Origin of the sequence: Amycolatopsis heterodermiae (assembly GCF_034929455.1) — a bacterium.
Taxonomy (GTDB): domain Bacteria; phylum Actinomycetota; class Actinomycetes; order Mycobacteriales; family Pseudonocardiaceae; genus Amycolatopsis; species Amycolatopsis heterodermiae.
In genome coordinates this window covers 170,189-400,874 of record NZ_JAYFSI010000002.1, presented here as the reverse complement: position 1 = coordinate 400,874, position 230,686 = coordinate 170,189, and the positions used below count along the sequence as shown (strand labels likewise).

Below are 230,686 nucleotides of genomic sequence, written 5' to 3'. Positions count from 1 at the left end.
AGCGGGATGTCGGTCTCGAAGCGCTCCCGGAGCCGGGAGGCGATCTGGGTCGCGACCAGCGAGTGGCCGCCGAGGTCGAGGAAGCTGTCGTCGATGCCGATGCGCTCGAGGCCGAGCACCGACGCGAAGATCCCGGCGACGGCGGCTTCCAGGTCGTTGCGCGCCGCGCGGTACCCGGTGGCCCGCGCGGCGACCCGCAGCCGTGGCGCCTGCTCGGCGGGCACCCGCGCGACCAGCTCCGCCAGCGGCCGCTCGATCGCCTCCGGGTAGGCGCTCAGCACCGCGACGAGGTGGTCCAGCACCCGCTCGGCGTCCTCTGTGGACAGTCGCGACGCGTCGAACACCGCGCGGACGGAGAGTTCCGCGCCGGGGAAGACCAGCAGCATCAGCGGGAACGACGAGCGCGCGGCGACGAACCCGACGTCCTCGGTGTCGAGGGTCAGCTCGCTCCCGGCGAGCGCGGCGTGGTCGACGGGGTAGTTCTCGAACGTCAGCGCGCTGTGGAACAGCGGCTGCGCGCCCGGCAGGCCCGACCACTCGTGGATCTGGCCGAGCGCGCAGTACTCGAACGGCTGCGCGGCGGTCCGCTCCTGCTGCAGCCCGCGCAGCCACTCGGCGACCGGCGTGGCCGGGTCGACCGGCACGCGCAGCGGGACGATGTTGGAGAACGGCCCGATCATCGCCTCGACCCCGGGCAGCGACGGCGGCCGCCCCGAGACCGTCACGCCGAACACGACGTCCTCCCGGCCGCTGTAGCCCGCGAGCACCGCGGCCCATGCCCCCTCGACCAGGGAGCTGAGCGTCACCCGCTGGCGCGCGGCGACGGCACGCAGCGCGTCGAGGCCGGCCGCGGGCAGCACGCGCTCCGCTTCGGCGAAGGACCGCGCGGCAGGCTCTTCGTCCTCGAGGACGGGGCCCAGCGGGGTCGGCCCGGTGATGCCCTCGAGCGCCACCCGCCAGAACTTCTCCGCCGCGACCGGCTCCTGGGCGCGGATCCAGGCGACGTAGTCGCGGTAGGACGGGGCGGCCTCCACCGGGCCGCCGCCGCGGTAGGCGTCGAGCACCTGCCCGACCAGCAGCGGCATGCACCAGCCGTCGGTGACGAGGTGGTGCACCGTCCACACCAGGCTCCACCGCCGCTCGGCGGCGCGGGCGAGGGTGACGCGCATCAGCGGCGGCTTCGTCAGGTCGAACCCGCGCTCACGTTCGGCGTGCAGCAGGCCGTCCAGCTCCGCGCCGGGATCCGCGCTGGCGCGCCAGTCGAGCGTGCCGACCGCGAGGTCCGCTTCGGCGAGCACGACCTGCACCGGCTCGGCGCGGTCGGCCAGCACGAACGCGGTGCGCAGCGCCGCGTGCCGACGCACCACCGCGCGCCAGGCGTCCGCGAGCCGGCCGGGGTCCACCACGCCGGTCAGGGTGAACACGAACTGGTCGATGTGCGTGCCCTCGCGCGAGGAATCGGCGAGCGCGCCCGCGAACATCCCGCGCTGCTGGGGCGAAAGCGGGTACATCGCTTCGACCTGAGGCATGGGTCTTCCTTCCGGGTCTGCGGACGAGTGGTCAGCGGTCGTCGAGGGTGGCGAGCACGGAGGCCAGTTCGCCCTCGCTCAGGTCGAGATCGGGGAAGTCGGACGGCGAGTAGAACTCGCCGCCGGCGGTGGCGCCGCGGGCGACGAGGGCCCGCAGCGCGTCGAGGTAGGCCGCGGCGAACGCCTCGGCGGCGGCCCGGTCGTGCACGTTCTCGCTGTACTTCACGTCGAACCGCAGCCGGTCGGCCACCACGAAGGCGTCCACCCGCAGCAGGTGCGGCCGGGAGCCGAGCGGGCTGCGCTCCGGTCCCATGTCCAGGTCCGACAGCGACAGCAGCGAGCCCGCGGAGACGACCTGGTCGAACTGCCCCAGGTAGTTCAGCCGCACCTGGGGCACCGGCAGCGCGGCCAGCAGCGGCGCGGTCCGCCGGTTGAGGTAGCGCAGCGCCATGAAGTCCAGGCCCTGGCCGGAGCGGGTGCGCAGCTGCTCCTTCACCCGCAGCAGGGCCGCGCCCGGGTCGCCGTCGCCCGGGGAGAGCAGGACCGGGCAGGCGGTGGTGAACCAGCCCGCGGTCCTGGTGACGTCCACGTCGGCGAGGACGTCCTCGCGCCCGTGGGCCTCGCGGTCGGCCAGCAGCTCCGGCTGCCCGGTCCAGGCCCGCCAGGCCAGCGCCAGCGCGGTGAAGAGCACCTCGTCGACGCGGGCGTGGTAGACGCGCGGCACGTCACGCAGCAGCGCCGAAGTGTCGTCAACGGACAGATAACGGGTGACCGCGCGTTCGGAACCCGCGGTATTGTGCCCGGCCCCGCCGGGGAAGTCGACCGGCATGCCCGGCCGCTCGGCCGGCACCGCCTCGATCCAGTCCCGCGCCCGCGCCTCCGTCTCGGGGCGGTGGGCCCACTCGACGAGCTTCTCCGTCCACGTCTTCAGCGAGTCGGAGCGCGGCGGCAGGCTCGCCGGCTCGCCCCGGGACAGCTGGGTGTGGACGCGGTGGAGGTCGTCGAGCAGGACGCGGTAGGTGACGCCGTCCACGGCGAAGTGGTGCAGCACGAGGAGCAGGTGGTCCGGCCGGTCGCCGCCGAGCAGCAGCACGGCCCGGCCCAGCGGTCCGCGGGTGAGGTCGAGCGAACCCTGGGCCCGCGTGCAGATCGCGGTGACCTCGGCCCGGTACGCCGCCTCGTCGGCGATGCCCGAGAGGTCGGCCGTCTCGATGGGTACGCCCTCCGCGTCGTCGGCGTAGTGCTGGCGCCAGCGGCTGTCCTCGTCGCGGTGGAAGCGCAGGCGCAGCGCGTCGTGCGCGGCGAACACGACCCGCAGCGCCTCGGTGAGCAGGTCCGGGTCGAGCCCGGTGTTCGCGCGCAGCAGCAGGGACATGTTCCAGTGGTGCGCCTCGGGCTGGTCCTGGTCGAAGAACCAGTGCTGGATGGGGCTGAGCGGGACCTCGCCGATGGTGGCCGCCGGATCCTCGCCCGCCGCCCGCCGTTCCCGCACGACCGGCGCGAGCTCGGCGACGGTCTGGTGCTGGAAGATCTGCTGCGAGGTGAGCTGGAGGCCCTGCTCCGCGGCCCGCGCGGCGATCTGGATGCTGAGGATCGAGTCCCCGCCCAGCTCGAAGAAGTTGTCGTGCGGGCCGACCGCGTCCACCCGCAGCACCGACGCCCACAGCTCCGCCAGCCGCCGGGCCGGGCCGTCCGGCGGCAGTGGCTGCTCCGGCGACGCCGTCACCGGCGCGATCTCCCGCGCGGCCAGCGCCTGGCGGTCGAGCTTGCCGCCGGCCGTGCGCGGCAGCTCCGCCAGCACGACGACCGCGCCGGGCACGAGGTAGTCCGGCAGCCGCTGCGCGAGGTGGGCCCGGATCGCGGAACGCAGCGCGGCGGGCTCGGTCACGTCTTCCCCGGCCGCCGGCACGACGTAGGCGACGAGCCGCTGGTGCCCGTCCGGGTCGGTCACCGGCAGCACGGCCGAGTCGGCGACGCCGGGGTGGGTGTCGAGCACGGCGACGATCTCGTCCGGCTCGACGCGGAACCCGCGCACCTTGGCCTGGTCGTCGCGGCGGCCCCGGTGCTCCAGCACGCCGTCGTGCCAGCGGCCGAGGTCGCCGGTCGCGTAGAGGCGGGCTCCCGGTTCGTCCGAGAAGGGGTCGGGGACGAACCTCGCCTCGGTCAGCGCGGGGTCGCCGACGTAACCGAGGCCGAGCGTCGGGCCGCCGGCCCAGATCTGGCCGGGCAGCCCCGGCGGCACCGGCCGCAGCGCGTCGTCCAGCACGTGGAGCCGGACGCCCGGGATCGGGCGGCCCACCGGGACGACACCCGCGGTGTCGTACCCGTCCGGGACGTCGAACGTGGCGACGATGCCCGCGGTTTCGGTCTGGCCGTACATGTTGACGTGCCGGGCGGCGGGGAACAGCCGCCGCCAGCCGTCGACGACGCCGCCGGGCAGCGGCTCGCTCGCCGAAAGCACCAGCCGCACGGCGGGCAGCCCGGCGTCGCCGGTCAGCAGCGGCAGCGCGGCCCGCCAGTACGACGGCACCAGGTCCACCACCGTCACGCCGTGCGCCCTGGCCAGCGCGAACAGCTCGAGCGGCTCGCGCAGCGCCTCGGCCGGCGCCACCAGGACGCGCCCGCCCGAGCACAGCGGGAGCAGCACCTGCCGGTAGGCCGCGCTGAACGTCAGGCTCGCGGTCTGCAGGTAGACGTCCTCGGGGCCGGCGCCGGTGACCTCCAGCATGGCCTGGAGGTACGCGGCGAGCGCGCCGTGCGGGACGGCGACGCCCTTGGGCCGGCCCGTGGAGCCGGAGGTGTAGATGACGTAGGCGGGGTCCCCGGGCTCGGGCACGACCTGCAGGCGCTCGGCGACGGCCCCGCCTTCCAGGGGCACCGGCAGCACCTCCGCGGGCAGCGCCACGTCGAGGTCGCCCGGCAGCACGACGTGGCGCACCCCGGTGTCCTCCGCGAGCAGCGCGAGCCGGTCCCGCGGGTGGGCCGGGTCCAGGTGCAGGAACGCCGCGCCGGCCTTGAGCACCGCGAGCGTCGCCACCACCTGGTCCGCCGAGCGCGGCGCGAGAACGCCGACCACCGTGCCCCGGCCCGCGCCCTCGGCGACGAGCCGCAGCGCCAGGTCGTTGGCCCGCGCGTCCAGCTCGGCGTAGGTCAGCTCGACGCCGGGGGCGGCCAGTGCGACGGCGTCCGGTGTCCGCGTGGCCTGGGCCTCGAACAGCAGGTGCGCGGCCACGGGCTCGCCGGCCGGTTCGTCCACAGTGGACCATTCGGCCACCTCGGCGAGGTCGTCCGGCGTCGCCATCGGCAGCTCGGCCACCGCGGCGCCCGGGTCGGCCACCATCGCGCGCAGCAGCACCTGGTAGTGCTCCCACAGCCGGCGGATGGTGGCTTCCTCGAACAGGTCCGTGTTGTAGCGGAAGGTGACGGTCAGGTCGCCGCCGCCCTCGTTCCAGAACACCGTGAGGTCGAAGTGCTCGCTGCCGGGCTCGATCGCCAGCGGCTCGATCGCCAGTCCCGCGAGGTCGATCCGCGGCGCCGCGGTCTCCAGCGTGAACATCACCTGGAACAGCGGGTTGTGGCTGAGGTCGCGGCGGGTGCCGAGCCGGGAGACGAGCGTCTCGAACGGCGCGACCTGGTTCTGGTAGGCGTCGACCGTGGTCGCGCGCACCCGGTCCAGCAGCTCGCGCACGTCGGGTTCGCCGGAGAGGTCCACGCGGAGCACGACGGAGTTGGCGAACAGGCCGATCAGGTTCTCCAGGTCGCTGTGCGTGCGGTTCGCGACCGGCGCGCCGACCGGGACGTCGTCGAGCCCGGTGTAGCGCTGGAGCGTCACCGCGAAGCCGGCCAGCAGCGCCATGAACAGCGTCGCCCGGTGGTCGGCGGCGAAGGAGCGCAGCGCGCCGGCGAACTCCGGGTCCACTGTGGACGTCAGCCGGGCACCCCGGAACCGCTGGACGGCCGGGCGCGGGTGGTCCGTCGGGAGCTGGAGCACGGGCAGGCCGGCGAGCCGGCGTTCCCAGTACGCGACCTGGTCGTCGAGCAGGCCCTGATCGAGCCAGCCCGCCTGGTGCTGCGCGAAGGCCGGGTACTGCACCGGCAGCTCCGGCAGCGGTGACGGGCGGTCCTGGGTGAACGCCTCGTACAGCGCGGCCAGCTCGCGGGCGAACACGCTGAACGACCAGTAGTCGCAGACGATGTGGTGCACGTCGAGGCTCAGCAGGTGGTCGTCCGCGCCGACCTGGACGAGCAGCGCGCGCAGCAACGGTCCCGATTCGATGTCGAACCGCTCCCCGATGCCGCTCTCGACCAGCTGCCGTGCCTGCTCCTCGGCGTCCGGGGCCCCGCTCACGTCGACCACGGCGACCGGCAGCTCCGCGGGCGGGGCGACCACCTGGTACGGCAGGCCGTCCCGGGCGGGGAAGCTGGTGCGCAGCGCTTCGTGGCGGCGCACGATCTCGGTCAGCGTGCGGCCCAGCGCGGCCCGGTCCAGCGGACCGCGCAGCCGGAACGCCATGGGGTTGTTGTACGCGCCGTCTTCGGCGATCCGGTCGATGTACCACAGCCGCTGCTGCTGCCGCGACAACGGCGGCCGCTCCGCCCGCTCCACCGGCCCGAGCGGCAGCGCGGCGACGGCGGGACCGCCCGCCTCACCGAGGACCGCGCCGAGCCCGGCCACCGTCGGGTGCTCGAACAACGCGCGCACCGGCACGTCGCGGCCCAGCAGCTCACCGAGGCGCACGGCCAGGCGGGTCGCGGACAGCGAGTCCCCGCCGCGGCGGAAGAAGTTGTCGTGCCGGCCGGGCTCGCGGCCCAGCACCTCGGTCCAGGCCGCGGCGACGACCTTCTCCACCGGGCTGCGCTCGCCGGCGTCGGTCACCTCCGCCGGCTCCGCGCCGGCCGGGTCGGGCAGGGCGCGGCGGTCGATCTTCCCGTTGGGGCTCAACGGGAAGCGGTCGAGCACGGTGATCGTGTCGGGCACCAGGTGACCGGGCAGGCGCGTGGCGAGGTAGTCCAGCAGCAGCCCGGGTGCCTCCTCCGGAGCGGCCGGGGGCGGCGGGGCGACCGGGTCGGGCACGCCGCCGACGAGGCTGTGCACGAGCCGGTCGTCGTCGAGCAGCCGGCAGCCCGGGCGCACCCGCTCGAAGTCGACGCCGCCGATCGGGCACAGCCCGAGCCCGGTCGCCGCGGCCCGGGTCATCAGCAGCTGGCCCAGGTAGCCCGCTTCCAGCAGGACCAGGTCGTCCGCGAGGGACCCGTAGAGCGGGGTGACCGCCGACATGCGGGCGACCAGGAAGACGGAGAACGCCGACGCGGCGAACATCGCCCGGTTCAGCTCCGCGTGGATGTCCTCCGGCAGCACGGCGTCCTCGTCCAGCGACACCAGCGAGTGCGTGTCCGGCCGGTAGTAGTGCAGGCCGGGCGCCACGCCCTCGACCCGTCCCGGCGCGACGTACACGTAGGCCTGGACCGGGTAGAGGTTGCCGCCCGACGGGTACTGGTAGCGCGGGAACGGCTGGTCCGGCTCGGTGCGCGAGCTCAGGCAGGCCAGCAGCTCGCCGAGCTGGGCCGCCGGCACCGGCGCGGGCAGGTAGCGCCGGACGCTGCGGCGTTCCGGCCCGCCGTCCGCGGCGGGCGCGAAGTCGACGGCGGGCCGGTCCGCCACGTCCTTGCGCACGCCGGGGTGGCGCAGCTTGAACTCCAGGCGCTCGAACGGGTTCAGCTCCACCTCGTCCGCCGGGTCGAACGCCTGCGCCGCCGCGAGCGACGGGCCCGAGCCGGTCAGCACCACGTAGGCGTGCAGGCGGCTGGCGCCCACCCGGCCCTCCTCGACCGACGTGGTCACCAGCGCCTGCCGGACGTCGGGGTGCTCGGTGAGGCAGCCGCTGATCTCCTCCAGCTCGATGCGCTGGCCGCGGATCTTCACCTGCTGGTCGCGGCGGCCGAGGATCTCCAGCGTCCCGTCCGGCAGGTAGCGGCCGAAGTCACCGGAGCGGTAGTAGCGGACCCCGCTGCGCGGGTGGGTGACGAACGCGGCGGCGGTCAGCTCGTCGTCGCGCCAGTAGCCCCGCGCCAGGCCCTCGCCGGCCAGGCACAGCTCGCCCGGCACCCACACCGGGCACGGCTCCATGCGCTCGTTGAACACCTGGTACGTGCGGTTGGCCATCGGCGTGCCGTAGGGGATGCTGCGCCAGGCCGGGTCGATCTCGCCGACCTCGTGCGCGATGTCCATGATCGTGGTCTCGGTCGGCCCGCCCACGCTGTGCACCGCCGCGCCCGGCGCGAGCGCGCGCAGGCGGTCCGGCAGCGCGAGCGGGATGAAGTCGCCGCCCAGCAGCACGAGCCGCAGCGACGCGAGCGCGTCCGGGCCTGCCGGGCGCTGCTCGTGCGCGAGGACGAGCATCTCGAGGAACGCGGGCACCGAGTTCCACACGGTGACGCGGTGCTCGGCGATCAGCCGGGCCCAAGCGGCGGGTTCGCGGGTCTCGTCGGCGGCCGGGAGCACGAGGCAGCCGCCCGCCGCCGCGAGCACGGCGAGGATGTCGAACACCGACATGTCGTGGTGCAGCGCGGTGACCCCGAGGCAGCGGTCGTCCTCGGTCAGCGCGAACCGCTCGGCGAGGTCGGTGATGCGGTTGACCACGCCGCCGGTCTCGATCATCACGCCCTTCGGGCGGCCGGTCGAGCCGGAGGTGTGCAGCACGTAGGCGAGGTCGTCGGCCGTCTGGACCGCGGGCAGCGGCTCCTCCTCCCCCGCCGCAGCTCCGGCCGCGAGCAGGTCGTCGAGGAAGACCGGCGTGACGCCCTCGGGCCAGGTGATCTCCCGCCCGGGCAGGTGCTCGGTCAGCACCACGGGGCTGTCCAGCCGGTCGAGCAGGAACGCGATCCGCTCGTCCGGCGCCTCGGCGTCCACCGGCGCGTAGGCGGCACCGGACTTCAGCGTGCCGTAGACCGCGACGACCTGGCGGAAACCCTTGCGCAGCAGCACCGGAACGGCCAGGTCCGGTTTCGCGCCGTGGCGGCGCAGCACGTGCCCGACCCGGTTGGCCGCGCGGTCCAGCTCCGCGTAGCTCAGGCCGCCGCCGGCCCACACGACCGCGGCCCGGTCGCCGTGCGCGGCGGCCCGCCGCTCGAACAGCTGGTGCGGCAGGACATCCGGCACCGGCCGGGCGGTGGCGTTGACGGCGTTTCGCCGGGTGAGCTGCGCCCGCGGCACGAGCGGGAACGACCCCGCCCGCCACTGCCGCTCGTCCTTCAGCAGCCGCAGCAGCTGCCGGTAGGCGCCGAACATGTCGGCCACCATGCCCTCGGGGAACAGCTGCTCGACGTGGTCCCAGCTGAGCTGGAGCGCGCCACCGGACTCCATGACCTGCTGGTCCAGCGCGACCTGCGGCGTCATCGAGACGAGGTTCTCCAGCCGCCCCAGGCGTTCCAGCGCCCGGTAGGTGGAGGTGCCGACGATGTTGGTGTAGACGAACGGGAACAGCAGCCCGTCCGGCGTGCCGCGCAGCCGGGCCAGCTCGCGGATCGCGGGCACGCCCGAGGCGATGCGGTGGTCGAAGTCGTGCCACAGCCGCTTCTGGATGGTCGTGGCGCGTTCGGCGAAGTCCGCTCCCGCCCCGTGGTCGACGTCCAGCAGCACGACGGAGGAGAAGTTGCCCGCGACCTCCTCGATGCGCGGGTGCAGCGGCAGCCGGTTGGACATGGTGACGTTGACGGTGAAGCGCTCGTCACCGCTCCACGCGTGCAGCACCTCGCAGTACGCCGCGAGCAGCACAGTGGACGTCGTGACGCCGTGGCGGCGCGCGTTGGCCTTGATCGCGCTCCACTCCGGCTCCGGGACCACCGCGGCGTGCCGGGCGTAGTGCGGCTTGTCGACCGACTCGAACGCACGGACCAGCGGGATGGACGGGGCGTCCGGCAGCTCGGCCATCCGCTCGCGCCAGTAGGCCAGCGAGCGCCGGTACTCCTCGGTCTCCTTCAGCGCGGTGACGGCCAGCGCGTAGTCCCGGTAGGTCACCGGGACGGGCGGCCGCTGCGCGTCCGGGTCCTCGTAGCCCTCGACCCAGTCGTCGAAGATCTTCTGCAGGCTCCACAGGTCGAGGTTCTGCCCGTCGAAGCTCGCCAGGACCACGGTGGTGGCCCGCCCGTCCTCCGCCGGCACGTCGCAGAGCAGGATGCGGAACAGCGGCCACCGCGCCGGGTCGTAGCGGAAGTGCGACTGCTCCTCCCGCAGGGCGGCGAGCCGCGCCTCGCGGGTGGCGGCGTCCAGCGCCCGCAGGTCCAGCCGTTCCATGCGGTACTCGGTGACCGGCAGCACGCGCTGGGTCTGCCCGTCCTCGGTGACCGCGCGCAGCATCGGGTGCCACCGCAGCACCTGGTTCCACGCGCGTTCCAGGCGATCGTGGTCCAGGTTGTGGCAGACCACCTCGAGCCAGCCGTGGATGCCGTTGTTGCCCAGCGCGAAGGCGCCGCTGCGGCCGACGTAGTAGGCCTGCTGCAGGTCGGTCAGCGGAAACGGCTCGTGCGCGTTCGCCGGGTCGGGCACGAGCCCGCCTTCGGGCCGGTCCGGCTGACCGGGGGCGACGGGGAGGGAGGACAGCTGAGTCATCGCAGAACCTCGCGGGTGCGGTCGGGAGCGGTCAGTTCGGCGACCAGGTCGGCCAGCCCGGCCACAGTGGGCCGTTCCAGCACCTGGCCGAGCGGCACTTCGACGCCGAGTTCGCGTTCGACCCGGTCCTTGACCTCGAAGGCCATGAGCGAGTCGAAGCCCAGTTCGTGCAGGGAGGTCGCCGGGTCGAGCCGGGTCGCCGGCAGGCCCATCACCCCGGCGACCAGGGTGCGGAGCCGGGCCTGGAGGACGGTCTCGTCCGCGATGTCCACTGTGGACGGTTCGAGGACCGCGGCCTCCTCCCGGGTGACGACGGGGGCGGCCGCGGGCGGCGCGACCAGCAGCAGGTGCGCGGCGTCCGCGCCGAGGGCCCGGCCCAGCAGCGCGGTGTCCGTCCCGTCCCAGACGAGGCTGACGGCCGGGCGCCCCTGCGCCCGCAGGCGGTGGGCCAGGTTCTCGTGGGCGGCGGACTCGGCGTCCCCGGTCCCGAGGAACGCCAGGAAGTCCAGGTCCTCGCCGTCCACCAGTGGTGTGGCTTCGAGGTCCTTTCCGTCGGCGTAGACGACTCCCCGCAGCCCCGGGTGGTCGCCGGGCTCCCCGGCCAGCACGACGTCGGTCGCGCCCTGCGTGCGGAGCCAGTCCGCCACCGGCCGCGCCTCCGGGCCGCCGACGACCAGGTAGGGCGCGCCGGCGTGGATCGTGACGGGCTTTTCCGGCAGGTCCGCCGGCACGAGCGTGGCCCGCAGCCGCCGCCCGTCCCGCAGCGCGACCTCGGTACCGCCCCGCGGGGCGGTGACCTCGTCCACCACCCTCGCCGGGTCCGCCTCGGCGGCCGGGTCGAGGTCCAGCAGCAGGGTGCGCAGTTCCGGGTGCTCGAGCGCGATCGCGCGCCCGGCTCCCCACACCGCCGCGCCGCCCGGTCGCGGCGTGCCGGCCGCGGCCTGCGTCCGGCTGGTCAGCAGGTTCAGCCGCGGCGGGGCGGCGAGCCCGGCCAGTGCCCGCGCAACGTGCCGGAGACCGAGGCAGCCGTCGAGGGCGTCTTCGCCGCGGGCGAGATAGACGACCTCGCACAGGTCGTCGCCGTGCTCGCCGACGACCGCGGTCACCACGTCCCGCACGGCTTCGGCGTCGGCCGGGTCCACGGACCGCGCCGCGTCGTGGCGGCGCGGTGCGTGGCCGGCGCGGACGCGCACCACGTCGATCCCGGCCGCCGCGGCGGCTTCGGCGAGCACGGTGTCGGGCGTGCCGGGTTCGGCGAACAGCAGCCACGTCTGCGGTGCGGGCGGCTCGGCGGGCTCGTCGTCCACCTCCCACCGTCGCGTCAGGGCCCGCTCGGCGCCCGCGAACGTGCGGTCGACGCGGTGGAACCGCACGCCGTGCAGGGCCAGCACCACCCGGCCGTCGGCCGCGAGCAGGTGCACGTCGCCGGTCGAGCCGGTCTCGCCGTGCTCCGCCAGCCGCGCCACGGCCCACGTCTCCACCGGCACCGGCTCGTACGCGAGGACGCGGTCCACCGACACCGGCACCCAGGCGCCGCTGGAGAAGAACGTCGCCAGCAGGAGCTGGCAGCAGGAGTCGACCAGGCCCGGCGGCGGGGCGCCGTCGCCGTCCACGGCGTGCATCTCGGCCACGGCCTCGGCCTCACGCACCCACGCGCGGCGCACGTACTGGAACGCCGGGCCCAGCTCGCCACCCGCCGCCGCGTAGCCCTGGTACAGCTCGTCCTGTCCGACGGCCCGCCAGCCGTCGCCTGCCGGCTCGCCGGCGGTGAGCGGCTCCGCCGCGGACGCGGCGGTCCCGAACGACCCTCCCGCGTGGACCGTCCACTCACGACAGTCCGGCGCCGGGCTCGCGCTGATCTCGAACCGGCCGTCCCGCGGGTCGAGCACGACCTGGAGTTCGTGGTCCTCCCCCCGGCGCACGGTCAGGGCCTGCCGGAACGAGACGTTGCGCAGCTCGGGACGTTGCTCGCCGAGAGCGCGGACGGCGCCGAGCGCGGCCGAGACGTACCAGGCGCCGGGCACCACGACCTCGCCGAACACGCGGTGGTCGCGCAGCACCGGGGTGTCCACGCCGACGGTGCGGGTGAAGACGCGCTCACGGCCCGCCGTCGGCACCCGCCTCCCGGGCCAGGGCGTTTCTTCGCGGGGAGTCAGCTCCTCCCAGTACCGGGATCGCTGGAACGGGTAAGTCGGCAGGTCGACCCGGCCCGCGGCGCCGCGCGGCTGGACCCGCGCCCAGTCCAGCGCGACCCCGCGCACGTGCAGGGCGGCGGCGACGGCACGTGCGCGGTCGGCGGGTGCTTCGGCGGGCTCGGCCAGGTCGGTCAGCAGTTCCAGTGGTTCGCCGGTGGCCCGCTCCCCCGCGCCGATCCGGAGCACGATCCCCGACTCTGCCTGCCGCGGCACCTGCACCGGAGACGACAGGACCTCCCGCAGCGAGGCCGTTCCGGCGACGCAGGCGGCGGCGCCCGCGCCCGCCACCGCCGCCGGGACGACGCCCCAGGACCGGAACAGTTCGGCGTAGGCGTACTGGAGTGCGACGGTGACGGCGGAGCGGAGTTCCGGGCGCTCGCGCAGCAGCGCTTCCGGCCGCGCGAGCGCGCCCGGCACCCCGAGGGCGACCTCGCCTTCCGCGATGGCCCGCTGCCAGGCCGGCTCCGTCGCCGGCAGGGCGCCGAAGCCCGCGAAGGCCGCGCCCGGGTCGCCGAAGACCATCGTGACGGTCGGCGGGATGCCCGCCGTTCCGGCGAAGGCCGGGACGCTCCCGGCGAGGAACTCCCGCAGTTGCTGGCCCGCGTCGGCCGAGGACGAGGCGACGACGGCGAGCCGGTGCGGCAGGTGGGTGCGGGCGCACGCGGCCGCGTGGGCGAGGTCGGCCGGTTCCGGGGCGTCCGGGGCGGTCACCACGTCCAGGTACCGGCGGACGTGGTCCCGCAGCGCGGCCTCGGACCGGGCGGACAGCACCAGCAGGTCCCCGGCCCGTTCGACGGGAGCGCTTTCCCCGGCCGCGACCGGGGGTGCCTCTTCGACGAGCACGTGCACGTTGGTGCCGCTGAGGCCGAAGGAGCTGACGCCCGCCAGCCGCGGCCGTCCGGCCGGGGCGGTCCAGTCCTGCCGCCCGCCGCCGAGCCGCAGGACCTCCGGGCCGGCGTCGATCTTCGGGTTCGGGGTGGTGAGGTTGAGCTGGGCGGGTGCCGTGCCGTGCCGCAGCGCGAGCAGGACCTTGATCAGCCCGGCGACGCCGGAGGCGGCCTCCAGGTGCCCGATGTTCGCCTTCACCGAGCCGACCAGCAGCGGCCGGTCCCGCCCGGTGCCGTACACCTCGGCCAGCGCGGCGGCCTCGATCGGGTCGCCGAGGTCGCTGCCGGTGCCCTGCGCCTCGACGTAGTCCACATCGGACGGTGCGGCGCCGGCCGCGGCGAGCGCGTCGGCCAGGAGCCGGCGCTGCGCGGCCCCGCTGGGCACCCGCAGCCCGCTGCTGCGGCCGTCGTGGTTGGTGGCGGATCCCTTGAGCACGCCGAGGACGCGATCGCCGTCGGCGAGGGCGTCGGGCAGCCGCTTGAGCAGCACCATGCCGCAGCCCTCACCGCGCGCGTAGCCGTCGGCGGCGGCGTCGAACGGCTTGCACCGGCCGTCGGGCGACAACGCGTGCAGCGCGACGCCGAGGTGGAAGTTCTCCGGCGCCAGCATCAGGCTCACCCCGCCCGCGAGCGCCGCGTCGCACTCGCCGAGCCGGAGGCTCTGCGCCGCCAAGTGCACGGCGAGCAGCGAAGACGAGCACGCCGTGTCCAGCGTCATCGCCGGTCCGGTCAGGTTCAGCAGGTGCGACACGCGCCCGGCGGCGAAGCAGGCCGGGTTGCCGGTGCCGCTGTAGGCGTCGGCCTCCGCACCCGCCCGCGCGCGCCGCAGTTCGTAGTCGTGGCTGCCGAGGCCCACGAACAGCCCGGCGCGCCGGGCCGCCAGCGAGTCCACGGGGATTCCCGCGTGCTCCGCGGTCTCCCAGCAGACCTCCAGCAGCAGGCGGTGCTGCGGGTCCATCTTCTCCGCCTCGCGCGGGCTGATCCCGAAGAACTCCGGGTCGAAGCCGTCCACGGCGTCGAGGAAACCGCCGCGTCCGACGGGGATCCCGCCGGGCCACCGGCCCTCGGGCACCTCGCGGGTCGCGTCGACGCCGTCCGCGAGCAGCCGCCAGAACGCCTCCGGCGAGTCGGCGCCGGGGAACCGGCAGCCGAGCCCCACCACCGCGATCGGCACCGGACCGCTCTCGGGCCGCGGCGCGGCCACGGCCGGCGCGGACGTGCCCGCGAGCAGGGTGGCGGCGAGGCTGTCGACGGTCGGGCTCTCGAACACCAGCGTGGCGGGCAGCGGACGGCCCAGCTCCCGGACGAGGGTGTTGCGCAGTTCCGTGGCCTGCAACGAGTCCATGCCCAGGTCGAAGAACCCGGCGGCGGTGTCGACCGGCGTGCCGGACGGCACGAACCCGCCGACGAGCGTGGCCAGCCGCCGTACCAGCGCCGGGCGTCGCTGCGCGGGCGGCAGCTCGGCGAGCTGCCGGGCCAGCGGCGCCCCGGTCTCCGCCCGGACCGGTTCCGCCGGCGCGGCGGCGCCGAGCTCCGCGAGCAGCGAGGCCGCCAGGTGGGCGCCGCGGCCCGCGCGGTAGGTGTCCCAGTCGACGGTGAGGACCACCGCCTGCGCCGCGCCCGCGCGCACCGCGCGGCCGAACGCGCCGAGGCCGTGGGCGGGCGTCAGGGGCCGGACCCCGGCCGCGGTCCAGCGGCGGGCCGAGTCCGCGTCGAGCCGCGCGGCCATGCCGGTCCGCTCCCACGGACCCCAGTCCAGCACCGTCGCGGGCAGGCCGCGCCCGGCGCGGTGGTGCGCCAGCGCGTCCAGGTAGGCGTTGGCGGCGGCGTAGTTCGCCTGCCCCGGCGAGCCGAGCACGGCCGCCGCGGAGGAGAACAGCACGAAGAAGTCCAGTGACAGCGCGACGGTCCGCTCGTGCAGCAGGCGGGCGCCACGCACCTTCGCCGCGAACACCTCGTCGAACCGGGCCCAGTCCTGGTGCACCAGCGCGCGGTCCCGGACCACGCCGGCGGCGTGCACGACCCCGCGCAGCCGCGCGCCGAACCGGGCGAACACCGCGTCGAGCGCCGCCTCGTCGGAGACGTCCGCGGCCACCACGTCCACCGTCACGCCGCCGGCCCGCCAGCCGTCCATTCTGGACAGTGTGTCGGCCGGGGGTTCTTTGCGGGACAACAGCACCAGGTGCCGGGCTCCGGCGGTCACCAGCCAGTCCGCGGTCTCCAGGCCAAGCCCGCCCAGCCCGCCGGTGACCAGGTACGCGCCGTCGGGCCGGATCGCCACGGGCTCGCCGCCGCGCGGCGCCGGAACCAGCCTCGGCACGTACCGGCGCCCGCCCGCCAGCACCACCTGCGGTTCGGGGTCGCCGGAGAGGATCTCCTCGGCCAGCTCCCCGGCGTCGGCGCCGTCGAGCAGCCGCACGCGCAGTTCCGGGTGCTCCATCGCGAGCGTGCGGCCGAGGCCCCACCACACCGCGGGCTCGGGCTCGACCGGCTGCCCGCCGGCCGGCTGCGCGCCCTGCGTCACGAGGGACAGCCGCACGTCCTTGCCGTCCACGGCCCGCAGCGCGGCCAGCACCAGCTCGACGCCCTCCCGCGGGTCGCCGGGCCAGCGCAGCACGAGGTCGACCGGTTCGCCATCGAAAGCAAGCTCCTCGACGAGGGTCGCGTCGGCACCCCGGGCCCGCAGGCTTTCCACCAGCTCGCCGGAGGTGTCCACGACGAGCAGCCGCCGGGAGCCGCCGCGCGCAACGCGGGCCGCCTCCCGCCATTCGACGGTGAACGTGTCCTGCTCCGGCTGGACGGCCGAGTGCGCCGGAAGCCAGTACGACTGCCGCTCGAAGGGGTAGCCGGGCAGCGGGACCCGGCGGCGCGGCCGGTCGCGGTAGACGTCGTCCCAGCGGATCCGGACGCCCGCGGTGAACACCTGCCCCAGCGCGTCCAGGTGCTGCGCCGGGCGCGCCGAGCGCAGGGACGGCACCCAGGTCTTGGCGTCCTCCGGCACGCAGGCCCGCCCGAGGCCGACGAGCGTGCTGCCCGGCCCGACCTCGACGAACACGGTGCAGCCGCGGGCCGCCAGCGTCGCCATGGCGTCGGTGAACCGGACCGGCTCCCGCATCTGCCGGACCCAGTACCCGCCGTCCAGGTCGGCGGCGGTGAGCAGCGCGCCCGTCGCGCCCGCGACCAGCGGCACCTGCGGCCGCCGGTGCCGCACCCCGCCGGTGGCGGCGGCGAAGCGGTCCAGCACCGGCTCGACGAGCGGTGAGTGGAAGGCGTGCGAGACGGTGAGCCTGCGGTACCGCACCGCGACCGCGTCCAGCCGGGCCTCCAGCCGGTCGAGGTGCGCGGCGAACCCGGACACCACGGTCGTGCCCGGCGCGTTGAGCGCGCCGACCGACAGCCCGTCGGTGAGCCCGTCCAGCAGCACGGCGACCTGCTCGGGCGGGGCGTGCACGGCGGTCATGCCGCCGCCCTCGGGCAGCTCGTGCATCAGCCGGGCCCGCTCGCCGACCAGCAGCAGGCAGTCCTCCAGGCTCAGGGCGCCCGCCACGTGCGCGGCGGCGAACTCGCCGACGCTGTGCCCGAGCACGGCCGCCGGGGTCACGCCCCAGGAACGCCACAACCGCGCCAGCGCCACCTGCACCGTGACGAGCGCGAGCTGGGCGTGGCGGGTGTCGGCGAGCACGTGCTCGCCCGCGGTGCCCGCGATCACCGACTCGACCGCGCCCGGCGGCAACCAGCGGGCCGCGAGCCGGTCGCAGGCGCGGACGGCGTCGGCGAACACCGGCTCGGTCCGCAGCAGCTCCCGGCCCATGCCGAGGTAGTGCGCGCCCTGGCCGCTGAACAGGAACGCCACCTTCGGCCGCTTGCCGGCCTCCCCGGCGTACGTTCCCGGCGCGTCCTCGCCGGCCCCGAACGCGGCGAGCGCGGCCACCGCCTCGTCCCGGCCGGACACCGGCAGCGCGAGCCGGTGGCGCATCGCCTGGCGGCCGGTGTTCGCGGTGCGGCACAGGTCCGGCACCGAGTCCGCTGTGGACAGTGCGTCCGCGTACGCACTGGCGAGCGCGCGCAGGGCGGGCTCCGACCGGGCCGACAGGGTCAGCAGTTCCGGGCCGTCCGCTTCCGTCGGCGGCGCGACGGCGGGCGGCTCGCCGACGACGAGGTGGGCGTTGGTGCCCGACCAGCCGAACGCGCTGACCCCGCCGATCCGGTCGGCGCCCGGCCACGCGGCGGTCTCCACCGGAACGCACTCGGGGTAACCGGGCACCTCGATGTTCGGGTTCGGCTCGGTGAAGTGCGGCTGCTTCGGGATCTCGCCGTGGCGCAGCATGAGCAGCAGTTTGATCAGCGCGGCCATGCCGGCGGCGCCTTCGAGGTGGCCCAGGTTCGCCTTCACCGACCCGAGCGCGGGCAGCCCGGCCCCGAACACCTCGGACAGCGCGTCCAGCTCGATCGGGTCGCCGAGCAGCGTTCCCGTGCCGTGGGCCTCCACATAGGACACCCGATCGGCCGCCACCCCGGCGTCGTCGAGGGCGCGGGTCACCACGTCGATCTGGGCCAGCGGGTTGGGTGCGGTGAGCCCGTTCCCGCGCCCGTCCTGCCCGACGGCCGAGCCCAGCAGCACGCCCAGGACCCGGTCCCCGGCGGCGCGGGCGGCGGCGAGCGGCTTGAGCACGACGGCCCCGCAGCCCTCGCCGGAGACGATGCCGTCGGCGGAGGCGTCGAACGGGTGGCAGCCGCCGCTCGGCGACAGCAGCCCCATCTGCTCGCCCACGCTGGCGAACAGCCCGGTCAGCATCAGGTTCACGCCGCCGACCACGGCCACCTCGCACTCCCCGGCGCGCAGGCTGCGCATCGCCAGGTGCACGGCGACCAGCGCCGACGAGCACGCGGTGTCCACGGTGAGCGCGGGCCCGCGCAGGTCCAGGGTGTAGGCCAGCCGCCCGGCGACCATGCCGTGCGCGGTGCCGGTGCCCGTGTGGGCGTCGACCCCGCCGGACTGCATCCAGTAGTAGTCGCTGCTCTGCGAGTGCAGGCCGACGAACACGCCGGTGTGGCTGCCCGCCAGCGACTCGGGGGCGATCGCGGCGTCCTCCAGCGCGGACCACGCCACCTCGAGCACGAGGCGCTGCTGCGGGTCCATCCGCGCCGCTTCCGCCGCGGCGATGCCGAAGAACCCGGCGTCGAACCGGTCGATGCCGGTGAGGAAGCCGCCGCGGCGCGGCGAAGCGGAGTTCAGCCGCCGCCGGTCGGGCGGGGCGTCCCCCACCGCGTCGCGGCCCTCGCGCACGAGGTCCCAGTACTCCGACGGCGAGCCGGCGCCGGGGAACCGGCAGCCGATGCCGACGACGGCGACCGGACCGTCCACTGTGGCCGTCACGCCACCACCACCTCGTCCAGGCGCTCGGTGAGGTGGGCCGCCAGCGCGGCGGGCGTCGGGTAGCGCCACAGCAGGGTCGCGGGCAGCTTGACCCCCCACCTCGCTTCGATGCGGTTCCGCAGTTCCAGTGCCGTCAGCGAGTCGAAGCCCAGTTCGCTGAACGGGTCGTCCGGGCTCAGCCGGTCCGGCTGGGAGCTCAGCACCACCGCCATCTCGCCGAGCAGCCAGTCGTCCAGGTCCTCCGGGCCCGTCCCGGGTTCGGCGAAGGCCTCGCGCACCGGTTCCGCGAGCGCCGGAACCCCGTCGGCGCGGGCGAAGACCGCGGCCTGCACCGGGGCGCCGTCCAGCACCGCGTCGAGCGCGCGCAGATTGTCCTCTTCGGACAGTGTCGCGACGCCCCTGGCGGCCCAGTGCCTGCTGCCGCGGGCGGCGGCCTCGCCGGGACCGGTCCACGGGCCCCAGCCGACGCTGGTCGCGACCAGCCCGCGCGCCGCCCGGTGCGCCGCCAGCGCGTCGAGGAACCCGTTGGCCGCGGCGTAGTTCGCCTGGCCCGGCGAGCCCAGCACCGCGGCGACCGAGGAGTAGAGCACGAACGCGTCCAGCTCCCGGTCCGCGGTCAGCTCGTGCAGGTGCCAGGCACCGGCCGCCTTGGGCGCCAGCACCGCGGCCACGCGCTCCGCGGTCATCGCCGTGGCGATGCCGTCGTCCGAGACGCCCGCCGCGTGGACGATCCCGCGCAGCGGCGGGCCGCCCGCGTCGAAGCCGGCGAGCACGGTTTCGAGGGCGGCGCGATCGGTGACGTCCGCCTGGTGCACGGTGATCCGCTCGCCCGAAGGGTCCAGTTCGGACAGCCGGGCGGTCACTTCCGCCGTCGGCGCGTGGCGGCCCAGCAGCGCGACCCGGCGCACGCCCCGGGCCAGCAGCCGCCCGGCGGTCAGCAGTCCCAGGTGCCCCAGCCCGCCGGTGACCAGGTAGGTCGCCTCGGTCGTGAGCCCGGCCGCGGACGCCACCGTCACCGCGAGCGTGCCGATGTGCGTGCCGCGGGCCATCACCCGGAACGCCTCCTCGGCCCGCGAGACCGGGAACGACCGCGCCGGCAGCGGCGGCAGGGTGCCGTCCGCCAGCCGGTGCGCCAGTGCGCGCAGCAGGCCGCCGATCAGCTCCGGGCGGTCGAAGAACACCCGCGCGATGCCGACCGCGGCGAAGGTGAGGTCCTCGCGGAACCCGCCGAGGTTCAGCGGCGCGTCGTCCTCGATGTCCCGGCGGCCCAGCTCGACGAACCGGCCGTAGCGGGCCAGTGCGCTCAGGCTTTCCGCGATCGCCGAGCCGGACAGCGAGTTGAGCACGACGTCCACCCCGCGGCCACCGGTGTGCCGCCGCACCTGGTCGCCGAAGCCCGGGCCCCGCGAGTCCAGGACCAGCTCGACCCCCAGGGAACGCAGGTACTCGCGTTTCTCCTCGGTGCCCGCGGTGGCGAGCACCCGGGCGCCGAGCGAGCGCGCGACGTGCACGGCGGCGAGTCCGGTACCGCTGGCCGCGGAGTGCACCAGCATGGTTTCGCCCTCGGCGAGCCGGGCCGTCGTGACGAGCGAGTACCATGCGGTCAGGTAGGGCATGGCGGCGGCCGCTTCCTCGTCGGTCACCGCGGCGGGCGCCGGGACCACGAGGTCGGCGAGCGTCCGCACCGAGCCGGCCAGGCACGCGGTGCCGACGCCGAACACGCGGTCGCCGGGGCGGACGTGCGTGACGTCTTCGCCCACGGCGGTGACCGTGCCGGCGAAGCCGTCGCCGAACCACGCCGGCCCGTCCTCCGGCACCGGGTAGTTCCCGAGCGCCTTGAGCGCGTCGCGGAACCCCAGCCCGGCCGCGGCGACCGCGACGTCCACTTCGCCCGGCCCGAGCGGCCCGCGGGTCACGACGTGCCGCACGAACGGCTCGAGCACCCCGGTCCGCCGCTGCGCCAGCTGCCACGTGCCGCCGGTCCGCCCGGCGGCCCGGCCGAATTCCGCGGGCACGAGCCGCGGCACGTACCACTCGCCGCCCCGCACCGCGACGACCGGCTCCCGGCCGAGCAGGCCGAGCACCCCGGCCGGGTCGCCGGGCCCCTCCGGGTCGAGGTCCACGACCCCGCACGCGGTGTCCGGGAACTCGGCGCGGACCGAGCGCGCCAGCGCCGGCAGCACCCCGGCCGCGAGGCGGGCGGGATCCGCCGCGTCCGCGGGGGTCACCGCGCACGCCCCCCGGGTGACCAGGCACAGCCGGGGCAGCGTCGTGTCGGCCCGGTCGCCCAGGAGGCCGAACACCTCGGTGGCGATCCGCTGCGCGGCGGCGACCGGGTCGGCTTCAAGGGCATCGAGGACGTAGACAATTCCGGTGACGTCACCGGCGGGGTCCCCGGGGAGCGCGGCGGCGAGCGCGTCGTCGCCGAGCACGAGCCACCGGCCCGGATCCGCCGGACCCGGCGGGGCGACGAGCCGCCACCACTCGGGCACCCGGCCGACGGGCGCCGCGTGGGGTTCGGTCGACAGCCGCAGCTCCAGCCCGGAGATTTCGGCAACCGGTTCACCCGAGACGGTCTGCAGCACGAGGTCCACCACCGCGTTCTCGCCCGGCTCCGCACGGACGAGCCGGGCGCGCACCCGGTACTCCCCCGCGTCCGGCAGGCGGTGCTGCCGCACGCGCTCGATCCGCACGGGGAACAGTGGCGCAGTGTCCTCAGTGGACAAAGTGGCGTAGGCGACCTGGAAGGCGCCGTCCAGCACCGCCGTGGCGGTCGTCCAGGCCGAACTCTGCGGCGTGACCAGCAGCCGCCCTTCCGCCTCGCCGTCCCGGCGGGTCACCTCGGTCACCGTCCGGTAGGCCACGCCGTACCGGGCGCCGCGGGCGCGCAGGAGCCGGTCGTGGGCCGGTCCCGGCACGACGGTCAGCGGCTCGTCCACTGTGGACGACAGCTCCGGCAGGGCCGGCGTGGGTCCCGCGAAGGCGGCGCGCTCACAAGTCGCCGTGTCGCCGAAGGAGATCCGGTCGCCGGTGACCGTGATCCGGAGCGCGTCGTCGCCACCCGGCAGCGGCCGGGGCGCGTGCAGGACGAGGTTCGCCAGCGCGACCGGGCCACCCGTTTCCTGGAAGGCGAGCACCGGATAGGCCGCCGCGGGCAGCAGCGCGGTGTCCCGCACCCGGTGCTGCCGCAGCGAAACCAGGTCGGCCCCGGTCAGCGGAACGATCCGGCCGGCCCGCTCGGGCACCGGTGCCACCGGCCGCTCCGGCAGCTCGTCGGTGAGCCAGAACCGCTCACGCTGCCACTGCTGCCCGGGCAGCCGCACCAGGTTGCCCGTCGGGTAGACCTGGTCCCACCGGATCGGTGCGCCCAGCGTGTACAGCCGGCCCAGCGAGGACAGCCAGGTCGCGGTTTCCGCGTCCTTGCGGGACGAAGCGAGCACGACGACGTCGCGCCCGGTGTCCTCCGCCTGCTCTTCCATCGCGGGGGTCAGCACGGGATGCGTTCCGACCTCCAGGAACGCCGTGGTGCCCCGTTCGGCGAGGACGTCGAAGGCGTCGGTGAAACGCACCGGGCGGATCAGGTTGTCGACCCAGTGGGCCACCCCGAGCCCGGCCGCGGTCACCGGCGTCCCGGTCACCGTCGAGATCATCGGCACCCGCGGCTCGGCCGGGGCGATCCCGGCGATGTCCGCGGCGAACGCGTCCGCGAACGGCAGCAGCAGCGGGTTGTGCGCGGGGAAGCCGATCGAGAACTCGCGGGCGGTGATCCCCCGGGCGGCGAGCCCGGCGAGCACCCGCGCCAGGTCGTTCCGCGCTCCGGAAAGGACGGTCGACTGTGGACCGTTCACGGCCGCGATGACCACGGTGCCGGGGTCCTCGTCCTCGGCGAGCAGCTTCGCCAGCTCTTCCGGCCGGGCGGACACCGACGCCATCGAGGACGGCACCTCGCACCGCCGCACCGCCGCTTCGCGGGCGATCACGATCCTCAGCGCGTCCTCGCGGCTCAGCGCCCCGGCCACGTACGCGGCGGTCACCTCGCCGAGGCTGTGCCCGGCGACGGCGACCGGCTCCACGCCGGCCGCCCGCCACAGGGCCGCGAGCGCGGCCTGCTGGACGAACGCGAGCACCTGCCGGTGCGGCGCCACGACTTCGGCGTCGTGCTCGCCCAGCAGGTCCAGTACGGACACTCCGGCCAGCTCGCGGGTCCGCCGGTCCCACTCCACCAGTTCGGCGCGGAACGCCGGGGCGCACCGCAGCAGCCGCTGCCCCACGCCCGGGTGCCACGTTCCCTGACCGGAAAACACGAACGCGACCTCGGCCGGCCGCAGGGACCGGACGAGCCCGTGCGAGATCCGCGCGTCACCCGTGCCTTCGGCGAACGCGGTCAGCGCCTCGGCGATTTCCTCGGTGGACCCGGCCACGGTGGCCAGGCGGTGGGCGTAGTGGCCCCGGCGCACGGTGGCGCTGTAGCAGAGATCGGCCAGCGCGGGCCCGTCCTCGTCGTCGGCGAGCCGGGCGAACCGGCCCGCGAGCTGCCGCAGTGCCCGCTCGTCGTGCGCGGACACGGCCAGCAGGTGCGGCTCCCCGGCCGGGAACGCGTTTTCCCGCCGGGTGGCGGGCGGCGCCTCCTCCAGCACGACGTGCACGTCGGTGCCGCCGAAGCTCAACGACGTGACCCCGGCGAGCCCGGGTTCGGCGGCCGGCCACGGCATCAGCCGGTCGGCCACCGCGAGCTTCCGCTCCGCCAGGCCCAGCGCGGGGTTCTCCCGCCGGAAGTGCAGGCTCGGCGGCAGCTGCCGGTGCTTCAGCGCCAGCGCGACCTTCACCACCCCGGCCAGCCCGCCGACCACCCCGAGGTGGCCCAGGTTGGTCTTCACCGAGCCCACCAGGCACGGCCGCTCCGCCGGGCGGTCCTCGCCCAGCACGGCGCCCAGCGCGTGCACCTCGACCGGGTCGCCGACCGGCGTGCCGGTGCCGTGCGCCTCGACGTAGTGCACCTGTCCGGCCGCCACACCGGCGGCGCGGTAAGCCTTGCGCAGCAAGGTTTCCTGACCTTCACGGCCCGGTGCGGTGAGGCCGTTGGTCCGGCCCTCCTGCACGGCGGCGCTGCCGCGCACCAGCGCGTAGACCCGATCACCGTCGGCCAGTGCCTGAGCCAGCGGCCGCAGGACCAGCGTCACGACGCCCTCGCCGAACACGATGCCGTTGCCGTCCGCGTCGAAGGTCCGGCAGCGGCCGTCCGGGGACATCACGCCCAGCTTCGAGAACCAGACGAACATGTCGGGGCCGAGCGTCAGGTTCGCCCCGGCCACGATCGCCCGCTCGCACTCCCCCGACGCCACGCTCCGGGCGCCCAGGTGCAGCGCCAGCAGCGCCGAGGAGCACACCGCGTCGACGGTGAAGCTCGGGCCGCGCAGGTCGTAGTGGTAGGACAGGCGGTTCGCGGCGATCGCGGAGAACGCCCCGGTCGCGCTGCCGCCGTCGGCCAGCTCGGGGTGCTCGTGCTGCAGCCACGCGTATTCCGGGTGCCCGACCCCCGCGAACACCCCGGTGTCCGAGCCGCGCAGGGACTCGCGGGGGACGCCCGCGTCGTCGAGCGCCTCCTGCGTCACCTCCAGCAGCAGCCGCTGCTGCGGGTCCATCAGCACCGCCTCCCGGCGCGAGATGCCGAAGAACCGCGCGTCGAACCGGTCGACGTCGTCGAGGAAGGCACCCCACCGGGTCGTCGACCGGCCCGGCGCGGCGGGATCGGGGTCGTAGTGCTCCTCCGGGCGCCACCGCTGCGCCGGCACCTCGCCGACCACGTCACGGCCGTCCCGCAGCAGGCGCCAGAACCCGCCGGGATCACGCACCTTGCCGGGCAGCCGCAGGCCCATGCCGACGATCGCGACGGGCTCGGGCTCCGCCGCGCGGTCTTCGGCCGGCGAAGTCGGCGCGGGTGCGGCGGTGACGGGGGCGGTGGTGACGGGGGACGTCCGGCGGGCGGGATCGGCCAGGTGCGCGGCGAGCGCGGCGATCGTCGGGTGCTCGTAGAACTCGACGACCTCCACCCGCGTGCCCAGCAGCTGCGAAAGATCGGTCACCAGCTGCGCGGCGACCACCGACGTGAGCCCATAGCGGGCCAGCGGCTCGGACACGTCCACCGCGGCGGGGTCGACTCCGCCCAGCACCGCCGTCTTCTCCACGAGCCACGCCCGCAGCCGTGCGGCGTCCGGCCGGGCCTCGATCGCCGCGGCCGGCGGGGCGACGTCCCGTCGGCGCCATTCCGCGACCACGCCGAGCGATCCGTCGAGCCACTGCCGGCGGCAGGCGGTGCGCTGCACCTTGCCGCTGGTCGTCTTCGGCACCCCGCCCCGGCGGACCAGCACCAGCGCGTGCACGTCGACGCCGCAGTGGGCGGACACCACCGCGCGCACGGTCGCGGCCAGCTCGTCCAGCTTCTCCGGGGACAGCGCCCGCGCGTTCGTCTCGTGCACCAGCACGACCCGCTCGGTGCCGTCCTCGCTCAGCGTCTCCGTCGCGAAGGCCGCACCCCGCAGCCCGGCGAACCCCGGATCGGCGGTGGCGGCGGCGCGCTCGATGTCCTCGGGGTGGTGGTTGACGCCCTGGACGATGACGAGCTCCTTGAGCCGCCCGGTCACGAACAGCTCACCGTCGTGCAGCAGGCCCAGGTCGCCGGTGCGCAGGTACCGCTGGTCACTCTCGTCGCCGTCGAGAGTGGCCTCGAACGTCTCGGCCGTCTCCCGGGGCCGGTTCCAGTAGCCGAGGGCCGCCGACGCACCGGCCAGCCAGATCTCGCCGACCTCGCCCGGCGCGCACTCCCGCCGCGTCGCCGGGTCGACGACGCGCAGCTGCGTGTCCAAGGCCGGATGACCGCACCCCACCAGCGGCCAGGGCGACTCGTACCGCGCGCCGTCCACGGTGCCTGCGCCGGGCGCGCGGGCGGGCAGGATCGTGGCCCGGTCGCCCAGCGGCCGGGTCGTCGCCATCAGGGTGTACTCCGCGAGCCCGAACGACGGGCGGAACGCGTCGCGCCGGAACCCGGCCGGGGCGAACCGCTCCGTGAACGAGGTCAGCGTCCGCTCGTGCACCCGCTCGGCGCCGATGCTCGCGTTGAGCCAGCCCGACAGGTCCAGTTCCGCCAGGTGCCGGTCCTGGACCCGCTTGACCGCGTAGTCGTAGGCGAACACCGGCCCCGCGCTGTGCGTCGCCTTGAACCGGGAGACCGCCCGGAGCCACGCGGCCGGCGACTTCAGGAACGTCATCGGCGTCATCATCACGGTCGGCAAGCCGGCGTACAGCGGCTGGATCAGCCCCTCGATGAGCCCGTAGTCGTGGAAGTAGGGCATCCAGCCGACGCTCAGGCAGTCCGGGCCGTAGTCCCAGGACCCGCGGATCAGCTCGGCCTGGACCAGCAGGTTCCGCTGGGAGATCATCACGCCCTTGGGCGAGGCCGTCGAGCCGGAGGTGTACTGCAGGTACGCCGCCTCGCCGGGGTCCGCGAGGCGCAGCGGCGCGCGCTCCTCCCCGGCGTCGTCCCGGCCGAGGACGAGGTGCTCCGCCCCGGCCAGCGACGGCACCTCCGCACACGCCCGCAGCACGACCTCGGTGTTCTGCTCCGCCGAGACGACCACGGCGGGCCGGGCGTCCTCGCCGATCGCCCGCAGCCGGGGCAGCTGCTGCTTCCACTGCGCGGGCTCCGGGGCCGGGGCGGGGATCGCGATCAGTCCACTGTAGACGCAGGCGAACAGCCCCACCAGGAAGTCCAGCCCGTGCGGCACCAGCACCAGGACCCGCGCCCCGGGCTCGTGGGCGGACAGCCGCGCGGCGAGGGCCCGCGCACGGCTGTCCAGCGTCGCGTAGGTGAGCGCGTCGAACTCGCGCAGCTCGTCGTCGACCATGGTGTAGGCCTGCCGGCCGGGCGCCTCCGCGACGCGGTGCGCGAGCAGGTCCACCAGGGACCCGAATTCGGGGTCAGCCACACCGATCTCCTTGCCTCCCACCGGGACGTTCCGGCGGACTGGACACTGTGGACGGCCGTGGCCGCCGTTCCGCACCGGGGCACGACGCACCCTCCCCCCGGCGGACCGCCGCGGGGAGGTAGTGGTGGGCCGCCGGGTTCTCCGGTGCGAAGGGGAACCCCGGCGACCGGGCGAACCGATCAGCGGCCGGAGAAGCCGTATTGGTCGTCTTAGCGGGCAATTTCCTTCGCACGCCGCGGTCCGTTCGACGATTTCGCGTACTCGCGCCGGAACCCACCACCGGTGAGCACCTCAGCGGGAACGAACGAGTCGCCAGCAGCCATCCCAACTCCCGGAATTCACCCAAATGTCAACAACGGACCGAGCACCCGGCGGCAGCACCGGAAAAACACCCCGCGCATACCGATTCGCACGAGGTGCTCAAATGAGCGCTAATTCTGTCTTGTCCCGCGGGCACACCGGGCACCGTCGCACCGGGCAACTCCACTGGGGGACACGAAGATCGTACCCACAAGCCGCACTAAACCGCCAGCGCCTGCACGCCCAAAATCGCACTACTGCCACAGAACAGCACATCGAAGTCGAACGGACCAAACAGAGAGCACCAAAGGGCAAACCTCGCCACCCGGCGTTTGAGCAGCGGATCGAACTCGTGTATTCCGCGGCCGATTCGAGCCGGGACCAGCGGCCATCGACGATTCGCCCGGACCCGGCCCGCTCATCATAAGATCCATCGGCGAATGCGCGCTTTCCGGCCGGATACGTTCGGTGTAGCCGATGCGCGGCCACCTGGGCGAAGCTCTCGCGCATTGCCCGGCGCGCATTCCCCGGGCCGGCCCGCCCTAGGCTTGAATACTCATTGCCAAACCGCCCGTCACGGTCAGCGAACAAACCTGCGGGAATGGCCGGAACGCGCATTCGGCCGCCGAACACGGCAACACGCTTCGGCCCTTATGTCCGATTCGCGCGATTGCCCGGTTCCAATAAGCGCGCAATCCTCCGGACGTCAACGGCCGACCATCCTCGACTGCCCTTTGGTGCTCTATGTTTGGTTCGTTTGACTTCGATGTGCTGTTGTGTGGCGGTCGCGCGATTTGGGACGTGCAGGCGCTGGCGGTCCGACTGGATAGATGGGTACGATCTTGGCGTTCGTCAGTGGAGCCGACCCGTGCGACGAGGCACGGTGCGCCCGCGGGTTGTGGTGGATACCGGCGCTCATTTGAACCCTGGGTAACCATTGTTGCGCCCGGTTACCCTTTTTGCCAACGAGCGCCGCCGAATGCCTCAACCAGGACCTGTCGCAGGCTTGATATCACACGTCGTGCAGAAGTGGACTGAGGGTAACAATGTCTGTTGCATCCGAAGGTTTGCCCGGGGAAGTCGGACGCATCTCAGTCGTCAAAGTCGCGCTCGTGGACCACGATCCGATTTCCCGGCACGTTCTCGGGTCGGCTCTCGACTGGGAAGGCGTCACCGAGCTGGTGACGGTGAGCGAGAATCCCGAGGCCATTTGGCAGCACGCGTCCGGCGACGTCGACGTGGTCGTCTTCTGCACCACGCTCGACGATTCCGCGCTCGGTCACGTGCGCGTGTGCGCGGACCGCGGCCTGCGCGTGCTGCTCGTGGGAACCGGCTGGACCAAGGAGCTCGTGGACGCGGCACTGGCGGCGGGCGTCTGGGGGTGCGTGGTGAAGAGCATCAAGATCGACGCCGTCACCTCGGCGGCGGTCGCCGTCGGCACGGGGCACCTGATCCTGTCCCCGGAACTGGACCACTTCTACCGGCTGAGAGCGCCGGGCCTGGTCGGGGCCGTGACGACCACCCGGCCGGGCGCGGCGCTCCCGCCGCAACGGCTCGTCGAGACCCTCACGGAGCGCGAGCTCGAGGTCCTGACCCTGCTCGCGAAAGGCAACAACACCGCGGAGGTTTCCGCCGTGCTGAACATTTCACGAGCAACGGTCAAGAGCCACGTCTCGCATTCACTGACCAAGCTCGGCGCACGCAACCGCGTGGAGGCCGTGCTCATGATCCGCGCCGCGAACCATCTTTGAAGCCGGGGGTGACCGTCAGCCCGCGATGAACAGCGCGGTGTCCACGAGCCGGTTGCAGAAGCCCGTTTCGTTGTCGTACCAGCCGGCGACCTTGACCGTCCGGCCGCCGACGACCTTGGTCAGGCCGGCGTCGAAGACGCAGGAAGCCTTGCTGCCGACGATGTCGGCCGACACCAGGGGGTCCTCGGTGTAGTCCAGGACGCCGGCCAGGGGCCCCTCGGCCGCCGCGGCGGCGAAGGCCGCGTTGACCTCCTCGACGGTGGTGTCCCGCCCCAGCAGCACGGTCAGGTCCGTGAGGGACCCCACCGGCACCGGAACGCGCATCGAGTACCCGTCGAGCCGCCCGCTCAGCTCCGGCAGGACCAGGCCGATGGCCTTGGCCGCACCGGTCGTGGTCGGCACCAGGTTCACCGCGGCCGCCCGCGCCCGCCGCAGGTCCTTGTGGGGGGCGTCCTGCAGGTTCTGGTCCTGGGTGTAGGCGTGGATCGTGGTCATGAGCCCGTGTTCGACGCCGGCCAGCTCGTGCAGCACCTTCGCCAGCGGCGCCAGGCAGTTCGTGGTGCAGGAGGCGTTGGACACCACGGTGTGCTCCGACGGCTCGTACGCCTCGTGGTTCACGCCGTAGGCCAGCGTCAGGTCCTCGTTCTTGGCGGGCGCGGAGATGATCACCTTGCGGGCGCCCGCCTCCACGTGCGCGCGCGCCTGGTTCGCGTCCGTGAAGCGCCCGGTCGACTCGATGACCAGGTCGACGGACAGCTCGTCCCACGGCAGCTTCGCGGGGTCGCGCTCGGCCAGCACGGCGATCTTGTTCCCGTCCACCACGATGGCCTCGGAGTCCACCGTCACCTCGTGGGGCAGCTTGCCCAGCACGGAGTCGTAGCGGAGCAGGTGCGCGAGCGTCGCGGCGTCGGTGAGGTCGTTGACGGCCACCACTTCGATCCCGGCCTCGCGGGACAGGACCGCCCGGAGGAACCCGCGACCGATCCGGCCGAACCCGTTGATGCCGACACGCACTGTCATTGCCACGAACTCCCTCGCAGATCACGCCTAGTAACTGTATATTGAGGTTACCCTAGGGTTGGGTGGATAACCTGTCAAGGAGGTTAAATCTCTGCTATGGAGTTCTCGTTCATCAGTGGACACGTCGCGCTCGACTTCGTCGGCACGATCGGGCGGTGGCGCACCGAGCCGGTCGACCTGCTCCCCGAACCCGGCGATCTGGCCCGGTGGTGCGTGGAGGCGGCCCTGGTCGACGACCCGCCGACGGTGACGGACGAGGACCTGGCGAACACCCACGAGCTCCGGGCGGCGATCTACCGGCTGGTCAAGGCCGGCACCGAAGGTGATCCCGGGGAGGCGCAGGACCGCCGGACGGTCAACCTCGCGGCGGCCCTGCCCCCGGTGCGGCTGCGCCTGGGCGACGACGGTGCCGCCAGGCGCAGTGCCGACATCGACGCCTCGCTGTCCAGCATCGCCCGCGCCACCATCGAGTTGCTGACGGGGCCGGACCGGGAGAACATGCGGGAGTGCGGCCAGTCCGAGTGCACCCGGCTCTACGTCGACCACTCGGCGCGCCGCTCACGCCGCTGGTGCGACATGCGCACGTGCGGCAACCGGGCGAAGGCCCAGTCCTTCCGCGAGCGCCACCGCTCAGTCGGTGCCCTGGACGGGACGCACGGGCTGCTCCCAGACGACTAGGCCGACGCAGCCGTGCGGGCTGCGCGGGGCGTGGACGCTGTTCGGCCCCATGACCAGCAGGCTGTTGGGCCCGTAGACGCCGTCGTCGGTCTCCAGCTCGCCGCTCAGCACGAAGATGAGCTCGTAGCCGGGGTGCACGTGGGCCGGCGCGGTCGCCCCCGGCAGGTAACGCATGATCGCCGCGGCGGGACCGTCGGGACCGGTCTCGTCGGTCGAGTAGAGCCGGTGCATCTCGGCGCCCACGCGGCCGTCGCGCACGACCGGCTCGAAGGTCAGCTCGGTCTCGTCGAACGAGGTCCCGGGAACTCCGGCGAACAGCTTGAACGGGATGTCGGACACGGTTTCTCCTTGGTGGTCAGCGGGACAGGGCTTCGTCGACGGTCGTGACGGTGGCGGTGCGGGCGATCAGGCGCATCGCGGCCTCGTGGGTCCAGGCGTCGCCGGACGCGGTGGCGTCGGCCAGAACCTCCACCCGGTAGCCGAGGTCGTGGGCCTGGCGTGCGGTCGAGAGCACGACGAGGTCGGTGGTGACGCCCGTCAGCAGCACCGTGTCGACCTGGTGTTCGCGCAGCAGCAGGTCCAGGTTCGTGCCCAGGAAGGGATCGACCCGGCCCTTGGCCACGACCGGCTCTTCCGGCGCGGGCTTGACCAGGTCGTGCGGCCGGGTGCCCCACGTGCCCAGCACCAGCGCGCCACGCCGGGGCACTTCGGTGAACAGCGTCGAGGACCGGGGCCAGTCGGCGTAGCCGGGCGAGAAGCCCACCACGACGTGGACCACGAGGACGCCGGTCCGGCGCGCGGCGGCCACCGCCTGCGCGGCCTTGTCCAGGACGCCGCGCTCGCGCACCTGATCGAGGCACACCTCGGGGTACAGCCCGTCCGGGTGCGTGATCTCGTTGATGAGGTCGAGCATCAGCAGCGCTTTCATGGGGCGACCTCCAGGGGGTCGGGGTGCGGGCCGGCGTCGAAGGTGCGGGGCAGCCGGGGGTGGCGGGCCCGCTCGAAGCGGGCGATGCGGTGGTCGTGGCGGAGCGTCTCGGTGACCAGGTCGGCTCCGCGCAGCAGGCGCTCCCGGGCGGCCGGGTCGATGGCGAAGGGCAGCGTGCGCCCGGAATGGCGCACCTGGCAGGTGTGCAGGTCGACGGTGACCTCCAGCCAGGGGTCGGCGTCGACGAGGTCCCAGAGCGTCTCGATCTCCTCGGCGGGCAGGGTGACCGCCGGCAGGCCCCTGGTGAGGGCGTTGCCGTGGAAGATGTCGCCGAAGCGCGGGGCCAGCACCACCCGGAACCCCGCCGACTGGAGGGCCCACACCGCCGACTCGCGGGAGGACCCGGTACCGAAGTTCGTGCCCGCCACCAGGATCGTGGCGCCCTGGTGTTCGGGCTGGTTGAGCACGAACGCGGGGTCGTCGCGCCAGTCGGCGAACAGGATGTTGGTGTACCCGCCCCTGGCGTAGTAGGGCACGAACCGGGCGGGAGAGATCTGGTCGGTGTCGATGTCGCTGCGGCGCAACGGCATGACGGTGCCGGTGTGGTGGCTGAACCGGTGCATGTGTCCCCTGATCGCTGGTACCGGCGGGCCTACAGGTCGGCCGGTGCGGTGAGCCGGCCGGTGACCGCGGTGGCCGCGGCGACCGACGGCGAGACGATGTGCGTGCGCGAGCCCTTGCCCTGGCGCCCTTCGAAGTTGCGGTTGCTCGTGGAGGCCGCGCGCTGGCCGGGACGCAGCCGGTCGTCGTTGAGCCCGCAGCACATCGAACAGCCCGCCAGGGGCCGGAAGTCGGCGCCCGCTTCGGCGAAGACCCGGTCCAGGCCCTCCTCGACGGCCTGCTCGCGCACCCGGGCCGACCCGGGCACGACCATCAGGTGCACCCCGTCGGCGACCTTGCGGCCGGCGAGCACGGCGGCCGCGGTCCGGAGGTCCTCGATCCGGCCGTTGGTGCAGGAGCCGAGGAACACGGAGTCGACCTCGATGTCGCGCAACGCCGTCCCGGGCCGCAGTCCCATGTAGTCCAGGGCCCGCCGGGCCGCCAGCTGCCCCTCCCCGTCGAACTCGCCGGGGTCCGGGACCCTCCCGGACAGCGGCAGGCTCTGGCCGGGATTGGTGCCCCACGAGACGAACGGGGTCAGGCGGCTCGCGTCGATGACGACCTCGGCGTCGAAGACCGCGTCCTCGTCGGTGCGGAACGCCAGCCAGCGGTCGGCTTCCGCGGCGAAGTCGGCCGGCATCCCCGGCCGGTCGCGGAGGTAGCGCACCGTCGTGTCGTCCGGGCCCACCAGGCCCGCCTTCGAGCCGGCCTCCACCGACATGTTGCACAGGGTCATCCGGGCCTCCATGGACATCGCGGACACCGCTTCCCCGCGGTACTCCACGACGTGGCCCTGCGCGCCGCCGGTGCCGATGCGCGCGATCAGCGCCATGACCAGGTCCTTGGCCTCCACGCCGTCCGGCAGGAGGCCCTGCACCGTGACGGCCATGTCGGCCAGCCGCCGCGCGGGCACCGTCTGGGTGGAGAGCACGTGCTCGACCTGGGCGGTGCCGATGCCGAAGGCCAGCGCGCCGAACGCGCCGAGCGTCGTCGTGTGCGAGTCGCAGCACACGACGACCATGCCGGGCCGGACCAGGCCCTGCTCGGGGGCGACGACGTGGACGATGCCCTGGTCGGCCCCGCCGAGGCGGCGCAGCGGGATGCCGAACTCGGCGCAGTTGCGGCGCAGGAGCTCGAGCTGGCGGCGGCCCGCCGGCCCGTGGACGGCTTCCGCGGGCGACCGCGTCGGGGTGTTGTGGTCCTCCACGGCGAGGGTGAGCTCCGGCCGGCGGACCGTGCGCCCGGCCGCGCGGAGGTCGTCGAACGCGAACTGCGTGTTGACCTCGTGCAGCAGGTGCAGGTCCACGTAGAGCAGGTCGTCCGGCTGTCCCCCGTCGACGGCGGCTTCCGAGCGCACGACGTGCTCGTCCCACACCTTCCGCGCGAGGGTTCGTCCTGGCATCGCTCTCATGCCGCCAGCTTCGGCCGGTCGCCCTCCCGCCCACAACGGCCAAGGGCGGAGGCGGGGTCGTCCACCGGTTACCGCACGGCTCCACCTGGTGGAGCACCGCTTGAGCGGCTTGTCGGCGGATGCTAGGTTGGCGATAACCATACTGACCAGTTACTGATGGGAGCAGCCGGTGTCTGTTCGTGCGACCACCGGGCAGGAGCGCGCCGAGCTGCGCCGGTTCGGGCCCAACCATCGATGGACGGTGCTGGGCATCGGCGTCGCCGCGCAGGCCAGCTTCTCCGCGGCCATCTCCGGCCTGCCGGTCACCGGCACGTCGATGCGGGCCGACTACCTGCTGACGACCGCCACCCTCGGCCTCGTCATCGGGGCGATCTACCTCGGCATCGCCGTCTCCGAAATCGCCTGGGGCATCTGGACGGATCGCTTCGGCGAGCGCAAGGTGCTGCTGGTCGGCCTGCTCTCCACCGCGGCCGTGCTCGCCCTGATGGCGATCGGCGTGGTGCCCTCCGCGGGCGCGACGCCGCCCACCTGGCTGCTGGTGGCGGGGATGTTCCTGGTCGGCGTGCTGGGCGGCAGCATCAACGGCTCGTCCGGGCGCGCGGTGATGGCGTGGTTCCAGGAGGGGCAACGCGGCCTGGCGATGAGCATCCGGCAGACGGCCATGCCCGCGGGCGGCGCGATCGGCATCGCCCTGCTTCCCGGCCTGGCCGCCGCTTACGGCTTCCGCGTGGTCTACCTGATCCTCGCCGGGCTCTGCTTCCTCACGGCCGTGGCCACTTTCATCTGGTTGCACGAACCCGGGAAGACCGCGAGTGCGGGCGGACCGGCGGAGATCGCCTCGGCGCGGTCGCCGTTGGCGCGCTGGGACATCTGGCGGCTCGCCCTGGCCAGCGCCCTGCTCACGATGCCGCAGTTCGGCATCCTGACCTTCAGCGCGGTGTTCCTGCACGACGCCAAGGGCGCGGGGGTGCTGACCACCGTGCTGACCTTGATCGTGGTGCAGGTCGGCGGCGGCGCGGCACGCATCTTGAGCGGGCGGTACACCGACAAGCGGGGCAACCGCCGCCGGGTCATCAAGCAGTTCGGCGGCGCGGCCGCGGTGATGCTGCTGCTCGCGGCGGTCCTCGTCGACGCCCCGACGGTGCTGGTCGCCGCCGTCCTCGCCATCGGCGGCATCTTCGCCAACGCCTGGCACGGCGTCGCGTACACCGAGATCGCGTCGATGGCCGGGCACGCCAAGGCCGGCACGGCGCTGGGGCTCGAGAACACGACGGTGTTCTCGATGGGCTTCATCACCCCGTTGCTGATTCCGCTGGTGCTCGGCTGGTCCGGTTCCTGGATGCTGGTGTGGCTGCTGATCGGCGTCGCTTCGGCATTGGCCGTGCCGCTGGCACCGGCCGTGCTCAAGGCCGCCCGGACCCCGGCCCAGGCCGGCGGTTCCGCCTAGCACGAAAGGCTTCTCGCCGAAACGGACGGCGGGTGCCGGCAAGGGAAATCCCTTGCCGGCACCCGCCGTCGGTGTTTTCGCCCGTTCCTCCACCGCGGCGGAATCGCGGCGAAAAGGCGTAGCCGGAACTCCACCTTAGGCGCACGGCGCTCGTCTCTTGGCCGTTTCGCCGCCTCTCGGGACAAGCGACGATCGATCGGTACCTTTGCATGCCACTCGAGAGGCGGAAGGCACGCCCTTATGCAACCGACTCACACGTTCTCCGATACCGAACGCGACGATATCCGAGACGCACTGGGGACCATCACCGTCGATCCGTACTCGGAATACCTCACCTTCGCCGCCGCGGTCGCGGACCTGGTGCGGGCCGGCCTCCCCGCCGCACTGGTGAAGGTCGCCGAGCAGATCCGCGGCGAGCGGGAACGCGGGTACTCCGACGTCCACGCCCTGCGCAACTGCCCCATCGACGAGGACCTGCCCCACCTGTCGCACAGCAACCCGCAGGCCGACAAGTACGCCGCCAAGAAGACCCACGTCGGCGAGGCGTTCCTCGCCGCGTTCGCGCTGCTCACGCAGACCCCGCTGCTGGCCTACGCCACGCGGTTCAACGGCGACTTCTTCACCGACGTCTTCGCCATCGACAAGTACTTCGGCAAGCAGACCGGTTACAGCGACGGCGAACTCGTCTTCCACAACGACCGCACCGCGCATCCGGTGCGCGCCGACTTCATCACGCTGCTCGGCATGCGGTGCCCGCCCGAGGAAATGACCTACACCGCTTTCGTCGACGGGCGGTCCCTGCTCGCCGGGCTCACCGCCGAGGAAGCGGCGGCCCTGCGCGAGCCGCATTTCGTCACCCCGTTCGACGTCGTCTCCCGGGACAACAACAACACGTTGACCGAATCGGCGTCCCACGTCATTTTCGAGAACGACCACAGCATTCGCTACCTCGATTCGCACACCACGGTGGCCCGCACCGCCCCGCCCGAGGCCAAGGACGCGCTGCTGGCGCTCAAGAGCGCGCTGGCCCGTGCCGAACGCAAGCGGCACCGCATCCTCGAAGGCGACCTGTTCACCTTCGCGAACCAGGACGGGCTGCACAACCGGGAACTGATCGAGGTCATCGACGTCGAGCGGTCCCGTTCGCGCTGGCTGCTCAAGACCTACGCCTTCCGGGACGCCGCCGCCGCCGACCGCCACGGCCACCGCTGGCTGGACGGCGTCCCCGGCCGGGTCGGCGATTGAACGAGGAAGCCCGGCCGGGGGCCGATGCCCGGGATCTCGAGGAGGCGGGCTCGACGTCGAGCCCCAGGGGGAAGGCCTACCGTGTCGCGGTCGTCGGCACCGGCCCGCGCGGGATGATGGTGCTGGAGCGGCTGGCCGCCCGGCTGGCCGAAGAACCGGTCACGCGGCCGGTGGAGATCCTGGCGATCGACGCCGTGGAGGTCGGCGCCGGCCGCATCTACCGCAGTGACCAGCCCGCCTGGTTCCTGATGAACACCGTGCTCGGGCAGATCTCCGCGTTCTCCGGCCTGCCGGACGACGCCCCCGCCCGCGCCGGGGCCGGACCGTCCTTCTGGGAGTGGTGGGAGTCCGCCGAACCCGGGTGCCCGGGCCCCGACGGCTACGCCCCGCGCTACTTCTACGGACGCTACCTGCGGTTCGTGCTCGACGCGATCGAGTCCGGGCTGCCGGACGGGGTGACGCTGCGGCGGGTCCGGGACCGGGTGCTCGAACTGGTCCCGGAGCACGGTTCCTACCGGCTGCGGTTCGCCGGCCACGCGCCGGTCCGGGTCGACCGGGTGGTGCTCACCACCGGCCACTCCACCCCCGAGCCGACCGGCCGCGCCCGTGAGCTCGCCGGCTTCGCGGCGCGCACCCCCGGGCTGTCCTACATCGCGGCCGACTCGGCGACCGAAATGCGGCTGGACGCCGTCGCGCCGCGGACCGCGGTCGGCGTGCTCGGCCTCGGCCTGTCCTTCTACGACGTGGTCGCGGCGTTCACCATCGGCCGCGGTGGCGTCTTCCACGAGACGGCCGGAGGGCGCCTGGAGTACCGGCCCAGCGGCCGGGAGCCGGTGATCGTGGCCGGGTCGCGCAGCGGCGCTCCCCTGCCCGCGCGCGGGCGCAACCAGCAGCCGCCGACGTACTCGTACAACCCGCTGCTCTTCCGGCCCGAGCACGTGCGGCTCCGGCAGCGGCGGCTGGACTTCCGCACCGACGTGCTGCCCTGGCTGCTCGCCGAAATCGACCTGGTGCACTGCGGCACCGAGCTGGCCGGCCGTTTCGGGCCGGACGTGCGCGCCGGTTTCGCCGACGAGGTGGCCCGGGTCGCCTTCGCCGGGCCCGAGCCGGTGGTGCCGGACGTGCGTGCCGTCGCGGCCCGGTTCGGCCCGCTGCCGGACCCGATCGACCTCGACGCACTGGCCCGGCCGTTCGAGGGGCGCAGCTTCGCCGATCCGGCCGCGTTCACCGCCGCGGTGGCGGCCGAGGTGCGCGCCGGGCTGGCCCGGGCGGCGCAGGGCAACGTCGATTCACCGCTCAACGCCGCGTTGGACGTCATGCGCGACACCCGCTGGGTGATCCGGAAGCTGGTGGACTTCGGCGGGCTGCGGCCGGGTTCGCAGCGCGACGACTTCCTGGGCTGGTACGTGCCGCGCGCCGGCTTCCTCGCCGCCGGCCCGCCCGCCGAACGGCTGCACCAGCTGCTGGCCCTGCTCGACACCGGGTTGCTGCGGCTGGCCGGACCCGAAACCCGGTTCGACGCAGACGAGGCCACCGGGCGTTTCCTGCTGTCCTCGCCCCACGTGGCCGGCTCCGCGGCGGCCGTCGACGTGCTGATCGACGCCCGCATCCCGACCCCGGACGTCCGGCACGACTCGTCTCCCCTGGCGCGGGGGCTGTACGCCCGGGGCATCTGGACCAGCTACGTCAACCGCGCCGCGAGCGAGGAGTACGACACCGGGGGCGTCGCCGTCACCGGCAGCCCGTTCCACCCGATAGGCCGGCACGGCCGCCCCGACACCGGGCTGTACGTGCTGGGCATCCCGACCGAGCACGCCCGCTGGTTCATGCAGGTGGGCAGCAGCCGGCCCGGCAAGTGGAGCGACTTCGTCCACGACGCCGACGCCATCGCCGCATCGGCTCTCGCTCCCGCCCGCAAGCCGGTTCCCGTGGCGGCGGCCGCGCGATCCGGTTCGCCCCAAAGGAGACCTTGGTGACCACCACCGTCCCACCGCTGCCGATTTCCCCCGCCTGGACCAGCTTGGCCACCCCCGGACCCCATCTCGGCCTCGACCGGCTCGACCCCGGAATCCGCGCGTCGCTCACGGCCGCACTGGAGCTGCCCGCGGAGCAGCAACCCCAGTGGCCCGACCGTGACGTGCTGCGAGCGGCGACGGCGACCCTCGCCGAAGCACCGCCCGTCGTCATCCCGCGCGAGATCGACGCCCTCTCGGCGCGCCTGGCCGACGTCGCCGCCGGTTCGGCGTTCCTGCTGCAGGGCGGTGACTGCGCGGAGACCTTCGAGGGCAACACGGAAACGCACATCCGCGGCAACGTGCACACCCTCCTGCAGATGGGCGTCGTGCTGGCCTACGGCGCAGGCACCCCGGTGGTGCACATCGGCCGGATCGCCGGCCAGTACGCCAAACCGCGTTCCTCCGAAACCGACGCGCGGGGCCTTCCCTCCTACCGAGGCGACGCGGTCAACGCGCTCACGCCCAGCGCCGACGCGCGCGCCCCGGACCCTCGGCGGATGGGGCACGCCTACGCCAACGCCTGCGCCACGATGAACATGGTGCGGGCCGTCGTCGGCACCACCAGCCTGAGCGGCGCGCACGCGTGGAACAAGGAGTTCCTCGCTTCCTCCAAGGTGGGCGAGCGCTACGACGCCCTGGCCACCGAAATGGACAGTGGGCTGGCCTTCATGTCCGCCTGCGGGGTGAATCCCGGCTCCCTGCGCCCACCGGAGTTCTTCGCCGGCCACGAAGCACTGCTGCTGGACTACGAAGCCGCGCTGGTACGGGCGAACGAGAGCGGCCGCGCCTACGGGACCTCCGGGCACTTCCTCTGGATCGGCGAGCGCACCCGCCAGCCCGGCGGCGCGCACATCGCCTTCGCCGAGCAGCTGTCGAACCCCATCGGCGTCAAGCTCGGGCCGGCGACCACCCCGCAGGCGGCGGTGGAGTACGTCGAGCGCCTGGACCCGCGCAACGAGCCGGGCCGGCTCACCCTGGTCTGCCGGATGGGCAACGGAAAGGTCCGCGACGTCCTGCCCGCGATCGTGGCGAAGGTCGAGGCCACCGGGCACCGGGTCATCTGGCAGTGCGATCCGATGCACGGCAACACCCACAAGTCGCCGAGCGGCCACAAGACCCGGCACTTCGACCGGATCGTCGACGAGGTGCAGGGGTTCTTCGAAGTGCACCGCGGCCTGGGCACCCACCCGGGCGGGATCCACGTCGAACTGACCGGTGACGACGTCACCGAATGCCTGGGCGGGGCCCAGGAGATGTCCGACGAGGATCTGGCGAGCCGCTACGAGACCGCGTGCGATCCGCGCCTCAACGCCGAGCAGTCGCTGGAGCTGGCGTTCCTGGTCGCGGAAATGCTTCGCGGATAAGAGAAATCGCGGCGGACCGGCTTCACGGGACGTCGCCGGACAGGGGAGAAGAAATGGCGAAGCGTGCGGCGCGCCGGCTCGCGTCGGTCGAGCGGTCGGCGACCGTGGCCCTGCTCGACCGGGTGCAGCAGCTGCGCGCCCAGGGCCGGTCACTCGTCGATCTCTCGCGAGGCGAACCGGACTTCGTCACGCCACAGGAGATCACCGAGGCGGCCGTCGCCGCGCTGCGGTCGGGCCGGACGCACTACTCCCCCAGCCGAGGCCTGCCCGAGCTGCGCGAGGCGATCGCGGCGAAGCTCTTGGCGGACAACGACGTCGTCGTCAGCGCGGCCGACGGCGTCCTGGTCACCCCGTCGGCCAAGCACGCCCTCTACGCCGCGTTCACGTCCTTGCTCGACCCCGGCGACGAGGTGGTCATCCCTTCGCCCGGCTGGGTCAGCTACGCGGCGATGGTGTCGCTGGCCGGCGCCACCCCCGTTCCCGCCCTCCTCGATCCGGCGACCGGCTTCCGGATCACGGAAGCGGTCATCGAGGCGGCCGTCACGCCCGGCACCCGCATCCTGCTCGTCAACAGCCCCAACAACCCGACGGGCCGGATGCTCGACGCCGCCGAGCTCGAAGCCGTGCTCACCGTCGCCCGCCGGCACGATCTCGTCGTCATCTCCGACGAAATCTACGAGCACATCCGCTACGACGGCCATCCGCACCTGAGCCCAGCGGCGTACCTCCGCGAAAACACCTTGACCGTCAACGGTTTCTCGAAGGGCTACGCCATGACCGGCTGGCGGCTCGGCTACCTCGCCGGGCCCGCGGACCTCGTCGCGGCCGCGCGGAAGGTGCAGGAGCACAGCGTGAGCTGCGCGGCCACCTTCACGCAGATCGCGGGCACGACGGCGCTCGAGGACTCCCAGCCGGCCGTCGAAGAAATGGTCTCCGCGTACACGGCCCGGCGCGCGCTTCTGGTCGAGGGCCTCAACTTCCTTCCCGGCGTGACGTGCGCGGCACCCGAAGGATCCTTTTACGCGTTCCCGGACATCAGCGGCACCGGCGTACCGGACGGCAGCGAGTTCGCCGAGTGGATGCTGGACGACGCCGGGGTCGTGATGACGCCCGGCCCCGCGTTCGGGGCCGGCGGACGGACGCACGTCCGGTTGTCGTTCGCCGCGTCCGAACAGGAGCTGACGGATGCGTTGGAGCGTATGGACAAGGCGTTACGGAGTCGCTGACGCGGCCGGCAGAGCGCGCAGGCCGGGTCGTCGGCCGCGCGGGCGGGTGTCCTCCTCCTAGGTTGACCCGCCCCTCAGCCCTTAGCCGATGCCGTCACCGGACGTGCGCTGTTTGACTGCAGGGAAAGGGAAAGACCGCGACCGCGGCGGCGAACGGCACCTCGTGGAACAACCGACCCGAGAGGAAGTACGACACCCATGGCGCAGACCCCACGACGCATCGCCATCTTCGACACGACGTTGCGCGACGGCGAGCAGGCCCCCGCGAACGCCATGTCGGCCGAGCACAAGCTCGAGCTGGCGCTGCAGCTGGAGGCCCTGAACATCGACGTCATCGAGGCCGGTTTCCCCGCGTCCTCGCAAAGCGACTTCGAGGCGACCCGGGCGGTCGCCGGCGCGCTTTCCCGGGCCCGGGTAGCGACTTTGTCGCGCGCCCGGCGCGACGACATCGAGACGGCGGTGGAGGCCGCGGGCAGCCGGAACCACGTCCTGCAGATCATGGGCACGGGCAGCGACATCCACCTCGAGCACAAGCTCGGCATCACCCGGCAGCAGGCGATCGAAGACGCCGTCGACGCCGCGAAGTTCGCCACCTCGCTCGGGGTGGAGGTCGTGTCCGTGGGCATCGAGGACGCCACCCGCGGCGTCTACGACTACCTGCAGGAGCTGACCGAGCGGGCCGTGGAGGCCGGCGCCCGGTACGTGCCGGTGGCCGACACCTCGGGATGCGCGACACCGCAGGAGTTCGGCGAGCTGATCGGCAGGATCCGGGAGTGGGCCCCGGCCCCGGTGCGGATCGGTGTGCACTGCCACAACGACTTCGGGCTGGCGACCGCCAACGCCGTCGCCGGCCTGCAGGCCGGCGCCGACGACGTCCAGGTCACCGTCGGCGGGATCGGCGAGCGCGCCGGCAACACCGCCTTCGAGGAGATCGTCGCGCTGCTGTCCTTCAAGGGTGAGCAGCTCGGCCTGTTCGCCGAGGTCGACCTGGCCGGCATCTACGCCGTCTACAACCGGCTGCGGGAGATCATCCGGCTGGAGGAACCGCGCAACAAGGCGATCTTCGGCAAGTACGCGTTCGGCACGGCCGCGGGCATCCACCAGGCCGGCATGCTCCGCAACCCGGCGACCTACGAGTACGTCGACCCCGCGCGGTTCGGCCGCAGCCGCAGCCTGCTGATCAGCCGGCACTCGGGTCGCGCGGTCCTGCGCCACGTCCTCAAGGACCTCGGCATCGACGTCACCGACGAGCGGCTCAACGAGCTGTACCGGGTGCACATCTCCGAGCGCGTCGAAGGGGACTGCGACGACCTTTCTGTCATCAAGACGCGGCTCGCCGCCGAGCTCGCGCCCGCCCTCAGCGGCAGCGCCGCCCAGTGATCAGCCACATCGTCTGCTTCCGGTTCAAGCCGGGCGTCGGCTGGGACGACCCCCGCGCGGTGCAGGCGGAAGCGATCACCCGCGAGCACCCCGAGCACATCACCGAGATCCGGTCGTGGTCGGTCGGGCGCAACACGACCGCCCGCACCGTCGCCTACGACTTCGCGCTGGTCGGCGGCTTCCACGACCGGGAGGCGCTCGAGCGGTACATGGTCCACCCCGACCACCAGCGGGGCGTCCGGGCGTGGTCCGAGCTGAGCACGTGGGTCGCGGTCGACCTCGACCACTCGCAGGACGCGCTGGTCGTCGAGCCGGTCTGACCGCGTCTCCGCTCCCGATCGATCGAAAGGACACCGGTGTACACGATCTTCCGTCCGGACCTCGACGCCTTCGCCCGCGCCACGCTCGCCGAGCAGCAGCGGCTCCAGTCCGGTGACTGGGAACCCGGCGAACTGCGGGACCTGCAGCTGCAGCGGGTGGCCGACACCGCGCGCTACGTCCGGGAACACTCCCCCTTCTACGCCAAGCTGTTCGCGGCGGCCGACGTGCCGGCGAGCGGTCCGATCACGCCGGAACAGCTGGCCCGGCTGCCCTTCACGACCAAGGACGACCTGCGGTCCGGGATGTTCGACGTCGTCTCGCTGCCGATCGACCGAGCGTGGATCTTCTACGAGACGACCGGGACGACCGGCCGGGCCACGCCGTGTCCCCGCAGCGACCACGACTCGATCGTCAACAACACCGCGCTGACCCTGGCGTACCGGGAGATCTTCGAGCAGCACGGCGACAAGCACGTGGTCGCGGTGATGGGCCCCACCGAGCTGCACTCGACCGGCGACACCTTCGGCGACGTCATGCACAACCTCGGCCACACCGTCGTGAAGATGTGGCCGCACTCGCCGCTGGTCGGCTTCCCCCGTGCCCTGGCGCTGCTGGAAAAGCTCGGCGTGACGGCCCTGATCTGCACGCCCGGCATGGCCATCTCGCTCGCGAAGGCCGCCGGTGCGGCCGGGATCGACATCGCGTCGCGGCTGGGCGTACGGCTGATCCTCTGCGTCGGGGAGCTCACCTCGCCCGCCATGCTGGAGAACCTCGGCGGGCAGTGGAACGCGCGCGTCTACAACTGCATGTACGCCTCGCAGGAGGCGTCGATCATGGCCGCCTGTCACGCGGACGGGCAGCTGCGGACGGTCCCCGTCAGCAACTACTACGAGGTGATCGATCCGGCGACGGCGCAGCCGGTCGAGCCGGTGGACGGCGTACGCGAGGGCGAGCTGGTCATCACCCACCTCTACCAGGGGGCGAAGCCGCTGGTGCGCTACCGCACCGGCGACATGGTGCGGCTGAGCGCGCAGCCGGGGTCGGTCACCGAGGTGATGCGCCCGATCGGCCGGGTCCGCGATGCGCTGCTGCTGGGCGGTGAGCTCGTCACCGCGTACGACCTGGAGCAGACGATCTTCAGCCACCTCAGCGGGGTGCTGGACTACTTCATCTCCCTCGACGAGGTCGACGGCCGCGACACGGTCACGATCACCGTCGAGACCGTCGACGAGATCGCCGGCCTGCGCATCGACCGCGAGCGGGTCGGCCGCGCGGTCGGCGAGGCCTTCGGCGTCGGCTGCACGGTCGCCGTCGCCGCGGTCGGGACCATCACCAGCACCGGGGCCATGGTGAGCTGGAAGGCCGCCCGCATCCACGACCGGCGCGTCACCGACTCCGCCGAGCGGGAAGCCGCACTGGCGATCGCCGCCGGCCGGGACTCCCGATGAGCACCGGCACCCCCGTCGCCACCCGCCTCGCCTTCTACCAGGGCCAGTTCGTCGAGAACTCGGCGGTCCGGCTGCCCCTCACCACGCAGGCGCTGCACTACGGCACCGGGGTCTTCGAAGGAATCCGGGCCTACGCGGACCCGGAGGGAGGACCGCTCGCGGTCTTCCGGCTGCGGGAGCACGTCGAGCGCCTGCTGCGCTCGGCGCGCACGCTGCGCATCGAGCTGCCGCACGACGCCGGCGAGCTGACCGGCATCGTGCTGGACCTGCTGGACCGCAACGGGTGCGTCGGCGACACCTACATCCGGCCCGTGGCCTACAAGTACGCGCTCGCGCCCGGCACGCCGTTCGGCGTCCGGCTCAGCGGGGTGTCGTCGCAGTTCTCGGTGACGACCGTCGCGATGGGCTCGTACGTTCCGCAGACCGGCCTGCACTGCAAGATCAGCTCCTACCGGCGGGTGCCGTCGGCGAGCATCCCCTCCGGCGCGAAGATCACCGGCGCGTACGCCAACAACGCCCTCGCGGTCGAGGAGGCGCAGGCCGACGGGTGCGACGACGCGCTGATGCTCGACGGCGACGGTCACCTCACCGAGGCCAGCACCTCCAACGTCTTCGTCGTCGGCCGGGACGGCCGGGTCGCGACGCCCCCGGCCACCGGCGACCTGCTGCCCGGCATCACCCGGGCGTCGGTCATCGAGCTGCTGGAGCGCGAAACCGGCGTTGTCGTCGAAGAGCGACCGGTCACGGTGGCCGAGCTGGCCGAGGCCGGCGAGGTCTTCGTCAGCGGCACCGGTGTCGAGATCTGCCCGGTGACCGCCGTCGACCACCGCCCGGTCGGCACCGGGCGGCCCGGCGATCTCACCACCGAAGTGCGGCGGCTCTACACCGAGGTGGTCCGCGGCCGGCGGCCCGCCTACGCCTCCTGGCTCACACCGGTCCGCTCCGCGTGACCGGCGGTTTCTCCGACTGACAAAGGGGAAGACGTGACGCAGACCACGAGTACCTCGTTCCTCGACATCTCCCTGCCCACGGACGACAAGACCTGGCGGGTGGCGACCCTCGGGCCCGCGGGGACGAGCAGTGAACAGGCGGCCAAGTTCCTGATCGGCCGCCTCAACCCGGACCTGGACGAGCCCGACCTCTCGCTGTTGCCCAGCTACGAGGAGGCTTCGGAGGCGGTCCTGCACGGTTTCGCCGATCTCCTGCTGGTGGCGAACGCCTATCACGCCGTCTCGGAGTTCTACATGGACACCCGGCTGGTGCTCGCGGGTGCCTACCACTTCGAGACGCCGCTGTACGGCATCGCCACCGTTCCCGGCCGCACCCTCGACGGCCCGGTCCGGATCGCCAGCCACCCGGCACCGGTGCCCTTGATCAAGCAGCTGGTGCCGGGCCACCTCACCGTCACCGAGGTCGTGCTGGCCCGCTCGACGAGCGCCGCGGCTCTGGCGGCCCAGTCCGGCGAGGTCGACGCCGCGCTCACCACCCAGCCGGCCGCGGAACAGTACGGGCTGACGTTCGTCTCGCCCACCCGGCCGATCAGCATGCTCTGGTCGGTCTTCCGCACCGCCGATCTCGCCGTCCACCCGGCGGCCTGAGGAGAAGGTCATGCTCAGCCAGACGTTTTCGCTCCCCGATGCGCCGCCGCCGGCCGCCGGTTATTCGCCCGTCGTGCGCCGCGGGCCGCTGCTCGCGATCTCGGGCCAGGTCCCTTTCCTGCCCGGCCGGTTGGAAGGACCCGTACCCGGTTTTCGCGAGCAGGCCAGGACGGTCTTCGGTTATCTCGTCCAGCTGCTGGAAACCGCGGGCGCCGGCGTCCCCGACGTCCTCGTCGTGCGGATCTACCTCGCCCGTGAGCAGGACTTCCCCGTGATGAACGAGGTGTTCGACGAGGTGTTCGGCGAGGTCCGGCCCGCCCGGACCACCGTGTGGGTGGACCTGCCGGGAGGCCTGCTGATCGAGGCCGACGTGCTCGCGGTGCCCGGCTCGTGAACGGGGTCGCCTTCAGGTCACCTTGATGACGACCTTGCCCGCGGCGTGGCCGTTCTCGACGGCGGCCAGCGCGGCCGGGGCGTCGGACAGCGGGTGGACCGCGCCGACCACCGGCGCGAGGACGCCGTCGAGCGCCAGCTGCGCGGCGCGCGCCAGGTTCTCGCGGTCGAGGCGGCGCTCGACGGAACGCCCGCCCAGCTCGGCCACCGACGGGTCGCCCACGGCGATGACGTCGCGCGGTTCCCGGGCCAGCGGCGCGACCGTCCGCAGCGAGGTCCCGCCGACCAGGTCGACGATGCCGTCGACCCCGTCCGGAGCCTCCTCGCGGACGACGGCGGCGACGTCCTCGGCGGTGTAGTCGGCGGTGTAGTCGGCGGTGTAGTCGGCGAACCGCACCCCGATCGCTTCGGCCTGCTCGCGCTTGGCGGCACTGCCGGTGCCGAGCACGCGCAGGCCACGGGCGACGGCGAGCCGGGCGACCGCGAGGCCGACCCCGCCGCCCACGCCGTTGACCAGGATCGTGGCGCCGGCCGGGAGGCCGAGCTGGTCCAGCGCGTCCACCGCCGTCGTCCCGGCCACCGGCAGCGTCGCCGCCACGGTCACCGGCAGCCCCGCCGGGACGCGCGCGGTGTTCACCGCGGACAGCACGGTCGTCTCGGCGTACGTGCCACCGCCGGTGAGCGCGAAGCCGAAGACCGCGTCCCCCACTTGGAGCCCGTCCACGTCCTCCCCCAGCGCGAGCACGGTCCCGGCCGCTTCCATGCCCAGCACGCGCGGGAACGGGCGCCTGCCGTCGAGCCCGGGGACCAGGCCCGCGCGCAGGAGGTGGTCGAGCGGGTTGACCCCGGCCACGCCGACCCGGATCAGCACCTCACCGGACCCGGGGGCGGGATCGGGACGGTCGAAGAACTCCTGCACCTCGGGCCCGCCGAACCGCCTGAAACCCCACGCCTGCCCCATTTTCCCGCCGCCTTCCGGATGACCGCCCGGTCGTTCCGGGCGCTACGGCCATCCTCACCGTTCACACCGGTGTCAAAGGCAACCGGCTGAGGCGCGGGTCACAGCTTCAGGCCGAGCGGGCCACCGGCTCCGCGGCCAGCACCTTCCGGTGCCGGTCGTTGGCCTCGATCACCACGTCGAGCGCGCCCCGGGCCTCGACCAGGCGCGCGATCTCCGCGTCGATCCGGTCGCGCTCACGGTTCATCGTCACGAACGCCTCCTCGACGACCGCCAGGTCGCCCGGCGTCTCCACGCAGGGCAGCACCGACGCGATCACCCGGCTCGACAGGCCCGCCTCGAACAGCTGCCGGATGAGCGACACGCGCTCGACTTCGGCGTCGGAGTAGTGCCGCTGCCCGGCCTCGGAGCGCGTGCTGGTCAGCAGGCCCTGCTCCTCGTAGTACCGCAGTGAGCGCGAACTCACGCCGGTGCGCTGGGACAGCTCGCCGATCCGCATACCGGAAGGCTACGCCGCGCAGACGGCCCCCAAGATACCGACATTCGGCGGTAGTGAGCGGTCCGACTTGTCTGCTTCGATCCTTCCAGAGCTTTTTACAACGTTGTAAATCTGAAGGGTCTCGCCGATGAGAAGAGCCGCTTCCGTCCTCCTCGCCCTGCTCGTGGCGCTGGGCGTGGCGTCGGGAACGCCGCCCGCAGGTGCCGCCGAGGCCGTGCACGGCCTGAAGGCCGAATACTTCACGCCGTCGACGCCGGACGCGCACGACTTCGCCAACCTGGCCGGTACGGCCCTCGACTCGGAGGTCAACCACCCCGACCTGACCTCGGTCTTCGGGCTGGTCGCGGGGCGCACCGAGCACACGACCGCCCGGTGGAGCGGGCAGCTCGCCGTGCCGCAGACCGCCGCCTACACGTTCTACGCCGTCGGCGACAACGGGTTCCGGCTCTTCCTCGACGGCGTGCCGGTGATCGACCACTGGGTCGGCGACTGGGACACCGAACAGACCAGCGCGCCGGTCACGCTGACCGCCGGGAAGCAGTACGACTTCAAGCTCGAGATGTTCCAGGACACCGGCGGCGCCAACATGTTCCTGCGCTGGTCGAGCCCGGCCATCGCGAAGCAGATCGTGCCGCTCTCGGCGTTCACGCCGCCGGCCGACTTCGCCGTCGTGCCGCGCACGGCGGACGTGTCCCCGGACGGCCGCACGCTCACGGCCGGCTTCGACGGCCGCGTCTCGGGTACCGGCGACCTGGCCGACCACCTGCTGATCGAGGTCGACGCGACGCCGATGCCGATCGCGTCCCTCACGGCGAGCCGCGACCGCGCGACGATCCGGCTGGCCGAGCGGGTGCTGAAGGGCCAGCGCGTCACCGTCTACTACGACGGCGCCGGCGCGCTCGCCGTGAACGGCACGAAGGTCGGCAAGACCGGACGCACCGTCGCGAACGCGTCGACGGAGCGGCTCAAGACGCCGTGGGGCGAGAAGGCCGACCCGCGCAACCCGCTGCCGGAGTACCCGCGGCCGCAGCTCGAGCGCGACAAGTGGGTCAACCTCAACGGCCCGTGGGAGTTCGCGGCCGCCCAGGAGGGCCAGCAGCCGACGTTCGGCAAGCGGCTGCCCGAGAAGGTGGTCGTCCCCTACCCGATCGAGTCGCAGCTCTCCGGGCTCGAACGGCACGAGGACCACATGTTCTACCGCCGCACGGTCAGCGTCCCGCGCGACTGGAAGATCGGCGGCGGGCAGCGCCTCAAGCTCAACTTCGGCGCGGTCGACTACCAGGCCAAGGTGTGGGTGAACGGCAAGGTCGTCGCCGAGCACACCGGTGGCTACACGGCGTTCAGCGCCGACATCACCGACGCGCTCAAGCGTGGTGACGAGCAGGAGATCGTCGTCGCCGTCACCGACACGACCGGCCCGTACCAGCCCAAGGGCAAGCAGTCCCCCAACCCCGGCGGCATCTTCTACACCCCGTCGTCGGGCATCTGGCAGACGGTGTGGCTGGAACCGGTGGCGGACAAGGGCATCGACGAGATCAAGACGACGCCCGACCTGACCACGAACTCGCTGGCGCTGAACGTCAAGTCCGCGGGCACCGCCACCGTCACGGCGGTCGCCAAGGACGCGCGCGGGCGGCAGGTCGGCACCGTCAGCGGGCCGGCGAACGCGAACCTCAAGCTGCCGGTGCCGAACCCGCACCTGTGGACGCCGGACGACCCGTACCTGTACCAGCTGGAGATCAAGCTGGGCGGTGACAAGGTCAAGAGCTACTTCGGCATGCGGTCCACGGGCATCACCAACGTCAACGGCGTCCCGAAGCTGACGCTCAACGGCAAGCCGTTCTTCTCCCTGATGCAGCTGGACCAGGGCTTCTACCCGGACGGCCTGAACACCGCGCCGAGCGACGACGCCCTCGTCTTCGACCTCAAGGCGCAGAAGGACCTCGGTTTCAACGCCGTCCGCAAGCACATCAAGGTCGAGCCGGCCCGCTGGTACTACCACGCGGACCAGCTGGGACTGCTGGTGTGGCAGGACTTCGTGTCCCTCGACGACGGCAACAACCCCGGGGCGCAGCAGGCGTGGCTCAGCCAGGGCCTGGAGGAGATGCACCAGCTGCAGAACTACCCGTCCGTCTACGCCTGGATCGTGTTCAACGAGGGCTGGGGCGAGTGGGACAAGGCGGCCACCGGCCGGATCGCCGACCAGGTCAAGGCGGCCGACCCGAGCCGGATCGTCAACGCCCACAGCGGGGTGAACTGCTGTGCCTCCAAGGGCGACTCGGGGGCCGGTGACGTCATCGACCACCACGACTACAACAACACGGACCCGGCCGCTTCGGACGGCAGGCGCGTCGCGATGGACGGCGAGCACGGCGGCTTCACGCTGCGCACGCCGGGGCACCAGTGGCCGGGTGCGCCGATCGCGATCTACAGCGGCGTGGCGGACAAGGCGGCGCTGACGGCGAAGTACGTCGACAACACCCGCACGTTCTACCTCGGGCAGGCCCGGGCCGAGCTGTCCGCATCGGTCTACACCCAGGTCACCGACCTGGAAGGCGAGCTCAACGGGCTCTGGACCTACGACCGCAAGCGCATCAAGGTCGACCCGGGTCCGGTCCGCGAGATCAACCGGCGCGTGATCGAGGCCGGAGCCAACGCGGGGAAGCCATACCCCTACGCGGGCAAGGGCGCTTGGAAGCTCGACGAGCGCGGCGGAACGACCGCGAAGGACTCGAGCGGCGGCAAGAACCCGCTGACGCTCACCCCGGCCGGGGTGGCCTTCAAGGACGGCTCGCTGCAGTTCACCGGTGGGTCCGCCGACACCTACGGCCCGGTCGTCGACACGACCGGCGACTACACCGTGTCCGCGAAGGTGCGGCTCGACGAGCTGCCCGGCAACTACGCGACCGCGGTGAGCCAGGACGGCCGGGACCGGGAAAGCCCGTTCTACCTGCAGTACGGGCAGGGCGCGTTCGCCTTCAGCACGCCCGGTGGCAACCGGGCACGGTACGAGGTCGTGCCGGAGATCGGCCGCTGGTACGAGCTCACGGGTGTCCGGGCCGGCAACGAGATCCGGCTCTACGTGGACGGCGTGAAGGTCGCGACGGCCCCGGCCGGACCGGCGGTCGCCGGTACCGGCGCGTTCACCGTCGGGCGGGCCAAGTACGCCGGCGGCAACGTCGACTTCTGGCGCGGCGCGATCGACGACGTCGCCGTGACCGGCAAGGCGCTGACGGACGCGGAGGTGGCCCAGCTCCCCTGACGCCCTCGTGCGCCGGGGACCGGCACACCTGTCGACGCGGGTGCCGCGCTGTCCAGCGCGGCACCCGCGTCGTCTTCTCGCACGGGTACCCTGTCCGGGAAGACGGCTCCCCAGGCACGTTCCCCTGTCTCGGATCCACGGAAGGGGTCACACTTGCCGGTGACATGGGTTCGCGACGACCGGGCGGACTGGCAGATCCTGGACGTGACCGGCCGGGACCCCGCCGATTCGACCTCCGCCCGGCACTGGGTGCAGGACCGGATCGCCGCCTTCGGCGAAGAGCACCGCATCGACGCGCTGCTGGTCGCCGGGGAACTGCTCGAAAACGCCTACCAGCACGCCGGTGGCCCGGCCCAGGTCCGCCTCCGCCTGCGGCACGCACCGTGCGAGATCACGGTGGCCGTCGCCGACACCGGCAGCGGGGTGCCCCGCCTGCGGATCCCCGACGACGGCGGCGGACGCGGGCTGGTGCTGGTCGACCGGATCTGCTCGTCCTGGGGCGTGAGCCACCACGACGACGGCAAGCTCGTCTGGGCCCGCGTCGGCTGCGAAGGCACCGGGTTCCCCTGCCCGGCCCCGGGCGACGGCCGTAGCTGACCACTGGTTCTCCGCTTCCGCGGCGACGGCATCCGGGACCTCGGGCACGAGACACAATGGACAGTCGGCACGGAATCGCCCTCGCGTCCGGTGCCCGCCCGCCCCTGCCGCGGCGAACCCTCAGGCCGATGACCGAGTAGCGGTCGCCGCACCGGGTACCCAGGCGAACCCAAGGACCCCAGGGAGGCCGCCCCATGCCCGAACCCGAAAACCGGCTGCCCGAGGAGAACGCGCACGACGGGGGTACCTTCGCCGACGCGGAAGCCGCCGCGGCCGAGCTCAGCACCACGGACCGGCCGCTGGGTGCCACCGGCGAACCGCTCAACCGCCGCTCGCCGTTCCTGCTCGGCATGGCCGGTGCCGCCGGCGTCGCCGTGATCTACGGGCTCGTGCAGATCGTCGCCGGGCTCCAGGACGTCCTGGTCCTCATCGGGCTCGCGCTCTTCCTCGCCATCGGCCTCGAACCCGCCGTCGCCTGGCTGACCCGGCACCGCTTCCCCCGCTGGCTCGCCGTCACCACCGTCTTCGTCGTCGGCCTGCTCGCCATCGGCGGCTTCCTCACCGCCGCGATCCCCGTCCTGGTCGAGCAGGCCACCCAGTTCGTCACCAAGGCGCCCGGCTACCTCCGCGACGCCCAGAACCACAACACCGCCCTCGGCCAGCTCAACGAACGCTTCCACCTGCAACAGCAGCTGGAAGGCCTGGTCAGCGGACCCGGCATCGGCAGCGGGCTGCTCGGGGCCGGCCAGGCCGTCTTCAGCGCGCTGACGAACGTGCTGCTGCTGGTCGTCCTGACCGTCTACTTCCTCGTGGACCTCCCCCGGATCCGTGCCGGCGGCTACCGGCTGATCCCGCACTCCCGGCGCCCGCGGGCGATCCTCATCGGCGACGAGATCTTCACCAAGGTCGGCGGCTACGTGCTCGGCAACCTGGCCATCTCGGTCATCGCCGGGGTGCTGACGCTGGTCTGGCTGCTGATCTTCGGCGTCCCCTACGCCGCCCTGCTGGCGATCGCCGTCGCGATCCTCGACCTCATCCCGGTCGTCGGGTCGGTCGTCGGCGGCGTGCTGGTCAGCCTGGTCGCGCTCACCGTGTCGCTGCCGGTCTGCCTGGGCACCGTCGGGTTCTTCATCGGCTACCGGCTCGTGGAGGACTACGTCCTGGTGCCCCGGATCATCGGCGGTGCGGTCAAGGTTCCCGCGCTCGTCACGGTCGTCGCCGTCATCCTCGGCGGCGCGCTGCTCGGTATCGTCGGTGCCCTGGTGGCGATCCCGGTCGCCGCCGCGCTGCTGCTGCTCGTCCGGGAAGTCCTCTACCCCCGCCTCGACCGCACCTGACCGGAAGGACGTCCAGCTTGCGCACGTTCACCTGCCCGCACTGCGAAAACCTGCTGTTCTTCGAGAACTCGGCCTGCGTGGTGTGCGGTACCGAGGTCGGGTACGACCGCGCGACCCGGTCGATGCTCCGCGCGGCCGACGGCGTCCGCTGCGCCAACGCCGAGCTCGCCGGGTGCAACTGGCTCGCCGACGGCGGCCCGCTGTGCGGCTGCTGCGCGCTGACCCGGACCCGCCCCGCCGACGAGGACGCCGGCGCCCTCGAAGCCTTCGCCGCCGCGGAAGCCGCCAAACGGCGGCTGGTCTACCAGCTGGACGACCTCGGCCTGCCCGTGACGCCGCGGACCGCTGATCCGGTGCACGGCTTGGCGTTCGACCTGCTGTCGAGCACCGACCAGCCGGTCACCACCGGGCACGCCGGCGGCGTGATCACCATCGACCTGGCCGAAGGGGACGACGGCTTCCGCGAAGGCCTGCGCGCGCGGCTGGCCGAGCCGTACCGCACCCTCCTCGGCCACTTCCGCCACGAGATCGGCCACTGGTACTGGGACCGGCTCGTCGCCGACGCCCCGGAGGCGTTCCGGAGCCTGTTCGGCGACGAGCGGGCGGATTACCAGCAGGCACTGGAAAACCACTACGGCAGCGCTCCCGGCTCCGAGTGGGAGGAGACCCACGTCAGTCACTACGCGGCCGCGCACCCCTGGGAGGACTGGGCCGAGACCTTCGCCCACCTGCTGCACATCCGCGACACCGTGCAGACCGCCGCGGCCCTCGGCGTCCTCGTCGCCGGCACGCCGATCGCGCCGCACCCGGGCAGCCGGGTCGACGCCGTCCCCGAAGACCGGACCGACGACGTCGACGAGCTGATCGCGACCTGGATCCCGCTCTCGCGCGCCCTCAACCAGCTCAACCGCAGCATGGGCAAGGACGACCTCTACCCGTTCGCGCTGGCGCCCGCGGTCCAGGAGAAGCTCCGGTTCGCCGGCGCGATCGTCACCGCGAACCGGACGGCCGGCCTCAGAACCGCGCGGGAGCGGACCTGACCGGGACGAGCCGGTGACGGACAACGACCGGGACGCAAATCCGGCAGCCGGCTCGGCCACCGCGACCGAGGAACTCGGGCACGTCGGAATTCGCGGTCCCGGCACGCACCTCGACCGGAGCTGCTTCCGCCGCACACCGGGCTCGAGTGCGCACTCCACCGGCCGCTCGCCCGTTTCGTTGCCCGTCGCACGAGGCGGCCGAACTCATCGAAGCCGTTGCGTGATCCCGCGCGCACGTCGGCGTCGGCGTTCGCGCGCATTGCCCCGGTACAGCTGGCCTCCCGGAACGGAGGGCTCCGGGATCACGCGACGGCGGGGATCGGCTTGCCGAGCATGGCGCACACCGCGGCGTTCACCAGGTTCCGGTTGGCCGCGCCGGCTTTCGGCGGCTTCAGGCCGAAGATCGTGGAGGTGAGCACCGAAGCGGTCCGCGTGCCGGTGTCGTCGGTGTAGGCCTCGGCGGAGTAGCCGGTGATCTGGCCGTTGTGGCCCCAGACGGTGCCGCAGGGCGTGGTCACCTGCTCCAGCCCGAGCCCGTAGCGGCGGTCCGGGATCTCCGGCTCTTCGGGCCCGGTCGTCTTCATCTCCGCGAGCAGGGCGGGCGGCAGGAGCTTGCCCGAGAGCAGCGCGCCGTCGAAGGTGGCCCAGTCCCGCGCGGTGGAGACCATGCCGCCGGCGGCCCACTCCGTGCTGGTGTTGACGGAGGTGGTGTCGACGTACCCGGCGGGCCGCGCCGGGCCGGCGAACGCGGTCCCGGCGGGCGTGCCCTCGGGGAGCAGCGCGGCGACGTGCGCGGCGTCGGGTTCGTAGCCGTGCGCCAGCGCGCTGCTCTGCGCTCCCTCGTCGTTCCCTTCGACCAGGTACGTGCCGGTCAGGTGCAACGGGACGGCGATCCGCTCCTGGACCAGGCCGGCGAGGGGCTGCCCGGTCGCCTTCTCGGCGACGAGGCCGAGCGCGACGTAGTTGGTGTTGCTGTAGGAGTAGCCGGTGCCGGGTGCGAACAGCGGGTCGTGCCGGACGCCGGCGGCGAGCACTTCGCGGGGTGTCCAGGCGCGGGTGTCCTGGCCGGTGAACGCCTTGAGCACGTCGGGGTCGAAGAGGTAGTTGAACAACCCGCTGGTGTGGGCGAGCAGCATCCGCAGGGTGATCGCGCCGCCGTCCGGGACGAGCCCGGGCAGCCACTTCTCCACCGGGTCGCTCAGCCGCAGCCGGTTCTCGGCGACCAGCTGGAGGACGACGGTGGCGACCATCGTCTTGGTGTTGGAGCCCATCCGGAACCGATCGGCCGCCGTCAGGGTGTGGTCGGCGGTGGACCACGGTGCCTGCCGGGCGATCTCGACCGGGTGGCCCCCGCCGTCGTCCACCCGGACGATCACTCCCGGGGCCCCGGCGGCCACCACCTGCTGGGCCAGTCCGGTCAGTGCGCCCGACGGGGCCGCCGCGGCACCGGTGGGGGCCTCGTCGCAGGCGGTGAGCACACCGCTCAGGGCCACGGCCGTCACCAGGGCCAGTCCTGCCCTGAGGCGGCGCGGAAACAGCGGGTTCGCGGTCATGGTGGGTCTCCTCGACGGGGTCGGTGGCCGGTCGTCCGGCCGGTGATGCCAGCTTCGCCAGCCGACGAGCGGAGATCACTGGTGCAGGACCCCGGCAGTAGTGGTGCCAGCCCTACCGCGCGAGCACCGTCCGGCCGGTCATCATCGACACCGGCCCGGCCGACGCGCCGAGGCACGAAGAGGGAGTGTGATGACCGATTCCCGCGGGACTCCCCCGCCCGTCTCCGCGTTGGCTTCACGGCTCAACTCGCTGGGCTGGTCCGCGATGCTGCTGACGGGCTCGGTCGCGGGCGCCGCGCTGGCCACACTGTGGATCACCTCGGTGCCGCTCGTCGCGCTCGGTGCCGGGGTCCCGCTGACGCTGCTCTCGACCGCGCTGGTCCGCTGGCTCGCCGACCGGCACCGGCGGTGGGCCGGCCGGGAGCTCGGAGAACCCGTGCCCCGGCCCTACCTCCCGGCACCGGAGGCCGGGTGGCCGTCGCGGCTGTGGACGATCCTGCGCGACCCGGCCACCTGGCGGGACTGGGCGTGGCTGGCCGTCAACGCGATCACCGGCTGGCTCACCTGCGGGCTGTCCCTGCTGCTGTTCGCCGGCGGGTTCGTCTACCTGCTCTACCCGCTCGTCTACGCGCTGACCCCGCCCGAGGTGTTCCGCACCCCGCTCGGCGAGGCCTTCCGGCTGCGGAGCGTCACCCAGTCGTTCGCGCTCGTGCCGCTCGGCCCGGTGTGCTTCCTGCTCTGGTACACCACCGCGGCCCGGCTGGCGCGCCTGAACGCCCGCGTGATCCGCCTGCTGCTCGGCCCGACCGAACAGGCCCGGCTGCGAGCCCGGGTCGAGCAGCTGGCGACCTCCCGTGCCGAGACCGTCGACACCCAGGCCGGCGAACTGCGCCGGATCGAACGCGACCTCCACGACGGCGCCCAAGCCCGGCTGGCGTCCCTCGGCATGAGCCTCGGCCTGGCCGAGCAGCTGCTGGCCGACGACCCGCAAGCCGCCCGGCGGCTGCTGGCCGAGGCCCGCGCCTCGACGTCCGACGCCCTGGCCGAACTGCGCGACCTGGTCCGCGGCATCCACCCGCCGGTGCTGGCCGACCGCGGCCTCGACGGCGCCCTCCAGGCCCTGGCCCTGATCAACCCGACCCCGACCACGGTCGTGACCCACCTGCCCGGACGGCTGCCCGCGCCGGTCGAGTCCGCGGCCTACTTCGCCGTGTCCGAAGCCCTCTCCAACGCCATCAAGCACGCCGGCGCCCGGCACATCCGGATCACCGCGGACCTCAGTGCCACCGGCGACCTGACGCTGCGCGTGGCCGACGACGGCCGCGGCGGCGCCGCACCCGGGAGCGGCACCGGGCTGCGCGGTGTCGCCCGCCGGCTGTCCGCCTTCGACGGCACCCTCAGCGTCGACAGCCCGCCGGGCGGCCCGACCGAAATCCGGATGTGGCTGCCGTGCGCGTCGTTGTAGCCGAGGACCTCGCGCTGCTCCGCGAGGGCCTGATCAGGATCCTCGGCGCCACCGGCTTCGACGTCGTCGCGGCCGTCGACAACGGACCTTCGCTGACCCGGGCCCTGACGACGCTGCGCCCCGACGTCGCCATCGTCGACGTCCGGCTGCCCCCGACCTTCACCGACGAGGGCCTGCGCGCCGCCATCGCCGTCCGCGAGCAGGTCCCGGGGCTCCCGATCGTCGTGCTGTCGCAGTACGTCGAGCAGCTCTACGCCCGGGAACTGCTGTCCGATCGCGCGGGAGCAGTGGGCTACCTGCTCAAGGACCGGGTCATGGACGTCGGCCAGTTCGTCGCCAACGTCCGCCAGGTCGCCGCGGGCAGCACGGTGATGGACCCCGAGGTCGTCACCGCCCTGCTCGGCCGGCGCGCCGGCGACCCGGCCCTGCGCGGGCTCAGCCCGCGCGAGCACGAGGTCCTGGCCTTGATGGCCGAAGGCCGCTCCAACGCCGCGATCGCCGCCCGCATGCACGTCAGCGGGAAGACGGTCGGCAAGCACATCGGCACCATCTTCACCAAGCTCGGCCTCGGGCTCTCCGAGAGCCACCACCGGCGCGTCCTCGCGGTCCTCACCTACCTGGAGCAGCCCGGCGGGACGTTCACGGCGTCTTGAGGACGCCCCCGTCGACGTTCCAGTTGGCGCCCACCGCGCTGGGCATCGCCGGCGACGCCAGCAGGAGCACCGCCCGGGCGATCTCAGCGGGCTCGATCAGCTCGCCGGTCACCATGCCCGACTGCTCGGGCATGGCCGCGAGCAACGTCTCCTGGTCGACGCCCATGCTCGCCGACAGCCGTCCCAGGTAGCCGTCCGGGCTCGTCAGGATCGCGGTCCGGGTGGCGCCGGGGGTGACGACGTTGACCCGGACCCCGGTGTCCCCCAGTTTCTCCGCCAGCCCGCGGGAGAACGCGTTCAGCCCGGCCTTGGCCGCGGCGTAGGACAGCGGCACCCCGCGCGGGTCGCGCGCGGAGCTCGAGCTGATGTTCACGATCGCGCCCCGCGCCCGCGACAACGCCGGCAACGCGGCCCGCGTCATCTCGACGGCGGCGCGCAGGTTCAGCGCGAGGACGTCGTCCCACGCCGGGGCGGAGCCGCCGATGGGGTCGAGGAGGTCGGCGTCGGACGCTTCGCCGCCGCCGGCGTTGTTGACGAGCACGTCGAGGCGCGGGTCGTCCGCGAGCACGGTGCCGAGCACCCGCCGCGGCGCGTCGGCGTCGAGCAGGTCGGCGGACACGAACGCCGCGCCGGTGGCTTCGAGCTCGGGGGTGCTCTTCCGCGACACGGCAACGACTTCGGCGCCTTCGGCGAGGAACGCCTCGACCGTCGCCAGCCCGATGCCCCGGCTCGCCCCCGTCACGAGGACGCGCTTGCCCGCAAGATCCAGATCCATGGTGGTGTTCCCTTCACGTCTGACTTGACTCTGCAAATGCTACACACAAGTCTCAGTTATGCCAGCAGTCGAGACGACGACTTCTCGGATGTAGGCTGATCCGGGACGTGACGAGCGAGAAGGAGGGTTCCGGGTGAGCGCAGACGCCGGACCGCGGCGCTTGCGGGCGGACGCCGAGCGCAGCACCGCGCGGATCCTGGCCGCCGCCGAAGAGGTGCTCGCGGCCGACCCGGCCGCCACGCTGGAGCGGATCGCCGACGCCGCGGGGGTCGCGCGCGCCACCGTGCACCGCCGATTCTCCTCCCGCAAAGCGTTGCTGGAGGCCCTGACCGGCGTCCTCAACGAGCGCTACCTGTGCGGGCTCGACCAGGCGCGGGTGGCGACGGCGCCGCCCGTCGCGGCGCTGTACCGGCTGACCGAGCTGCTCTTCGAGCTCAAGGTCGGCAGCCGGGCGATCATGGAGCTCACCGCGGACCCGGCCACCCAGATGACTCCGCTGAGCCCCGAGGTCACGGCCGGGCTCGAGCTGCTGTTCCGGCGGTTGCACGAAGCCGGCGAAATCACCGCCACCGACACCGCGTGGTGCTTCGCCCTCTACCTGGCCGTCGTCCACGAAGCGGCGCAGCTGCCGGCGAACTCGCCGATGCTGGGCACCGAGGCGGGCGACGTGGGTGCGCGGGCCGACCTGACCTACCGGACGGTGCTGGCCGCGCTCGGAGGCGGCCGGCCACCCGCCGAGCCGCGAGCAGGACGAACCGCGTAGGCCAACAGTGGCACCGGGCGCGTTGCCTGATCACCTCTCTTGACAAGCGGCCGGAAAAGCACATACATGGACAATGGTTCAAACCACTCGGGCAGGAGTTGGTCTCCATGGTCAAGTTCGGTCGGATCACCGCGTTGCTGGCAGGCGCCGCCCTCCTGGCGGGCATGACGACGGGCACGAGTGCCGCGGGTACCACCGCCGCGCCACGCAAGGCCGGGCCGGTCACCGTGGCCTACGTCGAAGTGAACAACAACAGCATGCTGAACGTGGGCAAGTACGCGCTCGCCCAGGGCGGCGGCAACGTGTTCGACATCGGCGTCATCTTCGCCGCCAACATCAACTACGACACCGCGACCAAGTCGGCGTACCTGTACTTCAACCCGAACGTGCAGAACGTCCTGAACAACGTGAGCACCCAGGTCCGCCCGCTGCAGGCCAAGGGCATCAAGGTCATGCTGTCGATCCTGGGCAACCACCAGGGCGCCGGGTTCGCCAACTTCCCGTCCCAGCAGGCGGCCGCGGCCTTCGCCAAGCAGTTGTCCGACACCGTGACCAAGTACGGGCTCGACGGCATCGACTTCGACGACGAGTACACCGAGTACGGCAACAACGGCACCGGCCAGCCCAACGCCAGCTCGTTCGTCTACCTCGTCACGGCCCTGCGCGCGGCGATGCCCGGCAAGCTGATCTCGCTGTACAACATCGGCCCGTCGGCGACGAGGCTGTCCTACGGCGGCACCGACATCACGTCGAAGTTCAACTACGCCTGGAACCCGTACTACGGCACCTGGGGCGTGCCGAACATCGCCCTCCCCAAGTCCGGGCTCTCCCCCGCGGCGGTCCAGATCTCGGCGACGTCCACCAGCACGGCCGCCAGCCTCGCCCAGCGAACCGTGAACGAAGGCTACGGCGTGTACCTGACCTACAACCTCGGCGCCGGCGACGCGCACAGCTACGTCTCCAGCTTCACCAAGCCCTTGTACGGCAAGGACGCCGTGTACACGAACTAGCCGCTTCCGGAGACCGGACCGGCGGCGTGCAACCGTGCGCGGGGGCACTTCCGTCCCTGGGGAGTGCCCATGCGAAGACTGCCCGCCGTGTCCGGTGTCCTGCTCCTGCTCGTCATCGCCGCCGCGTGCGGCCGCAACGAACCAGAGGCCGCGAACGAGCCGGCGCTGTGCTCCTCCGGCTACCAGCCCCGGGAACTCGCCGACCGCCCCCTGCAGCTGGCGCTTCCCAGCCTCCCCGGCCACCCGCCCGTCGAGCACCAGCCGGCCGAGGCCCGCACCACGGACGCGGCCGCGATCAAGAAGATCGCGGCCGCCGCGTGCTCCCTGCCGACCCCGCCGTCGGACATCGCCTGCACCCTCGAACTCGGGCCGAGCTACGAACTCCGCTTCGTCGACACCCAAGGCCGGACCACCACCGTCACCGCCGCCAGCTTCGGCTGCCAGTTCGTCGAAGGACTGGGTTCCCAGCGGTACAAGGCGAAACCCCTCTGGGAAGCACTGGCCTCGGCCGGTCTCCCCGCAGCGCAGCCGCGCTGACCGGCTCGTGGTCACCGCCTCGCGGCGGCCAGTGCCGCGCGGATGGCGTCCTCGCCGGCCCTTCTCGTCCGAGGAAGGCCCGTACGGCGTGCCCCACACCGGTGTGCCCGTCGCGTGCCGCCAGCCGTCGGCCAGCGCCCCCGCGTCCACCACGCCGTACCCGATGGAGGCGATGAAGGCGGTCACCCGCCCGTGACGAAAACGCGCGTGCTCGTGCCGCTCCTCAGGGTGGTGGCGCGCCGCTCACTCGAAGACGGTGACGCCGAGCGCGACGTCGAACCCCGTGCCGTTGCGGGCCAGGCCCATCAGCAGCAGGCCGGCCCCCTCCAGCCAGTGCGCCATCTCCAGGCCACCGGCATCCCGCGGGCGCAGCCCGAGGCTCTCGACGAACGCCGAAACGCTCGCCTTGGCCCCGGCGTCGTCGCCGGCGAGGACCACGTCCAGCGGGCCACCCCGGGCCAGGACGTGCCCGAAGACGGTGTTGAACGCCTTGACCACGTGCGTGCTCGCCGGGGCGGCCTCGGCGATCTCCTGCGCGCCGGAGCTACCCGGACGGGTGACCAGCACGGCGTCGCCGGGGCCGGCGAACGTGTTGGAGATGTCGATGACGACCTTGCCGGCCAGCGCGTCCCCGTACTGGGTGACCACCGGCACGCCGCCGGCGTGCGGCACGGCGAGGACGACCAGGTCGCCGGCCGGGGTGGTGCCGAACGTCCCGGCCGTGGCGCCGCCCCCGAGGGCCGCGGCCACCTCCTCGGCCTTGCCCGCGTCGCGGCCGACGACCTCGACGGTGTTGCCGCCCTCGATCGCGCGGGCGCCGATGGCCTGGGCCATGTTTCCCAGGCCGATGATGCTGACGTTGCTCATGACGTGCCGCTTTCCGGTGCGGGGACAGGACTTCCCGAGGCTGCCAGCGGCCCGGATGCGTGTCCAAGACCTCTTTCAGCTGCTGCGATACCCTGAAGACATCGCCGGACCGGGAGGCTCCATGGATCTGGACCTGCGCAAGCTGCGCTACTTCGTCGCCGTCGCCGACAAGCTGCACTTCGGCCGCGCCGCCGAGGAGCTGCACATCGCCCAGCCGGTGCTCAGCCGGCAGATCCGCGCGCTGGAGAAGGATCTCGGCGCCGCGCTGCTGACGCGGGACAGCCACGGCGTCACGCTGACCGACGCCGGCCGGCAGCTGCTGACCGACGCCGGCCCGCTGCTCGCCTCCGCGCACGCGGCCCGCCACCGGGTGACCGTGGCCGCCCGGGGCAGCCGGCGGCTGATGGTCGGCTTCCGGGCCGGGGTGGCCACCGCCCCCGCGGTGAACCTGTTCGCCGCCCGGCACCCGGACGTCCCGGTCGACGTGCAGCGGATCGAAGGCGACGAGCAGGCCCCGATGCTGCTCGACGGCCGCATCGACATCGGCTACGTGCGGTTGCCCATCGACGAAGCCGGCCTGCGCGTCGTCCCGCTCTACTCCGAACCGCGGGTCGCGGTCCTGCCCGCCGGTCACCGGCTGGCCGGCAAGGAGGAGGTCACCGAGGCCGACCTGGCCGGCGAGCCGCTGATCTGGCACGCCGGCACGCAGCCCACCAAGCGCCCCCACCCCAACGCCGGGTACGTGGTGCGCGGGGTGGACGAAACGCTGGAGCACGTCGCGGCCGGCCGGGGCATCTCGTTTTTGGCCCGTTCGGCGACCGTGTTCTACTCCCACCCGGAGATCAGCTACGTGCCCATCCCGGACCTGGCGCCCGAACAGGTGTGCCTCGCGGTGGCGGCGTCGCGGGACTCCCCGGTCGTCGAGGACTTCTTCACCGCGGCCCAGAAGGCGGCCGAAGTCACGGCGGAATGCGGGAACTACGAAATGTGGCAGCGCGGCGGCGAATCCGCGGCGAAGCAGGGTTGAGCAGGAGGACCGACAAAGCGCGGCGCCGCCCCCGGGAAGGAGACGGCGCCGCGGTCACGCTCGTGCCGGTCAGGCCAGGGTCAGGCCGTAGGACGAAAGCTCACGCGTCAGCGGGTAGAAGTAGCTGACGGTCGTGTTGCCGCCGGACAGGGTGCCCAGGCCCTTCGAACCGTCGTAGGCCGGGCCGCCGGAGTCACCGTGGTCGGTGTGGGCGGTCGTGCCGAACTCGTGGTTGAGCACGCCGACGTCGAAGTTGACCGACTGGTCGACCGAGGTCACCTGGCCGGTGCCGCCGCCGGTGGTCGAGCCCTGCTTCGAGATCCGCTCGCCGACCTGCGGCGCGGCCGCGCTGGTGATGGCCTGGCCGGTGTTGATGCGGCCGGGACCGGAGCCGTTCGGGCGGGTCAGCAGACCGGAGTCCGCGCCGGGGCAGTCGCTGCGGACCACCCGTGCGCCGCTGACGTCGCCGCCGGACCAGGTACCGCCGAGGTTGGTGCAGTGCCCGGCGGTGAGCAGGTACGGGGTGCTGCCGCTCTTGACGTTGAACCCGAGCGAGCAGCGGGCGCTGCTGTTCTGGATGGCGTCCCCGTCGGCGATGTACAGCTCGAGCTTGCCGGTCTTGTACTCGACGCGGGCGCTGTCGCCGTACTGCTTGGCCGCGGTGGCGACCTTGTCCGCGGTCGCCGGGGTGGCGGCCGAGAAGATGGTCACGACGACCTGGTTGGTGGAAGTGTCGATGCCCCAAGAGGTCTGCGGCACGTTGCGGACGTTGTCCATCGCGTTCTTGACGCCGGTCAGCGCGGCGAAGGTGTGGGTGACCTTCTTGGCGGTGAGACCGGCCGCTTCGACTTTTTGCGCGCCGGCGTCGTCCAGGACGTTGACGATCGCCTTGCCGTTGTCGAGGTAGTAGCCGCCCGAGGCGGCGCCGAGGGCGGCGGTCACCTGGTCGGCCTGGGTCATGGCGTTGCCTTGGGCGAGCGTGAACGCCGCTTCGGCCGACAGCGGCGCGGCGTTGGCCGCCGGGACGCAGAGGGCGCAAGCCAGTGCGGCTGAGGCGAATGCGGTGAAGCCGGCGAGTTTCCGGGACGTCATCAGGATCCTCCGGGTCGTCTTTGGGGGGAAGACTGGCGTGAGGGGTGCTTGCCACGGTGGAACACTGCGTGACGATCCAGCTTCCGCGGGTGATTCACCACCGACGAAGGTTTGTTTTCAACCGAAAGCCCATCCGGAAAACGGACAAAGAAGAAATTCGTGAAGTAAATCCGCCAATAAGTGCCCGCACGGATCCCGCTCAGCGGTATCGCGTCACCGGCCGCTCGTGTCAGCCACCGTGTCAGCACCGTGGCCGCCCGATGTCAGCCCACCCCGCAACAGTGGTTCACATCCCCACCACCGGGGACCACGAACCCGGGAGAACCCATGCAGACCTTCGCCACCACCACCCCGATCACCGCCACCCTCGACCTCCCCGCCGGCCGCGTCCACCTCCGCGCCACCGACCGCACCGACACCACCGTCGAGATCCGCCCGGCCGACCCGGGCAAGACCCGCGACGTCCAGGCCGCCGAACAGACCACCGTCACCTACACCGACGGCGTCCTGCGCATCCACACGCCGCAGGGCAAGATCCAGTACTTCGGGCCGTCCGGCTCCATCGACGTCACCGTCGAGCTGCCCACCGGGTCCCGCGTCGAGGCCACCAGCACCGCCGCCGAACTGGACAGCACCGGCCGCCTCGGCGACGTCGCCTTCACCGGCGCCTACCGCCACATCACCCTCGCCCACACCGCCGCCGTCCGCCTGACCGCCACCGACGGCGACGTCCACATCGGCCACCTCGACGGCCCCGCCGACATCGGCACCGCCCGCGGCGACATCCACATCGGTGAAGCCACCGGCGGCACGGTCACACTGGAAACCCAGACCGGCAGCATCACCGTCGGCGCGGCCCCCGGCGTCTCCGCGACCCTCGACGCCGGCACCACCCACGGCCGCATCGACAACACCCTCAAGAACAACGGCACCCCCGAACTCACCATCCGAGCCACCACCACCCAGGGCGACATCGTCGCCCGCAGCCTCTGAAACCCGGGCTAGATGATCGGCAGCTGCACGTAACCCAGGCGCGACGGTCCCGTGTGGATCGTGTTGACGGCTCCGTCGTGGTAAGCCGGGTCGTAGGCGTGGTGCATGCCGTGCGCCACCCCGTCGTACGGCTGCACGTCGACGCGGATCCGGTGCCCCTTGCGCAGCAGGCCGGTGCTCGGGATCAGCTCGATCTCGACCTCGACCGCCTCGCCCGGGACGAGCGGCGCGTGGTCGGCCTGGCGGTGGGTGTGCTTCACCGTGCACGCCGTGCTGCGTGCTTCGTCGATCCGGCGGTGGGACGCCTTGAGCCAGCCCTTCATGAGCGGGATGGGGCGGTCACCGAAGCCGCTCGTGGCGAACCCGGTGAAGTCGACCTCGCGGCCGGCCTCGTCGACGACCCGGACCGACACGTAGACGTCCATGTCGTGGCTGCTGGCGGACACCACCAAACCGACCTTGCCGTAGCCGGCGAGGACCGCGTCGGCCGGCAACGGCGCGCTGAGGAACGAGATCCCGGTGGCGCGCGGATCGGACCGGGCCGACGCGGGATCGACGCGCAGGGCCGCGCCGGCGGCGGGCGGGACGAGCGCGATCTCCGCGGAGTACGACACCTCGGCCGCGGCCGTCGGCTCGGTCGTCGAGAGCCGGAAGAACGGGCGCTCCCCGGAAGCCGCGTCGAAGTACCAGCGGCGGTACTCGGTGCGTGCGACGGGCCACTCGTTCTCGTGCCGGACGATCGCGGCACCGTTGCCGGACCGGATCTCGAGGCGCACCGGTGGCGTGTCCATGATCCCGTTGTCGATCCCTTTGAGCCAGTGGTCGAAGAAAGCCTTGTGAGCGGCCACGGTCTCCGCGGCGTAGGACTTCTGGAACCAGTCGTCCCAGACGTCGAGCTTCTTGTCCGCCGTCGGCGTGGCCAGGTAGGCGTTGCTGCCGCCGAGCTGGTGGAAGTGCGCGACGTGGGTCGTCGCGGCGACCGCCCAGAGCGGGACGGTGACACCGGTCAGATCGGGACTCATGAAGACGTCCGCCCGCGGCCCGAAAACGGCGTCCGGATCGCTGTCGCGGAACGGACTGTCCTTCAGGGTCCGGAGGAAATCGGCGACGTCGGGCTCCCCCACGATGGCCGGGTCGATCCCGGACGCCTTCCAGACGGACCAGAACTGCTCGTTGAAGATCCCGCCGTTGTAGGCGACCTCCTCGTAGAGGTCGACGTCCGTGCCGATCGCGATCATCGCCTTGAGGTGCTTCGGATGCAGGCTCGCGGCCTGGTGCTGGCTCATCGCGAGGTACGACATGCCCCAGGTGCCGACGTTGCCGTTGGACCACGGCTGCCCGCCGGCCCACTCGATGCAGTCGCGCAGCGCCTCGGCACCGGCGATACCCCAGGGAGCGAGCCGTCCGGGGGTGGCGCCGGCGCCCGGCATGTCCGTCCGCACGACCGCGTACCCGTCGGGGACCCAGGACGCGGTGTTGACCGTTTCGTGGTTCTCGAACGGCTGCCCGCCGGGATTGCCCGAGAAGTAGTCGTCCTCAATGAGCTCGTGCGCTTCGAGGTCGGCGGCCGTCCCGATGGAGTGGTGGTTGAACGCCTTGCCGTAGGGCCCCGAACTGATGACGACGGGGTAGCTCCCCGGTCCGTCGGGCCGGAAGACGTCCGCGAGGACGTACCCGCCGTTGCCCAGCGGGATCGCGACGTCGCGGAACCGCAGGATGCCCAGGACGTTGCGGCGGACCTCGTTGCGGGCGTTCGCCGGAGTGCACAGCGTGCGCGGCCCGGCGTCCTCGAAGACCCCGGCTTCGTTCAGGTCACGCAGGAGCCCGGCGACGACCGGGTCGTCGGCGAACGCCTGGACCTTGTCGGCGACGCCGGCGCCCGCGAAGTCGGCGTCGTGCCGGAAGTCGATCCGCCGGTCACCGACGATGTCATGGACCTCCGGGGCGATCTCCGTCCCGGCGTCCCGGATGGCGCGCCGGCCCAGGGTGAACACGAACCGGGCGACGTTCGTCAGCCCGGGATCGCGGAGTTTGGCGACGTCGCCGTCCACACGCGCGACGATCTGCGCCAGGTTCACCCGAGGGCGCGCGGAGACGTTGCCGATCGGCGTCGCTCCCACGAGGAAGGCGACCCGTTCGCCTTCCTCGTACCGGAACTCGCCTTGCCGACCCGTGAACCCTTGGTGCGTCGGGGTTTCGTACTTCAACCCGCTGATCGGGCCGGCCAGGAAACCCGTGTGGGTCATCGGCTGCCTTCGCCCGTCTCGGCCGCGGCGAGGAGCATCCAGCTGCGGAACTCGACCGAGAAGTGCTGCAGGTGCTGCTCGACGGCCTCGGGTGCGCTGGTCGCGGGCAGGGTGACGGAAAGCTCGGCCGTCATCCCGTGGTCGGCTTCGCGGAACGACGTGGAGACGGAGCCGACCACGGTCCCGTCGTCGTCGAGGGTCAGGAGCGAGTGCCGCCGGTCGGTGCCGCCGGGCACTTCGCTCTCGTCCCAGCCACCCATGCGGAAGCCCACCACGTGCTCGCCGAGCGTCTCGACGATGTGCGGCCCCCGCGGGTCGGCCATGTCCATGAGGTAGTGCTCGGGCTGGGCCGCGATGAGGACGTCTTCCCTGGTGAACGCGCGGATCATCCACGCGGAGAAGGCGGCCGCGGTGAGCCCGCGGGCCTCGATCGTGAGGGTGCCCGTCACCTGTTCGCCGCCGGAGCGCCGCACGTGGTCGCGGAAGAAAGCGTTGCCTACGGCGATTTCCGCGCCGACGAGCGCGTGCAGCCGGTCGCCGAGGTTCCCCTTGATGAGGCGCAGCGCACGACGGGCCGACGCGAGCTCGTAGCGGTCGATGTTCCGGTCGTCGGTTTCGCCCGCGATGCGGACCGATGCCGCGGTGCCGAGGGTCATGATGGGTCCTTTCAGGACTTCTGGACGGGCAGCTGCAGGTACGAGGCGTGCTCGCCGCCGGTGTGCACGATGTGGGTGCCGGTGTTCGGCGAGGTGTATTCGGGCATGCCGGGCATCATCGAGCCGAGCAGGCTCCGGCCGCTGACGACGAAGCGGAGCTGTTCACCGGGGTGGAAGACGAGGCCGACGGGCAGCAGGTCGATGTCGACGTCGACGACCTCGCCCGCGGCGAGCTTCTCGGTCCGGTCGAAGGTGTGAGCGGGGATGTCCTCAGTGGACAGCGTCTCGTCCAGGTGCCGCAGCGAGACCCGCAACCGGCCGTCCGACCCGCGGTAGCGCAGGATCGATCCGCCGTACTCCGTGACGTCGTGGATCATCGCGCCCTGGTTCGGCACGGTGAACTGCGCGAGGGGTGTCCCGTGGGCGTCGAGCTTCTGCACCAGCACGAAGAGGTCCATGTCGTCGGCGCCCTCGGCCTCGACCCGCAGGTGCGCCTTCGGGTAGCCGACCAGGACGGTCTCGTCCTCGAACCGGGTGAGGAACGAGACGGCACCGGGGTTCGACCCGGCGACGTAGCGGGCGGTCGCCGCCTCGGCCGGGGCCGCCGTGCCGAGCGTGCGGGTGCCCGCATCGAGGTAGTACCGGGTGGACACGACTCCCTTCGGCGGGAACCGGTCCGCACCGAGCGCGACCTGGTCACCGCCTTCCAGGTCGAGCAGGGAGTACCGGACGCGAGGGATGTCCTCCCAGCCGTTGTCCACGTCCTTCAGGAAGTGGTCGAAGAAGCGGCGGAGGTCCTCCCGGTTCGCCTCGTCGTAGTAGTCCGGCCATTCCTGGCTGTTGTGGATACGAAGCCACTTGTCCACTGAGGACATCCGGCGCCACGCGCGGAACGTGCCCTGCGTGTGGAGCGTGTTCGAGTAGCTGGCGACCACGTACGCCGGGACCGTGATCTGCTCGTACCGCGGGATCTTGTGCTCCCAGAGGTCGTTGACCAGCGGATAGCGGCCGGCCTCGGCGATGATGTCCTCCTTGCGGCCGTGACCCCAAAAGGAGATGTCGCGGAGCTGCTTCGCGAAGCCGCTGTCGGGTATGCCGCCGCGCAGCACGAGGTCGCGGTAGGTGTCGCTCATCCCCTCCCAGGGGTTGATCGCGGCCAGGTGCGGCGGCCGCTCGGCCGCGGTGAACCACTGCGACGCGGCGAGGTACGACGTGCCGCTCATCGCGACCCGGCCGCTGCACCAGTCCTGCACAGCGAGCCATTCGACGAGGTCGTAGGCGTCGCGTCCTTCCTGCCGGTCCCAGAGGACGCTGTCGCCCCCGGACTCGGCGACCCCGCGGATGTCCGGGTTGCAGATCGCGTAGCCCCGGGCGCACCAGTAGGCGGGGTCGGGGCCTTCGAACTTCTGCAGGCCCGACACGATCGCGTTGTCGAGGCCGACCAGGCCGAACACGCCCATCGCGCTGGGCGACGCGCCCTGACCCTTGCCGTAGGGGCTGAACGCCACGATCACCGGGACCTTCTCGGCGCCGACCGGCCGGAACACGTCCACGTACGTGACCGTGCCGTCACGAAGGGTGACCGTGACGTCCTTCTCGAACACGATGTCGACCGGCAGGGGCCGGAACGGCTCGGCCAGGCACGTGCCGGCTTCGAGGGTGCGGGTGCCCGGCGCGAACCCGCTCAGCACGCCGTAACGCTCGCCTCCCGGCACCAGCGGCCGGGACGGCATGAAGATCTTCTCGCTCATCCGGAGCTCCCTTCGCCACCTCGGAGCATATCAACATCTGTTGATATCTGGCGATCGTAGACTGCCGGAGTGGAAGATCACCAGGAAGGGACGCTGTCGCCCGCCCGGCGTGGCCGCAGGCCCGGGCAGAACACGACCCGCCAGGCGGTGCTCGACGCCGCGCGCCGGCGGTTCGCGGCCGACGGCTTCAAGGCCACGACGATCCGCGCGATCGCCGCGGACGCGGGCGTCGACGCCGCGCTCGTCATGCAGTTCTTCCGGTCGAAGGACGAGCTGTTCGGCGCCGTGATGTCGATCTCGCCGGAAGCGCTCTCCCGCATCGCGAACGCCTACCGCGGTCCCGCCGAGTCCGTCGGTGAGCGCGTGGCCCGGGCGCACCTGGGCGTCTGGGAGGGGCCCCGGCCGGACGCCGACGCACTGCGCGCGATGCTCCGCGGGGCGATCGCCAACGAGAAGGCGAATACGCTGCTCCGGGAGTTCATCGAAGCGCGCCTGTCCGAGGGCGTCCGGCAGTCCGCTTCGGACGGTCGCGACGCCGAGGTCCGCGTCGCCCTCGCGGCCTCCATGCTCGTCGGCGTCGTCGTCGGCCGGCAGATCGTGCGGGTGGCCGTCCTCGCCGACGAGGAGACCGAGGCGATCGTCCGGCACGTCGGCCCGGCGCTGCAGGCGCTCCTCGCGCCGTCACCCGAGGCGGGTCACGGCTGACCGCCGGGTAAGTCCACAGTGGATGGTCAGCGGTGGACCTGCCACTGGTCGTTGGCGTGCACCACGGTGCGAGACAGGTTCGGGCACAGGAAGTTCGCGGTCGAGGAGTTGGAGAGCACCGAGGTGTTGCCGGTGTTCGCGGCCTGCCAGGAACCGTTCAGCTTGATCTTGTAGCTGCTGCTCTCGATGTTCCGGGTGCCCAGTGCGGTGCAGTAAGCCGCCGTCGTGGTGCCGCTGGCGTAGATCTCGAAGATGTTCCAGCTGCGGTTGTCCCGGGACTGGTCGGCGCCCGACTGCGTGTACAGCGTGTCCCAGCGGTTGGCCTGGTAGTTGAACAGCGACGACGTCCAGGTGTTCCGGCTCGCGTCGGTCTGCTCCACCTTGCCGTGGTAGGAGTCGTGGCCGTTGACCGAAGTCACGTAGGTGGCACGGAAAGCCGAGTCGATGTTGACCGACTTGGCCACGTGCACGCCGACGCACCAGTCCCACGCCCAGACCTGCTTGGCCCCGCCGTTGTAGGCGGTCACCAGCTCGACGCAGGACCCCGGTGCCTTCATCGTCGGGGCGTAGAGGGTGTCGCCGGAGACGTTGAGGTCACTGTAGGCCGCTTGGACGGCGTCCTGCCCGGTGACCGCGCTGCCACCGGTGTAGACGCCCCAGTCGTCGTGGATGCTGGTGGCCTCGGTGCGGCGCCCGGCCTGCCCGGTGCGGATCTCCCGGAACCGGTCGGCCGCGGTGACCTGGGTGGTGCCGTCGACCGCGCCGGCCACGGCGGTGCCCTGCGCCACCATCGGGGCCGGCGCCGCGATGGCGGTCGCCGGCACGCCGAGGAGGACCGCGGTGGAGAGTGCGATGAGGGTCTTGCGCATCAGAACTCCTTGTCCGGAACGGCATCGCTCCGGCTCCGGGCCGGCGCGCGAGCGGGTACGACACAGAGCGCGCGGGCCTGCCGGCCCCGCACGCGGATCAGGAGATGACGAGCTTCAGGCGGTACTTCTACGGAATCTCGTTGACCGCAACCGTTCGACGCATGTCCGGGCAGCACCTCCGGGGACAGGGAGATATTCACCCACCAGTGTGAGAAGAGGTCACCCCCGTGGTCCAGGCTTTCCCCCCAACCTGTCCGATTCCTGTCTCTGCCACGGAACCCGGCCCGGGAAGCGGATCCGGCGCGGTGCGCCGGCCGCGGCGGCCGTGCGAACACCGGCAGCGCCCGCCGGAAGGTGCTTCCGGCGGGCGCTGTGGTGACGACTTCGTCGGTGAACCGCTCTAGAAACCGGCCGCCTGAGCCGCGTTGAGCACCGGGATCCAGGTGTTCGACGCGGCTCGCGCGTAGAACGAGTTGGTGGACCGGTCGCTGCCGGAGGTGACCGCGAGCAGCTGGTTGCTGCCGTTGATCACCGGGCCGCCGCTCCAGCCGCCGAAGGCGACGCAGTTGTTGGTGAACAGGTAGGTGTCGCCGTTGAAGCCGCCGGCGTCCCGGCCGTTGCCGATGCAGCGCAGCTGGTTCTGGCCGCCGTACAGCTCCTGCGGGTACCCGTGGGTGTCCCAGCCGTTGATCACGCCGGAGTTGGTCGAAACCCAGCCGAGGCCGCCGACCACGTTGGTGATCTTCGACGCGCCCTGGGCGGCGATCGCCACGGTGGCCACGTCGTCTTCGTGGGTGAAGCCGTCGTTGCCGTGGTTGAAGTACGTCGTCGGGATCCAGAACGTCGCCGCGGACCACGTGCCCAGCGGGCGGCTGTTGTTGTCGTACGACGGGATGAAGATGAGGTTCTGGCTCCACAGCTGCTGGCCGGCCCCACCCTGGAAGACGCAGTGCGCCGCGGTGGCGACCACGCTCTTGCCGGTGGAGTTGACCACCGAGCCGGAACAGACGTAGGTCAGGCCGTCCCGGGGGTTGAGGAAGAAGATCTTCCCGGTCACCCGCGTGTTGAAGTCCGACGTGTACGGCCGCGCCGCCTGCGCGTTGCCGAACTGGTCCCCGCCGGGCGTCAGCACCGGCGAAGCGTTGTCGGGTCTCGCCGCGGCCTTCGGGGCGTTCTGGGTGACCGGTCTGGCCCCGCGCAGCCGCTCCGGGGTCCAGAACTTCTCCACCTGGGCCTGGGTGAACTGGCCGAGCTGCGGCGACTGCACGGCACCGTCCGGCGTCCCCGCCGATCCCGCCGATCCCGCCGACGCGACCGGCGCGGAGACCAGCGCGACGCCGGCCGTCAGAACCGCCGACGCCAGCACGGTCTTCAACCGCAAAGCACGAATCCTCATGTGTCCTCCTGGAATGCATTCAAGAAAAAAACCGCATGACACGGCGCCGCCGATACCGTGGACAAAGACGCCCGATCTCCCCATGATCGGTATTCGACACCCCTCGGCCGCAACGGCCCGCGACACAGCATTCCGATTCCCGGAAGGGGTGTCAAGAGAAGTTCTCCACCCCGAAAGGGCAGTCTTTCGGCCCACCACCAGGCAACTCGCCTCCAGCGCCGACGATTCCGCGCCTACGGGCGAGTTCGACCATCCGATTCCGGCATCGGACGACCAGATACCTGGCATTGTTTAAAGATTTGCGGAATCAACGGACCAAGATTCACCAGTGCGCGATCCCGGCCGTGCAATATTTCGCGCCGCACACTTTCGCCATTAGCTATCGGTCCGAACGATTCGGACGTCAAGACGGGATCACACTTCCGCCCACGTCATCCAATCGGAGCCTTCACGCTGTACTCCCCAGGCCGTGGCCAGTTCTTCGACCAGCAGGCGGCCGAGGGCGGCGTCCGCGCCGCCGGTCCAACGCGGCGTCGCCGGTGGTGTGGAGATCACCTCGACGTGCGCCACCATCGGCAGGTCGAACCGGCACAGGCAGACCTCGCGCAACCGGCTGCCGTGGCGGCCGGCGTCGGCCACCAGCTCGTCCACCACTATGAGCACATCGGTCAGGTGGGCCGCCGAGAGGTCCGTGAACACCTCGGCGGCCAAGCGGCGGGCTTCGAAGCAGACGGACACACCAGGCGGCAGCGCGCCGGCGGACACGCTCAGGGTCGCGATGGGAGGCGGGGTCTGGCTCACGAGTCCCCCTCCTCGTCATCGGAAGCCGTCGGAAGCCGTCGGAAGTCTCCGGTTACCCCGCCGAGCGATACCTACACGCCACGGCCGCACCGGCGACCGCGAGTTCCGTGACGCTCACCGGCACGCTGTGAACGATTGGCGCGAAGAACGGCGCTGACCTGCGAAAACTCCACGCCGGGCACCCGGCCGACTGAACAAGTTCGAACGTTCACTTCGTGCAGTAAAAGCGGCCGGCACGCGATTAGCGTCCTCCGGTACCGGCGATCTCTTCGCCCACGAAGTGGAGGAACGGTGCCCAAAACCCTGTCTGCCTTCCGAGCCGTCGCTCTCGCGGCGTGTCTCGCGACGGCCGCCACCGCGGTGGTGACCGGAACCGCCAGCGGCGCTCCACCAGCACCGCTGGTCCCCCTCGCCCCGCACGGTGCTTCCCTGCCGGCCGGCGCCCACCGCGACGGTGTGCTGCCGGACGGCCAGGCCCTGCACGTCGCGGTCTCCCTGCGGCCGCACGACCAAGCCGGTCTCGACCGGTTCGTGGCCGCGGTCAACGACCCGCGGTCCCCCGCCTACCGCCACTTCCTGAAGGCGGCGGAGTACAACGAGCTGTTCGCGCCGCGTCAGTCCGATGTGGACAGTGTGACGAGCTACCTGCGCGGCAAGGGCCTCCACGTGGACGGCGTGTCCGGCAACCGGCAGGTCGTCGACGCGTCCGGCTCGGCGGAGGTCGTGCGCCAGGCGTTCGGCACCCGGCTGAGCAGCTTCACCGGCCCCGACGGGAAACGCTTCTACGCCAACGACAACGCACCGGAGGTGCCCGCCGGCATCGCCGCCACCGTGCGCGGCGTGGCCGGTCTCACCAACCGGGAGGTCGCCCACCGCGCGTCGGCGCCCGGCGGCCCCGGCGGACCCGGCGGCGGCTACACGCCCGCCCAGTTCCGCACGGCCTACAGCATGAAGAACCTGTCCGCGTCCTACACCGGGTCCGGGCAGACGGTCGGGCTCATCGAGTTCGACGCGTTCAAGCAGTCCGACATCAACTCCTGGACCAGTTACTTCAGCCAGCCCTCGGTCACCCCGCGCGTGGTCCCGGTCGACGGCGGGGTCTCCAGCCCCGGCAGCAACCAGCTCGAGGTGACCCTGGACGTCGAGGCCGTCGCGGCGACCGCGCCGGGCGCGGCCCAGGTGGTCTACGAGGCACCCAACACCGACAACGCGTGGGTCGACGAGATGGCCAAGATCGCCTCCGACAACGCGATCACCGTGCTGTCGGGCTCGTGGCTGCTCGGGGAGAAGTGCGAGTCCGACCCGATCGCCGCTTCCCACGACTCCTACACCCAGCTCGCCGCGCAGGGCGTGACGATGCTGTCCGCCTCCGGCGACTGGGGCGCCACCGGCTGTGGTTACAACGGCGACAACTCGACCGTCCAGGCCGACTACCCGCCGTCGGACCCGTTGTTCACCGGGGTCGGCGGCACCCAGCTGCGCACCGCCGACACCGCGGGTACCTACACCTCGGAGTCCTGCTGGAACCAGGGTGGCACCGGCAACACCCGCTCCGGCGGCGCCTACTCGGCGATCTACGACCGCCCCGAGTGGCAGACCGGGAGCAACGCCCACCGCTCGGTGCCCGACGTCGCGATGGACGCCGACTACGGCGCCGGCGCCCTGTCGGTCTACATGAACGGCGGCTGGCAGGACGTGGGCGGCACCAGCCTGTCCTCCCCGCTGTGGGCCGGCTACGTCGCGATGGTCAACCAGAAGGCCAAGGCGGGCGGCAAGGCCACCCTCGGCGGCATCAACCCGGCGCTCTACTCGATCGCCAAGGGCAGTGCCTACACGGCGAACTTCCACGACGTCACCTCCGGCAGCAACGGCACCTACTCGGCGGGCACCGGTTACGACCTGTGCACCGGCTGGGGTTCCATGCAGGGCGACACCCTGGCCGACTCGCTGATCGGCGGCACGACCCCGCCGGCCGCCAACGACTTCTCGATGACGGCGAACCCGGCGTCGGTCAGCGTCGACCCGGGCAAGTCCGCGACCACGACGATCTCCACCACGGTCACCAAGGGCAGCGCCCAGACCGTGGCGCTGACGGCCGCCGGCCTGCCCGCCGGCGTGACCGCGACGTTCGACCCGGCGTCGGTGACGGCGGGCAAGTCCTCGACGCTCACCCTGACCGCGTCGTCGTCGGCGTCGCCGGGACCAGCCACCGTCACGGTGACCGGCAAGGGCTCCGACGCCACCCACACCGCGACGGTGTCGTTGACGGTCAACGGTTCCGGACAGGGTGACTTCTCCCTCGGCGTCACCCCGGGTTCCGGGTCCGTGGCGGCCGGGCAGTCCACGTCGGCCACCGTTTCGACGGCCGCCGCGGTGACCGGCCGGGGCGCGAGCCCCAGCGTGATCAACGGGCAGCCGACCACGGTGGCCAAGTACCCGTTCATCATCTCCCAGCACCGCACCGGCGGGGTGCGCCCGCAGGAGCAGTCCTGCACCGGCAGCGTCGTCGCCCCGCGGGCCGTGCTGATCGCGGCGCACTGCAAGTTCGCCCAGGGTGACCCGAAGTACCTGATCTACGGGCGCGACGACCTGGCCGACACCGGCAAGGGCACCCGGATCGAGATCGCGGAGTACCGGATCCACCCGGACTACACCCCGCAGAGCGACGAGGGTTTCCGCAACGGCAACGACGTGGCGATCATCTTCACCAAGACCGACATCCCGGTGCCCGCCGGCATGACCTACCCGGCGATCGCGTCGTCCTCCGACACGCTGCCGGTGGGGACCCAGGGCACCGCGATCGGCTACGGCAAGACGGATGCCAACGACGCGAACAAGAACACGAAGCTGCGCGAGGTGGTGCTGCCCACCGTCGACGGCCAGAACTGCAAGACCATCGACTCGTCGATCTTCAACCCGGACTACATGTTCTGCGACGGGTACGGCGACGGCAGCAAGGGCCTGTGCCAGGGCGACTCGGGCGGGCCGTACTACTACAACGGCAAGATCTACGGCGTGTTCTCCTGGCTGCGGACCGACTGCGCGTCCTACAACGCGCACGGCAGGCTGTGGGGCTCGATGGGTGACTGGGCCAACGCGCAGATCGGCGGCACCACCCCGCCACCCGGCGGCGGCGACATCGCCCTGTCGGCCGCCGGGCTGCCGTCCGGGGCGACGGCGACGTTCGCACCGACGTCGGTCAACGCGGGTGGTTCGTCGAAGCTGACCATCGCGACCAGCGCGTCGACCCCGGCCGGCACCTACAAGGTGACCGTCACCGGCAAGAACGCGACGGCCAGTCACGACACCACGTTCACGCTGACCGTGACCAAGGGCAGCAGCGGACCGGTGACCGTGCAGGACCCGGGGTTCCAGTTCACCCAGCACGGCCAGCGGGTGAACCTGCAGCTGTCGGCGAGCGGCGGTACCGGCAGCTACCGGTGGTCGGCGACCGGGCTGCCGCCCGGCCTGACCATCGACGCCGGCACCGGGTTGATCAGTGGCACGGCGGGCACCGCCAACCAGATCTTCCCGGTGACGGTGACCGCGACCGACACCGCGGGAACCAGCGGGCGTGACCAATTCTCCTGGTACGTCTACTGATCCTGGGGAGAGGGGACGGCCGGTGGCTCCCGCGGGGGGTCACCGGTCAGTCCCATTCCCAGCTCAGGCCGACGATCCCCGGCCGCACGTCCTCGAGCACGAGGTGCACGGTGTTGGACGCGCCGATCCACAGTGGACGGCCCAGCCGGGGTGCCGTGGCCGGAGTGCGCTGCCGGTAGGGCACGCAGTGCGCGGGCGCCGAGCCGGCGAACCCGACCTGGAGGACCAGCTCCCGGGCCGGGCGGGTGAACCTGCGGTGGTAGAAGGTGAGTTCCGGGCCCGGCGGGAACCGCCAGGTGAAGTCCAGGACCGTGCGTTCGTGCGCGGCCAGCCGCTGGTCCAGGACCAGCTCGCACACGGTGGCCCCGGCCGCCTGGTCACGGCGCATCCGGCCGAGGCGGCAGAACCGCGGCTCCACCAGTTCCGGCAGCGCCGACTCCTCGACCCACTGGTAGACGAGGCAGCGGTCCACGTGATCACGCTGGGCCTCCACCACCATCCGGATCCGCACCTCGGCCAGCCGCCGGTCGGCGTGCACCAGGACGTGCTCGTGAACGGTGAGGTACCGCAGCTGGTCGTCGACCGGTGCGGTCAGCGAGGTCAGCAGCGGATCGTGGGCGGGCCACATCCGTTCGCGGGCGATCGATCCCGGTTCCGCGGCCTGGCCCCGCGGGCGCGGCGGGCCGAGCAGGGACACCAGCGTGGACTCCGGGAGCCCGAACACGTCCTCCAGCGCTCGCACCGCCCGCAGCGACTCGTCCCGTTCCGGCCGGCTGCGCCCGGTGCGCCAGTAGCTCAACGCCGCCCTGCTGATGTGCGCACCGCGGGCCGCGAGCTGCTGCTGCAGGCGTTTCAGGCTCAGGCCGTGCGTGTTCAGGCAGTGGTCGAGCACCTGGGCGAAGGTGCCGTGGCGGAGCAGCCTGCGCAGCTCACGGTCCGGGGGAAGGACGACGGGAAGGCGATCGGCGGACACGGGCCTCCTCGAGGACGGCGTCGCTCCACTATCACCGCCTCTCCGGCGCCCGGCAAGTTACCGGCATACGAAGGGAGGGTCCGTTCGGCGCAGAGTACACAGTGGACACGAGCGGCTCGCCGCTACGCGCCGCCGTCACCGGCCGGCTTCGGGAAGGCCGGTTCCAGCCGCACCACCCCGGTCACCCCCAGCCGCAGCAGCTTCTGCCGCGCAGGGACCGAGGCCCGCACCACGAGAAGGCGTCCGTGGTCGAAGCACCGCCGCGCGATCTTCATCAGCGGGACGACGGCTTCCATCGCCAGGTACGTGACCTCCGACAGGTCGACGAGAACATTCCCGCCGGCCGGGTCGACCGTGGTCTCCGCCGCGGTCAGCACGTCCGCGACGGCGGCTTCGCCGGAGACCTTGACGACGATGACCTCACCATCGACCTCACCGTCGTTCCCGCTCGCCGGGCCACCGGCTCCGGTGCGTTCGTCGTCGCGTTCCACACGGTTCCTTCCCACTGCCGGCGCGGCGAGGCCGGGTGCCTCCGGGATTCGGAGCGGCCCGCGGTCCGGCTTGGTCCGTTCAGCCGGGAAGGCCGGCTCGGGACGGCGGGCGGTTCACCAGCCCGCCCGGTCCACGGAGGTCACGACCAGGGCCGCACAGCGCGCCAGGGAGATGTGCCGCTCCCGCGCCATCTCCCGCAGCTCCACTCCGGCCCTCGCGGTGCCGAGGCCCTGGGCGGCGAGGATCGCGACCGCGCGGTCGACGTCACTGAGGGGCACGATCGTCCTCTTGCGAATCTGCATGAACAACCTCTCGATGCGCTACTCCGTCGCGCGCGGGTTACCCCGGGGGATCCCGTCGTAATCGCGGAATCGTCACCCTGGTGGGCGGTACCGCCATGTTCATCCGGGACTCCCACGGGGTATCTCCCCTCCCGGATGCCCCGTGAGGTGGTCGCGGGGCTCGGCGGAAGGCGAGCACCCGATGACGATCGAGCAGACGCGGCCCGGCACCGGCGAACTGCGGGTCGTCGCGCTGGAGGTGGCGGACGACCTCAGCGAACTGGCGGCGGTGCGCGCCTGGGCCGACCGGCTCCTGCTCGACCTGCCCGACGACCTGCGCCACGACGTCGTGACGGTGGTCGACGAGCTGACCTCCAACGCCCTGCGCCACGGCTCACCGCCGCGTCAGGTCCGGTTGCTGCGGCGGCCGAACTGGCTGTGCGTCGAGGTCGACGACGCGTGCCTCGATCCCGCGTGCTCCGAGCCGTCCATGGGCGCCACGCCGCACGGGCTGGTGCTGGTCGCGGGCCTGAGCGTCGCGTGGGGACAGTGGCAACGCTCGACCGGGAAGACCGTGTGGGCCGAGATCACCCTCGACGGGCGGTAGGCGAACCCGGCGGCGCGCTTCAGCCGGTCCCGGCCTGCCAGTAGTCGACCGCGCCCTGCAGCACCGTGCGGAACAGGTGGAAGTTCACCGGCTTGTACACGTAGCTGTCCGCGCCCAGGGCGTAGCAGCGCTCGATGTCGGCCGACGTCGTCGACGACGTGAAGACGATGATCGTCAGCGCGGCCAGGTCCGGGTTCGCCCGCAGCTCGGCCAGGACCTGGTAACCGTCCCGGCCGGGCAGGTTGAGGTCCAGCAGCAGGAGCGCGGGCCGGCCGGCACCCGGGTCGGTGAGGCGGGTGATCGCCGCGTCGCCGTCCGGGGCGAACTCCAGCTCGAGCTCGGGGTGGGAGCGGGCCAGCGCGCGCTGGATGGCCTCGCGGTCTTCGGCGCTGTCCTCGACCACCAGGACGAGGCGTTCGCCGGCGCTCACGCGGCGGCCCCGGTGTGCCGGATCGCCAGGACCGCGGCGTCGTCGCCGACCTGGTAGCGGCCCCCGCCGCTGACGAGCTCCGCGAGCAGGTCCGGCAACGGCAGCCCGGGCAGCCGCGCCAGCGTCGGCGCGAGGTCCGTCTCGAAGAACCGGCCCGCGTCGTCACGGGCCTCGGTGAGCCCGTCGGTGTAGAGCACCAGGGTGTCGCCGGGCCCCAGCCGCTCGGCCGCCGCCCGCAGCCGCAGCTCCGGCAGGACCCCGACCAGCCGCCCCGAACACGGCGGCTGCCGCACGGTCCCGTCCCGCCCCAGCACCAGCGGTGGCGGGTGCCCCGCCGTGAGCAGCGTCAACCCGACGCCGGACGGCTCCGCGGGCTCGAAGGTGGCCGTCGCGAGGGTGAGGAACCGGCCGGGGTCGTTGCGCAGCATCTTCGCGTTGAGGCCCACCATGGCGTGCTCGGCCGAGCCGCCCTCCTCCAGCGCCGTCTCCAGGGTGTGGCGGGCCAGGCCGGTCAGCGCGGCCGCGGGCGCGCCGCGGCCGCAGACGTCCCCGATCAGCGCGGTGGCCCGGCCGTCGGGCTGCGGGACCAGGCCGTAGAAGTCGCCGCCGACCTCCAGGCTGTGGTCGGCGACGTTGTAGGTGGCGGCGACCTCCAGCCCGGGCACCTCCGGCAGCACCGCGGGCAGCAGGTGCCGCTGCAGCGACAGGACGTCACGTCGCCGCCGCTCGTACAGCGTCGCGTTGTCGATCGCCAGCGCCGCCCGGCCGGCCAGGTTGCGCAGGAACGACCGGTCCGGGCGGCGGCGCGAACCCGCGCGGTGGAAGAAGGTCAGCAGGCCGACGTCGCGGCCGTGGGCCCGCAGCACGCTGATCGTCATCAGCGGCAGCCGGGCCTCCTCCGGCAGCTCCGACGGCCGCAGGTGCTCGTCCCAGGACGCCGGGTCGGTGCCCCGGACGACCTGCTCGCCGGCCCACCGCCCGGCCCGCAGGGACGCGGCCAGCTCCCGCTCGCGGTGGGCGTCGACGTGGGCGACCGCGATCGGCACCATCCGCCCGTCGCGGTGCACGTGGATCGCGGCACCGTCGGCCAGGCCGGGCACCGCGATCCGGACCACGGCCCGCAGCGTGTCGTCGATGTCGAGGGACGCGCCCATCTGCAGCGACGCTTCGGCGAGGATCGCGTCCTGGGCCTGCCGCTCGTCCAGCTCGCGCAGCTGGCTGGCGTGCCGGTCGGTGGCCACGATCACCTCCGCGACCTGGTGCAGCGCGGTGACGACGGCCGGGGCCGCCGGCAGCCCGGCCGCCGTGCCCAGTCCCAGCACGGCCCGCTCCCCCTCCGCGACCGGGAACTCCAGGACCAGGAACTCGCTCGCGCCGGTCGCGGCCAGCCGGGCGGCGAGTCCGGGAGCCACCGCCGCCACCTCGGCCACGGAGAACTCCCCGACCTCCCCGGTCGCCCGCCCGGACGTCCAGGCCGCGACGTCGGCCGCGAGGCCGGCCGGCTGGGTGCGCAGCCCCTCGTCGTCGGCCCAGCGCGTCACCGACGCGGTCCCGTCGGCCTCCAGCCGGGCCCCGAGCACCGCGCGCGCCGACGGCAGGCCGAGCAGGCCCGAGTAGAGCTCGTCCGACAGGCCCTTGGTGTTCACCGCCCCGAACGCCGCCCGCCACAGGGCGTGCAGCCGGGACGTCCACGGGTCTTGGGGGGTGGTGGCCACGTCGCTCCGCTCGTCCGGATGCCGCGTTCGCGGCGATGCCCACTGTAAGGTTCGGCTTCCGTCGGGGCCGGACGCCACGACCGGGAAGAGCAGGGAGTGGCATGAGTGACACCGGCGCCGCGGCGGCGTTCGAGCCCGCGGAACGCGACCGGACGGCGGAAGCCGTGGCCGGGCCGGCGTTCGACTTCTCCGTGTGCGTGACCGAGCCGATCCACCGGCTCGGCGGCATCCAGTCCTACGGCGCCCTGGTGGCCGTGGCCGACGACGGGCTCGTCGAGGTCGCCAGCTCGACCACCACCCGGCTGCTCGGCCGCACCCCCGAGGAGCTGATCGGCACGCCGGTCGCCGCCCTGCTCGGCGCCGAGGGCGTCGCCGCGGTCCAGCAGACCCTCGACGCGCCGACCGGCGACCGCGGCCTGCTCGCCCTGCGCGTCCCCGAGGACGGCCCGGAGTTCGACGTCACCGTCTACCGCGCCGACGGCCGCCTGGTCCTGGAGCTGGAACCGGCGACCGCGCACCGGCCGTTCCGGTTCTCGCAGTTCTACCCGTCCGTGCGGGCCGCGCTGACCCGGCTGCAGCACGGGCGCACCGTGGTGGACGTCTGCGCGGCCGCCGTCGCCGAGATCCGGGCGCTCACCGGGTACGACCGGGTCGTCGCCTACCGGTTCGAAGGCCGTGCCGGCCCGGGCGAGGTGATCGCCGAGGCGATCGCGGACGGCCTGGAGCCGTGGGTCGGGCTGTGGTTCCCGGCCACCGACATCCCGCCGCAGGCGCGCCGGCTCTACGAGCGCAACTGGATCCGCGTGATCAACGACGTCGGCGACGCCACCTCGGCCCTGCACCCGCAGACCCTGCCCGGCGGCACCGAGCCGCTGGACCTGTCCGACTCGACCCTGCGCACCGTGTCGTCGTTCCACCTGGAGTACCTGCGCAACATCGGCGTGGGCTCGTCGATGTCGGTGTCGCTGCTGCGCGAAGGCACCCTGTGGGGGCTGATCGCCTGCCACGGGCTGGCGCCCCGGCGGCTCGACCCGGAGGTGCGCGCGGCGTGCGAGTTCTTCGGCGTCACGCTCTCCCTGCAGCTGGCCGCGCTCCAGGAAGCCGAGACGGCCCGGGCGCGCCAGGAGGCGCGGACCGCGCTGTCCCGGCTCGTGGCGGCGCTCGAGACGGACCCCGCGCCGTCCCTGCCGGACAACGGCGAGCTGCTCGCCGGGCTGGTCCGCGCCGACGCCGTCGTCCTCCGGCTCGGCGGCACGGCCTCGACGGTCCTCGGCGACCTCGACCCGGCTTTGCTGTGGCCGGTGGTGCCGGAGCTGGCCGCGGGCGAGGTCTGGGCCAGTGACTGCCTGACCGAGCACGCTCCCGGACTGGCCGCGCACGCCGACAGCCTGAGCGGCGCGCTCGTGCTCGGCCTGGGCCACGGCGATCTCGTCGCCTGGACCCGGCGGGAACGCCGCGCCGACCGGACGTGGGCCGCCGACCCGGACCGGCCGGTGCAGCTGGGCCCGCACGGTGAACGCCTCACCCCGCGCGGCTCGTCGGCCGTCTACCAGGCCGTGGTGCGCGGGCACAGCCTGCCGTGGACGGCCGCCGACGAGGCGGTCGCGGCCGACCTGGGCCGGGCCGTGTCCTCGGTCGCGCTGCGGCAGGCGGCCCGCCTGGCCGGGCTCAACACCCAGCTGCGGCGGGCGAACCAGGATCTCGACACCTTCGCCCACGCCGCCGCGCACGAGATGAAGGAACCGCTGCGCGGCATCGCCACCACCGTCGCCTTCATCGGCGAGGACGCCGGCGAAACCCTCGACGCGACCACCCTGCGGCGGCTGGAGACCGTCGAGAGCCTGGCCAACCGCATGGACGAGCTGGTCAACTCGCTGCTGCACTTCGCCCAGCTCGGCCAGGCCGACCTGCGCCGGGAACCGGTCGGCCTGCGCGCCGCGGCCGGCCGGGCGCTCGAGATCGCCGGCCCCCGGCTGGCCGAAAACGAGGTGGAGCCCACGCTGCCCGGCGAGGACGTCACGGTCTCCGCCGATCCGGCCCGGCTCGAGGAGATCCTGGTCAACCTCCTGGTGAACGCGGCGAAGTACGCGCGAGCCGAACGGCCGCGCACGGTCGAGGTCGGGCTGCGGCCCGCGGACGGCGACCACGCGGCGGCGGTGTTCGTGCGGGACAACGGGATCGGCATCCCCGAGGTGCACCAGCAGGACGTCCTGCGGCTGTTCCGCCGCCTGCACGCCCGCGACGCCTACGGCGGCGGCCACGGCGCGGGGCTGGCGATCGTCGACCGCATCGTCCAGCGCCACGGCGGCCGGCTCAGCCTCGCCTCGACGCCCGGAGCAGGTACGACGGTGTGGTTCACCCTGGAGCCCGACCCCGAACCGCGAAGCTGACGCAGCCCCAGCCGGGTGGGCACCGTGCTCGCGAACCCGGAACGGCGACCGGATCGCGGTGCGGCCGCGGCGCCCGGGAGCACCTCGGAACGCTTTTCGCGCAGTCATGCCGGCCCGCCAGGGCGCCGTCATCCCCGCCGGCCTGCGACCGTCCACAGTGGTCCACTTGCGGATTCCGGCGGCCCGGCGTCTCGTGAGGCAAGATGGCAGGCATGACGAAGCCGCGTGCAGGGGTCGTGTTCCGGCCGCAGTCGCCGCCCGAGCGGTTGCGGGCCGCCGCCCTGGCCGCGGAGGCCGCCGGGATCGACGAGCTGTGGCTCTGGGAGGACTGCTTCCGTGAAGGGGGCCTGACCAGCGCGGCCGCCGCGCTGGCCTGGACGTCGCGGATCACCGTCGGCGTCGGCCTGCTGCCGGTGCCGCTGCGCAACCCCGCGCTGGCCGCCATGGAGATCGCCACCCTCGCCCGGACGTTCCCCGGCCGCTTCCAGCCCGTGCTCGGCCACGGCGTGCTCGACTGGATGGGCCAGGTCGGCGCCCGCGCCGCCTCCCCCATGACGCTGCTGCGGGAGCACACGGCCGCCGTCCGCGCGCTCCTGCACGGCGAGACCGTCACCGTCGACGGGCGGTACGTGCACCTCGACGCCGTGGCGCTCGACTGGCCCCCCGACCAGGTGCCCGCGGTCATCGTCGGGGCGCGCGGGCCCAAGACCGTCGCGCTGGCCGGCGAGGTCGGCGACGGCGTGCTCCTCGACGCCCCCGACGCCGGGCCGCTCGAGCCCTCCGCCGTCCGCGCCGTCGTCGAGAACGTCAGCGCGGCCGCGGCCGCCGCGGGCCGCCCGGCACCGCGGGTGGTGTCGTTCGTCGCGGTCGACCCGGCCCGCGACGACCTCGCCGACGTCATGGCCGAAACCCTCGAGCAGTACGGCGAGCTGGGCGTGACGTCCGTCGTGTTCCAGGCGCCCGGGGCCGCTCCCGACCCGGCCCCGCTCATCGCCGCCCTCACGCCCTGAGCGTGGCACCGCCCGGACTCACAACGCGTGCACGGAGACGTTCCCGAACGAGGTCTTCCCCGTCGCCGTCGAACTCTGGAGGCCGACGAAGCTCTCCGCCGGGATCAGCGTCGGGTCCACCACCGACAGCACCTCCCGGCCGCCGTCGTAGAGGGTCAGCTTCGAGCCCTGGACCGCGAAGCGCAGCGCGTGCGTCTCCTCCGGCTTGATGTCCGCCGCCGTGCCGGTGCCCGCCAGCCTCCCTGGTGGCGGACCCGGAGTTCTCGGCGTGGATCACCCGGCGCACGCCGGCCGGCCGCTGGGGCCGCCCGGAGGACGTCACCGGCCCGGCGGTGTGGCTGGCGTCGGCGGCGTCGGACTTCGTGAACGGCCAGGTCGTCTACGTCGACGGCGGCCTGACGGCGGTGATCTGAGTGACGGTGCTCCCGATGGGCCGGGCCGTGGCGGTGCAAGGCGCCGGACGCCTTGCCGTGCAGGACTTCCCGGACGTCACCCCGGCGCGGCCGACGCGGTGGTCGACGTCGCGTACGGCGGCATCTGCGGATCGGACGTCCACTACTGGCAGCGCGGCGAAGTCGGTGAGTCCGTACTGGCCGAACCGATGGTGCTGGGCCACGAGGTCGTCGGCACGGTCCGCGAGGCCGCCGCCGACGGCTCAAGCCCTCCCCCCGGCACCCCCGTCGCCGTCCACCCGGCCCAGACCTGCGGCAAGTGCCCGCGCTGCCGCGAAGGCCGGGACAACCTGTGCCCGCACCTGCGCTACCTGGGCAGCGCGGCCCGCCGCCCCCACACCCACGGCGGCTTCGCCGACCGCCTGCTGGTCCCCGGCCACCGCCTGGTCCCGATACCCGCAGGCCTCCCACTACGCACCGCGGCCCTGGCCGAACCCGCGTCCGTCGCCCGGCACGCACTAACGCGCATGACCGCACTGACCGGCGGCGTCCACGGCCGCCACGTTCTGGTCACCGGAGCAGGCCCGATCGGCCTGCTGGTGGTGGCACTGGCGCACCTGGAGGGCGCAGCAGAGGTGACAGTCACCGACCTGCACCCGCAACCCCTGGAGGTGGCCCGCCAGGTAGGCGCCACCCGCACCCTCCCCGCCGGCGCCCCCTTGCCCCAGGTAGACGTCGCGTTCGAGTCATCCGGAGCCCCCGCAGCGGTAGCGACGGCCCTAGCCGCCCTACCCCCCGGCGGCACGCTGATCCAGGTAGGCCAACTACCCGGCACCGGCATCACCGGCCCATGGCACCTAACGGTCCCCCGCGAGCTGACGTTCGCCGGCTCGAGCCGCTTCGCGGGCGGCATGACAGAAACCCTGGCCACGATTGCAGCACACCCGGCCTCGTTCGCCCCGATAGTCTCCGCGGAGTACACAGTGGACGAAGCGGAAAAGGCTTTGACCACCGCCAGCCATCCGGACCGCTCGAGCAAGGTCCTCCTGCGGTTCAACGCCCCCTGATCGGTGCTGCGTTAATCATCTCCGGACGTGCCTTTCTCCCCATCTCCGAAAGGCAACATCGGAGATGTCGGTCCTCAATGGTCGCGCGGGATACTCGACGTACTGATGCCCAGTTCCGGGTGGGTGGACGACCGCTTGTCCCGTGTGGACGGATGTGCGGATCTTGTTCGGTGTGGAGGCGAGTGGATGAGCGACGTTGACGGCCACGCCGAGGAGGTCGATGCTCCGGCCATCGCGATCGTCGGGCTTTCGTGCCGGTTGCCCGGTGCCGGTGATGCCCGGCGGTACTGGCACAACCTGCGCACCGGGGTCGAAGGGATCAGCCGGTTCCGGTTGGACGACGTCATCGCCGCGGGGGTGCCGGTCGAGGTGGCCCGGCATCCCGACTACGTGCCCGTGCGCGGGCTGATCGAGCAGGGTGAGTGCTTCGACCACGCGTTCTTCGGCTACAGCCCGGCCGAGGCGGCCGGGATGGACCCGCAGCAGCGCGTGTTCCTGGAAGCGTGTTCTTCGGCTCTGGACGACGCGGGCATCGACCCGCAGCGGTTCGGCGGCTGGCTGGGGGTCTTCGCCGGGTCCGACCGGGTGAACCAGGACCTCGTGGACCCGGCGGACGAGGTGGCCGCGATGGTCGGCTACGAGAAGGACTTCCTGGCCACCCGGATCGCCTACAAACTGGGGTTGCGCGGGCCCGCGATCACCGTGCAGACGGCGTGTTCCACGGCGCTGGTCGCGGTGCACCAGGCGGCCTCGAGCCTCAGCAACCACGAGTGCGACGCGGCTCTCGCCGGTGGGGTCGCGTTGTGGTTGCCGCAGGCCAACGGCTACCTCTACCAGGAGGGCAGCGTCGTGTCGGCGGACGGCCACTGCCGGCCGTTCGACGCCGACGCGAGCGGCACCGTGTTCAGCAGCGGGGTCGGCGTCGTGGTGCTGCGCAGGCTGGAGGACGCCCTCGCCGACGGCGACCGGATCATCGCGGTGCTGCGCGGCTCGGCCGTGAACAACGACGGCGGCCAGAAGATCGGCTACGTCGCCCCGTCCATCGCCGGGCAGCGCGAGGTGATCGGCTTCGCGCAGGCCGTCGCCGGGGTGGACCCGGCCGACATCCACTACGTCGAGGCGCACGGCACCGGCACGAAGGTGGGTGACCCGATCGAGCTGGCGGCGCTCACGTCCGCGTTCCGCGAGTCCACCGACGGTGTCGGGTACTGCCGGCTGGGGTCGGCGAAGGGCAACATCGGGCACACCGGCGCCGCGGCCGGCGTGGCCGGGTTGATCAAGGCCGCACTGGTGCTGAAGAACCGGCTGCTGGTGCCCACCCTGCACTTCCGCCGGCCGAATCCCGAGCTGGAACTCGACTCCAGCCCGTTCCGGATCGCGACGACGGTCGAGCCGTTACCGGCCGACGGGCCGTTGCTCGCCGGGGTCAGTTCGTTCGGCATGGGCGGGACGAACGCGCACGCGATCCTGGAGTCGGCGCCGGTCGTGGCACGACGGACCACGCAGCGCAGGCCACGCGTGTTCTGCCTGTCCGCGGCCACGCCGAAGGCGCTGCAGCGGCTGGGCTCCGACGTCGCCGAAGCACTGGCCGAGCCCGCCGAGGACGGCCAGACGGCCGAGGACGTGGCGTGGACCCTGGCCCAGGGCCGGCGGCGCTTCCCGCACCGGATCGCGGTGGTGGCGACCGATCGCGCGGAGGCAGCGGCCGCGCTGCGGGACGGTCCGCCGGCTCGCCGGGCCGGTGCGGGCACTCAAGGTGCGTTCCTCTTTCCCGGGCAGGGCACGCTGCGGGCCGGGTTCGGGGCCGCGGCGCACCGGCTGCTCCCGGCGTTCCGGGAGACCTTCGACGAACTGGCCGACCAGGCCCGCGTGCGGTTCGGCGTGGACCTGGCCCAGGCCCTGCGGCCCGACTGCGACACCGCGTGGTTGCGCGACACGGCCCACCAGCAGCTGGCGCTGTTCACGATCGGCTACGCCCTGGCCCGGCAGTTCCTCGAGCTCGGCATCCAGCCCGCCGCCATGCTGGGCCACAGCGTCGGCGAGTACGTGGCGGCGACGGTGTCCGGGCTGTGGCAGCCCTCGGACGCGCTCGGGCTGATCCACGAGCGCGGGCTGGCGATGCGGGACACCGAACCGGGGTTGATGCTGAGCACGGCCGCGCCCGCCGAGCACGTGCGGGACCTGCTCGACGCCCACCCCGGCCTGTCCGTCGCGGTCGCGGGTCCGGTGCACACCGTGCTCGCCGGGCCGCCGCCGGCCGTCGAGGCGGCGATGGCCGCGTTGCGACGCCACGGGACGGCCGACAGCCGGCTGCTGGACACGGACCGGGCCTTCCACTCGCCGCGGATCCAGCCCGCCGCGCGACGACTGGGCCGTGCGGTCGCCGCGACGCCGCACGGGGTCCCCACGCTGCCGTTCCTGTCGAACCTGACCGGCGGCCTCGCCGAGCCGGCCCGGGTCGGCGACGCCGGCTACTGGGTGGACCAGCTGACCGGCACGGTGCGCCTCGCGGACTGCGTCGAGACGCTGCTGGCCGGTCCGAGCCAGGTGTTCCTGGAGCTGGGGCCGGGCCAGACGATGACCCGCATGCTCCGCGCGCACCCGGCCTGGACGCCCGAACGGCTGGCCGTGCCGCTGACCGGGCGCTCGGGCGATCCCGAGGAGGTCGGTGTGCTGTCCGCGCTGGCCCGCCTGTGGGAGCGGGGGTTCGAGGCCGGGGTCGACGGGCTCTCCGAGGACGGTCAGCCGCGCCGTACCGCGTTGCCACCGCATCCGTTCGAGCCGGTCCGGTGCGAGCGGCCGATCGCGCGGGCGGCGAGCCGGTCCGGGCTGCGGCACGACGCGGTGCTGACCATCGGCGACGTGCCCGCTCAGGACATGGTGCGGTCGCTGGGCCAGGGATCAGCGTGGTTCGGTGCGATTCTTCCGTCCGAAATAGACAGTGCGGTCACCGCCGTGTCACGGGAGGGGGCGGTGTCCCCCGTCGTCGTGGTCGGACCGGGTGTCGCCGCAGGGGACGCTCTGGCGCGGGAGTGCGGCTCCGTCGGGATCCGGCTGGTGCTCGTCGGCGCGGCCGATCCGGTCGCGGTGGACGAGGCGCGGGCGGCCGCGCCCGACTTCGTGACCGTGCTGGACCTCGGCGGCGAAGCGCCGCCCGACGAGGCGCCGGTGGGCGCCTGGGGCGGGTGGTACGCCTGGCGCGAGAACCGGTGGTGGCTGCTGGACGAGGCGCCCCGGCCCCCGGTCGAACGGCGGGTCGAGGAAGAGACGGTCGAGACGGCAGATTTCGCCGCTCCACGCAGCGATGCCGAGGTGGCGATCGCCGCCGTGTGGCGGGAACTGCTGGGCGTCGAGCGCATCGGGGTCCACGACGACTTCTTCGAACTGGGTGGGCATTCGCTGCTGACGACGCGGCTCGCCGCCCGGTTGCGCGCGTTGTTCGACGCCGACCTCCCCCTCGAGCTGGTGCTGGACAACCCGACCGTGGCCGGGCTCGCGGCCGCCGTGCGCGGCGGTGCCGGAACGGGGGGTGCGACGGTGGTCCCCCGGCCGCATCCGCAGGATCCGGTACCGCTCCTTCCCGGGCAGCGCCGGTTGTGGTTCCTCGACCAGTTCGACTCGGCCGCCGCGTACTCCCTCCCGCTCGTCCTGCGGCTCACCGGAGAACTCGACGAGCGCGCACTCACCCTGGCGTTGACCGAAATCGTGCGCCGGCACGAGGCGCTGCGCACGGTGCTGCCGCTCCGCGACGGTGAGCCGGTGCAGGTGGTACGGCCCGCCGAGCCGGTCGTTCTGTCCATAGTGGACACCTCGGAGGCCGGGCTCGCGGGGATGCTGCGCGACGATCTGCGGCGGCCCTTCGACCTCGCGGCGGGCCCGCTGTTCCGGGCGACGTTGTTCCGCGTGGCGCCCGCGACGCACGTGCTTTCCCTGTGCCAGCACCACATCATCTCCGACGGGTGGTCGCTGGACATCATCTGTGCCGAACTGGCCACGCTCTACAACGCCTACCGTGCGGGCGAACCGTCGCCGCTGCCCGAGCCCGCGCTCCAGTACGCCGATTTCGCCGCCTACCACCGGGACACGACGGCGGATCTCGAGTACTGGCGCCACCGGCTGGCCGGCTCGGTGGACCTCGACCTGCCCACCGACCGCCCTCGGCCCGCGCAGCAGAGCTACGCCGGGGCCGTCGTCGTCCGTGACCTCCCGCCGGACCTGTCCGATCGGGTGCGCCGGCTCGGGCTGGACCGCCAGGCGACGCTGTACATGACCTTGCTCGCCGCGTTGACGGCCCTGGTGCACCGCTACACCGGGCAGGAGGACATCAGCGTCGGCACCCCGGTGGCCGGCCGCGCCAGGGTCGAGCTGGAGCGCGTCGTCGGGTTCTTCGTGAACACCCTGGTGCTGCGCAACGAACTGGACCCGGGCCTGTCCTTCGCGGCCTTGCTGGAGCGGGTGCGGGAGACGACGCGGGGCGCACTGGCGCACCAGGAGCTTCCGTTCGACCAGCTGGTCGAACACCTGCGACGGCCTCGCGATCCCAGCCGCAACCCCCTGTTCCAGGTGATGTTCAACCTGCTCGGCGGGGACGCGGTCGTGCCGATGGACGGGCTGGGCGTGGCGGGCCAGGACATCGACATGGCGATGGCCCAGGTCGATCTCGCGCTCGACGTGGCCGACCGCGCCGGCGGGCTTTCGTGCCGGCTGGAATACAACACGGACCTGTTCGACGCCGCGACGGCACGGCGTTTCTTCGCGCACCTCGAAGCACTGCTGACGGCCTGCGTCGCCGCACCGGACACCCCGATCGGCGAGATCGACCTGCTGTCCGCGGCGGATCGGTCCCTGATCCTGACGGAGGGGAACGACACGGAGCTGGACGTCCCCGCCGGGACCGTCGTGGACGTGTACGAGCGGCAAGCGCGGCTCACCCCGGACGCCACCGCCCTGGTCGGCGTGGGCGCGCGGTGGACCTTCGCGGAGCTGAACGCGCGAGCCAACCAGCTGGCCCGGCTCTTGCCCGGCGTGGGCCCCGACGAACGGATCGCCGTCGTCCTCCCCCGGACGGCCGACATCGTGGTGTCGCTGCTCGCGGTCCTCAAGGCCGGTGCCGCGTACCTGCCGATCGACCCGGACCTGCCGGACGACCGGATCGCGCACATGCTCGCCGACGCCGAGCCGGCGCTGGTGATCACGAACCGCGCCCTGGCCGGCGAGCTCGGCGACGTCCGGTGCGTCGTCCTGGACGACCCGGCGACCGCCGAACGCCTGCAGGGGACGGACGCGACCGATCTCGGTACGGCGATCGACCCGTCCCACGCCGCGTACCTCATCTACACGTCCGGATCGACCGGCCTCCCCAAGGCCGTCGTCGTCGAGCACCGCAACCTGGCCAACCTGTTCGCCGAACACCGGCGGACGCTGTTCTCCCGCCCGGCCGGCCCGATCAGGGTCGCCGTCACGGCGTCGTTCTCGTTCGACACGTCCTGGGACGAGGTGCTCTGGATGATCGCCGGGCACGAGCTGCACGTGATCGACGCGGACGTGCGGGCCGATCCGGCCGCGCTGGTCGAGTACGTCGTGGCCCACGAGATCGACTTCCTCGACCTGACGCCGTCCTACGCCAAGCCGCTCGTCGCGGCCGGGCTGCTCGACCCGGCCCGCCGTCCGCCGGCCATGGTCATGATCGGCGGCGAGGCGATCGACCAGCGGCTGTGGGACGAGCTCGCCGCCGCGCCGCGCACCGCCGCGTACAACTACTACGGGCCGACGGAATGCACGGTCGACACGGTGTCCGCGCGGATCGTGGCCGGGCAGGCGGTCACCCTCGGCACGCCCGTCGCCAACACCCGCGCCTACGTGCTCGGCCCCGGCCTCCGGCCCGTGCCACCCGGCGTCGCCGGCGAGCTGTACCTGGCCGGTGCGAGTGTGGCGAGGGGCTACTTCCGCCGGCCCGAACTGACCGCGCAACGGTTCCTGCCGGATCCGTTCGGCCCGGAGGGTGACCGGATGTACGCGACCGGGGATCTGGTGCGCCGGCAGCCCGGCGGTACGCTCCAGTACCTCGGACGTACCGACCAGCAGGTGAAGATCCGCGGGTTCCGCATCGAACCGGGCGAGATCGACGCGGTGCTGGCCGCGCACCCGGACGTCGCGGCGGCGGTGACCGTCGCCCGGGAGGACCGGCCGGGTGACCTGCAGCTCGCCGGGTACGTGGTGGCCCGGCCGGGCGCGACGCTCGACGTGGCCGGCCTGCGCGCCCTCGCCGCGCGGTCCCTGCCCGCCTACATGGTGCCCGCCGCGATCAGCGTGATCGACCGGATTCCCTGCACCACCAGCGGAAAGCTGGATCGGTCGGCGCTGCCCGCGCCGGCGTTCACCTCGGTGACGCGCCGGGCGCCGCGCACGCCGGCCGAGCGCGCGATCACCGACGTGTTCGCCGAGGCGCTCGAGGTCGACGACGTCGGGGCCGACGACAACTTCTTCGAGCTGGGCGGGCATTCGCTGCTCGCCACCCGGCTGATCGCCCGCGTGCGGGCCGAGTTCGGCGTGGCGCCGACCGTGCGGACGCTGTTCGAGCGGCCCACGCCCGCCGGGCTGGCCTCGTGGCTGCAGGCCCCCGGCAGCACGGGCGGTGCCTTCGACGTCCTCCTGCCGATCCGGGCGGAAGGGTCCCAAGAGCCGCTGTTCTGCCTGCCGCCGCTGGCCGGGTTGAGCTGGTGTTACGCCGGGCTGCGCCGCCACCTTCCGGACCGGCCCGTCCACGGCCTCCAGGTGCGGGGCATCCGGGAGCCCCACCGGCTGCCCACCGCACTGGCCGAACTGGTGGACGACTACGTCGAGGAGATCCGGCGGGTGCGCCCGAGCGGGCCGTACCACCTGCTCGGCTGGTCGGCCGGGGGCAACCTGGCGCACGCGGTCGCCGTACGCCTGCGCGACATCGGGGAAACCGTCGGCACGCTGGTCCTGCTCGACTCGTACGTGGATCTCGGCGGGACGGCCGGGCGAGCGGAGATCGCCGACACGATCACCCAGGACCTCGGCGTCGACCTGGCGGACGTGGTCGACGTCGACGCCGAGACCCTGGTCGACGCGGCGCTGCAGGTGCAGCGGCTCGTGACGGCGACGCCTCCGAAGAGGTTCGACGGGCCCGTTCTCTACCTGACCGCGCAACGCGACCGGGACACCGGTCCGTCCCCTGTGGACGATTGGCGGCCACTCGCCGGAAGCCTCACCGAACTCCCGATCGACTGTCACCACGGGGACATGATGCGCAAGGGGCCGCTCGCCGAGATCGGCCCGGTCGTCGACGCGGAGCTGAAACGCACCGCGAAGGACTAGGGGAAATCCGATGGTGTTCAGGAGCGCTTTGCGGCGCATGCGCGAGGACTTGGTCCCCGCGAAGGGCAACGAGCGCCGGTACGCCCTGGCGATCTTCCTCGACTCGATCGGCGACGGGCTGTTCATCACCGGGACGACGGTGTTCGCGCTGCGCGTGGTCGGCCTGTCGCCGCAGCAGGTCGGGGTGGCGCTGTCCGCGGCGGGCATCGCGGGCTTCCTCGGCGCCAGCACGCTGGGCCCGGTCGCCGACCGGTTCGGCCCGCGGCGCGTCATGATGGTGCTGTGCCTGGTGGACGCGCTCGCGCTGCTCTCCTACACGCAGGCCGGTTCCTTCGCGGCGTTCACCGTCGCGGCCTGCCTGGCGTCGGCGACCGGGTTCGGCAAGGGGCCGGCCAGCTCCGCGCTCGTCTCGACGATCACCACCGCGGAGCGCCGGATCCGGTTGCGGGCGCAGGTGCGTTCGCTCAGCAACCTCGGCTTCACCGTGGGTGCCGCGTTCGCCGGGCTCGCGCTCGCGATCGACACGATGCCCGCGTACTACGCCCTGCCGATCGGCGACGCGGCGTGCGTGCTGCTGGAGCTGCTGGTGATCCGCGGGCTGCCGGAGATCAGGGCCGTCGTCGCGGCGACGGCCCGCCGGTCGTTCACGGCCCTGCGGAACGTGCCGTTCCTGCTGACCACGGCACTCAACGCGGTGCTGACCCTGCACACGACGCTGGTCAACGTCGTGGTGCCGCTGTGGATCCTCGGGCCGATGGGCGCGCCCGCGCCGCTGATCAGCGGGTTGCTGATGGTCAACACCGTGCTGGTCGTGGTGTTCCAGGTCCGGCTGAGCCGGGGGTCCGAGTCCTTGGCCGGCAGCATCCGGCTCGCCCGGTGGGCGGCCGCGGTGCTGGTGGCCGGGTGCGTGATCGCCGGTCTGTCCAAGGACATCCCCCTGGTCCCCGGTGTGCTGCTGATCGCCGTCTCGGTCGTGCTGCTGACCGTGGGCGAAATGGTGCAGTCCGGCGCGGCTTGGGGCCTGTTCTACGAACTCGCGCCGAAGCAGGCGCAGGGTGAGTACCTCGCCGGGCTGGAGATGAGCCTCGCCGCGCAGTCCATCGTCGGCCCCGCGTTCGGCACGTGGCTGGTGCTCACGTTCGGCCTGTTCGGCTGGACCGCGCTCGGCGGCCTGTTCCTGGCTGCCGCCGTCCTCATCGGACCGGCGGCGCACTGGACCTCGCGCCGGCTGGCTCGCCTGTACCCGCCGGCCGTCGAGACGGAGGAGCTGCCGGAAGCGGCGTAAGCCTACGACGCGAGCCGGTCGGCGACATCGACCTCGTCGCGCAGGCCGAGCAGCTCCCAGCGTTGCAGCGCGAGGGGTACGTTGCCCTCCAGCCAGAGCCGGTCGTGGAACGCCATCAGGTCGAAGGCCTTCCCCTGCTCTTGCACGCAGTCGTTGAGCAACGCCAGGATCTGGAGCTTGCCGATCTGGTAGCTCAGGCCCTGCCCGGGGTTGCCCGCGAAGAACGCGGCTTCGGCCACGGCGGTCTCGCGGTCCATCGGGACCCGCTCGGCCAGCTGGTCCGCGGCCTGCGCGAGGGTGAGATCACCGACGGCGAGGCCGATGTCCACCTCGACCCGCAGCGCGCGCAGGCGCATCGCGTTGGCCACGAACAGGGCGCTGGTGGGTTCGTCGTCCAGCAACCCGGACCGGAGCATCAGCTCCTCGTTGTAGAACGCGACGCCCTCGTTGGGCGTGGAGTCGTAGTAGTGGCGGCGGACCGGGTCGGGATGCCGCCAGGACAACGCGAGCTGGTGCGCGTGCACGCCTTCGTGGATGATGCCGCAGCGGGGATCCCGGGCGTCGGCGAGGGGGAAGTACGGCAGGTCCGGGCCGGGCTCGGTCACGTACCGCAGCGCGTCCTCACCCGGTCGGCTCTGGCCCGACGCGTGGTGCGGGACGCCGAGCCAGGTCAGTGGCGCCAGGTAGTCCGGCATGGGCGCGAACCGGTACCTGCGCAGGCCGGTGGGCTGCCCGAGGATCCCTTCGTCGACGAGGAATCGGCGGACGGCCTGTTCGGCCACGTCCTCGCGGGCGACGAGCGTCGGCAGGTCGGGGAGCTCCGGCGGCCGGCTGTGCCGGTACCGGTGGCGGAGCAGGGTTTCGGTGGCGACCGCCCGCTGCCACTCCTGCCGGCCCATCTCCAGCAACCGCGTCGCCGGGTACGGCAGCAACGCGACCCGGTGCAGGAAGTAGCCGAACGCGCCGGGGCCGATCGACACCGCGCCCCGGAACTCGTCACGGTGCCGACGAAGCCAGTCGCGGTAGGCGACGAGGGCCGTCCCGGCCGTGCCGGTCGCCGCGGCCAGGTCGGCGTGGCACTCCTCCGGCAGGTGCGGCGCCAGTGCGGACATGGCCGTCACGACGTCCTGGTCCGCGTGCGCGAGGAGGCCCAGTGCGTGCTCGGCGAACGACCCGACCGTCTCGCCGCCGAGGTTCGTCATGGCCTGGCTCAGCGTCGACGGGACCTGGCGTAGTAGCGCCACGAGCGTGTGAGCGCGTTCGGTGCCGAACGGCGCCGGGGCGAGCAACAGGTTGTAGACCGGGACGAGGGCTTGGTCCACGTAGAAGCCGGGGTTGCGTTGCCAGCCGCGCAACAGGTCCAGTTCCCAGTGCACGCGAGCCAGTGCCGAACCGAGCAGGCGGTGGTCGACCTGGACCGAGGTGTCCTCTGTGGACGGATCGATGGTGCGGTACCGGTCGGCGAACCCGGACAACGCCGCGCGTCGTGCCGCGATCGCGGCGGGTGACCAGTCGGGCACCCACCCGGATGGGCGCTCGACCCTCGTGATGTCGTCGTAGGAGTCGGGCTGGGTCGCCAGCCGCCAAGTCCAGAACTCCTCCGCCAGCGTCGACAGTTCGGCGTGGGCCGGCATGGGCAGGATCACCTGTACTCCGCTCAGTTTTCCGTTACGGACCCGGCGCCCACCAACGTCCGCCGCGACGCGCTGGTCAACGCCCAGCGCCCGGCCAGCGGCAGGCCGATCCCGGCCAGCAGGAAGACGGCGCCCAGCACGAGCCAGCCGGCCGGACCCAGGACGACGAGCAGGGTGGTCATGACGGCGGGCGCGAGCATCGTGGCCGCCAGCTGACCGGTCGAGAAGACGCCTTGGTATTCGCCGTGTGCCTCGTGGGGCGTGAGGCCGACCGAGAGGCCGACTCCGCTGCCGATGAACAACATCTCCCCGACGACGGCGATCGCGCTCGCCGCGATCAGGACGAGGTAGACCATCGGGCCCGATTCGTGGTAGCTGGTCGCGTAGACCAGGCACGCGCACGCGAGCGCCAGCCCGGACCACACGCCGAGCCGGCCCGCCCCAGCCACGGTGCTGCCGGACCTGGCGATCCGGCGCATCATCACCGCGAGGACGGCCGCGTTGCCTCCCATGACCACGCCGATGACCCAGGGCTGGGCCTGGGTGTGCGTCGTGATCCACAACGGCAGGCCGACGTCGAGCATGCCCCAGTTCAGCGCCAGGACGCCGTTGAGGATCGTGATCGTCAGGAACGGGCGGTCACGCAGCACCAGGACGGCGCGCTTCTCCCTGCGGTCCTTCAGCGAATTCACGTGCGGCAGCTTGATCAGCGACGCCGCGAAGACGAGGTTGACGGTTCCGTAGGCGAGAATCAGCACCAGGTAACCGGCGTGGCTGTCGACCGACAGCACGACCGCGCCGATCACGGCACCGGCGACCATGCCGGCCTGGGCCATCGCGTTCGTCGCGGCGATCGACCTGATCCGGTCGGGGCCGCTCGCCAGGCCGGCGATGAGGGCGGTGCGGATGCCGGGAACCGAACGCTCACAGGCGATCGTCACGCAGGTCACCAGGATGATCACCCAGAACTGGTGGATGACGCCGAAGGACAGCACGGCGACGCCCTGCACCGCGGCGATCCAGATGAGCACCTCGCGGGCGCCGAGCCGGTCCGCGAGGTAACCGAGCGGACCGCCGATGATCATGCCCACGAGCCCGGCCAGCGTGACGCCGAGACCGAACTGCGCCGTCGTCAGGCCGATCGATCGGGTGAAGAACAAGGCGTAGCAGGTGAACCAGGCGCCCTTGCCGACGCACAGGATCAGCGTGCCCACGACGATCGGAGTCGTTCGCTCTCGCCGTGGGTGTCCCGGTTCCGCCCGGGTGGCGCGGATAGCCATCGGCGTCCAACTCTCCAGTAGCCAGTCGGTGGTCGAGCCTGTCATCCGCCGGCGGCCGAGGCGTCTCCCGGCGTGCGGGTGTCGCCGGTCTCCCGGCGATCACTTTGGACCGCACCGGAAGAGATGCAGCGTCGCGACCGCCGTGGAGATAGTGAGCCGGTGCCTGCAGCCCCTTCCGACTGGTGTCCCGGCCCGGTGCACCACGCCGTCTCCCGCTGGGCCGCCGACACGCCGGACCGGCCCGCGATCTCCTGCGCCGGTGACACGCTGAGCTATCGCGAGCTCGACGAACGGGCCAACCGGCTCGCCCATCGCCTGCGGGAACTGGACGTGGCCCGGGGTTCGGTGGTCGCGCTGCACCTGGATCGCGGCCTCGATCACTACGTCGCGCTGCTCGCCGTGCTGAAGGCGGGCGGCACGGTGCTGCCCCTGGACACCACCTACCCGGTCGAGCGGCTGCGTTACCTGCTCACCGACAGCGGTGCGGGCGTGCTCGTCACGAGCGGCGGCCTGGACACGCTCGAGGGCACGGTGACGGTCCGGCTCGACCGGGACGCCGGACTCGTGGCCGGCTACCCGGCCACGCCACCACCGGAGGACGTGCGGGCGGACGACGTCGCCTACGTGATGTACACGTCCGCTTCGACCGGGCAGCCCAAGGGCGTTCAGCTGCCCCACGGCGGCATCGCCCACCTGTGCGGCGCGCACGTCGAGGCGCTGGGCCTGACCGGCGCGGATCGCGGATCGCTGGCCGCGCCCCTGAGCTTCGATGCCGCCATCCTCGACCTGTGGCCGATGCTGGTCGTCGGCGCGCGGGTCGTCGCCATCGCCGACGACGACCGCGCCGAGCCGCCCCGGCTGGTGGCGGCGCTGCGGGCCGCCGACGTGACGGTGTGCTTCCTGACCACCGCGCTCGCCGAACTCCTGCTCGTCCAGCCGGGGATCGCCGAGTTGCCCTTGCGTTACCTGGTGACCGGGGGCGAGGCGCTGCGCAGGCGGCCGCGGCCCGGGCTGCCGTTCCGCCTGATCAACATCTACGGCCCGACCGAGACCACGGTCTACGTCACGTCCACCGTCGTCGACGACGACGCCACCGGCAGCGGCCCCATCCCGATCGGCCACCCGCTGGCGGGCGTCGGCGTGCACCTGCTGGACAAGGACGAGCGGCCGGTACCGGAGGGCGAGCCCGGCGAGATCGTGGTGTCCGGTCCCGGCGTCGCCCGCGGCTACCTCGGCCGGCCGGACCTGACGGCGCAACGATTCCGGCCGGATCCGGCTGCTCCCGGCGCGACCCGCTACCACACCGGTGATCTGGCCCGTCGCCGCGCCGACGGCGGTTTCGAGTTCCTCGGCCGGCTCGATCGGCAGGTGAAGGTGCGCGGGCACCGCATCGAACCGGAGGAGATCGAGCGGACGCTGCTCGACCACCCGGGCGTCACCCAGGCCGCCGTGGTCGCGATCCGGCCACCCGGCGAGCCGGCCCAGCTGGTCGCGTACGCGGCCGCGGATCCGGCGTGGCGGCCCGACGGCGGCCTGGACGAGGCGCCGGTTCCCCCGGGCACGGCGAGGGCCACCGAGGTGACGCTCGCGCAGCTGACCGAGGCGGGCGCGATCCTCGAGATCGGCCGCGGTCTCGCCGGGATCGACCGGGTCGCGGCCCGGCACGTCCGGGCCGGCACCGTCGCGGAGGTGAAGGCGGAAGCGGAGTTCGACGCCACCGTGCTCGACTGCCGGCCGGGGGCCTATCACTGCGTCGACACGCTTCTCGACGCCATCGGCGAGGCGGTGCGCGCGACCAGGGACGGCGGCCTCGTCGTCGCGTCCGGCGTGCGGTCCCTCCCGCTGCTGGCCACGGGACACGCGCACCGGGAACTGGCGGGCGCTCCGGACGAGATGATCGTCGAGGAGCTGCGCTGGCGGGTGCGCAGCCGGGTGCGCGCCGACACCGGCCTGGCGGTGCACCCGAGTGCGTTCGCCGCACTGGACACGGCCCCCCGGGTCGCCGCGGTCGACCTGACCCCGACGCACCGCGAGCCCGGCGCTCCCACGTTCGACGTGGTGGTGCACGTCGGGCCGCCGGCCGGTCGCCGCGAGGTCGAATGGCTGGACTGGTCGGCCGGTACGGACCTCAGGGCGATCCGCGCCCTGCTGCAGCACGGCCAACGGCCGGTGGTCGCGGTGCGGGGCATCCCGATGGCGGCCGCGGCACCGGCGGACTGGGCCTCGTTCGCCACGGCCGGCGACCTCCGGCACAACACCGAGCCGGAGGCGCCGACGCCGCTCGACCTGGTCGGCGTCGCCGCCGGCACGCCGTACCGCACCAGGCTGAGCTGGCGAGCCGGGCGCGAAGACGGCTCGGTCGACGCCGCGTGGGTGCGTGAGCCGGCCCCGATCGCCGTGGTGTGGCCGGAACCGTCCGGCGGGCCTGCGTCCGCGCGGGCCAACCAGCCCGGCCGGCCGTCGATCGACCGGGCCCTGCGGACGGAGCTGCGGGCGAAACTGGCACGACGCTTCGTGCCGCACGAGATGCCGGACCTGATCCTCGTGCTCGACCGGTTGCCCCTGACGCCGGTCGGCAAGGTCGACCGCGCGGCGCTGCCACCGCCGTCGTGGCTGGCGACGGGGAGCCCGACCGAACCGAGAACACCCGCGGAGGCCGCGGTCCACCCGCTGGTCGTCGAGGTGCTCGGCCACCCCGACATCGGCCTCGACGACGACATCCGGACGTACGGCGCGCATTCGCTGACCATGGCCCAGCTCACCGCCCGCATCGCGGGACGGTTCGGGGTCGGAGTCCGGGTCCGCGAACTGCTCGCCGAACCGACCGTCGCGGCGATCGCGGTCCGGGTGGCCGACGCGATCGAGACGGACCTGGGTGCCCATCAGGAGGTGGCGTGACCGCGGACGGCCTGATCGGCGAGCCGGCCCGGGCCGCCGTACTGCGGCGGCTGACCGGGGCCGCGCCCGCCGACCCCCTCACGCCCCGGCCGGACGGCTCGGGTCCGGCCGAACTGTCCTTCGTCCAGGAACGCCTGTGGTTCCTGCACGAGCTCGACCCCGGCAGCGCCGCGTACAACATCCCGTACGCGCACCGCGTGCGTGGCCCGGTCGACGTCGGCTGCCTTCGCGCCGCGCTCACGGAGATCGTGCGCCGGCACGAGGTGCTCCGGTCCACAGTGGACGAAGACGGCACCGGCCGGCCGGTGGCCGTGGTGCGCGCACCCGAGCCGTTCGCCCTGCGCACGACCGAAGTGGACGGTGACACCCTCGGCGATCGGCTGAGCAGGACGGCCGAACTCGCCCGCGAGCGCGTGCGAACGCCGTTCGACCTGCGCCGCGGTCCGCTGCTGGACGCCGAGCTGTTCCGGATCGACGCCGACGACCACGTCCTGGTGCTCTGCGTGCACCACATCGCCGCCGACCAGTGGACGCTGGGGGTGCTCGGCCGCGAGCTGGCCGAGCTGTACACGTCGTTCCTCCTCGAGATCCCCCCGCTGCTGCCCGAGCCGCCCCTGCAGTACGCGGACTTCGCGGCGTGGCAACGGCGCCGGTGCACCCCCGGCGTGCTCGCCGGGCAGGTGGCGCACTGGCGGGAGCGGCTGGCCGGGATGCCCGTGCTGGACGTGCGCACCGATCGGCCGCGACCGTCCACGACGGGCTGGTCGGGCGCCCGGATCGAGCACCACCTGCCCGCCGCGGTCGTGCGGCCGCTGCGCCGGCTGGCGCAGCGGCAAGGTGCGACGATGTTCGCCGTCGTGGCCGCGGCGCTGACCACCTTGCTGTCCCGCTACACCGGGCAGTCCGACGTCGCGATCGGCGCCGCCGTCGCCGACCGGGGACGCGCGGAGCTGGAGGAGCTCGTCGGCTTCTTCGTCAACACCGTCGTGCTCCGGAGCGACCTGTCGGAGCAGCCGAGTTTCGCCGAGCTGGTCGACTCGGTGCAGGACACCACCATGACCGCGCGGGAACACCAGGACCTCCCGCTGGAGCGGCTGGTGGACGCGCTGGGCGCCGGGCGCGACCCGAGCCGGCCGCCGTTGACCGGCGTCGTGCTGTCGTACCTGAACACGCCCGGCGACCGCCTGCGGCTCGCGGGCACGACGTGTTCGCCGTTCCGCTTCGACCCCGGCGTGGTGAAGTTCGAACTCGACGTCTACGTGACGGAGGTCGGGGGCGGCCTGCGGGTCGAGGTCGACTACCGCACCGACCTGTTCGACGCGGAGACGATCCGGCGCATGCTGGTCCACCTGGAGCGGCTGTGCGATTCGGCCGGTGCCGATCCCACGGTGCCGGTGTCCGCGCTGTCGTTGCTCGACGCGAAGGACCAAGCCGAGCTGCTGGCGTGGGGCAACGCGGACGGCCCGGCGGCCCGGGCGAAGCTGACCGTGCTCGACGTGTTCGACGCTCAGGTCGAGCGGCATCCCGGCCTGCCGGCCGTGCGGGACGGCGACCGGGTGCTCAGCTACCGGGAGCTGGCCGACCGGGCCGACCGGCTGGCGGCGCGGCTGACCACGGCGCTGGGCGGCCGGCCGGGGTGCGTCGGCGTGTGCCTCGACCGCTCCGCCGAGCTGATCGTGGCGCTGCTCGCGGTGCTGCGGGCCGGCGGGCACTACCTGCCGCTCGATCCGGGCTACCCGGCCGACCGCCTGGACTACATGCTCGCCGACGCCGGCGCCGGCCTGATGGTGACGCGCGACGCGCTCGCCGACCGGATTCCCGGGTGGACCGGACCACGGGTGCTGGTCGACTCGGACGACGGGACCGGAGAGCCGCCGCCGGTGCGGGCGACGCCGGAGGACCTGGCGTACGTCATGTACACGTCCGGCTCGACCGGGCGCCCCAAGGGGATCCGCGTGCCGCAGCGTGGCGTGGTCCGGCTGGTGCACGATACGGACTACGTGCGGTTCGGGCCGGGTGACCGGATCGCCCACGCCAGCAGCCTGTCCTTCGACGCGGCCACCTTCGAGATCTGGGGCGCGCTGCTGACCGGCGCGCAGCTGGTGATCGTGCCGCAGGACGTGGTGGTCGAGCCGGACCGGCTGGCCGCGTGCCTGCGGGAGCGGGAGATCACCGCGCTGTGGATGACCTCGTCCCTGTTCAACCACACGATCCGGGCGGTACCGGACGCGGTGGCGACGGTCGGCACCGTGATCGTCGGCGGGGAGGCCCTGGACGTGGCGACCGTGCGGACCGTGCTCCGGCACCCGCCTGCGGTGCTGCGCAACGGGTACGGCCCCACCGAGAACACGACGTTCACGACCACCCACCTGATCACCGGCCTGCCGCCGGACGCCACGTCGGTGCCGATCGGCAAGCCGATCACCGGCACGCGGTGCTACGTGCTCGACGATCGGCTGCGGCTGGTCCCCCCGGGTGCACCCGGTGAGCTGTGCGTGGCCGGGCTGGGCGTGGCCCTCGGCTACACCGGCGCTCCCGAACTCACCGCCGAACGTTTCCCGCGTGATCCCTACGGCGACGGTGATGCCGTCCTGTACCGCACGGGAGACCTCGTGCGCTGGAATGCGGACGGCGTGCTGGAGTTCCTCGGCCGGCGTGACGACCAGGTCAAGATCCGGGGCTACCGGATCGAGCTCGGCGAGATCGAGACGGTGCTGGCCGGCTGCCCCGGCGTGCGGTCCGCGGTGGTCGCGGTCCGGCAGGAGCAGGACGGGCCGCGGCTGGCCGGTTACGTGCTCGTCGACCCGGACGCTCGCCCGTCGGTGACGGACGTCCAGGCCGCGGCGGCCGCGACGCTGCCCACCTACATGGTGCCGACCGGGATCGCGATCCTCGACAGCTTCCCGTTGACCGCCAACGGAAAGGTCGACCGGGCCAAGCTGGCCGGGGTCGAGCTGACGACGGCGACCACCGTGGTCGAGCCACGCGACGAGACCGAGGCGGTCGTGTGCGCCGAGTGGGAGGCGGTGCTCGGGCGTTCCGGGATCGGCGTCACCGACAACTTCTTCCACCTCGGTGGCAACTCGCTGCTGGCCACGCGCGCGGTGAGCCGCCTGCGGAAGCGCACCGGGGTGCGGGTCACCGTGCGCACCCTGTTCGACCACCCCACCGCCCAGGGCTTCGCCCGGGCGCTCACCGCGATCAAGGAGGCGGGCCGATGACCAGCACCGTCCCCGGCGGCCTGCTGCCCGCCGCCAACGTCCAGGAACGGATGTGGCTGGCGGAGCGACTGGAACCGGGTCTGGGCCGGTACAACGTGCCCTACGCCTGGGAAGTGCAGGGCAGGCTTTCGCCGGCGGCCCTCGCCGACGCGGTCGCGGCCGTGATCGAGCGGCACGAGATCCTGCGCACCACGTTCGTCGAGCACGACGGGCGGCTGTACCAGCGGGTCGACGAGCCGTGGACCCCCGCGGTCGCGACGGTGAACCTGCGGGGCCTGCCCGGCGCGCGGCAGCTGCTGACCGGCTGGTTGTCCGAACAGGCCAGGAAGACGTTCGACATCGGCACCAACCGCCTGCTGCGCCTCGGCATCGCGGAGCTGGACGGCGATCGGCAGGTGCTGTTCCTCGGCCTGCACCACCTCGTCTCCGACGCCGCGTCGTTGCCGCTCTTCCTCCGCGAACTGCGGGCGGCGTACCGGCAGCCCGCGCTGCTGCCCGAGCCCTCGCCCGGCGACCGGCCGATCCGGCCGGCCGAGCCGACCGGCGGGGCGACCATTCCGAAGCTACCGCGTCCGGGAGGACCCCAGTGACCGAGTGGGTTTTTCCAGCGTCGCTCGCCCAGGAAAGACTGTGGCCGGCGGCAAGTCACGGCTCACCCGCCCCCACCGCGTCGCGGGCGATCCGGTTGCCGGACGGGTCGACGGAGGAGCAGGCGCACGCCGCGCTGGTCGCGGTGGTCGGCCGGCACGAGATCCTCCGCACCCGGCTGCGGCGCGACGGCAGCCAGGTGGTGCAGGTCGTCGTGGCCGACCGGCCGGTCGAACTCGGGTCCACTGTGGATGCTTCCGACAGGGCCCGCATCCCCACACCGACGGTGTTCGGCCCGTCCTCGGCGCCCTTGTGGAACGCCAGGCTGGTCCGCGACGAAACCGGGCTGTCGCTGCTCTTCACGGCGGACGAGGCCGTGTTCGACGACCGGTCGTTCGGCCTGCTCGCCGGGGAACTGACCGAACTGTGCCGGGCGGCCCAGGAGGGCCGGGCCGCGGTGTTGCCCCCGTTGCCCGTGCAGTACGCGGACTTCGCGGTCTGGCAGCGCGACCGGCTGGCGTCGGGCGCGGCCGCGGACGAGATCGCTCGCCATCGGGACCGGCTGGCCGGCGCGCCACCGATCACCCTGCCGCCGACGGACCGGCCCCGTCCGACCATTGTGGACTCCACCGGCGCCCGGGTGAGCGCCGAGTTCCCCGACGGCTTGGCCGACCGGATCGCCGCGTCGGCCCGTGCTCGGTCGGTGACGCCGAGGACGGTCCTGATCGCCGTGGGTGCCGCGTTGCTGGCCCGGTTGACCGAGAACGCCACGGACGTCGTGTTCGGCGTGCCGGCCGACGGGCGCGACCGGCCCGAGGTGGCTTCGCTGCTGGGCCGGTTCGGCGGCACGGTCGCGATGCGCGTCGCGGTCGCCGGTCAGCCGAGTTTCGCGGCGCTGCTGGACCAGGTCGACGGTGCGCTGGCCGACATCGACGACCACGGCGCCACGCTGCTCGCCGCCGTCGCGGACGAACCGCATCCGCCGTACCAGGTCGCGTTCGAGGTCGAGCTCGACGGCGAACCGGTGGTGCGCCATCCGGACCCGGCCTCCGGCGATCTCGTGTTCGAAGTCGGCAGCACGGGCATCGGCCTCCGCTACCGGACGGCGCTGTTCGACGAGCAGACCGCGGCCGAGATCACCCGTCGGTTCGTGCGGCTGCTGAACGGATGCGTCACGGACCCGGACGCGCTCGTCGCCGACCTGCCGCTGATCGGCGACGCCGAACGCGAGCTGGTGCTGGACACGTGGAACGAGACCGCGTACCCGCTCGAACCCGCCACGCTGAACTCGCTGTTCGAGCGGCAGGCGGCCAGGACACCGGACCGGATCGCGGTGGTCCACGGCGACGACACGATGACCTACCGGCAGCTCAACGCGGCCGCGAACCGGCTGGCGAGGCGGCTGGTCAGCCGGGACGCGCGGCCGGATTCGCTCGTCGGCATCGCCCTGCCGCGCGGGGTCACGCTCGCGGTCGCCGTGCTCGCCGTGCTCAAGTCGGGCGCCGGCTACCTGCCGCTGGACCTCGAGATCCCGGTGGACCGGATGGCGTACATGATCGCCGACGCGAAACCGATCCTGATCCTGGCGACCGGCGAAACGACCGGACGGCTCCCGGCCGACGCCACGGTGCTCACCCTGGACGAGACGGATCTCGAGGCGGGCGACGACGCCGACCTGACCGACGCCGAACGACACGCGCCGCTGTCTCCCGCGTCCACCGCCTACATCGTGTACACGTCCGGCTCGACCGGCCGCCCCAAGGGCATCGTCGCGGAGCACCGCAACGTCCACTCCTACGTGGACTACGCCCTGCGCGCCTATCCCGCCCTGCGCGACGAGGCGCTCATGCCGTCGCCGCTGTCCTTCGACCTGAGCATCACGGGGTTCTACTGCCCGCTCGTCTCCGGCGGCCTCGTCCGGCTCGCCGCGGTCGACGAGCCGGCCGCGCGGGCGAGCAAGGCCGCGTTCCTGAAGTGCACGCCCGGCCACCTGCCCATGGTCGACACCGAGGTCGCCCCCTCGGTCGACCTGATCGTCGGCGGCGAAGCCCTGCCGCGGGAGGCGCTGGCCGCGTGGCGCGCGGCCAACCCGGCGGTGCGGGTGACCAACGAGTACGGGCCGACGGAGACCACCGTCGGCTGTGTCGCGGAGTTCTTCGACCCCGGGGCACCGCTGCCGCCCGGGTCCGTCGCCATCGGCCGGCCCGTGGCGAACATGCGGGCCTACGTGCTGGACGATCGGCTGCGTCCGGTACCGCCCGGTGTCGTCGGCGAGCTGTACCTGGCCGGCAAGCAGGTCGCCCGTGGTTATCTCAACCGGCCCGAGCTGACCGCGGAACGGTTCGTCGCCTGCCCGTTCGGCGAACCCGGTCAGCGCATGTACCGGACCGGGGACCTCGTCCGGCACCGCACCGACGGCGCCATCGAGTTCCACGGCCGCAGCGACACCCAGATCAAGCTGCGCGGCTACCGGATCGAGCCGGGCGAGATCGAGACCCGGTTGCGGGAACACCCGGCGATCACCGACGTCCTCGTCGCTCTGGAGGGGGGCAGCACGGGCCGGCTCGTCGCCTACCTCTGCTGTGCGGGCGAGCCGCCACGACCGGCCGACCTGCGGACCCACGTCGGCGCGACCCTGCCCGGCTACATGGTTCCGTCCGGGTACTTCGCCGTACCGGCCATTCCCCTGAACGTCAACGGGAAAACCGACTTCGCGGCGCTGCGCCGGCACGCCGAGCCGTTGCCCGACAGCACCGGACGGGCGCCGGCGACGGCGACCGGCCGGGTCGTCGCCGAGGTGTTCGCGCGGGTGCTCGGCGTGCCGGAACCCGGCGCCGACGACTCGTTCTTCGACCTGGGCGGGCACTCGCTGCTGGCGGCCCGGATGGTCGGCGAGATCGCCGCGGTGACCGGGGTCCGGCTGTCCCTGCGCGACCTGCTGGACCATCCCCGGGTGCAGGAGCTGGCCGACCGCATCGACCTGGACCGGGCCGACCGGCGCAGTCCGGCGGCAGTGTCCGATGTGGACGGATCGCCGGTCTCCGGCATCCAGGAACAGATGTGGCTGGCCGAACTGCTCGATCCCACCGGCTCGGCGTACAACGTGCCGTTGGTGTGGCGGCTGCTCGGAGACGTGGACGCGACCGCGCTGGGCGCCGCGTTCGGCGCGCTGGCCGCCCGGCACGAGATCCTGCGCACCGCGTTCGTCGACCACAACGGGACGCCCCGGCAGGTGGTCCGGGAGCCGTGGCAGCCCGAGGTGGTCGTCGAGGACCTGCGGGACGTCGCCGTCGCCGACCGGAAGGCGCGCGTGGACGCGTTCGTCGACCAGGAGGCGGAAACCCCGTTCGACCTCGCGGCCGGCCGTCCGCTGCGGGTCCGGCTCGTGCGGTTCGCCGACGAGCACGTGCTGCTGGTGTGCCTGCACCACCTGGTCTTCGACGGCGGATCGATCCCGGTGTTCACCGCGGAGCTGGCCGCCTTCTACGCGGAAGCCCTCGGCGAGCCGGTGGCGCCGCTGGCGGAACCGGTGCAGTTCCGCGAAGTCGTCGCCGACCAGACGGCGTGGCTGGCCGGCGAGGAGGGCGCCGACGGCCTCGAGTTCTGGTCGGACCGCCTCGCCGGTGCGCCGGTCACGCTCGACCTCGGCCCCGCGCCGTCCCGGCCGGGACCGCACGGTGCCGTCACCGTGCCGTTCTCGCCCGATTTCGCGCGGCGGTGCGCCGACCTGTGCACCGAGCACCGGACGTCGTGGTACATGGTGGCGGCGTCCGCGGTCGCGGCTCTGCTGCACCGGTGGTCCGGCGCCGACGACGTGACCATGGGACTGCCGATGGCGAACCGGGAGGACGAGCGCCACGCCGAGGTCCTCGGTCCCTGCCTGAACACGGTCGTGCTGAGATCCCGTACGGACGAACAGGACACGTTCGCCGATCTGCTCGACGGCGTCCGGGAGTCCTTTCTGGACGCCTTCGAATACCAGGCCGTGCCGTTGCCCGCCGTGCTGGACCGGCTCGATCCCCCGCGTGCCGACGGCCGCATCCCGTACGTCGACGTGTCCCTCGCCGTGCTGGTCAACTCCGCCGACGAGACGGAGTTCGGCGCGGCGAGGATGGTGTCCGTCCCGTTCGACCGCTGGCAGCACGACCGGAAGTTCGGCATCACGGTCACGTTCATCGACGACGGCGGCGCGATCGGCGCCGTCATGTCCTACCGGGGTGACCGCTACCCGGCGGCGACCGTACGGCGGATGGCCGATTGGCTGGGCGCGCTGCTGGACAGCGTGTCGGAGTCGGCGAGCACGCCGATGGCCGAGCTGCTGCCCGCGACCGGGCCCCAGTTCCGGGACTTCGTGCTCGCGACGGAGGGCAACCGGGACGACGCGGCCGGTGCCGAGCACTGGGCCGGCGTGCTTTCCGGCGCGCCCGCCTATCCGGCGGTCGTCCCGCCACTGGACGCCGGACCGGCGGGCGCGGTGCCGATCCCGCTGCGTCCCGACGCGCTGAGCAGGCTACGGGCCGTCCAGGCCGAGCACGGCGTGTCGTGGTTCATCGTGGCGGCGACCGCGGTCGCCGCGCTGCTGCACCGGTGGACGGGCGAGGACGACGTGACCTTCGGCGCGCCGGTGGCCAACCGCGACGACTTCGCCGACGTGCTCGGGCCGTGCCTCAACACCATCGTGCTGCGATCGCAGCTGCCCGAGCGGGCGACCGTCGCGGATCTGCTGACCCGCGTGCGGGACACGGTGCTGGACGCGTTCGACCACCAGGACGTGCCGTTCGACGTGGTCGTCGACCGGCTCAAGCCGGCCCGGCGGCCGGGCTGGACGCCCTACATCGAGGTGCTGCTCGCGGTCACGACGGACGGCACGGAACAGCTGGTGCTGGCCGAGGACATCGAGCTGCGGCCGCTCGAGCTGGACCACACCGGCGCCGGCTACGCGGGGAAGTTCGGGCTCACCGTGGGCTTCGACGACGTCGGCGGCGCGCTCGCGGGCACCCTGATGTTCCGGGGCGACCGCTTCACCGCCGGCCAGGCGCGGGTGATGGCGCGGTGGCTGGGCACCCTGGTCGGCTCCTTCGCCGACGTCCTCGACCAGCCGCTGGACACCCTCGACCTGGTCGGTGCCGAGGAGACCACCGAACTGGCGCGGCTGGAACAGGGCGCGGCACCGGCGGACGTCCGATCGGTGGCCGAGCTCGTGAGCCGGTGGTGCGCCGACTTCCCGGACGCACCGGCCGTCCGGTCCAGCCGCGGTGTGCTCAGCTACCGCGGCCTCGACGAGCGGGCCGAGGCGCTCGCCGCCGTGCTGCGGCCTCTGGCCAAGGGCGACCAGCCGGCCGTGGCGCTGCTGCTGCCCCGGGGCGAGGACATGGCGATCGCCATGCTCGCTTCGTGGAAGGCCGGCTTCCTGTTCTGCCCGCTGGAACCGGGCTATCCGCCGGGCCGGATCGGCTACGTCCTCGGTGATCTCGACGCCTGCGCCGTCCTCACCGACGATCCGGCGCGGTTGGCCGGGGTGCCCGGCGACGCCGTGCCCGTGGTCGACGTGACCGCGGCCCTTCCCGCGGCGACGGGCGGGCCGAGCGCGCTGCCGCACCCGGACGCCACCGCGTACGTGCTGTACACCTCCGGCACCACCGGCACGCCGAAGGGCGTCGAGTACAGCCACCGCAGTCTCGCCATCGCGACGCAGTGGCACATCGACGCGTTCGAAGTGACGCAGCGGGATCGGGCGAGCTGGCTGCACAGCGTGGCGTTCGACATGACCCAGTGGGAGGTGTGGCAGACGCTGAGCGCGGGCGCGGAGCTGCTCGTCCACGAACCCCAGGTGATCGCGCCCGAGCTGGCCGACTGGCTCACCGAGCAGCGGGTGACCCTGTTCTTCACGCCGACGCCCCTGGCCGAGGCCCTGTGGGCCGCCGGCGCGGAACTGCCGTCCGTGCGCTGGCTCGTTTTCGGCGGTTCGGCCCTGACGGTGCTGCCGCCGACGGGCACGAGCTACCGGATCTGCGACTCGTACGGGCCGACCGAGACGTACAACACCACGCTGCACGAGGTCGATCCGGCGACCGCGACCGTGCTCAACTGCATCGGCAGGCCGAACGCGGGCACCCGCGTGTACGTCCTCGACGAGGCGGGCCGGCGCTGCGCCGTCGGCATGCCCGGCGAGATCCACATCGGCGGCACGTCCGTCGCGAAGGGCTACTGGCGCAAGCCCGACCTCACCCGGGAACGCTTCGCCGCCCTCGATCCCGACGGCAACCCGGGTCCGGTGTACCGCACCGGGGACCGGGGACGCTGGCTGCCCGACGGCACCCTGGAGTACCTCGGCAGGCTGGACCGTCAGCTCAAGGTGCGGGGCTACCGGATCGAACCGCAGGAGATCGAGGCGCAGCTGCGCGACGACCCGCTGGTGCACCAGGCCGTCGTGCACACGTTCCCGGACGACCCGGCGCCGCTGGTCGCGTACCTGGTCGCGCACGCGCCCGGCCAGGCGGACACCCAAACGGTGCTGGCACGGCTGAAGCTGATGCTGCCCGAGTTCATGGTGCCCAGCGCGCTGGTGTGGCTGCCCGAGCTGCCGTTGAACTCCCGGGGCAAGGTCGACGTCGGCGCACTGCCGAAGCCGACCCGCGCCGACGTGGCGGGGATCGCGGAGTTCAAAGCGCCGCGAACGGAGCTGGAGCGGCGTATCGCGGCGGTGTGGTCGGACGTGCTCGGCGTCGGGACGGTCGGTGCGCACGACAACTTCTTCGACCTGGGCGGCAACTCGCTGCTGCTGGCCACCCTGCACGCCCGGTTGCAGGAAGCCCTGTCCGCGAAACTGCCCATCCGGCAGCTCTTCGAGTACCCGACCGTGTACACGCTCGCGAACGCACTGGCCGCGCCCGACGCGTCGGGCCCGCCTGCCCCGGCCCAGGAGTCGGCCGCGGACCGGGCGCGCAAGGCGCGGCAGGCCTGGGCCCGCCGGGCACGACCCGCCCGGTGACGTGAGGAGACCAGCCGATGACCGATGACGCCGCGATCGCGATCACCGGGATGGCCTGCCGCCTGCCCGGCGCGAACACGCCGGAGCGCTTCTGGCACAACCTGTGCCACGGGGTGGAGGGCATCAGCCGCTTCACGGTCGGCCAGCTCGTCGCGGCGGGCCTCGACCCGGATCTGGTGCGCAGGCCGGACTACGTGCCCGCGCGGGGTGTCATCGAACGTGGCGAGTGCTTCGACCACGAGCTGTTCGGCTACAGCCCGGCCGAGGCGGCCGGGTTCGACCCGCAGCACCGGGTGTTCCTGGAGACGTCGGCGGCCGCACTGGACGCCGCGGCCATCGATCCGCACCGCTTTCCCGGCTGGATCGGTGTTTTCGCGGGCAGCAGCACGGTCAACCCCGACCTGCCGGCGGCGGACTCCGACGAGGTCACCCGGTTGCTCGGCTACGAGAAGGACTTCCTCGCCACCAAGGTCGCGTACAAGCTCGGCCTGCGCGGTCCGGCGCTCACCGTGCAGACGGCGTGCTCGACGGCGCTGGTCGCGATCCACTACGCGGCGCAGAGCCTGCTGAGCTACGAGTGCGACGCCGCCGTCGCGGGCGGCGCGTCGCTGTGGATGCCGCAGGTCGTCGGCCACCTGTACCAGCCGGGCAGCATCAACTCGGTGGACGGCCACTGCCGCGCGTTCGACGCGGACGCCACCGGGACGGTCGGCGGCAACGGTGTGGCTGCGGTGGTCGTGCGCAGGCTGGCGGACGCGCTCGCCGAGGGCGACCCGATCGTCGCGGTCCTGCGTGGTTCGGCGGTGAACAACGACGGCGCCGAGAAGGTCGGCTACATCGCGCCGTCCGTGACCGGCCAGCGTGCGGTCATCCGGCTCGCGCTCGCGCGGGCCGGCGTCGATCCCGGTGACGTCGGCTACGTCGAGGCGCACGGCACCGGGACCCGGGTCGGGGACCCCATCGAGGTCGCGGCCCTCACGCAGGCGTTCCGGGAGGGGACCGAGCGCGTCGGGTACTGCCGGCTCGGCTCGGTGAAGGGCAACATCGGCCACACGGGACCCGCGGCGGGGGCCGCCGGCGTCATCAAGGCCGCGTTGATGCTGCGGCACCGCGAGTTCGTGCCCACCCTGCACTACCGGCGGCCCAACCCGGAGCTGGAACTGGAGAGCAGCCCGTTCGTGGTGGCCGACCGGCACGAGCCGTGGCGGGGAGACGGCCCGTTGCTGGCCGGGGTGAGCTCGTTCGGCATGGGCGGCACGAACGTGCACGCCGTGCTGGAGTCGGCCCCCGACCGGACCCGCCCGGTCTCCCCGCGCCGGCCCCGGGTGTTCTGCCTGTCCGCGCACGCGCCGGCGGCCCTGCGGCGGATGCGCGACGAGCTCGCGGACCACGTCGAATCCACAGTGGACAGCGTCGACACCGCCGACGTCGCCCGGACGCTGGCCGACGGACGGCGCCGGTTCGCCTTCCGCGGCGCCGTGGTGGCCGCCGATCCGGCCGGGCTCGCGGCGGCCCTGCGGACGGCGAAACCCGCGGTCACCGCGGCGGCCGACGTCGGGGTCGCCTTCCTGTTCCCCGGCCAGGGCGCGCTGCGCTCGGGTTTCGGCCGCTCCGCGCACGAGCTGCTGCCGGTGTTCCGGGCGACCTTCGACGAACTGGCGACGGCCGCGCGCGAACGGTTCGGCGTCGAACTGGGCGCGGCGCTCGATCCGGCCACGGATCCCGCCTGGCTGCGCGACACCGTGCACCAGCAGCTCGGCCTGTTCGCCATCGGCTACGCGTTCGCCCGGCAGTTCATGGCCTTCGGCGTGACACCGTCCACAATGCTCGGTCACAGCATCGGCGAGTACGTCGCGGCCACGGTCGCCGGGCTGTGGAGTCCACTCGACGCGCTCTCCGTCATCCACGAGCGCGGCCGGGCCATGCGGGACACGCCGGCCGGCGGGATGGCCGTGGTGGCCGTGCCCGCCGGGAAAGTGCGGGAACTGCTCGTCTCGCGCCCCGACCTCACCCTCGCCGTCGCCGGGTCGCACCACTCGGTGCTCGCCGGACCGGCCGGCGCGATCGAGGCGTTGCGCGCGGACGGGCTCACCGAACGGTTGCTGGACACCGATCGCGCCTTCCACAGCCCGCTGGTCCGCCCGGCGGCCGAGGCGCTCGGCACCGTGGTCGCGGCCACGCCCTCGGCACGGCCGGCGTTGCCGTTCCTGTCGAACCTCACCGGCGGGCCCGCGGACGCGAACCGCGTGACGCAGGCGTCCTACTGGGTCGATCACCTCGTGAGCACCGTGCAACTGGCCGCGAACACGGACACGCTCCTCGCGGGAGGGTCCCAGGTGTTCGTCGAACTCGGTCCCGGCCGGTCGATGACCCGATCGCTCACCGGGCACCCGCACTGGCGGCCGGAGTTCCGGGCGATCACCGTCGACGGGACCAAGGACGAGGGCGAGGAGCACGCCCTGCTCACCGCGCTCGCGGGCCTGTGGGAGCACGGGTTCGACATCGACATCGACGTGCCGGCCGGTGAACCGTCCGGGCAGCGCTGCACCCTGCCGACCTACCCGTTCGAGCCGACCGACTGCTCGACGGCGGTCCGGCCACGGCTCGTCGAGAAGGTGAGCGGCACCGGCCGGCCGGAGGGTCCGCTTCCGGAGCGGCTGGCCGACATCTGGTGTTCGGTGCTCGGGGTGCCCGGAGTGTCCGATGAGGACGACTTCTACCGGCTGGGCGGCGAGTCCATCACGTCGATCACCCTGCTCGGCCGGATCCGGGACCAGCTGGACATCGCCGTACCGCTCACCAGTTTCAGCGAGCGGCCCGTCTTCGGCCGGCTGGTCGAGCTGGCGCGGCAGGCGCGACCCGAGACACCCGCCAACCTGCTCACCCTGCGCGCGACCGGCGAACGGCCGCCGCTGTTCCTCGCGGCGCCGGCCGCGGGCAGTTCGCTGGTGTACCGGAGGCTGGTCGAACTGCTCGATCCGGACCAGCCTTGTTACGGGCTGGAAAGCCCCGGCCTGCACGACGGGGCCACGCCCCTGCGCCGGTTCGAGGACATCGCCGCCCACCACGTCGAGCTGATCCGCCGCGTCCGGCCGGAGGGGCCGTACCTGCTCGGTGGCTGGTCGGTCGGGGCGATGGTGGCCCACGAGATGACCAGGCAGCTCATCGAGGCCGGCGAGACCGTGACCGGGCTGGTCGCCATCGACGCCTGCGTGTTCGGCACCGCGGGCCGGGCCCTGGGCAGGCAGCCCGGCTTCCTGGTACGGACTCTGGGGTCGATGGTGGGCAACCGGCTGCACGGCCCGCCCGGGGTCGGCGACCTGGCCCGGGACGCGCCGGGCGTCGACTTCGCCCGTGTCTTCAACGCGAACCTCGCGGCGATGCTGCGTTATCGGCCGCGACCGGTGCCGTGCGACATCGTGGTGTTCAAGACCGTCCGGCGGGCCGGTGAGGCCGAAGCGCTACGGGCCCGGGTCGCCCCGCTCTACCGCGGCACTACCACGGTCGTGGCGTCGCCCGGCGACCACTGGTCGATCCTCGGCGAGCACGTCGGATGGCTCGCCGGCCGGATCAACGGAATGCTCGGCTCGCCGCTGTCCCTGCCCCTGGCCGGTTGAAGCCGGCCCCTTCGCCCCCACCGAAAACGAGGTCACCGTGCCGGAACCGGACCACACCGGTATCGCCAACGCGATCGTCGACGCCAACCGCTACCTGACCCTCGGCACCGCCGACCAGGACGGTACGCCGTGGCTCACCCCGCTCTACTACACGCCCGACGGGTACGCCGACTTCTACTGGATCTCCTCCCCCGACGCGGCGCACTCCCGCAACATCGGCCGGCGGGCCGAGGTGAGCATCGTCGTCTTCGACTCGCAGGCGGCCATCGGGACCGCGCAGGCGGTGTACGCGCGCGCCACCGCCGAGCAGGTACCGGACGCGGACCTGCCGGACGCGGTGCGCGTCGCCTTCAGCCCGCGGTTTCCCGGCGTCCGCTCGATGACGCCGGACCAGCTCACGGCCCCGGCTTCGTTCCGGCTCTACCGCGCGAGGATCACCCGGCGCTGGATCCTCGAGCCCGAAAAGGGATCGGGCGACCGCAGGGTCGAAGTGCCTGTCTCGTAACGAAAGGCGTGCTGATGTCGGTACGGCTCGGGGCACTGGTGCTGCCCGAATCGGCCGGGCCGCGGGCGGCCGCCCGGTGGCGCCAGGTCGAACAGCTCGGGTTCGACCACGCCTGGACGCTGGATCACCTGTCCTGGCGGACGTTGCGGGGTGCCCCGTGGTTCGACGCCATGACCACGCTCACCACCGCGGCGGCCGCGACCAGCACCCTGCGGCTGGGCACGCTGGTCGCTTCGCCCAACTTCCGGCACCCGGTGCTCACCGCCGCCCAGGCCATGGCGCTGGACCACGCCAGCGGCGGCCGGTTCGTGCTCGGTGTCGGCGCCGGTGCGGCCGGCCCGGACGACAACGCGCTGGGTGGCGAGCCCCTGTCCCCCGCACGCCGGGCCGAGCGGTTCGCCGAGTTCGTCACCGTCGCCGACCGGGTCCTGAGGGAACGGCCCTGCACCGTCACCGGCCCGTGGTACTCGGCGGTCGACGTACTCCTCGCACCCGGTTGCGTCCAGCGGCCGAGGACGCCGTTCGCGGTGGCGGCCGCGGGTCCGAAGGGCATGCGGGTCGCCGTCGAGTTCGCCGACACCTGGGTGACGATCGGCGCCACCGGCACCCCGGGCGGGCTGCCCGAGCCGGAGGCGTTCGACCGGCTGCGCCGGCAGCTCGACCGGCTGGACGGCCTGTGCGCCGAGGCCGGCCGGGCCCCGGACGGCCTGGCCAGGCTGGTCAACCTGAGCCGGGTGGCCGAGGACCCGTACTCCTCGGCGCAGCGGCTGGTGGACCTGGTCGGCCGCTGCGCCGAGCTGGGGTTCACCGACGTCGTGCTGGCGTGGCCACGCGCCGACGGCGTGTTCCGGGGCGATCAGGACGCCTTCGAACGGGCCGTCGGCGCCGTGCGCGAGCACTTCGTCACGCCAGCGTGAGGCCGTGCTCGCGCATCCAGACGTCGACCTCGACGAACGGGATCAGCAGGTGCGCCGTGCTGGCGTGGGTCATGGTCGGCCCCTGGTCCGCCAGGTCGGCGACCCGCTGCCGGTCCAGGGCCGGCGCCAGCGGTGACGACGGGTCGGCCAGCAGCGTCCGCACCTTGTCGTGCACCATCCGGTCGTAGGCCGGGCTGTGCATGGCCGGGTACGCGCTCTTGGGCCGGTTGAGGACCTCGTCCGGGACCAGGTCGGCGGCGGCCATCCGCAGCAGGGTCTTCTCCTTGCCGTCGGCGGTCTTCATGTCCCAGGGCACGTTCCACACGTACTCCAGCAGCCGGTGGTCGCAGAACGGGACCCGCACCTCGAGGCCGACGGCCATGCTCATCCGGTCCTTGCGGTCGAGCAGCACGGCCAGCGGGCCGTGCAGGCTGAAGTACAGCACCTCCCGCATGCGGGCGTTCAGCTTGTCCTCTCCGGGCAGCCGGGGAACCTGCCCGCGCAGCGTGGCGTAGCGGTCGGCCTCCAGCTCGGCGGGGCGCAGGGCCCGGCGCAGGTCCGGGTTCAGGCAGTCGGCCAGCCGCGGAGCGTCACCCAGCCACGGGAACGTGTCGCGCCAGACCGTGGCCGGGTCGTGGAACCACGGGTACCCGCCGAACACCTCGTCGGCGGCCTCACCGGACAGCGCGACGGTCGAGCGTTCCCGCAGGGCGGCGAACATCAGGTACATCGACGTGTCGAACTGGCCGAGGCTCGGCAGGTCCCGCGCGTCGCGGGTGGCGGCCACCACGTCGGCGACGTCCGCCGCGTCCAGCGTCACCTCGACGTGCTCGGTACCCAGGTGCTTGGCGGCCAGCGCGGCGTACGGCGCGTCGCGTTCCGGGCGCAGCGCGGTCGGCCGGAAGTCGTGCTCCTCGCCGGTGAACTGGACGGAGTACGTCAGCAGCGGGCCGTCCTCGGCCATCGCGAGCTCACGCGCGGCCAAGGCGGCCATCACGGTGGAGTCCAGGCCGCCGGACAGCAACGCGGCGCGCGGCACGTCCGCGACCAGCTGGCGGCGCACCGTGTCGGTGAGCAGCTCCCGGACCGTGGCGACGGTCTCGCTCAGGCTCTGCGTGTGCTCCCGGCTGACGAGCCGCCAGTACGGGTACTCGTGGCAGCCGCACCGGTCCACCCGGACCACGTGCCCCGGCTTGACCTCCCGCATGCCGCGCAGCGGCGTCTCGCCGGGCATGGCCAGTCTCGGGTTGAGCAGGATCGGCAGCGCGTCGGCGTCGAGCGCCGGGGTGAAGTGCGGGTTCGCCATCAGCCCCTTGGGTTCCGACGCGAACAGCACGCCGTGCGCGAGCGGGGCGTAGTAGAGCGGCTTGATCCCGAGCCGGTCCCGGGCCAGCACCAGCTCCTCGCGCACCGAGTCCCAGATGCCGAACGCGAACATCCCGTTGAGCCGGTCCACGCAGCCCGCACCCCACTGCAGGTAGGACCGCAACAGCACCTCGGTGTCCGACCTGCTCGTGAACCGGTGGCCGAGCTGCGTCAGTTCGGCACGCAGTTCCCGGAAGTTGTAGATCTCCCCGGAGTACGTCAGCACCACGGGCAGGCGGTCCGGGCCGGCCTCGGCCGCCATCGGCTGCGCGCCACCGTCGACGTCGACGACGGCCAGCCGGCGGTGACCGAGCGCGGCGTGCGTGCCGACCCAGGTGCCCCGCGCGTCCGGGCCCCGGTTGCGCATGGTGTCGGTCATCCGGTCGATCACCGGCCGTTGGGTGCGCAGGTCCCGGTCGAAGTCAAGCCACCCGACGAAGCCGCACATCAAGCTCTCCTCACGCCGCGAGCAGCCCGCGGAGGTGACCGCGCAGCCGCTGGGTGTACTCGTGCAGGTTCAGATCCACCCGAGCGGACACCAGATCATCCACATCGGACAGTACGCAGTGGACGAAGACCGGCGACGCGCAGACGCGCATCTGTTCGCGCAGGACCTCGCCGAGCGCGGCCACGTCCGTGACCCGCCGGACATCTCGGTAACCGCAAGCGAGGGCCAGTGCGGCGAAGTCGGCACCGGCGGGCGCCACGGCCTGCCCTCCGGTCGACGCGTACCTGCCGTCGTCGAGCACGACGTGCACCAATGGCAGCTCGCGCATCGAGCCCGCGGTCAGCAGGCCGACGGGGTTCATCAGCAGGCTGCCGTCGCCGTCGACGACGACCGTCGGCCGCTTCGTCTGCTGGCCGATGCCGATGGCGATCGACGACGCGAGCCCCATCGAGCCGGTCATGTAGAAGTGGTTCGGGCGGTCGGCGATGCCCCTGGCGATGCGGCAGGCGTACCCGGTGGTGAAGACGATCGGCTCGGTCCTGACCGCGTCGAGCACGGCGCTGACGGCTGCGGTCTTGTTCACGGCCGCCACCCGAAGGCCGTCGGGGGCACCAGCAGGGCGGCCGTGCGCCGCTGCTCGGCGACGACCTTGTGCGCCCAGGGCACCAGGTCCTCGGGGTCCCCGTCCAGGACCCGCGACTCGACACCGAGGCCGTCCAGCAACGGCACCGTCAGCTGGCCCATCACCAGGTTCTCCTCGGTGGGGTCGGGATCGACGCCACGCAGGCTGACGACGAGCAGCATGGCCAGCCGGTAGGGCGTGACGAGGGAGGCGATCGCGTTGACCGACTGCGCGAGCCCGGAGTTCTGCATCAGCACCACGGGGAACCGCCCGGCCAGGTCCGCACCCGCCGCGATGCCGACCGCGTTGTCCTCCCTCGCGACCGTCATCAGCTCCGTCCGCGCGGAGATCGCGTCCTGGAGCCTGGCGAGGATTCCGCACGGGGTGCTCAGGAACGGCCCGAACCCGGCCGCCAGGAGTTCGTCGGCCAGTACTTCGGCCAACGCTGGCCCTTCGGTACGCATAGCTGTCTCCTTCTCAGCGGCGGGTCGGCGTCCGCTGCGCGCCGACGAGGAACTCGTCAAGGTCGATCACTCGGGTGGCGTGCACGCCCGGCCCCTCGGCCACGATGTCGGTGCGTTCGGGGCGCGCCGCGTCGCGGAAGAAGGTGGCGACGAGCCGGCCGGAACCGTCCACCGCGATCATCGGCGTGGCCACCAGGAAGTCCCGCACCCGCGGGGTGTCCGCGTCGACGCGCACGTACACCCGGCGGTCCCGGTGATGGTCGCTGGGCAACGCCGTGATCGGGTGGAACCGCGACTTGAACTGGTAGACCCCCCGGCCGGGGAAGGGATCGGCGCCCGCGAAGTCGATGCGCGTGACGCCGTGGGCCGCGGCCCATTCCATCGTCAGGTAGTAGACGGCCTTCACCGCGCCACTGCGGTAGTGCGTCTCGTCGCCGTCCAGCACGCCGAGGAGGCGCATCCGCAGGGTCCGCCCGTGGTCGTCGAGCCGGCACAGCACGCCGGTGACCCGCTTCCCGCCCTCGGTGACGAACAGGAGGAAACCCTTGCGGAGCAGGCAGTGCAGCGCGATGTCCCGGTCGGTGCTCCGGGTCTGCTCGCGGTGCCGGAGCGCCATGGCCGGCAGGTGCATCCGCTCGTGGAAGAAGTCGAAATCGGCCTCGTCGCGCGAGATCTCGGCGGTCCACTCGTGCTTGCGGCGCGCTGCGGCGAACTCGCGTCGTTGCCTGCGTGACACCCGCCGGTACATCGCGTCGATGTCGTCGCCGACGTCGAGCAGCAGGTTGACCCGGAAGGGCAGCACGAGGGATCGCTGCGACGGCAGCCGCCGGGCCCGCCGGGCCGAACAGCCCACGAGGAGCAGGTCCGCTCCCGGCTCGGCGACGCCGTCACGGATCGCCCGCCAGCCGGTGCGTCGCACCGGCTCCGCCACCAGCCCACCCTGTTCCCCCGGATAGGGCACGATGTACTTGAGACCTTCGGGAAACCCCTGGTAGCGCAGGGACAACCCGCCGTCCTCGGCGGCGAGACGCTGGTCGACCATGGCCCGTCCGGGCAGGCTGGACGACTTCTGGTGCAGGCTCGCCCATGCTCCGCCGCCCGCCGTCCAGTGGTACCGGGCCCTCGCCGGGACGATCACGCCGCCCGCCGTGGCGCTCGCAAGCCGGCCGTGGCCAGGATCGCCGGCCGCAGATCGGCCGCTCCGCCGACCGGGTGCAGTGACCGGTCCGGAATCGGCGTGTAGTCCGAGGTGTCGTAGGAACCGGAAGCGTGCACGACGATCTCGTCGGCGTCCACCAGTCCACGGTCGATGCCGTTGAGCACGCCGGTCAGCACCATCACCAGCGACCACTCACGCACCGAGCGGGGATCCGCGGGCAGCGTGATCCCGGCGTCCCCGAGCAGCACCCTGATGCGGCCGTAGGCGGCGAGGCACTCGTGCAGCGACACGACGATGCCGCCGCCGCCCTGGGCCTCGATGATCCGGTTCATCGCGGGCGACGTCGCGGGCTTGCGGGTGTAGAAGGTGGTTTCCAGGTTTTCCGCCGGGTCGAACGTGGTCGCGGGGTAGCGGGGCTGCGCGTCCTGGTGGTGCAGGCCGGTCGCCGGGTCGAGACGGTACTCGGGCGCGGAGATGCCGTGCAGGCTCTGCACCATGTCCGGGGTGTCCAGGTGCTGCACCAGGAAGTAGCCCGACCGCGGCGGGTCGGGCAGCAGCGTCGTGCCGAAGTGGTGGCCCAGCAGGCCGAACGCACTCGACACGGAGTGGGCGTGCAGCCGCGTCCGGCCGGGTGCCGGCGGCAGGTCGGCCTGCTCGACGAACGCGCGCACGGCGTCGGCGCAGCGGTAGTTGGCCAGGTCGAGGGTGTGCCAGAGGCGGGCGCCCGTGCTCTCGTAGAGCTCGGCGGAGTACAGCTCGAGGGCCTGCAGCGCCACGGTCTTCACGTGGTCGGGGTGGCCGGGAGGCAGCACGCACATGGGATTGAGGGCCGCGAGGGCGGGATCGTCGGTCAGCTCGGACGACCACAGCTTCGGCCGCGCCGCGTCGGGCACCAGCGTCACGATCCGCAGCGTCTCCGGCCCGGCGAGACCGGCCCGGTAGGCACGCAGCACGGCGTCGCGCAGGGCTGTCGCCTTGTTCGCCGACGACGGCGTGAGGATCACGACCGGTTCACCCGTGCGATCGATGTGGCGGACCGCGCGCGCCACGATCACCGTGGACGCCAGCGTCTTCCCCGTCCGCGTACCGGGATTGCCCATCAGGTCGAAGAGCACGAGATCCTTGCCACCCACCCGGCCGAGCCGGTGGAAGGGCAGGTCCACGACCGAGAAGAAGTCGCGCAGCCGCGCCGACGGCTCGGGCAGCGCGAACTCCGGCTGGAAGCCAACGGAAGGCAGGCGGTTCTCCCCGGCCACCACGAGCGCCCGGCGCAGGTCGTCCCCGTGGCGTGCCAGGACATCGGAAGGCCCTGTTGTCACGTGGAAACGGTGGGACATGCTGTGCTCCTTGCGGGATGTGAACAGAAAGTCCTGGGACCACCTGCCAGGAACACGCACGCACACCGTTGCGCGTCATGGTCTGTTCCCGCCAACCATCATCCACAGCACAAGCGGATCACTCCTCTTCCCGAATGCGACCGTCAATTCGCGCCGTGAAGATTCCATGTCGGTGGCAATACGGAAGAAGAAACCGGGAAACAAGGGTCCACAGAAGTGCAGGTCTCTCGCCGCAGCCTGCACAAACGCGGCAAACGGCTGTGCGCACACTCGGTGACACCGGCTTCAGCACGGACGAGGTGTACCCGGCACGCCATCCAGCTGTAGCTGCCGGAACCGGCGCGGTTGTCGTTCGCGGTGCCCGGTGACGGTGCACGGCTAGGGAGCGCCCAGCCAGGTCCGGTCGCGGGTAACCTCGGCCAGCAGCTCGGGGATCGGCGCGACCCCGAGGCCCGGTCCGGCCGGCACCGGCAGGCACCCGTCGTCGAGCACGAACGGCTCGGTGATGTCGGTCCGGTAGAACCGGCCGGACGCGGACGTGTCGCCGGGCAGGGTGAAGCCGGGCAAGGACGCGAGTGCGACGTTGGCGGCGCGGCCGATACCGGACTCGAGCATGCCGCCGCACCACACCGGGATTCCGTGCGCGACGCACACGTCGTGCACCCGCCGCGCTTCCAGGTAACCGCCGACGCGGCTCGGCTTGATGTTCACGATCCGGCACGCGCCCAGCCGGATCGCGTCGGCCGCCGAGCGCGCCGACACCACCGACTCGTCCAGGCAGATCGGGGTGCGCAGGTGCCGGGCCAGCTCGGCGTGGCCGAGGACGTCCTCCTCGTCCAGCGGCTGTTCGATCAGCAGCAGCTCGAAGGGATCGAGCCGTTGCAGCTGCGGCACGTCCGAGAGCGTGTACGCGGTGTTGGCGTCGACCTGGAGCAGGATGTCCCCGAAGCGCTCGCGGACCGCGCGCACCGGCTCGACGTCCCAGCCGGGCTCGATCTTCAGCTTGATCCGCCGGTACCCGTCCGCGAGGTAACCGCCGACCTCGTCGAGCAGCTGCGGGAGGGAGTCCGCGATCCCGACGGAAACCCCGCACGGCACCACGTCCTTCGTCGAGCCCAAAGCGGTGGCGAACGACGTCTCGTGCGCCCGCAGCTCGGCGTCCAGGACGGCCATCTCCAGCGCGCTCTTGGCCATCCGGTGCCCCTTGACCCCCGCCAGCAGCGGCCCGACCTTGTTCGCGGTGAGCTCGCCCGCCGCCAGGAGCGCCGGGACCAGGTACGTCCGCAGCACGTGCTCGGCACCGTCGACGTACTCCGGGGAGTACACCGGCGCGGCCATCGCGCCGCACTCGCCCCAGCCCTCGGCGGCCGGCGTCACCACCCGCACCAGCACCAGGTCCCGCACGTCCTGCGAGCCGAACGACGTCCGGAACGGCGCCACCAAAGGCATCCGCACGCGCAGCAGCTCCACCCCGGCGAGCTTCACGATCGCTCCCTCGAAACCACGTAGTGGCCGGCCCGGTCGAACCCGACGACCCGGGCGCCGTCCGCCATCAGGCCGTGCAGCACCTCGCGCAGCGCGATCCGCCAGGCCCGGCCCAGCCCGGGGTCGTTCGCCCGCACCGCCTCGATGTCCGCCGGCACCGCGACCAGCACGACCGCGGCGTCGGCCGGGCCACGCGCCGGACGCCCGTCCGCGTCGATGGACAAGGCGGGCGCGCCGGCCGTGCCGTCCACCCGCGGCGGAAGCCCGCGCACCGCCGCGTCGACCGGCGGGCTGGCGAGGTCCCAGCCGACCATCAGCCGGTCCGTGTCACCGGAGCCGTTGATGGCGTCGCCCATCGGGCCGTAGAAGTTGGTCAGGTAGGACGCGGGGCGGGCGGCGAGCTTGGTCAGGTTGAAGTGGGCGTTGCGGCGCACCAGCGGGTCGAACGTCCAGGAGACCCGGGTGACGCCGCGGCGCAGCGCCCACGCGCGCTGGTGCAGCTTGAGGGCGAACCCGACGCCCCGGCCGTGCCCGGCGCGGGCGACCCCGGCGATGTGGCTGTGCAGGCCGCCCTCGGCCGGGTCGCCGAAGAACGCGAGGCAGCCGCCGAGCAGCCGGTCGCCGTCGAACGCCCCGGCCACGTGGTTCCCGGCGGTGACCATGGCCTTCAGCAGCTCGACGGTCACCAGCGGGCTCCCGGGCGCGGTCCGCCAGATCGCCTGGAAGAGCTCGCACACGACGGCCAGGTCGGCCACGTCGGCCAGCTCGCGGACCACCACCCCGGCCGCGGCGGCGGCCTCGCCGGCCACCAGCTCCGGCGCGTTCGCCGTGGTTCCGGTCATCGGACCTTCCTCTCCGCCGTCATCGCGGTTCACCGCGCAGTGCCCGCCCGGGCAGCGCGTCCGGGCGCAGCTCGCCGTCCGCGACCACGGGGACCCCGGCGACGAACAGGTGCCGCACGCCGGCCGACGGCCGGGTGGGATCGGGGTAGGTGGCCGAGTCGGTGATCGTGGCGGGGTCGAGGACCACCAGGTCGGCGTCCGCACCGGCGTCGAGCCGTCCCTTGCGCCGCGCCGCCGGAGCGACGTCGCCGAGCACCCGCGCGGGCAGGTGGGAACAGCGGCGGAACGCCTCCAGCCACGTCCAGGCGCCGGTCTCGCGCACCATCAGCCGCAGCGCGCGGGCGAACGTGCCCGCGGTGCGGGGGTGGGTCGACCCGCCGGGCGGCAGCGGCCACCGCGTGCTCTCCCGCGTGCCGTCGGGCCAGGTCACCGGCATGGCGTCACTGGCAACGACGGCGTCCGGGAAGGCCAGCGACGCGTGCAGCAGCGCCCGGTCGGCGGCGACCCGCTCGTCGAGGAACTCCAGCACGCACGCCGCACCCGGGTCGGCGCGCCGCAGATCGCGCAGGCGGGCCTCGTCCGCGACGCGTTCACCGGATTCGAGCATCACGACGCTGCTCGGGCCGAGTCCCTTCATCCGCAGCCGGTCCGGGTCGATGAACGCGGCCCCGACCGCCGTGCTGCCCGCGCCGTACGGGTACGCCTCCACGGTCACCCGCGACCCTTCCCGCCGCGACCGGTCCAGCGTGGCCAGCACCCGCTCGAGGTGGCGCCCGGACGTGCTGTTGACGTGGCAGTGGTGCATGGCCGCTCCCGTTTCGGCCGCGGCCAGCGTGATCTCAACCGACCCGTCGACCGGGGTGGCCGGATCGACCTCGGCCAGCTCGCGCACGTGCGTGTAGACCGGCACGCCGGCGTGCGCGGCGAGCCGGGCGACGGCGAGGAACTCCGCCGGCGCCGAGTACGGCGCGTACCCCATCAGCACGCCGATGCCCAGCGCCCCGTCGGCCAGCTCACCGTCCAAAAGGGACAGCCAGGCGGCGAGCTCCGGTGGTGACGAGGACCGCTGCCACCGCGGGTCGCCCAGCACCGCCATGGTGGTCTGGACGCACGCGTCCGGCTCGGTCCCGGTGAGCACCCGGGCCCGGGCCGCGCCCCACGAAGCGGAAAAGCCGTAGTTCACCGGCCGCCCGGCCGCGGCCGCCTCGGCGTGGGCCCGCGCCAGCGGCATCAGCCCGGCCTCCAGCTCGAGGGCCGTGGTGACCCCGTCCATCGCCTGCAGCCGCAGCCCGGCGATCGACTGCGCGTGGCTGTGCAGGTCCACGAACCCCGGCCCGACCACCAGGCCGGTGACGTCGACAACCGTGGTCCCCGGCGCCGGCGTCAGCCCCGGGCCGACCGCGGTGATCTCGTCGCCGGTCACCAGGACGTCGGCGACACCGTCGAAACCGCCGGCCGGGTCGATCACGCGGCCGCCGCGCAGGAGGGTCCGCACGCCGCTCACCCGCGGCCGGACCCGGCGCCGGCCGCGATCGCCCGCAGCGCGGCGAACCACAGATCCGCCAGCTCGCCGACCTCGGCCTCGGTCAGGTGCCCGCCGGCGAACGTCCAGTTCGCCACGAGCTGCGGGCCGTCGGCCGTGTCGTAGGTGATCGCGTTCAGGTCGAGCACGTGGAACAGCGGCATGTCGGCCTGGCCACCGCCGAGGAAACCACCCCCTTCGCCGGGCCCCGGCCGCGGGGTCCACGGGCTGTGGCCGGTGGTGGAGGACACCCGGCCGAGGTAGTTGAACCCGATGTCCGGCCGGACCGCGGTTCCCAGCTGCGCGCGGGTCCGCACGTTGAGGTGCCGCAGCAGCCCGAACCCGAGGCCGCCGGGGACCGCGCGCACCTGCTCCTTGATCCGCTCGACGCCGTTGCGCGTCTCGGCTCCGCCGGCGAGCAGGTCGTCCCACGCCACCACCCCGGGGTCGAGGCGGACCGGGTACATGCTGGTGAACCAGCCGAGCGTGCGGGACAGGTCGACCCCGGGCGCGACGGACTCGTCCCGCCCGTGCCCTTCGACGTCGACCACGACGGGGCCGTCCGGCCGGCCGCGCAGGTGGGCCCACCGCGCCGCCGCGAAGCCGAACGCGGCCAGCAGGATGTCCTGGATCCCGGCGCCGAACGCCGACGGCACCGTCCCCAGCAGCGGCACCGTCCGGTCCACCTGCAGCCGCCGCGACACCTTGACGGCGGTGGCGTAGACGTCCTTCCCCGGGTCGAGACCGGCGCACACCAGCGGTTCGGCCGGGGCCAGGATCCCTTGCCACACCGGCAGTTCCGCCGTCCGCGCCGGGGCGTGGGCCGCCGCGGCCAGCAGCATCGACCAGCGCCGGAACGAGGTCCCGGTGGCCGCCAGCCCGATCGGCTTCCCGGCGCTGATGGCGGCCCAGCCCGCCGCGAGGTCCTGCAGCAGGATCCGCCACGACACCCCGTCGACCGCCACGTGGTGGATCACCACCAGCAGCGTCCCGGCCCGGTCCGGCCCGTGGTCGAACCAGACGAGCTGCAGCAGCGAGTCCGCCGCGAACCCGAGCCGGTCACCGGCCGCTTCGTACTCGGTCACGACCGTGGTCCGGAGCCGCTCGCCGGACAGCTCGCGGCAGTCGACGCGCTTGAGGAACCGCTGCACGGGAACGGCTCCGGCCGGCCGCACGGTCAGCGACAACCCGTCCTCGCCGGCGGCCACCCGCAGGCGGAGCACGTCGTGGTGGTCGACCACCGCCTGCAGCAGCCGGGTCACCCCGCCGGTGTCCAGGCCGGCCGGGGTGGCGATCAGCATGGCCTGGAAGAACCGGTCGACCAGCCCGCCGTGGGCGCGGAACGCCTCGATGATCGGGGTGACGGCGACCGCCCCCACGCCGACGTCGTCGAGCGGGTCCGGCGACGCCCCGCCCTGCCGGGCGACCGGCGCCAGCGCCGCCGGGGTCTCGTGCTCGTAGACGTCCTTCGGCTTGAGCAGCACACCCGCCGCCCGGGCCCGCCGGACCAGCCGGATCGTCGACCCGTCGTCGCCGCCCAGGTCGTAGAAGCTGTCGTCGGTCCCGACGTCGCCGAGCCCGAGGACCTGGCCGTACAGCTCCGCGAGGGCCTGCGGGGTCACCGGCAGGACGTCCTCGATGTTCCAGTGGTTTTCGTCGGTCATGCCAGCCTCAGCGCGCTCGGTCGAATCGATCGGGATCGGCGAAGTCCAGGGCGACCGCCGGCGGCCGGCCGAGGACGGTGTCCGCGAGCACCTCCCCCAGGCCGGGTGCGTGCTTGAACGCGTGCCCGCTGTCCCCGCCGCCGACGACCAGCCGCGGGTCCCCGTGCGGCCGGCCGACGAGGAACTGGCGATCGGGGGTCAGCGTGTACATGCACACGGTCGTCTCGGCGGGCTCGATCGCCAGTCCCGGCGCCGCCCAGCGGGCGACGGCTTCGATCCGCTTCCAGTCCTGCTCCGCGATCCTCCGGTCGCAGTCACCGGCCGACGTTTCCCGGAACACCGCGGCGTCGTCGTCGTACTCGAGGGCGAACTTGACGAGTCCGCCGGCCACCGCACCGTGGCCGTACACGATGCCCCCACCGCCCAGGTCACGGAGGAAGACGGGAAACTCCGTGACGCCGAACCGGCCGGACCCGGCCGCGGGCCGGAACCACGTCATCGGCGTCCGCACCACCGTCAGCGGCAAGTCCGGAAGGAGCTGCGGCAACCACGGGCCGGCCGTCACGACGACCTGCCGGGCGCGGATCGTCGTGGTGCCCGCCGTGACGATCGCACCCCCGTCGACCAGCTCGATCCCGGTGACCGGGGCGCCGGTCCGCACTTCGGCGCCGGCCCGCTCGGCCGCGCCGGCGGCGGCGCGGACGGCGTCCTCCGCGCGGAGCAGGCCGGCGGTGGGATCGAGGACGGCGATGTGGTCGCCCGGCACGCCGTGGTGCTCCGGGAAGCGGTCGGCGACGGTCGGCGCGTCCAGCACTTCGACCGCCACGTCGTGGACCCGCGCGGCCTCCAGCGTGCCGGCGACCAGGTGGCAGCCGGGCGGTCCGATCAGCAGCCCGCCCGTTTCGTCCAGCAGCGGCTGGCCCGCACCTTCCTCGAGCTCCCGCCACAACCGGCGGGACAGCCGCGCCAGCGGGACGAGTCCCGGGTGTTCGAGGCAGGTCGTCCGGAACATCCGGGTCGAGCCGTGCGAGGACCCCCACGGGTGACCGATCGAGAACTGCTCCACGCCGACCACGTCGACACCGCGGGCGGCCAGCCGCCACAGCGTCGCGGCGCCGATGACCCCGAGCCCGACGACGACGACTTCGACGTCCCTGCTGTCGTCAGCCACCCTGACGACCGCCGATTCCCCAGCGGTGCGGCGGAACCGGCTCCAGCGTGATCCAGGTCGAGCGCCGGATCTCCTCCCCGTACACCGCGACCACGGCGTCGGTGAGGCGTTCGATCAAAGCCGGCTCGGTGTCCTCGTCGAGCCGGTGCTCGTAGATCTTGACGGTGATGTAGGGCATCGTCGCTCCCGGGCGGTTCAGGCGGTCTCGGCGAACTTCGGCATGACGTCCCGCACGAACAGGTCGAACGACCGCCGGGACTGCGCCTCCGGCATCGCACCGGGGTTGAACTGCAGGCTGACGCAGAGGTCCGGGCCGAACCACCGCTCGATGGCCGCCAGCTGGGCCGCCACCTCGGCGGGGGTACCGACGAGCACCTTGTTGTCCGCCAGGGCCTTGCCCAGGCTGTACTTCTTCACCTTGTCGGCGAAGGTCTCGTACCCCGGGTAGTCGGCGCTCCTGACCTCCGCCAGCGCGGCCACCTCCCGCGCCATCATCGTGATGTAGTTGCGCTCCCAGGTGTCCGCCACGGTCATCGCCGTTTCGCGGTCGTCCGCGACGTAGCAGGTGTACTTGATCTGCACCCGAGGCGCCGGTTCCGCATGCCCGGCCTCGGCCCACGCGTCGCGGTAGCGCCGCACCATCTCCTGCAGCCGTTCCCGCGACACGACCGACGGGACGACCTGCACGCCGTAACCGTCACGGCCGGCCGCGGCGCACGAGTCCGGTGTGGACGCCGAAGCGACGTAGATGCGCGGGTGCGGTGTCGTGTACGGGCGTGGCTGCAGGGTGACCGGGCCGAAGCTGTGGAACTTGCCGTCCCAGACCACGTCGGTCTCGCTCCACAGCCGGCGGCACGCCTCGACGCCTTCCTGGAACCGCGCCCGGCTTTCGTCCATCGAGAACCCGAACATCTCGAACTCGCGCGGCAGGAACCCGCGGCCGAACCCGACGTCCAGGCGGCCGTGGGACAGGTTGTCCAGCACGGCGAGCCGGGACGCGATCTTCACCGGGTGCTCGAACGCCGCGATCACCGCCCCGGTGATCAGGCGGATCCTGGTGGTGCGCATGGCCGCGGCGGTCAGGAAGAGCACCGGGTCCGGGCTGTAGCCGCCGTAGGGCGAGCAGTAGTGCTCGACCGTCTGGACGTGGGCGAAGCCGTTGGCCTCGGCGGCTTCGACGAGGCGAAGGCTTTCCTCGTAGTACTGGGCCGGCCCTTTGCTCGCCGGGTCGACGACGGGGAAGAAGTTGATTCCGAATTCCACGACAACCTCTCGAAAAAATGGTGGGAGCCGGGTCAGCGGGACGTCAGGGCGCCGGCTGTCTCGGCGAGGGCGGTGGCGAGCGCCTGCGTCATGTGCTCGACCTGCGCGTCGCTCAGTCCGGGGTAACAGGGCAGGTTGACCTGGGCGCCGAACCAGGACCGCTCGGCGACCGGGCACTCGCCCGGCCCGTGCCCGCGCCACCGCCACTCGGGCAGCAGGTGCAGCGGGAAGTAGCGGAGCTCGATCTGCACCCCCTGGCGGTCGAGCGAGCGGACCAGGCGTTCCCGGGCCTCCGCGCCGTCGGCCACCATGAACGTGTACAGGTGGCAGGCGTGTTCGGTGTCCACCGAAAGGCTCTGCGGCCGGGCCGCCGAGCTCAGGCCGATCACCTCGTCCAGGCTCGCCGCGATCATCCGGCGCCGCTTCACCAGCTCGTCGAGCCGGTCCAGCTGGACACTCCCGACCACCGCCGCGGGCTCCGACAGGGTCGCGTTCGTGCCGGCCCGCAGGATGCGGAGGTAGTCCGAGGTGTAGACGTCGTCGGCGTCCCGCATCCACGGCAGCAGCGAACCGCCGGGCAGGCTGTACTCCCAGCTCGGCCGGACCGAACCGTCGACCCGGTTGGACCGGATCTGGTTCAGCCGCTCGGCCCAGTCGTCCCGCGCGAAGGTGATCATGCCGCCTTCGCCGAGCGTCGTGATGTTCTTGAGCGAGTGAAAGCTGAAGCACCCGATGTCGGCCAGCGCGCCGGGGTGCTCGCCGTGGTAGCTCGCGCCCAGCGCGTGCGCGCAGTCCTCGAGCACCAGACTGCCGTGGTCGTGCGCGATCCGGACGATCTCCCGCATGTCGGCCGGCGCCCCGCCGTAGTGCACCACGATCACCGCGCGCGTCCGCTCGCTGATCATCGACCGCAGCGCTTCGGGGTCCATGTTCAGCGTGTCCGGGTCGACGTCGCAGAACCGGACGTTCACGTCGAGGTCGAGCAGCGGCTGGGCCATCGCGCGGTAGGTCTGCGGGGTGACGACGACCTCGTCGCCCCGGCTCAGGCCGAGCAGGTGGGTCGCCAGCTCGAGCGCAACCGTCCCGCTGGTCACCGAGAAGGCGTACCGCGAGCCGATCCGGTCGCGGAACCGCTGCTCGAACAGCTGCCGGTGGCGCCCCTGCGAAAGGATCTCGCCCGAGTCGATCAGCTCGGCGAGCGCGGCCAGTTCTTCGCCGCCGAGAATGCTTCCCCTGCGTGCCGCGGGCACGATGTAGCCCGGCATCGTCATCCCGCCTTCACCTGTTCGGAGAACCGCTCGCGCAGCGTCTTCTTGTCGATCTTCCGCGCCGGGGTCAGCGGCAGCGCGTCCATGATCTCCAGCTGCGCGGGGATCTTGTACTGCGCGACGCCGATTTCGGCGAAGATCGCGCGGACGTCGGACAGGTCCAGCCCGGTCCCGGGATGCAGGACCACGCAGGCGCAGATCCGTTCGCCGGTCCGCTCGTCCGGGACGGCGATCACCGCCGCGTGCTGCACCGCGGCCAGCAGGTACAGGTGGTTCTCCACCTCCTCCGCCGAGATCTTCTCGCCCGCCCGGTTGATGATGTCCCGCGACCGCCCTTCGACCATCAGGTTCCCCGACTCGTGCACCCGCACGATGTCGCCGGTACGGAACCAGCCGTCCGGCGTGAACGACTGCGCGTTCACCTCGCGGGCGTTGTGGTACCCCCGGATCGTGTACGGGCCGCGGGTCTCCAGCAGTCCCATTTCTCCCGGCGGCACGGGGTTCCCGTTCGTGTCGACCACCCGGATCTCGTCGGCCGGGCTCATCGGACGGCCCTGGGTCCCGTCCACCACCTCGTCGGGATCGTCGAGCCGGGTGTAGCAGAGCAGGCCCTCGGCCATCCCGTACACCTGCTGCAGCCGGCAGCCGAAGATCGGCTGCACCCGCTTGGCCAGCTCCGTCGCCAGGCGCGCCGAACCGATCTGCAGTGTTTCCAGGCTGCTCAGGTCGAACCGGCCGGGATCGGCGGCGAGCGTGTCCATCCAGTGCTTCGCCACCGACGGCGCCAGCGCCGTCACGGTGACGCGTTCCCGCTCGATCGCGGCGAAAGCGTTGGCCGGGCTCGGGGTGGGCACCAGGACCGCGGTCCCGCCCGCGACGAAGGTGCCGAGCAGCCCAGGACAGGCGAGCGAGAAGTTGTGCGACGCCGACATCGTGGCGAGGTACACGGTCTTGGCGGTGAACCCGCAGACCTCCGCGCTGCGCCGGGCGTTGTACTCGTAGTCGTCGTGGGTGCGCCCGATGAGCTTCGGCAAACCCGTGGTGCCACCGGAAAGCAGGAAGGTGACGACGTCGCGGCTGCCGACCGCGCTTTCGTCCAGCTGCTTCCGGCGCTCGTCGGCGTCCCCCTCCGGGGTGCACATCGCCGTCAGGTCGAGGCAGCCGTCCGGCCGGCTCCCCGCCGAGCCGTCCTCCTGGACGACGAGGAGCGTGCGCACCGCAGGCACCGCTTCGGCGACCCGGTGCGCCAGCTGCTCGTGCTCGTACCCGCGCCACGTCGACGGCGTGGCCAGCGCCGTCGCGCCGCCGTGGCGGGCGATGTGCACCAGCTCGTGGTCCCGGTGCGGCATCAGCGTCATGATCGGCACCACACCGGCCCGCGCACAGGCGAAGAACAGGACCACGAACTGCCAGCAGTTCGGCAGCTGCACGACGATCCGGTCGCCGGCCGCCAGCCCGGTCCCGAGCAGCTTCTCGGCGAGGGCGTCGGCCTGCACGGCCAGCTCGAGGTAGGTCAAGCTGACCGCGCCGTCGACCACGGCGGTGTCGTCACCGCGCTCGTCGGCCCACTCCCACAGCAACGTTCCCCACGTCTTCCCCCGCCAGTGCCCCGCGGCGGTGTACTCCGCCGCGAGCCGGTCCGGCCAGGCGGGCGTACCAGCGGTCGCCCGGTTCTCCTTGCTGTCCATGCACTTCCTCACAGAGTTCGGTTCGAGCCGGGGTTCTGCCGCACCAGCGGCGAGACCTCCTGATAACACCCGTCGCGGTACACGAGCGGGCGGGACGCCGGCAGGTCCGCGTGGTCCGCGAAGACCTGCTCGACGGCGCAGACCACGACACTGTGGTCACCGATCGGGATCCGGTCCACCAGCCGGACGTGGAAGCGGACCGGGACGTCGTGCAGCACCGGTACGCTGCCGGCCGACCGGCGCCAGAGCGACCGGTCGGCGAAGCGCTCGTCCGCCGGACCGGAGAAGCGGCGCGCCAGCTCCTCCTGCCCGGCCGACAGCAGGTGGATCACCGCGGTGTCCGACGCCTGCAGCACCGGCATGCTCGAGGAGCGATGAGCGATGTTGAACGAAACGGCCGGTGGTCGCAGGGACAGCGACGCCAGCGAGCTGACCGTGAAACCGGCGGTCCCCCGGCCGGAGGTCACCGTGACGATCGCGACGCCGGCCGCGTGGAACCGCATGGCCAGGCGGAAATCCTCGGCTGCCGACCCCGCGTCGACCGCCCCCGGTTGTGACTTCACGTTTCCCCCCCAGGCAGTTCAGTTCGCCGCTGCGGGTACCTTCTGCGCCCACGCCTCGCGGAGTTCGCCGAGCCGGTCGAGTCCGTCGAGGACCAGCTTGCTGTCGACGCCGAAGTCGATGAGGCACGCGAGCTCGTCGACACCCGCGTCCTGCAGGCCGCCGCAGATCTCCACCCCGTCTTCGACGCTGCCGAACAGGCCGTTGGTGCGGAAGTACCGGTCGAACGCGGCGTCGATGAGGAACCTGCGGTCCGCGTCGGTCAGCGCGGCGATGTCGCCGGCCGTCTCCGTCGAGCCGGTGCGCCCGACCGCGCGCGCGATCAGGTCGAACGAGCTCAGCAGGTACTGGCTGAACGGCTCGCGCACGACGTCCTTAACCGCGGCCCGGTCGGTGCCGAGGTAGGTGTGGATCATCAGGCTGACGTGCCCACGCCCGGGGTGCCCGGCCTCGTGCCAGGCGGCGTGGTACGCCTTGACCTTCTGCTCGATGTCCGCGAGCTCCTGGCCCAGCAGGTGCGTCAGGACGTTCGCCCCGAGCCGGCCGGCGGACCCGAACGACTCGATGCTGCCGCTCGTGGTCAGCCAGACCGGCAGTTCGGCCTGCACCGGCCGTGGCAGGGTCCGGATCTCGACCGGGTTGCCGACGCCGTCGGGCACCGTCACGGACTCGCCGCGCCACAACCGGCGCACCTGCTCGAGGGCGGCGACGTTGTCGGCGCGGCGGTCGTGGTACCGGCCGGGGCTGAAGACGAAGTCCCCCGCGTGCCAGCCGGAGGCGAACGCGATTCCCGTGCGCCCACCGGAAAGGTTGTCGACCACCGACCACTCTTCGGCGATCCGGATCGGGTTGTGCAGCGGCGCGACCACACTGCCGGCCCGGATCGCGACGTGCTCGGTCACCGCCGCGATCGCCGCGCCGGTCACCGCCGGGTTCGGGTAGATGCCGCCGAACTCGTGGAAGTGCCGCTCGGGTGTCCACACCGCCGAAAACCCGTTCCGGTCGGCGAACCGCGCCCCCTCCAGCAGGAGTTCGTACCCCTGCCGGTGCTCCTCCGCGTTGGCGAAGTAGAACAGTCCGAATTCCATCAGCGCCGACCGCCCTCCATCGCCAGCCGCAGGCTCTCGGGCCGCATGTCCGTCCAGTTCTCCTCCACGTACGCCACGCACTCGGCGTGGCTCTGCTCGCCGAACACGACCTGCCAGCCGCTCGGCACCGGCACGAACACGGGCCACAACGAGTGCTGGCCCTCGTTGTTGGTCAGGACGTAGAACCGGCCGTTCTCGTCGTCGAACGGATTGCCACTCATGACTATGCAACTCCCGCAATAGAAATCGCTGCGCACCCATTGCGCTGATCAGAAGATTCGGCGAACTTCGCGAACTGTCGCGGTTCGCCACCCCAGTCGCACAGTGAAAGAAATTCAATGAACTGTGCTGCTTCGATATCACCGATCCTGTCACGCCCCGCTGGGGGCAGTCAAGGTTCCCACAATTCGGCGGCGCATCGCCGACCGGAATGCTTCGGCGTTCTGCGGCACCAGAATCGAGGCGACAATGGCGATCACCGGGCCGGCCGCCAGCATGGCGAACCCGGCGCCGTAGGAAACGTGGTCGACGACGAAGCCGAACGCGTACGGGGCGACCATGCCCGCCAGCTGGCTCCCCGACATCACCAGGCCCGCCACGAGCCCGAGCCACCGGGTGGGCAGGGCGCGCAACGGAACCGAGAACGAGGACGTCAGGCACAGCCCGAGCGTCGTGTACAGCAACGTCAGCACGACCATGAACACCGTGACCGACCCGGCCGTCGGCAGCAGGAGCTCGAGCCCGCCGACGACGACCATGGCGGGCACCACGATCACCCGCGGCCGCCCGCCGAGGCGGTCGGCCAGCCGGCCACCCAGGATGATCGTGCCCGCGCCCAGCACCATCGGCACGGTCATCAGCAGGGCCGCGGTCCCGACCGGCACCCCGCGTTCCTCGGTCAGGTAGCTCGGCACCCACGTCGTGACGCCCCACGCCAGCAGGTTGAACCCGAACGAAAGCGTGGCGCAGCCGATGATCGCGGGCGACCGGACGATCGCCCACCTCGAGGGCATCGGGCCGAACTCCGCCTCCGCCGGCTCCGGCAGCGCGGGCGGCAGCCACCACTTCCAGGCGAGGGCCACCAGGACGCCGAGGCCGGAGACGGCCAAGAACATCCCGCGCCACCCGATGACGGGCAGCATCGCCGCCGCGAGCAGCCCGGCGCCGAGGATGGCGAACGAGCTCGACGCGTTGACCCAGCCGTTGGCGGTGTTCCGCTGCTCCGGCAGGCTGCGCTCGGACAGCGCCTTGACCGACGCGGCCGGGAACATGCCCTGCATGACGCCGAACGCCGCCCGGATCGCGAGCAGCGCGGCGAAGGACCAGGCCAGCGCGGTCAACCCGGTGCACACCGACCACGCGAGCATCGCGAAGACGCACATCCGGACCGCCCCGAACCGGTCCGCGAGCAGCCCGCCGGGGATCTGCACCAGTGCGTAGGCCACGAAGAACACCGACACCGCCAGCCCGCGCTGCGCGTGGTCGAGGTGGAGGTCGCTGCCGATCTGCGGCAGGGCGTTGCCGATCGCGAGCCGGTCGATCAGGTCGACGGCGTAAGCGGCGAACAACAAGAAGACGGTCTTCCGGACAGTTGGTGGCATCGTTGCATCCTTCGAGACACCGACCCGGCGCCGCTGCGCCTTCACATGGTGTCGTAGTAGACGGTTCCGGCCTTCATGACGAGGTTCAGATGCCGTTCGGGTGCGGTGAGCACGGAGATGCCGGCCAGCGGATCGCCGTCGACAACGAGGAGATCGGCGTACGCCCCCGGTGCGACGACGCCGATTTCGCCGGCCATGCCGAGCAGGCGGGCGGGGGTGGTGGTCGCCGAGCGGACGAGGTCGGCCGGGGGCTGGACCTCCGCGCGCAGCGTCAGCTCCTCGAGCTGGCGCGTCTGGAGCTCACCCAGGAGATCGGTGCCGTAGACGAGGTTCACGCCGCCGCGGTGCGCGCGCTCCAGCGCCGTCATCCCGGCGTCGAAGACCTCCGCGCTCTTGGCGAGCACGTCCGCGGTGAGGCCCATGGCCGGCCCGAGCTCGGTGATGGCCCGCACGATGGCCAGGGTCGGGACCAGGAACGCGTCGTGCTCGGTGAACAGGTCCACCGAGGCGTCGTCGATGAAGTTGCCGTGCTCGATGCACCGGACGCCTTGGCGCAGCGCGGAGTTGATGGCGTCGGCGAGGAAGGTGTGCCCGGTGACGTACTTCCCGGCCGCGCCCGCCTCGCGCACCGCCACGGCGATCTCCTCGCCGGTGTACTGGACCGAGGAGATGCTGTCGGTCGGCGAAAGCACCCCGCCGGACAGCATGAGCTTGATGTGGTGCGCCCCGCCGCGCAACACGTCGCGGACGACCCGGCGCACCTCGTCCGGGCCGTCGGCGAGCCGGAAGATGGTGGGGCACCGCAGGCACCCGTGGGTGCCGAACTCGCCCCGCGACCGGAAGTCGCCGTGCCCGCCGGTCTGCGACAGGGCCGGCCCGCCGTGGACCAGCCGCGGCCCGGCGACCAGCCCCTCCTCGATCGACTGGGCGAGCGCGAAGTCCGCGCCACCGACGTCGCGCACGGTGGTGAACCCGCGCCGCAGCATCTCGCCCAGTGCCTTGGCCGCCTTCGGCACGAGGTACGACGGCAGCCACGACTCCACCTGGGACAGGTCCATGCTCTGCACGTAGACGTGCACGTGCGAGTCGATCAGGCCCGGCATCAGCGTGCGACCGCGCAGGTCGAGCACCCGGTCGGGGCCCGACGGCCGCACCTCGGCCACCGTGCCGACCTCGGCGATCCGGTCGCCGACCACCAGCACGGCCCGGTCGACGTCCAGTGCACCGCGTTCGGCGTCCAGCACCGCCGCGTTGCGGAACAGGGTTGTCACCGACATCGTTTTCCCCCAGGTTTTCCGCGAGCCGGCCGCCGGTTCAGGAAACGGCCGGGACGTTTTCCGCGTAATGCGCGAGCATCGTCAGTTCTTCGACCCACATCCGCATCAGTTCTTCGACGACGGATCGTTCGACGACGTTTTCGTGGAACGTGAACAGGCCCTTCAGTACCGGCCCGTTCCCCGACTGCACGATCAGCGCGTTGACGTCGACGGCGAGCGGCACCGGCATGTCCGGGTCCCGTTGCGCGCCCAGGCTCCCCGGCACGGCCCGCCACGAGCCCCCGCTGTCCTGTTCGGACGGTCCACCGGCCGCGAACCGGCCCATGTAGTTGAACCCGAACTGCGGGCCGTCGTACTTCTTCAGCTCCGCCGCGGTGTCTTCGTTGAAGTACCGCAGCAGGCCGTAGCCGATCCCGCCGCCGGGAACGGCGCGCAGCTGACGCCCGACCGCGCGGACCACCTCGCCCGCCGCGGGACCACCGGCCAGGGCCTGGTCGAGGTCGAGGCCCGTGAGGTCCACCCGCGCCGGGTAGGCCTTGGCGAACCAGCCGACCGTCTGCGAGAGGTCGGCCCCGGCCACCAGCTCCTCCTCGCGGCCGTGCCCGGTGAGCTGGACCAGGAGCGACTCGTGGCAGTCACCCCGTGCGCGGCGGAACCGCGCCACCGTCAGCACCAGCGCCGCCAGCAGGCCGTCGGTGAGCCCGCCGCCCAGGGCTTTCGGCAGGGTCTTCGAGACCGCCTTGGTCACCGCCACGGGGACCTCGACCGTCAGCATGGACTCGCCGCCGCAGAGGTCCTTTTCCGGATCGGGGCGGTGCGCGCCGAACAACGGGTCCGGGCCGCTCAGGATCCCGGCCCACTCCGGCAGCTCGCCGGTCCGCGCAGCGCTGTGCGCTTCGGCCTCCAGCGCCGACGCCCACCGCCGCATCGAGGTCCCCGCGGGCGTGGTGCCGGGCAGCACCCCGCGTGCCACCTGCCCCGACACGGTCCCGAGGTCCTCCGCGAGGATCTGCCAGGAGGCGCCGTCGATCAGCAGGTGGTGGGCGATGACCAGGAGCCGGTCCGGCTCGCCGTCCGCCGGGGTGAACCACACGAACTGGACCATGACGCCGTTTTCCGGGTCGAGGCGCCCGAGCGCGGCCGCGAGCTCGGCGTCCCACCGCTCGGCCGGGGAGCCGGCCACGCGGTGGACCAGCCGGCTCAGCGGCAGGTCGTCCGCGCCGACCGGCAGCAGCCCCCACTTTTCCTGGCTGCCCTTCACCACCAGCCGGGAGCGGAGCAGCTCGTGCCGGTCGACCAGCGCGGAAACGGTGGCCTGGAACACCTCTTCATCGGTCCCGGCCGGCAGTTCGAACGTCATCCACTGCGCGAACCGCGGGTGCGGCCCGGACTCCAGCAGCGAGCGGGCCGCGGGGAGCAGCGGGATCGGCTCCCGCCGGCGGGCTTCCGGCTCGTCCGACGGCGTTCCGCCGCCCGGACCGGTGTTCGCGGGCAGCGCTTCGAACAGGCTCGCGATGCTGCGGTGCTCGAACAGCTGGCGCGGGGTGACCGCGACGCCGAGCGCCTTCACCCGCGAGACCACCTGCATGGACGCGATGCTGTCGCCGCCGAGCTCGAAGAAGTTGTCGTCGATCCCCACCCGGTCGAGCCCCAGCACCTCGGCGAACACGCCGGCCAGCAGCTCCTCCTGCTCGGTCCGCGGCGCGCGGTAGCGCTCCTGCGCGAAGTCCGGCTCCGGCAGCGCCCGCCGGTCGAGCTTCCCGTTCACCGTCAGCGGCAACCGGTCCAGCTCGACCACGGCCGCCGGCACCATGTACTCCGGCAGCCGCCCGCCCGCGAACCGGCGCAGCTCGTCCGGACCGGCCGCCGAACCGCCGGGAACCACGTACGCCACCAGCTGGCGATCCGGCCCGTCCGGCTCGCCGGACCGGCCCCGCACCACGACCGCCACCTGGGCGACCGACGGGTGTGACGCGAGCACCGCTTCGATTTCCCCGAGCTCGATCCGGAACCCCCGGAGCTTCACCTGGTTGTCCGCCCGGCCCAGGTACACCAGTTCACCGGAAGCGTTCCACCGCACCAGGTCCCCGGTCCGGTACAGCCGTGATCCGGTGGGGTCGAACGGGTTCGCCACGAACCGCCCGGCCGTCAGCGCCGGGCGCCGCAGGTACCCCCGCGCAACACCGGCGCCCGCCAGGTACAGCTCACCGGTCACCCCCTGCGGCACCGGCCGCAGGCCCTCGTCGAGCACCACCGCCGACATGCCGGCCAGCGGAGCGCCGATGGGCACGGGCCCGGCCGGCACCGCCGAACCGGGTGCGAACGGCCGTGTCACCGCGAAGGTCGTCGTCTCCGTCGGGCCGTAGCCGTTGGTGACCGTCGCCGCGACCGTGCTCAACGCCCGGGAGAGCGTCTCGCCGGGGATCTCCTCCCCACCGGCCCAGACCTCGTCGACGCCGTCGAAGACACCGGGGTTCTCGCGGACCAGCAACTCGAACAACCGCGTCGTCATGAACAACGCCGAAACCCGCTGCGCCACCAGGACCTCCCCGATGACCGCCGGGTCCAGCCGTCCCGGCGGGGCCAGCACCGCCGTCCCCCCGCCCAGCAGCGGCACCCACAGTTCGTACGTCGAGGCGTCGAAGACCAGCGGCGAATGCACCAGCACCCGGCGATGACGGCCGGACGCGTACACCGGCTCGGCCGCCAGGTCGGCGATCGCCGCCTGCGACACCGCAACACCCTTCGGCGTCCCCGTCGACCCGGACGTGTAGATCACGTAGGCCACGTTCGCCGGTTCGGGCGAGCCCAGCCGGTCGGAGTCGGTCACCGCGTCGGCCGCGCACGCCGCCAGCTCGGCGCCGGTGGCCGGGTCGTCGAGCGCCACCACCGGCACGTCGAAGCCCGCCAGCGCGGTGGCGGACCCGGCGGTGGTGACCACCAGCCGCGCCCCGGTGTCCCGGAGCATGAACTCGATCCGCTCGGCCGGGTACTCCGCGTCGATCGGCAGGTAGGCGCCACCGGCCTTCACCACACCCAGCAGCAGAGCGACCAGTCCGGGCGAACGCGGCAGCGCCACGGCCACGATCGACTCCGGCCCGACCCCGCGCCCGGCCAGGAACCGCGCCCACCGGTTCGAGGCCGCGTCCAGCTCGGCGTACGACACGTTCGTCTCGCCGGACACCACCGCGACCGCGTCCGGCGCCGCCTTCACCCGCTCGGCGAACAACCGGTCCAGAGTCGCCGCTTCGCCGGCCGGCGAAGCGGCCACCCGCCCCCACTCGGCCAGCCGGTCCCACTCACCCGGCAGGAGCACGCTCACCCGGCTCACCGCGGCCGACGGGTCGGCGACGATCTCCCGCAGCACGCCGGTGAACCGGGCGCCGATCGCCTCCACCGTGCTCCGGTCGAAGAGCTCGGTCGCGTACTCGATCTTGGCCTGCACGCCCCGCTGCCCCGTTCCCGGCAGCTGTGCGATCTCGGTCAGGCTGAAGTCGAGGTCGAACTTCGCGGTGCCGGTCTGGGCCATCTCGATGCTGCCCCGCATACCGGGGAAGTCCAGCACCGGCAGCTCGATGTCGTGCCAGGCGAACATCACCTGGAACAAGGGGTGGTAGGCGGCCGATCGCTCCGGGTTGAGCAACTCCACCAGCAGTTCGAAGGGCGCGTCCTGGTCGGCGTACGCGGTCAGCGCCCGGCGGCGGACCTGTTCGAGCAGGTCGGCGAAGGTGTCCTGCCCGGCCACGCGGACCCGCAGCACCCAGCTGTTGACGAAGAACCCGACCAGCTCCGAGAGCGCCTCGTCCGTCCGCCCCGCGGTCGGCGCCCCGATGGCGATGTCGTCGCCGGCGCCGAGCCGGTGCAGCAGCACCACCAGCGCCGTCTGCATCACCATCGACCGGGTCACGCCGTGCTTGCGCGCCAGCTCCTCGACGGCGTCCAGCAGGTCGCCGTCGATCGAGAACCACACCGCGTCGCCGAGGTTGCCCGCCGACGCCGGACGTGGCCGGTCCGTCGGCAGGGTGATCGGTTGCGGCAGGCCCGCCAGCTCGGCCCGCCAGCGCTCGAGCTGCCTGGCCGTCACGCTCTCCGGGTCGTTCTCGTCACCCAGCAGTTCCCGTTGCCACAGCGTGTAGTCCGCGTACTGCACCGGCAGCGGTTCCCACCGCGGCGGCTGCCCGGCGCACCGCGCGGCGTACGCCTCGGAGAGGTCGCGGATCAGCGGCCGTGTCGACCACCCGTCACCCGCGATGTGGTGCAGCACCAGGGTGAGCACGTGCTCGGTCGCCGCAGACCGCAGCAGCGACACCCGCAGCGGCGTCTCCGCGCTCAGGTCGAACTCGTGCCGGGCCAGGTCCGCCACCACGGCGTCCAGCCGGTCCGGCACCACGTCGGCCACCGGGAGGTCCGTCGGCAGCTCGGAAAGCGGTCGCACCACCTGGCAGGACTCCCCGCGCTCGTCCGCGACGACGACGGTCCGCAGGCTCTCGTGCCGCTCGAGGACGTCCCGCACCGCGTTCCGCAGTGCCGGCACGTCCAGCACGCCCGACAGCCGGATGACCAACGGGATGTTGTAAGCCGCCGAAGCGCCTTCGAACTGGTGCAGGAACCACAGCCTGCGCTGCGCGTACGACAACGGGATCATCGGATTTCCCCCAGGAACATCGGATTTCACCATGACGACGACGGAGAGCTTCGGGCATCCGCTCCCGGGCACGGGCTACGGCAGTGCCCGGGAGCGGATCGACAGGATCAGGCCTCGGCGTCCGACGACTCCGGGGCCGCGGCCGTCACCTGCTCGGGCTTCTCGGCCGGGAGCCAGAACCACGCGACGACGACCATCACCGCGGCCAGGCCGGCGAGCGTCCAGCACGCGGTGTGGAAGCCGTCGTAGAAGCTCGACTGCGCGGCGCCGATCAGCCGCTCCGCCAGCGCCGGTTGCCCCTCGGCGGTGTATCGCGCGGCCTGGGTGATCGCGTTGCCGATCGAGTCCTGGGCCTGGGTGAGCGACGCCGGGGGCAGTCCCGGCACCGCGGAGCCGACCAGGTGGTGGGTGTACAGCGACTGGAACAGACTGCCGACGATCGCGATGCCGAGCGTGCCGCCGAGCAGGCGCGTGGCGTCGTTCATCGCCGAGCCGACACTCGCCTTCGCCGCCGGGACGACCCGCATGATGGCGTCGGTCGCCGGCACGCCCACCGTGCCGAGGCCCACCCCGATCAGCGTCATCTGGAGGGCGAGGACCGCGGAACCCGTGTCGTTGGACTCGCCGGTGAACCATACGAAGAGGATGGTCAGCACCCCGAGCCCGGCGGTGATCACGATCCGGGAACCCCACTGGACAGCGAGCTTTCCGCCGAGGATCGACCCGATCACCATCCCGACCGCGACCGGGATGAACCGGAGCCCGGTCTCGAGCGGCGAGTAGAGCTTCAGGAACTGCAGGTACAGCGTGAGGAGGAAGGTCAGGCCCATCAACGTGAACGTCGCGATCGTCATCGCCCCGCAGGCCGCCGAGAAGCGCGCGTCCCGGAACAGCCGGACGTCGAGCATCGGGCTGCGCGCCTTGCTCTCACGCACGTACAGCGAAGCGAAGAGCACCACGGCGACGGCGAAGCCGGCGATGACACGCGCGCTGTCCCAGCCCGACGCGGGCGCCTCGATGATGGTGTAGACGAGGATGCCGAACGCCAGGCAGGACAGGACGAGGCCGCTCTTGTCGAGCGCGGGGGTCTCCGGATCGCGCGAGGTCGGCACGAACGCCGCGGTGAGCGCCAGCGCGACCAGGCCGATCGGCGCCATCACGAGGAAGATGCTGCCCCACCAGAACGACTGCAGCAGGGCGCCGCCGGCGAGCGGGCCGAGGACCATGCCGATCCCCGAGCAGGCGCCCCAGATCCCGATCGCGGCCGCCCGCGCCTTCCGCTCGACGAAGACCGTCGTCAGGATCGACAGGGTCGTCGGGTAGATGAACGCCGCGCCGAGGCCCATCACGGCGCGCGCCGCGATCAGCTCGCCCGCCGTGCTCGCGTAGGCACCCAGCCCGGAGGCCACGGTGAACACGGCCAGGCCGAAGATCAGCGCGCCGCGGCGGCCGAACCGGTCGCTGAGGCTCCCGGCGGCGATCACCAGGGCCGCGAAGACCAGGTTGAAGGCGTCGGAAACCCATTGCAGGTCGACGGTGCTCGCGTGTAGCTGGTCCACCAGCTCGGGCAACGCCACGGTAACGATCATCGTGTCCATGTTGATCACGACCACACAGACACACAGCACGGCGAGGATCATGGCCGGCGATCGAACGGACTTCGTTGCTGTACTCATGCCATCTTTCTTCTTTGGTTTCCGGGTCGTCGGATCGAGAGCGGTTCTCAGCCCGCTTCTTGGCTCCTGCGGCGGAGCTGAGGCCGGCTGGACGCCCGCAGGTCGTTCCAGCGCTGGGCCAACCGGGCGACGGTGGGTGCGTCGAAGATCAGCTGGATCGGCACCTCGACCCCCATCATCGAGCGGATCCGGGCGATCAACCGGGCCGCCAGCAGCGACTGACCGCCGCGCTCGAAGAAGTTGTCGTCGATCCCGACCTGGTCGAGCCCCAGCACTTCGGCGAACGCCCCGGCCAGCGCCTGTTCCTCCGGGGTGCGGGCCGCGCGGTAGCGCGCCTGGCCGAACTCGGGTTCGGGCAGCGCCCGCCGGTCCAGCTTCCCGTTCGCCGTCAGCGGCAGCTGTGCCAGTACGACCACGGCCGCCGGCACCATGTACTCCGGCAACCGGGCGCCGACGTAGCTGCGCAACTCGGCGACGTCGTGGACGGACTCGCCCTCGGCGGCGACCACCCGGCGCAGCTCCGCCACCTCGCCGATCGACGCGCCTTCGGCCGCGACGACGTAGGCCACCAGCAGGCCGGCGCCCTCACCGGCGCCGCGTGCCACGACGACCGCCTGCGCGACCGCGGGGTGGGACTGGAGGACCGCTTCGATCTCCCCCGGTTCGATCCGGAAGCCCCGGACCTTCACCTGGTGGTCGACCCGTCCCAGGTACCGGAGCAGCCCGTCGTCACCCCACTTCACGAGGTCGCCCGTCCGGTACATCCGGCCGCCCGACGGGTCGAGCGGGTCCGCCACGAACCGGGACGCCGTCAGCCCGGCCCGCCCGCGGTACCCACGGGCGACCCCGGCGCCGGCGATGTACAGCTCGCCGACGACCCCCACCGGCACCGGCAGCAGACCGGGGCCCAGCACGTGGACCCGCTCGTTCTCCAGTGCGGTGCCGATGGGCATCGACGCGTCGGAGGCGGACCACGGCCGGGATTCGCACGGCTCGGTCAGGGTGTGCTCGGTCGAGGCGACCGCGGTTTCGGTCGGGCCGTAACCGTTGATGATCCTGGTACCCGGCAACGCCGTCTGGACGCGCTTCACCAGCGACGTCGGGAGTGCCTCGCCGATGAAGACGATCGTGTCGGCGGTGACCGAGCCGCCGAGGCTGTCGACCATCTCGGCGAAGACCGAGGGGACCGTGCTGATCACCCCGCCCGACCAGTGCCCGCGCTCGGCGAGGACCAGCGCGTCCCGGACGATCTCGAGGGTGCCGCCGGTGCTCAGCGCGCCGAAGAGCTCCAGGACCGACACGTCGAAGCTCACCGACGTACTCGTCAGCATCCGGGTGCCGGGCGCCACCCCCATCCGCTCGGACACCTGGGCGACGAAGGCGACGACGTTGGCGTGCGCGAGGGCGACCCCCTTGGGCCGGCCGGTCGACCCGGACGTGTAGATCACGTAGGCGAGGTTCTGCGGTCCGGGACCGCCGTCGACCGGGCCGGCCTCGTGCGCGTCGACGTCGTCCATCAGGAGGGTGGGAGGCAGGGTCCGCGGCAGCTCGTCCCGGGTCGCGGTGTCGGTGATCAGCAGGACCGGCCGGGCGTCGCCGAGCACGAACTCCAGCCGCTGCCCCGGATAGCCCGGGTCCAGGGGCAGGTACGCACCGCCTGCCCGCAGGACGGCCAGCAGCACCACCACCAGGTCCGCCGTCCGCGGCAGCGAAACCGCGACCACCGACTCCACGCCGACACCCCGGCCGCGCAGCACCCGCGCCAGCCCGTCGACCCGGTCGGCCAGCTCCCGGTACGTCAGCTCGACGCCGTCGCACACGACCGCCAAGGCGTCCGGTGTCCGGCTCACCTGCGCGGCGAACAGGTCAGGCAGCGTGGCGTCCGGCGACGCGACCGGCGCGCCGGCCCGCTCCCGCGTCAGCGCGCGTTCCTCCGGCACCAGCACGTCGACCTGGCTCACCACGACCGCCGGGTCGGCGGTCACCTGGCGCACGACCGCGCGGAAACGCTCGGCCAGCCGCTCCACGGTCCCGCGGTCGAACAAGGCGGTGGCGAACTCGATGCGGCCTTCGACCACGCGGTCGCCGTCGGGGCCGAGCGCCTCGACGAGGTCGATGGTCAGGTCGAACTTCGACGACCCGTTCCCGATCCACCGGACCGTGCCCTTCAGGCCGGGCAGGTCGAGCTCCGCCGCCGCGGTGTTGTGCCACGAAAGCATCACCTGGAACAGCGGCGCGTACGCGGTCGACCGCTCCGGGTTGAGCAGCTCCACCAGGAGCTCGAACGGGGTGTCCTGGTGCTCGTAGGCCGCCAGGGCCTTTTCCCGCACCTGGTCCAGCACGTCGGCGAAGGTCGGGTGGGCGGACAGGTCCGCGCGCAGCACCACGTTGTTGATGAACATGCCGACGAGGTCGTCGAGCGCGTCGTCGGTGCGGCCGGCGATGGGCGAGCCGATGGTGATGTCGTCGCCGGCGCCGAGCTGGTGCAGCACCACGGCCAGCACCGCCTGCCACACCATCGCCACCGTCGCGTCGTGCCGGCGCGCCAGCTCCTCGATCAGCCGGAACTCGGTGGTGTCGACCACGAAGCGCACGAAGTCGCCGTCGTAGGAGATGGTCTGCGGGCGCGGGCGATCGAGCGGCAGCTGCAGCGGCTGCGGCACCCCCGCCAGCTCGGTGCGCCAGTACTCGGACTGCCTCGCCAGGACGCTCTTCGGGTCCGCCGCCGAGCCCAGCAGTTCCCGCTGCCACAGCGCGTAGTCGGCGTACTGCACCGGCAAGGACGTCCACTCCGGGGCGTGGCCGGCCAGCCGGGCCGTGTACGCCTCGGACAGGTCCCGCACCAGCGGGGCCGTCGACCAGCCGTCGGCGGCGACGTGGTGCAGCAGGGCGAGGAGCACGTACTCGTCGTCGGCGTGCCGGATCAGCGCCACCCGCAGCGGGATCTCCGCCGTCAGGTCGAACGCGTGCCGCACCTGTGCGCCGATCGCCGCATCGAGCTCACCGTCCGGGACGGCCAGCTCGGTGAACGGCACCTCGGCCTCGCGCGCCGGGACGATGCGCTGGAACGCATCGCCCTGGTCGTCCTCCGCGATCAGCGTGCGCAGGCTCTCGTGCCGCGCGACGACGTCCGACCACGCGGCTCGCAGCGCCGCCACGTCCGGTTGACCCGAAAGCCGCACGAGCAACGGCGCGTTGTAGGTCGACGACGGCCCTTGGAAGCGGGCCAGGAACCACAGGCGGCGCTGCGCGAACGACAGCGGCAGCACGTCCGGGCGGCGCCGGGCGAGCAGCGCGGGCCGGACCTCGGTCCGGTGGTCGAGGCTCGCGAAGATGCCGGCCACGGTCGGGGTTTCGAACACCACCTGGATCGGCACCTCGGCGCCCAGCAGCGCCCGGATCCGGGTGATCAGCTTGACCGCGAGCAGCGACTGCCCGCCGAGCGCGAAGAAGTTGTCGTCGATCCCGACCCGGCCGAGCCCCAGCACTTCGGCGAACACGTCCGCGAGCAGCTTCTCCCGCTCGGTCCGCGGCGCGCGGTAGCGCCCCTGGGCGAACTCCGGCTCCGGCAGCGCCCGCCGGTCGAGCTTTCCGTTGGCGGTCAACGGGAAGCCGTCCAGCACGACCACGGCGGCGGGAACCATGTACTCCGGTAGCCGGTCGCCCGCGAACCGGCGCAGCTCCGCCGGATCGGCTTCGCCCACCACGTACGCCACGAGCTGCCGGTCCGCCCGGTCCTGCTCGCCCGCACGGCCGTGCACCACGACCGCCACCTGCGCGACCGACGGGTGCGACGCCAGCACCGCCTCGATCTCCCCCGGCTCGATCCGGAAGCCCCGGATCTTCACCTGGTCGTCCACCCGGCCGAGGTACACCAGCTCGCCGGAAGCGTTCCACCGCACCAGGTCCCCGGTCCGGTACAGGCGGGAACCGGTGGGGTCGAACGGGTTCGCCACGAACCGCGCCGCCGTCAAGCCCGGGCGGCGCAGGTAGCCGCGTGCCACCCCCGCACCCGAGACGTACAGCTCGCCGGTCACCCCCGGCGGCACCGGGCTCAGCCCCGGGTCCAGCACCACCGCGGACATCCCGGACAGCGGCGCGCCGATCGGCACCGGGCCGTCCGGCACGTCCGCCCGGCCTTCGAACGGCCGTGTCACGGCGAAGGTCGTCGCCTCCGTCGGGCCGTAGCCGTTGGTGATCGTCGCCGCGACGACCTCCAGGGCCCGGGAGAGCGTTTCGGCGGGGATCTCCTCGCCGCCGACCCAGACCTCGTCGACGCCGTCGAAGACACCGGGGCTCTCACGGACGAGCAGCTCGAACAGCCGAGTCGTCATGAACAGCGCCGAAACCCGCTGCGACACCAGGACTTCCCCGATGGTCGCCGGGTCCAGCCGTCCGGCCGGAGCCAGCACCGCGGTCCCACCGCCCAGGAGCGGCACCCACAGCTCGTACGTCGAGGCGTCGAAGACCAGTGGCGAATGCACCAGCACCCGGTGGTGCCGCCCGTTGGCGTACCGGGGATCGAGCGCCAGGTCGGCCACCGCCGCCTGGGAAACCGTGACGCCCTTGGGCGTCCCCGTCGACCCGGACGTGTAGATCACGTACGCCGCGTTCAGCGGCTCCAGCCGGTCGGCGACCGCATCACCCGGACACGCCTGTACCTCCGCGCGAACGGCCTCGTCGTCGATCGAGACCAGGGGCACGTCGAAGCCTTCGGTCGCCCTGCTGAGCTCGCCGGTGGTCACCACCAGCCGGGCACCCGCGTCGCCGAGCACGAACCCGATCCGCTCGGCCGGGTACCCCGCGTCGATCGGCAGGTAGGCGGCGCCGGCCTTCCACACCCCCAGCAGCACCGCGACCAGTTCGGGCGACCGCGGCAGCACCACCGCCACGATCGACTCCGGCCCGGCCCCGCACCCGGCCAGGAAGCGCGCCCACCGGTTCGACCGCTGGTCCAGCTCCGCGTACGACAGCGCCTCGTCTCCGAGCACCACCGCTGCCGCGTCCGGACAGGACTTCGCCCGCTCGGTGAACAACCGCACGGCCGTCGCCGGATCCGCTTGTGGCGCAGCCGTCCGGCCCCACTCGGCCAGCTCGTCCCACTCGCCCGGCAGCAACGCACTCAGCCGGCCCACGGCGGCCCGTGGCTCGGCGACGATCTGCGTCATCACCGCGCGGAAGCGCCCGGCCAGTGCCGCCAGGTCGGCGGCTCGGTACCGGGCCGCGTTCGCGTCGAACCGCACGACGAGCCCGCCGGTCCGCTTGTCCTCGTACGCGGTCACCGCCAAGTCGTCGACCGCGCCGGCCGACTCGATGGCGAACGCGCCCGGCGCACCACCGAAGTCCAGCGTCTCGGAGAACGGCAGAATCCCCAGGACGGGCCCGAGGTGCTCGCTCACCGACCAGCCCGCGGCCGAAATCAGGTCCGACGTCGAACACCGGGAGTGGCGCACCGATTCACGCACCTCGCCGGCGATCCGCTCGGCGGCCTCGGCGAACGGCGCGGCCGGCGGGATCGACACCCGCAGGGGGACAAACCCCGCGCGCAGGCCGGGCTGCGTCTTCGTCGATCCGGTGCGGTTGGCCATCGTCAACCGGACGGCGAAGTCGTCCGCGCCGGAGAGCCGCTGGACGAGCACCGAAAGGGCCGCGATGAAGTAGCTGGAGAACCGGAGCCCGAGGTCGTCGGCGCCGGCGCGCCAGCGGTCCAGTTCGGCGGACTCGACGTGGAGCGTGTGGTGCTCGAGGCCTGCGCGCCCGGGCGTGCGCTCCCCGGTCAGCGAGACCGGCGCCGCGACGGCGGCCAGGCGCTCCTGCCAGAAAGCCCGGTCGGCGTCCGCGTCCGCGGAGTCCCGGTAGCTGCGGTCGGCCTCGTCGAGCGCTTCGGGGCCGGCGAACTCGGCCGGCCCGGCCGGGACCCCGGCCAGCTTCGCGGAATAGACCGCCGCGACCCGGCGCATGAAGACGGTGTAGCCGAACACGTCGTTCAGCAGGTGGTGCATGGCGACGAACACGAAGAACCGGGCCGGCGCGACCCGGACCGCACCCACCCGGAACAGGGTGTCCTTCGCGAGGTCGAGCGGAGCCTGCCGGTTCCAGGCGATGGCCGACAGCGCCGCCGCGACCGGGTCCGGTTCCGCGCTGACGTCGGTGACGGAGACGTCGCCGGTCACGTCGTCGCGGACGAACTGGTACGGCCCCTGCTCGTCTTCGTCGAAGTTCGTCAGGAACGGCCGCGCCTCGGCCAGCACGTCGCCGAGTGCCGCTCGCAGCACCGGCAGGTCCAGTTCGCCGTCGACGTCCCAGTAGACCGCGGTCAGGTTGGGGATCTCCGGCCGCAGTTTCTGCGCGAACCAGATCGACTGCTGGGCCGAAGACAATCGGAGCGCTTCTTTCGCGGGCACTGCTCCCCCAGGTACGGAATTGTTTGAATGAGAAAGTCGGCGGCTTTATCGAGCACTTTCCGAGTGGAATCATCTTGGCACGCCCCGCTTCGGAGCGTCAAACGCCGCGCCTTCAGCCGCGGTTCGGGCTCAGCGAACGGGCCCACGCCAAGGAAGCCGACGGGATTTCGCTCAGCCGGTACCCGGCGGGCGGCGACGCGTTCATGAGGTTCCGGACGAAGAAATCCCATTTCCGCCGCGTGACATAAGCCTCGCGGTGGAACATGGTGTGCCCGGCGCCGGGCACGATCAGCAGCTCGAAATCCTTGTCCGCTTCGATCAGCGCGTCGACCAGTCCCAGGGTTTGGTACGGAAGCGCGTTGTCGTCGAGTTCGCCGTGGATCAGGAGCAGTTTCCCCCGCAGGTTCCCGGCGAGTTCGGCGTTGACGCACCGGCGGTAGAGCTCGGGTTCGTACGGTCCCTGGTAGACCTCGCCCCACCACGGCAGCTGCAGCCGCGGGTCGTGGCAGCCGGACACGCCGACCGCGACCCGGTAGAAGTCCGGGTGGGCGAGCACGGCGCGCACGGAGGCGGAGCCGCCGGCGGAATTGCCGGTGATCCCGACCCGGCCGGTGTCCAGCCACGGATGCCGCCTGCCGAGTTCGGTGATGGCGGCCACGTGGTCGTCGAGACTCCCGAAGTCGTCGATGTGCCCGTAGGAAAGGTCGTGGAATTCCTTGTCCCGGCCCGGTGTGCCCCGGCCGTCCACCGAGACCACGGCGAATCCCAGGGCCGCGTACGCTTCGAAATCGCCGGTTCCGGTGTTGTCGAAACCGGGTGGCGCGTGCTGCGAATGGGGACCGGGGTAGATGCGGTCGATGACCGGGTAGCGCCGGTCCGGGTCGAATCCGTGCGGGCGCCACAGGAGGCCGTAGACGTCGGTGGTGCCGTCGGCCGCCTTGACCGTGAACCGTTCGGGCGGGGTCCAGCCGGCCCGTTCGAGCGCGGAGACGTCGGCCCGCTCCAGCTCCACCACCACCTGGCCCGACCGGTCGCGCACCACCGCGACCGGCGGCCGGTCCGACCGAGACGCGATGTCGACCAGGTACCGGCCCGACGGCGCGGCCTGCACGGCGTGGTCGTCGAGGTCCTCGGTCAGCCGGGTGAACCCGCTGCCGTCGAGTTCCGCCCGGCACAGCTGCCGGACGTACGGGTCCTCCTCGACCAGGCCGGACGCCGTGAAGAAGACGACGCCGGCGTCCTCGTCGACGTGGAGGATCTCCCGGACGGCCCACGCGCCCTTCGTCACCTGGTCGACCAGAACACCCGAAGCGGAGTACCGGTAGAGGTGCCCCCAGCCGTCGCGCTGGGAGTACCAGAGCACGTCCCCGTTCGCCAGGGTGCGCACGAGCGGCGGCTGAAAGATCATCTGGTTGGGCTCGACCCGGGTCCGGCCGGTTTCCTCGACGACCACCCGGGACAGGCCCGTCGAAAGGTCGATCGCGATCAGCCGCAGGCGCAGGTAGAACCGCCCGGGATCGAGGTAGTAGAGCGTCCCGCCGTCGGCTGACAGCCACGCCCGGTCCCACGCCAGCGGCGAGCGGAACGACGCGTAGAAGGGCTCGGCGTCCGAAGGCGTCACGGTCCGGCGCTCCAGGTCGACGACGACCAGGTGCAGCATCGGCTGGTTCTCCTCGCCGGCCATGGCGTACCGGTAGGTGTGCGTCACCGGCCGGCCACCGCCCGACGGCGCCGACTCGACCAGGTGCAGCGGCTCGACCTCGCGTTCGTCGATCCGGTGCGTCACCAGCTTCGTCCCGTCCGGGCTCCACATGACGACCGGCGGCGCGACCGCGCCGGCCTTCCGCATGATCGAGCGGTGCTGCCAGAACGTCGTTTCGGTCGCGTAGGCGTTGTCGGCGGAGCCGTCGCGGGTGAGTGGTGACTCCGCGCCCGTTTCGTCGCGCACCCACAGGTTGTGGTCGCGGACGAAGACCGTCCACCGCCCGTCGGGCGACCGGGATTCGCCGAGGGCGACCGGAACAGGTTCTTCGGTGGGAGCGCACGTGTAGTCCTCGAGCGAACACCGCCACCGGCGCCCACCGGACTCGACGATCACGGCGTCGTTCCCGACGTCGACCACCGACGGCTCGGACGGTTCACCGGTCGCGCCCGCCAGGGCGGCGGCCAGCCTGGCGCGGTCGAAGGCACGCTGCCGCGTGCCCGCGGCCGGATCGACCAGAACGTGTTCCGCACCATCCGGGCCCGAAGTCGCGTACCAGAACGAATCCGACCCGGCCGTCCAGGTCGGCGGGCCCACCACACCGGTGATCAACGTGGCCCGGTGCGGCCTCAGCATCTGCTCCGCCCGCCGGTAGTCCCCGGCGGCACAGGTTTGCTCCATGGTGGCGACGATACGCCATAGTCTACGTAGTAGACAACTGGCCCGGACCCGCCCGCCGAAGGCGGCCCGAAGGTCGATTAGGCTGGTCGCGTGACCGAAAAACCCGCGAAGAACACCGGCCGGGCGGTGACGCCGCGCGGCACCCTCAACCGTCGCCGGATCCTCGACGCGGTGGCGGCGACGGTCGCGGACAAGGGTGTCGACGCCGTCACGATGCGCGCCATCGCCACCGAGCTCAAGGTCGACCCGATGGCGCTCTACCGGCACTTCCAGGACAAGGACTCGTTGCTGGCGGCGTTCGTCGACGACGTCTTCGCGGACATCGGGCCCCCCGAAGAACCCGGCGTCGAAGGGGCGAAGGAACTCGCCCGGCAGTACTTCCGGGCCCTGGTCGCGCACCCCGGGCTGGTGACCATCACCCTCGAGCACGCCCTCGACAGCCCGCACCAGCTCCTGATGGGGGAACGGATCTACCGGGGCATGCTCGACGCCGGCTACGACATCGAGACGGCCGTCATGGTGTTCAGCGGGCTGCAGCGGTTCGTGCTCGGCAGCGCGCTGATGTACCCGCGCCGCACGGATCCCGACGACCTCCCCGGCTGGAACCGCGTCCGGGGGCTCTTCCGGCAGCTGGATCCCGAACGGTTCCCCACGTTGCGCCGGGTCAACGAGCAGGTCCCCAGGATGAACCAGGAAGAGGTCTTCGGCCGCTGGCTCGACTGGATCTTCGACCCGCCGGGCGCGCCGGCCGGATCCGGCGGTTCCGGCGCCTGACGCGTCACGTGCAGTGGTCGAGCAGCTCGGCCAGCTGGTCCCAGTCGCGGGACCGTTGCCGGGCGACCTCGGCGAGGCCGGGCGCGCAGTGGCTCGGGATCTTGTCCACGACCGTTTTCAGGTCGGCGCCGCCGAACGGGACCTCCAGCCAGCGCAGCACCGCGCGGCCGGACTCGGTGAAGCGCAACGCGGGGTCGCGGCGCATGCGGTCCAGCACGTAGGCGGGGTCCGCGCGCGGCCCGGCGGTCGCGATCGAAGCGTTGCGGGCCGGCTTGCTCCCCTTGCGGGACACCGGTTCTTCGCCGCTGCGCAAGCGTTTGCGCACGTCCTTGGCCGTCGTGACCGACACCCCGGCGGCCAGGGCCACCTCGCGTGCCGACGCGTCCGGATCGGCTTCGAACAGCTCGGCGGCACGGCGGCGCGCCTGCTCGTTCGACCGGTACAGCACGCCGTTGCTCGCGAGCCGGCCGGTCGGATGGGGAAGTTCCGCGGTCGACCGCTTGCGGATCGCGGCCACCGTCTTGGGTGACAGCCCGGCGACCCCGGCGATCCGCCGGTCCGACCACTGCGGGTACAGCGCGAGGATTTCGCGCGCCGCGCCCTTCCGGTCGGCCAGCGTCAACGGCAGGCCGTGCATCGCGTTCAGCTTCACGGCCAGCACGAACGCCTCTTTGACGTCGCCGTCGAAGAACACCGCGGCGATGGTCGTCTCGCCGCGCAGCTGCGCCGCCCGGAGCCGGTGCAGCCCGTCGATGACCTGTGTCGTCGGCCGGTGGACGACGATCGGCGGCGGCGCGGTTGCCGACTCGGCGAGTGCGCGGACGTGCTCGGCGTCCTCCACCGTCCGCGGCGCTGCCTCGAACGGCAGCAGGTCCCGGATCGGAACGTTCACGACATTCGAATAGAACGGAGATTCACGGCTCAACGGGTCGGCGAAGTTCTTCTCCGCCGAAACTGCAGTGACGGTCATTGGATCCCCCCGGATACAAAAGCACCGCTCCGCCCGATGACAACCGTGACACGTGCCGATTCTGCTCGACTCCGTTGTCACGGCGACCGAACGAACCTTATCGTGTGGAAAATCGGTGTTCCGCCAGGACGCATCCCTCCCTGGGCGACGGCTGGGGTAAACTCAGATGACCGACACGGCTCAACCGGTCACGTCAGCGAACACTTGAAGCCTACGACGGGCTCCGATCCGCGTCAACTATCGTGACCAGCAGGCTATGCTCTGTCCACAGCAGCGACCGCAGAGGAGCGTTAGTGCCGTGACCACCCCAGCTCCTTCACTGGCAGCCAAGATCGAGAAGCTGTTCGAGACGATCCAGCCGCTCGGCCGCGAGTACAGCAACGACGAGGTGGCCAAGGGCTGCGCGGAAATGGTCGGTGGCACGTTCTCCAAGACCTACGTCTGGCAGCTGCGGACCGGTCAGCGGGACAACCCGACCAAGCGCCACCTCGAGGCGCTGGCGTCGTTCTTCCGCGTCCCGCCCGCGTACTTCTTCGACGACGAGACGTCCGAACGGGTCGACTCGCAGCTGGCGCTGATCGCCGCCCTGCGCAACGCCGACATCCGGAACATCACGCTGCGCGCGCTCGAACTCGACAGCTCCGGCCGGGAGTTCATGTCGCGTATGATCGAAGAGATCGGCCGAATGCAGACGCGACGCTGAGGGTGCCGCCCCGCGCGCATCGAACACCGGACCCGACATGAGGGCAGATGTGGATCGCCGAAGTCGCCAGCAACCGTTCGACGCCCTGTCGCTGTCAGCGATGCGACGGGCCGCCAAGCGCAAGCTCGAGTCGCTGCACATGCCGCCGTGCCGCGACGTCGTCGAGTTCGCGGAGGCGCTGAGCGCCAAACGGGGGATCCCGCTGCACGTCCTGCCGGTGACGATCCGGCCGTCCGACCCGTGCGGGCTGTGGCTGTCCACGCCGGAAGCCGACTTCATCACCTACGAGGCGGTGGCGAGCCGGCCGCACCAGCACCACATCATCGCGCACGAGCTCGGCCACATGATCTACGGCCACCGCGGGGTTTCCGCGGCCAGCAGCGTCACGACGCAGCTGCTGTTCCCCGACCTGGACCCGAGCCTGGTGCAGGACCTGCTCGGCCGGTCCGGGTACACCGAACGCCAGGAGCAGGAGGCGGAGATGATGGCCACGATCATCCAGGACCGCCTGCGCGAGGCGCCCGAGGCCGCGGATCCGGCGTCGGCGGACGGAATCCTCGACCGCATCCGCCGGTCGCTCTCGTGACCGCGACGGGGTTCCGCCCCCGAGCACCCCACCGTAGATTGAAGGACCGGCACTCGACGACCAGCTGAGGGACGCTCGGATGGATCTGCTGGAAGCCACCAGACCCGCGATGGCGGCGTTCTGCTTGGTCGCGTTGGTCTACAAGCTCTTGACCTCGTCCAAGGCCCACCGCGACCCGGCGACGATGGCTTTGCTGGCCGTCTTCGCCTCAGGCGCGATCGCCTGGACCGTGACGACACCGGGAGTCAGCGAAGCCCTCGAACACCGCACGGGCCTCCCGAACCTGTCGACATTGATCATGGAGCTCCTGGCGGCGGTGGTGCTGAGCCCGGCGCTCCTGGTCGCGGTGATCACGTGGTCCAACTCCCCTGCCGAGGCCAAACGCAAGCGCAGGGTGGTGATCGCCCGCGGCTGCGCGATCGGCGCGGTGATGATCACCCTCTGGACAGCAGCAGCGGTGAAAACCCCGGACGGCACGGAGTACCTCGTCCAGAACGCGAATCACCCCATGGTGATCGCGTACCTGCTCGTCTTCGAACTCGGCTTCGGCCACGGTTTGACGGTCCTGCTCCGGCTCTGCTGGCCGTACGCCCGCCTGAGCCGCGACACCTGGCTCCGCCGAGGCCTGTTCGTCACGATGATCGGCGCGGGCGCGGACCTCCTGGTGATTGCGGGCCGCCTGATCTCGGTCCCGGCGTTGATGCTGGGCTACGACCCGATGGCCTGGGAGGTGGCCCTGGGCATCGTCAGCCGCCTCGGCACCGTCGGAATCGTGCTGGGCCTGTTGCTCCCGTCGATCGCAGCACAGTGCGGAAACGTAGCGGCTTGGTGGCGCGACGTCCGGTCGTACCAGGCCCTGGGCAGCCTCTGGCGAGACCTGAACCGGGCGTTTCCCGAGGTGAGCCTCCTGAACGGGAAGGTCCCGCGCCGTTCGTACGTCCGGGTGGAGGAGATGCGTTATCTCCTGGGCCGCCGCGTCATCGAAATCCGCGATTCATGGCGGGCCCTGCGCCCTTATGTGCCGGACAACAACGCGAGAGCGGACACTGACTTGAAGCACCTGGCAGTGGAAGCGGCATGGTCCCTGCGGGCAGCCCTGGCAGCGAAGTCGGCCGGTCGGGCAGCAAACGAAGAGTCGGGCGCGAGCAGCCTGGAACGGCTGGAAGCCACGAACCTGGACGACGACATCGAGTGGTTGGTGCGAGTGGGGCGCGCCTATACGGCTACGCAGCCTCCGGAGGATCGGAAAGTCTTATTACCGGCCGCCAACTGACGGGTCCCGGTGTTCTCCTCCGCCCGTCCTACTTCTGGGTGATCTCAACGTCCTCGAGCCCGGACAGTTCGCGCCGTTCAAGACCGCGTTCCACACCGTACTGACCCAGCGCCACAGCGTCGCCGACGCCCTCCGCACCCGTCGAGCACAGCTGGGCCCGCCACGACGACCCGGCACCGACAGACCATTCGAGCCTCGCCGTCGAGCCGGCACTGACCGCAACCACGCCACTGACAACGTCCGACCCGGCCCGCCACCGGACCGGCGTGGCCTGGGACAAGGACGCAGTTGAGGCATCCTGACCAAACCTCGCTACACCGGCCGCCAGGTCTGCAACAAGCAACGCAAGGACGACAAGTGGATCTTCTCCGAGCAGATCATCCACGACCGATCATCGACATCAAGACTCTTCCAGCGCGCCCAGGAGATCGCCGCCGCCAAGGGCGCCGGCCGCATGCTCGGGAACTTCCCCCACTCCGTACACCCCCAGCCGCGGCCAAGCGGACCCCCTCAGGCTGTGGTCACAACATCAGCGCGACAGGCGCCAGTTCGCACTTCACCGCAGTCCGAGGGCCAGGGCTGCCGAAGTCGACTCTGAGCAGCCCACCGGCGGGACTCTACCTACCGCCAATATCGACGCTGTTTCTCTTCGGCAACGTGAACTCGCTGGAGTCAACTGCCCGCATTTCCGAGACGGCAACTTCCTCCATCGCGTCGATCGCTTTAGCGGGGATCGAGATACGCCCTCGGGTCCGAACCGCCGGGAAACCGCCTTCATCTACGGCCCGATAAATCGTCATCGCAGAAACGCCGAGCAACTTTACCGCCTGGCCAACCGTCAAGAAACGCGGCACACTCACATCAGACTCGGACATCACAGACCTCCACGCACTACGTGGTAAAGGGGAGGCTAGCGCCGACGGTCCAAGCAACCGCCCACATCGACACCATTAACTTCAGCATCCGCCAGAAACATCAACTCGTCAACCTGGCTCCAATGCAACTAAGTCAGACCTCGCCGAGACCAGCACCCATCTCTTAACCATCTCGCCTTCATGAAGTACCGGGCCGACTCGGCTGGGCCTGCTGCGTCTCGTCGTCGAACACGATCTGGTACGCCATGACCGGCTCGCCTACCCCGCCGGCGACTCCTTGTCCTCGCCGTCGTCGCCCAGGTCCGGCGGTTCGAGCAGCCGGTCGATGGCGTCCTGCGTCCACCGATATCGACTTCAGCCGCTCGTCGGAGTCGAAGGTCTCCACACGTCGCGCTGCGGGCGAGCCTGCGATCCGGCAAGCCGAACACGTCGCCGCTGCACAGGTCGTCGTCCAGGTCGCCCGCAACGCACTTACCGCGGTTGCCGGTGCGGGCGCCAACCGATCGCCCGTCAGCAGCGGTTGGTCTCGTTCGTGACCCCCTCTGGCTGGCCGCCGCGACGAACGACAGCGCCCCCGCAGCCATGAGTGATCTCCCAGGCCCGGGGGTGCGTCGATGTCCGCGCTCAGCGGCCCAGCGCCGCCTGGTACTCCTTCGCCTGGACCGGAGTCAGGTACCGCGACACCCGAACCAGCACGCCGCCCTTCACGTAGTCGTACTCGCCGACCGCGGGCAACCCCTTGGCGACCGACTGGCTTGCCTGCCGCCGTCCCCATCTAGGTCGCCGCCGCGCTCGACCGCCTGTTCGCGCGGCCGAACCCCGCCGACGGCCACGGGAACGCGACGAGGTCCCAATCGGGCCGTACTCGGCAATGCCGCGGATCGGCGGAATCCAAGGGGTCACCCGGTTCGCACGCTCTTCGCCAAGGTCGCACCCGGCTTGTTCGAATCAATGCTGGACCAGCTAAACCTCATGTTCGTCGACGACCCCAAGGCCGTGGTGGCAGGTGCTCGATCCGACCGGCTACCTGGTCGGCATGGACGGCACGCCCGGCCGCGACGGTGTCGCCCCAGAGATGGCGCCGCAGTGGCGGATGCCCGCGTTGTGGGAGCGGAACCCTACGTTCTGGCGGGACCGCACCAATCGCCGGTTCATCCTCGTGCACGCGCCGGCGCAGAGCTGAAACCCGCGATGCCCGCCGACTAACTCGATGTGACAGCGCGGAAATGCTCCGTGACGTCCACGCCGAGCCGGAGGCCGCCGGCAATCCTGACCAGGCGCCCGTTGACGTGGGCGAAGTGCCCGCCGGCCGATTCGAGCTCGCTGACCGATACTTCACGGGCCCGGCGCAGCGCGTAGGTTGCGCTATCGAAGGTGATCAGCACCCCGATGTCGAAGTCGAAGGACCGGAACACCCAGAACACCGCGTCCGCCCCGATGTCGAGCCCGACGGCACGGACCTTCACCTGGACCAGGCGGCATCGGCGGCCAGCAGGTCGTAGGACTTGACCGAGTTCAGTTCCAGCGTCCCGTCGTAGTCCTTCGCGGCGAGGTACTCGGCGTAGTCGCCCGGGGGCGCGTTGCGGGTCCGCACGACGCCGCGGTCGCGCAGCTCGGCCAGGATCGCGGCGTACCGGCCCAACAGTTTGGGGACAGACGCTGCGCCGAGGACGTCGCGTTCTTCAGCCACTCACTCATCTTCCGCCAAAGCTGCCGACGGTGAGTTCTCCGGAGGCTGTCAGCGCTGTTCTACGGCGCCCCGGGGAGGGCGATGGTGTCGGGGTGTCCCACCGGTAGCAGCCGTCGGTGGGTGCGGGGTGAGAACGGCGACGTGCAGGGCGTCCAGCTGCCAGGCCCAGCGCTGGCAAACGTGGTTGATGCCGACGGCGTCGAGGATCCCGCAGTTGGCCCGGGTGTAGGCGAGTGCGAGGTGCGGGCACCAGTGCCGGCCGATCGCGTCGGCGGGCGGGAGCGCGCGGACCTGGTTGACCAGCTGCCCCAGGGGCTCGTCACGGGCCTCGAACACCTCCGGGCTCGATCGGGCCGGAGCTGCCGATGTCGAGCTGAAGACCGTCGGCGTTGACGGTGGCCCGGCCCAGCACCAGCTCGATGCTCTGCAGCAGCTTGTCCTCGGCGCCCTCGCGGCTCGGCTACCGCCGCACGCTTTTCGCCGCAACCACGAGCACCCACCCGAGTACCGCTGGACCGCGCCGCTTACCGACGGCGTCGTCGCGCAGGCCTTCCGCCCCGTCCCGACCACCCCACCCTCGGGTCACTGAACGGATCGTCGTGATAACGAGCGGCATCACAGGACGCACACCACAAGCCGCATCACAAATCTCGCAAATCAGAAATTCGCCCAATATAAGGCGGGGTGCCTGATTTCAAAACAATCAGGGGACCATTTCCGGTTAACGCTGACGATATATCATCCCGCTCCACAAAAGCCCTACTGTCATAGTAGAATGCCCAGCCGCTGGACAATTCATCACACTTATTGATTACAATCTCGACGTCATGCTCACCCCGGACAACCCGATCCAGAAATCGCTGAGCCGCATCAAATGCATCTTGAAAAACCATGCTAATGTGTCCTCACAAAGAAGAATCTGTTCCATTGATCGAATGAAGCCGGGCCGCTTGGTAGCTCGCCTTGAAAGTCGACGAAGTTGACCCTACCTTGTTGCACGATCGCGTTCCACACATGGGCATCCTTACCGTCGGTGCCATAGACGATCCCTCGAGCTGATACGTTCCTTGCATGACCCATTTCGTGACCCGAAACCGTGATCAACTGTGTGACTTCTGGGCTCACGCGAGGGAACCCTGAGGACATAGTGACTGGTAGAGGCCTTGGACGGCACCGTCACCCACTCTCCTAAAGCGGTTCTCGCATGGTCGAATGCCGTCGGTGAAACCTGATCACCAACTTCCAGATCTGCCATCAACATCGCTGTCGGGTTCTGCCAAAACCCTCGCCCGTCGGCTTGGCCCGAGCACTGGCTCTGCACCTATTCATCGACGCAGGAGCAGCCGGACGAACAGTGCTTCCAGAGTGTGGCGCAGGTCTCGGAGAGGTATAGCAGCGGTGACCTCTTTGAGGGCCGCAGTGGCTCTCTGGTGGTCGGTGGCGGCCAGCTTTTCGATCGCATTCAGGGCACCGCTAAAGTCGTTGTGGTCGGCGATCATCCGATCGAGGATCTCTGATCCGCGTGGGTCGCCGACTCGGGCCAGGGCAGCGGCGGCCTGAGCCCGGTATCTACCGTCCAGTGACGTATCGAGGGCCATCGCGTGCAGGATGTCGCGGCCACGCGGATCGCCCAGTTCGACGAGCCGCAGCGCGGTATCGACGGTTCGGAATTTGCTGGTTTCAGGGTTTCTCAAGCGCTCGGTCAGGAGATCAGCGGCCCGCGGATCCCGCAGTTCGACCAGCTGGCGCACCGCTACTGCGCGCTGCCAGTCGGAGGCCGAGTCGTCGCGCGCGACGGAGTACAGGCCGTCCGCGGCGCGTGGATCGTCGAGGCTTGCCAGCAGGCCGGACGACGACTTCGGCTGCCCGGGGTCCTCCCTGTCTGCGCTGCCGATCGTCGTTGGCGGCCGCGGCCGGTACCGGGTCAGAAGTTGGCTGAGCTGGCTTCGAACCCACTGCGCGTCGGCGTCGAGGGTCGTCTCGTTTTCGACATTGGTCGACCGTCCGGCGAGTTCGCCGATTTCGGTCTGTAGCCATTCCCGGTCGTCGTCGGTCAGCTGCCCGCCGGTTGAGAAACGCTGAAGCAGGCTGACCGCGCGGTCTGGGTCAGCGTCTGCCAGCACCCGTACTCCCTCTGATGCTGCGCGCAGCTCCTCGGCTCGGTGCTGCCGACGGCTCTGCTCCAGTCCCAGCCCACGCAGCCCGGCCCGGCGGAGCTCCCCGCGCGACATGTAGGTGTCCTGGTGCTGCAGGCTGAACTCGAGAACAGCCTCAGCCGCCGTGGCGAGCAGATCTATCCCGCGATCCGGGTCGACCCGAACGAGTTCTCTGGCAGCATCCAACCGCTTTCCGGCCCACAACTCGTTGTCCATTGCCAGCGCGGTCAGCAGCTCGACCCCGGGGACGGACTCCAGTTTGGCCAGTGCGGTTGCTGCCTCGACCCGATAGGAATACCCCTGTGTCTCAGCCAGCTCGCGCAGCAGTTGGGTCCCCCGGTCGAGGTCAAGTCTCGCCAGGAGCGCGGCAGCTTCGACGCGCCGTGGTCCCCGCTCGTCGGAGCTGGTCGCGAGCGAGCGGAGCACCGCCGCACCCCGGTCCCGATCAAGGGCCGAAAGCGCTCGAACCGCGTCCAGCTGGGCAAGGGAGGCGGTGGCGTCAGACGACACATACTCAAGCAGGTCCACCCCCCGATCGTGGTCAACCTCGGCCAGCAATTCAGCAGCCTCAAACCGCTGGCGGTCGAGTACCTTCGGGTCGCGCCCGATACGATCCAGTACCTCGGTCAACGCATCGAGCACTGGCCGGGGAATTCTGCTGCCCAGCTGTCGCTGCGCCGCGATAAACCGCACCACGGCCAGGTCCCGGTGTTTCCCGCAATACGCGACCAGTGTGGTGAGCAGCGGTTCGATGTCGCTGGTCAGGGTGCCGTTGTCGAGGATGAACCCGACGTAGGAGTCGGAGTCCCGCGGACGGCGCCACCGGGGCCGGCCCACCCACGACCGCCGGACACGCAGAATGTCGCGCTTTGCGGCGTCGCGATCCGGGTGTTGCGACGCGCTGAAGTACTCCTCCAGGGTGTGGTGCAGAAAGACGAGTTCACCGGCCCGCTCGTCGAGAACGCCTGCGCGGCGCAGCACCCCGTCTATGAAGGCCCGCCACGCGCTCGCCGAGAGAGTGTCGTTGTCCGGTCGGCCGGCTTCCGGCTGCTCGAGCACGAAGTCCAGAACAGGCCTGGTGTCACCGATGTGCCGAGCGGCGGCCCACCGCGCCAGCAGTCGCTGGGCCCGGGCCACCACGCTCTCGGCTTGCGTCCGTGTGTCCAGGCCGTATCGCGCCATCATGGCCTCGACCTGGGCTGCGGCGCCCTGTATCCCCCTGGCCGCGAGCCGTTGTTGCAGCCGTTCGACGAATTCGCGGTAGATCGCGCCCCGGCTGTCGGGCAACAGTCGGCTAGGCGCTGCGGCCTTGAGCTGACAGAGCATCGCGGCCATCAGCGGGGTGCGGGCCAACGGTTGAATGCCTCGAACAGCCAGTTCGGCGGCGAAGCGCTCAGCCTGACGTTCCGGTTCGGCCACCCCGAGATGCTGAAACCAAGCTGCTGCCAATTGCGTCACTTCGTCGGTCGTGAACGGCAGCAGCTCATAGCGGCGAGGACGCCACCCGAGGACGTCGAGACCAGCGGACAGCGCCTCGTCGTCCAGAGGCCGCATGGTCAAGACGACCCGGTACCGCGACGGGCCGCCACGTCGCGTCAGATCGGCGAGCCGCCGCAGCACCCTCTGCCGGTTCTCGTCGTCGAGGATCTCATCCAGGCCGTCGACCAGCAGCAGCCACCGCGTGCCCGACGGCGGAGTGGCGAAGAATTCCGGTGGCCGGTCGTGGTCGGTCGTGACCCCGGCCAGTTCCGCCCGTACGCCGACGGCGATCGACTCGAAGACGGTCGTCTCCGCCCCCACTAGGCTGACCGCCGGAACCCGGACCGGCAGCTCGGCCGCCGTATTCGCTCCGGTCCATCGCTCCGCCAAGGTGACGGATATCGAGCGAAGCAGGCTGGACTTGCCCATCCCGGGACCGGCCACGACCACGCAGTCGTCGTCAACCTCCATGATCCGCAACGCGGGTTCGGCGCGCCAGTCCGCTGCGGCGGCTCCGTTCTCCTCTCGCCCCGCCGTCAACCGGATCCGTTGCGGCAGGTAGACCGCACCCAGCGCAGGAGCGTCACTGGCTACCTCGAAATAGGGATGCAGCTGCGCAGACCGGGTCATGTCACCGAGGTACTCGCGCACGGCAGCCAGCCCATCGTCAACCGGCACCGTAGCCAAGCCGGTCAACACCGGAAGCAGGTCCTCCACTCGGGACAGCCACACGTTGCCCCGGTACCAGCCCTCCCGGTCAGGACTGTTGTAGTGGGCAGACACCACACCCACTACCGCCCCGTCGGACAGCCGCCGAACCGGGGCGCCGCTCATCCCGACCGGGACGTCCTTGCCGTCCATCACGCCCAGCCGAACGCCATCGTCGCGCACCGCCACACCGGTCCACCGGCCCTGCGCCGGCAGGGAACGGAATCCCTGGTCGCCCGCCAGCACGCCGAACCCGTCCACCGTCAGCGGGGTAGTCACCGGGACCCGCTCGCTCAGCGCAAAACCCGGCACCGAGGCAGCAAATGGGCGATCGAGTGTCAGCACGGCGAGATCGGTCTCCGGTATCACCCGAACAATCCGGGCCAGCCTGCCGACAGAGTCCACGACCAGTTCGTCAACGTCGACTTCGGCACCGACCTGAGCGAGGCCAAGATCGGCTAGAACGTGGCACGCGGTAACCACCACACCCTCCGCCACCTGGAAACAGGAGCCCACCGGCACCCCGCCGAACAACACTCGGCCGAGATAGGTCAGTCCCAGCGGCCCCGGCCGGTCGTCCACGCCGACGTCTACCCCACTGCACCGGCGGACGCGGCCGAGCCGCCAGCACCCACCTCGTAGACCAGCTTCACCTTCAGGCTCGCCGTTCCCTCGGCTGAGGCCAACACCACGCCGCCCTTAGCGGTGAAGCCGAGACCGAATTCCACCTCGACCTTTTCTGGGTGAGCAGCCCGGGAGGCCGCCAATCGGCTGATGACATCTACCGTCGACTCGCCGACAGCTACGATCGTCGCCTTGGCACGGCCGAACATCTCCTCGACCGCATCGCTCACTGCACCGAGCGCGGACGTGGGTTCAGTCCCGGCCACTGTCACCGGTTCCACGAGAACCTCGACGTTGCCGATCCGCATTCGCTCCAGCCTGGTCGCCATGAGCCCCCTCTCTACTCATCGGTAGTCGCTGCACTGATCGCGGCGTTACAGCACGCTCGCCAGGTGATCAACTAGGTGCCGTCCGATCGCAACACGCCCGACCTCAGTCGCTAGTTTTCGTGACTTCAGTCGTGACGCGAGACAGCGTTGATCAGTGGGAACCTAGTGCCCAACAGCGATACTCGTGATGACAAAGTTGCTGGTAGAGGCCATGGTCACCGCCGCCGACCGCCCTCCGGAGGCAGCCGTCGCAGGGTCGAATCCCGCCAAGTCCGTCCAGAGGAGGAATGACCAATTTCCTGCCGACCCATCGACAGCCGCGCTCGGGTTGGAGCCGAGGAGTCCGTTGCCGATCATCAGTTCGTCGTGCACCATTAGACTGAGTGGTTCACAAGTAACTGACGCCCTCCCACGTCAACACACGTGGAGGCTAGGTGTCCACACCATCGAGCGCCCCTGAAACAGTTACGCCAAGCAGCACCTCAGCTCCCAGGACTGGGGCCGACCTGTCGTCGAAGTCCCATATCGTACAGCCCGCCGACCGCATCGTCGAAACGCTCGCAATGCCACCTCTGCTTAGGACGGACACCAAGGTCACACCGCTTCCCGTCCCGCCGCTAGAACCGCTGGTTGATTCCTCAACCGCAGGATTCGCCCTCGTGCGAGTGGATGACTCAGGTGCCGTGGCGTCGAAAGCAGCCATCACGCTGCTCGGATGGTCGGCTGGAATGCCGATTCGCTACGAAGTACGTTCAGGTTTGGTCGTTGTCACCACAGATCCGACCGCTGGAAGGCGGGTGCCGGCGAAGCTGAACCTGGTACTACCTACGAAGATCCGTTCTCGTTGCCGTGTCCGTGCCGGCGATCAGGTCATCCTCGCCGCGCTGCTTGAGCACAAGCTGCTGGTGGTCTACCCGCAGCGCCGCCTCTACGACATGGTCCTCGCCTACCACGCCACTCTCAAGGCCGAGCCCGGCTCGCTCCCCTGATCACTGGGCGCCGTACGGCCACGCCTGCGGGATGTTCGCGCAACTCGTCAGCGGTGCGAACACCCCGCAGACCGGGTCAGGCGGGTGCGAGCGGATGTAGTTCGCCGGTCAGGGCCGACAGGGCTGCGGCGACTTCGGTGATGTCGGCTTTGACGTAGGTGGTGGTGGTCAGGTCGCTGCCGCTATCGGCGTGGCCGGCGTAGGCGCGTGCCACACCGATGCCGAAGCGACGTTCGACCCAGGTCAGCGTGGTGTGGCGGAGCCAGTGGGCGGTGACGCCCATGGCCTTGGCCCAGTCGAGTTCGTCCTGGACGCGGTTGAAGATGTAGTCGTAGCGGCGTTCGGTGATCGGCCTGCCGTCGGCGTAGCGCAGCAGCTGTCCGTCGCGGTCACCGTCACCCCGTTCTTTGGCGTGCGCAAGGAGATGGCGCATCAGGGTGGGCGAGACGGGCTGCCAGCGTTCGGTTTCGCCCTTCTCCCGCAGCAGGACCAGGCACTGCTTGTCGTCGAGGTCGCGGGGCCGCAGCGCCAGGGCGCCGCCGCGGCGGCAGGCGGTCTCGACGTGCAGGCGGCAGATGAGCGCGTCAAGTTCCGGGTCGTTGCCGGTGCTGGCTACGACGTCGGAGAGCTCGATGAGCCGGTCGTTGGCCAGGCCGCGGCGGGTGGAGGGGTTACGGCGCGGTTTCGTGACGCGGATGGCCGGGTTGTTGCGGTCATCGATGCGCTGGTCGTTGACCAGGTGCTTGTAGAGACAGCGGACGGCGGCGATGAAGTTCTCGGCTGCGTTGCGTCCGCCGCGGGAGTTGCGCCGGACCCGGGCGGTGCGGCGGACGATCTCGGCCTGGGTCTTGATCTCGCTGGCGGTGATGGTGTCCATCCGGCGGCCGTCCCACGCAGCTTCGGCTTTCTTCCAATAGGAGCCGTAGGAAGCGGCGGTGCTGGGCGAGACGAGCCCTGCCACGACCGGGATCCATTCGTTGATCGTCGGAACGGGCTTGCCGTCGCCGCTCTCGACCGACTCGTGGAGAGGGTCGGCGGGGTTGACGCCCAGGCGTGAGAGCAGCAGGCGAGCGGCTTCGAGGTCAGCGGGTTTCGTGGTGGTGTCGGTCATTGGTCCGCCTCCCCAGCGGCAAGGGTGGTGTGGAAGTCGCGCAGCATCGCGTGCACCACGTGTTCGGGGTGCACGACCAGGACGTCCTGGACCAGGTCGGCCACGAGCAGAACGCGGCTGCCGGCTAGCACACGGCAGCCGTGCCGAACCGGGGCGGGCAGCACGACATACGGTTTGGTGGTCATCCGGAAGACACCGTCGCCGCGGCGGCAGATCACCGCCGAGGAGCGAATCTGGGTGATCAGCAGCCTGTCCCCCGGCTTCCAGCACAGGGCCGTGACGATGCCGCGGTCCTGGATCCGGCCGGAGGCATCCAGCAGAGCGGTGGAGAAGCGCCGCTGCCCGTCGATGGCCAGGTCCGGCAGCACGGGTACCGGCAGCGGGACGAGAGTTCCAGCCGGTGCAGGAGCTGGTTCGCGCGAGCCGCTACGGGGCGGGAGCGTGAGTGGCTGGATGCCGGTCATGACGCACCTCCCCGACAGCGGTCGTGCGGGGAGGGCACGGTCAAGATCAGCGTAGCTGAGCCTGACTGGGGCTGAACGCCAGAAAGACCCGCCGTGGCGGGCCTGTTACTCTGTGGTGCGGGAGATATCCCGTATTTTTGTGTCCGAGGGGGGACTTGAACCCCCACGCCCGTTAAGGGCACTAGCACCTCAAGCTAGCGCGTCTGCCATTCCGCCACTCGGACCTGCTGAAGAAAGAGTATACGGCCGCCCTGCGGGGGTCGTCAGGGGGGTCTGGATCGGGGGGACTGGGGCGGCTGGGATGATCATGCGTTTTGGTGTTCTGCTGTATCGATCCAGTTCTTCTGGCCTGCTCGGCTTTGGGCGAATGCTTGCAGTGGCTCCTGGTAGCTGTAGGTGTCCGGGCCTGCCGGCTCCAGTAGGTGGGCGTCCACCAGGGACTCCAGTAGGGCTGCCGTGTCCCGTGGGGAGAGGTTCAGGGTCGTCGCGGCGTGGGAGAGCGTGATCGTGGACGTCTCCGAGAGGGCGCTGAACGCGTGGGACTGAGCGCTGATTCGTATGGCTTTTCTATCGCCCAGCACTCCGGGGGTGTGACCGGCGAACCTGGGGCTGGGCGTCCTAGGCGCTGCAGGGCCTGGGGCATCGTCCAGTCCGGGCGGGAGGCCACTCGGGCGCCCACTGCCTGCAGGACCTGGGGTAGGCCTGCTGTGCGGCGGATCAACTCGTGGGTTGCCGAGGGGTCGTGAGCTGCGCGGGGGCCGATCAGGCGGTTCAGCAGGGTCAGGGATTCTGGAGGGGTCAGGCCGCCCAGCTTCTGCCAGTGGGCGTGTGGGAGGCCGTACAGGCGTTGGCGGGCTGTGATCACCACGGCCGAGCCTCCGGCTCCGGGGAGCAGGGGGCCGATCTGATCCGCGTCTTGGGCGTTGTCCAGGATCAGGAGCAGGCGGCGGCCTGTCGTGCGGGTTCGCCACAGGGCCGCGCGCTCGCTCGTTGACGGCGGTAAGTCCGTGACGCCGATGCCTCTCAGCAGCTCGGCCAGGGGGTCTGGGGAGACGGCCAGGTCCGTGAACAGCTGGCCGTCCGGGAACGTTGGGGCGATTTGGTGGCCCAGCTGGACTGCTAGAGCCGTCTTGCCGATTCCTGCCAGGCCTTCCAGGCCGATCACCGGGACGGTCGGGCCGGGCTGGGTCAGGGCGTTGGTCAGGGAAGCGAGCACTGCGGAACGGCCGGCGAACTCCGGGAGTTCCGGGGGCAGCTGCGTGGGGCGGGTGATCGTCGCGGCCAGGGTGGGGTCCGACGACAGGATGCGGCGTTGCATTTCGCGCAGCTCCGGGCCGGGGTACAGGCCCAGCTCGTCCTCCAGCAGGCGTTGGATGCGCGCGAAGACGTCCAGGGCTTCGGCCTGCCGTCCGGAGCGGTAGAGGGCCAGCATCTGCAGCTCGCGCGGGCGTTCACGCAGGGGCTGCTCGGCGATCAGGTCGGACAACGCCGCTGCGGCTTCGACGTGCTTGCCTGCTTCGATGTCGGCTGCGGCCAGGTCTTCGATCGCTTTCAGGCGCAGCTGCTCCAGGCGGACGCGCTCCGCTTCGAAGCCGTTGACGCCCGACAGCGGGGTGCCGTGCCACAGGGCCAGGGCGGCGCGCAGCGACTGGGCGTCGCCGGCCGCCAGGAGGTGCTGGAACTCCGTCAGGTCCAGGGCCGGTGTGACCATGGCGTAGCCGCCGCCGATGGACTTGATCGGGGTGTCCGGCTCCAGGGCGTGGCGCAGGCGGGAGATGTACGAGCGGACCATGCCGGTCGCCGCCCTCGGCTCCGCGCCGCCCCAGAGGGCTTCGACCAGCTGGGCCGGTGACAGGGACGTGCCGCCCTGCAGCAGCAGGACCGCCAGCGCCGCCCGCTGCTGGGGCGGGCCCAGCTCGAGCTCGACGTCGCCACGCCACGCCCGTACCGGGCCCAGCACCTCGAACCGCACCGATTCGGTCACGCTCTGCGCAACCGCGGGCGGCGGGTGGCTATTCCACCGCGGCCAGCGACCGGTGGGTCGGCGCGTCCGGGACGTGCGCCGGGCGGCCGCGCGCGAACTCCTTGCGCAGCACCGGGACGACCTCCGCGCCGAGCAGGGCGATCTGCTCCAGCGCCGTCTCGTGCGGCAGGCCCATGCCGTCGACGTTGAACAGCTGGCGCTGGTAGTCGCCGAAGTCCTCGCGGAAGCGCATCGTCCGGTCGATCACCTGCTCGGGGCTGCCCACGGCCAGCGGCGTCTGGTCCATCGTCTCCTCCAGCGACGGGCCGCCGCCGTAGATCGGCGAGTGGTCGAAGTACGGGCGGAACTCGGCGATCGCGTCCTGGGAGCGGCGCCGCATGAACGCCTGGCCGCCGAGGCCGACGATCGCCGTGTCGGCCGGGCCGTGGCCGTGGTGCTCGAAGCGCTCGCGGTAGAGCCCGATCATCCGCCGCGTGTGCGCCGGAGGCCAGAAGATGTTGTTGTGGAAGAACCCGTCGCCGTAGAAGGCCGCCTGCTCGGCGATCTGCGGGCTGCGGATCGACCCGTGCCATACGAACGGCGGCACGCCGTCCAGTGGACGTGGGGTCGAGGCGAAGCCCTGCAGCGGAGACCGGAACTTGCCCGACCAATCCACGACGTCTTCGCGCCACAACCGCCGCAGCAACGCGTAGTTCTCGACGGCCAGCGCGATGCCGTCGCGGATGTCCTTGCCGAACCACGGGTACACCGGGCCGGTGTTGCCGCGCCCGAGCATGAGGTCGAGCCGTCCGTCCGCGAGGTGCTGCAGCATCGCGTAGTCCTCGGCGATCTTCACCGGGTCGTTCGTGGTGATCAGCGTCGTGGACGTCGAGAGCACGATCCGGCTGGTGCGCGCCGCGACGAACCCCAGCAGCGTGGTCGGCGAGGACGGCACGAACGGCGGGTTGTGGTGCTCCCCCGTCGCGTAGACGTCGAGGCCGGCCTCCTCGGCGCGGACGGCCGTCTCGACCATCCGCTCGATCCGCTCGTGCTCGGTCGGCGCGCGACCGGTGGCGGGGTCGGCGGCGATGTCGCCGACCCCGAAGATGCCGAACTGCATCCCGAGACTCATCACAGTCCCTTGAACGCGTCGTGGTGCGCGGCGAGCCAAGTGGCGAAGTCCTGCAGCCGCGGGTTCAGCTCGCGCACGGCCTCCGGGTCGCGCGCGCCGGCGAAGACACTCTCGTACTCGGCGTAGTAGAAGAACATGTTGGCCAGGTCGTCGACGCCCGGGAACCCCTGCGCGCGCAGGGCTTCGATGCTGATCGGCCGGTAGGCGACGTCCTGGCCGAGCTCCTTGGTGAACGCTGCGGCGTACTCCTCGCCGGACAGGTTCTCGCCGGAGATGCTGATCGTCCGGCCGACGAGCTCGGGGCCGCGCTCGAAGACGCCGAACGCCGTCCGGCCGATGTCCTCGGCCGCGATCGCGGGCAGCTTGCGGTCGCCCATCGGCAGGTGCAGCGCGAGGACGCCGTCGTCGTCGCGGACCGGCCGGAAGAAGTCCAGGAAGGACTCGAAGTAGAACGTCGTCGAGAGGAACGTCACCGGCACGCCGGCGTCGACGAAGAACGCGTCGGCCTCGGCCTTGCCGTCGAAGTGCGGGACCTTGTAGCGCCCGTTCAGGGTCGGCACGCGGTCGTCGTCGAGACGCAGGTGCAGCCGGGTGTCGGGCAGCGTCGACCAGATGACGTGCCGCAGGCCCGCGCTCTGGGCGGCCGCGGCCATCGCCCGCGCCTGCTTCTGCTCGCGCTCGACGTCGTTGTACTCCCAGAACGCGCTGACGAAGTAGGCGCCGTACGCGCCCTGCAGCGCCTTCACCAGGCTTTCTTCGTCGTCGAGATCCGCGGTCACGACCTCGGCGCCGCGGGCGGCGAGGGCCTGCGCGGCTTCGGAGTCGGCACGGCGGGTGATGGCCCGCAGCGCGAAGCGGCCGGCGGGGTCGTCGAGGATGGCGCGGGCGAGGCCGCCGCCCTGCTGGCCGGTGGCGCCGACGACGGCGATGATCTTCTGCTCGGTCATGGGTTCTCCCCTGGTCCGGTGACCGGGACATCCGGTCGTGCACCCAGGTAACCGCCGCGGTGTTGACGGCTCGTGCACGCCGCGTGCACGCGGTTTACAAGACCCCACCCGCATTCCTAGGATTCGCCGGGCACGAACGGGAGGTCCTGGATGGCGCGCCGCGCCCGGCGAGACGACGACGAGATCACCGTCGACGAGCTGCTGAAGCAGACCGGCGCCACCGCACGGCCGCTGACCGGCGGTTCCCTGCCCCCGCGGGCGCCGGTCCCCGAGGCGATGTCGCCCGAAGAACGCATCGAGCAACGGGCCAGGGAGGCCGCCGCCGCGCAGCAGCGGGCCGGGACGCGGATCCGGTGGGCCAGCGCGATCTGCGGGGCCGTGGTCGTGCTCGGCAGCGTCGTCGTCATCCTCGTGACCACCACCGGCTCACCCGAGCGGGAGGCGTCGCCTGCCTTGATGCCGCTGCTGCCCGCGACCACGCCGAGCCCGGTCACGAGCGCGAAAGCCCCGCCGAGCCCGACGCCGATCCCGACCGTCATGGCCGGACGGCAGACCAGCACCCCGGCCAAGACGACGACGTCGGCGCCCTCCAGCGCCGCCGCTCCCCCGGCGCCGTGTTCGGTGCGGTTCACCGTGCAGGACCAGTGGGACGACGGCTTCACCGCGGCCGTCGCCATCACGAACAAGGGCACCAAGGCCTTCTCGCCGTGGACGCTGAGCTGGACGTTCGCCGCCGGGCAGCGGGTCACCCACGGCTGGGACGGCGACTACGGCCAGAGCGGCGGCCGCGTCACGGTCAACGCCGCGGACTGGAACACGACCCTCGCGCCCGGCGCGACCGTCACCACCGGGTTCAACGGCTCGATCCGCGGCGGCAACCCCGCGCCCGGCGCGTTCACGCTCAACGGTGCCGCCTGCGACGCCGGCTGACCCCTCCTCAGGTCGTCTCTTCGGGACGGCGCCGCATCGCCGGTTCCGGGTCTTCGGACCGGCGGTCGGAGTCGCGCAGGACCTCGCGGGCCTGGGCTTCGGGGTCGTCGCTCTCGACGGCCTGTTCCTCGGGCAGCAGCTCGGCCCGGCCCGCCGTGCGCTCGTCGTCGTCCTGTTCACGTGCCATGACGGCGAGGTACCCACGGGAACGGCCCTGTAACGCTTCCGCGCACCCGGACGACCTGCCTGCACGAGGATCACCCGAAGGAGGCCCGATGCCGGACGCCAGCGCTTGGCCGGAGATCCACCGGGAACGCGCCGCGCTCGCCGATGACCTCGCGGGCGTGCCCGAAGCCGCGTGGTCGACGCCGTCGCTGTGTCGCGGGTGGACGGTCCACGAGGTACTCGGCCACGTCGTCGCGACGGCGAAGCTGACGCCGGTCACGTTCCTCGGGCGGCTGGCCGGCTCCGGCTTCCGGTTCGGGGCGATGGCCGCGAAGAACGTCGCGCGCGAAACCGCGGACGGCCCGGAGGCCACGCTCGCGCAGCTGCGGGCCTGCGCGAACGCCACCACCGGTCCGCCGGGCCCGGCGGACTCGTGGCTCGGCGAGATCGTCGTGCACGGCACCGACATCCGCCGCCCGCTCGGGCTGGAACGCGCGTTCCCGACCGCGACGCTGGTCGAGGTCGCCGAGTTCTACCGCCGGTCGAACCTGCTGATCGGCGCGAAGAAGCGGATCGCCGGGCTGACGCTGCGGGCGAGCGACACGGACTGGTCGACCGGCAGCGGGCCCGAGGTGCGCGGCCCGCTGCTCGCGCTGATCCTGGCCATGACCGGCCGGGGCGCGGTGCTCGAGGAGCTGGCCGGGCCCGGGGTGGACGAGCTTTCGGCTCGCTGCGGCGTTCATGTCTGACCGAGCTCAAGCCGGTTCGACGCGGAAGACCGCGATGCGGCCGGCCGCGTCGGCGACCGCGTCCGGTGTCGGTGCTTCGGCCAGACCTGTTGTCACGTAGCGGTTCCCGACGCTCGCCGGGCTCGTCGCCACCAGCTTGCGCAGGATCGGGCCGCGCTCGGGTACCGGGACCTCGACCAGCCGGGCGGTCGCCGCACGGCGCCCCCGGGTGAGGGTGACGGTGTCCGCGGCCCGGACGTTCGCCACCCAGGCCGCCTTCGGGTAGGCCTGGATGATGTAGCGCTCGCCGTCCTGCGGGATGACCGCGATGGGAAAGGTGCGCGGGACGCCCGTGCGGCGTCCCGCGACCGTGAGCAGCTGCATCGGGCCGAAGGCGAGGCCGAGCCGCTGGAGCCCGACCACCAGTTTGTTCCCGGCGTTGATCATCCGCCGGTAGTTCTGCGCTGTCGTCATGCCTTCGACGATACACCAACTCGTACGAAACTCATATCATCGGAAACTCGTACGTCAGGTCGGGTCGGGACCCGGCGCGGGTTCCGGCGGGACGGGATCCGGCACGGGCACCCCGCTGGGCTCGGGTACCGGCCGGTCCGGACCCGGGCCCGGCGGGACGGGATCCGGGCCGGGCGGTGCCGGGTCCGGGTCCGGTCCGACCGGGTCCGCCGGGATCGGCTCGGGTGGTGCCGGGGGTGCGGTCATGCGCTCCGCTGCGATCGGCATCGATCTCCCTCCGCCGCCCGAGGCTCGGGCGGCTGTCACTCTTGGTTACCCAGCGCGCCGGTCCGGGAAAACCCGGCTTGACCCTGACACCGTGTCAGGCCGTACCCCTGGGGCATGACCTTCCGGACCGCCACCGCAGTGGCCGCCGAGATCCGCCGTGGTGCGCTCTCGGCCCGTGACCTGACCGAAGAGCTCCTGGACCGCATCGACGGGTCCGCGCTGAACGCCGTCGTCGAAACCCATCGTGACGTGGCGCTCCGGGCCGCCGAAGACGCCGACCGGGCGGTCGCGCGCGGCACCGACGTCGGCCCGCTGCACGGCGTCCCGATGACGGTCAAGGACGCCTTCGCCGTCGCCGGGATGCACACGACCTGGGGTGAGCCGGCGTTCGCCGAGTGCGTCGCGGACCGGGACGCGGCCGTCGTCGAACGGCTGCGGGCCGCCGGCGCGGTCGTCGCCGGCAAGTCGAACGTGCACCGGATGCTCGCCGACTTCGGGCAGACGGCGAACCCGGTGTACGGCCGCACGCTCAACCCGCGGGACCCGGCGCGCACGCCGGGCGGCTCGTCCGGGGGCAGCGCGGCTGCCGTCGCCGCGGGCCTGAGCTACCTCGAGTACGGCTCGGACCTGGCCGGCTCGATCCGGATCCCGGCCGCCTACTGCGGGGTCTACGGCCTCAAGCCGACCGCGGGAACCGTTCCCCTGCGCGGGTTCCAGCCGCCCGGACCGCCCGCGGACCCCGGGCGGGACTTCCCGTCGGCGGCCGGTCCGCTCGCGCGCTCGGCCGCCGACCTGCGGCTCGCCCTCGGTGTCACCGGCGGGCCCGACGGCGCCGAGGCGCACGCGTACTCGTGGCGGCTCGCGCCCCCGCGGCACAGCCGGCTGGCGGACTTCCGCGTCGGGGCCGTGCTCGACGACCCGCGCTGCCCGGTGACCAGCGAGGTGGGTGACGCGCTTTCGGACGCCGTTGACGCCCTCGCCCGCGCCGGGGTCGAGGTCACCGAGGGCTGGCCGGACGGCGTCGATCCGGTGGCCCAGGCGGAGTCGTTCGGGTTCCAGGTGGAGCTGTTCTTCGCGATGCACGAAGGAGATCTCGACGGCGTCGTCGAGCAGGAGCGGCGGCGGCTGGCGTCGGCGGCGGCGTGGAGCCGGTATTTCCGGGACGCCGACGTCTTCCTCTCCCCCACGGTGTTCACGACGGCGTTCCTCCACGACAGCGAACAGAGCCGCTACGACGACCAGGTGTTCTGGATCGCGCAGGCGTCGCTGCCCGGCCTGCCCGCGGTGACGGCGCCGATCGGCGGTGCGCTGCCGACGGGCCTGCAGGTGGTCGGCCCGGCGCACGAGGACGACACGGCGATCACGTTCGCCGGGCTCGCCGCGGACGTCACGGGCGGGTTCGTCCCGCCTGAGGAATGATCGGCGGATGTTCTCGATCGGGGACTTCGCCCGCCACGGCCGGGTGTCGGTCCGGATGCTGCGCCACTACGACGCGCTCGGGCTGCTGCGCCCGGCCCGCGTCGACCCCGCGACCGGCTACCGCAGCTACACCGCGGGGCAGCTGGCGCGGCTCAACCGGATCGTCGCGCTCAAGGACCTCGGGTTCACCCTCGAGCAGGTGGCGACGCTGCTGGCCGAGGAGGTGCCGGTCGAGCGGGTGCGCGGGATGCTGGCGCTGCGGCGCGCGGAGCTGGAGGCTGCGGTCGCGGAGACCGCGGCGAAGCTGGCGCAGGTCGAGGCCCGGCTGCGGACGATCGAGGACGAGGGCCACGCGTACGACGTCATCGTCAAACAGCTGCCGGCCACGCGGGTGGTGGAGCTGACCGGCGTCGCGGCGGGGTTCGCGCCGGAGGCGATCGGCCCGGTGGTGCGCCCGCTGTGCGCGGAGCTGGGACGGCGGCTGCCAGCCGCGGACGTGACGCCGTCCGGGCGGCTGATGTGCTACTACGAGCAGCGCGCGGAGGACGAGGTCGTGGTGCACGCGGCGATCCCGGCGTCGGTCGGAGTAGGTGACCTGAACGGCCTGAGCATCGCAGACCTCCCGGCGACCCGCGCGGCAACGCTGGTCCACCGCGGCGCGATCGACGGCGTGCTGCCGAGCTGGCAGGCGGTGGTCCGCTGGATCGAGGAGCACGGCCACCGCTCGGCGGGGGCGCAGCGGGAGCTGTACCTGGACTGCCCGGCGGATCCGGCGGGCTGGGTGACCGAACTGCAGGAACCGATCGGCTGAAATCGTTGCTATCGTTCCGCGGCGTGCAGCACCTCGAAGAACTCACGGTCGTCTGGCGCTCGGCGATCCTGCCTCCGGAGTACCGGCCGCGCGGTCCGCTCGTCGAAGTCCACCTGGTTCCGGCCGCGCCGGCACGCCACGGAACGCCGGAACTCGAGCGGATCCGCGACGAGCTGGCGGCGGACTTCACCCGCGCCGGTTCCTCCGCGGGCGGGGCCTGGGCGTTTTCGACGGCCGAGGATCGCGGGCTCGCGGTGCTGAGCACCGGTCAGCGGACGTGCTGGTTCCCGTTCGAAGACGACGATCTGGCCGTGCGGGTCGCGGCCCGGCTGACCGCGTTGCTGGACATCGCCCTTCCGCTGCCGGACAGCCTCGCGACGGCGATCGGGCTGGATCCCGTCGCGGCCACGACGAAGGTCGCCGGACGCAGCGTGAGCGGTTCCGGCCGGATCCGGATCGGGACCGAAGAGGCGCTCTCGCCCGGCGAGCTGCGCCGGACGTCGCGGGAGATCGCCGAGGGACTCGTCACCCGGCTGGCGGCTCCGCTGGGTTAGTCCGCGCGCGGGTGGTGCGGCTGGGCGTGCTCGCCCGGCGGCAGGTCGCGGTCCAGGTGGTCCGCGTGGTGCAACGCCTGGGCCAGCAGGCCGCGGACGTGGTTGTCGGCCGCCGAGTAGTAGACGAACGTGCCCTCGCGGCGGCCCTTCACCAGGCCCGCCAGGCGGAGTTTCGCCAGGTGCTGGCTGACCGCCGTCGGGGCCGCGCCGGCCAGTTCGGCCAGGCCGGCCACTGACGACTCGCCCTGCAGCAGGGCCCACAGGACCTTGATACGCGTGGGGTCGGCCAGCAGGCGGAACGACTCCGCGGCCAGGTGGACCTGCTCGTCCGTGGGCATGTCGAACTCGGGCACGCGACTACCCTACTACTTGCGTATATGCGTGTCTGCGCAGGTATGGTGCCACCATGAGCCAGGGACACGGGCACGGCCACTCGCGGTGGCGGCCGCACAGCCACGACAGCGCCGACCGCGTCGACCACGCCCTCGAGACGAGCCGGCGCGGGATGCGGGCGCTCGTCCGGTCCTTCGCCGCGCTGTTCGTCACCGCCGTCGCGCAGCTGGTGCTCGTGCTCGTCACGGGCTCGGTCGCGCTGCTGGGCGACACCATCCACAACTTCGCCGACGCGCTGACCGCCGTCCCGCTCGGCATCGCCTTCCTGCTGGGACGGCGGGCGGCGACGCGCCGCTACACCTACGGCCTCGGGCGCGCGGAAGACCTCGCCGGCGTGGTCGTGGTGCTCGTCGTCGCGGCGTCGGCCGTGGTCGTCGGCTACGAGTCCGTGCTGCGGCTGCTCGATCCGCGGCCGGTCGGCCACCTCTGGGTCGTCGCGGCCGCCGGAGTGGTCGGGTTCCTCGGGAACGAACTGGTGGCGCGGTACCGGATCACCGTCGGGCGCGAGATCGGCTCGGCCGCCCTGGTCGCCGACGGGCTGCACGCGCGCACCGACGGCTTCACGTCGCTGGCCGTCGTGCTCGGCGCGGCCGGCGTCGCGCTCGGGTTTCCCGCCGCGGACCCGATCGTCGGGCTCGGCATCACCGTCGCGATCCTGTTCGTCCTGCGCGACGCGGCGAAGGAGGTGTTCCGGCGGCTGCTGGACGCCGTCGACCCGGCGACGGTCGAGCGGGCCGAACAGGCGGCTCTCGCGGTCGGCGGGGTGCTGGCCGCGCGCGAGCTGAAGATGCGCTGGATCGGGCACCACCTGCGCGCCGAGCTGGCGGTGACGGTCGCGGCGGAGCTGACCGTCCGGGACGCCCACGCGCTCGCGCACGCCGTGGAGCACCGGCTGGTGCACGCGATCCCGCGGCTGGCCGCGGTGGTCGTGCACACCGAGCCGGCTACCGGGGCGGAGCGGGATCACGAGCTTCTCGCCCGGCACGGGTGAGGCCGAACGCCAGCTTGAGGACCACCAGCAGGACCGTGCCGATGATCAGGGGCTGGCCCAGGATCGTGCCGGCCGCGGCCAATACCGGCAAGGGCACGGCCTGCAGCAGCCGGTCGAACGGGCCCAGCCCGCCCAGGACCAGCAGGATCACGCCGGTGGCGAACGTGACGTAGCGGGAACCGACCTTCGTCACGCGCAGCAGGCCGATGTTGTCCGGGTAGGCCAGTGTCGACATGCCGCCGAAGACCGCGCCGACCGTGCTGCCCAGCACCTCGCCGAACACGCCCTGCGCCACCCGTCGGCCGGACAGCTCCTGGCCGCCCAGCCGGCGACGATGTCGTAGGTCGCGATGCTCTCGGCGATCGCGGGCAGCAGCGTGATGAAGAAGATCAGCACCAGGTCGGCGTGCACCTCGAAGCCGAACGGGAAGATTCGCGGCACGGTGACACCGGCCGGCTCGACCGCTCGGTCGAGCATCACGGCCGGGCTGCACGCCATCGAGGCGTCCGGCTGGTCAGGCCTCGACGGCTGAGTTCCGGGCCAGCGCCGCGAGCACGAGGTCACCCGCCGCGCGGACCGTCGCCGGGAAGGCGGCCGGGTCCCGGCCGATGCGCTCGGCGCCCGCGCGCATCGCCCCGGACAGCAGCTCCACCGCGAGCGGCACGTCGCCGACGTCACGGAACTCCCCGCTCGTGATGCCGTCCCGCACGACGTTCTCCACCTCGGCCACGATCGCGTGGAACGGACCCTCCGGCCCCTTCGGCACGTCGTCGACCAGCGGGCCGGAGCCCGGCAGGAACATCAGCTGCATCGCCTGGTCGGTGGACGCCTCCAGGACCGCGGCGACGATCTCCCGCATCCGGGCCGCGGCCGGCTCGCCCGGCCGCGCGGCGATCGCGGCCACCCGCTCGACCAGCGGCCCGCAGGCCCGCCGGGTCAGCGCCAGCACCAGCGCGCCCTTGTCCCGGCCGTAGTTGTAGAGCGTGTTGCGCGCGAGCCCGGCCCGGTCCGCGATGTGGCCCAGGGTGATCGAGTCGTAGGACCGCTCGCCCACCAGCTGCCGCATCGCCTCGGCGAGGGCGTTCCACACCAGCTCGTGGTGCTCCTCGATGCTGGCTCCCCGGATCCGCGGCATGCGCTACCGTACCGCCGCGCCCGCGCCCGACAGGTGCACGTTCTCCTGGTGGCTCGCGGTCAGCTTCACGCGGGTGAGCCGCCAGCCGTCGGGCGTACGGACCGCCTCGTCGTCGTAGAAGCCGACGACCAGCCAGCGGTTCGGGCCCCCGGCGGCGACCTCGTCCGGGACCCAGTGCTCGGCACGGACGTGCGCGTGGATCTTCGCGCGGTCGCCGTCGAGGTCGATCACGTGGCCGGTGATGACGTGGTGGGTGGCCGTGAACGGCTCGAACGAGGCGCGCAGGTTCTCGAGGTAGTCCGCCAGCGGCACGGTCATCGGCGGCATGCCGACGACCGACTCGAAGTCGAGGGTCAGGGGATCGGTGAAGACGAGGCAGGGCAGCCTCTCGTACTCCTTCAGGTCGGCGATGTCGGCGTACCGGCCCATCAGCTCGATGAGTTCGGCGCGATCGGCGAGCGGGTTCATGAGACCTCCGTTTACGACAGCTTGTCGCAAACTATACGACAACCTGTCGCAAAAAGCTCTCGGCCGGTCAGGCCACCGGCTGCTCCGCCGGTTCCGGCTTCGGAGTCAGCACTCCCGCGAAGACCGCCGCCAGCACGCACAGCACCACTGGGACCGCGAACGTCACGTTCAGCGGCATCCACCTCGTCAGCCCGCCGATCAGCGCCGGGCCCGCCAGCAGACCCACGTAACCCAGGCCCACCACCCGGGCCATCAGCGCGCCCGAGTTGCGGGTGTCCAGGTTGCCCGCCGCCGTGAACAGCTGGGGGACGCCGCCCGAGAGGCCCAGGCCGAAGATCGCCCAGCCGACCAGGGACAGCGGGACCCACGGGGCCACGGCCGCGATCGACAGGCCTGCCGCCGCCATCGCCGCGCCGTAGCGGACGATCGCCGCCGGGCCGGCCCAGGCCGCGACGCGGTCGGTCAGGAAGCGGCCCGTCGTCATCGCCACCGCGAACGCGCCGTACGCGAACGCCGCCGTCGAGGCCGACGTGCCCAGGTCCTTCTCCAGGTGCAGCGCGGCCCAGTCGTTCGCGACACCCTCCGACAGCATCAGCGCCAGGGCCAGCCCGCCCAGCAGCCAGATCAGGCGGCCCGGGGTCCGGCGGCCGGTCGCCTGCACCGGAGCCGACTCCTCCACCTCGGCCGGTGCGTCGGCCGGCTCCATCACGAACCGGGCCGCCCCCAGGGAAAGCAGGACGCACACCAGTCCCGTGCCCGTCAGGGTGACGCCGGTCGGGACGCCCGCGCCGAGCGTCGCGGCGCCGATCACCGCGGCCAGCGCGCCGCCGATCGACCACATCGCGTGGAAGGACGCCATGATCGGGCGAGGGTAGGCCCGTTCCACGACCACCGCGTGCGAGTTCATCCCGACGTCGATCGCGCCGTTGCCGAAGCCGAACAGGATCAGCGCGAGGCCCAGCGTCCACCACGAGTTCGCGAACCCCGGCGCGCACACCGCGAGGCCGACGAACACCCCCGCCGCCGGCACCAGCTTGCGGTGCCCGAGCCGGTCGACCAGCGGCCCCGCCACCTGCATGCCGGCGAACGCCGCGCCGCCGAGCACCAGCAGCAGCGCGCCCAGCGTGCTGTGCGAGATGCCGGTCGCGCGCTCGACGTTCGGGATGTGCACCACCCACATCCCCATGCCGAACCCGTTGAGGGCGAAGAACATCCACGTCGCGACGCGGGCGGCGCGCGGACGGGCGGGAACGGTCGTCATCGGTTCTCCAGTGGTACGGCTACGTGCACGAGCACACCCCGGTCGGCCAGCGCCGCACGCTGGTCCTCGGGCGCACCCGGGTCGGTGATCAGGACATCGGGACGGTCGGCCGGGCACACGTGGGCGAGCGAGGCGTGACCCCACTTCGCGCTGTCGGCCAGCACGATCGAGCGCGCCGACACGGCCAGGGCCTGCTGCTTGACCTCGGCGTCGGCGAGGTCGAACGCGGTGAGCCCGGCCTCGATGTCGAACGCGCAGGGGCTCAGCACGGCGACGTCGAACCGCAGCGCCCGCAGCGAAGCGAGCGTCAACGGCCCGACCAGCGCCTGCTCCCCCGGCCGCGGCTCGCCGCCGGGCAGCAGCAGCCGCACGGGCGGGGCGTCGGCCAGCTCCCCGGCGGCGTGCAGGGACAGCGGCATCACGGTGACCGGCCGGTCGCGCAGCAGCCGCGCCACCTCCAGCGCGGTCGTGCCGCTGTCGAGGACGACGGTCTCGCCGTCGGAGATCAGCTCGGCCGCCGCGACGGCGATGGCCCGCTTGGCCTCGGTCGAGGCCGTCGCGCGGACCGCGAACGGCGGCTCCACCCCGGACGGCGCCGCCGGGACGGCCCCGCCGTGCACCCGACGCAGCACGCCCCGGGCGGCGAGGTGGTCCAGGTCCCGGCGCACGGTCATCTCGGACGCGCCGGTCACCTCGGCCAGCTCGGCGACGCCGACCTGGTCGGTGCCGCGCAGCCGCTCGACGATGACCCGCTGCCGTTCTGCGCTCTTCACCCCGCGATGCTCGCAAGAACCGCGCGTTCGCACAACCGATTTGTTCGACCGATCACGCGGCTTGTGCGAAATCCGGCTGCGGCATGATGGGAGCGTGCACGACGCCGAGACCACCGCGACCCCGTGACCGGGGGTTACCTGAAGGGCCGCATCCGCCGCGAGGACATCATCACGGCGGCGGCCGCGGCGTACGGCGAGCTCGGCTACCACAGCTCGTCGCTGCGGGAGATCGCCAAACGCGTCGGGATCACCCACGCCGGCCTCCTCTACTACTTCCCGACCAAGGAAGCCCTGCTCGCCGCGGTCCTCGAACGGCGCGACGCCGAGGACTCCGACCGGGAGCAGCTCGACGTCGCGCCCGGGCTCGACGTCCTGCGCCACTTCGTCGCGCTGGCCGGGCACAACGTCCGCCACCCCGGGATCGTCGACCTCTACTCGCGCCTCGCCGCCGAAGCCGTGGCCCCGGACCACCCGGCGCACGAGTACTTCGTGCGCCACTACCGGGCCGCGCGCGCGAGCATCCACGAGTCGTTCGAGGTCCTCGCCGCGCGCGGCCAGCTGCGCGACGGCGTCGACCCCGCGATGGCGGCGCTGACGTTCATCGCGCTGATGGACGGCCTGCAGGTGCAGTGGCTGACCGTGCCCGGGGACGTGGACCTGGTCGGCTCGCTGCGGTTCGCCCTGCAGAGCCTGCTCTCCGTCCCGCTCTAGAGCGTCTTCTCGTACGGATCCCAAGCCAACGGCAACGCGGGCGGCACGGCGACGACGCTCGCCACCTCCACGGACTGCCCGCGGGTCAGCGACTCGTCGATCGCCAGCATCGCGTCGAGCACGTGGTAGGCCAGCTCGCCGGACGCGCGTTCCGGCACCCCGGCCCGGATCGCCCGCGCCAGCTCCAGCGTGCCGGTGCCGCGCGAGGCCGCGTGCCCCTGCGGTTCCAGCTCCTCGGGCTCGCTCTGACCGAACAGGTGCAGCGCGGTCGGCCCGTCGAACCGGTTGGGGTCCGGGAGCACGGCGGTGCCGAGCGTGCCGGTCAGCTCGACGAACCCGGTGCGCACCAGCGCCGAGTCGAAGCTCAGCACGACCTGGGCGGACCCGCCGGAGGTGAACTCGACCAGCGCGGTGACCGTGGTCGGCACCGTCACCGGGAACTCCGTCCCGGCGCGCGGCCCCGACCCGATGACCCGCGTGTCGCGCGCCCGGCCGCCGGCGCCGGTGACCCGGCGGATCGGGCCGAGCAGGTGCACCAGCGTCGTCAGGTAATACGGGCCCATGTCCAGCAGCGGCCCGCCGCCGGCCTGGAACAGGAACTCCGGCGCCGGGTGCCAGCTCTCCGGGCCCGGCACCTGGAACAGCGCGAGCGCGGTGTTCGGCTGCCCGATGCGGCCCTCGTCGATCGCGCGGCGCGCGGTCTGCAGCCCGGCGCCGAGCACGGTGTCGGGCGCGCTCGCCACGCGCAGCCCCTTCTCCCGTGCGCGGTCCAGCAACTTGCGGCCGGTCTGGCGGTCGAGCGCGAGGGGCTTCTCGGCCCAGACGTGCTTGCCCGCCTCGAGCGCGGCGAGCCCGACGTCGACGTGCGAAGCCGGCGTGGTCAGGTTGACCACCAGCTCGACGTCGGGGTCGTCGAGCAGCTCGGCCACCGTGCCCGAGCGCGGCACGCCGTGCTTCGCCGCCTGCGCCGCCGCGCGCTCGGTGTCGAGGTCGGCGATCCGCAGGACGCGGACGTCCGGGAAGCTCGTCAGGTTCTCGAGGTAGGTGCCGCTGATGACGCCGGCGCCGACGAACCCGACGCCGACCGGCCCGCCGGTCACCGCCGGTCGCCGGTCAGGAAGGTGTAGCTGGCGGAGATGGCCTCGAAGAGGTCGCCACCAGGGCCATCGAAGGCGTCGAACTCGACGACGCGCAGCGCGTCCGGCGCGGCGGCGAGCACCTCGGCGACCGGGACCCGGCCCTGGCCGGCGGGGAGCTGGCCGGTGGCGTCGGTGGCGAGGCCGCCGTCCTTGACGTGGATCGCCTTGACGCGGTCGCCGAGGCGGCCCAGCAGCGCGGCCGCGTCCTCGCCGCCCGCGGTGGCCCAGTAGGTGTCGACCTCCAGCGCGACGGCGGGGTCGAGCTGGTCGGCGAACACCTCGAACGCGGCGCGGCCGTCGATCCGGGACTCCAGCTCCCACCAGTGGTTGTGGTAGCCGACGGTGACGCCGTGCTCGGCCGCGACCTTCGCGGCGGCGTTGAGCGCGTCGGCCGTCGCGGCGATGTCGGCCGGGTCCTGCCACTGCTCCGGCTTGACCAGCGGGTCGATCACCAGGCCGATGCCCAGCTCGGCGGCCGCGGCGAAGACGGCGGGCTGGTCGGCCCCGATCAGCCGCGCGTGCGCGGTCGGCGCGGACAGGCCGTTGGCCGGCAGCCCGGCCCGCAGCGCGTCGACGTTCTCGACGACGCCGTACGGCTCGACCTGCGTGAAGCCGATCGCGGCGAGGCGCCGCAGGGTGTCGGCGGGATCGGCCGCGAAGGCGTCGCGGACCGAGTACAGCTGCACGGAAAGCAAGCTCATCCCCAGCTCCTGAGTTTCACGGTGGCGGACGCCCGCCACGGCTCCACAAGATTTCTACCACTTGGTCAAAATTCACACCAGGTCCTTCCCGGTGACCCGGCCGGACAGAACTGCGGATTTCCCGGACGTCTTCGTGCGTGCCCCGGCTCACGGGCCGCGGGGGTTTTGCGGTGCTCCGGATGGGGCAGTAACGCAGCACGGGGAAGGGACCGAACCGACGCGGGAGGTGCCGTCAGTGGACAGGGCAGGGGACGAAGTGGACACGGGGGCGCTCGGCCACCCGGGGTCCCGCCGCGACCTGACGGAACTGTCCGAGGCCGCGCGCGACCTCGACCGGCGGATCGAGCAGCACCTGGCACGGCTGCGCCGCAGCCGCGCCGAACGCCAGGACGGCTCGTGGGACGACATTCCCGACCAGCGGCTTCGCCCGAGCGGCTGACCTCGGGTTCACCGCGCGGACGCGACCTACTACGCTGGGTGGCCCACGCCGCCCGCCGATGTCCTGCGAGGTCGCCATGTCCGACGCCCCGTCCGCCGTTTCCGGCACCGTGTCGCCCAGCCAGAAGCCGGTGGGGCTGGATCCCGAGCGGCCGAGCATCGCGCGGATCTACGACGGGTTCCTCGGCGGGCACAACTTCTACGAAGTCGACCGCGTGGTGATGGAGAAGATCCGGCAGGCGGTCCCGGAAGCCGTGGACATCGCCCGCGGCAACCGCGGGTTCCACAACCGCGCGCTGCGGATGCTGGCGAGCCAGACGAAGATCCGGCAGTTCGTCGACTGCGGGTCCGGGCTGCCGACCGCGGAGAACACGCACCAGATCGTGCAGCGCATCGACAAGGACACCAACGTCGTCTACATCGACAACGACCCGGTGGTCCTGGCGCACGGCCGGGCGCTGCTCGCCGAGAACGACTTCACGCACATGGTCGAGGCGGACATCTTCAAGCCCGAGGCCGTGCTGGACAACGACGAGGTGCTGCGCCACATCGACTTCGCCGAGCCGGTCGCGCTGCTGCACGTCGGCACGATGCACCACTTCGAGGGTGACGGCGCCGCCGACGTCATGCGCGCCTACATCGACGCGCTGGCGCCGGGCTCGTACGTGGTGCTGTCGCACTTCTTCGACCCCGAGGTGCCGGAGCTGACCGCGATCGCCAAGCGCATCGAGGACATCCTGACCCAGGGCCCGCTCGGCGCCGGCCGGTTCCGCACCCGCACCGAGATCGAGGCGATGCTGGCGGGCCTGGAGTTCCTGCAGCCCAACGCGACGTCGGAGCCGGGCCTGGCGGTCTGCGACGAGTGGTGGCCCGACGGCCCCCGGCTCACGCCGCTCAGCGGTTCGGCGAAGTGCGTGGCCGGGATCGTCGGCGTCAAGCGCTGACGGGCTCCCTAGAACAGCCGCCAGAGGTGGTCCGCCGTCCCGTTGTCGGCGAACTGCACCACCTGCGCACTGTCCGCGGTGGACATTCCGTCCACGCCCAGTACCTTGCCCGAGTTGCGGTTCTTCAGCCGCCACCAGCCGTCGCCGTTGTCGACCGGCTGCCAGAGGTGGTCCGCGGTGCCGTTGTCGGCGAACTGGACCACCCGCGCACTGTCCGCTGTGGACATCTGGTCGACGCCGAGCACCTTGCCCGAGTGGTGGTTGCGGATCCGGTACCAGCCGTCGCCGTCGGCCATCAGGTGCCAGAGGTGGTCGTCGGTCCCGTTGTCGGCGAACTGCACGACCCGCGCACTGTCCGCTGTGGACATCTGGTCGACGCCCAAAACCTTGCCGGAGTTGCGGTTCGCGATCCGGACGCCCGCTCCCCCGCCGCCCGGTACCCACGCGTGCCCGTCCGGAGCGGCGGTCGGGAACGACGTGATCCGCAGCCGTGCCGCGCCCATCGGGATCAGCGTGACCGTCTCGACCGGCGCCGCGCTCTTCGCCGGTGACGCCTGCAACGGCATGACGACGTGCTGGTCGTCCGCGGTCCACTCGGCGATCTTCCGCGCCGGTGCGGTGATCTTCACCGGCGCGGTGTCCGGGGTGAACGGGTTGGCGGGCAGCGCCCCGCCGGCCGCGGTGAAGGTCAGCGCCGCGCCGGGGGTCAGGCCGTAGTTCCACGGCGTCGTCGCGTGCACGGCGTACTGCGGGAACTGCGCGGTCCCGCCCAGCGACTCGTAGCTTTCGCCGATCTTCAGCGAGTACGTCAGCGGGCCGTGGTCGACCGACACCGAGCCGTGGTTCGCGCCCCAGGTCCGCACGGTCGTGCGCTGCGGCAGGGTCAGCGTGACGACGTCGCCGTCCGCCCAGGTGCGCGAGACCTTCGCGAACGTCGGCCCGGCGTTCACCGCGACCGACGCACCCGCGACCGTGAGCCGGGGCGCCGCGCACCACGCGGGAATCCGGAAGTACAACGGGAAAGCGAGGCTCCGCGGTGTCCGGACGGTGAAGGTGACCTGCTCGGAGAACGGGTAGGTCGTGTCCTCGGTGATCGTCACCGAGGTGCCGTCGGCGACCTTCGCCGTGACGCTGCTGGCCGAGTACATCGCGGCCGCGAGGCCGTTGTCCGGCGTGGCCAGCCAGAGTTCCTCGGTGAAGTACGGCCAGCCCATGCCGTAGTTGTGCGGGCAGCAGCGGTACTGGTCGACGCCGGGCAGGAAGGCCTGCATAGCGAAGCCGTTCTGGAACTGGCCTTCGCTCTTGGGCACGTTGTCGAGGTCGACGCTGTTCGCGCTGGTGACGTAGTGCACCGCGCGCCCGGCCGGGTCGAGTGCGGCGGGCAGGGAGTTGAACGCGAGGTCCTCGCAGCGGTCGGCCCACACCGGGTCGCCGGTCAGCCGGGTGAGCAGCTGGTGGCTCGCCATGAACTCGACGATCCCGCAGGTTTCGAAGCCCTGCCGCGGGTCGCCGAAGCCGGGACGCGCGTTCTCGTCGCCCGCGAAGCCGCCGCCGGCGAACTGGCCGTACGTGGCCATGATCGTCGAGTAGTCCTGGTAGGTGGCCTGGGTCAGCGACGCCGAACCGCTGCGCATCGCGTACTGCGCGGGCTCGCGGAAGCCCTGGGCGACGTTGACGTTGTGCAGGCTCGGCAGGTTGCCGACCCAGTTGGCGCCGTAGGTGTGGATCTTGTCGGCGAGGTCCAGCAGGTACGTGTCGCCGGTGCGGTTGAACAGCCAGAACACGCTGTCGAGGCCGTCACCCCAGCGGACCGACACCCAGCTGGAGTTGAACGCGCTGGGCCCCTGCGCGTTCATGTAGCGCAGGAAGCGGGTCAGGAACGGGACGACGCGCGTGTCGCCGGTCCACTCCTGCCACGACCGCAACGCCTGGAGCAGCGGCAGGTACGGCCAGAAGTCGGGGCCGTTGTTGAGCGCCGTGCGCAGGGCGGTCGGCCCGAAGAAGCCGTCGGACTGCTGGGTGGCCAGGATCGCGTCGATCCACTTCCCGGCGGTGGCCTTCGCGGTGGTGTCGCCGGTGACCGCGGCGAGGTCGACGTACCCGCGCAGCCAGTACGGCACCTCCTCCCAGCCGGTGCGCTCCGGGTGGACCCAGCCGCTGGTCGCGAAGTCGAGGAAGTGCGACGTCTCGGCGTAGTGCCCGCAGAGGCCGTCGAGCTGCAGGCGCAGCTGGCCGGCGAGCCAGCCGCGCGCGGTGACGGCGCCGGGCGGCAACTTGAGGAAGGCGGTGGGCTTGAGCGGAGCTGCGTTCGGGGTGTAGAGCCCACCGGCCGCGACCTGCTGACTGCTGAAGGCGGCGGCCTCCCGCGTACCGGCGAGCAGGCCCGCGGCGACGGTTCCGGCGACGAACTGCCTGCGGCTCAGTGACACGGGGACCAGCCTCCGCTCGTCGTTACAACGTTGTAAAAACAGTCTTACCGGTTGGATACAACGTTGTAAATCCGCCGTTCGCCGGAGAGCACGGCATCGTCGAACGCGACTTCACCCTCAGTGAGATCACCGGCGTGCTCTGAAAGCCGGCGCCCCGCACGCACCCCTGGTGCTGATGGGGCACGGCGGCGGCCGGCACAAGAAGACCCGGTGCTGCTGGCCCGCGCCCCGCCGCCGCGACCTTCGGCGGCGGGGCGGATCACCGTGCCGGTGCAGTTCCTGCTCCCGTGGGACGACCAGCACGTCGACCGCCAGTCGGCCCTCGGGCTGTTCGACGCCTTCGCCTCGGCGGAGAAGACGTTGCACGCCAACCCGGGTGACCACCGCACGATCCGCTGGACCGGCCTGAGCACCGGAACTCAGGCGAGCGTGCGCACCCGGCGGATCGCGAAAAACACCAACGCGGCCGTCAGCACCGCGAAGAGACCGGTTTCGATGCCCTGGAACGTCCAGAACCTTGCCCCCGGCTGGTATTCCACCCAGTTGTAGGCCCCGGGGCCGGCCCCGGTGTCACCGCAGCCCGCGGGCCCGCACGGGCCGACCTGAGCGTTGGGCAGGACCATCTCCCCCGCCGCGTTGCGGATGCCCTGGTCCATCACCCAGTCACCCGCCGCGGGGTTCGGCGTCAGCGTGCTGTCCGGGGCGAACGTGTAGCTCTGCGGGGGCAGGTACCGCGGCCGGGCGAAGAGCTCGACCGCCACCCGCACCACGGCGTACCCGACGAGCGCGATCCCCATGGCGGGCAGCACCTTCGGCCAGTACGTGCCGGCGAAGACGCCCAGCGCCAGCGCGAACAGCGTGTAGACGACCGGACGACCCCCTGGACGTCGAAGGCGAAGTAGCCCAGCCGGCTGGTCGTGCTGACCAGCGGCCCGAACCACCACGACACCCCCAGCGCGTACCCGACGGCCAGCACCGCGGTGATCGCGCCGATCAGCCCGAACTTGACCAGCGCCCAGTGCGCCCGGCTGACACCCTGGGTCCACACCAGCCGGTGGGTGCCCTGCTCGACCTCGCGGGAGACCAGCGGCGCGCCGAAGAACACGCCGACCAGCACCGGCAGGATCACGAACAGGACGGCGACGTAGACGAGGTTGCCGAACTGCTGCTCGAACTGGTGGGCCAGGCTCGCGCAGTTCGAGACCGCTTCCGTCTGCGTGATCATCGGTGCCTTGCCGAGCGCGGCCTGGCAGGCGGCCAGCCCGGAGCTGTCGTACTTCGTGTGCATCGCCAGCCCGGTGGGCACCACGATCAACGCCAGCACCCCGAGGGTGACGAGCGTGAACAGCGCCTGCCTGCGGTGCTGGCGCCAGGTCAGCCAGATCATGCCGGCACCCCCCACGCCGCGGCGGTGACGCGGGGTTCGGCCGCGGCCAGGTGCGCCAGCACCAGGTCCTCCAGGGTCACTTCGTGCTCCGTCCACAGTGGATCGATCGGCACGGCGGGGTCGCGGCGGACCAGCAGCGTCGACTGCCGTTCGGTGTGGCTGGCGCGGACGACCTCGGCGACGCCGGTGATGGACTCGCTCCCGGCACGCGGGCCGACGAGCGTGCGGTGCGCGTCGACCAGCTCGTCGACCGCGCCGGTCAGCTGGACGCGCGAAGCCTGCAGGACGATGAGGTAGTCGCAGCTGCGTTCGAGGTCGGCCAGCAGGTGCGAGGACAGCAGCACCGTCGTCTCGCTTTCGGCCACCGCGCCCATCAGCGCCTGCATGAACTCGCGGCGGGCCAGCGGATCGAGGCTCGCGATGGGTTCGTCGAGCAGCAGCAGCCGTGGCCGCTTGGCCAGCGCGAGCGCCAGCGCGACCTGCGCCCGCTGGCCGCCCGAGAGCTTGCCCGCCGGCTTGTCCGGCGGGATGCCGAGCGCGGCGAGCCGGTCACGGGCCAGCGCGGCGTCCCACCGACGGCGGTTCAGCTTGCCGCCCATGGTGATCAGCTCCGCCGCGGTGAAGTCCCGGTACACCGGGGTGTCCTGCGCGACGAACCCGATGTCGGCCAGCACCGAAGGCCCGTCACGGGGGTCGCGGCCGAAGACGCGCACCTCCCCCGCGTCGGGCCGCAGCAGCCCGACGGCCAGGTGCAGCAACGTCGTCTTGCCCGCGCCGTTCGGGCCGACCAGCGCGGCGATCCGCCCGGCGGGCACCTCCAGCGCGCAGTCCCGCAGCGCCCAGCTGCGCCCGTAGCGCTTGCCCAGGGCTCTGGTCTCCACCGCCAGCTCCATCTTCGAACTCCCCTCAGCTCTGCTGCTGATCCTGCGGCGCCGCGGCGCCGCGCAACGTGGTCTCGATCAGGGCGTTGATGTCGTCACCCGACATCCCCGCGGCTTCGGCGCGCTCCAGCCAGGCCAGCAGCTCGTCACGCAGCCGGGCCTGGTGCCCCAGCGACGGGCCGGCGAGGGTGCCGGTGACGAACGTCCCGACCCCCGGCTTGCCCTCCGCCAGCCCCTCCAGCACCAGCTCGCGATAGGCCTTGAGCACCGTGTTCGGGTTGATCGCCAGCGCTTGGGCCACTTCGCGCACCTTCGGCAGCTGGTCACCGTCCCGCAGCAGGCCGACGCGCAGCGCCTGCTTCACCTGCAGGACGAGCTGCATGTACGTCGCGACCCGCGAACGGCCGTCCAGGACGAACTCGATCACCCGCACCCTCCCATTGTCCTACGACAATAAGACAACACCCGGGAACGCGACCCTGTCAAGGACCCCGTTCCCGGTTTAGGGTCTCGATCGAGACGTTCACCGCACCGGGAGGCAGGCATGTCGTTGTTGGACGGACTGGGCCAGGCGATCACCTCGGGGGCGGTCGAGATCGTCGACCTCACCGCCCCGCTGAGCTCGAGCACGCCGATCCTCCAGCTGCCCGAACCGTTCGCCAACACCATCCCCTTCCGGCTGGAGGAGATCAGCCGCTACGACGAGCGCGGCCCGCGCTGGTACTGGAACGACATCCACACCGGCGAGCACACCGGCACCCACCTCGACGCGCCCGTGCACTGGGTGTCCGGAAAGGACGGCCACGACGTCTCCCAGGTGCCGCTGAAGACGCTCGTCGCGCCCGCGGTCGTGCTCGACTTCTCGGCGCGGGCGGCCGCGGACCCGGACTTCCTGCTCTCGATCGACGACGTCACGGCGTGGACGGCCGAGCACGGCCCGCTGCCGGACGGCGGCTGGCTGCTCTACCGCACCGGCTGGGACACTCGAAGCGAGGACCAGGACGAGTTCCTCAACGCCGACGAGGCCGGTTCGCACACCCCCGGCGTCTCCCCCGAGTGCGCCCGGTGGCTCGCCGAGGAAACGCCGATCACCGGGCTGGGCGTCGAGACCGTCGGCACCGACGCCGGCCAGGCCCCCGGGCTGGAGCCGATGTTCCCGTGCCACGAGCTGCTGCTGGGAGCCGGGAAGCACGGCCTGACTCAGCTGCAGAACCTCGCCTCGCTGCCGCCGACCGGGGTGCTGCTGATCGTCTCGCCGCTGCCGATCGTCGGCGGGTCCGGCAGCCCGGCCCGGGTGCTGGCGCTGGTGGAGCGGTGAACGTCGCCGAACTGGTCGGCCGGACGCTGGCCGGCCTCGGCGCCGGCACGGCGTTCGGCGTGGTGGGCAGCGGCAACTTCGAGGTGACCAACGCGCTGCGCGCGGGCGGCGTCCGGTTCGTCGCCGCCCGCCACGAGGGCGGCGCGGCGAGCATGGCTGACGCCTACGCACGGATGAGCGGCAAGGTCTCGATCCTGTCGCTGCACCAGGGCTGCGGGCTGACCAACGCCGTCACCGGGATCACCGAGGCGGCCAAGAGCCGGACGCCGATGCTCGTGCTCACCGCCGACTCGGCCGCGCCGTCGGTGCTGTCCAACTTCCGGATCGACCAGGACGGGCTGGCCGCCGCGGTGGGCGCGGTGCCCGAGCGGGTGCACTCCGCCGCGAGCGCGGTCGCCGACACCGTGCGGGCCTTCCGGACCGCCCGGCAGCAGCGCCGGACCGTGGTGCTGAACCTGCCGCTGGACGTCCAGGCGCAACCCGCTCCGGCGGTTTCGGAGCCGCTGCCCGTGGTTCCGGGTCCGGCACTCGTGCGCCCGGACGCGGCGTCCGTCGCTGCGCTGGCCGAGCTGCTCGCCGCCGCCGAACGGCCGGTGTTCATTGCCGGGCGCGGCGCCCGCGGGAGCCGGGAACCGTTGCGGGAGCTGGCTTCCCGCAGCGGCGCGCTGCTGGCGACGTCGGCGGTGGCCAACGGGCTCTTCCACGGCGACGAGTTCGCGCTCGGCATCTCGGGCGGGTTCGCCTCGCCGACGGCCGCCGAGCTGATCGTCGGCGCCGACCTGGTCGTCGGCTGGGGCTGCGCGCTGAACATGTGGACCACCCGCCACGGCGCGCTGCTCAGCCCGCACGCGAAGCTCGTGCAGGTCGACGTCGAGCAGGCCGCGCTGGGCGCGCACCGGCCGATCGACCTCGGCGTGGTCGGCGACGCCGGGTGCACCGCGTCGGACGTCCTCGCCCTGGTACCGGAGCGGGCGGGCTACCGCTCCGCGGACGTCGCCGACCGGATCGCCGCGACCGGCCGCTGGAACGACGTCGAGCACCAAGACCTGTCCCGCGGCGGCCGGATCGACCCGCGGACGCTCACCCGGCTGCTGGACGACCTGCTGCCCGCGGAGCGGATCGTCGCGATCGACTCGGGCAACTTCATGGGCTACCCGAGCGCGTACCTCTCGGTCCCCGACGAGCTGGGTTTCTGCTTCACCCAGGCGTTCCAGAGCATCGGACTGGGGCTGGGCACGGCGATCGGCGCCGCACTCGCCCACCCGGACCGGCTGCCGGTGCTGGGCACCGGCGACGGCGGGTTCCACATGGCACTGTCCGAACTGGACACCGCCGTCCGGTTGGGCATGCCCCTGGTGGTGATCGTCTACAACGACGCCGCGTACGGCGCGGAGGTCCACCACTTCGGCGACGCCGACATGACCACGGTCCGCTTCCCCGACTCGGACATCGCCGCCATAGCCCGCGGTTTCGGCTGCGACGGCGTCACGGTGCGCTCGGAAGAGGACCTCTTCGCGGTGAAGGACTGGCTGACGGGACCGCGCGACGCCCCCTTGGTCATCGACGCAAAGATAGCCGACGACGGCGGCTCCTGGTGGCTCGCGGAGGCGTTCCGGCACTGACCGATGCTCTCGCGTCCCGGGACGCCATCGGCACGGTGCTAGCGGGCGCGGTGTACGTGGTGGCCGACCACCGCGGCTTCACCCGGGACAATCCCCGGCTGGAGCAGCGGCTGGACGCATGGCCCGAACTGGCGCCGTTGAGCGACTCCTGGCTGGACACCCAAGACACGACGTACTTCCCGGTGAACCACGACTACCCCGCCGGGCACCCGGGCTATCCGGGATGGACGCTTACCTGTACGAGGGCCTGGCCGCGACACTTCCTTTGCGTAGCCAGAATTCTTCGACCGGGAGCGCACATCCGGGGTATTGTTGGGCGGCTGGCGGCGCACGGGTCCGGCAGCGCCCACTAGACGGAACCGTCGCGGGACCTTCTGCAGGCGAGTCCCGTTCGAGCGTCAACCGACTCGCGACGCTAGTGCCTGTACCGAAGGCGACAGGGTGGCCCGACTTGAGTTGCCCAGTTCGGCGATGTGACCGTTGCTGCTCAGGCGGAGTGGCCGCCGATGCGGGCCGGGCGGCAGTTGGTCGGTGCGATTCGGGAACGGGTGCGAGGATGTAGGCCCGCAGTCACTGACTGCGGGCCTTTCCCCATTCCCTGTTCAAGCCGCGAACGGCAACGGTTCGTGGAGGTTGTTGCGCCTGGGTTTTCGGTGTTTGTCCAGGAATGCTGGTGGACGGAACCCGGGTAGGCCGTCGGCGGCTATGTGGACTTCCCAGCCTGAGCGGTGCAGGAGACGGTGGTGGTGGGCGCACAGCAGGACCAGGTTGTTCAGATCTGTTGGGCCGCCCTCGGACCAGTGGCGGATGGGTGGCCCTGGCAGTGCCGGGGTGGGCGGTGACAGCCGGGGAACGCGCAGCCACGGTCGCGCAGGAACAACGCTCGGCGTAGACCGGCGGAGATCAGGCGGCGTAGGCGGCCCAGGTTCAGGGGTTCGCTCTTCTCGCCTAGCACTGCGGGGATGAGCATGCTGTCGCAGGCGTGGACTCGGGCTTCGGCTGCGGTCATCGTGCCCGTGTCGCCTAGGGTGGCCTGGCCGACGCCCGACTTCAGGTCCTCCAGCGAGACCGCGACCATGACGTGCGCACGTCCACCGGCCTGCATTGGCAAGTCCGGGGAGTTAAGAGCCAAATCGATCGTGTCGGAGAAGGCATCGCCGTAGCGTTCCTGCGGGGAACGGAAGTCCGCTCCCTCGTCGCTGTTGCGACGCTCGGCCAGCGAGTCCAGCAGGGCGCTGGCGCGGGTGCCGGTTTCCTCGTCGAAACGGCCGGTCAGCTCCCAGACTCCGGTTCTCTTGCGGCGCAACGACAGCTCACGGCTGGGGGCAGAAGGTTCTGCGGTGTCGGGTTCGGCACCGTCGGGGTCGAGGTGGGCCACGATCCGCGCACCCAACGCGGCGACCTGCTTGTGCCCGGACGAGGAGGCGAAGGACAGCAGGCTCCCCTCAGCGTCATCGCGATGCTCGGGCGCAAGCTGCCCCAGAACCTCGACAATGGTGTCGATCATCGGCGCACTCAGCCGCCCATCCAGGGCAGCAGCACCGGTGGCCGGAGCAACAGCGGGCACGGGACTACCGTCGAGAGCACGCCCGGCGTTAAGAGCCCGCGCTCGTTTCACCACACGTTCAGCGCCAGCCTTGGGAACATCGGCCAGATGCTCGAACAATCGCGCCACAGAGCGATATCCGAACAGGTCCATCACACCACGCGACTCGATTTCCACGAGCAGTGAACCGATTTCAGCCTCGGCGGACCGCACGACACCGAGCAGCACGGAGATACGGTCGGCCAAGGCCACCGCATCCGCTCTCCATATCGCTTCGCCGTCCACACACCAAGATTACCGGCTCTCGAACGCATGTTCATCACACGAACGGATGATCCACATCGGGGTCACCGCTGTGCGGAAGTACCCGGGCGACAACCAAGCGCGAGCCGGCCGTGATCCCCGAAGCGGTTAGTGGCCGCGGGACCAGGACTCCAGGGCGATCAACGTCTTGGTGCCGGTGACCTGATGATGCCGTCGGATCTCGTCGATCGTCGTCTGCAGGTGGGCCATGTCGCGGACCCGCAGCCAGACCAGGGCGTCCGGGTCGCCCGCGATCGTGAAGACCGCCTGGGCCTCCGGCATCCGTGTGGTGGTCCGCAGGATCTCGGCGACCTTCGTGTTGCCGACGAACCGCAGCTCGGTGAACGCTTCGATGCCCCAGCCGAGCTTCGCGTGGTCGACCTGGACCGTGAAGCCCGTGATCACGCCCGTCTCGCGCAGGCGGTCGATGCGGCGCTTGACCGCCGCCGTCGAGAGCGTGACCCGGCCGGCGATGTCGGACAGCGTGCGCCGGGCGTCCTCGCGCAGCAGCCCGAGGATCTCGTGGTCGGTCGCGTCGAGCAGCTCTTCGGTCATGCGGGCGAGCGTAGCTCCGCGCAAAAAACCGGGCCAATCGTCGATCATGACCGCCGATGTTTGCGTCCCGGAGGGTGAACCCGCCGCGGCTGTTGCGTGGGACGTCGATAGCGTGTGCCGTGGCCCGCATCGCACTGTGCGCCGGAGCACAGCCGCGTGAGGGCGAAGGGAGCGCGTCGTGGAGACGTTCACGCTGGAGGACCGCTACCTGCGGGAGGCGGGGACCGTGCACCTCACCGGGGTGCAGGCCCTGGTGCGGCTGCTGTTCGACCGCGTCCGCCACGACCGCGCCCGCGGCGGCGACCCCGCCGTGTTCGTCTCCGGCTACGAGGGCTCGCCGCTGGCCGGGTACGACCTCGAGCTGGGCCGCCGCGCGACGCTGCTCGACAAGCACGCCGTGGTGCACCGGCCCGGGCTCAACGAAGAGCTGGCCGCGACGTCGGTGATGGGCAGCCAGCTGGTCGCGGGCGCCGGCGGGCAGCGCGACGTCACCGGGTTCTGGTACGGCAAGGCGCCCGGCCTCGACCGCGCCTCCGACGCCCTGCGCCACGCCAACCTGGCCGGCACCGACCCGCGCGGCGGCGCCGTCGCGCTGGTCGGCGACGACCCGAACGCCAAGTCCTCGACGGTCCCGTGCGCCTCCGAGCTCGCACTGGCCGACCTGGCCATCCCGATCCTGTACCCGGCGGACTCGCAGGACGTCCTGGACTTCGGGATGCACGCGGTCGAGCTGTCCCGCGCCAGCGGCCTGTGGTCGTCGCTGAAGGTCGTGGCCAACGTCGCCGACGCGTCCGGCACGGCCCAGGTGAGTCCCCAGTGGACGGCACCGGAGCTCGGCGGGCAGGCGTACCGGCACGCTCCGACGTCGAAGCTGCTCGGCGCGAGCCTCGCCGCGCTGGAGCGCAGCCTCTTCACCGTGCGGCTGCCGCTGGCGCTCGAGTACCTGCGGCTGAGCGGCCTCAACCGGATCACCGCGCGCGGGGCCGCCGACCGGATCGGCATCGTCTCGGCCGGGAAGTCCTACCTGGACGTCCAGCAGGCGCTGCGCATCCTCGGGCTGACCGAGGAAACCCTCGAGCAGCACGGGATCCGGATCCTCAAGCTCGGCGCGATCCACCCGCTCGAGCCGTCGATCGTCCGCGAGTTCGCCGAAGGGCTCGACGAGATCGTCGTCGTCGAGGAGAAGCGCTCGTTCATCGAAGCCGCGCTCAAGGAAGTCCTCTACGGCGTCCCCGGCGCACCGGCCGTCCACGGCAAGAAGGACGCCGACGGCCGCACGCTGTTCACCGAGCTGGGCGAGCTGGACCCGGACGTCGTCGCCACCGGCCTCGCCAGGCGGCTGCCCAGCGGGATCCCGTCGGTCGAAGCCTGGCACGGACGCCGCCGCCGCGAGCGCATCTCCGTGCCGCTGCTCGCGCGCACGCCGTACTTCTGCTCGGGCTGCCCGCACAACTCGTCCACGAAGGTCCCTGAAGGGACGCTTGTCGGCGGCGGCATCGGCTGCCACACGATGGCCCTGTTCATGGAGCCCGACCAGGTCGGCACCGTCCTCGGCGTGACGCAGATGGGCGGCGAGGGCACCCAGTGGATCGGCATGGCGCCGTTCGTCGAGGCCGAGCACTTCGTGCAGAACATCGGCGACGGCACCTTCACCCACTCCGGCAGCCTCGCCGTGCGCGCGGCCGTCGCGGCCGGGGTGAACATCACCTACAAGCTGCTCTACAACTCGGCCGTCGCGATGACCGGCGGTCAGGACGCCGTCGGCGGGCTGCCGGTCGAGAAGGTCGCCGAGCTGCTGCTCGTCGAGGGCGCGAAGCAGGTCGTGATCACCAGTGACGCGCCCGGGGCGCTGCGCCGCCGGAAGCTGCCCGCCGGCGTCGAGGTCCGCGACCGCACCGAACTCCTGCGCACGCAGGAGGAACTGGCCGCCGTCCGCGGCGTCACCGTGCTGATCCACGAGCAGGAGTGCGCGGCCGAGAAGCGCCGGAAACGCCGTCGTGGCAAGCAGGAGACGCCCGCGACGCGCGTGGTGATCAACGAGCGCGTCTGCGAGGGCTGCGGCGACTGCGGCACCAAGTCGAACTGCCTGTCGGTGCAGCCGGTGGCCACCGAGTTCGGCCGCAAGACCACGATCCACCAGTCGTCGTGCAACGTCGACTACTCCTGCCTGGCCGGGGACTGCCCGTCGTTCGTGACGGTCGTGCCGACCGGCCGCAAGCAGCACCGCGCGCTCGCCGAGCTGGCCGCCGACGCCGTTCCCGCGCCGACCGCCGCGACGACGGACTTCACCGTGCGGATCACCGGCATCGGCGGCACCGGCGTCGTCACGGTGACGCAGATCCTGGCGACCGCCGCGGTCCTCGACGGCCGGCACGTCCGGACGCTGGACCAGACCGGGCTGGCGCAGAAGGGCGGCGCGGTCGTCTCCGACCTGAAGGTGACGGCGGAGCCGGTCGCCCAGGCTCCGAAGCTCGCGACCGCGGAGTGCGACCTCTACCTGGCCTGCGACGCGCTCGTCGGCGCCGACCCGGTGAACCTGGGCGTCGCCGACCCGGCGCGCACGACGGCGGTCGTGTCCACCACCGAGGTGCCGACCGGCCGGATGGTCGTCGACACGACGGTGGCGTTCCCCAGCCCCGGCAGCGTCCTCGCGCCCCTGGAGGCCGCCGCCGCCCGCACGGTGTCACTGGACGCGCGCGGCCTGGCCGAGACGCTCTTCGACGACGACCAGTTCGCGAACGTCCTGCAGCTCGGCGCGGCCTTCCAGACCGGCGTGATCGGGCTGCCCGTCACGGCGATCGAGCGGGCGATCGAGCTCAACGGCACCGCGGTGGCCGCGAACCTGCAGGCCTTCCGCCGCGGCCGCCAGCTCGTCGCCGACCCGGCCGCGCTGGAGGCCGCGCTCACCCCGGCGCCGGTCGCGGCGCCGAAGCCCGCGGCGCCGGCCGTGCGCGCGCTGGTGCACGCGGAAGCCGGGTCGGAGCTGGCCCGGCTGCTCGACATCCGGATCCCCGACCTGGTCGCCTACCAGGACGAGGCGTACGCGCGGGCGTACGCCGGGTTCGTCGAGCAGGTGCGGGTGCTGGAGGACGGGCCGACGGCGGTCACCGAGGCCGTCGCGAAGCACCTGTACAAGCTGATGGCCTACAAGGACGAGTACGAGGTCGCGCGGCTGTCGCTCGACCCGGCGTTCACGGCCGGCCTCGAAGACCAGTTCGGCGCGGGCACCCGGTACGCCTTCCGGCTGCACCCGCCGGTGCTGCGCGCGCTCGGCATGAAGCGCAAGATCAGCCTCGGCCCGTGGTTCCGCCCGGCGTTCCGGCTGCTGCACGCGCTGCGGCGGCTGCGCGGGACGCGGTTCGACCCGTTCGGCCGGGCCGAGGTGCGCCGCGTCGAGCGCGAGCTGGTCGAGGACTACCGGAGCGTGGTCGTGAAGGCGTTCCGGGCCGAGGACGTCGACCTCGCGCAGGTCCTCGCGCTGGCCGAGCTGCCGGACCTGGTGCGCGGCTACGAGGACGTCAAGCTGGCGAACGTCGAGCGGTACCGCGCGAAGCAGGCCGAGGTGCTGGCCCTCACGCACGCAGGTAGCTGAGCATCGCCTGGGCTTCGTCGGGGACACGCAGCTTCGAGCTGACGTCCCCGGCGTGCCGGCGCGCGGCTTCCGTGCCGATGCCGAGCAGCCGCCCGATCGCCGGGACCGAATGCCCCTCGGCGAGCAGCGCGACGACCTCGCGTTCGCGGGCGGTGAGCGTGGTGACCGGGTCACCGGGCCGCCGCCGGGCCAGCTGCAGGGCCACGACGTCCCGGTCGAGCACGGTGCCGCCGGCCGCGACGCGCTTGAGGGCGTCGAGGAACTCGTCGGCCTTCCCGACGCGCTCCTTGAGCAGGTAGCCGGCCCCGCCGCCGCCCGCGGCCAGCAGGTCGCCCGCGTAGCCGTCCTCGACGAACGCCGACAGCGCGAGGATGGCCAGCCCGGGCGCCCGGCGGCGCGCTTCGAGAGCGGCGCGCAGGCCTTCGTCGGTGAACGTGGGCGGCAGCCGCACGTCGACGACGGCCAGGTCGGGGGCTTGCGTCCCGACGGCGGCGAGCAGGTCGTCGGGGTGGTCGACGGCGGCCGCGACGTCGAAGCCGGCGCTGCCCAGCAGCAGCACCAGCCCCTCTCTCAGCAGTGCGTCGTCTTCCGCGATCACGATCCGCACGACAGCGTCCTCCTCACTTCGAATGCGCCCCTGCCAGGAAGCACGGACAGTGAGGCGGAAACGTTCAGGAAACGCCCGTGGTCCGGAACCGCGCCCGGTAGTCACTCGGTGTCACGCCCAGACCACGCGCGAACGACCGCCGCAGGGTCTCCACCGAACCGAAGCCCGACCGGCGGGCGATCACGTCCAGCGGGTCGGTGGTGCCCTCCAGCTGCTGCTGGGCGAACTCCAGGCGGATCTGCTCGACGAACCGGGCCGGCGTGCGGCCGGTCTCCTCGCGGAACAGCCGCGTCAGGTGGCGGACGCTCACGCCCGCGCGGGCGGCCATGTCACCGAGGGTGTGCGGCGCCGACGGGTCCGCCGCGACCGAGTCGAGCAGCACCCGCAGCACCTCGTGGCGCGGGCGGCCGGTCTCCAGCCGGACGCTGAACTGCGACTGCCCGCCCGGCCGCTGCAGGAACACCACCAGGTGCTTGGCCACCAGCCGCGCGACGTCCGGGCCGAGGTCCTCCTCGACCAGCGCGAGCGCCAGGTCGATGCCGGAGGTGACCCCGGCCGAGGTGATCACCGGGCCGTCCTTGACGAAGATCGCGTCGACGTCGACGCGCACCAGCGGGAAGCGGCGGGCGAGCTGGTCGAGCAGGTCCCAGTGCGTCGTCGCGCGGCGGCCGTCGAGCACACCCGCCGCGGCCAGCGCGAACGCGCCCGCGCAGACCGACGCCGTCCGGTTCGCGCCGTCGGCGAGGCGGCGGATCTGCGCGATCAGCTCGGTGTCGGCGATCGTGCGGGCCCACACCGGGCCGCCGGGCACCAGCACCGTCGCCCCGCGCGGGTCCGCCGCCGCCAGGTCCAGGTCGGCACCGAGGCGCGTCCCGGTGTTCGCCCGGACGTCCGCGCCGCCGGGCGACGCCGTCCGCAGCTCGTAGCGGCCGCCGTGTGCGTTGGCCTCGGCGAAGACCTCCAGCGGGCCGGAGACGTCGAGCAGGCGGACGCCGTCGTAGAGGACGACGAGGACGGGACGGGCTTTCACCGGTCCAGTATCACCAGCTCCCCGTCGGCCGGCTCCTCGGCGGGCGCGTGCACGACGCGCGGTGCCGGGGCGAGGTTGACGTGCAGGCGGAAGACGTCCGGGCGCGAGTAGTGCCCGGCCGGGTCGGCGGCCGACTTGGCGATGGCGATCAGCGAGAAGTCGAGGTCGGCGAACAGCAGGCCCTCTTCGGTCTCCGGCAGCGGCTCGGCGAGTTCGCTGCCTTCCGGGCCGTAGATGCGCGCGAAGCCGCCGCCGAGGGCGAGCAGCTGCCGCTTGGTTTCGGTGTCGCAGAACAGTTCGTGGGCGGCGGGCCCGACCACCGCGCACGGCGCGAGGACGAACGACTGGCCCTCGACGGCGTAGACCCGGCTCGCGGCGGTGTTGACCTCCGGGCCGAGCGCGGTGGCCGCGCCGCGGTAGACCGAGAAGCTCGGCCACGACCCGACGTGGATCTGCTCGCCGAGGCTGTACATCGTGTACTTGGTCAGCGGCTGGAAGTGCTCCCAGCAGTTGAGCCCGCCCAGCTTGCCGAGCCGGGTGTCGTGGACCTGGATGTCGCTGCCGTCGCCTTCGCCGAACACACTGCGCTCGACGTGCGTCGGCTTCAGCTTGCGGCGCACGGAAATCACGTCGCCGGTGTCGTCGAGGAACGCCTGCGCCATGTACAGGCTGCCCTGGTCGAACTCGCTGAACCCGAGCACGACGTGCACGCCGTGCTCGCCGGCCGCGGCGGCGATGCGGCCCATCTCGGCGCCGTCGCGGGTCATCGAGTTCGCGGCGAACCGCGGCACGAACTGCATGCCCCACGCCGGGGAGTCCAGCCAGATCCACCACGGGTAGCCGGGCAGGAACGTCTCGGGGAAGGCGACGAGCTCGGCGCCACCACGGGCGGCCTGGGCGATGAGGTCGACGACCTGGTCGACCCCGGCGGCGAGGTCGAGCCAGCGGGGTTCGGCCTGGACGGCGGCGACGCGGACCTGCTGAGTCACGGGAACCTCCTGGGGCGAGCGGGTTTCCCCCACTGTCCACCCGGGACGCCCGCCCGGCACCGACGTCCCGTGCCGGATCACCGACTTCGCGTGCCACCCGCGCGGTACTCCCCCGGCGTCAGGCCGGTCGCCTCCCGGAACACCCGGTGCAGCTGCCGGTCCCCGGCGAACCCGCACGCCGCGGCCACCGAACCCAGCGGACGGTCCGGCGCCGCGCGCAGCAGGACCCGCGCGTGCTCGACGCGGATCTCGCGCAGCACCCGGCCGACCCCGCCGTCGAACAGGCGGTAGAGCGTGCGCCGCGAAACCGCGCACGCGGCGGCGACGTCGTCGGCCGACAGGGCCGGGTCGGCGTGGTGGGCGCGGAGGAAGGCGTGCACGCGTTCCCTCGCGAGGGACTGGTCCGAGGGGGCGCGGCCGCTCGACAGGCTGAGCACCGAAGCCAGCAGGCCGCGCCCGTGCTGGGCCAGCGCGCGGGCGCCGTCCGGGTCGGCCGGGGACATCCGGGACAGGCCGTGGAAGAACTGCGCGACCACACCCGCGGGGCCGTCGGCCGGCAGGGAGACCGCCGTGACGCGGGCCGCGTCGCGCAGGCCCGTCTCGGCGAGGATCGCGGTCAGCGGCACCTGGACGACGACCTGCTCGAAGGCGTCGTCGAAGTGCAGGGTGTAGGGCCGGGTGCTGTCGTAGAGCGCCATCCGGCCCGGGCCCAGCTCCGCGACCCGGCCGTCCTGCTCGACGCGGCCGTGGCCGCCGGTCTGGATGCTGGCCAGCAGGTACTGCTCGCCGGCCCGGGCGATCAGCCGCGGCGTCCGCCGCACCCGCTGGCCGCCCGCGTGCACCGTGGACAGCTCGAGGCCACCCAGGTCGGCGTGCGTGAGCCGGCCGTCGAACCCGCCCGGCCGGGTCGGGGTGGCGCTCAGCTGGACGAACGTGTCGCAGATGAGGTCACGCCAGTACTCGAACGCGTGCTCGCGCCCGACCGCCGACGTCGACCACTCGCTCATCCCGCCATGGTGCGACGACCGCGGCGGGAAAGCCAGTGCTCAGCGGCCGGGGTCGCCCGACCAGCCGCTCAGCCGGCTGAGCAGCCGTTCCAGGACCTGCGGGTCCGCCGCCACCGGGTCGCCGGAGACGGGCTCGTCGACCAGCGTCCGGCGGTCGCCCCGCCTCGGCAGGCGCACCTGCTTCGCCGTCATCCCGCCCGGCAGCGGCAGCTCGCACCAGGTGGTGCGGCCGCCGCCGGGTGCCGGGTCGACGCCGATGCGCTCGCCGGGCCGGGCCTGCGGCGGCGGCAGCTGGGGGAGGTTGTCGTCGACCTCCACCATCAGGTACTCGGCGCTGAGGCGCAGCCGCAGCGTGACGAACGGGGGTGCCTTCGGGTTGCCGGCGTCGATGACCGCCTCGACCAGGCGTCTCGCGGTCTCGGTGACCTGCTCGAGCATCGGCTTCAACGACCAGTCGGTGAGAATCAGCCGGACGAACAGATCCGTCACCGGCAGCGCGCTGGGCTGCGCGACCAGCCGGAGGTCGTCCATCTGGGAGGTGTGCGCGCTCAAACCTGACCTTCCTCGGCCCGGGTGCCACTGTTCGAGTCACGCATCATGCCACCCGTCCGGGAACCACCCGTAAGGAGGACGTCACTCGACGCCGAGCATGACCTCCGTCGACTTCACGAGCACGGTCACCGGCTTGCCGGGAGCGAGCTCCAGCTCCTCCGTGGCGTCCTTCGTGATGGACGCGACGACCTGCTGGCCGCCATCGAGCTCGACGGTCACGACGGACATCACGGCGCCCGGCTTGATGGCCGCGACGGTGCCGGTGAGCTGGTTGCGGGTGGAAAGACGCATGGTGTTCCTTTGCGGTACCGGGGGTGTGAACCGCGCCAGGCTACGGCCTTTTCGCAGGTCACGCCGCCGGAAGCCGGCCGGCACGATCGGGTGGTGCGGCACCGGGGCGGGCCGGATCACCGCAGCTGCGCCACGGCGGGAGGCACTGAGGAGCACCCGCGAACCCGGTGTGACTTGCTACCGTCGGCCCATGGGCGAGCTGGTCGAGGACGAAGCGCTGCGGGCCGAGCGGCTCTTGGACGCGCAGGCTAAGGCGGTCGAGCTGTTCGCCGCGGTCGAGGAGCGCGGGATCCTCGCGCCGGACGTGCGCGAGACCGAGGCCAGTGACGCGATCCGCGACCTGGCCGGCGACCTGCTGGGCATCCGCCGCTACTGGCACAAGCGGATCGTCCGGGCCGGGGTCAACACGCTGCGGCCCTACCGCGAGAACCCGCCGGACCGCGTGCTCGGCGAGGACGACATCGCCTTCGCCGACTTCGGCCCGATCTTCGAGGACTGGGAAGCCGACTTCGGCCGCACGTTCGTGCTGGGCGGCGACCCGGTCAAGCACGCACTGCGCGACGCCCTGCCGAAGGTGTTCGACGCCGGGCGCGCGTACTTCGACGCCGTGCCCGACATCACCGGCGAGCAGCTGTACGCGCACATGGTGCAGCTGGCGCACGAAGCGGGCTGGGAGTTCGGCGGCGAGATCGCCGGGCACCTGGTCGGCCAGTTCCCGCACGAGACGATCGACGGCGCCAAGATCGCGTCCTACATCGCGCCGGGCAGCGACCAGCCGATGCGCCGTCCGGACCGCAACGGCCAGACGTCGCACTGGATCCTGGAGGTCCACCTCGTCGACCGCGAACGCGAGATCGGCGGCTTCCTCGAGCAGCTGCTCGATCTGGGCCCCGCAGCATCGTGAACGTCCTCCTCACCGGCCCCCGACGCCGGTGAGGAGGACCGGGCCCTTCAGACGCGCGCGGTCGCCCAGAGCTCGTCGATGGTGCGCTCGGCCGTCGCGAGGCTGGCGTCGGCCAGCGGGATGAGCTCCGCCATCGCCGGGTTCACGTGCGCCAGCGTCAGCTCGGCGGTGATGAACCTCGGCTCCAGGCCGGTCAGCGCGACGCCGTGCGGCAGCCACGCTTCGGCGTGGTCCCAGCCGGCGCGGGGCGTGCCTTCGCCGTACCCGCCGCCGCGGCTGGCCAGCACGATGAACTCCCGTCCGCCGAGCAGCCCGGACATCGTCGCGTGGTCGACCGAGAGCCCGGGGGCGATGAGGTGGTCGACCCACGTCTTGACGCTGCTCGGCGGGCCGAAGTTGTAGAGCGGCAGGCCCAGCAGCACGGTGTCGGCCGCCTGGATCTCGCCGACGAGCTCCCGGGTCAGCGCCCACGACGCCGCCTGCGCGGGCGTGTGCTGCTCCGGCGGCACCGCGCGGGCCGTCCCGCTCGCCGCGTCGAGGTGCGGCAGCGGGTGTTCCCCCAGGTCGCGGTAGGTCACCGTGCCGTCGGGGTGGGCGGCCCGCCACGCGGCCGCGGCCCGCGCGCTGAGCCTGCGGCTCACCGAAGCCCCGCCGGTGATGCTCGAGTCGATGTGCAGGAGATGCGCCATGTTGTTTGCCGTCCATCGATCGTTGGTGTTAGACAAACCATTAATAGCACATCGATCATCGGGGTGGCCATATACTGGGCAGATGACCTCGCTGCCGGTCGTCAACCAGCCGCCCCACCGCTGCGGCGCGCTGCTCGACCACCTCGCGCGCCGGCTGCGGCTGCGCAGCGAGTCGGTGCTGACCCCCCTGGGGCTGCGGCCGCGGCACCTGATCGCCCTGACGGTGCTGCGCGACCACGGCGGCAGCTCGCAGCAGGACCTGGCGAAGATCCTGGAGATCGACGGCACGAACGTCGTCGGGCTGCTCAACGAGCTCGAAGCGGAGAACCTGATCGAGCGCCGCCGCTCACCGGCCGACCGCCGCCGGCACATCGTCGAACTGACCGACGTCGGCGCGAAGCTGCTGGCCCGAGCGGAGTTCGCGCTGGCCGCGGTCGAGGACGAGGTCTTCCGCGACCTGGACGAAGACCAGCGCGAGACGCTCTACACGCTGCTGCAGCAGGTGACGAACACGACGAACGCGGAAGCCTGCACGGCCGCCGTCGTGACGCCCCCGAGCTGCTGACGCCCAGCCGATGCGGTGGCCGCTCGCCCCGTCCGGCCGAGACGTCCCGCCACGAGTACCACCAAGCGCAGCTCCTGGACGGAAAGTCCGGCCCCCGTCATCGGCGCCGTCGACCTCGAAGCCGGGAGCGCGGTGACCCGAAGCAGCTTGGACCCCACCGAGCACCCCGACTCCAGATGGCGGCGGATGCGCCGAGCAGAACTCGCCCGGCGCACGGTCTGCCGCCGTCTCACCGGCGCTCCCTCTCGACCGCGATGAGCACCTGACCGCGAGGCGCCCGCCCGCCGAGGGGAGCCTGGATCGCGAGACCCGCACACAATCGACCGGCATCCTCACCGAAACACAGTCCCGCCCCGGCCGCCTCCTCGGCGAAGCCGGGATCCTGTACGACGACCCCGAGACCGGCTTCAGCCCGTCCAACCTCTGGGCCGAGGACCGCTCGTGGTGCCTGTGCACCGACTACGACCTGTGGGCCACCAAGGTCGCCGGGTCCCCGCTCCTGATCGAAGCGCTGCTGAACGACCTCGAGATCGAAGCCGTCCGGCTGCCCTGAAGCTCAGCCGCCGGCGATGTCGTGGGCCAGTTGGCGTGCTTCGGGCAGCGTGAACTGGCCCGAGATCTGCGTTTCGCCGCCCGTGATGGCGGACTGGATCTGCGGGGCCGTAAGCACGCGGCTCTGCAGCACCATCGCCACCTGCTTGCCGACGTTCCCGCCCGTCCAGCCGGCCCACGTCCGGGTGCCCGCCGCGGTGAACCGGATGCCGATGACCGCCCTTCCGGTCTGCGGATCGAGCCGGGCGTCGACCCAGCCGACGTCGGCGCCGCTCAGGAACGCCGGGCCCAGCACGTACTTCGTGCCCTTCGCGCGGTCGCAGCTGACCAGCGGCAGCGCCGGGTCGTCGCGGCCCGCCAGCGGGTCCGGGCGGCCCTGGGCGCAGTCGAGGGCGGCCGCGGCGGCCTGTTGCGCGGCCGGGTCGGCACTCTGCCGGTCCGCCGCCGCACCGGCCGGCGGCGAGGGCGTCAGCTCCTGCAGGACGGGCCGGAAGCGCAGCTGCGTCCCGTCCTTGACGACGAAGCCGTTCCCCGACGGCTGAGCCGTGCCGGACACCTGAACCGAACAGCCGGCGACAGCAACGAGGACGGCCAGCGCCGCGAAGGTCCGCACAGCTGACATTGTGTCGTCCCACCGCCGGATCGGGAACTTACCACTGGTAAATCCTTGACATTACCAATGGTAAGCCTCACGCTACTGAGGCCAATTCGTCTAGACCAATCTGTCCGCTCTTCGAGGTCCCTCCCCCGAGAGGAGAGACACCACCATGTCCCCCCGCAAACCGGCCAAGACCGCCGCGGCGCTCGCCGCCGTGACGGCCACGGCGGCCGCGCTCGTGCTCGCCCACGGCGCCGACGCCAGCCCGGCCGCCGCCACCCCGTCCACCGCCGCAGCCGCCTGCGGTGTCCTGTTCGACGACTTCCACTACAACTCCCCCACCGACTCCGCCTTCGGCGCGGCCGGCTGGAGCACCCGCAACGACGTCGGCAGCCCCGGCGTGCCCGGCGCGCGCTGGCTGACGAGCAACATCAGCTTCCCCACGGTGAACGGGGAAAAGGTGGCGCAGCTCAACGCGTCCACCGACGGCAGCGCGAACGGCACCACCCACGCCGAGATGTACCAGAACCAGCTGCGGTTCCTGGAAGGCACCTACGCCAGCCGGGTCAAGTTCACCGACACGCCGACCAGCGGTACGGACGGCGACCACGTCAACGAAACCTACTTCACGATCTCGCCGCTGCGGTACGACCGCGACCCGCTCTACAGCGAGCTCGACTTCTCCGAGTACCTGCCCAACGGCGGCTGGGGCGGCTCGACCGCGAACTACCAGACGTCCTGGTACACCTACTGGAACAACCCGAGCTGGGACGGCCTGCGCACCTCCACCGCGCAGAACCGCAGCTTCGACGGCTGGCACGACATCGTCACGCAGGTCTCCGGCGGGCACGTGAAGTACTACCTCGACGGCGTGCTCACCGCGGACCACACCACCGACGCCCAGGGCGACCCGGTCTACCCGCGCACGCCGATGTCGATCAACTACAACATGTGGTTCATCGACACGGCCGGCCACACGAGCGGCACCAGCACCTACACCGAGCAGGTGGACTGGACCTACTACGCGGGCAACCAGGTCGTCACGCCGTCCGCCGCCGTCGCGCAGGCCGCGACCTACCGCGGCGCCGGCACCGCGCACGTCGACACGGTCGGCTCCGGCAACTGCACCACGCCGACCAGCCCGCCGCCGACGACCACGCCCACCACCCCGACCACGCCCACCACGCCGACGACCCCGACCACGCCGACCCAGCCGGCGGACTGCTCGAGCGCGGCGGAGTGGGACTGGGGCACCGTCTACCTCGGCGGTCAGCGGGTCAAGCACAACAGCCACCTCTGGCAGGCGAACTGGTGGACGCAGGGCTCCGAGCCCGGCCTCACCGCGCAGTGGGCCGACCTCGGCCACTGCTGAGCCAGGCCGGGCCGTCCCTGGGACCGGACGGCCCGGCCTCCCCCGCCTATCCCGCGGCAAGCACGGCTTCCAGCCCGGACGCCTGGGTCCGCCAGTCGGTCGTGTTCGGCGTGCCCCCGGCCCAGCGCTGGCCGATCCGGTTGAGCGAGTCGCGATCGCTCGCCCACAGCGTGTCGGCCTGCTTCTGTGCGAAGGCACGGTAAGTCGCCGACCCCGTGGCGTTCGCCAGGTCGCCGAAGTAGCGCATGAAGATGCCCTTGAACTGCTTTTGGTTGTCGTCACAGGAGTTCGCGGCGTCGCAGGACTCGACGAGCACGCCGTTCGAGGTCAGCCGGGACATCGCCGCGTCGGCCAGCCGGCGTGCGGCGTCCAAATAGGACGTGACGCCGGTGGCCCGCCACAGTTCCACGAGCCCGCCGATGCCGAGGCCCTGGTTGTACGTCCAGACGGTCTGGCCGTTGTTCGCGCACGAGGACGTCAGGCCGTCGTTGACCAGGCCGGAACCGTTGATCAGCCCGCTGTTCAGGTACCAGTCGCCCGCGGTCCGGGCCCGCTGGCCCCACACGGTGTCCCCGGCGATCCGCGTGTGCAGCGACGCGGTCAGGCGCAGGTACAGCCCGCTCGTGACGGCGTTCTTGTAGGTCCGCTCGCGGTTCCACCACACCCCGCCGCCGCACGTGCCCGTGTCCCAGAACCCGTTGACGTAGTTGGCGATCGTCGTCGCCTCGGTGAGGTAGCGGGTGTCGCGGGTGCGGTCGTAGACGGCGATCCAGGCCAGCCCCCACCACGCGCTGTCGTCGATGGCGCGGCTGACGAAGTCACCCTCGATCGGGTCGGAACTCCTTCCCCCGGCGGGGAAAGCGGCCTTGTTGACGTCGAAGGTGCGCGCCATGGCGGCGTCGAAGCCGCCCGCGTCCGCGACGGCCGTCACCGCAACGGCCGAGTTCCACCAGCTCGACGGCCACCACGCGGTGTAGGGCTCGTAGGACCACATCAGCGCGTCCACCGCGCCGGCGGCCCGGGTCGTCGCCGGGCGCGCCCAGGCCGTGCAGCTGCCCGAGGCGTGCGTGGCTTCGCGGCCGCACGCGCGCACGGCGCCGCCGTACAGCCGGCCGCGCGGGTCCCGCGTGGCGAAGGCCGTGGTGTGCGTCCCGGTCGCGCCCGAAGCGACGCTGGTGCGGCCCAGCGACGAGCCGTCCGGCCAGCTCGCCCCGGCGTCCCAGGAGCGGTCGAGCCAGATCTCGTCGCCGGCGCCGCCCGCTTCGATCCCGGCCCACGCCATGCCGCGGCCGTCGAAGTGGAGCCGGATGGTGCGGCCGAACAACGTCGTCGGCGCGACCGGCTGGGCGTCCCCGGTGCCGGGTACGGCGCGGTCGCACGCCGCGTCGCAGACGTCCGGGTAGATCCACGCCGTGCAGGCAACCCCCTGCGCGTCCCCGCAGGCCCGGACCAGGCCGCGGCGGTGGTGCGCCGGATCGGTGAGGTTGTACATCAGCGTGCGGGTGCCGGTCCACGAGCCGGGGATGGTGGCCTTGCCCAGCAGGCCTTCCCAGCTCGCCCCGCCGTCCCAGGACCGGTCGAGCCAGACGGCGTCGTTGGCCACGCCGTTGTCGATGCTCGCCCAGGCCATGCCGTCGGGGTCGGAGGCGTGCAGGCGCACGACCCGGCCGTTGATCACCATGTCGGGCAAGGGAAAGCTCTCGCGCGCGGCCCGCGAAGGATCGAGCGTGTCGCAGGAGGTCACGCACACCGCGGTGGCCGCGGCGGCGGGCCGGGGTGAGAGGGGTGACAGGGAACCGAGGACGAGCAGGAGCACGAGCAATGTCCGCATCGACATCCCTCTCCACGCACCGGGTTTTTCTTTTCAGGATAGGAAATCCGGTGGCGGGAGAAAAGGACTCAGCGCGGTTCTGGCTCGTTCCGGACATCGGCCGACGGGGAGTCGAACAGCCGCGGCATGACCGCCAGCATCAGAGAGGACCAGACCACGTGCGTCAGCACCGGCGCCTGGACCCCGCCCGAGCGGCCGCGCTGCCAGGCGAACACCGTCCCCATCACCGCGGACGCCAGTACCAGCGCGGGGTTGCGGGTCGCGCACGTCGACAGCACGTACACCGCGGTCGAGCGGCGGGTGCCCAGCGCGTCGTACAGCGGGCCGCGGAAGAAGACCTCCTCGGCCGCGCCGGTGACGAGCGTCGTCACGACCACCGACGTCGTCGACCCGCGGTGGGCGTAGTCCAGGACACCGGCGATCGCGCGGCGCAGCGGCGGGATGTGCCGCGAAACCAGCGCACAGCCGTAGAACACGCCGAACGCGCCCGCCCCGGCCAGCACTGGCCCCACGACGTCACGACGTCCCCGGTGCACCGGCCCGGCCGCGCGGGCTCCGGCCAGCCAGGTCGTGGCGACCCCGGCGGTGAGGCCGTAGAACCGCTTGGACGCGGGCGGGCTGGCCAGGGACGCGCCGAGCAACGCGGTCCCGGTGGCCGTCACCGCCGTCAGGAACCGTCCCTTCATGCGTCCCGCCGGCTCTTCGCGCGCTCCTTGAGGGCCTGCACCACGGCTTCGTCGTAGTCCATCGGCTCGAACTCGACGATCCGGCGGATGCTGTCGTCGCGGACGACGACCTCGTTCGTCATCGAGTCGATCAGCGAGCGTCCGGTCTGCACGTCGATGTCGGTGACCAGCGAAAGCCAGTACGACGAGAGCCGCGGCGACAGCAGCGGCACCGGCACGATCACCAGCGGACGGCCTTCGATCGCCGCGACCCGCTGCAGCATCTCCCGGTAGGCCAGCACCTCCGGGCCGCCGATGTCGAACGCGCGGCCCTCGGCCTCCGCGTGGTCGAGCACGCCGACCAGGTAGCGGACGACGTCGGCGATCGCGATCGGCTGGGTGCGGGTGCCGACCCAGCGCGGGGTGATCATCGCCGGCAGGTGCTCGACGAGCTGGCGGGTCAGCTCCCACGACGTGCCGCCGTGGCCGATCACGATCCCGGCGCGCAGTGTGGTGACCGGCACGCCGGTTTCGCCGAGCAGCTTTTCGACCTCGCGGCGGCTGGCCAAGTGCTCCGACAGCGAATCGTCGTCGTCGCCGAGCCCGCCGAGGTAGACGATCCGGCCGACCCCGGCGTCGGCCGCGGCGCGGGCGAAGGCGCGCGCCGCTTCGGAGTCGCGGCGCTTGAAGTCCGAGCTGTCGAGCGAGTGGACCAGGTAGTACGCGGCGTCGGCGCCCTTCAGCGCGTCACGCAGGGAGCCGACGTCGGCGACGTCACCGGGCACGGGTTTTCCGGCCCCCTCGTAGCTGTCGGGACGGCGCGTCATCGCGAGCACGTCGTGCCCCGCTTCTTCCAGGGCCGGGCACAACCTGCTGCCGACGAACCCCGAAGCTCCGGCTACCAGTACTCGCATGCCCGTGACGCTAGCCCGGACCGCGCCGGTCCGCAGGTCGCCGGGTTCCGGCGAAGCAGACGGCGGCGAGCACGGCGGCACAGCCGACGAGTTGCAGGACGGCGGGTGTCTCACCCAGCAGGCCGATGCCCAGCAGGACGGCGCCGACCGGCTGCAGCAGCATGAGCGTCGCCCCGGCGGTGGCCGTCATCCGGGGCAGCGCGGCGGAGATGAGCAGCCAGCCGGTCAGCTGGCCGACCAGGGCGAGCGCGATGAGCCAGCCGAACGCCGGCCAGCCGGGAGCAAGGTCGAGCGTGCCGGACGGGAGGCCGAGCACCAGGGCGACCGTGCCCGCGGAGAGCGTCGCCAGGAGCAGGGAGTGCGACTGCGTCCCGGCGCCGCCGCTGAGCCGGATCAGGAACAGGTAGGCGGCGTACCCGGCGCCGGCCACGAGCGCGGCGACGGCGCCGGTGACCGGGTCGGGCCCGAACGCGCCGGTCCCGGCGAAGCCGCCGGCCAGCACGACCCCGCCGAGCAGCACCGGCGCGGCCACGAGGAACCGCTTCGACGGCCGTTCGGCGAGGAACGCGAACGCCAGCACGGGCACGATGACCACCTGCACGGCCAGCAGCACCGTCGCGATGCCGGCACCGACGCGCGGGATCGCCTCGCCCCAGAGCACGAAGTCCAGGCCGAGCCCGGCGCCGGCCAGCAGCGGGAACAGCACGCGGCGCCGGGTCGCGGGGCCCGCCTTGCGCCGCTCCCACCAGGCCAGCGCGAACAGGACTGGCAGCGACAGCAGGCAGCGCCAGAACGCGCTGGTGGCGCCGCTCGTGTGCGAGACCTTGATGAAGACCGACGACAGCGAAATGCAGAAACTGCCGAGCGCGGCCAGCACGCGCGGGTCGAGGCGCTGGGTGAACGTGGGCCGGGCGGCAGTCAGGGTCACGCCTCCAGCGTGAGCGCGTCGACTGTCAAGGACAAGCGAATGTTTCTGCGGGGAATTCGGTAGGATCACTACTGTGTTCGGACTCGAGCGGATGCGGGCGCTGCACGCCGTCGCCACCCAGGGCTCGGTCGCCGCGGCGGCCGCGTCCCTGCACGTCACGCCCTCGGGCGTTTCGCAGCAGCTGGCGAAGCTGGAGAAGGAGGCCGGGCAGCCGCTGCTGGAGGCACGCGGCCGCGGCGTCCGGCTGACGAAGGCGGGCGCGGTGCTGGCGGGACACGCCGAGCGGATCCTCGCGCAGGTCGCCGAGGCGAAGACCGACCTGGAGCTGCTGCGCGAGGACGTCGCCGGGCCGCTGCGGATCGGCGCGATCCCGACGACCGTGCACGCCGTGCTGCCGCCGACGCTGGCGACCCTGGCCGCGCAGCACCCGCGGCTGGAGGTGACGCTGCACGAGGGCGAAGCCGAGCAGACGATGCCCCGGGTGCTGGCCGGCGACCTCGACGTCGCGGTGCTGGAGAGCTGGGCGGACCGCCCGACGGTCCTCCCGCCGTCGACGACGCGCATCGAGCTGTTCAACGACGTCGCGGACCTCGCCCTGCCGGCCGGGCACCGCCTGGCCCACCGCAAGACCGTCGATCTGTCCGAAGTGGACGATGTGCCGTGGATCGGCTGGACCGCCGGCTCCGGCTGCTACGACTGGCTGGTGCAGGTGCTGCGCAAGCAGCGGCTGGAGCCCCGGATCAGCTGCACGGTGGGCGGCTACCCGACCCAGCTGGCCCTGGTGGCGGGCAACGTGGGCGCGGCCCTGGTCCCCCGCCTGGCCCGCGAGCGCCTGCCGGACGGCGTCCGCATCCTGACCACTCGCCCGGCGTTGACGCGCACGATCTACGCGATCTGCCGAGCGGGCGAGGAGGACAGCGGCGCGGTCCGAGCGTGCTTGGACGCGCTGCGGGAGGCGTCGGCCCGCTTCGGAAGCGCGCTGCGCCCGGCCAGCTGAGTCAGATGCATGTCAAATCTCGCGCTGCCTGGCGAACGACGTGCGATCACGGTCGCCCCCCGTCGCGGTGAGCCTCCTGCTTACCGCCTGACGCATGGCCAGATGCGTTCGCCGTCGCCCAGCGCTGACTTCGCGGCCGGCGTGCTGGCCTGGGGTTACGGAGTCCGCGGCTATGGCCCGCATCGCACGAACCGGATCGTCCGCCACGACCCGGCCGCCGATCACCTCGACACCGCCCTTGCCGGTCTGCGTGCCGAACTCGTCCCCCTCGAGACCTTGCTCGACTGCTACGAGCAGTTGCGAAGCACGGCGAAACCCAAGGGCCTCGGCCCGGCGTTCTTCACCAAGATCCTCTACTTCGCGGGCTATCGCCGTGGCCACGGCGGACCCCAGCCGCTGATCCTCGACAGTGTCGTGGCGGCAGGGCTTCCTGCCGAGGCAGGCGCCGCCCGGCGGTTCAAGAGCGAGTGGTTTTGTTCCGCGGGTGCTGGCACCCGGCCGGCTGAGTCAGGGCGTCGCCGGTTCCGCGGCCCAGCTGGCCAGCAGCCGCAGCCGTTCCTCCGAGGGTGAGCCCGGCTCCACCGTGTGCACGCCCAGCACCTGGTCCGGGTCGTCCGTCGGGGACAGGGCTTCGTAGCCCAGGACCAGCTCCCCCACCAGCGGGTGCCGGTAGTGCTTGGTGCCGTGCGTGCGCTGGTAGACGTCGTGGTCGGCCCACCAGCGGCGGAAGTCGTGGTCGCGCACCGACAGCTCGCCGATCAGCTCGGCCAGTGCCGGGTCGTGGGGGTTGCGGCCCGCGTACAGGTGCAGCGTCGCCACCACGCTGCGCGCGGACGACTCCCAGTCCGCGTACAGCTCGCGGGACAGCGGGTCCAGGAACACGAACCGGGCCATGTTGCGCTCGCGCGGGGGCAGCGCGTCGAAGTCGCGGTAGAGGGCCTTGGCCAGCCGGTTGGCGCCGAGGACGTCCAGGCGCCGCCCGAGAACCATCGCCGGGACGTCGTCCAGCGTCTCGAGCACCCGCAGCAGCCCGGGCCGGATCCGCTGGGGCGGCGGGGTCCGCGGCCGGCGGCGGCTCGGCTTGGCCAGCGCGAACAGGTGCCGCCGCTCGGTCTCGTCCAGCCGCAGCGCCCGCGCGATCGCGTCCAGCACCGACTCCGAGACGTTCAGGTTCCGCCCGCGTTCGAGCCGGACGTAGTAGTCGACGCTCACCCCGGCCAGCCGCGCGACCTCCTCCCGCCGCAGCCCCGGGACGCGCCGGACCCCGGGTTCCGGCGCGAGACCGGCCTCCGACGGGGTCACCCGGGCGCGGCGGGCCCGCAGGAAGTCCCGCAGCTCCGGGTTGCCTTCGCTCATCGCTCCAGCGTAGGACGGCCGCGGCGCGCGTGCGGGGGTCTGCTGGACCCCCGGCAGGACCAGTCCTCCCACCCCACCTCCCGGCGGCGGTTACCTGGAGGCGAGTCCCCGAGGAGGAAGAAACGAGATGGAACGCGAAATCCTGGGCGGCACCGGCATCTCCGTCAGCCGCTTCGCCTTCGGCGCCATGATGCTGGGCGCCATGGGCAACACCGACCGCGCCGAGTCGGTGCGGATGATCCACGCGGCGCTGGACGCCGGGATCACCTTCGTCGACACCGCCGACGTCTACTCCCACGGCGAGTCGGAGGTGATCGTCGGCGAAGCGCTCCAGGGCCGCCGTGACGACGTCGTGCTCGCCACGAAGTTCTCCCTGCCGATGGGCCCGGACGCCAACCAGGCCGGCGGCTCGCCGCGGTGGATCAAGCTGGCCGTCGAAGCCAGCCTGAAGCGGCTCGGCACCGACCACATCGACCTCTACCAGATGCACCGGCCGGACCACCGCACCGACATCGACGAGACCCTCGGCGCCCTGTCCGACCTCGTCCGGGCGGGCAAGGTGCGCGCGATCGGCTCGTCGACGTTCCCGGCCGAGCTGATGGTCGAAGCGCAGTGGGCGGCGCAGCGCGGCGGGCACCACCGCTTCCGCACCGAGCAGCCGCGGTACTCGATGCTCACCCGGATCATCGAGAACGACGTCCTGCCGACGGCCCAGCGCCACGGCATGGGCGTGCTGACCTACGGGCCGCTGTCCAGCGGCTGGCTGACCGGCCGCGACCCCGCGCGCAGCCACCGCGCCGCGATGGCCCCCGACGTGTTCGACCTCGCGATCCCGGAGAACCGCGCCCGGGCCACGGCCGTCGAGCAGCTGCGGAAGGTCGCCGCCGACGCGGGCCTGCCGCTGGCGCACCTCGCGCTGCGGTTCGTGCTGAGCCACCCGGCCGTGACGTCGGTGCTGATCGGCCCGCGCACCCCGGAGCAGCTCGACGACCTGCTGGCCGCGTCCGGCCCGCTGCCCGGTGACGTGCTGGACCGGATCGACGCGATCGTCCCGCCCGGCACCGAGGTCAACCGGCACGACAACTACAACGCGGCGGCACCGGCGATCGAGGACGCGCGGCTGCGACGGCGGTGAGTCACGCCCGTTCAGTTCAGGCGCGGAGCCGGTCCGCCATCTCCGTCACCAGCCGGCCCGGGCGCTTGTGGTGCACCAGGAAGACGTCACGGGCCGGCTGGGCGTCGGCCGCGTCGCGGACCTCGATCCGCGCGCGGCCGGCGCGATCCAGCACGCTTTCGGGGACGAACGCGATCCCCAGCCCGGCTTCGACCAGCGCCAGGATCACCTGGTAGTCCCGGGATTCGTGGGCGACGCGCAGCCGCACGCCGGCGGCGTCCGCGAGCTGCTCGAGGCACACCCGGTTGGGCACGCCGGGGCTGCCCGAGATCCAGTCCTCCCCCGCGAGCCCCCGCAGGGTGAGGCGGCGGACGCGGGCTTTCGCGTGCCCCTCCGGCAGGATCAGGCGGAAGCGCTCCGAACGCAGCAGCGTCCGCTCGAGGCCGCGCGGGTCGGGCAGCGGCGCCCCGGGATAGCGGTGGGTGATCAGGAGATCCAGCTCGCGGGAGCTGACCAGGCCGTACCCATCCGGCGGCTCCAGGTCGAGCAGGCGCAGCGCGACGGCGGGATGAGCCTCGCGGAACCCGGCGAGCGCGGGCGGCACGAGGGTCGCGCCCGCGCTGGCGAACGTGCCGACGGTCAGCTGCGCCGGCTCCTCGCCGAGCAGCGCCCGCACGGTCCGCTCGGCGGTCCGCAGCTCCCCGACGATGGTTTCGGCGTGCGTGAGCAGCCCTTCGCCGACGGCGGTGAGCGTCACCCCGCGCGGGTTGCGGTGCAGCAGGCGGGCGCCGACGTCGCGTTCGAGCTTGGCCAGCTGCTGCGAAACGGCAGACGGCGTGAACGAAAGCCGTTGCGCCGCACCGGCGATCGACCCGGCGTGCGCGACCTCGGCGAGCAGGGCGAGGCGATGGGCGTCGAGCACGGGAGCCTCCAGCCGTAAGCGTGGCTGATGGCAGCATAGGAGACGTCGCTGGTGCTTACGTCCGGCCGCGCGCATGCTGGGGCCATGATCAGCACTTCGGACGTCGAACGCGCCGCCGCGAGGATCCACGGCCGGGTCCGCCGGACCCCCGTCCTCTTCGACGACGGCGTCTGGTTCAAGCTCGAGCACCTGCAGCACACCGGCTCGTTCAAGGCCCGCGGCGCGTTCAACCGAATCATCGCCGCGGGTGCGCTGTCGGCGGCCGGGGTTGTGGCCGCGTCCGGGGGCAACGCGGGCCTCGCCGTCGCGTACGCCGCCCGCGAATTCGGCGTGGCCGCAAGGGTTTTCGTCCCGGCCACGGCGCCCGCGGTGAAGGTGGCGAAGCTGCACGCGCTCGGCGCGGCCGTCGAGCTGGTCGGCGAGAAGTACGCGGACGCCTACGACGCGGCGGTGAAGCACGCGGCCGACAGCGGTGCCCTGTTCTGCCACGCCTACGACCAGCCGGAGATCTGCGCCGGCCAGGGCACGATCGGCCTGGAGCTGCTGGAGCAGGTGGACGGCCTCGACACGATCCTGGTCGCGGTCGGCGGCGGCGGGCTGCTGGCGGGCATCGCCGCGGCGGTCGAGGGCCGGGCGCGGGTGATCGGCGTCGAGCCGCGCACGATCCCGACGCTCCACTCGGCTTTGGACGCCGGTGAGCCGGTGCAGGTGGCCGTGTCCGGCCTCGCCGCCGACTCGCTCGGCGCGTCCCGGCTCGGCGACATCGCCTTCGCGGTCGCCACCCGCACGGGCGCGGGGTCGGTCCTGGTCGACGACGCCGCGATCGCCGAAGCCCGGGCGACGCTGTGGGACCGCTACCGCCTCGCCGTCGAAGCGGGCGGGGCGACGGCCTACGCCGCGCTGCTCAGCGGCGCCTACGTGCCCGCGCCCGGCGAGCGCGTCGCCGTCCTGCTCTGCGGCGCCAACACCGACCCCGCGACGCTCACTTCCCCGTCAGGCGCTCCACCAGCGGCGCGAACTCCTCGATGAAGGCGCTGTTGACGCTGACGTAGGAGACGCCGAGTTCGTCGCGGCGCCGTTCCAGCTCCGCGGCCATGTCGTCGACGCTGCCGCGCAGCATGGTCAGCGAGTCGTGCTCGATGAGCGTTTCCGCGTCGACGCCGATGAACCCGCGGATCCACGGCGGGACGACCTCGCCCACGACGAAGATGTTCAGGGCCAGCTCGAGGTCCCGGCCGTCCGCGGCGGTCCGGATCTCCTCGACGTGCGCCTTGAACTCGTCGCGCGTGGTCAGCACACCCCCGGCGAGGGTGACGATGTCGGCCTTCGCCCCGGCGAGGCGGCGCGCCTTGGGGCCGCCCGCGGCGAGCATCACGGGCGTGTGCGCGTCCCCGTCGAGCCGGCGGACGTGGTCGATGGTCTCGGAGATCGAGTCGAGCCGCTCCTGGCCGTTGCCGTAGGGCAGGCCCAGCTCCTCGGCCTGCTGGCGCATCGACGGCAGGCCGGTGCCGAGGCCCAGCTCGAACCGGCCGTCGGTCATGACCGTCAGGCTGTGCGCCTCCCACGCCGCCGCGCGGGCCGTGCGCAGCGGGCTGGCCAGCACGAACGAGCCGACGCGCAGGGTCGTGGTGACCGCGGCGGCCGTCGCGAGCGACGCGGTCGGGGTCGGCAGGTTCAGGTTGTCCGGCGAGAGCAGCGTCGAATACCCCAGCTCCTCGGCCCGGCGCGCGGTCTCCCGCCACTTCGCGCCGCCCTCCTGGGCCGCCGCGACCACACCGAACCGGAACGCCTTCTGAGCCATCGGATCAACCCCGCTTCGTGTCGTTGACCCGATCAAACCACCGCCGCGCCCGGCCGTGCCACCACGGCCGGGCGCGAACTCCTCCGGTCAGCCGCGCTGGTACTCCTCCCAGGTGACCTTCGTGACCGAGGGGCCGTCGTCGGCGCCGCGGCCGGCCAGGCCGTTCTGGCCCAGGTAGTAGTCGCCCGTCTGGTGCTGCGCGCCCGACGAGAGGTCCGGGTCGGAGATCGCCATCGCGTGGACGTGGTAGGCGAAACCCTGCGCCGGCGTGCGGTACCAGGCCGCGAACCCGACCTGGCGCAGCGCCTTGATCAGGTTCGTCCGGGTCGTGGCCGACATGCCGGACACCGAGATGTCCATCGCGCCGCCGCCGTCGTGCGTCCCGGCCGAAGCGTCGACGCCGCCGGGGTTGTACGAGCCCTGGGTCAGGCTCACCGTGATGCCGGCGATCTTCTCCGCGGCCAGCAGCATCGCCTTGGTGCGGGTGTTGATGGTGACGCCGCGGTAGGACACCCGGCTGCCCGCGGAAACCGGGCTCGTCACCGTGTAGCGGCCGTCGCCGAGCTTCTCCAGCGACGTCTTGCCCGGCAGCCCCGAGGCGTCGATCCCGGTGTAGCCCAAGGACTTCTGGTACTGCGAGTACGCCGTGATCGTCGTGGTGCCGAAGTACCCGTCGACGTACTTGGCCTCCAGCAGTCCCTTCGCCTGCAGCGCCTGCTCGACCAGCAGCACGCTGTCGTGCGCGCCCGGCGTCTGGGTGCTGTCGGCGCGGCGCGGGTCGATCTGGGCCGCCTTCAGCACGGCCTCCATGTTCGCCGTCGGAAGCGCCGTCGTGACCGCGGTTTCGGCTTGCGCCGGCGCGGCCACGACGAACGCCGCGGCGGTGAGTGCCGTCAACACGGCGGCCTTCGTGAACATCCCTGTTCCTCCATCGGTCGGATCCGGTTACGCCACCACGATCACCCGGCCGGATACAAGGGACGTACAAACGGCCTCCAATCACCCATTCGTGCTGATCCGGCAGTGCTCATTCGAAAACCGCGCAGACGCAGGCTGTTCGTCACGACGAAGACCGAGCTGACCGCCATCGCCGCCCCGGCGAGCATCGGGTTCAGCAGGCCCGCGGCGGCCAGCGGCAGCGCGGCGACGTTGTAGGCGAACGCCCAGAACAGGTTCCCCTTGATCGTGGCCAGCGTCCGGCGCGACAGCCGGATCGCGTCGGCCGCGGCACGCAGGTCGCCGCGCACCAGCGTCAGGTCCGCCGCCTCGATCGCGACATCGGTGCCGGTGCCCATGGCCAGCCCCAGGTCGGCCTGGGCGAGCGCGGCCGCGTCGTTGACGCCGTCGCCGGCCATCGCCACCACGCGTCCCTCGGCCTGCAGCCGCTTCACGACGTCGGCCTTCTCCCGCGGCAGCACCCCGGCGATCACCTGCTCGATGCCGACCTCGTCGGCGACCGCCCGTGCCGTCGCGGCGTTGTCACCGGTCAGCAGGATCGGCGTCAGGCCGAGGGCGCGCAGCCGCCGGACCGCTTCGGCCGACGTCGGCTTGACGGTGTCGGCCACGGCCAGCGTGCCGCGGACCTCGCCGTCCCAGGTCACCGCGACCGTGGTCAGCGCGGCATCGACGGCCGCCCGCCCGACGCTCACCGTGCGGCCCTCGACGACTCCGGTGACGCCCACCCCCGGCGTGCTGCGGAACTCCGAAACCGCAGGCAGCGCACCGAACCGCTCCCGGGCGGCGTCCGCGATCGCGCGGCCCACCGGGTGCTCGGAGGCGGCTTCGACGGCCCCCGCGAGCCGCAGGACCTCGCCGTCCCCCTCGGCCAGCGCCATCCGGCCGGTGGTCACGGTGCCGGTCTTGTCCAGCACGACGGTGTCGACGCGGCGGGTCGACTCCAGCACCTCCGGGCCCTTGATCAGGATGCCCAGCTGGGCGCCGCGGCCGGTGCCGACCAGCAGCGCCGTCGGCGTCGCGAGGCCGAGCGCGCACGGGCAGGCGATGATCAGCACCGCGACGGCGGCGGTGAACGCGGCCGACGGCGTCCCGCCCGCACCGAGCCAGAAGGCGAGCGTGGCCACGGCCAGCGCGACGACGATCGGCACGAACACCGCCGAAACGCGGTCCGCGAGCCGCTGGACCTGGGCTTTCCCGGTCTGCGCCTCCTCGACGAGCCGCGCGGTCCGCGCCAGCTGCGTGTCGGCGCCGACCCTCGTGGCCCGGACGACGAGGCGGCCGCCGACGTTGACCGTCGCGCCGGCCACCGCGTCCCCCGGCCCGACCTCGACCGGCACGCTCTCGCCGGTCAGCAGGCTCGCGTCGATCGCGGAGCCGCCGTCCTCGACGACGCCGTCGGTGGCCACCTTCTCTCCGGGCCGCACCACGAATCGGTCCCCGACGACCAGCTCACCGACCGGGATTCGCACCTCGCGGCCGTCACGCAGGACGGCGACGTCCTTGGCGCCGAGGTCCAGCAGGGCCCGCAACGCGGCACCGGCGCGGCGCTTGGCGCGGGCCTCGAAGTAGCGCCCGGCCAGGATGAACGTCGTGACGCCCGCGGCGACCTCGAGGTAGATCGCGCTGTCGCCGGACATCCGCTCGATGGTGAACTCGAACGGGTGACGCAGACCGGGTGTGCCCGCGCTGCCGAACAGCAGCGCGTAAACCGACCAGCCGAACGCGGCGACGGTGCCGAGCGAGATGAGCGTGTCCATCGTGGCGGCGCCGTGGCGCAGGTTCGCGAACGCGGCGCGGTGGAACGGCCACGCGCCCCAGACCAGCACCGGCGCGGCGAGGGTGAGCGAAATCCACTGCCAGTAGGTGAACTGCCACGCCGGCACCATCGCCAGGAGGACCACCGGCAGTGCGAGCACGGCCGAGGTGACGAGCCGCTGCCGCAGCGCGCGCGTGCCGTCGTCCTCTTCGGCTTCCGGCGGCTCGTCGGCGGGCAAGGTCGCGCCGTAGCCCGCCGCTTCGACCTGGGCTACAAGGTCCGACGGCTCGACGTCACCGGTGAAGTCGACCTTCGCCTTCTCGGTGGCGTAGTTGACGGTCGCCGTGACGCCGTCCAGCTTGTTGAGCTTGCGCTCGACGCGCATCGCGCAGGACGCGCAGGTCATGCCGGTGATCGCGAGTTCGACGGTCATCGCGGCTCCCCCGTTCCGGTGGTGAACTCGGCGGTGCGGACGACGTCGCCGTGGCGGAAGTCCAGGAACAGCCGGTAGGTCCCGGCCGACGGCACCTCGGCCAGGAAGGTGAGCCCGGGCCCGGCCGGGTGGACGTGCAGGTAGGCGAGGTCGCCGTCGCGGAGCGCGACGAGGTGCCCGGCCGCGCCGAGGTAGGGCTGCGGGGTCACCTCGTGGCCGTCCTTGGTCACTGTCGCGGTCAGCCGGGACGACTGCCCGGCGACGAGGTCGCCGTCGAGCCGGACGCGGTAGCCGTCGACCTCGGCGATCCGCGACTCCGGGTGTTCGACGGGCTGGAATGTTCCCGGCGCCTGGAGGTCGACGCCGAGGGTCAGCGGGTTCGCGCCGGTGGGCTTGAAGTCGGCGAAAGCGCGGTAGCTGCCCGCGTCGGCGACGGTGAGCGGGACGCTCCAGGTGCCGTCGGCGCCGAGGTCGGGGTGCAGGTGCTGGTAACCGGCGGTGTCCCGCCGGACGACGACGAAGTGCAGCCGTTTCTCGTGCTCGACGTCGAACGCGGTCACCGGCGCGCCGCCGGGCCCGGTGATCCGGAAGGTGAAACGGGTGGCCGCGCCCGGCGTCAGGGTCGTGCTCGCCGGGGTGAGGGTGTAGCCGTCCTCGGACGACGCCAGCCCGCCGGGCGGGTGCTCCGCCGCTTCGCCGTGCATGGCGTCCTCGCCGCCGTGCGCCTCGGCCTGGCCGGGGAACGGGCCGACGGCGGTCCCGAGGGCCCAGGCACCGCCGGCGACCAGGACGAGGGCCGTGGCGTAGGCGGAGAGCTTCACTGCGGTGTTCATGCCTCAGATATACCCTAGGGGGGTAGGGTAGGCAACGCCGTAACGAGGTGTAACCCCGGACACAGTCAGCTACGACACCGCTGGTCCAGCCGTGTTTCAGGGCGTCACGGAGAGTGGTGTCGGGGTACCACTGGACTCTCCCGTGTTCTTTTCGTAACCTGTTCGAGATCTCGCGGCCCCCGGCTGCCGACAGGTGGCGACGCGAGATCGCCGTCGATACCCCCCTGCCGGGTACCGGACCCCCACTCCGCGTGGCTCACCTGTTGCGGTCGAGCACGCACTCGTGGCGGGGCAGCGCGGACGAGGCCCCCGACTCGCCGCCCCGGTTCCCGAACGGCGGCTGATCAGCAAAGGAGACCCGCGCGACCGTGCATTCGCATCCCGTCAAGCGCGTGGTGTCCGGTGCCCTCGCGGCCGCCGCGGTGATCGCTGTGATCACCGTCGCGGACCCCGTGGCCACCGCCGCCCCCATCCCCGTCCTCCAGGCTCCGCCCACCGGGTCGGAAGCCCTGGCCAAGTACCGCGACCTCGCGGCACAGGCCGAGAAGCTCAACGAAGACCTGCTCAAGGCCCAGGACGACCTGAAGGCCAAGCAGGGTGAGCTCGACCAGGCCACCAACGACGTCAACGCGGCGAAGGCCGCCGGTGCCGAAGCCGCCGACGCGAAGCAGAAGTACCAGTCCCAGGTGGACAAGTTCGCCGGCGCGTCGTTCACCAGCGGCGTCCAGCTGAACAAGCTGTCCGCGCTGCTGGCCGGGACGTCCACTCAGGACTTCCTGGACCGGTCGTCGGCGCTCGAGGTCATCGCGACCGAGAAGAACGGCGCGATGGACAACCTCAGCGGTGCGGCCGAAAAGGCCAGGACCGCCGAGAAGACGGCGACGGACGCCGCGAAGAAGGCGACCGACGCCCGCGACGCGGCGGCCAAGCTGGCCTCGGACATCGAGGGCAAGAAGAAGAACCTGCAGACCCAGATCGACCAGATCGAGGCGCAGAGCAAGACCCTCAGCACCGCCGACAAGGCGGCGCAGAAGGACACCGGCGGCAAGGCCCCCACCGTCAAGGCGGCAACCGGGGCCGCCCAGACCGCGGTCAACGCGGCGCTGAGCAAGCTCGGCAGCGCCTACGTCTGGGGCGCCACCGGGCCGAGCACGTTCGACTGCTCGGGCCTGATGCAGTGGGCCTACAAGCAGGCCGGCATCTCGCTGCCGCGGAACTCGGCGGCGCAGGCGGGCTTCGGCACGCCGGTGTCGCGCGACCAGCTGCAGCCGGGCGACCTGGTCGCCTACTACTCCCCCGTGTCCCACATCGGGATGTACATCGGCGACGGCAAGATGGTCCACGCCCCCACCAGTGGTGACGTGGTCAAGATTTCCCCGCTGATGAGCGAGTACGCGGGAGCGACCCGCCCGACGGCCTGAGTGCCGCAGAGAATCCGTCCACAGTGGTGATTCCACCGCCGTGGGCGGATTTCGCGTTTCCGGGCGGGGTTTCCGGGGAAACTCCCCGCAATGGCCGAGAACCCCGTACCCGACGAAGCCACCCTCGACGCCGTGGGCAAGCTGACCGAAGCCCTGGAGACGATCGAGCGCGCGCGAGGCCACCTCTACGCGTTCCACCAGCAGACGGGCTGGGCGGATCTTCTTTTCGGCGACGCGGCGGACCGGCTGGAGAAGGCCGGCCACCCGGAGTGGGCGGCCCGGATCCGCGAGGAGCTGGTCGGCCTGAACGTCCTGGCCGACCGCTGGACGTTCCAGGTGGTCGAGGAGTACGACGACGGCTACTACAAGACGTCCCGCGACCTGGAGCGCGCGGTGCTGGCCGAGTTCACGGGCGGCCGCCGTCACCTGCAGGAACAGCAGATGAAGGACGCCCGCCGCACCCGCGGCCGCGCCGGCCACGAAGCCGGCCCGCCAAGCACCCCGCCGCCGGAAACTGTCGGTCCCGTGGGTTAAAGTCGATCGCAAGCGAACAGACGTTCGAACATCCGAATGGAGTGGTGATGACCGAACAGCCGGAACCCAACCCGGAGAAGGACCCGAGCGACTGGACCACCGGCGACGAGCCGATGACCGGGCCGCAGAAGTCCTACCTGCAGACCCTCGCCCAGGAGGCGGGGGAAGAAGTGCCCGAAAACTTGACGAAGGCGGAGGCCTCCAAGCGCATCGACGAGCTGCAACAGACAACGGGCCGCGGCGCCTGAGTGGCGTGCCCTGTGCGGGCGCCGCGATCCGAGCGGGCGCGCGGAAATGAGCGGGTGCTGCAGCAGAGGCGCGGCGTCTTCGGTGGGCTCAAGGCGGCCCGAGGTGGGCCCACAAGGGCTAGCCGAGCCAGGTTGGCGCTACAGCGGCTGAAGCTGATCGGCACCTGACCGGCCTCGAAGTGAGCTGAGCAAGCGCCGCGGCGGCCAAGCCAGCCCACAGCGGCCAGCTGAGCAGTTTGGCGGACTTGCAGCGGCTGAAGATGCTCGGGGCCGAGCGGCATAACGGGCTGGCTCGCGGCTTGGCCCGGTCTGCCGAGCTTGTCGGCCGCGGGCGACCCGGCCCGGATCGGCGAGCGCGCAGCCCTTGATTGGCCACAGCGCATGTAGTGACCTGCGCGCTCCAACCAAGACGAGCACACGGGCATTCTCAGTGCGCCAACCAGATGCGCAGCGGCTGAGCATACACAGGCAACTCGGCGGGTGCGGCAGCGAAGCTCAGGCGGCCTCGGGCAGCGCTGCCGCCCCGGTCACGCGTAGCAGGAACTCGGCGTTCGAGCCTGTCTTGCGGAGCTGGTCCAGCAGTTGCTCGACCGCGTGCGGGCCCTGCAGGGCCCGGCGGACGTCCCGCATGGCCGCGAGTTCGCCCGGGGTGACCAGCAGTTCCTCGCGCCGGGTGCCCGAGGCGGCCAAGTCGACTGCTGGGAAGACTCGGCGTTCTGCTGTGCGCCGGTCCAGCTTGAGCTCGGCGTTGCCGGTGCTCTTCAGCTCTTCGAAAAACACCGTGTCGGCGAGGGAGCCGGTTTCCACCAGGGCCGTCGCGATGATCGTGAGGGAGCCACCGCCCTCCACGTTCCTTGCGGCGCCGAGGATGCGCTTCATCGGCTGCAGCGCGGCCGCGTCGACGCCGCCGGACAGGGTGCGGCCGGAGGGGCGCGCCGAAAGGTTGTACGCGCGGCCGAGGCGGGTCAGGGAGTCGAGCAGCAGCACGACGTCTTCGCCGCGCTCCACCAGGCGTTTGGCTCGCTCGACCGCGAGTTCCGCGACCGCGACGTGCTCGGCGGGCGGCCGGTCGAAAGTGGACGCGATCACCTCCCCGCGCACGGTCCGGCTCAGTTCGGTGACCTCCTCCGGGCGCTCGTCGGCCAGGAGCACCATCAGCCGGCACTCGGGGTGGTTGGTGGCGATGCCGTGCGCGATTTCGCGCAGCACCGTGGTTTTCCCCGCCTTCGGCGGTGAGACGACCAGCGCGCGCTGGCCCTTGCCGATCGGGGTGACGAGGTCGATGACGCGGGTCAGCACCCGCGCCGGCGTGGTTTCGAGCAGCAGTCGCTCGTCCGGGTGCACCGGGACGAGGTCGTCGAAGTGCGGCCTCGATGCGGCCGGGTTGGCGCCGTCGACGCTGATGATTTCTTCGGCGGTGCCGGTGATTTCGTCGCCGGTGCGCAGCTTGTGCTTGCGGACGACGGCAAGCGGGAGGGTGACGTCGCCGTCGGCCCGCCGGTAGCCGGCGCGGACGAAGGCGGATTTTCCTTGTACGTCAAGGATTCCGTGAAAAGGCATGGTTTTACTCCTGAATGAGGGCACGGCCGAGAGGGGCCGTGAACGAAAGGAAAGAGGCCGATCGGCCTGGATCCGGGAGCTTCCTCCGGGCGGCCAGAGGGCCGACATCCGCGAGGAGCACCTTCACTGTAGCCGGAGTTTCCGCGGAGCACAACGCGTGAGAATCCGCGGCGGTGGGTAGGTCTCCTGGGGAACACGCCGAACGTCGCCGACGGATGGGAGCACATCGTGCAACGACACACCCCCGAACCCGAGGTCGACACCGTCTGGACCACCTCCCCCGGCCCCCTTCCCCAAGGAGCCGCGACCGTGGTCACCTCGACCTTCGAAGAGCTCGCGCCGGCACTGCCCAACGACGTCGCCGACCTGCGCCGGAAGCTGATCCGCTGGCTGTCCGAGCTGCCGCTCGACCCGGCGAGCACGCACGACATCACGCTGGCGACCTACGAGGCGCTGGCGAACGTGGCGGCCCACGCCTACCCGGACGGCCACGGCTGGGCCCGCCTGCAGGCGACCCGAGTGGGTGACGCGATCACGGTGACGGTCACCGACACGGGCTGCGGCATCCCGGCGACCCGCCCCCGCTCCGCAGCCCTGCGCACCTCGGGCGGCCGCGGCCTGCTGCTGATCGACAAGGTCACGGACCAGTCCGAGATCGACACCAGCGAGCAGGGCACCCGAGTCAGCATGACCTGGCGGCCAGCAGCCCTGCGGGACGCGGGAGCGGCCTGAGTCCGAGGCCGAGCAAGCCCGGCGGGCGTGCTTGGCGGCCTCACCAGGCACGGGCGCGGCCCGCAAACCGGGACGCATCTTCGGCGGATTTACGGCACGCGAGCAACGGCCGGAACCCGCAGCGACAAAGTGGCAGCAGGGACTGGTCTGAAGCCGGAGCGGCAAGCACGGCGGCCCCGCACAACCGGGACAGCCTGAAGCTCCGCAGCAAACCTTGGCGCCCTTAACGCACGCGGGAGCGACCTACAAGCGGAGCGGCAAGCACGGCACACCGGCTCCAATACCGGCAGAAAGCGTGGCCGCCGGCCTACGGACCTCTCGCCCCGTTCGGCGAAGCGACGAGCCGCGAGCCGCAGCCGCAAACTGGGGAATTGAGCAAGACAAAAGAACGCCGAGAACCGGGTCGATACCGTCAGTCACCCCGTCATCGCTCACCGAGAGCGTTGCGGTGTGTGACCAAGCCGCTAAAGCTGTGAAGCGCGGTGGGCCGGACCTCGGCCCACCGCGCTTCGGGGGAAACTCAGGCCGCGTTGGCCAGCCGGACCAGGCGGTTGCGCGGGTACGAAACCAGTTCGCGCTCCTCGTCCGTGGTGAAGATTTCGACGGAATCCCCCAGGATGTCCGCCGAATTCACCTGTAGCTGCCACGCGGGCAGCCCCGGCGCGGGCTCGTGCCAGAACCACTGGCCCTTGGTCAGCTGGTCCGCCGGGACCGTCGCGTCGTCCGTTTTCATGTCATGAGGCTAACCGTCACCACCGACACTTTTTGAACGGCCCGGTCGCACGGGCTCAGCCATGGGTGGCACCCACCGTGATCGTCAGCACGTCCGGGTCGCCCGCGAACACCGCGCCGCTGAAGTCCGGGCCCGGGCTGACGTCGTCGTACGGGAACGCATAGCCGCGGTTGTCGGGCAGCTTCGCGTGGACGATGCGGGCGTAGTGGTTCGTGACGTCACCCTGGTAGAACTTCGCCGGGTCCTCCGCCGTGGGCTGGTTGGCGTTGTCCAGCAGCGTCGTGCGGTTCAGCGCCGCCGCCAGGCGCGGGACGATGCTCTTGCGCGCGTCGCTCGCCCCCTGCGGGATGGCGAACGGGCCGCTGTCGCAGCTCCAGACGTCGGCCGTGGCCGGCTTCGCGAACGACTCGGCCCCGAACACCAGCTGGCCGCCGGAGACGCGCCCGGTGAACGTGCCCAGCCCCGGGTTCTGCGAGTCCACCACGAGGTCCGTGCCCTCGTACTTCTGCCAGACCTGGTCGATGTAGCCGTCGAGGTAGCCGCCGAACTGGTCGGCGTGGTGGTGCGGCGACAGCGCGCGCAGGTTCCCGCCGCCGCCGGTCTGCACCAGCCCCGGCCAGTTCCCGCCCAACGCCGACAGCTCCGAAGAGATCGCGTCCAGCGAGCCCGAGGGCAGCCCGTTGACGGTCTTCGTGCCCGAGCCGGACGTCGTCAGCGACAGCCCCATCGGGATGCCGACGAAGTCGACGTAGCTGATGTTGGCGAACAGCTGCTCGTCGTTGAACGTGAACTCGCTGAACGACCAGTTCTTCTGGAAGTTCGGGTCGTCCGGGTTCAGGAAGCTCGGGTGCACCAGGGCCGGCCCCGGGTCGAGGAAGAAGTCCAGCTTCGCGTCCGTGACGACGTACACCCGCGCGCCGCCCATCTTGGGCACGGAGACCTGGGCCCCGGAACCGACCGGGATGGCGCAGTCCTCCGGCAGCGGCGTGTGCGCGGCGCCGGGCGAGTCCGGGTAGTACGGCGAACCGTCGGCGCGCAGCAGGACCAGCCGGCCGTCGGGAGTCGTGCCGGTGACGTAGGCGTACACGGTTCCGGAGCCGGAGTTGTTCACCAGCTTCAGGCCGAAGGTCGCGGGCGTGGCCGCGGACGCCGTGCGTGCGGCCAGGGGCAGCACGGTGGCGGTGGCGAGCGTGGCCGCCGAGAGGCTCAGGAACGAGCGGCGCGAAATCATGTCGTCCTCCACTTTGAGGGCTAACGGAAACACGCGGCGTGCTCCATAATGGACGCACCAGCCGCGCTCGCAGTTCGTTGTGGACGCCAACAAACTATGACCGCCGCCCAGGGGCCTGACAACCCCTCCAAGGTAGGTCTAGACCACCGTCGCATCCAGCGCGCGCGATGCCCCGCGCGGAATTTTTTCAAACAATCCCGGTGCGGCACTGCCCCCGGGTACCGGGTCACGGGTAATTCCGGGCAGGGGCCTTGACTTCCCCGGAAACCACGAGTGACAGTGGACGGCCTCGCAGGTGGACGCCTCCCCTTTTCCGGCAAGATACAGAGAAAGCGGACCCCATGCAGCCCAGCAAGCGTTTCCTGCGCCTGACCGCCGTGATGGCAACGTTATCACTGCCCTTCCTCGCGCCCGCGACGACGTCCGCCGCGGAGACCTGGACCACCGTGTTCCAGGACGACTTCGACGGCGCCGCCGGCACCGGCCTGAACACCCAGGACTGGCTCTACGACAAGGGAACCGGCTACCCGGGCGGCGCGGGCGCCTGGGGCACCGGCGAGATCGAGACGGCGACGGACTCGACCGGGAACGTCTACCACGACGGCGCGGGCCACCTCGCCATCAAGCCGGTGCGCGACGCCGCGGGCAACTGGACGTCCGGGCGGATCGAGACGCAGCGGACCGACTTCGGCGCCCCGGCCGGCGGGCAGGCGGAGATCAGCGCGACGCTGAAGCAGCCGTCCCCGGCGAGCGGGCTCGGCTACTGGCCGGCGTTCTGGGCCATGGGCGCCGACGCGCGGCCGGTCGGCGCGACGAACTGGCCGAGCATCGGCGAGCTCGACATCATGGAGGACGTCAACGCGCTCAGCAAGCACTCCACGACGTTCCACTGTGGACAGTGGCAGGGCGAGTGCCACGACCCGGACGGCATCACGAGCGACCTGCAGGACTGCCCGGGCTGTCAGGACGGCTACCACTCCTACTCGGTCGTGATCGACCGCCGGGACGCCGCCGCCGAAGAGCTGCGCTTCTACCTCGACGGCAACCAGACCTACTCCGTGAAGCAGAACCAGGTGTCCGACGCGACCTGGAAGGCCGCCGTCGACCACGGGTTCTTCGTCATCTTCGACGTCGCCATCGGCGGCTCGTACCCGAACAAGGTCTGCGGCTGCACGAGCCCGTCCGCCGACATCACCCCGGGCGCCGAAATGAGCATCGACTCGCTCTCGGTGAAGGTCGGCACCAGCTGACGCTAGGCTGGCGCGATGAGCGTCCGGCACACCGTCATCGACTCGCCCGTGGGACCGCTGACCCTGGTCGGCGAGGGTGCCGCGCTGCTCGGCCTCTACTTCGACGGCCACCTGCGCACCCCGCGCCTCACCGACCACGGGCCCCGGGTCGACGACGGCTTCGAAGCCGCGGAGGCGCAGCTCGCCGAGTACTTCGCGGGCACGCGGCGCGAGTTCGACCTCGAGCTCGCGCCGCGTGGCTCGGCGTTCGAGAAGCAGGTCTGGGCGTTGCTGACGAAGATCCCGTACGGCGAGACCCGCACCTACGGGCAGCTGGCCGCCGAGCTGGGCGACCCCGGCGCCGCGCAGGCGGTCGGGAACGCCAACGGCTGGAACCCGATCAGCGTGATCGTGCCGTGCCACCGCGTGGTCGGCACGAGCGGCGGCCTGACCGGGTACGCCGGTGGCCTCACCCGCAAGCGGTTCCTCCTGAGCCTGGAGGAACCGCCCGCGGACGAGGTCGGCCGGTTGTTCTAGCTCGCCGAGCAGGTCACGGTCGGCGCCGTCAGGTTCCCGCCGTGCTCGACGGTGAACCCGATGACGTTGCCGCTCCCGTTGGGCCGCGCGGTCAGCACGTACCCGGTGCTGTCCCAGGTGCCGGTGTAGTTCCAGCTGCCGATGACCTTCTGGGGTGCGTGGAAGGTGATCGTGAGCACCCAGCTGTTCGAGCCGGACACCGAAACCTGCCCGTTGAAGCCGACGTTCCACTCCGCGGTCTTGGTGTAGGTCCCGGTGCACCCGCCCGACGGCGGCGGGGTCGTGGTGGTCGGCGGCGGTGTGGT

At 72.2% G+C, this 230,686-nt stretch carries 175 protein-coding genes, 1 tRNA gene and 2 pseudogenes (2 of these 178 cut by a window edge); 73 read left to right on the top strand and 105 right to left on the bottom strand.

What is annotated here, in order from left to right; translation table 11 throughout:
• The 4 genes in view from VA596_RS12435 to VA596_RS12420 are tightly spaced (at most 31 nt apart) and all read right to left on the bottom strand, a layout consistent with a single transcriptional unit that may run on beyond the window.
• Nucleotides 1-1,529: the start of a non-ribosomal peptide synthetase gene (locus VA596_RS12435; RefSeq protein ID WP_323326405.1), read on the bottom strand. It extends 4,519 nt beyond the left edge of the window; only the first 1,529 of its 6,048 coding nucleotides appear in the window; the start codon lies at nucleotides 1,527-1,529; its stop codon lies off the left edge, out of view.
• 31 nt (nucleotides 1,530-1,560) lie between these two features.
• Nucleotides 1,561-10,137, bottom strand: coding sequence for a non-ribosomal peptide synthetase (locus VA596_RS12430; protein WP_323326403.1), 8,577 nt, complete (start codon nucleotides 10,135-10,137; stop codon nucleotides 1,561-1,563).
• Nucleotides 10,134-18,596, bottom strand: a complete 8,463-nt coding sequence (locus tag VA596_RS12425) for an SDR family NAD(P)-dependent oxidoreductase (protein WP_323326401.1) — start codon at nucleotides 18,594-18,596, stop codon at nucleotides 10,134-10,136. Before VA596_RS12425 ends, VA596_RS12430 begins: the two co-directional genes overlap by 4 nt.
• Entirely contained in the window at nucleotides 18,593-26,578 is a 7,986-nt protein-coding gene (locus VA596_RS12420) for an SDR family NAD(P)-dependent oxidoreductase (protein WP_323326399.1), read from the bottom strand. Before VA596_RS12420 ends, VA596_RS12425 begins: the two co-directional genes overlap by 4 nt.
• A gap of 1,412 nt (nucleotides 26,579-27,990) precedes the next feature.
• On the opposite strand from VA596_RS12420, the gene VA596_RS12415 reads away from it, so the two are divergent.
• Complete coding sequence (locus VA596_RS12415) at nucleotides 27,991-28,629, top strand: response regulator transcription factor (protein ID WP_323326397.1); 639 nt, start codon at nucleotides 27,991-27,993, stop codon at nucleotides 28,627-28,629.
• Nucleotides 28,630-28,644: 15 nt separating this feature from the next.
• On the opposite strand, the gene gap is transcribed toward VA596_RS12415, so the two are convergent.
• The gene (gene gap, locus VA596_RS12410; protein ID WP_323326395.1) at nucleotides 28,645-29,649 is read right to left on the bottom strand and encodes a type I glyceraldehyde-3-phosphate dehydrogenase; all 1,005 of its coding nucleotides are present in this window, start codon (nucleotides 29,647-29,649) and stop codon (nucleotides 28,645-28,647) included.
• Nucleotides 29,650-29,745: 96 nt separating this feature from the next.
• Here gap and VA596_RS12405 point away from each other — a divergent pair, with 96 nt between their 5' ends.
• Nucleotides 29,746-30,327, top strand: a complete 582-nt coding sequence (locus VA596_RS12405; protein WP_323326393.1) for a CGNR zinc finger domain-containing protein — start codon at nucleotides 29,746-29,748, stop codon at nucleotides 30,325-30,327.
• On the opposite strand, the gene VA596_RS12400 is transcribed toward VA596_RS12405, so the two are convergent.
• The 4 genes from VA596_RS12400 to leuC are packed head-to-tail and all read right to left on the bottom strand — an operon-like array spanning nucleotide 30,280 to nucleotide 33,326.
• Entirely contained in the window at nucleotides 30,280-30,666 is a 387-nt protein-coding gene (locus VA596_RS12400) for a cupin domain-containing protein (RefSeq protein ID WP_323326391.1), read from the bottom strand. The two genes, VA596_RS12405 and VA596_RS12400, sit on opposite strands and share 48 nt — an antisense overlap.
• 16 nt (nucleotides 30,667-30,682) lie before the next feature.
• Nucleotides 30,683-31,255, bottom strand: coding sequence for a cysteine hydrolase family protein (locus VA596_RS12395; RefSeq protein WP_323326389.1), 573 nt, complete (start codon nucleotides 31,253-31,255; stop codon nucleotides 30,683-30,685).
• Nucleotides 31,252-31,878 (bottom strand): 3-isopropylmalate dehydratase small subunit, encoded by a 627-nt coding sequence (gene leuD, locus VA596_RS12390; protein WP_323326387.1) that lies wholly within the window; start codon nucleotides 31,876-31,878, stop codon nucleotides 31,252-31,254. The genes VA596_RS12395 and leuD overlap by 4 nt, the downstream gene beginning before the upstream one ends.
• Before the next feature lie 29 nt (nucleotides 31,879-31,907).
• Nucleotides 31,908-33,326 (bottom strand): 3-isopropylmalate dehydratase large subunit, encoded by a 1,419-nt coding sequence (gene leuC / locus VA596_RS12385; RefSeq protein WP_410171877.1) that lies wholly within the window; start codon nucleotides 33,324-33,326, stop codon nucleotides 31,908-31,910.
• 169 nt (nucleotides 33,327-33,495) lie between these two features.
• Here leuC and VA596_RS12380 point away from each other — a divergent pair, with 169 nt between their 5' ends.
• From VA596_RS12380 to VA596_RS12330, 11 genes are all read left to right on the top strand, one after another.
• Nucleotides 33,496-34,773 carry an MFS transporter gene (locus VA596_RS12380; protein ID WP_323326383.1) on the top strand — a complete coding sequence of 426 codons (1,278 nt, stop codon included), beginning with the start codon at nucleotides 33,496-33,498 and terminating at the stop codon, nucleotides 34,771-34,773.
• Between the two features lie 240 nt (nucleotides 34,774-35,013).
• Nucleotides 35,014-36,018: a TauD/TfdA family dioxygenase gene (locus VA596_RS12375; protein ID WP_323326381.1), complete on the top strand. Its 1,005-nt coding sequence runs from the start codon at nucleotides 35,014-35,016 to the stop codon at nucleotides 36,016-36,018.
• The gene (locus VA596_RS12370) at nucleotides 36,015-37,994 is read left to right on the top strand and encodes an FAD/NAD(P)-binding protein (RefSeq protein WP_323326379.1); all 1,980 of its coding nucleotides are present in this window, start codon (nucleotides 36,015-36,017) and stop codon (nucleotides 37,992-37,994) included. Before VA596_RS12375 ends, VA596_RS12370 begins: the two co-directional genes overlap by 4 nt.
• Before the next feature lie 44 nt (nucleotides 37,995-38,038).
• Entirely contained in the window at nucleotides 38,039-39,397 is a 1,359-nt protein-coding gene (locus tag VA596_RS12365) for a class II 3-deoxy-7-phosphoheptulonate synthase (RefSeq protein ID WP_410171885.1), read from the top strand.
• Nucleotides 39,398-39,450: 53 nt separating this feature from the next.
• Complete coding sequence (locus VA596_RS12360; protein ID WP_323326377.1) at nucleotides 39,451-40,623, top strand: pyridoxal phosphate-dependent aminotransferase; 1,173 nt, start codon at nucleotides 39,451-39,453, stop codon at nucleotides 40,621-40,623.
• Between the two features lie 198 nt (nucleotides 40,624-40,821).
• Nucleotides 40,822-42,003, top strand: coding sequence for a LeuA family protein (locus VA596_RS12355; RefSeq protein WP_323326375.1), 1,182 nt, complete (start codon nucleotides 40,822-40,824; stop codon nucleotides 42,001-42,003).
• Nucleotides 42,000-42,323, top strand: a complete 324-nt coding sequence (locus VA596_RS12350) for a Dabb family protein (protein ID WP_323326373.1) — start codon at nucleotides 42,000-42,002, stop codon at nucleotides 42,321-42,323. The genes VA596_RS12355 and VA596_RS12350 overlap by 4 nt, the downstream gene beginning before the upstream one ends.
• A 36-nt stretch (nucleotides 42,324-42,359) precedes the next feature.
• A complete protein-coding gene (locus VA596_RS12345) occupies nucleotides 42,360-43,772 on the top strand; it encodes a phenylacetate--CoA ligase family protein (protein ID WP_323326371.1) in 1,413 nt (470 codons plus the stop codon).
• On the top strand, nucleotides 43,769-44,722 hold the full coding sequence (locus VA596_RS12340; RefSeq protein ID WP_323326370.1) for a branched-chain amino acid transaminase: 954 nt from the start codon (nucleotides 43,769-43,771) through the stop codon (nucleotides 44,720-44,722). Before VA596_RS12345 ends, VA596_RS12340 begins: the two co-directional genes overlap by 4 nt.
• A gap of 33 nt (nucleotides 44,723-44,755) precedes the next feature.
• The gene (locus VA596_RS12335) at nucleotides 44,756-45,370 is read left to right on the top strand and encodes a prephenate dehydratase domain-containing protein (protein ID WP_323326368.1); all 615 of its coding nucleotides are present in this window, start codon (nucleotides 44,756-44,758) and stop codon (nucleotides 45,368-45,370) included.
• A gap of 10 nt (nucleotides 45,371-45,380) precedes the next feature.
• The gene (locus VA596_RS12330) at nucleotides 45,381-45,764 is read left to right on the top strand and encodes a RidA family protein (RefSeq protein WP_323326366.1); all 384 of its coding nucleotides are present in this window, start codon (nucleotides 45,381-45,383) and stop codon (nucleotides 45,762-45,764) included.
• Between the two features lie 12 nt (nucleotides 45,765-45,776).
• On the opposite strand, the gene VA596_RS12325 is transcribed toward VA596_RS12330, so the two are convergent.
• Complete coding sequence (locus tag VA596_RS12325) at nucleotides 45,777-46,724, bottom strand: quinone oxidoreductase family protein (RefSeq protein ID WP_323326364.1); 948 nt, start codon at nucleotides 46,722-46,724, stop codon at nucleotides 45,777-45,779.
• A gap of 106 nt (nucleotides 46,725-46,830) precedes the next feature.
• Nucleotides 46,831-47,220 carry a MerR family transcriptional regulator gene (locus VA596_RS12320; RefSeq protein ID WP_323326362.1) on the bottom strand — a complete coding sequence of 130 codons (390 nt, stop codon included), beginning with the start codon at nucleotides 47,218-47,220 and terminating at the stop codon, nucleotides 46,831-46,833.
• Nucleotides 47,221-47,347: 127 nt separating this feature from the next.
• Here VA596_RS12320 and VA596_RS12315 point away from each other — a divergent pair, with 127 nt between their 5' ends.
• The 4 genes from VA596_RS12315 to VA596_RS12300 all read left to right on the top strand — a co-directional run bounded on the left by VA596_RS12315 (nucleotide 47,348) and on the right by VA596_RS12300 (nucleotide 53,456).
• Nucleotides 47,348-50,482: a LamG-like jellyroll fold domain-containing protein gene (locus VA596_RS12315; RefSeq protein WP_323326360.1), complete on the top strand. Its 3,135-nt coding sequence runs from the start codon at nucleotides 47,348-47,350 to the stop codon at nucleotides 50,480-50,482.
• 159 nt (nucleotides 50,483-50,641) lie between these two features.
• A complete protein-coding gene (locus tag VA596_RS12310; protein WP_323327732.1) occupies nucleotides 50,642-51,079 on the top strand; it encodes an ATP-binding protein in 438 nt (145 codons plus the stop codon).
• 194 nt (nucleotides 51,080-51,273) lie between these two features.
• The gene (locus tag VA596_RS12305) at nucleotides 51,274-52,416 is read left to right on the top strand and encodes an AI-2E family transporter (protein WP_323326358.1); all 1,143 of its coding nucleotides are present in this window, start codon (nucleotides 51,274-51,276) and stop codon (nucleotides 52,414-52,416) included.
• 17 nt (nucleotides 52,417-52,433) lie between these two features.
• The gene (locus VA596_RS12300) at nucleotides 52,434-53,456 is read left to right on the top strand and encodes a zinc-binding metallopeptidase family protein (RefSeq protein WP_323326356.1); all 1,023 of its coding nucleotides are present in this window, start codon (nucleotides 52,434-52,436) and stop codon (nucleotides 53,454-53,456) included.
• A gap of 302 nt (nucleotides 53,457-53,758) precedes the next feature.
• Here the strand turns inward: VA596_RS12300 and VA596_RS12295 are convergent, their stop codons facing one another.
• Nucleotides 53,759-55,009: a serine hydrolase domain-containing protein gene (locus VA596_RS12295; protein ID WP_323326354.1), complete on the bottom strand. Its 1,251-nt coding sequence runs from the start codon at nucleotides 55,007-55,009 to the stop codon at nucleotides 53,759-53,761.
• Nucleotides 55,010-55,199: 190 nt separating this feature from the next.
• On the opposite strand from VA596_RS12295, the gene VA596_RS12290 reads away from it, so the two are divergent.
• Nucleotides 55,200-56,474 (top strand): sensor histidine kinase, encoded by a 1,275-nt coding sequence (locus tag VA596_RS12290; protein WP_323326352.1) that lies wholly within the window; start codon nucleotides 55,200-55,202, stop codon nucleotides 56,472-56,474.
• Nucleotides 56,459-57,127: a response regulator transcription factor gene (locus VA596_RS12285; protein WP_323326350.1), complete on the top strand. Its 669-nt coding sequence runs from the start codon at nucleotides 56,459-56,461 to the stop codon at nucleotides 57,125-57,127. The genes VA596_RS12290 and VA596_RS12285 overlap by 16 nt, the downstream gene beginning before the upstream one ends.
• Here the strand turns inward: VA596_RS12285 and VA596_RS12280 are convergent.
• A complete protein-coding gene (locus tag VA596_RS12280) occupies nucleotides 57,114-57,902 on the bottom strand; it encodes an SDR family NAD(P)-dependent oxidoreductase (RefSeq protein WP_323326348.1) in 789 nt (262 codons plus the stop codon). The genes VA596_RS12285 and VA596_RS12280 overlap by 14 nt on opposite strands.
• Before the next feature lie 133 nt (nucleotides 57,903-58,035).
• Between VA596_RS12280 and VA596_RS12275 the strand changes: the two genes are divergently transcribed.
• The 3 genes from VA596_RS12275 (at nucleotide 58,036) to VA596_RS12265 (ending at nucleotide 60,212) form a co-directional block, all read left to right on the top strand.
• Nucleotides 58,036-58,665: a TetR/AcrR family transcriptional regulator gene (locus VA596_RS12275; protein ID WP_323326346.1), complete on the top strand. Its 630-nt coding sequence runs from the start codon at nucleotides 58,036-58,038 to the stop codon at nucleotides 58,663-58,665.
• Nucleotides 58,666-58,772: 107 nt separating this feature from the next.
• The gene (locus VA596_RS12270) at nucleotides 58,773-59,675 is read left to right on the top strand and encodes an endo-beta-N-acetylglucosaminidase H (RefSeq protein WP_323326344.1); all 903 of its coding nucleotides are present in this window, start codon (nucleotides 58,773-58,775) and stop codon (nucleotides 59,673-59,675) included.
• A 69-nt stretch (nucleotides 59,676-59,744) separates the two neighbouring features.
• Nucleotides 59,745-60,212, top strand: a complete 468-nt coding sequence (locus tag VA596_RS12265; RefSeq protein WP_323326342.1) for a hypothetical protein — start codon at nucleotides 59,745-59,747, stop codon at nucleotides 60,210-60,212.
• Nucleotides 60,213-60,455: 243 nt separating this feature from the next.
• Here VA596_RS12265 and VA596_RS12260 read toward each other — a convergent pair whose 3' ends face one another.
• The gene (locus VA596_RS12260; protein ID WP_323326340.1) at nucleotides 60,456-61,079 is read right to left on the bottom strand and encodes an NADPH-dependent F420 reductase; all 624 of its coding nucleotides are present in this window, start codon (nucleotides 61,077-61,079) and stop codon (nucleotides 60,456-60,458) included.
• Between the two features lie 121 nt (nucleotides 61,080-61,200).
• Between VA596_RS12260 and VA596_RS12255 the strand changes: the two genes are divergently transcribed.
• Nucleotides 61,201-62,106: a LysR family transcriptional regulator gene (locus tag VA596_RS12255; protein ID WP_323326338.1), complete on the top strand. Its 906-nt coding sequence runs from the start codon at nucleotides 61,201-61,203 to the stop codon at nucleotides 62,104-62,106.
• Nucleotides 62,107-62,175: 69 nt separating this feature from the next.
• Here VA596_RS12255 and VA596_RS12250 read toward each other — a convergent pair whose 3' ends face one another.
• The gene (locus VA596_RS12250; RefSeq protein ID WP_323326336.1) at nucleotides 62,176-63,198 is read right to left on the bottom strand and encodes a S1 family peptidase; all 1,023 of its coding nucleotides are present in this window, start codon (nucleotides 63,196-63,198) and stop codon (nucleotides 62,176-62,178) included.
• 327 nt (nucleotides 63,199-63,525) lie between these two features.
• Between VA596_RS12250 and VA596_RS12245 the strand changes: the two genes are divergently transcribed.
• Nucleotides 63,526-64,191 carry a DUF4097 family beta strand repeat-containing protein gene (locus VA596_RS12245; RefSeq protein ID WP_323326334.1) on the top strand — a complete coding sequence of 222 codons (666 nt, stop codon included), beginning with the start codon at nucleotides 63,526-63,528 and terminating at the stop codon, nucleotides 64,189-64,191.
• 8 nt (nucleotides 64,192-64,199) lie between these two features.
• Here VA596_RS12245 and VA596_RS12240 read toward each other — a convergent pair whose 3' ends face one another.
• From VA596_RS12240 to VA596_RS12230, 3 genes are read right to left on the bottom strand one after another with little or no spacing between them, the layout of a single operon-like run.
• Nucleotides 64,200-66,437: a CocE/NonD family hydrolase gene (locus tag VA596_RS12240; protein WP_323326332.1), complete on the bottom strand. Its 2,238-nt coding sequence runs from the start codon at nucleotides 66,435-66,437 to the stop codon at nucleotides 64,200-64,202.
• A complete protein-coding gene (locus VA596_RS12235; protein WP_323326330.1) occupies nucleotides 66,434-67,093 on the bottom strand; it encodes a hypothetical protein in 660 nt (219 codons plus the stop codon). The genes VA596_RS12240 and VA596_RS12235 overlap by 4 nt, the downstream gene beginning before the upstream one ends.
• Nucleotides 67,094-67,104: 11 nt before the next feature.
• Nucleotides 67,105-68,844: a CocE/NonD family hydrolase gene (locus tag VA596_RS12230; protein ID WP_323326328.1), complete on the bottom strand. Its 1,740-nt coding sequence runs from the start codon at nucleotides 68,842-68,844 to the stop codon at nucleotides 67,105-67,107.
• Nucleotides 68,845-68,913: 69 nt separating this feature from the next.
• On the opposite strand from VA596_RS12230, the gene VA596_RS12225 reads away from it, so the two are divergent.
• On the top strand, nucleotides 68,914-69,549 hold the full coding sequence (locus VA596_RS12225) for a TetR/AcrR family transcriptional regulator (RefSeq protein ID WP_323326326.1): 636 nt from the start codon (nucleotides 68,914-68,916) through the stop codon (nucleotides 69,547-69,549).
• A gap of 26 nt (nucleotides 69,550-69,575) precedes the next feature.
• Here the strand turns inward: VA596_RS12225 and VA596_RS12220 are convergent, their stop codons facing one another.
• The 3 genes from VA596_RS12220 to VA596_RS12210 form a co-directional block, all read right to left on the bottom strand.
• Entirely contained in the window at nucleotides 69,576-70,418 is an 843-nt protein-coding gene (locus tag VA596_RS12220) for a hypothetical protein (RefSeq protein ID WP_323326324.1), read from the bottom strand.
• 400 nt (nucleotides 70,419-70,818) lie between these two features.
• Nucleotides 70,819-71,814, bottom strand: coding sequence for a trypsin-like serine peptidase (locus tag VA596_RS12215; protein ID WP_323326321.1), 996 nt, complete (start codon nucleotides 71,812-71,814; stop codon nucleotides 70,819-70,821).
• Nucleotides 71,815-72,228: 414 nt separating this feature from the next.
• Complete coding sequence (locus tag VA596_RS12210) at nucleotides 72,229-72,615, bottom strand: ATP-binding protein (RefSeq protein ID WP_323326319.1); 387 nt, start codon at nucleotides 72,613-72,615, stop codon at nucleotides 72,229-72,231.
• A 291-nt stretch (nucleotides 72,616-72,906) separates the two neighbouring features.
• On the opposite strand from VA596_RS12210, the gene VA596_RS12205 reads away from it, so the two are divergent.
• Nucleotides 72,907-76,218 (top strand): protease pro-enzyme activation domain-containing protein, encoded by a 3,312-nt coding sequence (locus VA596_RS12205; protein ID WP_323326317.1) that lies wholly within the window; start codon nucleotides 72,907-72,909, stop codon nucleotides 76,216-76,218.
• 46 nt (nucleotides 76,219-76,264) lie between these two features.
• Here VA596_RS12205 and VA596_RS12200 read toward each other — a convergent pair whose 3' ends face one another.
• The 3 genes from VA596_RS12200 to VA596_RS12190 all read right to left on the bottom strand — a co-directional run bounded on the left by VA596_RS12200 (nucleotide 76,265) and on the right by VA596_RS12190 (nucleotide 77,985).
• The gene (locus VA596_RS12200; protein WP_323326315.1) at nucleotides 76,265-77,191 is read right to left on the bottom strand and encodes a helix-turn-helix domain-containing protein; all 927 of its coding nucleotides are present in this window, start codon (nucleotides 77,189-77,191) and stop codon (nucleotides 76,265-76,267) included.
• Nucleotides 77,192-77,313: 122 nt separating this feature from the next.
• The gene (locus VA596_RS12195; RefSeq protein WP_323326313.1) at nucleotides 77,314-77,682 is read right to left on the bottom strand and encodes an STAS domain-containing protein; all 369 of its coding nucleotides are present in this window, start codon (nucleotides 77,680-77,682) and stop codon (nucleotides 77,314-77,316) included.
• 114 nt (nucleotides 77,683-77,796) lie between these two features.
• Entirely contained in the window at nucleotides 77,797-77,985 is a 189-nt protein-coding gene (locus tag VA596_RS12190; protein WP_323326311.1) for a hypothetical protein, read from the bottom strand.
• A gap of 181 nt (nucleotides 77,986-78,166) precedes the next feature.
• On the opposite strand from VA596_RS12190, the gene VA596_RS12185 reads away from it, so the two are divergent.
• Nucleotides 78,167-78,571 carry an ATP-binding protein gene (locus VA596_RS12185; RefSeq protein WP_323326309.1) on the top strand — a complete coding sequence of 135 codons (405 nt, stop codon included), beginning with the start codon at nucleotides 78,167-78,169 and terminating at the stop codon, nucleotides 78,569-78,571.
• Between the two features lie 19 nt (nucleotides 78,572-78,590).
• Here VA596_RS12185 and VA596_RS12180 read toward each other — a convergent pair whose 3' ends face one another.
• Both VA596_RS12180 and VA596_RS12175 read right to left on the bottom strand, forming a co-directional pair.
• Entirely contained in the window at nucleotides 78,591-79,001 is a 411-nt protein-coding gene (locus tag VA596_RS12180; RefSeq protein ID WP_323326308.1) for a response regulator, read from the bottom strand.
• The gene (locus VA596_RS12175; RefSeq protein ID WP_323326306.1) at nucleotides 78,998-80,716 is read right to left on the bottom strand and encodes a PP2C family protein-serine/threonine phosphatase; all 1,719 of its coding nucleotides are present in this window, start codon (nucleotides 80,714-80,716) and stop codon (nucleotides 78,998-79,000) included. Before VA596_RS12175 ends, VA596_RS12180 begins: the two co-directional genes overlap by 4 nt.
• Before the next feature lie 101 nt (nucleotides 80,717-80,817).
• Here VA596_RS12175 and VA596_RS12170 point away from each other — a divergent pair, with 101 nt between their 5' ends.
• From VA596_RS12170 to VA596_RS12145, 6 genes and pseudogenes are all read left to right on the top strand, one after another.
• The gene (locus VA596_RS12170; protein ID WP_323326304.1) at nucleotides 80,818-83,106 is read left to right on the top strand and encodes an ATP-binding protein; all 2,289 of its coding nucleotides are present in this window, start codon (nucleotides 80,818-80,820) and stop codon (nucleotides 83,104-83,106) included.
• A gap of 212 nt (nucleotides 83,107-83,318) precedes the next feature.
• Nucleotides 83,319-84,116, top strand: coding sequence for an LLM class flavin-dependent oxidoreductase (locus tag VA596_RS12165; protein WP_323326301.1), 798 nt, complete (start codon nucleotides 83,319-83,321; stop codon nucleotides 84,114-84,116).
• A 224-nt stretch (nucleotides 84,117-84,340) separates the two neighbouring features.
• Nucleotides 84,341-84,529 (top strand): annotated as a pseudogene (locus tag VA596_RS12160) (SDR family oxidoreductase); the annotation flags it as partial.
• 98 nt (nucleotides 84,530-84,627) lie between these two features.
• A complete protein-coding gene (locus VA596_RS12155) occupies nucleotides 84,628-85,575 on the top strand; it encodes an alcohol dehydrogenase catalytic domain-containing protein (RefSeq protein WP_323326299.1) in 948 nt (315 codons plus the stop codon).
• A 186-nt stretch (nucleotides 85,576-85,761) separates the two neighbouring features.
• Nucleotides 85,762-92,916 (top strand): non-ribosomal peptide synthetase/type I polyketide synthase, encoded by a 7,155-nt coding sequence (locus VA596_RS12150; RefSeq protein ID WP_323326297.1) that lies wholly within the window; start codon nucleotides 85,762-85,764, stop codon nucleotides 92,914-92,916.
• Between the two features lie 37 nt (nucleotides 92,917-92,953).
• Nucleotides 92,954-94,201 (top strand): MFS transporter, encoded by a 1,248-nt coding sequence (locus VA596_RS12145; protein ID WP_323326295.1) that lies wholly within the window; start codon nucleotides 92,954-92,956, stop codon nucleotides 94,199-94,201.
• A gap of 2 nt (nucleotides 94,202-94,203) precedes the next feature.
• Here VA596_RS12145 and VA596_RS12140 read toward each other — a convergent pair whose 3' ends face one another.
• Together VA596_RS12140 and VA596_RS12135 are read right to left on the bottom strand one after the other, a co-directional pair.
• Nucleotides 94,204-95,847, bottom strand: coding sequence for a DUF885 family protein (locus VA596_RS12140; RefSeq protein ID WP_323326293.1), 1,644 nt, complete (start codon nucleotides 95,845-95,847; stop codon nucleotides 94,204-94,206).
• Between the two features lie 11 nt (nucleotides 95,848-95,858).
• A complete protein-coding gene (locus tag VA596_RS12135) occupies nucleotides 95,859-97,049 on the bottom strand; it encodes an MFS transporter (protein ID WP_323326291.1) in 1,191 nt (396 codons plus the stop codon).
• A gap of 225 nt (nucleotides 97,050-97,274) precedes the next feature.
• Here VA596_RS12135 and VA596_RS12130 point away from each other — a divergent pair, with 225 nt between their 5' ends.
• From VA596_RS12130 to VA596_RS12100, 7 genes are all read left to right on the top strand, one after another.
• The gene (locus tag VA596_RS12130) at nucleotides 97,275-100,013 is read left to right on the top strand and encodes an amino acid adenylation domain-containing protein (RefSeq protein WP_323326289.1); all 2,739 of its coding nucleotides are present in this window, start codon (nucleotides 97,275-97,277) and stop codon (nucleotides 100,011-100,013) included.
• Nucleotides 100,010-103,234 carry a non-ribosomal peptide synthetase gene (locus tag VA596_RS12125; protein WP_323326287.1) on the top strand — a complete coding sequence of 1,075 codons (3,225 nt, stop codon included), beginning with the start codon at nucleotides 100,010-100,012 and terminating at the stop codon, nucleotides 103,232-103,234. Before VA596_RS12130 ends, VA596_RS12125 begins: the two co-directional genes overlap by 4 nt.
• On the top strand, nucleotides 103,231-103,824 hold the full coding sequence (locus tag VA596_RS12120; protein WP_323326285.1) for a condensation domain-containing protein: 594 nt from the start codon (nucleotides 103,231-103,233) through the stop codon (nucleotides 103,822-103,824). Before VA596_RS12125 ends, VA596_RS12120 begins: the two co-directional genes overlap by 4 nt.
• 95 nt (nucleotides 103,825-103,919) lie before the next feature.
• Nucleotides 103,920-110,813, top strand: coding sequence for an amino acid adenylation domain-containing protein (locus VA596_RS12115; protein ID WP_410171876.1), 6,894 nt, complete (start codon nucleotides 103,920-103,922; stop codon nucleotides 110,811-110,813).
• Between the two features lie 17 nt (nucleotides 110,814-110,830).
• Nucleotides 110,831-114,430: a type I polyketide synthase gene (locus tag VA596_RS12110; protein ID WP_323326281.1), complete on the top strand. Its 3,600-nt coding sequence runs from the start codon at nucleotides 110,831-110,833 to the stop codon at nucleotides 114,428-114,430.
• A gap of 37 nt (nucleotides 114,431-114,467) precedes the next feature.
• A complete protein-coding gene (locus VA596_RS12105) occupies nucleotides 114,468-114,935 on the top strand; it encodes a pyridoxamine 5'-phosphate oxidase family protein (protein ID WP_323326279.1) in 468 nt (155 codons plus the stop codon).
• Between the two features lie 14 nt (nucleotides 114,936-114,949).
• A complete protein-coding gene (locus VA596_RS12100; RefSeq protein ID WP_323326277.1) occupies nucleotides 114,950-115,852 on the top strand; it encodes an LLM class flavin-dependent oxidoreductase in 903 nt (300 codons plus the stop codon).
• Here VA596_RS12100 and asnB read toward each other — a convergent pair.
• From asnB to VA596_RS11985, 23 genes are all read right to left on the bottom strand, one after another.
• Nucleotides 115,839-117,665: an asparagine synthase (glutamine-hydrolyzing) gene (asnB, locus tag VA596_RS12095; RefSeq protein WP_323326275.1), complete on the bottom strand. Its 1,827-nt coding sequence runs from the start codon at nucleotides 117,663-117,665 to the stop codon at nucleotides 115,839-115,841. The two genes, VA596_RS12100 and asnB, sit on opposite strands and share 14 nt — an antisense overlap.
• Nucleotides 117,666-117,675: 10 nt before the next feature.
• On the bottom strand, nucleotides 117,676-118,248 hold the full coding sequence (locus VA596_RS12090) for a thiamine pyrophosphate-dependent enzyme (RefSeq protein WP_323326273.1): 573 nt from the start codon (nucleotides 118,246-118,248) through the stop codon (nucleotides 117,676-117,678).
• Nucleotides 118,245-118,751 (bottom strand): hypothetical protein, encoded by a 507-nt coding sequence (locus tag VA596_RS12085; RefSeq protein WP_323326271.1) that lies wholly within the window; start codon nucleotides 118,749-118,751, stop codon nucleotides 118,245-118,247. Before VA596_RS12085 ends, VA596_RS12090 begins: the two co-directional genes overlap by 4 nt.
• A 13-nt stretch (nucleotides 118,752-118,764) precedes the next feature.
• Nucleotides 118,765-119,889 carry a GNAT family N-acetyltransferase gene (locus tag VA596_RS12080; RefSeq protein ID WP_323326269.1) on the bottom strand — a complete coding sequence of 375 codons (1,125 nt, stop codon included), beginning with the start codon at nucleotides 119,887-119,889 and terminating at the stop codon, nucleotides 118,765-118,767.
• Nucleotides 119,886-121,247, bottom strand: a complete 1,362-nt coding sequence (locus tag VA596_RS12075) for a DUF6002 family protein (RefSeq protein WP_323326267.1) — start codon at nucleotides 121,245-121,247, stop codon at nucleotides 119,886-119,888. Before VA596_RS12075 ends, VA596_RS12080 begins: the two co-directional genes overlap by 4 nt.
• 378 nt (nucleotides 121,248-121,625) lie before the next feature.
• Nucleotides 121,626-122,732 (bottom strand): o-succinylbenzoate synthase, encoded by a 1,107-nt coding sequence (gene menC / locus VA596_RS12070; protein WP_323326265.1) that lies wholly within the window; start codon nucleotides 122,730-122,732, stop codon nucleotides 121,626-121,628.
• Entirely contained in the window at nucleotides 122,729-123,574 is an 846-nt protein-coding gene (locus VA596_RS12065; protein ID WP_323326263.1) for a GNAT family N-acetyltransferase, read from the bottom strand. The genes menC and VA596_RS12065 overlap by 4 nt, the downstream gene beginning before the upstream one ends.
• Nucleotides 123,575-123,593: 19 nt before the next feature.
• Entirely contained in the window at nucleotides 123,594-125,069 is a 1,476-nt protein-coding gene (locus tag VA596_RS12060; RefSeq protein ID WP_323326261.1) for an amidohydrolase family protein, read from the bottom strand.
• 5 nt (nucleotides 125,070-125,074) lie between these two features.
• Nucleotides 125,075-126,760 carry a condensation domain-containing protein gene (locus tag VA596_RS12055; RefSeq protein ID WP_323326259.1) on the bottom strand — a complete coding sequence of 562 codons (1,686 nt, stop codon included), beginning with the start codon at nucleotides 126,758-126,760 and terminating at the stop codon, nucleotides 125,075-125,077.
• Nucleotides 126,761-126,767: 7 nt separating this feature from the next.
• A complete protein-coding gene (gene solA / locus VA596_RS12050) occupies nucleotides 126,768-127,931 on the bottom strand; it encodes an N-methyl-L-tryptophan oxidase (protein WP_323326257.1) in 1,164 nt (387 codons plus the stop codon).
• Nucleotides 127,924-128,109, bottom strand: coding sequence for a tautomerase family protein (locus VA596_RS12045; RefSeq protein WP_323326255.1), 186 nt, complete (start codon nucleotides 128,107-128,109; stop codon nucleotides 127,924-127,926). The genes solA and VA596_RS12045 overlap by 8 nt, the downstream gene beginning before the upstream one ends.
• A 17-nt stretch (nucleotides 128,110-128,126) precedes the next feature.
• The gene (locus VA596_RS12040) at nucleotides 128,127-129,194 is read right to left on the bottom strand and encodes an LLM class flavin-dependent oxidoreductase (protein ID WP_323326254.1); all 1,068 of its coding nucleotides are present in this window, start codon (nucleotides 129,192-129,194) and stop codon (nucleotides 128,127-128,129) included.
• A gap of 32 nt (nucleotides 129,195-129,226) precedes the next feature.
• Nucleotides 129,227-130,465 (bottom strand): DegT/DnrJ/EryC1/StrS family aminotransferase, encoded by a 1,239-nt coding sequence (locus tag VA596_RS12035; protein WP_323326253.1) that lies wholly within the window; start codon nucleotides 130,463-130,465, stop codon nucleotides 129,227-129,229.
• Nucleotides 130,462-132,150, bottom strand: coding sequence for a (2,3-dihydroxybenzoyl)adenylate synthase (locus VA596_RS12030; protein ID WP_323326251.1), 1,689 nt, complete (start codon nucleotides 132,148-132,150; stop codon nucleotides 130,462-130,464). The genes VA596_RS12035 and VA596_RS12030 overlap by 4 nt, the downstream gene beginning before the upstream one ends.
• 8 nt (nucleotides 132,151-132,158) lie before the next feature.
• Nucleotides 132,159-132,713 (bottom strand): flavin reductase family protein, encoded by a 555-nt coding sequence (locus VA596_RS12025; RefSeq protein ID WP_323326249.1) that lies wholly within the window; start codon nucleotides 132,711-132,713, stop codon nucleotides 132,159-132,161.
• An 18-nt stretch (nucleotides 132,714-132,731) separates the two neighbouring features.
• On the bottom strand, nucleotides 132,732-133,799 hold the full coding sequence (locus VA596_RS12020; RefSeq protein ID WP_323326247.1) for an LLM class flavin-dependent oxidoreductase: 1,068 nt from the start codon (nucleotides 133,797-133,799) through the stop codon (nucleotides 132,732-132,734).
• The gene (locus VA596_RS12015; RefSeq protein WP_323326245.1) at nucleotides 133,799-134,020 is read right to left on the bottom strand and encodes an MbtH family protein; all 222 of its coding nucleotides are present in this window, start codon (nucleotides 134,018-134,020) and stop codon (nucleotides 133,799-133,801) included. Before VA596_RS12015 ends, VA596_RS12020 begins: the two co-directional genes overlap by 1 nt.
• A 150-nt stretch (nucleotides 134,021-134,170) precedes the next feature.
• Nucleotides 134,171-135,400, bottom strand: coding sequence for an MFS transporter (locus VA596_RS12010; protein WP_323326243.1), 1,230 nt, complete (start codon nucleotides 135,398-135,400; stop codon nucleotides 134,171-134,173).
• A 41-nt stretch (nucleotides 135,401-135,441) separates the two neighbouring features.
• On the bottom strand, nucleotides 135,442-136,677 hold the full coding sequence (locus VA596_RS12005; protein WP_323326241.1) for a metal-dependent hydrolase family protein: 1,236 nt from the start codon (nucleotides 136,675-136,677) through the stop codon (nucleotides 135,442-135,444).
• A gap of 37 nt (nucleotides 136,678-136,714) precedes the next feature.
• Nucleotides 136,715-141,322, bottom strand: coding sequence for a non-ribosomal peptide synthetase (locus tag VA596_RS12000; RefSeq protein WP_323326239.1), 4,608 nt, complete (start codon nucleotides 141,320-141,322; stop codon nucleotides 136,715-136,717).
• A gap of 107 nt (nucleotides 141,323-141,429) precedes the next feature.
• Nucleotides 141,430-142,962, bottom strand: a complete 1,533-nt coding sequence (locus VA596_RS11995; RefSeq protein WP_323327730.1) for an MFS transporter — start codon at nucleotides 142,960-142,962, stop codon at nucleotides 141,430-141,432.
• A gap of 83 nt (nucleotides 142,963-143,045) precedes the next feature.
• The gene (locus VA596_RS11990; RefSeq protein WP_323326237.1) at nucleotides 143,046-149,402 is read right to left on the bottom strand and encodes a non-ribosomal peptide synthetase; all 6,357 of its coding nucleotides are present in this window, start codon (nucleotides 149,400-149,402) and stop codon (nucleotides 143,046-143,048) included.
• 112 nt (nucleotides 149,403-149,514) lie between these two features.
• Nucleotides 149,515-151,785 (bottom strand): S9 family peptidase, encoded by a 2,271-nt coding sequence (locus VA596_RS11985; RefSeq protein ID WP_323326235.1) that lies wholly within the window; start codon nucleotides 151,783-151,785, stop codon nucleotides 149,515-149,517.
• Nucleotides 151,786-151,875: 90 nt separating this feature from the next.
• Between VA596_RS11985 and VA596_RS11980 the strand changes: the two genes are divergently transcribed.
• Nucleotides 151,876-152,559, top strand: a complete 684-nt coding sequence (locus tag VA596_RS11980; protein ID WP_323326233.1) for a TetR/AcrR family transcriptional regulator — start codon at nucleotides 151,876-151,878, stop codon at nucleotides 152,557-152,559.
• 4 nt (nucleotides 152,560-152,563) lie between these two features.
• Here the strand turns inward: VA596_RS11980 and VA596_RS11975 are convergent, their stop codons facing one another.
• Complete coding sequence (locus VA596_RS11975; protein ID WP_323326231.1) at nucleotides 152,564-153,451, bottom strand: ParB/RepB/Spo0J family partition protein; 888 nt, start codon at nucleotides 153,449-153,451, stop codon at nucleotides 152,564-152,566.
• A gap of 376 nt (nucleotides 153,452-153,827) precedes the next feature.
• Between VA596_RS11975 and VA596_RS11970 the strand changes: the two genes are divergently transcribed.
• The 3 genes from VA596_RS11970 (at nucleotide 153,828) to VA596_RS11960 (ending at nucleotide 156,091) form a co-directional block, all read left to right on the top strand.
• Nucleotides 153,828-154,232, top strand: coding sequence for an XRE family transcriptional regulator (locus tag VA596_RS11970; protein ID WP_323326229.1), 405 nt, complete (start codon nucleotides 153,828-153,830; stop codon nucleotides 154,230-154,232).
• A gap of 100 nt (nucleotides 154,233-154,332) precedes the next feature.
• A complete protein-coding gene (locus tag VA596_RS11965; protein WP_323326227.1) occupies nucleotides 154,333-154,818 on the top strand; it encodes a hypothetical protein in 486 nt (161 codons plus the stop codon).
• Nucleotides 154,819-154,897: 79 nt separating this feature from the next.
• Nucleotides 154,898-156,091, top strand: coding sequence for an MAB_1171c family putative transporter (locus tag VA596_RS11960; RefSeq protein ID WP_323326225.1), 1,194 nt, complete (start codon nucleotides 154,898-154,900; stop codon nucleotides 156,089-156,091).
• Nucleotides 156,092-156,119: 28 nt separating this feature from the next.
• Here VA596_RS11960 and VA596_RS11955 read toward each other — a convergent pair whose 3' ends face one another.
• Complete coding sequence (locus VA596_RS11955; RefSeq protein WP_323326223.1) at nucleotides 156,120-156,476, bottom strand: hypothetical protein; 357 nt, start codon at nucleotides 156,474-156,476, stop codon at nucleotides 156,120-156,122.
• A 232-nt stretch (nucleotides 156,477-156,708) separates the two neighbouring features.
• Nucleotides 156,709-156,966, bottom strand: coding sequence for an excisionase family DNA-binding protein (locus VA596_RS11950; RefSeq protein ID WP_323326221.1), 258 nt, complete (start codon nucleotides 156,964-156,966; stop codon nucleotides 156,709-156,711).
• Nucleotides 156,967-157,972: 1,006 nt separating this feature from the next.
• Between VA596_RS11950 and VA596_RS11945 the strand changes: the two genes are divergently transcribed.
• Entirely contained in the window at nucleotides 157,973-158,149 is a 177-nt protein-coding gene (locus tag VA596_RS11945) for a hypothetical protein (RefSeq protein ID WP_323326219.1), read from the top strand.
• 19 nt (nucleotides 158,150-158,168) lie between these two features.
• Here VA596_RS11945 and VA596_RS11940 read toward each other — a convergent pair whose 3' ends face one another.
• The 6 genes from VA596_RS11940 to VA596_RS11915 all read right to left on the bottom strand — a co-directional run bounded on the left by VA596_RS11940 (nucleotide 158,169) and on the right by VA596_RS11915 (nucleotide 163,931).
• Nucleotides 158,169-158,432, bottom strand: a complete 264-nt coding sequence (locus VA596_RS11940; protein WP_323326217.1) for a hypothetical protein — start codon at nucleotides 158,430-158,432, stop codon at nucleotides 158,169-158,171.
• Nucleotides 158,429-158,656, bottom strand: coding sequence for a hypothetical protein (locus VA596_RS11935; protein WP_323326215.1), 228 nt, complete (start codon nucleotides 158,654-158,656; stop codon nucleotides 158,429-158,431). Before VA596_RS11935 ends, VA596_RS11940 begins: the two co-directional genes overlap by 4 nt.
• A 48-nt stretch (nucleotides 158,657-158,704) precedes the next feature.
• The gene (locus VA596_RS11930; protein ID WP_323326213.1) at nucleotides 158,705-158,992 is read right to left on the bottom strand and encodes a hypothetical protein; all 288 of its coding nucleotides are present in this window, start codon (nucleotides 158,990-158,992) and stop codon (nucleotides 158,705-158,707) included.
• Between the two features lie 305 nt (nucleotides 158,993-159,297).
• Nucleotides 159,298-159,549, bottom strand: coding sequence for a YrhB domain-containing protein (locus VA596_RS11925; protein ID WP_323326211.1), 252 nt, complete (start codon nucleotides 159,547-159,549; stop codon nucleotides 159,298-159,300).
• Nucleotides 159,550-159,981: 432 nt separating this feature from the next.
• Nucleotides 159,982-163,581 carry an NACHT domain-containing protein gene (locus VA596_RS11920; protein ID WP_323326209.1) on the bottom strand — a complete coding sequence of 1,200 codons (3,600 nt, stop codon included), beginning with the start codon at nucleotides 163,579-163,581 and terminating at the stop codon, nucleotides 159,982-159,984.
• Nucleotides 163,582-163,589: 8 nt separating this feature from the next.
• Nucleotides 163,590-163,931, bottom strand: coding sequence for a CU044_2847 family protein (locus VA596_RS11915; RefSeq protein ID WP_323326207.1), 342 nt, complete (start codon nucleotides 163,929-163,931; stop codon nucleotides 163,590-163,592).
• Nucleotides 163,932-164,635: 704 nt separating this feature from the next.
• Between VA596_RS11915 and VA596_RS11910 the strand changes: the two genes are divergently transcribed.
• A complete protein-coding gene (locus VA596_RS11910; protein ID WP_323326205.1) occupies nucleotides 164,636-164,941 on the top strand; it encodes a hypothetical protein in 306 nt (101 codons plus the stop codon).
• 76 nt (nucleotides 164,942-165,017) lie between these two features.
• Here the strand turns inward: VA596_RS11910 and VA596_RS11905 are convergent, their stop codons facing one another.
• From VA596_RS11905 to VA596_RS11880, 6 genes are all read right to left on the bottom strand, one after another.
• Entirely contained in the window at nucleotides 165,018-166,052 is a 1,035-nt protein-coding gene (locus tag VA596_RS11905; protein WP_323326203.1) for a tyrosine-type recombinase/integrase, read from the bottom strand.
• On the bottom strand, nucleotides 166,049-166,516 hold the full coding sequence (locus VA596_RS11900) for a hypothetical protein (protein ID WP_323326201.1): 468 nt from the start codon (nucleotides 166,514-166,516) through the stop codon (nucleotides 166,049-166,051). Before VA596_RS11900 ends, VA596_RS11905 begins: the two co-directional genes overlap by 4 nt.
• Before the next feature lie 140 nt (nucleotides 166,517-166,656).
• Nucleotides 166,657-166,740, bottom strand: a tRNA-Leu gene (locus VA596_RS11895).
• A 251-nt stretch (nucleotides 166,741-166,991) separates the two neighbouring features.
• Nucleotides 166,992-168,500 (bottom strand): AfsR/SARP family transcriptional regulator, encoded by a 1,509-nt coding sequence (locus tag VA596_RS11890; RefSeq protein ID WP_323326199.1) that lies wholly within the window; start codon nucleotides 168,498-168,500, stop codon nucleotides 166,992-166,994.
• A 28-nt stretch (nucleotides 168,501-168,528) separates the two neighbouring features.
• Nucleotides 168,529-169,599: an LLM class flavin-dependent oxidoreductase gene (locus VA596_RS11885; RefSeq protein WP_323327728.1), complete on the bottom strand. Its 1,071-nt coding sequence runs from the start codon at nucleotides 169,597-169,599 to the stop codon at nucleotides 168,529-168,531.
• An 11-nt stretch (nucleotides 169,600-169,610) separates the two neighbouring features.
• Complete coding sequence (locus VA596_RS11880; protein WP_323326197.1) at nucleotides 169,611-170,558, bottom strand: NmrA/HSCARG family protein; 948 nt, start codon at nucleotides 170,556-170,558, stop codon at nucleotides 169,611-169,613.
• Nucleotides 170,559-170,708: 150 nt separating this feature from the next.
• Here VA596_RS11880 and VA596_RS11875 point away from each other — a divergent pair, with 150 nt between their 5' ends.
• Nucleotides 170,709-171,488 carry a cellulose-binding domain-containing protein gene (locus VA596_RS11875; RefSeq protein WP_323326195.1) on the top strand — a complete coding sequence of 260 codons (780 nt, stop codon included), beginning with the start codon at nucleotides 170,709-170,711 and terminating at the stop codon, nucleotides 171,486-171,488.
• 7 nt (nucleotides 171,489-171,495) lie between these two features.
• Here the strand turns inward: VA596_RS11875 and VA596_RS11870 are convergent, their stop codons facing one another.
• Complete coding sequence (locus tag VA596_RS11870) at nucleotides 171,496-171,675, bottom strand: hypothetical protein (protein WP_323326193.1); 180 nt, start codon at nucleotides 171,673-171,675, stop codon at nucleotides 171,496-171,498.
• Between the two features lie 88 nt (nucleotides 171,676-171,763).
• Between VA596_RS11870 and VA596_RS11865 the strand changes: the two genes are divergently transcribed.
• A complete protein-coding gene (locus tag VA596_RS11865; RefSeq protein WP_323326191.1) occupies nucleotides 171,764-172,402 on the top strand; it encodes a maleylpyruvate isomerase family mycothiol-dependent enzyme in 639 nt (212 codons plus the stop codon).
• A 6-nt stretch (nucleotides 172,403-172,408) separates the two neighbouring features.
• Here VA596_RS11865 and VA596_RS11860 read toward each other — a convergent pair whose 3' ends face one another.
• Both VA596_RS11860 and VA596_RS11855 read right to left on the bottom strand, forming a co-directional pair.
• Nucleotides 172,409-172,855: a nitroreductase family deazaflavin-dependent oxidoreductase gene (locus VA596_RS11860; RefSeq protein WP_323326189.1), complete on the bottom strand. Its 447-nt coding sequence runs from the start codon at nucleotides 172,853-172,855 to the stop codon at nucleotides 172,409-172,411.
• Between the two features lie 54 nt (nucleotides 172,856-172,909).
• Nucleotides 172,910-173,122 (bottom strand): hypothetical protein, encoded by a 213-nt coding sequence (locus VA596_RS11855; protein ID WP_323326187.1) that lies wholly within the window; start codon nucleotides 173,120-173,122, stop codon nucleotides 172,910-172,912.
• Between the two features lie 114 nt (nucleotides 173,123-173,236).
• Between VA596_RS11855 and VA596_RS11850 the strand changes: the two genes are divergently transcribed.
• The 3 genes from VA596_RS11850 to VA596_RS11840 are packed head-to-tail and all read left to right on the top strand — an operon-like array spanning nucleotide 173,237 to nucleotide 175,906.
• Nucleotides 173,237-174,541, top strand: coding sequence for an amidase family protein (locus VA596_RS11850; RefSeq protein WP_323326185.1), 1,305 nt, complete (start codon nucleotides 173,237-173,239; stop codon nucleotides 174,539-174,541).
• 7 nt (nucleotides 174,542-174,548) lie between these two features.
• Nucleotides 174,549-175,352, top strand: a complete 804-nt coding sequence (locus VA596_RS11845) for a MerR family transcriptional regulator (protein ID WP_323326183.1) — start codon at nucleotides 174,549-174,551, stop codon at nucleotides 175,350-175,352.
• 23 nt (nucleotides 175,353-175,375) lie between these two features.
• Complete coding sequence (locus VA596_RS11840; RefSeq protein WP_323326181.1) at nucleotides 175,376-175,906, top strand: hypothetical protein; 531 nt, start codon at nucleotides 175,376-175,378, stop codon at nucleotides 175,904-175,906.
• On the opposite strand, the gene VA596_RS11835 is transcribed toward VA596_RS11840, so the two are convergent.
• A complete protein-coding gene (locus VA596_RS11835) occupies nucleotides 175,903-176,244 on the bottom strand; it encodes an ArsR/SmtB family transcription factor (RefSeq protein WP_323327726.1) in 342 nt (113 codons plus the stop codon). The genes VA596_RS11840 and VA596_RS11835 overlap by 4 nt on opposite strands.
• Before the next feature lie 68 nt (nucleotides 176,245-176,312).
• Here VA596_RS11835 and VA596_RS11830 point away from each other — a divergent pair, with 68 nt between their 5' ends.
• The gene (locus VA596_RS11830) at nucleotides 176,313-177,290 is read left to right on the top strand and encodes a cation diffusion facilitator family transporter (protein ID WP_323326179.1); all 978 of its coding nucleotides are present in this window, start codon (nucleotides 176,313-176,315) and stop codon (nucleotides 177,288-177,290) included.
• Here the strand turns inward: VA596_RS11830 and VA596_RS11825 are convergent.
• Nucleotides 177,244-177,585 carry a solute carrier family 23 protein gene (locus VA596_RS11825; RefSeq protein ID WP_323326177.1) on the bottom strand — a complete coding sequence of 114 codons (342 nt, stop codon included), beginning with the start codon at nucleotides 177,583-177,585 and terminating at the stop codon, nucleotides 177,244-177,246. The two genes, VA596_RS11830 and VA596_RS11825, sit on opposite strands and share 47 nt — an antisense overlap.
• Before the next feature lie 54 nt (nucleotides 177,586-177,639).
• On the opposite strand from VA596_RS11825, the gene VA596_RS11820 reads away from it, so the two are divergent.
• Entirely contained in the window at nucleotides 177,640-177,822 is a 183-nt protein-coding gene (locus tag VA596_RS11820; RefSeq protein ID WP_323326175.1) for a hypothetical protein, read from the top strand.
• Here the strand turns inward: VA596_RS11820 and VA596_RS11815 are convergent.
• The 4 genes from VA596_RS11815 to VA596_RS11800 all read right to left on the bottom strand — a co-directional run bounded on the left by VA596_RS11815 (nucleotide 177,805) and on the right by VA596_RS11800 (nucleotide 180,927).
• The gene (locus tag VA596_RS11815; RefSeq protein ID WP_323326173.1) at nucleotides 177,805-178,425 is read right to left on the bottom strand and encodes a TetR/AcrR family transcriptional regulator; all 621 of its coding nucleotides are present in this window, start codon (nucleotides 178,423-178,425) and stop codon (nucleotides 177,805-177,807) included. The two genes, VA596_RS11820 and VA596_RS11815, sit on opposite strands and share 18 nt — an antisense overlap.
• A 3-nt stretch (nucleotides 178,426-178,428) precedes the next feature.
• Nucleotides 178,429-178,893: a nuclear transport factor 2 family protein gene (locus tag VA596_RS11810; protein WP_323326171.1), complete on the bottom strand. Its 465-nt coding sequence runs from the start codon at nucleotides 178,891-178,893 to the stop codon at nucleotides 178,429-178,431.
• A 67-nt stretch (nucleotides 178,894-178,960) separates the two neighbouring features.
• Nucleotides 178,961-180,154, bottom strand: a complete 1,194-nt coding sequence (locus VA596_RS11805; protein ID WP_323326169.1) for an MFS transporter — start codon at nucleotides 180,152-180,154, stop codon at nucleotides 178,961-178,963.
• Complete coding sequence (locus VA596_RS11800; protein WP_323326167.1) at nucleotides 180,151-180,927, bottom strand: DeoR/GlpR family DNA-binding transcription regulator; 777 nt, start codon at nucleotides 180,925-180,927, stop codon at nucleotides 180,151-180,153. Before VA596_RS11800 ends, VA596_RS11805 begins: the two co-directional genes overlap by 4 nt.
• A 123-nt stretch (nucleotides 180,928-181,050) precedes the next feature.
• Here VA596_RS11800 and VA596_RS11795 point away from each other — a divergent pair, with 123 nt between their 5' ends.
• Nucleotides 181,051-181,638 (top strand): TetR/AcrR family transcriptional regulator, encoded by a 588-nt coding sequence (locus tag VA596_RS11795; RefSeq protein ID WP_323326165.1) that lies wholly within the window; start codon nucleotides 181,051-181,053, stop codon nucleotides 181,636-181,638.
• Here VA596_RS11795 and VA596_RS11790 read toward each other — a convergent pair.
• Both VA596_RS11790 and VA596_RS11785 read right to left on the bottom strand, forming a co-directional pair.
• A complete protein-coding gene (locus VA596_RS11790) occupies nucleotides 181,635-182,738 on the bottom strand; it encodes a Gfo/Idh/MocA family protein (protein WP_323326163.1) in 1,104 nt (367 codons plus the stop codon). The two genes, VA596_RS11795 and VA596_RS11790, sit on opposite strands and share 4 nt — an antisense overlap.
• Nucleotides 182,735-183,478 carry a sugar phosphate isomerase/epimerase family protein gene (locus tag VA596_RS11785; protein ID WP_323326161.1) on the bottom strand — a complete coding sequence of 248 codons (744 nt, stop codon included), beginning with the start codon at nucleotides 183,476-183,478 and terminating at the stop codon, nucleotides 182,735-182,737. The genes VA596_RS11790 and VA596_RS11785 overlap by 4 nt, the downstream gene beginning before the upstream one ends.
• Nucleotides 183,479-183,713: 235 nt before the next feature.
• Here VA596_RS11785 and VA596_RS11780 point away from each other — a divergent pair, with 235 nt between their 5' ends.
• Complete coding sequence (locus VA596_RS11780) at nucleotides 183,714-183,917, top strand: hypothetical protein (RefSeq protein WP_323326159.1); 204 nt, start codon at nucleotides 183,714-183,716, stop codon at nucleotides 183,915-183,917.
• A gap of 76 nt (nucleotides 183,918-183,993) precedes the next feature.
• On the top strand, nucleotides 183,994-184,860 hold the full coding sequence (locus VA596_RS11775; RefSeq protein WP_323326157.1) for an SAM-dependent methyltransferase: 867 nt from the start codon (nucleotides 183,994-183,996) through the stop codon (nucleotides 184,858-184,860).
• An 8-nt stretch (nucleotides 184,861-184,868) separates the two neighbouring features.
• On the opposite strand, the gene VA596_RS11770 is transcribed toward VA596_RS11775, so the two are convergent.
• Nucleotides 184,869-187,289 carry an RICIN domain-containing protein gene (locus VA596_RS11770; protein ID WP_323326155.1) on the bottom strand — a complete coding sequence of 807 codons (2,421 nt, stop codon included), beginning with the start codon at nucleotides 187,287-187,289 and terminating at the stop codon, nucleotides 184,869-184,871.
• A 210-nt stretch (nucleotides 187,290-187,499) separates the two neighbouring features.
• Here VA596_RS11770 and VA596_RS11765 point away from each other — a divergent pair, with 210 nt between their 5' ends.
• On the top strand, nucleotides 187,500-187,838 hold the full coding sequence (locus VA596_RS11765; RefSeq protein ID WP_323326153.1) for a hypothetical protein: 339 nt from the start codon (nucleotides 187,500-187,502) through the stop codon (nucleotides 187,836-187,838).
• 136 nt (nucleotides 187,839-187,974) lie between these two features.
• Here VA596_RS11765 and VA596_RS11760 read toward each other — a convergent pair whose 3' ends face one another.
• The 3 genes from VA596_RS11760 to VA596_RS11750 are packed head-to-tail and all read right to left on the bottom strand — an operon-like array spanning nucleotide 187,975 to nucleotide 189,984.
• The gene (locus VA596_RS11760; protein WP_323326151.1) at nucleotides 187,975-188,676 is read right to left on the bottom strand and encodes an ABC transporter permease; all 702 of its coding nucleotides are present in this window, start codon (nucleotides 188,674-188,676) and stop codon (nucleotides 187,975-187,977) included.
• On the bottom strand, nucleotides 188,673-189,569 hold the full coding sequence (locus tag VA596_RS11755) for an ABC transporter ATP-binding protein (RefSeq protein WP_323326149.1): 897 nt from the start codon (nucleotides 189,567-189,569) through the stop codon (nucleotides 188,673-188,675). Before VA596_RS11755 ends, VA596_RS11760 begins: the two co-directional genes overlap by 4 nt.
• A 13-nt stretch (nucleotides 189,570-189,582) precedes the next feature.
• Nucleotides 189,583-189,984, bottom strand: a complete 402-nt coding sequence (locus VA596_RS11750) for a GntR family transcriptional regulator (RefSeq protein WP_323326147.1) — start codon at nucleotides 189,982-189,984, stop codon at nucleotides 189,583-189,585.
• Nucleotides 189,985-190,101: 117 nt separating this feature from the next.
• Between VA596_RS11750 and VA596_RS11745 the strand changes: the two genes are divergently transcribed.
• Together VA596_RS11745 and VA596_RS11740 are read left to right on the top strand one after the other, a co-directional pair.
• Nucleotides 190,102-190,875: a cyclase family protein gene (locus VA596_RS11745; protein WP_323326145.1), complete on the top strand. Its 774-nt coding sequence runs from the start codon at nucleotides 190,102-190,104 to the stop codon at nucleotides 190,873-190,875.
• Entirely contained in the window at nucleotides 190,872-192,497 is a 1,626-nt protein-coding gene (locus VA596_RS11740) for a thiamine pyrophosphate-binding protein (RefSeq protein ID WP_323326143.1), read from the top strand. The genes VA596_RS11745 and VA596_RS11740 overlap by 4 nt, the downstream gene beginning before the upstream one ends.
• Nucleotides 192,498-193,099: 602 nt before the next feature.
• Here the strand turns inward: VA596_RS11740 and VA596_RS11735 are convergent.
• Together VA596_RS11735 and VA596_RS11730 are read right to left on the bottom strand one after the other, a co-directional pair.
• Nucleotides 193,100-194,328 (bottom strand): annotated as a pseudogene (locus VA596_RS11735) (DUF222 domain-containing protein).
• A gap of 126 nt (nucleotides 194,329-194,454) precedes the next feature.
• A complete protein-coding gene (locus tag VA596_RS11730; protein ID WP_323326141.1) occupies nucleotides 194,455-194,901 on the bottom strand; it encodes an Lrp/AsnC family transcriptional regulator in 447 nt (148 codons plus the stop codon).
• A gap of 178 nt (nucleotides 194,902-195,079) precedes the next feature.
• On the opposite strand from VA596_RS11730, the gene VA596_RS11725 reads away from it, so the two are divergent.
• Entirely contained in the window at nucleotides 195,080-198,493 is a 3,414-nt protein-coding gene (locus tag VA596_RS11725; RefSeq protein WP_323326139.1) for an indolepyruvate ferredoxin oxidoreductase family protein, read from the top strand.
• On the opposite strand, the gene VA596_RS11720 is transcribed toward VA596_RS11725, so the two are convergent.
• From VA596_RS11720 to VA596_RS11695, 6 genes are all read right to left on the bottom strand, one after another.
• Nucleotides 198,474-199,100, bottom strand: a complete 627-nt coding sequence (locus VA596_RS11720) for a helix-turn-helix transcriptional regulator (RefSeq protein WP_323326137.1) — start codon at nucleotides 199,098-199,100, stop codon at nucleotides 198,474-198,476. The two genes, VA596_RS11725 and VA596_RS11720, sit on opposite strands and share 20 nt — an antisense overlap.
• 64 nt (nucleotides 199,101-199,164) lie before the next feature.
• Complete coding sequence (locus VA596_RS11715; protein WP_323326135.1) at nucleotides 199,165-200,130, bottom strand: GlxA family transcriptional regulator; 966 nt, start codon at nucleotides 200,128-200,130, stop codon at nucleotides 199,165-199,167.
• On the bottom strand, nucleotides 200,127-201,119 hold the full coding sequence (locus VA596_RS11710) for a carbon-nitrogen hydrolase family protein (RefSeq protein ID WP_323326133.1): 993 nt from the start codon (nucleotides 201,117-201,119) through the stop codon (nucleotides 200,127-200,129). Before VA596_RS11710 ends, VA596_RS11715 begins: the two co-directional genes overlap by 4 nt.
• 77 nt (nucleotides 201,120-201,196) lie before the next feature.
• Nucleotides 201,197-202,126 carry an AraC family transcriptional regulator gene (locus VA596_RS11705; RefSeq protein WP_323326131.1) on the bottom strand — a complete coding sequence of 310 codons (930 nt, stop codon included), beginning with the start codon at nucleotides 202,124-202,126 and terminating at the stop codon, nucleotides 201,197-201,199.
• A gap of 39 nt (nucleotides 202,127-202,165) precedes the next feature.
• Nucleotides 202,166-202,678 carry an ATP-binding protein gene (locus VA596_RS11700; protein WP_323326129.1) on the bottom strand — a complete coding sequence of 171 codons (513 nt, stop codon included), beginning with the start codon at nucleotides 202,676-202,678 and terminating at the stop codon, nucleotides 202,166-202,168.
• A gap of 81 nt (nucleotides 202,679-202,759) precedes the next feature.
• On the bottom strand, nucleotides 202,760-202,969 hold the full coding sequence (locus VA596_RS11695; protein WP_323326127.1) for a TOBE domain-containing protein: 210 nt from the start codon (nucleotides 202,967-202,969) through the stop codon (nucleotides 202,760-202,762).
• A 190-nt stretch (nucleotides 202,970-203,159) separates the two neighbouring features.
• Here VA596_RS11695 and VA596_RS11690 point away from each other — a divergent pair, with 190 nt between their 5' ends.
• On the top strand, nucleotides 203,160-203,873 hold the full coding sequence (locus tag VA596_RS11690) for a M24 family metallopeptidase (protein ID WP_323326125.1): 714 nt from the start codon (nucleotides 203,160-203,162) through the stop codon (nucleotides 203,871-203,873).
• 47 nt (nucleotides 203,874-203,920) lie between these two features.
• Here the strand turns inward: VA596_RS11690 and VA596_RS11685 are convergent, their stop codons facing one another.
• Nucleotides 203,921-204,562 carry an FMN-dependent NADH-azoreductase gene (locus VA596_RS11685; protein WP_323326124.1) on the bottom strand — a complete coding sequence of 214 codons (642 nt, stop codon included), beginning with the start codon at nucleotides 204,560-204,562 and terminating at the stop codon, nucleotides 203,921-203,923.
• Nucleotides 204,563-204,644: 82 nt separating this feature from the next.
• Between VA596_RS11685 and VA596_RS11680 the strand changes: the two genes are divergently transcribed.
• Nucleotides 204,645-205,127, top strand: a complete 483-nt coding sequence (locus VA596_RS11680) for a MarR family winged helix-turn-helix transcriptional regulator (protein WP_323326122.1) — start codon at nucleotides 204,645-204,647, stop codon at nucleotides 205,125-205,127.
• Between the two features lie 556 nt (nucleotides 205,128-205,683).
• On the opposite strand, the gene VA596_RS11675 is transcribed toward VA596_RS11680, so the two are convergent.
• Nucleotides 205,684-206,301, bottom strand: a complete 618-nt coding sequence (locus tag VA596_RS11675; RefSeq protein ID WP_410171875.1) for a SecDF P1 head subdomain-containing protein — start codon at nucleotides 206,299-206,301, stop codon at nucleotides 205,684-205,686.
• Nucleotides 206,302-206,446: 145 nt separating this feature from the next.
• On the opposite strand from VA596_RS11675, the gene VA596_RS11670 reads away from it, so the two are divergent.
• On the top strand, nucleotides 206,447-207,649 hold the full coding sequence (locus VA596_RS11670; RefSeq protein WP_323326119.1) for a carbohydrate-binding protein: 1,203 nt from the start codon (nucleotides 206,447-206,449) through the stop codon (nucleotides 207,647-207,649).
• Nucleotides 207,650-207,695: 46 nt separating this feature from the next.
• Here VA596_RS11670 and VA596_RS11665 read toward each other — a convergent pair whose 3' ends face one another.
• From VA596_RS11665 to VA596_RS11650, 4 genes are all read right to left on the bottom strand, one after another.
• Complete coding sequence (locus tag VA596_RS11665) at nucleotides 207,696-209,480, bottom strand: glycoside hydrolase family 76 protein (RefSeq protein WP_323326117.1); 1,785 nt, start codon at nucleotides 209,478-209,480, stop codon at nucleotides 207,696-207,698.
• 68 nt (nucleotides 209,481-209,548) lie between these two features.
• On the bottom strand, nucleotides 209,549-210,166 hold the full coding sequence (locus VA596_RS11660) for a CPBP family intramembrane glutamic endopeptidase (RefSeq protein WP_323326115.1): 618 nt from the start codon (nucleotides 210,164-210,166) through the stop codon (nucleotides 209,549-209,551).
• A complete protein-coding gene (locus VA596_RS11655; protein WP_323326114.1) occupies nucleotides 210,163-211,059 on the bottom strand; it encodes an NAD(P)H-binding protein in 897 nt (298 codons plus the stop codon). The genes VA596_RS11660 and VA596_RS11655 overlap by 4 nt, the downstream gene beginning before the upstream one ends.
• Before the next feature lie 10 nt (nucleotides 211,060-211,069).
• Complete coding sequence (locus tag VA596_RS11650; protein WP_323326112.1) at nucleotides 211,070-211,987, bottom strand: DMT family transporter; 918 nt, start codon at nucleotides 211,985-211,987, stop codon at nucleotides 211,070-211,072.
• A 73-nt stretch (nucleotides 211,988-212,060) separates the two neighbouring features.
• On the opposite strand from VA596_RS11650, the gene VA596_RS11645 reads away from it, so the two are divergent.
• Complete coding sequence (locus VA596_RS11645; protein WP_323326110.1) at nucleotides 212,061-212,984, top strand: LysR family transcriptional regulator; 924 nt, start codon at nucleotides 212,061-212,063, stop codon at nucleotides 212,982-212,984.
• A 9-nt stretch (nucleotides 212,985-212,993) separates the two neighbouring features.
• The gene (locus VA596_RS11640) at nucleotides 212,994-213,554 is read left to right on the top strand and encodes an 8-oxoguanine DNA glycosylase OGG fold protein (protein ID WP_323326108.1); all 561 of its coding nucleotides are present in this window, start codon (nucleotides 212,994-212,996) and stop codon (nucleotides 213,552-213,554) included.
• Here the strand turns inward: VA596_RS11640 and VA596_RS11635 are convergent.
• Nucleotides 213,492-214,340 carry a helix-turn-helix transcriptional regulator gene (locus VA596_RS11635; RefSeq protein ID WP_323326106.1) on the bottom strand — a complete coding sequence of 283 codons (849 nt, stop codon included), beginning with the start codon at nucleotides 214,338-214,340 and terminating at the stop codon, nucleotides 213,492-213,494. The two genes, VA596_RS11640 and VA596_RS11635, sit on opposite strands and share 63 nt — an antisense overlap.
• 127 nt (nucleotides 214,341-214,467) lie before the next feature.
• Between VA596_RS11635 and VA596_RS11630 the strand changes: the two genes are divergently transcribed.
• Nucleotides 214,468-215,475 (top strand): aldo/keto reductase, encoded by a 1,008-nt coding sequence (locus VA596_RS11630; RefSeq protein WP_323326104.1) that lies wholly within the window; start codon nucleotides 214,468-214,470, stop codon nucleotides 215,473-215,475.
• Between the two features lie 16 nt (nucleotides 215,476-215,491).
• On the opposite strand, the gene VA596_RS11625 is transcribed toward VA596_RS11630, so the two are convergent.
• Complete coding sequence (locus tag VA596_RS11625; protein ID WP_323326102.1) at nucleotides 215,492-216,376, bottom strand: LysR family transcriptional regulator; 885 nt, start codon at nucleotides 216,374-216,376, stop codon at nucleotides 215,492-215,494.
• An 84-nt stretch (nucleotides 216,377-216,460) separates the two neighbouring features.
• On the opposite strand from VA596_RS11625, the gene VA596_RS11620 reads away from it, so the two are divergent.
• Nucleotides 216,461-217,405, top strand: coding sequence for a threonine/serine dehydratase (locus VA596_RS11620; protein WP_323326100.1), 945 nt, complete (start codon nucleotides 216,461-216,463; stop codon nucleotides 217,403-217,405).
• Here VA596_RS11620 and VA596_RS11615 read toward each other — a convergent pair.
• The 4 genes from VA596_RS11615 to VA596_RS11600 all read right to left on the bottom strand — a co-directional run bounded on the left by VA596_RS11615 (nucleotide 217,359) and on the right by VA596_RS11600 (nucleotide 222,156).
• A complete protein-coding gene (locus VA596_RS11615) occupies nucleotides 217,359-218,177 on the bottom strand; it encodes an LLM class flavin-dependent oxidoreductase (protein WP_323326098.1) in 819 nt (272 codons plus the stop codon). The two genes, VA596_RS11620 and VA596_RS11615, sit on opposite strands and share 47 nt — an antisense overlap.
• Nucleotides 218,178-218,264: 87 nt before the next feature.
• Nucleotides 218,265-219,095 (bottom strand): peptidoglycan-binding protein, encoded by an 831-nt coding sequence (locus VA596_RS11610; RefSeq protein WP_323326096.1) that lies wholly within the window; start codon nucleotides 219,093-219,095, stop codon nucleotides 218,265-218,267.
• A 41-nt stretch (nucleotides 219,096-219,136) separates the two neighbouring features.
• Nucleotides 219,137-221,323, bottom strand: coding sequence for a heavy metal translocating P-type ATPase (locus VA596_RS11605; protein ID WP_323326094.1), 2,187 nt, complete (start codon nucleotides 221,321-221,323; stop codon nucleotides 219,137-219,139).
• On the bottom strand, nucleotides 221,320-222,156 hold the full coding sequence (locus VA596_RS11600) for a hypothetical protein (RefSeq protein ID WP_323326091.1): 837 nt from the start codon (nucleotides 222,154-222,156) through the stop codon (nucleotides 221,320-221,322). Before VA596_RS11600 ends, VA596_RS11605 begins: the two co-directional genes overlap by 4 nt.
• A 368-nt stretch (nucleotides 222,157-222,524) precedes the next feature.
• Between VA596_RS11600 and VA596_RS11595 the strand changes: the two genes are divergently transcribed.
• The 3 genes from VA596_RS11595 (at nucleotide 222,525) to VA596_RS11585 (ending at nucleotide 224,359) form a co-directional block, all read left to right on the top strand.
• Complete coding sequence (locus tag VA596_RS11595) at nucleotides 222,525-223,577, top strand: C40 family peptidase (RefSeq protein WP_323326089.1); 1,053 nt, start codon at nucleotides 222,525-222,527, stop codon at nucleotides 223,575-223,577.
• A gap of 90 nt (nucleotides 223,578-223,667) precedes the next feature.
• A complete protein-coding gene (locus VA596_RS11590) occupies nucleotides 223,668-224,111 on the top strand; it encodes a hypothetical protein (RefSeq protein ID WP_323326087.1) in 444 nt (147 codons plus the stop codon).
• 47 nt (nucleotides 224,112-224,158) lie between these two features.
• Entirely contained in the window at nucleotides 224,159-224,359 is a 201-nt protein-coding gene (locus VA596_RS11585; RefSeq protein WP_323326085.1) for a DUF3072 domain-containing protein, read from the top strand.
• A gap of 495 nt (nucleotides 224,360-224,854) precedes the next feature.
• Here VA596_RS11585 and rho read toward each other — a convergent pair whose 3' ends face one another.
• Nucleotides 224,855-225,919 carry a transcription termination factor Rho gene (gene rho / locus VA596_RS11580; RefSeq protein ID WP_323326083.1) on the bottom strand — a complete coding sequence of 355 codons (1,065 nt, stop codon included), beginning with the start codon at nucleotides 225,917-225,919 and terminating at the stop codon, nucleotides 224,855-224,857.
• A gap of 228 nt (nucleotides 225,920-226,147) precedes the next feature.
• Between rho and VA596_RS11575 the strand changes: the two genes are divergently transcribed.
• Nucleotides 226,148-226,651 carry an ATP-binding protein gene (locus VA596_RS11575; protein WP_323326081.1) on the top strand — a complete coding sequence of 168 codons (504 nt, stop codon included), beginning with the start codon at nucleotides 226,148-226,150 and terminating at the stop codon, nucleotides 226,649-226,651.
• 520 nt (nucleotides 226,652-227,171) lie between these two features.
• Here VA596_RS11575 and VA596_RS11570 read toward each other — a convergent pair.
• Together VA596_RS11570 and VA596_RS11565 are read right to left on the bottom strand one after the other, a co-directional pair.
• Nucleotides 227,172-227,384: a hypothetical protein gene (locus VA596_RS11570; RefSeq protein WP_323326079.1), complete on the bottom strand. Its 213-nt coding sequence runs from the start codon at nucleotides 227,382-227,384 to the stop codon at nucleotides 227,172-227,174.
• 55 nt (nucleotides 227,385-227,439) lie between these two features.
• On the bottom strand, nucleotides 227,440-228,615 hold the full coding sequence (locus tag VA596_RS11565; protein WP_323326077.1) for a glycoside hydrolase family 64 protein: 1,176 nt from the start codon (nucleotides 228,613-228,615) through the stop codon (nucleotides 227,440-227,442).
• Nucleotides 228,616-228,956: 341 nt separating this feature from the next.
• Here VA596_RS11565 and VA596_RS11560 point away from each other — a divergent pair, with 341 nt between their 5' ends.
• Nucleotides 228,957-229,865: a glycoside hydrolase family 16 protein gene (locus tag VA596_RS11560; RefSeq protein WP_323326075.1), complete on the top strand. Its 909-nt coding sequence runs from the start codon at nucleotides 228,957-228,959 to the stop codon at nucleotides 229,863-229,865.
• A 15-nt stretch (nucleotides 229,866-229,880) separates the two neighbouring features.
• Nucleotides 229,881-230,381, top strand: a complete 501-nt coding sequence (locus tag VA596_RS11555; protein WP_323326073.1) for a methylated-DNA--[protein]-cysteine S-methyltransferase — start codon at nucleotides 229,881-229,883, stop codon at nucleotides 230,379-230,381.
• Here the strand turns inward: VA596_RS11555 and VA596_RS11550 are convergent.
• On the bottom strand, nucleotides 230,378-230,686 hold the 3' end of the coding sequence (locus tag VA596_RS11550) for an extracellular catalytic domain type 1 short-chain-length polyhydroxyalkanoate depolymerase (RefSeq protein WP_323326071.1). The gene runs 1,917 nt beyond the window's last position; the window shows 309 of its 2,226 coding nt (coding positions 1,918-2,226); its start codon lies beyond the right edge, outside the window; its stop codon occupies nucleotides 230,378-230,380. The genes VA596_RS11555 and VA596_RS11550 overlap by 4 nt on opposite strands.

Bases quoted from the DNA above. Each gene is read 5' to 3' on its own strand.
- VA596_RS12430 (WP_323326403.1), bottom strand. From the start codon at position 10,137: ATGACTCAGCTGTCCTCCCTCCCCGTCGCCCCCGGTCAGCCGGACCGG.
- gap (WP_323326395.1), bottom strand. From the start codon at position 29,649: ATGACAGTGCGTGTCGGCATCAACGGGTTCGGCCGGATCGGTCGCGGG.
- VA596_RS12405 (WP_323326393.1), top strand. From the start codon at position 29,746: ATGGAGTTCTCGTTCATCAGTGGACACGTCGCGCTCGACTTCGTCGGC.
- VA596_RS12395 (WP_323326389.1), bottom strand. From the start codon at position 31,255: ATGAAAGCGCTGCTGATGCTCGACCTCATCAACGAGATCACGCACCCG.
- leuD (WP_323326387.1), bottom strand. From the start codon at position 31,878: ATGCACCGGTTCAGCCACCACACCGGCACCGTCATGCCGTTGCGCCGC.
- leuC (WP_410171877.1), bottom strand. From the start codon at position 33,326: ATGAGAGCGATGCCAGGACGAACCCTCGCGCGGAAGGTGTGGGACGAG.
- VA596_RS12375 (WP_323326381.1), top strand. From the start codon at position 35,014: ATGCAACCGACTCACACGTTCTCCGATACCGAACGCGACGATATCCGA.
- VA596_RS12360 (WP_323326377.1), top strand. From the start codon at position 39,451: ATGGCGAAGCGTGCGGCGCGCCGGCTCGCGTCGGTCGAGCGGTCGGCG.
- VA596_RS12355 (WP_323326375.1), top strand. From the start codon at position 40,822: ATGGCGCAGACCCCACGACGCATCGCCATCTTCGACACGACGTTGCGC.
- VA596_RS12340 (WP_323326370.1), top strand. From the start codon at position 43,769: ATGAGCACCGGCACCCCCGTCGCCACCCGCCTCGCCTTCTACCAGGGC.
- VA596_RS12330 (WP_323326366.1), top strand. From the start codon at position 45,381: ATGCTCAGCCAGACGTTTTCGCTCCCCGATGCGCCGCCGCCGGCCGCC.
- VA596_RS12325 (WP_323326364.1), bottom strand. From the start codon at position 46,724: ATGGGGCAGGCGTGGGGTTTCAGGCGGTTCGGCGGGCCCGAGGTGCAG.
- VA596_RS12320 (WP_323326362.1), bottom strand. From the start codon at position 47,220: ATGCGGATCGGCGAGCTGTCCCAGCGCACCGGCGTGAGTTCGCGCTCA.
- VA596_RS12315 (WP_323326360.1), top strand. From the start codon at position 47,348: ATGAGAAGAGCCGCTTCCGTCCTCCTCGCCCTGCTCGTGGCGCTGGGC.
- VA596_RS12305 (WP_323326358.1), top strand. From the start codon at position 51,274: ATGCCCGAACCCGAAAACCGGCTGCCCGAGGAGAACGCGCACGACGGG.
- VA596_RS12295 (WP_323326354.1), bottom strand. From the start codon at position 55,009: ATGACCGCGAACCCGCTGTTTCCGCGCCGCCTCAGGGCAGGACTGGCC.
- VA596_RS12290 (WP_323326352.1), top strand. From the start codon at position 55,200: ATGACCGATTCCCGCGGGACTCCCCCGCCCGTCTCCGCGTTGGCTTCA.
- VA596_RS12280 (WP_323326348.1), bottom strand. From the start codon at position 57,902: ATGGATCTGGATCTTGCGGGCAAGCGCGTCCTCGTGACGGGGGCGAGC.
- VA596_RS12270 (WP_323326344.1), top strand. From the start codon at position 58,773: ATGGTCAAGTTCGGTCGGATCACCGCGTTGCTGGCAGGCGCCGCCCTC.
- VA596_RS12265 (WP_323326342.1), top strand. From the start codon at position 59,745: ATGCGAAGACTGCCCGCCGTGTCCGGTGTCCTGCTCCTGCTCGTCATC.
- VA596_RS12260 (WP_323326340.1), bottom strand. From the start codon at position 61,079: ATGAGCAACGTCAGCATCATCGGCCTGGGAAACATGGCCCAGGCCATC.
- VA596_RS12255 (WP_323326338.1), top strand. From the start codon at position 61,201: ATGGATCTGGACCTGCGCAAGCTGCGCTACTTCGTCGCCGTCGCCGAC.
- VA596_RS12250 (WP_323326336.1), bottom strand. From the start codon at position 63,198: ATGACGTCCCGGAAACTCGCCGGCTTCACCGCATTCGCCTCAGCCGCA.
- VA596_RS12245 (WP_323326334.1), top strand. From the start codon at position 63,526: ATGCAGACCTTCGCCACCACCACCCCGATCACCGCCACCCTCGACCTC.
- VA596_RS12240 (WP_323326332.1), bottom strand. From the start codon at position 66,437: ATGACCCACACGGGTTTCCTGGCCGGCCCGATCAGCGGGTTGAAGTAC.
- VA596_RS12235 (WP_323326330.1), bottom strand. From the start codon at position 67,093: ATGACCCTCGGCACCGCGGCATCGGTCCGCATCGCGGGCGAAACCGAC.
- VA596_RS12230 (WP_323326328.1), bottom strand. From the start codon at position 68,844: ATGAGCGAGAAGATCTTCATGCCGTCCCGGCCGCTGGTGCCGGGAGGC.
- VA596_RS12220 (WP_323326324.1), bottom strand. From the start codon at position 70,418: ATGCGCAAGACCCTCATCGCACTCTCCACCGCGGTCCTCCTCGGCGTG.
- VA596_RS12215 (WP_323326321.1), bottom strand. From the start codon at position 71,814: ATGAGGATTCGTGCTTTGCGGTTGAAGACCGTGCTGGCGTCGGCGGTT.
- VA596_RS12190 (WP_323326311.1), bottom strand. From the start codon at position 77,985: ATGCAGATTCGCAAGAGGACGATCGTGCCCCTCAGTGACGTCGACCGC.
- VA596_RS12185 (WP_323326309.1), top strand. From the start codon at position 78,167: ATGACGATCGAGCAGACGCGGCCCGGCACCGGCGAACTGCGGGTCGTC.
- VA596_RS12170 (WP_323326304.1), top strand. From the start codon at position 80,818: ATGAGTGACACCGGCGCCGCGGCGGCGTTCGAGCCCGCGGAACGCGAC.
- VA596_RS12165 (WP_323326301.1), top strand. From the start codon at position 83,319: ATGACGAAGCCGCGTGCAGGGGTCGTGTTCCGGCCGCAGTCGCCGCCC.
- VA596_RS12150 (WP_323326297.1), top strand. From the start codon at position 85,762: ATGAGCGACGTTGACGGCCACGCCGAGGAGGTCGATGCTCCGGCCATC.
- VA596_RS12145 (WP_323326295.1), top strand. From the start codon at position 92,954: ATGCGCGAGGACTTGGTCCCCGCGAAGGGCAACGAGCGCCGGTACGCC.
- VA596_RS12120 (WP_323326285.1), top strand. From the start codon at position 103,231: ATGACCAGCACCGTCCCCGGCGGCCTGCTGCCCGCCGCCAACGTCCAG.
- VA596_RS12110 (WP_323326281.1), top strand. From the start codon at position 110,831: ATGACCGATGACGCCGCGATCGCGATCACCGGGATGGCCTGCCGCCTG.
- VA596_RS12100 (WP_323326277.1), top strand. From the start codon at position 114,950: ATGTCGGTACGGCTCGGGGCACTGGTGCTGCCCGAATCGGCCGGGCCG.
- asnB (WP_323326275.1), bottom strand. From the start codon at position 117,665: ATGTGCGGCTTCGTCGGGTGGCTTGACTTCGACCGGGACCTGCGCACC.
- VA596_RS12085 (WP_323326271.1), bottom strand. From the start codon at position 118,751: ATGCGTACCGAAGGGCCAGCGTTGGCCGAAGTACTGGCCGACGAACTC.
- VA596_RS12075 (WP_323326267.1), bottom strand. From the start codon at position 121,247: ATGTCCCACCGTTTCCACGTGACAACAGGGCCTTCCGATGTCCTGGCA.
- VA596_RS12065 (WP_323326263.1), bottom strand. From the start codon at position 123,574: ATGACCGGAACCACGGCGAACGCGCCGGAGCTGGTGGCCGGCGAGGCC.
- VA596_RS12055 (WP_323326259.1), bottom strand. From the start codon at position 126,760: ATGACCGACGAAAACCACTGGAACATCGAGGACGTCCTGCCGGTGACC.
- VA596_RS12045 (WP_323326255.1), bottom strand. From the start codon at position 128,109: ATGCCCTACATCACCGTCAAGATCTACGAGCACCGGCTCGACGAGGAC.
- VA596_RS12035 (WP_323326253.1), bottom strand. From the start codon at position 130,465: ATGACGATGCCGGGCTACATCGTGCCCGCGGCACGCAGGGGAAGCATT.
- VA596_RS12030 (WP_323326251.1), bottom strand. From the start codon at position 132,150: ATGGACAGCAAGGAGAACCGGGCGACCGCTGGTACGCCCGCCTGGCCG.
- VA596_RS12020 (WP_323326247.1), bottom strand. From the start codon at position 133,799: ATGGAATTCGGACTGTTCTACTTCGCCAACGCGGAGGAGCACCGGCAG.
- VA596_RS12015 (WP_323326245.1), bottom strand. From the start codon at position 134,020: ATGAGTGGCAATCCGTTCGACGACGAGAACGGCCGGTTCTACGTCCTG.
- VA596_RS12010 (WP_323326243.1), bottom strand. From the start codon at position 135,400: ATGCCACCAACTGTCCGGAAGACCGTCTTCTTGTTGTTCGCCGCTTAC.
- VA596_RS12005 (WP_323326241.1), bottom strand. From the start codon at position 136,677: ATGTCGGTGACAACCCTGTTCCGCAACGCGGCGGTGCTGGACGCCGAA.
- VA596_RS12000 (WP_323326239.1), bottom strand. From the start codon at position 141,322: ATGATCCCGTTGTCGTACGCGCAGCGCAGGCTGTGGTTCCTGCACCAG.
- VA596_RS11995 (WP_323327730.1), bottom strand. From the start codon at position 142,962: ATGATCCTCGCCGTGCTGTGTGTCTGTGTGGTCGTGATCAACATGGAC.
- VA596_RS11985 (WP_323326235.1), bottom strand. From the start codon at position 151,785: ATGGAGCAAACCTGTGCCGCCGGGGACTACCGGCGGGCGGAGCAGATG.
- VA596_RS11965 (WP_323326227.1), top strand. From the start codon at position 154,333: ATGCGACGGGCCGCCAAGCGCAAGCTCGAGTCGCTGCACATGCCGCCG.
- VA596_RS11960 (WP_323326225.1), top strand. From the start codon at position 154,898: ATGGATCTGCTGGAAGCCACCAGACCCGCGATGGCGGCGTTCTGCTTG.
- VA596_RS11950 (WP_323326221.1), bottom strand. From the start codon at position 156,966: ATGTCCGAGTCTGATGTGAGTGTGCCGCGTTTCTTGACGGTTGGCCAG.
- VA596_RS11925 (WP_323326211.1), bottom strand. From the start codon at position 159,549: ATGGTTTTTCAAGATGCATTTGATGCGGCTCAGCGATTTCTGGATCGG.
- VA596_RS11915 (WP_323326207.1), bottom strand. From the start codon at position 163,931: ATGCGGATCGGCAACGTCGAGGTTCTCGTGGAACCGGTGACAGTGGCC.
- VA596_RS11905 (WP_323326203.1), bottom strand. From the start codon at position 166,052: ATGACCGACACCACCACGAAACCCGCTGACCTCGAAGCCGCTCGCCTG.
- VA596_RS11900 (WP_323326201.1), bottom strand. From the start codon at position 166,516: ATGACCGGCATCCAGCCACTCACGCTCCCGCCCCGTAGCGGCTCGCGC.
- VA596_RS11885 (WP_323327728.1), bottom strand. From the start codon at position 169,599: ATGCAGTTCGGCATCTTCGGGGTCGGCGACATCGCCGCCGACCCCGCC.
- VA596_RS11880 (WP_323326197.1), bottom strand. From the start codon at position 170,558: ATGACCGAGCAGAAGATCATCGCCGTCGTCGGCGCCACCGGCCAGCAG.
- VA596_RS11875 (WP_323326195.1), top strand. From the start codon at position 170,709: ATGGCGCGCCGCGCCCGGCGAGACGACGACGAGATCACCGTCGACGAG.
- VA596_RS11870 (WP_323326193.1), bottom strand. From the start codon at position 171,675: ATGGCACGTGAACAGGACGACGACGAGCGCACGGCGGGCCGGGCCGAG.
- VA596_RS11865 (WP_323326191.1), top strand. From the start codon at position 171,764: ATGCCGGACGCCAGCGCTTGGCCGGAGATCCACCGGGAACGCGCCGCG.
- VA596_RS11860 (WP_323326189.1), bottom strand. From the start codon at position 172,855: ATGACGACAGCGCAGAACTACCGGCGGATGATCAACGCCGGGAACAAA.
- VA596_RS11855 (WP_323326187.1), bottom strand. From the start codon at position 173,122: ATGCCGATCGCAGCGGAGCGCATGACCGCACCCCCGGCACCACCCGAG.
- VA596_RS11850 (WP_323326185.1), top strand. From the start codon at position 173,237: ATGACCTTCCGGACCGCCACCGCAGTGGCCGCCGAGATCCGCCGTGGT.
- VA596_RS11845 (WP_323326183.1), top strand. From the start codon at position 174,549: ATGTTCTCGATCGGGGACTTCGCCCGCCACGGCCGGGTGTCGGTCCGG.
- VA596_RS11835 (WP_323327726.1), bottom strand. From the start codon at position 176,244: ATGCCCACGGACGAGCAGGTCCACCTGGCCGCGGAGTCGTTCCGCCTG.
- VA596_RS11830 (WP_323326179.1), top strand. From the start codon at position 176,313: ATGAGCCAGGGACACGGGCACGGCCACTCGCGGTGGCGGCCGCACAGC.
- VA596_RS11820 (WP_323326175.1), top strand. From the start codon at position 177,640: ATGCTCTCGGCGATCGCGGGCAGCAGCGTGATGAAGAAGATCAGCACC.
- VA596_RS11815 (WP_323326173.1), bottom strand. From the start codon at position 178,425: ATGCCGCGGATCCGGGGAGCCAGCATCGAGGAGCACCACGAGCTGGTG.
- VA596_RS11810 (WP_323326171.1), bottom strand. From the start codon at position 178,893: ATGAACCCGCTCGCCGATCGCGCCGAACTCATCGAGCTGATGGGCCGG.
- VA596_RS11805 (WP_323326169.1), bottom strand. From the start codon at position 180,154: ATGACGACCGTTCCCGCCCGTCCGCGCGCCGCCCGCGTCGCGACGTGG.
- VA596_RS11785 (WP_323326161.1), bottom strand. From the start codon at position 183,478: ATGAGCTTGCTTTCCGTGCAGCTGTACTCGGTCCGCGACGCCTTCGCG.
- VA596_RS11775 (WP_323326157.1), top strand. From the start codon at position 183,994: ATGTCCGACGCCCCGTCCGCCGTTTCCGGCACCGTGTCGCCCAGCCAG.
- VA596_RS11760 (WP_323326151.1), bottom strand. From the start codon at position 188,676: ATGATCTGGCTGACCTGGCGCCAGCACCGCAGGCAGGCGCTGTTCACG.
- VA596_RS11755 (WP_323326149.1), bottom strand. From the start codon at position 189,569: ATGGAGCTGGCGGTGGAGACCAGAGCCCTGGGCAAGCGCTACGGGCGC.
- VA596_RS11745 (WP_323326145.1), top strand. From the start codon at position 190,102: ATGTCGTTGTTGGACGGACTGGGCCAGGCGATCACCTCGGGGGCGGTC.
- VA596_RS11730 (WP_323326141.1), bottom strand. From the start codon at position 194,901: ATGACCGAAGAGCTGCTCGACGCGACCGACCACGAGATCCTCGGGCTG.
- VA596_RS11705 (WP_323326131.1), bottom strand. From the start codon at position 202,126: ATGAGCGAGTGGTCGACGTCGGCGGTCGGGCGCGAGCACGCGTTCGAG.
- VA596_RS11695 (WP_323326127.1), bottom strand. From the start codon at position 202,969: ATGCGTCTTTCCACCCGCAACCAGCTCACCGGCACCGTCGCGGCCATC.
- VA596_RS11690 (WP_323326125.1), top strand. From the start codon at position 203,160: ATGGGCGAGCTGGTCGAGGACGAAGCGCTGCGGGCCGAGCGGCTCTTG.
- VA596_RS11685 (WP_323326124.1), bottom strand. From the start codon at position 204,562: ATGGCGCATCTCCTGCACATCGACTCGAGCATCACCGGCGGGGCTTCG.
- VA596_RS11680 (WP_323326122.1), top strand. From the start codon at position 204,645: ATGACCTCGCTGCCGGTCGTCAACCAGCCGCCCCACCGCTGCGGCGCG.
- VA596_RS11675 (WP_410171875.1), bottom strand. From the start codon at position 206,301: ATGTCAGCTGTGCGGACCTTCGCGGCGCTGGCCGTCCTCGTTGCTGTC.
- VA596_RS11670 (WP_323326119.1), top strand. From the start codon at position 206,447: ATGTCCCCCCGCAAACCGGCCAAGACCGCCGCGGCGCTCGCCGCCGTG.
- VA596_RS11665 (WP_323326117.1), bottom strand. From the start codon at position 209,480: ATGCGGACATTGCTCGTGCTCCTGCTCGTCCTCGGTTCCCTGTCACCC.
- VA596_RS11660 (WP_323326115.1), bottom strand. From the start codon at position 210,166: ATGAAGGGACGGTTCCTGACGGCGGTGACGGCCACCGGGACCGCGTTG.
- VA596_RS11655 (WP_323326114.1), bottom strand. From the start codon at position 211,059: ATGCGAGTACTGGTAGCCGGAGCTTCGGGGTTCGTCGGCAGCAGGTTG.
- VA596_RS11640 (WP_323326108.1), top strand. From the start codon at position 212,994: ATGTCAAATCTCGCGCTGCCTGGCGAACGACGTGCGATCACGGTCGCC.
- VA596_RS11635 (WP_323326106.1), bottom strand. From the start codon at position 214,340: ATGAGCGAAGGCAACCCGGAGCTGCGGGACTTCCTGCGGGCCCGCCGC.
- VA596_RS11630 (WP_323326104.1), top strand. From the start codon at position 214,468: ATGGAACGCGAAATCCTGGGCGGCACCGGCATCTCCGTCAGCCGCTTC.
- VA596_RS11620 (WP_323326100.1), top strand. From the start codon at position 216,461: ATGATCAGCACTTCGGACGTCGAACGCGCCGCCGCGAGGATCCACGGC.
- VA596_RS11615 (WP_323326098.1), bottom strand. From the start codon at position 218,177: ATGGCTCAGAAGGCGTTCCGGTTCGGTGTGGTCGCGGCGGCCCAGGAG.
- VA596_RS11610 (WP_323326096.1), bottom strand. From the start codon at position 219,095: ATGTTCACGAAGGCCGCCGTGTTGACGGCACTCACCGCCGCGGCGTTC.
- VA596_RS11605 (WP_323326094.1), bottom strand. From the start codon at position 221,323: ATGACCGTCGAACTCGCGATCACCGGCATGACCTGCGCGTCCTGCGCG.
- VA596_RS11600 (WP_323326091.1), bottom strand. From the start codon at position 222,156: ATGAACACCGCAGTGAAGCTCTCCGCCTACGCCACGGCCCTCGTCCTG.
- VA596_RS11590 (WP_323326087.1), top strand. From the start codon at position 223,668: ATGGCCGAGAACCCCGTACCCGACGAAGCCACCCTCGACGCCGTGGGC.
- VA596_RS11585 (WP_323326085.1), top strand. From the start codon at position 224,159: ATGACCGAACAGCCGGAACCCAACCCGGAGAAGGACCCGAGCGACTGG.
- rho (WP_323326083.1), bottom strand. From the start codon at position 225,919: ATGCCTTTTCACGGAATCCTTGACGTACAAGGAAAATCCGCCTTCGTC.
- VA596_RS11570 (WP_323326079.1), bottom strand. From the start codon at position 227,384: ATGAAAACGGACGACGCGACGGTCCCGGCGGACCAGCTGACCAAGGGC.
- VA596_RS11565 (WP_323326077.1), bottom strand. From the start codon at position 228,615: ATGATTTCGCGCCGCTCGTTCCTGAGCCTCTCGGCGGCCACGCTCGCC.
- VA596_RS11560 (WP_323326075.1), top strand. From the start codon at position 228,957: ATGCAGCCCAGCAAGCGTTTCCTGCGCCTGACCGCCGTGATGGCAACG.
- VA596_RS11555 (WP_323326073.1), top strand. From the start codon at position 229,881: ATGAGCGTCCGGCACACCGTCATCGACTCGCCCGTGGGACCGCTGACC.